The sequence below is a fragment of the Pelagibacterium xiamenense genome (assembly GCF_021166475.1).
Lineage (GTDB): Bacteria > Pseudomonadota > Alphaproteobacteria > Rhizobiales > Devosiaceae > Pelagibacterium > Pelagibacterium xiamenense.
The window spans coordinates 620,383-851,068 of sequence record NZ_JAJOYS010000002.1; the positions used below are offsets into that span (position 1 = coordinate 620,383).

The 230,686-nt window shown below is 62.8% G+C and carries 210 protein-coding genes, 2 tRNA genes, 1 other RNA gene, 1 pseudogene and 1 riboswitch (2 of these 215 running past the window's edge); of the genes and pseudogenes, 91 read left to right on the forward strand and 123 right to left on the reverse strand.

From position 1 onward, the window contains the following. The 4 genes from fliI to LSG43_RS10965 all read left to right on the forward strand — a co-directional run. On the forward strand, positions 1-115 hold the final stretch of the coding sequence (gene fliI / locus LSG43_RS10950) for a flagellar protein export ATPase FliI (RefSeq protein ID WP_231804012.1). 1,223 nt of this gene lie to the left of the window's left edge; the window shows 115 of its 1,338 coding nt (coding positions 1,224-1,338); the start codon falls outside the window, past its left edge; its stop codon occupies positions 113-115. A gap of 19 nt (positions 116-134) precedes the next feature. After that, positions 135-545 (forward strand): flagellar export protein FliJ, encoded by a 411-nt coding sequence (fliJ, locus tag LSG43_RS10955; RefSeq protein WP_231804014.1) that lies wholly within the window; start codon positions 135-137, stop codon positions 543-545. A gap of 12 nt (positions 546-557) precedes the next feature. After that, positions 558-899, forward strand: coding sequence for an MmcQ/YjbR family DNA-binding protein (locus tag LSG43_RS10960; RefSeq protein ID WP_231804016.1), 342 nt, complete (start codon positions 558-560; stop codon positions 897-899). Between the two features lie 97 nt (positions 900-996). Further along, positions 997-2,379: an L-serine ammonia-lyase gene (locus tag LSG43_RS10965; protein ID WP_231804018.1), complete on the forward strand. Its 1,383-nt coding sequence runs from the start codon at positions 997-999 to the stop codon at positions 2,377-2,379. Between the two features lies 1 nt (position 2,380). On the opposite strand, the gene LSG43_RS10970 is transcribed toward LSG43_RS10965, so the two are convergent. Then, on the reverse strand, positions 2,381-2,731 hold the full coding sequence (locus tag LSG43_RS10970; RefSeq protein WP_231804020.1) for a DUF6476 family protein: 351 nt from the start codon (positions 2,729-2,731) through the stop codon (positions 2,381-2,383). Here LSG43_RS10970 and LSG43_RS10975 point away from each other — a divergent pair. From LSG43_RS10975 to LSG43_RS10985, 3 genes are all read left to right on the forward strand, one after another. Continuing rightward, positions 2,730-3,737 (forward strand): RluA family pseudouridine synthase, encoded by a 1,008-nt coding sequence (locus LSG43_RS10975; protein WP_231804022.1) that lies wholly within the window; start codon positions 2,730-2,732, stop codon positions 3,735-3,737. The two genes, LSG43_RS10970 and LSG43_RS10975, sit on opposite strands and share 2 nt — an antisense overlap. A 180-nt stretch (positions 3,738-3,917) precedes the next feature. Continuing rightward, complete coding sequence (gene rpoH / locus LSG43_RS10980) at positions 3,918-4,793, forward strand: RNA polymerase sigma factor RpoH (RefSeq protein WP_231804024.1); 876 nt, start codon at positions 3,918-3,920, stop codon at positions 4,791-4,793. A 55-nt stretch (positions 4,794-4,848) separates the two neighbouring features. Continuing rightward, positions 4,849-6,126: a hemolysin family protein gene (locus tag LSG43_RS10985; protein ID WP_231804026.1), complete on the forward strand. Its 1,278-nt coding sequence runs from the start codon at positions 4,849-4,851 to the stop codon at positions 6,124-6,126. 11 nt (positions 6,127-6,137) lie between these two features. On the opposite strand, the gene LSG43_RS10990 is transcribed toward LSG43_RS10985, so the two are convergent. Next, a complete protein-coding gene (locus tag LSG43_RS10990; RefSeq protein WP_231804028.1) occupies positions 6,138-6,788 on the reverse strand; it encodes a thiamine diphosphokinase in 651 nt (216 codons plus the stop codon). A gap of 53 nt (positions 6,789-6,841) precedes the next feature. Beyond that, positions 6,842-6,941: riboswitch (TPP riboswitch) on the forward strand. 108 nt (positions 6,942-7,049) lie between these two features. On the opposite strand from LSG43_RS10990, the gene thiB reads away from it, so the two are divergent. The 3 genes from thiB to LSG43_RS11005 are packed head-to-tail and all read left to right on the forward strand — an operon-like array spanning position 7,050 to position 10,303. Then, the gene (gene thiB, locus LSG43_RS10995) at positions 7,050-8,057 is read left to right on the forward strand and encodes a thiamine ABC transporter substrate binding subunit (protein WP_231804030.1); all 1,008 of its coding nucleotides are present in this window, start codon (positions 7,050-7,052) and stop codon (positions 8,055-8,057) included. 58 nt (positions 8,058-8,115) lie between these two features. After that, positions 8,116-9,684: an ABC transporter permease family protein gene (locus LSG43_RS11000; protein ID WP_231804032.1), complete on the forward strand. Its 1,569-nt coding sequence runs from the start codon at positions 8,116-8,118 to the stop codon at positions 9,682-9,684. Beyond that, on the forward strand, positions 9,671-10,303 hold the full coding sequence (locus LSG43_RS11005) for an ATP-binding cassette domain-containing protein (RefSeq protein WP_231804034.1): 633 nt from the start codon (positions 9,671-9,673) through the stop codon (positions 10,301-10,303). The genes LSG43_RS11000 and LSG43_RS11005 overlap by 14 nt, the downstream gene beginning before the upstream one ends. Positions 10,304-10,306: 3 nt before the next feature. Here LSG43_RS11005 and LSG43_RS11010 read toward each other — a convergent pair whose 3' ends face one another. Both LSG43_RS11010 and LSG43_RS11015 read right to left on the reverse strand, forming a co-directional pair. Next, positions 10,307-12,661 carry a hypothetical protein gene (locus tag LSG43_RS11010; protein ID WP_231804036.1) on the reverse strand — a complete coding sequence of 785 codons (2,355 nt, stop codon included), beginning with the start codon at positions 12,659-12,661 and terminating at the stop codon, positions 10,307-10,309. Between the two features lie 47 nt (positions 12,662-12,708). After that, complete coding sequence (locus LSG43_RS11015) at positions 12,709-13,998, reverse strand: adenylosuccinate synthase (RefSeq protein ID WP_231804038.1); 1,290 nt, start codon at positions 13,996-13,998, stop codon at positions 12,709-12,711. Between the two features lie 201 nt (positions 13,999-14,199). Here LSG43_RS11015 and LSG43_RS11020 point away from each other — a divergent pair, with 201 nt between their 5' ends. Further along, complete coding sequence (locus LSG43_RS11020) at positions 14,200-15,177, forward strand: DMT family transporter (RefSeq protein ID WP_231804040.1); 978 nt, start codon at positions 14,200-14,202, stop codon at positions 15,175-15,177. Positions 15,178-15,231: 54 nt separating this feature from the next. Here the strand turns inward: LSG43_RS11020 and serA are convergent, their stop codons facing one another. The 4 genes from serA to LSG43_RS11040 all read right to left on the reverse strand — a co-directional run bounded on the left by serA (position 15,232) and on the right by LSG43_RS11040 (position 20,494). Further along, entirely contained in the window at positions 15,232-16,821 is a 1,590-nt protein-coding gene (gene serA / locus LSG43_RS11025; protein ID WP_231804042.1) for a phosphoglycerate dehydrogenase, read from the reverse strand. Positions 16,822-16,904: 83 nt separating this feature from the next. Then, the gene (locus LSG43_RS11030; RefSeq protein ID WP_231804044.1) at positions 16,905-18,092 is read right to left on the reverse strand and encodes a phosphoserine transaminase; all 1,188 of its coding nucleotides are present in this window, start codon (positions 18,090-18,092) and stop codon (positions 16,905-16,907) included. 139 nt (positions 18,093-18,231) lie between these two features. Continuing rightward, the gene (locus LSG43_RS11035; protein ID WP_231804046.1) at positions 18,232-18,909 is read right to left on the reverse strand and encodes an SDR family oxidoreductase; all 678 of its coding nucleotides are present in this window, start codon (positions 18,907-18,909) and stop codon (positions 18,232-18,234) included. A 145-nt stretch (positions 18,910-19,054) separates the two neighbouring features. After that, the gene (locus tag LSG43_RS11040; protein WP_231804048.1) at positions 19,055-20,494 is read right to left on the reverse strand and encodes a TrkH family potassium uptake protein; all 1,440 of its coding nucleotides are present in this window, start codon (positions 20,492-20,494) and stop codon (positions 19,055-19,057) included. 212 nt (positions 20,495-20,706) lie between these two features. On the opposite strand from LSG43_RS11040, the gene LSG43_RS11045 reads away from it, so the two are divergent. Next, positions 20,707-22,266, forward strand: coding sequence for a cation:proton antiporter domain-containing protein (locus tag LSG43_RS11045; RefSeq protein WP_231804050.1), 1,560 nt, complete (start codon positions 20,707-20,709; stop codon positions 22,264-22,266). Here LSG43_RS11045 and LSG43_RS11050 read toward each other — a convergent pair. From LSG43_RS11050 to LSG43_RS11060, 3 genes are all read right to left on the reverse strand, one after another. Then, positions 22,263-25,721: an AAA family ATPase gene (locus tag LSG43_RS11050; RefSeq protein WP_231804052.1), complete on the reverse strand. Its 3,459-nt coding sequence runs from the start codon at positions 25,719-25,721 to the stop codon at positions 22,263-22,265. The two genes, LSG43_RS11045 and LSG43_RS11050, sit on opposite strands and share 4 nt — an antisense overlap. A 27-nt stretch (positions 25,722-25,748) precedes the next feature. Next, on the reverse strand, positions 25,749-26,468 hold the full coding sequence (locus tag LSG43_RS11055; protein ID WP_231804054.1) for a DsbA family protein: 720 nt from the start codon (positions 26,466-26,468) through the stop codon (positions 25,749-25,751). Positions 26,469-26,575: 107 nt separating this feature from the next. Then, the gene (locus LSG43_RS11060) at positions 26,576-27,082 is read right to left on the reverse strand and encodes a DUF721 domain-containing protein (RefSeq protein WP_231804056.1); all 507 of its coding nucleotides are present in this window, start codon (positions 27,080-27,082) and stop codon (positions 26,576-26,578) included. 41 nt (positions 27,083-27,123) lie between these two features. Between LSG43_RS11060 and LSG43_RS11065 the strand changes: the two genes are divergently transcribed. Next, the gene (locus LSG43_RS11065) at positions 27,124-28,197 is read left to right on the forward strand and encodes an A/G-specific adenine glycosylase (RefSeq protein WP_231804058.1); all 1,074 of its coding nucleotides are present in this window, start codon (positions 27,124-27,126) and stop codon (positions 28,195-28,197) included. A 15-nt stretch (positions 28,198-28,212) separates the two neighbouring features. Beyond that, complete coding sequence (locus tag LSG43_RS11070; RefSeq protein WP_231804060.1) at positions 28,213-29,406, forward strand: benzoate/H(+) symporter BenE family transporter; 1,194 nt, start codon at positions 28,213-28,215, stop codon at positions 29,404-29,406. 49 nt (positions 29,407-29,455) lie between these two features. Here LSG43_RS11070 and LSG43_RS11075 read toward each other — a convergent pair whose 3' ends face one another. From LSG43_RS11075 to ruvC, 19 genes are all read right to left on the reverse strand, one after another. Then, a complete protein-coding gene (locus LSG43_RS11075; RefSeq protein WP_231804062.1) occupies positions 29,456-30,214 on the reverse strand; it encodes an outer membrane protein in 759 nt (252 codons plus the stop codon). 183 nt (positions 30,215-30,397) lie between these two features. Next, positions 30,398-31,741 (reverse strand): phosphoglucosamine mutase, encoded by a 1,344-nt coding sequence (glmM, locus tag LSG43_RS11080; protein ID WP_231804064.1) that lies wholly within the window; start codon positions 31,739-31,741, stop codon positions 30,398-30,400. A 108-nt stretch (positions 31,742-31,849) separates the two neighbouring features. Beyond that, positions 31,850-32,710: an SAM-dependent methyltransferase gene (locus LSG43_RS11085; protein WP_231804066.1), complete on the reverse strand. Its 861-nt coding sequence runs from the start codon at positions 32,708-32,710 to the stop codon at positions 31,850-31,852. A 584-nt stretch (positions 32,711-33,294) separates the two neighbouring features. Further along, the gene (gene ftsH, locus LSG43_RS11090) at positions 33,295-35,226 is read right to left on the reverse strand and encodes an ATP-dependent zinc metalloprotease FtsH (RefSeq protein ID WP_231804068.1); all 1,932 of its coding nucleotides are present in this window, start codon (positions 35,224-35,226) and stop codon (positions 33,295-33,297) included. 129 nt (positions 35,227-35,355) lie between these two features. Beyond that, on the reverse strand, positions 35,356-36,618 hold the full coding sequence (gene tilS / locus LSG43_RS11095; protein WP_231804070.1) for a tRNA lysidine(34) synthetase TilS: 1,263 nt from the start codon (positions 36,616-36,618) through the stop codon (positions 35,356-35,358). Continuing rightward, positions 36,612-37,586, reverse strand: a complete 975-nt coding sequence (gene ybgF / locus LSG43_RS11100; protein ID WP_231804072.1) for a tol-pal system protein YbgF — start codon at positions 37,584-37,586, stop codon at positions 36,612-36,614. Before ybgF ends, tilS begins: the two co-directional genes overlap by 7 nt. A gap of 157 nt (positions 37,587-37,743) precedes the next feature. Then, on the reverse strand, positions 37,744-38,238 hold the full coding sequence (gene pal, locus LSG43_RS11105) for a peptidoglycan-associated lipoprotein Pal (protein WP_231804074.1): 495 nt from the start codon (positions 38,236-38,238) through the stop codon (positions 37,744-37,746). Between the two features lie 185 nt (positions 38,239-38,423). Further along, positions 38,424-39,581 (reverse strand): winged helix-turn-helix domain-containing protein, encoded by a 1,158-nt coding sequence (locus LSG43_RS11110; RefSeq protein ID WP_231804076.1) that lies wholly within the window; start codon positions 39,579-39,581, stop codon positions 38,424-38,426. A 116-nt stretch (positions 39,582-39,697) separates the two neighbouring features. After that, complete coding sequence (tolB, locus tag LSG43_RS11115) at positions 39,698-41,014, reverse strand: Tol-Pal system beta propeller repeat protein TolB (RefSeq protein WP_231804079.1); 1,317 nt, start codon at positions 41,012-41,014, stop codon at positions 39,698-39,700. 167 nt (positions 41,015-41,181) lie between these two features. After that, positions 41,182-42,237 (reverse strand): cell envelope integrity protein TolA, encoded by a 1,056-nt coding sequence (tolA, locus tag LSG43_RS11120; RefSeq protein ID WP_231804081.1) that lies wholly within the window; start codon positions 42,235-42,237, stop codon positions 41,182-41,184. A 5-nt stretch (positions 42,238-42,242) separates the two neighbouring features. Then, entirely contained in the window at positions 42,243-42,701 is a 459-nt protein-coding gene (gene tolR, locus LSG43_RS11125; RefSeq protein ID WP_231804083.1) for a protein TolR, read from the reverse strand. Next, entirely contained in the window at positions 42,701-43,402 is a 702-nt protein-coding gene (gene tolQ, locus LSG43_RS11130; protein WP_231804675.1) for a protein TolQ, read from the reverse strand. Before tolQ ends, tolR begins: the two co-directional genes overlap by 1 nt. 194 nt (positions 43,403-43,596) lie before the next feature. Then, positions 43,597-44,022: a YbgC/FadM family acyl-CoA thioesterase gene (locus tag LSG43_RS11135; protein ID WP_231804085.1), complete on the reverse strand. Its 426-nt coding sequence runs from the start codon at positions 44,020-44,022 to the stop codon at positions 43,597-43,599. Then, complete coding sequence (locus LSG43_RS11140; protein ID WP_231804087.1) at positions 44,019-44,522, reverse strand: NUDIX hydrolase; 504 nt, start codon at positions 44,520-44,522, stop codon at positions 44,019-44,021. Before LSG43_RS11140 ends, LSG43_RS11135 begins: the two co-directional genes overlap by 4 nt. After that, complete coding sequence (ruvB, locus tag LSG43_RS11145; RefSeq protein ID WP_231804089.1) at positions 44,519-45,559, reverse strand: Holliday junction branch migration DNA helicase RuvB; 1,041 nt, start codon at positions 45,557-45,559, stop codon at positions 44,519-44,521. The genes LSG43_RS11140 and ruvB overlap by 4 nt, the downstream gene beginning before the upstream one ends. Beyond that, positions 45,556-45,954, reverse strand: a complete 399-nt coding sequence (locus LSG43_RS11150) for a type II toxin-antitoxin system VapC family toxin (RefSeq protein WP_231804091.1) — start codon at positions 45,952-45,954, stop codon at positions 45,556-45,558. The genes ruvB and LSG43_RS11150 overlap by 4 nt, the downstream gene beginning before the upstream one ends. After that, entirely contained in the window at positions 45,951-46,211 is a 261-nt protein-coding gene (locus tag LSG43_RS11155) for an AbrB/MazE/SpoVT family DNA-binding domain-containing protein (protein WP_231804093.1), read from the reverse strand. The genes LSG43_RS11150 and LSG43_RS11155 overlap by 4 nt, the downstream gene beginning before the upstream one ends. Before the next feature lie 65 nt (positions 46,212-46,276). Next, positions 46,277-46,894, reverse strand: coding sequence for a Holliday junction branch migration protein RuvA (ruvA, locus tag LSG43_RS11160; protein ID WP_231804095.1), 618 nt, complete (start codon positions 46,892-46,894; stop codon positions 46,277-46,279). After that, entirely contained in the window at positions 46,891-47,394 is a 504-nt protein-coding gene (ruvC, locus tag LSG43_RS11165) for a crossover junction endodeoxyribonuclease RuvC (protein ID WP_231804097.1), read from the reverse strand. The genes ruvA and ruvC overlap by 4 nt, the downstream gene beginning before the upstream one ends. A 253-nt stretch (positions 47,395-47,647) precedes the next feature. On the opposite strand from ruvC, the gene LSG43_RS11170 reads away from it, so the two are divergent. After that, on the forward strand, positions 47,648-48,388 hold the full coding sequence (locus LSG43_RS11170) for a GGDEF domain-containing protein (RefSeq protein WP_231804099.1): 741 nt from the start codon (positions 47,648-47,650) through the stop codon (positions 48,386-48,388). Positions 48,389-48,443: 55 nt separating this feature from the next. Here LSG43_RS11170 and LSG43_RS11175 read toward each other — a convergent pair whose 3' ends face one another. From LSG43_RS11175 to ssrS, 4 genes are all read right to left on the reverse strand, one after another. Then, complete coding sequence (locus LSG43_RS11175) at positions 48,444-49,190, reverse strand: YebC/PmpR family DNA-binding transcriptional regulator (protein ID WP_231804101.1); 747 nt, start codon at positions 49,188-49,190, stop codon at positions 48,444-48,446. A gap of 87 nt (positions 49,191-49,277) precedes the next feature. Continuing rightward, complete coding sequence (locus LSG43_RS11180) at positions 49,278-50,102, reverse strand: TIGR00282 family metallophosphoesterase (protein ID WP_231804103.1); 825 nt, start codon at positions 50,100-50,102, stop codon at positions 49,278-49,280. After that, complete coding sequence (locus LSG43_RS11185) at positions 50,099-50,677, reverse strand: 5-formyltetrahydrofolate cyclo-ligase (RefSeq protein ID WP_231804105.1); 579 nt, start codon at positions 50,675-50,677, stop codon at positions 50,099-50,101. The genes LSG43_RS11180 and LSG43_RS11185 overlap by 4 nt, the downstream gene beginning before the upstream one ends. Before the next feature lie 42 nt (positions 50,678-50,719). Beyond that, positions 50,720-50,878: non-coding RNA, 6S RNA (gene ssrS / locus LSG43_RS11190), on the reverse strand. Between the two features lie 103 nt (positions 50,879-50,981). On the opposite strand from ssrS, the gene LSG43_RS11195 reads away from it, so the two are divergent. Beyond that, on the forward strand, positions 50,982-51,587 hold the full coding sequence (locus LSG43_RS11195; RefSeq protein WP_231804107.1) for a nucleotidyltransferase family protein: 606 nt from the start codon (positions 50,982-50,984) through the stop codon (positions 51,585-51,587). Positions 51,588-51,599: 12 nt separating this feature from the next. Here the strand turns inward: LSG43_RS11195 and LSG43_RS11200 are convergent, their stop codons facing one another. Further along, positions 51,600-52,367 (reverse strand): DUF8692 domain-containing protein, encoded by a 768-nt coding sequence (locus LSG43_RS11200; RefSeq protein WP_500797059.1) that lies wholly within the window; start codon positions 52,365-52,367, stop codon positions 51,600-51,602. 133 nt (positions 52,368-52,500) lie between these two features. Here LSG43_RS11200 and LSG43_RS11205 point away from each other — a divergent pair, with 133 nt between their 5' ends. The 3 genes from LSG43_RS11205 to LSG43_RS11215 all read left to right on the forward strand — a co-directional run bounded on the left by LSG43_RS11205 (position 52,501) and on the right by LSG43_RS11215 (position 54,313). Continuing rightward, complete coding sequence (locus tag LSG43_RS11205) at positions 52,501-53,169, forward strand: GntR family transcriptional regulator (RefSeq protein ID WP_231804111.1); 669 nt, start codon at positions 52,501-52,503, stop codon at positions 53,167-53,169. 146 nt (positions 53,170-53,315) lie between these two features. Further along, positions 53,316-53,900: a biotin transporter BioY gene (locus tag LSG43_RS11210; protein WP_231804113.1), complete on the forward strand. Its 585-nt coding sequence runs from the start codon at positions 53,316-53,318 to the stop codon at positions 53,898-53,900. Then, positions 53,897-54,313: a DUF1284 domain-containing protein gene (locus LSG43_RS11215; protein ID WP_231804115.1), complete on the forward strand. Its 417-nt coding sequence runs from the start codon at positions 53,897-53,899 to the stop codon at positions 54,311-54,313. Before LSG43_RS11210 ends, LSG43_RS11215 begins: the two co-directional genes overlap by 4 nt. On the opposite strand, the gene LSG43_RS11220 is transcribed toward LSG43_RS11215, so the two are convergent. The 4 genes from LSG43_RS11220 to LSG43_RS11235 all read right to left on the reverse strand — a co-directional run bounded on the left by LSG43_RS11220 (position 54,310) and on the right by LSG43_RS11235 (position 56,547). After that, positions 54,310-55,239: a leucyl/phenylalanyl-tRNA--protein transferase gene (locus LSG43_RS11220; protein WP_231804117.1), complete on the reverse strand. Its 930-nt coding sequence runs from the start codon at positions 55,237-55,239 to the stop codon at positions 54,310-54,312. The two genes, LSG43_RS11215 and LSG43_RS11220, sit on opposite strands and share 4 nt — an antisense overlap. A gap of 81 nt (positions 55,240-55,320) precedes the next feature. Further along, the gene (locus LSG43_RS11225; protein ID WP_231804119.1) at positions 55,321-55,860 is read right to left on the reverse strand and encodes an MOSC domain-containing protein; all 540 of its coding nucleotides are present in this window, start codon (positions 55,858-55,860) and stop codon (positions 55,321-55,323) included. Continuing rightward, positions 55,857-56,237 (reverse strand): cell division protein ZapA, encoded by a 381-nt coding sequence (locus LSG43_RS11230; RefSeq protein WP_231804121.1) that lies wholly within the window; start codon positions 56,235-56,237, stop codon positions 55,857-55,859. Before LSG43_RS11230 ends, LSG43_RS11225 begins: the two co-directional genes overlap by 4 nt. A 28-nt stretch (positions 56,238-56,265) precedes the next feature. Next, positions 56,266-56,547, reverse strand: coding sequence for a DUF4164 family protein (locus tag LSG43_RS11235; RefSeq protein ID WP_231804123.1), 282 nt, complete (start codon positions 56,545-56,547; stop codon positions 56,266-56,268). A 207-nt stretch (positions 56,548-56,754) separates the two neighbouring features. On the opposite strand from LSG43_RS11235, the gene tkt reads away from it, so the two are divergent. From tkt to LSG43_RS11285, 10 genes are all read left to right on the forward strand, one after another. After that, the gene (gene tkt, locus LSG43_RS11240) at positions 56,755-58,734 is read left to right on the forward strand and encodes a transketolase (RefSeq protein ID WP_231804125.1); all 1,980 of its coding nucleotides are present in this window, start codon (positions 56,755-56,757) and stop codon (positions 58,732-58,734) included. Positions 58,735-58,789: 55 nt separating this feature from the next. Then, on the forward strand, positions 58,790-59,797 hold the full coding sequence (gene gap, locus LSG43_RS11245) for a type I glyceraldehyde-3-phosphate dehydrogenase (protein WP_231804127.1): 1,008 nt from the start codon (positions 58,790-58,792) through the stop codon (positions 59,795-59,797). 154 nt (positions 59,798-59,951) lie between these two features. Beyond that, the gene (locus tag LSG43_RS11250; protein WP_231804129.1) at positions 59,952-61,154 is read left to right on the forward strand and encodes a phosphoglycerate kinase; all 1,203 of its coding nucleotides are present in this window, start codon (positions 59,952-59,954) and stop codon (positions 61,152-61,154) included. 172 nt (positions 61,155-61,326) lie between these two features. Then, entirely contained in the window at positions 61,327-62,349 is a 1,023-nt protein-coding gene (locus LSG43_RS11255; RefSeq protein ID WP_231804131.1) for a class I fructose-bisphosphate aldolase, read from the forward strand. A gap of 107 nt (positions 62,350-62,456) precedes the next feature. Continuing rightward, positions 62,457-63,032 carry a thiamine phosphate synthase gene (locus tag LSG43_RS11260; RefSeq protein ID WP_231804133.1) on the forward strand — a complete coding sequence of 192 codons (576 nt, stop codon included), beginning with the start codon at positions 62,457-62,459 and terminating at the stop codon, positions 63,030-63,032. Continuing rightward, positions 63,029-64,063 (forward strand): tetratricopeptide repeat protein, encoded by a 1,035-nt coding sequence (locus LSG43_RS11265; RefSeq protein WP_231804135.1) that lies wholly within the window; start codon positions 63,029-63,031, stop codon positions 64,061-64,063. Before LSG43_RS11260 ends, LSG43_RS11265 begins: the two co-directional genes overlap by 4 nt. Before the next feature lie 115 nt (positions 64,064-64,178). Next, positions 64,179-64,742 (forward strand): elongation factor P, encoded by a 564-nt coding sequence (gene efp, locus LSG43_RS11270; RefSeq protein ID WP_231804137.1) that lies wholly within the window; start codon positions 64,179-64,181, stop codon positions 64,740-64,742. Positions 64,743-64,780: 38 nt separating this feature from the next. Continuing rightward, positions 64,781-65,572, forward strand: coding sequence for an inositol monophosphatase family protein (locus tag LSG43_RS11275; RefSeq protein ID WP_231804139.1), 792 nt, complete (start codon positions 64,781-64,783; stop codon positions 65,570-65,572). A gap of 122 nt (positions 65,573-65,694) precedes the next feature. Continuing rightward, the gene (locus LSG43_RS11280) at positions 65,695-66,696 is read left to right on the forward strand and encodes a flagellar motor protein MotA (protein WP_231804141.1); all 1,002 of its coding nucleotides are present in this window, start codon (positions 65,695-65,697) and stop codon (positions 66,694-66,696) included. A gap of 12 nt (positions 66,697-66,708) precedes the next feature. Then, entirely contained in the window at positions 66,709-67,734 is a 1,026-nt protein-coding gene (locus tag LSG43_RS11285; RefSeq protein WP_231804143.1) for a peptidoglycan -binding protein, read from the forward strand. An 18-nt stretch (positions 67,735-67,752) separates the two neighbouring features. Here LSG43_RS11285 and LSG43_RS11290 read toward each other — a convergent pair whose 3' ends face one another. Continuing rightward, a complete protein-coding gene (locus LSG43_RS11290; protein WP_231804145.1) occupies positions 67,753-69,594 on the reverse strand; it encodes an ABC transporter transmembrane domain-containing protein in 1,842 nt (613 codons plus the stop codon). Positions 69,595-69,790: 196 nt separating this feature from the next. Here LSG43_RS11290 and rpmE point away from each other — a divergent pair, with 196 nt between their 5' ends. After that, the gene (rpmE, locus tag LSG43_RS11295; RefSeq protein WP_231804147.1) at positions 69,791-70,015 is read left to right on the forward strand and encodes a 50S ribosomal protein L31; all 225 of its coding nucleotides are present in this window, start codon (positions 69,791-69,793) and stop codon (positions 70,013-70,015) included. 81 nt (positions 70,016-70,096) lie between these two features. Here the strand turns inward: rpmE and rcdA are convergent, their stop codons facing one another. Both rcdA and LSG43_RS11305 read right to left on the reverse strand, forming a co-directional pair. Then, the gene (gene rcdA / locus LSG43_RS11300) at positions 70,097-70,567 is read right to left on the reverse strand and encodes a protease adaptor protein RcdA (protein WP_255714227.1); all 471 of its coding nucleotides are present in this window, start codon (positions 70,565-70,567) and stop codon (positions 70,097-70,099) included. A gap of 415 nt (positions 70,568-70,982) precedes the next feature. Further along, positions 70,983-71,165, reverse strand: coding sequence for a DUF1192 domain-containing protein (locus LSG43_RS11305; RefSeq protein WP_231804151.1), 183 nt, complete (start codon positions 71,163-71,165; stop codon positions 70,983-70,985). Between the two features lie 66 nt (positions 71,166-71,231). Here LSG43_RS11305 and LSG43_RS11310 point away from each other — a divergent pair, with 66 nt between their 5' ends. The 3 genes from LSG43_RS11310 (at position 71,232) to LSG43_RS11320 (ending at position 74,003) form a co-directional block, all read left to right on the forward strand. Further along, complete coding sequence (locus tag LSG43_RS11310) at positions 71,232-72,245, forward strand: NAD(P)H-quinone oxidoreductase (protein WP_231804153.1); 1,014 nt, start codon at positions 71,232-71,234, stop codon at positions 72,243-72,245. A 118-nt stretch (positions 72,246-72,363) separates the two neighbouring features. Further along, the gene (locus tag LSG43_RS11315; RefSeq protein WP_231804155.1) at positions 72,364-73,104 is read left to right on the forward strand and encodes a DUF1013 domain-containing protein; all 741 of its coding nucleotides are present in this window, start codon (positions 72,364-72,366) and stop codon (positions 73,102-73,104) included. 140 nt (positions 73,105-73,244) lie between these two features. After that, positions 73,245-74,003, forward strand: a complete 759-nt coding sequence (locus LSG43_RS11320; protein ID WP_231804157.1) for a sulfite exporter TauE/SafE family protein — start codon at positions 73,245-73,247, stop codon at positions 74,001-74,003. Between the two features lie 77 nt (positions 74,004-74,080). Here LSG43_RS11320 and LSG43_RS11325 read toward each other — a convergent pair whose 3' ends face one another. Continuing rightward, on the reverse strand, positions 74,081-74,260 hold the full coding sequence (locus tag LSG43_RS11325; protein WP_231804159.1) for a YdcH family protein: 180 nt from the start codon (positions 74,258-74,260) through the stop codon (positions 74,081-74,083). Between the two features lie 146 nt (positions 74,261-74,406). Here LSG43_RS11325 and LSG43_RS11330 point away from each other — a divergent pair, with 146 nt between their 5' ends. Continuing rightward, the gene (locus LSG43_RS11330) at positions 74,407-74,622 is read left to right on the forward strand and encodes a YdcH family protein (RefSeq protein ID WP_231804161.1); all 216 of its coding nucleotides are present in this window, start codon (positions 74,407-74,409) and stop codon (positions 74,620-74,622) included. A 73-nt stretch (positions 74,623-74,695) separates the two neighbouring features. Next, on the forward strand, positions 74,696-75,508 hold the full coding sequence (locus LSG43_RS11335; RefSeq protein ID WP_231804163.1) for a siderophore-interacting protein: 813 nt from the start codon (positions 74,696-74,698) through the stop codon (positions 75,506-75,508). Between the two features lie 4 nt (positions 75,509-75,512). Here LSG43_RS11335 and LSG43_RS11340 read toward each other — a convergent pair whose 3' ends face one another. Beyond that, positions 75,513-77,774 carry an AI-2E family transporter gene (locus tag LSG43_RS11340; RefSeq protein ID WP_231804165.1) on the reverse strand — a complete coding sequence of 754 codons (2,262 nt, stop codon included), beginning with the start codon at positions 77,772-77,774 and terminating at the stop codon, positions 75,513-75,515. A 208-nt stretch (positions 77,775-77,982) separates the two neighbouring features. Here LSG43_RS11340 and purE point away from each other — a divergent pair, with 208 nt between their 5' ends. The 3 genes from purE to rpsU all read left to right on the forward strand — a co-directional run bounded on the left by purE (position 77,983) and on the right by rpsU (position 79,912). After that, complete coding sequence (purE, locus tag LSG43_RS11345) at positions 77,983-78,447, forward strand: 5-(carboxyamino)imidazole ribonucleotide mutase (RefSeq protein ID WP_231804677.1); 465 nt, start codon at positions 77,983-77,985, stop codon at positions 78,445-78,447. Continuing rightward, positions 78,440-79,528, forward strand: coding sequence for a 5-(carboxyamino)imidazole ribonucleotide synthase (locus tag LSG43_RS11350; RefSeq protein ID WP_231804167.1), 1,089 nt, complete (start codon positions 78,440-78,442; stop codon positions 79,526-79,528). The genes purE and LSG43_RS11350 overlap by 8 nt, the downstream gene beginning before the upstream one ends. Before the next feature lie 153 nt (positions 79,529-79,681). Then, a complete protein-coding gene (gene rpsU / locus LSG43_RS11355) occupies positions 79,682-79,912 on the forward strand; it encodes a 30S ribosomal protein S21 (protein ID WP_231804169.1) in 231 nt (76 codons plus the stop codon). Positions 79,913-79,995: 83 nt separating this feature from the next. On the opposite strand, the gene LSG43_RS11360 is transcribed toward rpsU, so the two are convergent. From LSG43_RS11360 to LSG43_RS11400, 9 genes are all read right to left on the reverse strand, one after another. Next, a complete protein-coding gene (locus LSG43_RS11360; RefSeq protein ID WP_231804171.1) occupies positions 79,996-80,343 on the reverse strand; it encodes a YciI family protein in 348 nt (115 codons plus the stop codon). Positions 80,344-80,627: 284 nt separating this feature from the next. Continuing rightward, positions 80,628-81,425 carry an alpha/beta hydrolase gene (locus tag LSG43_RS11365; RefSeq protein WP_231804173.1) on the reverse strand — a complete coding sequence of 266 codons (798 nt, stop codon included), beginning with the start codon at positions 81,423-81,425 and terminating at the stop codon, positions 80,628-80,630. Between the two features lie 59 nt (positions 81,426-81,484). After that, on the reverse strand, positions 81,485-81,967 hold the full coding sequence (locus tag LSG43_RS11370) for a phosphatase domain-containing protein (protein WP_231804175.1): 483 nt from the start codon (positions 81,965-81,967) through the stop codon (positions 81,485-81,487). Continuing rightward, on the reverse strand, positions 81,964-82,614 hold the full coding sequence (locus LSG43_RS11375) for a DsbA family oxidoreductase (RefSeq protein WP_231804177.1): 651 nt from the start codon (positions 82,612-82,614) through the stop codon (positions 81,964-81,966). Before LSG43_RS11375 ends, LSG43_RS11370 begins: the two co-directional genes overlap by 4 nt. 128 nt (positions 82,615-82,742) lie before the next feature. Further along, positions 82,743-84,146, reverse strand: coding sequence for an NAD(P)(+) transhydrogenase (Re/Si-specific) subunit beta (locus tag LSG43_RS11380; protein ID WP_231804679.1), 1,404 nt, complete (start codon positions 84,144-84,146; stop codon positions 82,743-82,745). A 9-nt stretch (positions 84,147-84,155) separates the two neighbouring features. Then, positions 84,156-84,458: a proton-translocating transhydrogenase family protein gene (locus LSG43_RS11385; protein WP_231804681.1), complete on the reverse strand. Its 303-nt coding sequence runs from the start codon at positions 84,456-84,458 to the stop codon at positions 84,156-84,158. Then, positions 84,458-85,894: a Re/Si-specific NAD(P)(+) transhydrogenase subunit alpha gene (locus LSG43_RS11390; protein ID WP_231804179.1), complete on the reverse strand. Its 1,437-nt coding sequence runs from the start codon at positions 85,892-85,894 to the stop codon at positions 84,458-84,460. The genes LSG43_RS11385 and LSG43_RS11390 overlap by 1 nt, the downstream gene beginning before the upstream one ends. Before the next feature lie 124 nt (positions 85,895-86,018). Further along, positions 86,019-86,192 carry an aa3-type cytochrome c oxidase subunit IV gene (locus tag LSG43_RS11395; protein WP_231804181.1) on the reverse strand — a complete coding sequence of 58 codons (174 nt, stop codon included), beginning with the start codon at positions 86,190-86,192 and terminating at the stop codon, positions 86,019-86,021. 19 nt (positions 86,193-86,211) lie between these two features. Continuing rightward, positions 86,212-88,026, reverse strand: a complete 1,815-nt coding sequence (locus LSG43_RS11400) for a M3 family oligoendopeptidase (RefSeq protein WP_231804183.1) — start codon at positions 88,024-88,026, stop codon at positions 86,212-86,214. Between the two features lie 207 nt (positions 88,027-88,233). Between LSG43_RS11400 and LSG43_RS11405 the strand changes: the two genes are divergently transcribed. The 5 genes from LSG43_RS11405 (at position 88,234) to LSG43_RS11425 (ending at position 96,502) form a co-directional block, all read left to right on the forward strand. Then, positions 88,234-89,721, forward strand: a complete 1,488-nt coding sequence (locus tag LSG43_RS11405; protein ID WP_231804185.1) for a sigma-54-dependent transcriptional regulator — start codon at positions 88,234-88,236, stop codon at positions 89,719-89,721. Between the two features lie 181 nt (positions 89,722-89,902). Then, positions 89,903-91,555, forward strand: coding sequence for a L,D-transpeptidase family protein (locus tag LSG43_RS11410; protein WP_231804187.1), 1,653 nt, complete (start codon positions 89,903-89,905; stop codon positions 91,553-91,555). A 189-nt stretch (positions 91,556-91,744) separates the two neighbouring features. Next, entirely contained in the window at positions 91,745-93,469 is a 1,725-nt protein-coding gene (gene mepK, locus LSG43_RS11415) for a peptidoglycan L,D-endopeptidase MepK (protein ID WP_231804189.1), read from the forward strand. A 120-nt stretch (positions 93,470-93,589) separates the two neighbouring features. After that, positions 93,590-95,530, forward strand: coding sequence for a 1-deoxy-D-xylulose-5-phosphate synthase (gene dxs / locus LSG43_RS11420; RefSeq protein WP_231804191.1), 1,941 nt, complete (start codon positions 93,590-93,592; stop codon positions 95,528-95,530). Between the two features lie 87 nt (positions 95,531-95,617). After that, entirely contained in the window at positions 95,618-96,502 is an 885-nt protein-coding gene (locus LSG43_RS11425; protein ID WP_231804193.1) for an alpha/beta hydrolase family protein, read from the forward strand. A 28-nt stretch (positions 96,503-96,530) separates the two neighbouring features. On the opposite strand, the gene LSG43_RS11430 is transcribed toward LSG43_RS11425, so the two are convergent. Beyond that, on the reverse strand, positions 96,531-96,815 hold the full coding sequence (locus LSG43_RS11430; RefSeq protein ID WP_231804195.1) for a DUF2312 domain-containing protein: 285 nt from the start codon (positions 96,813-96,815) through the stop codon (positions 96,531-96,533). A 221-nt stretch (positions 96,816-97,036) separates the two neighbouring features. On the opposite strand from LSG43_RS11430, the gene LSG43_RS11435 reads away from it, so the two are divergent. Together LSG43_RS11435 and pyk are read left to right on the forward strand one after the other, a co-directional pair. Beyond that, positions 97,037-97,495 (forward strand): DUF1036 domain-containing protein, encoded by a 459-nt coding sequence (locus LSG43_RS11435; RefSeq protein ID WP_231804197.1) that lies wholly within the window; start codon positions 97,037-97,039, stop codon positions 97,493-97,495. Next, positions 97,492-98,928 carry a pyruvate kinase gene (gene pyk / locus LSG43_RS11440; RefSeq protein WP_231804199.1) on the forward strand — a complete coding sequence of 479 codons (1,437 nt, stop codon included), beginning with the start codon at positions 97,492-97,494 and terminating at the stop codon, positions 98,926-98,928. The genes LSG43_RS11435 and pyk overlap by 4 nt, the downstream gene beginning before the upstream one ends. A gap of 133 nt (positions 98,929-99,061) precedes the next feature. Here the strand turns inward: pyk and ykgO are convergent, their stop codons facing one another. The 9 genes from ykgO to LSG43_RS11485 form a co-directional block, all read right to left on the reverse strand. Beyond that, entirely contained in the window at positions 99,062-99,187 is a 126-nt protein-coding gene (gene ykgO, locus LSG43_RS11445; protein WP_231804201.1) for a type B 50S ribosomal protein L36, read from the reverse strand. A 136-nt stretch (positions 99,188-99,323) separates the two neighbouring features. Continuing rightward, positions 99,324-100,313: an ABC transporter ATP-binding protein gene (locus LSG43_RS11450; RefSeq protein ID WP_231804203.1), complete on the reverse strand. Its 990-nt coding sequence runs from the start codon at positions 100,311-100,313 to the stop codon at positions 99,324-99,326. Continuing rightward, positions 100,313-101,302 carry an ABC transporter ATP-binding protein gene (locus LSG43_RS11455; protein WP_231804205.1) on the reverse strand — a complete coding sequence of 330 codons (990 nt, stop codon included), beginning with the start codon at positions 101,300-101,302 and terminating at the stop codon, positions 100,313-100,315. The genes LSG43_RS11450 and LSG43_RS11455 overlap by 1 nt, the downstream gene beginning before the upstream one ends. A gap of 2 nt (positions 101,303-101,304) precedes the next feature. Then, positions 101,305-102,225, reverse strand: coding sequence for an ABC transporter permease (locus LSG43_RS11460; protein WP_231804207.1), 921 nt, complete (start codon positions 102,223-102,225; stop codon positions 101,305-101,307). After that, positions 102,225-103,148, reverse strand: coding sequence for an ABC transporter permease subunit (locus LSG43_RS11465; RefSeq protein WP_231804209.1), 924 nt, complete (start codon positions 103,146-103,148; stop codon positions 102,225-102,227). Before LSG43_RS11465 ends, LSG43_RS11460 begins: the two co-directional genes overlap by 1 nt. Before the next feature lie 108 nt (positions 103,149-103,256). After that, positions 103,257-104,849, reverse strand: coding sequence for a peptide ABC transporter substrate-binding protein (locus LSG43_RS11470; protein ID WP_439652028.1), 1,593 nt, complete (start codon positions 104,847-104,849; stop codon positions 103,257-103,259). A 169-nt stretch (positions 104,850-105,018) separates the two neighbouring features. Then, on the reverse strand, positions 105,019-106,299 hold the full coding sequence (locus tag LSG43_RS11475; RefSeq protein ID WP_231804211.1) for an acetyl-CoA C-acetyltransferase: 1,281 nt from the start codon (positions 106,297-106,299) through the stop codon (positions 105,019-105,021). Positions 106,300-106,304: 5 nt separating this feature from the next. Beyond that, entirely contained in the window at positions 106,305-108,296 is a 1,992-nt protein-coding gene (locus LSG43_RS11480; protein ID WP_231804213.1) for a 3-hydroxyacyl-CoA dehydrogenase NAD-binding domain-containing protein, read from the reverse strand. A 45-nt stretch (positions 108,297-108,341) separates the two neighbouring features. Continuing rightward, positions 108,342-110,825: an acyl-CoA dehydrogenase gene (locus LSG43_RS11485; protein WP_231804215.1), complete on the reverse strand. Its 2,484-nt coding sequence runs from the start codon at positions 110,823-110,825 to the stop codon at positions 108,342-108,344. Positions 110,826-111,142: 317 nt separating this feature from the next. Here LSG43_RS11485 and LSG43_RS11490 point away from each other — a divergent pair, with 317 nt between their 5' ends. Beyond that, on the forward strand, positions 111,143-112,852 hold the full coding sequence (locus tag LSG43_RS11490) for a long-chain-fatty-acid--CoA ligase (protein ID WP_231804217.1): 1,710 nt from the start codon (positions 111,143-111,145) through the stop codon (positions 112,850-112,852). 13 nt (positions 112,853-112,865) lie between these two features. Next, positions 112,866-113,264, forward strand: coding sequence for a MerR family transcriptional regulator (locus LSG43_RS11495; protein ID WP_231804219.1), 399 nt, complete (start codon positions 112,866-112,868; stop codon positions 113,262-113,264). A 12-nt stretch (positions 113,265-113,276) separates the two neighbouring features. On the opposite strand, the gene LSG43_RS11500 is transcribed toward LSG43_RS11495, so the two are convergent. Both LSG43_RS11500 and amaB read right to left on the reverse strand, forming a co-directional pair. Beyond that, entirely contained in the window at positions 113,277-115,487 is a 2,211-nt protein-coding gene (locus tag LSG43_RS11500; RefSeq protein ID WP_231804221.1) for an EAL domain-containing protein, read from the reverse strand. Positions 115,488-115,639: 152 nt separating this feature from the next. Next, complete coding sequence (gene amaB, locus LSG43_RS11505; protein WP_231804223.1) at positions 115,640-117,136, reverse strand: L-piperidine-6-carboxylate dehydrogenase; 1,497 nt, start codon at positions 117,134-117,136, stop codon at positions 115,640-115,642. A 303-nt stretch (positions 117,137-117,439) separates the two neighbouring features. Between amaB and LSG43_RS11510 the strand changes: the two genes are divergently transcribed. Then, positions 117,440-120,292 carry an autotransporter family protein gene (locus LSG43_RS11510; RefSeq protein WP_231804225.1) on the forward strand — a complete coding sequence of 951 codons (2,853 nt, stop codon included), beginning with the start codon at positions 117,440-117,442 and terminating at the stop codon, positions 120,290-120,292. Positions 120,293-120,453: 161 nt separating this feature from the next. Here LSG43_RS11510 and LSG43_RS11515 read toward each other — a convergent pair. The 3 genes from LSG43_RS11515 to cpdR form a co-directional block, all read right to left on the reverse strand. Then, a tRNA-Val gene (locus LSG43_RS11515) sits at positions 120,454-120,528 on the reverse strand. 55 nt (positions 120,529-120,583) lie between these two features. Further along, a tRNA-Val gene (locus LSG43_RS11520) sits at positions 120,584-120,658 on the reverse strand. Positions 120,659-120,774: 116 nt separating this feature from the next. Then, positions 120,775-121,134, reverse strand: coding sequence for a cell cycle two-component system response regulator CpdR (cpdR, locus tag LSG43_RS11525; protein ID WP_304622653.1), 360 nt, complete (start codon positions 121,132-121,134; stop codon positions 120,775-120,777). Positions 121,135-121,352: 218 nt separating this feature from the next. Here cpdR and LSG43_RS11530 point away from each other — a divergent pair, with 218 nt between their 5' ends. Continuing rightward, positions 121,353-122,234 (forward strand): N-formylglutamate amidohydrolase, encoded by an 882-nt coding sequence (locus LSG43_RS11530; RefSeq protein ID WP_231804229.1) that lies wholly within the window; start codon positions 121,353-121,355, stop codon positions 122,232-122,234. 295 nt (positions 122,235-122,529) lie between these two features. After that, a complete protein-coding gene (hisN, locus tag LSG43_RS11535; RefSeq protein ID WP_255714154.1) occupies positions 122,530-123,345 on the forward strand; it encodes a histidinol-phosphatase in 816 nt (271 codons plus the stop codon). A 26-nt stretch (positions 123,346-123,371) separates the two neighbouring features. Here the strand turns inward: hisN and LSG43_RS11540 are convergent, their stop codons facing one another. After that, positions 123,372-124,346 (reverse strand): alpha/beta fold hydrolase, encoded by a 975-nt coding sequence (locus LSG43_RS11540; RefSeq protein WP_231804231.1) that lies wholly within the window; start codon positions 124,344-124,346, stop codon positions 123,372-123,374. A 406-nt stretch (positions 124,347-124,752) separates the two neighbouring features. On the opposite strand from LSG43_RS11540, the gene LSG43_RS11545 reads away from it, so the two are divergent. The 3 genes from LSG43_RS11545 (at position 124,753) to LSG43_RS11555 (ending at position 131,954) form a co-directional block, all read left to right on the forward strand. Continuing rightward, complete coding sequence (locus tag LSG43_RS11545; RefSeq protein WP_231804233.1) at positions 124,753-125,211, forward strand: Hsp20 family protein; 459 nt, start codon at positions 124,753-124,755, stop codon at positions 125,209-125,211. A gap of 612 nt (positions 125,212-125,823) precedes the next feature. Then, positions 125,824-130,512, forward strand: a complete 4,689-nt coding sequence (gltB, locus tag LSG43_RS11550; RefSeq protein ID WP_231804687.1) for a glutamate synthase large subunit — start codon at positions 125,824-125,826, stop codon at positions 130,510-130,512. An 11-nt stretch (positions 130,513-130,523) separates the two neighbouring features. Next, positions 130,524-131,954, forward strand: coding sequence for a glutamate synthase subunit beta (locus LSG43_RS11555; protein WP_231804235.1), 1,431 nt, complete (start codon positions 130,524-130,526; stop codon positions 131,952-131,954). A 65-nt stretch (positions 131,955-132,019) separates the two neighbouring features. Here the strand turns inward: LSG43_RS11555 and LSG43_RS11560 are convergent, their stop codons facing one another. From LSG43_RS11560 to galE, 3 genes are read right to left on the reverse strand one after another with little or no spacing between them, the layout of a single operon-like run. Next, on the reverse strand, positions 132,020-133,159 hold the full coding sequence (locus tag LSG43_RS11560) for an SGNH/GDSL hydrolase family protein (RefSeq protein ID WP_231804237.1): 1,140 nt from the start codon (positions 133,157-133,159) through the stop codon (positions 132,020-132,022). A 31-nt stretch (positions 133,160-133,190) separates the two neighbouring features. Then, complete coding sequence (locus tag LSG43_RS11565) at positions 133,191-134,435, reverse strand: lytic murein transglycosylase (RefSeq protein WP_231804239.1); 1,245 nt, start codon at positions 134,433-134,435, stop codon at positions 133,191-133,193. Beyond that, positions 134,387-135,385, reverse strand: a complete 999-nt coding sequence (galE, locus tag LSG43_RS11570; RefSeq protein WP_231804241.1) for a UDP-glucose 4-epimerase GalE — start codon at positions 135,383-135,385, stop codon at positions 134,387-134,389. The genes LSG43_RS11565 and galE overlap by 49 nt, the downstream gene beginning before the upstream one ends. 127 nt (positions 135,386-135,512) lie before the next feature. Between galE and galU the strand changes: the two genes are divergently transcribed. Continuing rightward, positions 135,513-136,409 (forward strand): UTP--glucose-1-phosphate uridylyltransferase GalU, encoded by an 897-nt coding sequence (gene galU / locus LSG43_RS11575; RefSeq protein WP_231804243.1) that lies wholly within the window; start codon positions 135,513-135,515, stop codon positions 136,407-136,409. Here the strand turns inward: galU and LSG43_RS11580 are convergent. After that, entirely contained in the window at positions 136,393-137,802 is a 1,410-nt protein-coding gene (locus LSG43_RS11580; RefSeq protein ID WP_231804245.1) for an outer membrane beta-barrel protein, read from the reverse strand. The genes galU and LSG43_RS11580 overlap by 17 nt on opposite strands. Positions 137,803-138,010: 208 nt before the next feature. On the opposite strand from LSG43_RS11580, the gene LSG43_RS11585 reads away from it, so the two are divergent. The 3 genes from LSG43_RS11585 to LSG43_RS11595 all read left to right on the forward strand — a co-directional run bounded on the left by LSG43_RS11585 (position 138,011) and on the right by LSG43_RS11595 (position 140,004). Beyond that, a complete protein-coding gene (locus tag LSG43_RS11585; RefSeq protein WP_231804247.1) occupies positions 138,011-138,784 on the forward strand; it encodes a motility protein A in 774 nt (257 codons plus the stop codon). After that, positions 138,784-139,650: an OmpA/MotB family protein gene (locus LSG43_RS11590; protein WP_231804249.1), complete on the forward strand. Its 867-nt coding sequence runs from the start codon at positions 138,784-138,786 to the stop codon at positions 139,648-139,650. Before LSG43_RS11585 ends, LSG43_RS11590 begins: the two co-directional genes overlap by 1 nt. Before the next feature lie 75 nt (positions 139,651-139,725). Beyond that, positions 139,726-140,004 carry an acylphosphatase gene (locus LSG43_RS11595; RefSeq protein WP_231804251.1) on the forward strand — a complete coding sequence of 93 codons (279 nt, stop codon included), beginning with the start codon at positions 139,726-139,728 and terminating at the stop codon, positions 140,002-140,004. Positions 140,005-140,117: 113 nt separating this feature from the next. Here LSG43_RS11595 and LSG43_RS11600 read toward each other — a convergent pair whose 3' ends face one another. The 5 genes from LSG43_RS11600 to LSG43_RS11620 all read right to left on the reverse strand — a co-directional run bounded on the left by LSG43_RS11600 (position 140,118) and on the right by LSG43_RS11620 (position 147,026). Beyond that, on the reverse strand, positions 140,118-142,001 hold the full coding sequence (locus LSG43_RS11600; protein ID WP_231804253.1) for a glucose/sorbosone family PQQ-dependent dehydrogenase: 1,884 nt from the start codon (positions 141,999-142,001) through the stop codon (positions 140,118-140,120). A gap of 522 nt (positions 142,002-142,523) precedes the next feature. After that, on the reverse strand, positions 142,524-143,549 hold the full coding sequence (hemH, locus tag LSG43_RS11605; protein ID WP_231804255.1) for a ferrochelatase: 1,026 nt from the start codon (positions 143,547-143,549) through the stop codon (positions 142,524-142,526). A 169-nt stretch (positions 143,550-143,718) separates the two neighbouring features. Then, positions 143,719-145,323 (reverse strand): HoxN/HupN/NixA family nickel/cobalt transporter, encoded by a 1,605-nt coding sequence (locus LSG43_RS11610; RefSeq protein WP_231804257.1) that lies wholly within the window; start codon positions 145,321-145,323, stop codon positions 143,719-143,721. Positions 145,324-145,334: 11 nt separating this feature from the next. Further along, positions 145,335-146,231, reverse strand: a complete 897-nt coding sequence (locus tag LSG43_RS11615; protein ID WP_231804259.1) for a LysR family transcriptional regulator — start codon at positions 146,229-146,231, stop codon at positions 145,335-145,337. 9 nt (positions 146,232-146,240) lie between these two features. After that, positions 146,241-147,026 (reverse strand): creatininase family protein, encoded by a 786-nt coding sequence (locus LSG43_RS11620; RefSeq protein ID WP_231804261.1) that lies wholly within the window; start codon positions 147,024-147,026, stop codon positions 146,241-146,243. A gap of 137 nt (positions 147,027-147,163) precedes the next feature. Here LSG43_RS11620 and LSG43_RS11625 point away from each other — a divergent pair, with 137 nt between their 5' ends. Together LSG43_RS11625 and LSG43_RS11630 are read left to right on the forward strand one after the other, a co-directional pair. After that, entirely contained in the window at positions 147,164-147,589 is a 426-nt protein-coding gene (locus LSG43_RS11625; protein ID WP_231804263.1) for a winged helix DNA-binding protein, read from the forward strand. 76 nt (positions 147,590-147,665) lie between these two features. Then, on the forward strand, positions 147,666-149,006 hold the full coding sequence (locus LSG43_RS11630; RefSeq protein WP_231804265.1) for an MFS transporter: 1,341 nt from the start codon (positions 147,666-147,668) through the stop codon (positions 149,004-149,006). 1 nt (position 149,007) lies between these two features. On the opposite strand, the gene modB is transcribed toward LSG43_RS11630, so the two are convergent. The 4 genes from modB to eda all read right to left on the reverse strand — a co-directional run bounded on the left by modB (position 149,008) and on the right by eda (position 151,494). Next, a complete protein-coding gene (modB, locus tag LSG43_RS11635; RefSeq protein ID WP_231804267.1) occupies positions 149,008-149,691 on the reverse strand; it encodes a molybdate ABC transporter permease subunit in 684 nt (227 codons plus the stop codon). Next, complete coding sequence (gene modA / locus LSG43_RS11640; RefSeq protein ID WP_231804269.1) at positions 149,688-150,419, reverse strand: molybdate ABC transporter substrate-binding protein; 732 nt, start codon at positions 150,417-150,419, stop codon at positions 149,688-149,690. Before modA ends, modB begins: the two co-directional genes overlap by 4 nt. 61 nt (positions 150,420-150,480) lie before the next feature. Beyond that, complete coding sequence (locus tag LSG43_RS11645) at positions 150,481-150,855, reverse strand: winged helix-turn-helix domain-containing protein (RefSeq protein WP_231804271.1); 375 nt, start codon at positions 150,853-150,855, stop codon at positions 150,481-150,483. A gap of 3 nt (positions 150,856-150,858) precedes the next feature. Continuing rightward, positions 150,859-151,494 (reverse strand): bifunctional 4-hydroxy-2-oxoglutarate aldolase/2-dehydro-3-deoxy-phosphogluconate aldolase, encoded by a 636-nt coding sequence (gene eda / locus LSG43_RS11650; protein ID WP_231804273.1) that lies wholly within the window; start codon positions 151,492-151,494, stop codon positions 150,859-150,861. Between the two features lie 128 nt (positions 151,495-151,622). Here eda and nadA point away from each other — a divergent pair, with 128 nt between their 5' ends. Together nadA and LSG43_RS11660 are read left to right on the forward strand one after the other, a co-directional pair. Beyond that, entirely contained in the window at positions 151,623-152,693 is a 1,071-nt protein-coding gene (gene nadA, locus LSG43_RS11655) for a quinolinate synthase NadA (RefSeq protein WP_231804275.1), read from the forward strand. A gap of 197 nt (positions 152,694-152,890) precedes the next feature. Continuing rightward, complete coding sequence (locus LSG43_RS11660; RefSeq protein ID WP_231804277.1) at positions 152,891-154,480, forward strand: L-aspartate oxidase; 1,590 nt, start codon at positions 152,891-152,893, stop codon at positions 154,478-154,480. Here the strand turns inward: LSG43_RS11660 and LSG43_RS11665 are convergent. The 3 genes from LSG43_RS11665 to LSG43_RS11675 all read right to left on the reverse strand — a co-directional run bounded on the left by LSG43_RS11665 (position 154,477) and on the right by LSG43_RS11675 (position 156,670). Further along, positions 154,477-154,878, reverse strand: coding sequence for a thioredoxin family protein (locus tag LSG43_RS11665; protein WP_231804279.1), 402 nt, complete (start codon positions 154,876-154,878; stop codon positions 154,477-154,479). The genes LSG43_RS11660 and LSG43_RS11665 overlap by 4 nt on opposite strands. Positions 154,879-154,889: 11 nt before the next feature. Beyond that, positions 154,890-155,618, reverse strand: coding sequence for a cytochrome c biogenesis CcdA family protein (locus LSG43_RS11670; protein WP_231804281.1), 729 nt, complete (start codon positions 155,616-155,618; stop codon positions 154,890-154,892). 92 nt (positions 155,619-155,710) lie between these two features. Further along, a complete protein-coding gene (locus LSG43_RS11675; RefSeq protein WP_231804283.1) occupies positions 155,711-156,670 on the reverse strand; it encodes a carbohydrate kinase family protein in 960 nt (319 codons plus the stop codon). A 115-nt stretch (positions 156,671-156,785) separates the two neighbouring features. Between LSG43_RS11675 and LSG43_RS11680 the strand changes: the two genes are divergently transcribed. Continuing rightward, positions 156,786-157,001: a SlyX family protein gene (locus LSG43_RS11680; protein WP_231804285.1), complete on the forward strand. Its 216-nt coding sequence runs from the start codon at positions 156,786-156,788 to the stop codon at positions 156,999-157,001. Here the strand turns inward: LSG43_RS11680 and LSG43_RS11685 are convergent. Both LSG43_RS11685 and LSG43_RS11690 read right to left on the reverse strand, forming a co-directional pair. Beyond that, positions 156,998-157,534, reverse strand: coding sequence for a thermonuclease family protein (locus LSG43_RS11685; RefSeq protein WP_231804287.1), 537 nt, complete (start codon positions 157,532-157,534; stop codon positions 156,998-157,000). The genes LSG43_RS11680 and LSG43_RS11685 overlap by 4 nt on opposite strands. A gap of 90 nt (positions 157,535-157,624) precedes the next feature. Continuing rightward, positions 157,625-159,100, reverse strand: coding sequence for an NAD-dependent succinate-semialdehyde dehydrogenase (locus LSG43_RS11690; RefSeq protein ID WP_231804289.1), 1,476 nt, complete (start codon positions 159,098-159,100; stop codon positions 157,625-157,627). A 157-nt stretch (positions 159,101-159,257) separates the two neighbouring features. Between LSG43_RS11690 and LSG43_RS11695 the strand changes: the two genes are divergently transcribed. Both LSG43_RS11695 and LSG43_RS11700 read left to right on the forward strand, forming a co-directional pair. After that, positions 159,258-159,983 (forward strand): GntR family transcriptional regulator, encoded by a 726-nt coding sequence (locus tag LSG43_RS11695; protein WP_231804291.1) that lies wholly within the window; start codon positions 159,258-159,260, stop codon positions 159,981-159,983. A 124-nt stretch (positions 159,984-160,107) separates the two neighbouring features. Beyond that, entirely contained in the window at positions 160,108-161,019 is a 912-nt protein-coding gene (locus LSG43_RS11700) for a VOC family protein (RefSeq protein ID WP_231804293.1), read from the forward strand. A 39-nt stretch (positions 161,020-161,058) separates the two neighbouring features. Here LSG43_RS11700 and LSG43_RS11705 read toward each other — a convergent pair whose 3' ends face one another. After that, on the reverse strand, positions 161,059-161,436 hold the full coding sequence (locus LSG43_RS11705) for a RidA family protein (protein WP_231804689.1): 378 nt from the start codon (positions 161,434-161,436) through the stop codon (positions 161,059-161,061). Positions 161,437-161,598: 162 nt separating this feature from the next. Between LSG43_RS11705 and LSG43_RS11710 the strand changes: the two genes are divergently transcribed. Then, positions 161,599-161,895, forward strand: coding sequence for a GNAT family N-acetyltransferase (locus LSG43_RS11710; RefSeq protein WP_231804295.1), 297 nt, complete (start codon positions 161,599-161,601; stop codon positions 161,893-161,895). Positions 161,896-161,901: 6 nt separating this feature from the next. On the opposite strand, the gene LSG43_RS11715 is transcribed toward LSG43_RS11710, so the two are convergent. The 4 genes from LSG43_RS11715 to LSG43_RS11730 all read right to left on the reverse strand — a co-directional run bounded on the left by LSG43_RS11715 (position 161,902) and on the right by LSG43_RS11730 (position 166,092). Further along, positions 161,902-163,653, reverse strand: coding sequence for a GGDEF domain-containing protein (locus tag LSG43_RS11715; protein WP_231804297.1), 1,752 nt, complete (start codon positions 163,651-163,653; stop codon positions 161,902-161,904). Positions 163,654-163,773: 120 nt separating this feature from the next. Then, positions 163,774-164,373, reverse strand: coding sequence for an alpha/beta hydrolase (locus LSG43_RS11720; protein WP_231804299.1), 600 nt, complete (start codon positions 164,371-164,373; stop codon positions 163,774-163,776). Then, positions 164,366-165,310, reverse strand: coding sequence for a VOC family protein (locus LSG43_RS11725; RefSeq protein ID WP_231804301.1), 945 nt, complete (start codon positions 165,308-165,310; stop codon positions 164,366-164,368). Before LSG43_RS11725 ends, LSG43_RS11720 begins: the two co-directional genes overlap by 8 nt. Positions 165,311-165,426: 116 nt before the next feature. Then, a complete protein-coding gene (locus tag LSG43_RS11730) occupies positions 165,427-166,092 on the reverse strand; it encodes a helix-turn-helix transcriptional regulator (protein WP_231804303.1) in 666 nt (221 codons plus the stop codon). 96 nt (positions 166,093-166,188) lie between these two features. Between LSG43_RS11730 and LSG43_RS11735 the strand changes: the two genes are divergently transcribed. Beyond that, the gene (locus LSG43_RS11735) at positions 166,189-166,722 is read left to right on the forward strand and encodes a flavin reductase family protein (RefSeq protein ID WP_231804305.1); all 534 of its coding nucleotides are present in this window, start codon (positions 166,189-166,191) and stop codon (positions 166,720-166,722) included. On the opposite strand, the gene LSG43_RS11740 is transcribed toward LSG43_RS11735, so the two are convergent. The 7 genes from LSG43_RS11740 to cyoA all read right to left on the reverse strand — a co-directional run bounded on the left by LSG43_RS11740 (position 166,719) and on the right by cyoA (position 174,614). Beyond that, a complete protein-coding gene (locus LSG43_RS11740) occupies positions 166,719-168,632 on the reverse strand; it encodes a potassium/proton antiporter (protein WP_231804307.1) in 1,914 nt (637 codons plus the stop codon). The genes LSG43_RS11735 and LSG43_RS11740 overlap by 4 nt on opposite strands. 145 nt (positions 168,633-168,777) lie before the next feature. Continuing rightward, positions 168,778-169,128: a divalent-cation tolerance protein CutA gene (gene cutA / locus LSG43_RS11745; RefSeq protein ID WP_231804309.1), complete on the reverse strand. Its 351-nt coding sequence runs from the start codon at positions 169,126-169,128 to the stop codon at positions 168,778-168,780. 793 nt (positions 169,129-169,921) lie between these two features. Beyond that, entirely contained in the window at positions 169,922-170,719 is a 798-nt protein-coding gene (locus LSG43_RS11750) for a DUF72 domain-containing protein (protein ID WP_231804311.1), read from the reverse strand. An 86-nt stretch (positions 170,720-170,805) separates the two neighbouring features. After that, a complete protein-coding gene (cyoD, locus tag LSG43_RS11755; protein WP_231804313.1) occupies positions 170,806-171,117 on the reverse strand; it encodes a cytochrome o ubiquinol oxidase subunit IV in 312 nt (103 codons plus the stop codon). 1 nt (position 171,118) lies between these two features. Continuing rightward, positions 171,119-171,694, reverse strand: a complete 576-nt coding sequence (gene cyoC / locus LSG43_RS11760) for a cytochrome o ubiquinol oxidase subunit III (protein WP_369412480.1) — start codon at positions 171,692-171,694, stop codon at positions 171,119-171,121. After that, complete coding sequence (cyoB, locus tag LSG43_RS11765) at positions 171,691-173,682, reverse strand: cytochrome o ubiquinol oxidase subunit I (protein WP_231804315.1); 1,992 nt, start codon at positions 173,680-173,682, stop codon at positions 171,691-171,693. The genes cyoC and cyoB overlap by 4 nt, the downstream gene beginning before the upstream one ends. Continuing rightward, positions 173,682-174,614 (reverse strand): ubiquinol oxidase subunit II, encoded by a 933-nt coding sequence (gene cyoA, locus LSG43_RS11770; RefSeq protein WP_231804317.1) that lies wholly within the window; start codon positions 174,612-174,614, stop codon positions 173,682-173,684. The genes cyoB and cyoA overlap by 1 nt, the downstream gene beginning before the upstream one ends. Positions 174,615-175,121: 507 nt before the next feature. On the opposite strand from cyoA, the gene LSG43_RS11775 reads away from it, so the two are divergent. Genes LSG43_RS11775 through LSG43_RS11785 form a run of 3 tightly spaced genes read left to right on the forward strand, consistent with a single transcriptional unit; the run spans position 175,122 to position 178,089 of the window. Continuing rightward, complete coding sequence (locus tag LSG43_RS11775; protein ID WP_231804319.1) at positions 175,122-175,484, forward strand: hypothetical protein; 363 nt, start codon at positions 175,122-175,124, stop codon at positions 175,482-175,484. Positions 175,485-175,509: 25 nt separating this feature from the next. Next, the gene (locus LSG43_RS11780) at positions 175,510-177,411 is read left to right on the forward strand and encodes a pyrroloquinoline quinone-dependent dehydrogenase (RefSeq protein WP_231804321.1); all 1,902 of its coding nucleotides are present in this window, start codon (positions 175,510-175,512) and stop codon (positions 177,409-177,411) included. A gap of 36 nt (positions 177,412-177,447) precedes the next feature. After that, the gene (locus LSG43_RS11785; protein ID WP_231804323.1) at positions 177,448-178,089 is read left to right on the forward strand and encodes a Pr6Pr family membrane protein; all 642 of its coding nucleotides are present in this window, start codon (positions 177,448-177,450) and stop codon (positions 178,087-178,089) included. A gap of 17 nt (positions 178,090-178,106) precedes the next feature. Here LSG43_RS11785 and LSG43_RS11790 read toward each other — a convergent pair whose 3' ends face one another. The 8 genes and pseudogenes from LSG43_RS11790 to LSG43_RS11820 all read right to left on the reverse strand — a co-directional run bounded on the left by LSG43_RS11790 (position 178,107) and on the right by LSG43_RS11820 (position 186,110). Beyond that, positions 178,107-178,910, reverse strand: a complete 804-nt coding sequence (locus LSG43_RS11790; protein ID WP_231804325.1) for an inositol monophosphatase family protein — start codon at positions 178,908-178,910, stop codon at positions 178,107-178,109. Between the two features lie 12 nt (positions 178,911-178,922). Then, positions 178,923-179,993, reverse strand: coding sequence for a LacI family DNA-binding transcriptional regulator (locus LSG43_RS11795; RefSeq protein ID WP_231804327.1), 1,071 nt, complete (start codon positions 179,991-179,993; stop codon positions 178,923-178,925). Next, complete coding sequence (locus LSG43_RS16685; protein ID WP_255714238.1) at positions 179,990-180,688, reverse strand: glycerophosphodiester phosphodiesterase family protein; 699 nt, start codon at positions 180,686-180,688, stop codon at positions 179,990-179,992. Before LSG43_RS16685 ends, LSG43_RS11795 begins: the two co-directional genes overlap by 4 nt. 36 nt (positions 180,689-180,724) lie before the next feature. Next, positions 180,725-181,444: pseudogene (locus tag LSG43_RS16690) on the reverse strand (glycerophosphodiester phosphodiesterase); the annotation flags it as partial. Next, positions 181,441-182,499 (reverse strand): ABC transporter ATP-binding protein, encoded by a 1,059-nt coding sequence (locus LSG43_RS11805; protein ID WP_231804331.1) that lies wholly within the window; start codon positions 182,497-182,499, stop codon positions 181,441-181,443. The pseudogene LSG43_RS16690 and the gene LSG43_RS11805, both read right to left, overlap by 4 nt. Continuing rightward, a complete protein-coding gene (locus tag LSG43_RS11810; protein ID WP_231804333.1) occupies positions 182,499-183,326 on the reverse strand; it encodes a carbohydrate ABC transporter permease in 828 nt (275 codons plus the stop codon). Before LSG43_RS11810 ends, LSG43_RS11805 begins: the two co-directional genes overlap by 1 nt. A 9-nt stretch (positions 183,327-183,335) precedes the next feature. Then, positions 183,336-184,742: a carbohydrate ABC transporter permease gene (locus tag LSG43_RS11815; RefSeq protein ID WP_231804335.1), complete on the reverse strand. Its 1,407-nt coding sequence runs from the start codon at positions 184,740-184,742 to the stop codon at positions 183,336-183,338. 12 nt (positions 184,743-184,754) lie between these two features. Next, on the reverse strand, positions 184,755-186,110 hold the full coding sequence (locus LSG43_RS11820; RefSeq protein WP_231804337.1) for an ABC transporter substrate-binding protein: 1,356 nt from the start codon (positions 186,108-186,110) through the stop codon (positions 184,755-184,757). A gap of 433 nt (positions 186,111-186,543) precedes the next feature. Between LSG43_RS11820 and LSG43_RS11825 the strand changes: the two genes are divergently transcribed. From LSG43_RS11825 to LSG43_RS11850, 6 genes are read left to right on the forward strand one after another with little or no spacing between them, the layout of a single operon-like run. After that, on the forward strand, positions 186,544-187,791 hold the full coding sequence (locus LSG43_RS11825; protein WP_231804339.1) for an ABC transporter substrate-binding protein: 1,248 nt from the start codon (positions 186,544-186,546) through the stop codon (positions 187,789-187,791). 54 nt (positions 187,792-187,845) lie between these two features. Then, positions 187,846-188,721 carry a carbohydrate ABC transporter permease gene (locus LSG43_RS11830; RefSeq protein WP_231804341.1) on the forward strand — a complete coding sequence of 292 codons (876 nt, stop codon included), beginning with the start codon at positions 187,846-187,848 and terminating at the stop codon, positions 188,719-188,721. Beyond that, a complete protein-coding gene (locus LSG43_RS11835; protein ID WP_231804343.1) occupies positions 188,718-189,614 on the forward strand; it encodes a carbohydrate ABC transporter permease in 897 nt (298 codons plus the stop codon). Before LSG43_RS11830 ends, LSG43_RS11835 begins: the two co-directional genes overlap by 4 nt. A 16-nt stretch (positions 189,615-189,630) precedes the next feature. Continuing rightward, the gene (locus LSG43_RS11840) at positions 189,631-190,719 is read left to right on the forward strand and encodes a LacI family DNA-binding transcriptional regulator (protein ID WP_231804345.1); all 1,089 of its coding nucleotides are present in this window, start codon (positions 189,631-189,633) and stop codon (positions 190,717-190,719) included. Continuing rightward, entirely contained in the window at positions 190,720-192,624 is a 1,905-nt protein-coding gene (locus LSG43_RS11845) for a glycoside hydrolase family 127 protein (RefSeq protein WP_231804347.1), read from the forward strand. A 29-nt stretch (positions 192,625-192,653) separates the two neighbouring features. Further along, a complete protein-coding gene (locus tag LSG43_RS11850) occupies positions 192,654-193,742 on the forward strand; it encodes an ABC transporter ATP-binding protein (protein ID WP_231804349.1) in 1,089 nt (362 codons plus the stop codon). On the opposite strand, the gene pglB is transcribed toward LSG43_RS11850, so the two are convergent. Further along, positions 193,743-195,071 carry a polygalacturonase PglB gene (gene pglB / locus LSG43_RS11855; RefSeq protein ID WP_231804351.1) on the reverse strand — a complete coding sequence of 443 codons (1,329 nt, stop codon included), beginning with the start codon at positions 195,069-195,071 and terminating at the stop codon, positions 193,743-193,745. Positions 195,072-195,408: 337 nt separating this feature from the next. Here pglB and LSG43_RS11860 point away from each other — a divergent pair, with 337 nt between their 5' ends. From LSG43_RS11860 to kduD, 11 genes are all read left to right on the forward strand, one after another. Next, entirely contained in the window at positions 195,409-198,435 is a 3,027-nt protein-coding gene (locus LSG43_RS11860) for an alpha-mannosidase (protein WP_231804691.1), read from the forward strand. Positions 198,436-198,517: 82 nt separating this feature from the next. Continuing rightward, on the forward strand, positions 198,518-199,567 hold the full coding sequence (locus LSG43_RS11865) for a LacI family DNA-binding transcriptional regulator (RefSeq protein ID WP_231804353.1): 1,050 nt from the start codon (positions 198,518-198,520) through the stop codon (positions 199,565-199,567). A 299-nt stretch (positions 199,568-199,866) separates the two neighbouring features. Beyond that, on the forward strand, positions 199,867-201,774 hold the full coding sequence (locus LSG43_RS11870; RefSeq protein ID WP_231804355.1) for an ABC transporter substrate-binding protein: 1,908 nt from the start codon (positions 199,867-199,869) through the stop codon (positions 201,772-201,774). 88 nt (positions 201,775-201,862) lie between these two features. Further along, entirely contained in the window at positions 201,863-202,849 is a 987-nt protein-coding gene (locus tag LSG43_RS11875) for an ABC transporter permease (protein WP_231804357.1), read from the forward strand. A gap of 13 nt (positions 202,850-202,862) precedes the next feature. Then, a complete protein-coding gene (locus tag LSG43_RS11880) occupies positions 202,863-203,996 on the forward strand; it encodes an ABC transporter permease (RefSeq protein WP_231804359.1) in 1,134 nt (377 codons plus the stop codon). 10 nt (positions 203,997-204,006) lie between these two features. Beyond that, complete coding sequence (locus LSG43_RS11885; protein WP_231804361.1) at positions 204,007-205,044, forward strand: ABC transporter ATP-binding protein; 1,038 nt, start codon at positions 204,007-204,009, stop codon at positions 205,042-205,044. After that, positions 205,037-206,095, forward strand: coding sequence for an ABC transporter ATP-binding protein (locus tag LSG43_RS11890; protein ID WP_231804363.1), 1,059 nt, complete (start codon positions 205,037-205,039; stop codon positions 206,093-206,095). Before LSG43_RS11885 ends, LSG43_RS11890 begins: the two co-directional genes overlap by 8 nt. Further along, on the forward strand, positions 206,092-208,602 hold the full coding sequence (locus tag LSG43_RS11895) for a PA14 domain-containing protein (RefSeq protein ID WP_231804365.1): 2,511 nt from the start codon (positions 206,092-206,094) through the stop codon (positions 208,600-208,602). Before LSG43_RS11890 ends, LSG43_RS11895 begins: the two co-directional genes overlap by 4 nt. Before the next feature lie 37 nt (positions 208,603-208,639). Beyond that, positions 208,640-209,746 carry a beta-galactosidase BglB gene (bglB, locus tag LSG43_RS11900; RefSeq protein ID WP_231804367.1) on the forward strand — a complete coding sequence of 369 codons (1,107 nt, stop codon included), beginning with the start codon at positions 208,640-208,642 and terminating at the stop codon, positions 209,744-209,746. A gap of 24 nt (positions 209,747-209,770) precedes the next feature. Further along, on the forward strand, positions 209,771-210,595 hold the full coding sequence (gene kduI, locus LSG43_RS11905) for a 5-dehydro-4-deoxy-D-glucuronate isomerase (protein ID WP_231804369.1): 825 nt from the start codon (positions 209,771-209,773) through the stop codon (positions 210,593-210,595). Next, positions 210,595-211,350: a 2-dehydro-3-deoxy-D-gluconate 5-dehydrogenase KduD gene (kduD, locus tag LSG43_RS11910; RefSeq protein WP_439652030.1), complete on the forward strand. Its 756-nt coding sequence runs from the start codon at positions 210,595-210,597 to the stop codon at positions 211,348-211,350. Before kduI ends, kduD begins: the two co-directional genes overlap by 1 nt. 29 nt (positions 211,351-211,379) lie before the next feature. On the opposite strand, the gene yddG is transcribed toward kduD, so the two are convergent. From yddG to LSG43_RS11955, 9 genes are all read right to left on the reverse strand, one after another. Continuing rightward, on the reverse strand, positions 211,380-212,282 hold the full coding sequence (yddG, locus tag LSG43_RS11915) for an aromatic amino acid exporter YddG (protein ID WP_231804371.1): 903 nt from the start codon (positions 212,280-212,282) through the stop codon (positions 211,380-211,382). A gap of 39 nt (positions 212,283-212,321) precedes the next feature. Continuing rightward, the gene (locus LSG43_RS11920) at positions 212,322-213,350 is read right to left on the reverse strand and encodes a trans-3-hydroxy-L-proline dehydratase (RefSeq protein WP_231804373.1); all 1,029 of its coding nucleotides are present in this window, start codon (positions 213,348-213,350) and stop codon (positions 212,322-212,324) included. Between the two features lie 59 nt (positions 213,351-213,409). Next, positions 213,410-214,135 carry an ABC transporter ATP-binding protein gene (locus LSG43_RS11925; protein WP_231804375.1) on the reverse strand — a complete coding sequence of 242 codons (726 nt, stop codon included), beginning with the start codon at positions 214,133-214,135 and terminating at the stop codon, positions 213,410-213,412. Continuing rightward, a complete protein-coding gene (locus LSG43_RS11930) occupies positions 214,132-214,920 on the reverse strand; it encodes an ABC transporter ATP-binding protein (RefSeq protein WP_231804377.1) in 789 nt (262 codons plus the stop codon). Before LSG43_RS11930 ends, LSG43_RS11925 begins: the two co-directional genes overlap by 4 nt. Before the next feature lie 2 nt (positions 214,921-214,922). Next, the gene (locus LSG43_RS11935) at positions 214,923-215,894 is read right to left on the reverse strand and encodes a branched-chain amino acid ABC transporter permease (protein WP_231804379.1); all 972 of its coding nucleotides are present in this window, start codon (positions 215,892-215,894) and stop codon (positions 214,923-214,925) included. Then, positions 215,894-216,808 (reverse strand): branched-chain amino acid ABC transporter permease, encoded by a 915-nt coding sequence (locus LSG43_RS11940; RefSeq protein WP_231804381.1) that lies wholly within the window; start codon positions 216,806-216,808, stop codon positions 215,894-215,896. Before LSG43_RS11940 ends, LSG43_RS11935 begins: the two co-directional genes overlap by 1 nt. 88 nt (positions 216,809-216,896) lie before the next feature. Then, the gene (locus LSG43_RS11945; protein WP_231804383.1) at positions 216,897-218,012 is read right to left on the reverse strand and encodes a branched-chain amino acid ABC transporter substrate-binding protein; all 1,116 of its coding nucleotides are present in this window, start codon (positions 218,010-218,012) and stop codon (positions 216,897-216,899) included. Between the two features lie 204 nt (positions 218,013-218,216). After that, a complete protein-coding gene (gene lhpI, locus LSG43_RS11950) occupies positions 218,217-219,158 on the reverse strand; it encodes a bifunctional Delta(1)-pyrroline-2-carboxylate/Delta(1)-piperideine-2-carboxylate reductase (RefSeq protein WP_231804385.1) in 942 nt (313 codons plus the stop codon). A 647-nt stretch (positions 219,159-219,805) separates the two neighbouring features. Beyond that, positions 219,806-220,690, reverse strand: coding sequence for a helix-turn-helix domain-containing protein (locus LSG43_RS11955; RefSeq protein WP_231804386.1), 885 nt, complete (start codon positions 220,688-220,690; stop codon positions 219,806-219,808). 156 nt (positions 220,691-220,846) lie between these two features. On the opposite strand from LSG43_RS11955, the gene LSG43_RS11960 reads away from it, so the two are divergent. From LSG43_RS11960 to LSG43_RS11980, 5 genes are read left to right on the forward strand one after another with little or no spacing between them, the layout of a single operon-like run. Beyond that, positions 220,847-222,298 carry an arabinose isomerase gene (locus LSG43_RS11960; protein WP_231804388.1) on the forward strand — a complete coding sequence of 484 codons (1,452 nt, stop codon included), beginning with the start codon at positions 220,847-220,849 and terminating at the stop codon, positions 222,296-222,298. A gap of 33 nt (positions 222,299-222,331) precedes the next feature. Beyond that, on the forward strand, positions 222,332-223,375 hold the full coding sequence (locus LSG43_RS11965) for a sugar ABC transporter substrate-binding protein (protein WP_231804390.1): 1,044 nt from the start codon (positions 222,332-222,334) through the stop codon (positions 223,373-223,375). Further along, positions 223,366-224,877, forward strand: coding sequence for a sugar ABC transporter ATP-binding protein (locus LSG43_RS11970; RefSeq protein ID WP_231804392.1), 1,512 nt, complete (start codon positions 223,366-223,368; stop codon positions 224,875-224,877). Before LSG43_RS11965 ends, LSG43_RS11970 begins: the two co-directional genes overlap by 10 nt. After that, positions 224,870-225,847 (forward strand): ABC transporter permease, encoded by a 978-nt coding sequence (locus LSG43_RS11975; protein WP_231804394.1) that lies wholly within the window; start codon positions 224,870-224,872, stop codon positions 225,845-225,847. Before LSG43_RS11970 ends, LSG43_RS11975 begins: the two co-directional genes overlap by 8 nt. A gap of 10 nt (positions 225,848-225,857) precedes the next feature. Further along, positions 225,858-227,567 (forward strand): CocE/NonD family hydrolase, encoded by a 1,710-nt coding sequence (locus LSG43_RS11980; RefSeq protein WP_231804396.1) that lies wholly within the window; start codon positions 225,858-225,860, stop codon positions 227,565-227,567. A 121-nt stretch (positions 227,568-227,688) separates the two neighbouring features. Here LSG43_RS11980 and LSG43_RS11985 read toward each other — a convergent pair whose 3' ends face one another. From LSG43_RS11985 to LSG43_RS12010, 6 genes are all read right to left on the reverse strand, one after another. Further along, the gene (locus LSG43_RS11985) at positions 227,689-228,381 is read right to left on the reverse strand and encodes a class I SAM-dependent methyltransferase (protein ID WP_231804398.1); all 693 of its coding nucleotides are present in this window, start codon (positions 228,379-228,381) and stop codon (positions 227,689-227,691) included. An 8-nt stretch (positions 228,382-228,389) separates the two neighbouring features. After that, the gene (locus LSG43_RS11990; RefSeq protein WP_231804400.1) at positions 228,390-228,803 is read right to left on the reverse strand and encodes a GFA family protein; all 414 of its coding nucleotides are present in this window, start codon (positions 228,801-228,803) and stop codon (positions 228,390-228,392) included. Between the two features lie 32 nt (positions 228,804-228,835). Continuing rightward, complete coding sequence (locus tag LSG43_RS11995; RefSeq protein ID WP_231804402.1) at positions 228,836-229,303, reverse strand: SRPBCC family protein; 468 nt, start codon at positions 229,301-229,303, stop codon at positions 228,836-228,838. Continuing rightward, positions 229,300-229,620 carry an ArsR/SmtB family transcription factor gene (locus tag LSG43_RS12000; RefSeq protein ID WP_231804404.1) on the reverse strand — a complete coding sequence of 107 codons (321 nt, stop codon included), beginning with the start codon at positions 229,618-229,620 and terminating at the stop codon, positions 229,300-229,302. The genes LSG43_RS11995 and LSG43_RS12000 overlap by 4 nt, the downstream gene beginning before the upstream one ends. Position 229,621: 1 nt before the next feature. Beyond that, positions 229,622-230,257, reverse strand: a complete 636-nt coding sequence (locus tag LSG43_RS12005) for a dihydrofolate reductase family protein (protein WP_231804406.1) — start codon at positions 230,255-230,257, stop codon at positions 229,622-229,624. Positions 230,258-230,680: 423 nt separating this feature from the next. Continuing rightward, positions 230,681-230,686 carry the 3' end of a putative bifunctional diguanylate cyclase/phosphodiesterase gene (locus tag LSG43_RS12010; RefSeq protein WP_231804408.1) on the reverse strand. The gene runs 2,322 nt beyond the window's last position, so the window shows 6 of its 2,328 coding nt (coding positions 2,323-2,328); its start codon lies beyond the right edge, outside the window; the stop codon is at positions 230,681-230,683.

Here is a 230,686-nt window from a genome sequence, read left to right on the forward strand (position 1 = left end):
CGCTCTGGAGGCGTTTTTGAGCCAGAGGGGGGACGAACGCACCTCGATTGCCGACGGGTACAATTTGCTCGCGGCGATCCTGGAAACCGGTGGCGGGGGCGATCAGGCGGCTTGATGTGTAAGGAGTACAAGTCATGAAGTCGAAGAGCGCGAGCTTGATCCGGCTCAAGAAGTTCCAGGTCGACGAGAAGCGACGCCAGGTCCTTCAGATCGAGACGATGATCGGCGATTTCGAGCGCATGGCCGCCGAACTCGACCAGCAGATCGAAATCGAACAGCAGAAGACCGGCATCACCGACACCGCGCACTTCGCTTATTCGACGTTCGCCAAGGCCGCGATGACCCGCCGCGACAACCTCCTGGTTTCGGCCAACGACATGCGCGAAAAGCTCGAGGCCGCCCAGGACGAACTCGCTGAAGCGATCGAAGACCTCAAGAAGGTCGAGCTGCTCGACCAGCGCGAGCATGCGCGCGAAAACGCCGAAGCGCTCAAGAAAGAACAGGCCGAATACGACGAAATCGGCCGCATCCGCCACCGGCGGTAACCGGGGAAGCGGATGGACTTTAACGACATCCGCGCCGTTGCCCTCGAATATCCCGGCGTCGCCGACGCCGTGACCCATGGCACCGCATCGCTCAAGGTTGGCAGGCATTTCCTGCTGCGCGAGCGCGAGCCCGGCATCATCGCCATGCAGTGCGTTTCCATGGACGACCGCGATTTCATTCTCGAAACCGGCGGCGATACTTTCTTCATCACCGATCACTACAAGGACTATCCCTACGTCCTTGCCCGCCTGAAAACGCTCGATCCCGCGCGCTTTGCGCATCTCTTCGAAGCCATATGGCGAGCGAAAGCGCTGAAAAAGCATTTGAAAGCGTATGACGCCGCCGCACGGTAGCCCGCCCCCGAACATCTGTTGACTGACGCAAAATTGTTCTATTCTCTCCACCCATGAAGGCGTATCGCGCGCCTTTCTCGCGGAGGAGAAGAAAATCATGTTCGTCTCGGTTTTCGATGTCTTCAAGGTGAGCGTCGGCCCGTCCTCCTCGCACACGATGGGCCCGATGCTGGCCGCAGGCCGCTTTCTCGAGGCCGTGAAGCCCCTCGGCCCCAAGGCGGACGGCGCAACGCTGACCTGCACCCTTTATGGCTCGCTCGCCTTTACCGGCGCCGGCCACGGCACCATCGACGCCGTGCTTGCGGGATGCCTGGGGCTGGTGCCGGAAACCTACGACAAGGCCGAGGCGGAGGCAGCCATCGCGCGCCTGCACGCGCGCAAGTGCGTCGCCCTCGAAACGGGCGCGACAGTCGAACTGGACCCCGAAACCGGCATCATTCTCGACAAAAAGACCCGCCTCGACGCCCACCCCAACGGCATGCGCTTCGCCCTGACCGGCGATTCGGGAACGACCTTGCTCGAAGAAACCTATTTTTCCATCGGCGGCGGCTTCATCAAGACCGCTGCCGAGATCGCCGAGGACGGAACCCACGTCGCACCGGTCGAAGACGTCCCCTACCCCTTCTCAAGCGCCGCCGAAATGCTCGAAATGGGCGCGGCCTCGGGCCTCACCATCGCGCAGATGAAGCGCGAAAACGAGTGCGCGCGCCTCGACGGGACGGCCTTCGAGGCCCGGCTCCTGACCATCTGGGAGGTCATGAACCGCTGTATCGACCGGGGGCTTGCAGCAACCGGAGAACTCCCCGGCGGCCTGCATGTCAAACGGCGGGCCAAAGCCATCTTCGAGAACATGACCGGCAGTGCGGGACGCAATGAAGCGCCGCTGCATTCTGCCATCGACTGGCTCGCCGCCTACGCCATGGCGGTCAACGAGGAAAACGCCGCCGGCGGCCAGGTCGTCACCGCGCCCACCAATGGCGCTGCGGGCGTCTTCCCCGCCGTCATGCGGTACTATCTCGACCACGTTCCCGGCGCCGACAGCGCCAGGATCCCCGACATGCTGCTCGTGGGCGCGGCGATCGGCGGGCTTATCAAATACAACGCCTCGATCTCGGGCGCCGAAGTCGGATGTCAGGGTGAAGTCGGCTCGGCGTCGGCGATGGCTGCGGCCGCGCTTTGCGCGGCGCTGGGGGGCACGGACGCGCAGATCGAAAACGCCGCCGAAATCGCGCTCGAACACCATCTGGGAATGACTTGCGATCCGGTGAGGGGCCTCGTCCAGGTGCCCTGCATCGAGCGCAACGGACTGGGCGCCGTCAAGGCCGTCGCCGCGGCCTCGCTCGCCATGCAGGGCGACGGCAGCCACATCGTGCCGCTCGACGCCTGCATCGAAACCATGCGCCAGACCGGCAAGGACATGGACGAACGCTACAAGGAAACCTCACTCGGCGGCCTGAGCGTTTCGGTGCCCGATTGCTGAGCTATTCGTGCTCCACGGCGATCTCGCGGACAATGTCGCCGGTTTCCCCGTCAAAGAGCCGGATCGTCGTCGTCCCGTCGAGCACATAGGTGACTGTCACGAGCCCATCCTGCACCGCGCTCGAAACCACCTCGGCGCCCGCAGGCACGCTCACGGTCTCAAGCGCGAATTCAGCCGCCGGATCGACGTTCAGGGTCGCCAGCCGATAGACAACCACCCCCGCAATCGCCATAAAGCCGATCAGCATGATGAGCATGGAGATGGCCGCCCGGCGGCGCGCCTTGGCCATGATCGCCTCGCCTTCGGGGCTTAGGGGCTTGTCATCTTCGTCTTCGACGTCAGGGTTACGCATGAACGATCCGCAAATTGAGGGGCACGGCGCAACCGTTGCCGAGGAAGACACAGGCACACGGCTCGACGCATTTCTCGCCGCCCGCTTTCCGGCCTTTTCGCGCAACCGGATCAAGGATTTGATCCTTTCCGGCGCTGTGACGGTCGACGGAGCGGCGAACGCAACGCCCAAATATCGTGTGAAGGCCGGAGAGTCCATAACGCTTGCCGCCCCCGAGCCCGTGGAGGCCGAACCCGAACCCCAGCAGATCGCCCTCGACATCCTTTATGAGGACGACGACCTCATCGTCATCAACAAGCCTGCCGGCATGGTCGTCCACCCCGCCCCCGGCAACGAGAACGGCACGCTGGTCAACGCCCTCATCCACCACTGCGGCGAAAGCCTGCGCGGCATCGGCGGGGTCAAGCGCCCCGGCATCGTGCATCGGCTCGACAAGGACACCTCCGGCGTCATGGTCGCTGCCAAAACAGACGCCGCGCATAACGGCCTCGCCGCGCAGTTCGCCGATCACGGACGCTCCGGCCCTCTCGAGCGGGCCTATACCGCCTTCGTCTGGGGCGTTCCCAATCCATTGAAGAGCACTATCGAAACCCGGATCGGCCGCGACCCGCATAACCGGCTCAAGCAGTCGGTCAATCCCCGCGACGGCCGCGAGGCGATCACCCACTACGCCACCGCACAGCGCTTCGGCGAGGACAACTGGTCGGTAGGGCAGGTCACCTGCGAACTCGAAACCGGCCGCACGCATCAAATCCGCGTGCACATGGCCCATATCGGACATCCGCTTTTGGGCGACACGCTCTATGGCGCCGGTTTTGCCACCAAAATCAACAAACTGCCGCCCGAGCCCGCCACCGCACTCAGGGCGCTCGGACGTCAGGCGCTTCACGCCGCCGTGCTCGGATTTGCCCACCCCGTGAGCGGAAAGACCTTGCGCTTTTCCACCGATCTGCCGCAAGATATGCACGAGCTTGCAACCATGCTGTCGCCTTACGCGTTGCAATAGACGCGGCAAGACATGCGCCCGGCGAAAGTCCGATTTTCGCGGGCCGAGGGATGTATTCGCCAAAATCCGACCTATATTGAGCGCGAATGTGCCTTGACGCGCGCCGTCAACAACGTGGGCGCGGACGAGGCGTAGCCTGCCGGGAGGCTCCGGGGGCTAGTCTTTTAAGGGGGTGCTGATATGGCCCAATCCAATTTGCCGGTCCTGTCTTCAGAAGACGGGCTCAATCGCTATCTGCAGGAAATCCGCCGGTTCCCGATGCTGGATGCCGACGAGGAATTCATGCTGGCCAAGCGGTACAAAAAGCATGGCGATCCTGAAGCCGCCCAGAAACTCATTACGTCCCACCTGCGGCTCGTGGCCAAGATCGCCATGGGCTATCGCGGCTATGGCCTGCCCATTTCCGAGGTGATCTCGGAGGGTAATGTCGGCCTGATGCAGGCGGTGAAGCGCTTCGAGCCCGACAAGGGCTTCCGTCTCGCCACCTATGCCATGTGGTGGATCCGTGCCTCGATCCAGGAATACGTCCTGCGATCGTGGTCGCTGGTCAAGATCGGCACGACGGCGGCGCAGAAGCGATTGTTCTTCAATCTCCGCCGCATCAAGGGCCAGATCGCCGCGCTCGAGGATGGAAACCTCCATCCCGACCAGATCAAGCAGATCGCGACGACCTTGAACGTCTCGGAAGACGATGTCGTCTCGATGAACCAGCGCCTGTCCGGCGACGCCTCCCTCAATGCGCCCATGCGCGCGGACGAAGGCACCAGCCAGTGGCAGGATTGGCTCATCGACGAAGCGCCCGACCAGGAAGAAATCCTCGGCGACAGCCAGGAGTTCGACGAGCGCATGGGGCTTCTCAATGGCGCCATGGAAGTGCTCAACGACCGCGAGCGCGCCATCTTCCGCGCCCGGCGCCTGCAGGAAAATCCCGCCACGCTCGAAGAGCTGGCGCAGGAATACGACGTCAGCCGCGAGCGTATCCGCCAGATCGAGGTTCGCGCCTTCGAAAAGGTTCAGGACGCGGTGAAAGAAGCCGCACGGGCCCAGGCGAGCTGATCGCAAGAAACGGGAGCCGGCCCAGCATCAAACGCAGCCGGATATAGGACTGTTAATGCTTGAGCCGGTCATCCTGGCCGCCCTGATCCTTTTGAACGGCGTTTTCGCGCTTTCCGAGCTCGCGGTCGTTTCGGCGCGCAAGTCGCGCCTCAAGACCCTGGCGGCCGAGGGCCGACGCGGCGCGAAAACCGCGTTGGCGCTCGCCGAGAACCCGGGGCGTTTTCTCTCAACCGTCCAGATCGGCATAACCCTTATCGGTATCGTAGCAGGCGCCTTTTCCAGCGCCACGCTGGGCGGCCGCATAGCCGGAGCACTCGCCGGGCTCGGCGTTCCCGGTAACATGGCCGCGCCATTGGGCTATGGCGGCATCGTCGTGATCGTCACCTACCTCTCGGTCGTCATCGGCGAGTTGGTGCCCAAGCAGATCGCGCTGCGCCACGCGGAAACCGTCGCCTGCGCCGTAGCTCCATTGATGCGTTGGATATCCGTGATCGCGGCGCCCGCCGTCTGGCTCCTCGATGCCTCGACGCAGGCGGTATTCCGCCTCACCGGCCAATCCGACGTGGCGGCGAACATGGTGACGGAGGAGGAAATCAAGACGCTCGTCTCCGAAGCCGCCGAGCATGGCGTCATCGAGACCGACGAGAAACGCATGATCGCAGGCGTTCTTCGCCTCTCGGACAAAACCACCCGCGCCGTCATGACACCGCGCGTCGACGTCGAAACGATCAGGCTCGATGCCAGCGCCAGCGACATGCGCCGGATATTGACAACGACCCGCCATTCCCGCCTGCCCGTCACCGACAAGAGCGGCGATGATGTCATTGGCGTCATCCACGTTCGCGACGCGCTGGTCGGGGGCCTGCCGCAGACCCGCGACGACCTTAAGGCCCTGGTCCGCGAAATCCAGATCGTCCCCGACACCCTCGGCGCGCTCGACGTGCTCGACCGCCTGCGCGAGGCCGATCAGCCCATGGCGCTGGTATTCGACGAATACGGGCATTTTGAAGGTATTGTCACCTCGGCCAATTTGCTTGAGGCAATCGCCGGTGTATTTCGCTCCGACCTCGATGTGGCCGAGGATGAGGAAATCGTGCGCCGCGCCGACGGTACCTGGCTCATTTCAGGTGCGCTTTCGGCCGACAAGATGGCGGAAACGCTGGACATCAAGCTACCTACCCGCCCCGACTACCAGACGGTCGCCGGCTTCTTCATCGAGCAAATCGAATACCTGCCCCGCACCGGGGAGACGATCGAAGTGCAGGGGTGGCGTTTCGAAATCGTCGATATGGACGGCAACCGGGTCGACAAGGTTTTGGCGCAGCGTCCCTAACCCGAACTGGCCTAGCGGACCGCGTCCAGCATGTCCCGGTCGAGGATCAGAAGCCACGGACTCTGGGGTCCTTCCGCAACCGTGATCGAAACGACGTCCGCCGTCGCCGCGTTTGAGGTCCCGATGCGCCCGCCCGGCTCCATCACGAGCCCGTCGAGCGGGAAGAGCAGCCCTTGCGACCCCGCAAACGCGGTCCGCCCCAGCGGATAGATCGAAACGCGCGCGCCCTCGCCGACACGAACGCTGATCGACCCGGAAACCCCGAGCGCCAGATCGTGCTCATCGATGAGGATGATCTTGCGCTCATGGGCAACCCTGGCCACCGCGTTGAGCGCGGCAAGCGTGTGATCGAACCGCCCGCCGGTCATCCCCAGCCCCAGCGTGAGCGGCGCGCGCGTCGAATAAAGACACTTGCCGAAATCGGTGCTGTCCTGCTCGGCGATCCTGATGACCTGGGTGGCCGCGGGGAACCCCGAGAGATCTCCAATCGAATCCATATCCCCGATCACCGCGTCGGGCACGAGTCCGGCCGCCAAGATCGTATCCCCGCCACTATCGGCCCCGACGAGCCCGGCGGCGTCTTTTGTAAGCGCGCGCAACAGCGCCGGCGCCACCGTACCTCCACCCACGACGACGAGCGTGCCGTCGAAAACAAGCGGCAACTCGCCAGAAAAATCATGCTCTTGCGCTGGGAAAGGCCCGGTTATAGTGTCGCCTCGTCTCGCTGGGGTGCTTCCGGATTTCGGAAGCTGAGAAAGACCCATTGAACCTGAACCAGGTCATGCTGGCGGAGGAAGTTCGAGATGGCAAGGCTTATAGCCACCGATGCCATTTGTCACGACTCTTCACCCTTTCATGACCGCACCACCGGCCTGGCAACGCACACGCGATGCATTGCGTTGCCCAAGCGAAAGGAAAAGACAATGTCCCGCTTGATCTCCAAGAGCCTGTGCGCGGTTGCCTTCGGATGCCTCGCATCCGCCGCCAACGCGCAGGAAACGCCCACGCTCACGATTTACACCTACGACGCCTTCGCCGCCGATTGGGGGCCCGCCCCCGCGCTCGAGGAAGGCTTCGAGGCCCAATGCAACTGCGATGTCGCGTTCGTCGCCACCGATTCCTCGATCGGCGCGCTTCGCCGCGCTCAACTCGAAGGCGCCGAAACCGACGCCGACATCATTCTCGGCCTCGACACCGCCACCATCGGCGAAGGCAAGGCCACCGGCCTGTTCACCGAACACGGGGTCGACCTGCCCGATCTCGATATCCCGCTCGACTGGTCCGACGAGGTCTTCGTACCCTTCGACTACGGCTATTTCGCCTTCGTCTACGACAGCGAGACCGTCGAGAACCCGCCTGCGAGCTTCGAAGAGCTTGCCGGAATGCCCGAGGATTTCAAGATCGTCATCCAGGACCCGCGCGCCTCGACGCCCGGCCTCGGCCTCGTCCTGTGGATCAAGGCCGCCTATGGCGACGACGCCAACGAAGCCTGGGCGGAGCTCGCGCCGCACGTCCTGACAGTCACTAACTCCTGGTCGGAATCCTACGATCTCTTCCTTGCGGGTGAAGCGGACATGGTGCTCTCCTACACCACCTCACCGGCCTATCACCTCATCGCCGAGGACGAGGACCGCTACGCCGCCGCCAAGTTCGAGGAAGGCCACTACACCCAGATCGAGGTCGCCGGCATCCTCGAAACGAGCCCCAACAAGGACCTCGCCCGCGATTTCCTTGCTTACCTCGTTTCCCCCGAGGCGCAGGCGGTGATCCCCACGACCAACTGGATGTACCCCGTAACCGAGCCCGAAGGCGGCCTCGAACCCGGCTTCGAGCAGATGATCGCGCCCGATCCGGCTCTGCTTCTCGACAGCGAGACCGTCACCGAAAACACGCGAGCCTGGATTGAAGAAGCCTTCGCCGCGCTCCAGTAAGGTGCCATACATAGGCCCTCCCCTCTCCGGGGCGGGCTTTCCTGGCGGCTGGCGCCCCGTGCGCGCGCTTACCGGCGCCGCGATCGCCATAGCCATCGCCGTGCTTATCGCGGCGCTGCTCCTTGCGCTCTTTATTGCCGGACGGACGATCCCCACCACCGGCTCGACCGTCACCGGCGTCGCCCGGCTCGTGGGCATGTCCGCGATCCAGGCCGCCCTCTCGACGCTCCTCTCGCTGGCAGCCGGCATCGCCCTTGCCTGGTCGCTCGACCGCCTGCGCTTTTTCGGGCGGGGCTTTATCGTCGGACTGCTCTCGACGGCGCTGGTCCTGCCTGCGCTCGTCATCGTCTCCGGCCTTGTCGCCGTCTGGGGCCGCAATGGCTGGGTCAACGCACTCATAGAACCGCTCGGCCTCAACGCCCCCTCGATCTTCGGCCTTGGGGGTATCCTCGCCGCGCACACGCTTCTAAACGGCGCCTTTTCGGGCCGCATCTTCCTCGACAGGCTCGAAGCCATTCCCCCCGACAAACTCAAGCTGGGCCGAAGCCTGGGGCTTTCCGCATGGCGCCGCTTCACGGTCATCGACATTCCCGCCATCGCCGGGTCGATCCCGGGCGCCGGCGCGACCATCTTCCTCTTGTGCTTTACGAGCTTCCCAATCGTCCTGGTCCTCGGCGGCGGCCCCGCCAACCAGACCCTGGAAGTCGCGATCTACCAGGCCGTGCGGCTCGATTTCGACCTCGGCGCCGCCGTCCGCCTCGCCATCGTGCAGCTTGTCGTCTGCGCAGCGATCATCATCCCCGCCTCCAGCCTCTCGCCTGCTGCGGCGTTTTTCGGCCGCCGCTCGCGCTACCGCTGGCCCGATAGCCGGGCCGTAACCGCGACCCAGACAGGTATTCTCTCGATCCTGCTGCTGGGCTTTCTCACCCCGCTCATTGCCGTTCTCGCCCGCGGCATGGGCCCCGCACTCGCCGCTGTCCTCGCCCAGCCCAATTTCTGGCGCGCGCTCTGGACCAGCCTCACGATCGGAACGCTGTCCGCGCTCCTGACGCTCATGCTCGCCCTGGGGCTGGGCATGGCTCGTGCGCTCGAACCGCGGCAAAGCCTTCTGCGCACCGCGCTCGGCGTGCCAGTCTTCACCTATCTCGCCGTGCCTGCCGTCGTCCTCTCACTGGGCTTCTTCCTCCTCGCACGGTTCATCGGCGTGCCCACGAGCGCCGCAGCGCCGGTCGTCCTCGTCATCGCCAACGCACTCCTCGCCTTGCCCTTCGCCTTCGCCACGCTCAACCCGCCGCTCGAAGCCATCGCCCGGCGCAACAAAAAGCTCATCCGCGCGCTGGGCCTGTCCAGCACCGCCCAATGGCGCCGCATCGAATGGCCGCTCCTGGGACGCCCGATCGGCTATGCGCTCGCCGTTGCCTTCGTCTTTTCGCTGGGCGATCTGGGCGTTATCTCGCTCTTCGGTACGTCCGAATTTTCCACCCTGCCCTGGCTGATGTACCGTGCGCTGGGCGCCTACCGCAGCGCTGACGCCGAGGCCATCGGGGCCATCCTGCTCGTTCTGAGCCTTTCGGCCTTCATCGCCATCCCCAAGCTTTTCGAGGTCCTGACCCATGCTCGCGATTGAGGCCGTTTCCTTCCGCCACACGCCCGACGGCCCGCTCTACCGCTTCGACATCGACGTCGCCCCCGGCGAGATCGTGGGGCTCACCGGCGCCTCGGGCTCCGGAAAGTCCACCCTTCTCGATCTCATTGCCGGGTTCCTCACGCCGCTCTCGGGCGATATCGCGCTCGGAGGCGCCTCGCTCCTCGGCAGGCCGCCGGAGACGCGCCCCGTCTCGATCCTCTTTCAGACCGACAACGTCTTCGAACATCTCTCCGCCAGCGCCAACGTTGCCCTTGGGCTATCGAACAACGCCCGGGCGGACGACCCTGCTGTGCGCAAGGCGCTCGCGCAGATGGGGCTGGAAACGTTTAGCCCGCGCCGCGCTGCCGACCTTTCGGGAGGGCAGAAACAGCGCGTCGCGCTTGCGCGCACGCTCTTGCGCAACAAGCCGGTTCTGCTGCTCGATGAGCCCTTCACCGGGCTGGACGAGGAAACGGCGGCGCCCATTCGCAAGGCCATCGCCGACCTCGTGACCGCGAACAACTGGCACGCCATCCTGGTATCGCACCAAAAGGAGGACGTCGCCGCTCTCGCTTCGCGCCGCTATGAAATCCGGGACGGGCGGACCCATCCCGTCTGAACATTATTGCGCCGAGGCCTCGGCACCGTCACTGCCCGCATTTTCCTCAGCGGCCCAGGCGTCCATCACCTCTTCGAAGATCGCGTCGCCCTCCTCGCCCTTCTCCATCGTCAGGATCGCCCGGCGGCCGGTGCCATAGACCATTGCAAGGTCGAGCCAGGCACGGTCGCGCAGCAACTGGACGTTATTGGCGACATCCTGGTCGCTCGCGCTCGAGAGCGCAAAGAGGAAGGAATTGCCCACGATCCGCGCCGAAGCTCCCGTAAGCGGCTGGCCCTGAACGAGTTCTTCGTCCTTGAGCAGCACGCCCGGCAGATTGGCGATCGATCCACCGATAAACGTCTCGGCGACATCGAAATTGACTTCCATCAGATGGCTCGCCGGCAGCGTATCGTCGGCATTGCGGCGCAACAGCACCTCGACGTCGAGGTTGCGCGCGGGAATGCTCGCGGTCGCCACGATTGTCGGCTGGCCGAGTTCATCGGTGCCCCGGCTCCAGACGACGCTGCCCGAATACGGCACGGCGCCCGTATTGCCGTTCGCCTGCTCCTCGAGCAGCAGCGACTGCGGCCCGTCCACCGCCGCGACAGCCGGCTCTTCGCCGGGCGCGACCGTCGGCGTGTCGAGTGCGGGCACTTCGGCCTCCGCGGGCAGCCGGTCTTCGAACGCGAGCTCGGGACCGCTATCGCCATTGGCCGGCGTTTCGGTTTCAGCAAAGGCCGGCTCCGAGGCCTCGGCTTCCGCGGGATCGGCCGCCGGCTGCTCGGGCGTATCCGTGGTGTTGACCGGTCCATCCGGCGCCGCGCTTTCGGCATCGGGCTCGGCGGGCGCTTCCGGTTCAGCCTCCGCATCCGGCTCGGCCACTGGCTCGAGCGTATCTTCAAGCTGCGCGACTTCCGACGGCCCCGCGGCTTCGCCGCCAGACTGGGCGAAAATCGAATCGAGATCGATATAGCCTTCGCGCCAGGCCCAGTACCCGCCTGCGCCGCCGCCGGCCAAAAGCACGATGGCGATAACGAGAAACACGGTCAGCGCGCCGAACCCGCCGGATTTCTGTCCGTCCTCGGTTGCGGACGTCGTCTCGTCAACCTGCGTCTCGAAGCTGACCGCGCGTTCGGTTGCGCCCGTCCCGGCGACAGTGTCCTCACCGTCGGGTTCGACTTCCCCGCGCGCTTCGCGGTCGAGAGCCGCAATCGCCCTGTCGATTGCGCTTTGCGGATCCACGCTTTCGGGCGCATTGGCCTCGATCTCGACCTCGCGCACGCTCGACATCGCCTCGCCGATCCCCACCGCCGAAAGCGGTGCGGCGGACGCGCTCCGGCCGATCGGGACGCCGTGAACATCGACAAGTCCGGCGCGGGACGTGTCCGGGCCCTCATGGGGGCTGGCAATGAAATGCTTTTCTGCCTGCGGCGCATCGTCGTGCAGCGCGACGGCGTCCGGCGCCTCGCCAGAGAGGCTGTCCCCCGTCCCCGTCTCATCGTCCGCCGCGCGCCGCGACGCCGCTTCGCTCTCCGCGCTCGCTTGCGCGATAATATCCTCAATGGACGCCGCGCGCCGCTCGTCCGGCGCTTGCCCGATCGGCACAACGTTGTCGAGCTGCGGCTCCGGCGCTGCGCTGGCGGCAATCGGTTCGCTGGGCGCAAGCGGTTCTTCGGGTACGAAGGGCTCTGTCTTGACGTCGGCGGTGTCGGGACCCGGCTTCGCTTCGGGTTCCGCGGCAGGCTCGGGCTCCTCGGTAACGGCTTCCGCGTCCGTTACGGCCTCGTCCTCCGCGGCCGGCGCAGCTACGTCTTCGGCGACCGCCGCAACCTCTTCCTCCGTCTCGACCGGCTCGGACTCTGGCTCTGGTTCCGGCTCAAGTTCGGCCTCAGGTTCGGGTTCGGGTTCGGGTTCGGACGGCTCATCCACCAAAACAGGTGGCTCGTCCATTTCGTCCTTTTCTTCAGGCTCGGCCGCTTCCCCGGTGGCAGAAGCTTCCGCCCCGGAGTATGCCTCCACTTCGAGTGCGGGTTCTACCGGTTCGACCGGCGCCTCGGGCGCGGCTTGCCGCTGAACATCCTCCTCCAGTGCAATCGGAGCCCCGGCATCCTGCTGCGGCGCCTCGACCTGAGGCTCCTCCTCCTCCCGGTATCGGCCCAAAAGCTTGTCTGTCGCTTCCTGCTCCACCTCGCGGATGCAATCCTCAAGGCTAAGCCGGTGCTGGGTGATTTCACGCGCCGGCAAAGGCGGCTCGATGGCCCTGAGCTGCGCCACCAGCGCACTCCGCGCTTTCTCATAAACCGCGCGGCGGTTGGCACCGGTATTTTCCGGCAGGGCGTCGATCGCCCTGCGCAGCAGTTCACGGTAATCGGCCATTATCTACTCAACATTCACTTTCTGCCGACGTTTTCTAGCAAAAATTCTCAATCTTGGAACGGGTCCTGCACCAAAATCGTGTCTTCCCGCTCAGGGCTGGTGGACAACAACGCAACCGGCGCGCCGATCAGTTCTTCTATATGACGCACATACTTGACGGCCTGCGCGGGCAGATCGGCCCAACTGCGCGCGCCAGCCGTCGTGTCTTTCCAGCCTTCGAGCGATTCATAGATCGGCTTGACTCGACTTTGTGCCCCCATTGAGGCGGGCAGATAATCGATCCGGGCACCGTCCAGTTCGTAGCCGACGCAAACCTTGATCTCGTCGAGCCCGTCGAGAACATCGAGCTTGGTGAGCGCAATACCGTGGATACCCGACGTCCGCACGGTCTGCCGCACGATCACCGCATCGAACCACCCGCAGCGCCGCTTGCGCCCGGTGACGACGCCGAACTCCTTGCCGCGTTCGCCCAGGAACTGACCGACTTCATTGTCCTGCTCGGTCGGGAACGGCCCTTCGCCGACGCGCGTCGTATAGGCCTTGGTGATCCCGAGGACATAATCGACCGCCGTCGGCCCCAGCCCCGAACCCGGTGCCGCCTGTCCAGCCACCGTGTTCGACGAGGTGACGAACGGATAGGTTCCGTGATCGTTATCGAGCAAAGCCCCCTGCGCGCCCTCAAAGAGAATGCGCTCGCCCTTCTTGCGCCGCTCGTCGAGCACGTCCCAGACCCGGTCGATGAACGGCAGCATCTTGTCCGCAACCGCCAACAACTCCTCGTAGATCGCCTGGGCATCGACTTCCGCCGCCCCCATGCCGCGCCGCAGCGGATTGTGGTGCGAGAGCAGCCGTTCGATTTTGGCCAGGAGCGTATCGGGCTCGGCGAGGTCGCACACCCGGATCGCCCGGCGTCCGACCTTGTCCTCATAGGCAGGGCCGATGCCGCGGCGTGTCGTGCCGATCTTGAGCCCGGAGTTGGAGTCCTCGCGCAGCGCGTCGAGCTCGCGGTGCAGCGACAGGATGAGCGGCGCGTTTTCGGCCACGCGCAGCACGTCGGGCGTGATGGAAATGCCCTGGCTGCCGAGCTTCTCGATCTCGGCGACGAAATGGTGCGGATCGACGACGACGCCGTTCCCGATGACGGAGAACTTGCCGCGCACGAGCCCCGAGGGCAGCAGCGAGAGCTTGTAGCTCACCCCGCCGATGACGAGCGTATGGCCGGCATTGTGACCGCCCTGGTAGCGGACGACAACGTCCGCGCGCTCGGAAAGCCAGTCGACAATCTTGCCCTTGCCTTCGTCGCCCCACTGGGAGCCGACCACCACTACATTCGCCATTTGCTCTCCGCGTGTCCTTTTGCGTTTTGCTTTGCCGCGCACGAAAATCCGGTGCGCCGAATTTGGCCGCCCCGCCGCACGCATACCCTGATCACGTTGCGTATCCCTAACATTTTTGCCTACACAAGGGACGCGCCGTGGTCTAGTGCAGGAGGCTAACCCCGCGCCAGACCGTGGGTTCTATAAAGCACAAGGTTGATGATGACAAAGCACAACGCGCCTGAAAGAGGCACAATCAACCTGTTTGATGCGATATGGAGCCAGGCCTATCTGCTGTTGTTCCTCGCGCCGCTCTCCTGGGCCGGTAATATCGTGGCGAGCAAGCTCGCCGTCGGCCAGGTCGACCCCCTGGTCCTCTCCGCCCTGCGCTGGCTCTTGGCGCTGGCGATCCTGGCGTGGTTCGCGCTTCCCCATGTCCGCCGCGACTGGGCCGAGATCGTGCGCAAATGGTACTGGTTCGCGCTCTACGGCGCGCTGGGCTTCGCCTCGTTCAATACGCTCATGTACGGCGCTGCGCTCTTTACCACCGCCGTCAACATCTCGATGGAGCAGGCCGCAATCCCCGTCCTCGTGATGATCGGGAATTTCCTCGTCTTCAAGGTTCGCGCCACCTTGATGCACATCGCCGGCGTCGCGCTCACAATCTATGGCGTTCTCCACGTCGCCACCCACGGCGACCCCACCCGCATTCTGTTTCTCGACGTCAACATCGGCGACGGCATGGTGATCGGTGCATGCCTTTGCTACACGGTCTATTCGCTGGCGCTGAAATTCCGCCCCGCCGTCCACTGGCTGAGCTTCCTCTTCGCCTCCGCCGCCTTCGCCGCACTCACCGCGATGATCTACATCACCCTATTTGGCGCCGGCGTCCCGGCGATCGCGCGCGCTTTCGTCTCGACCCCGCCCAGCGGCTGGCTTATCGTCCTCTACGTCGCGATCTTCCCCACCATCGTCGCCCAGCTCTGCTACGCCCGCGGCGTCGAACTGATCGGCCCCAACCGCGCCTCGATCTTCATCAACCTCCTGCCGGTCCTGGGCGCCATCCTCTCAGTGCTCCTCGTAGGCGAAGGCCTCTCGCTCTATCACTTCGTCGCCGCGATCTTCATCATCGGCGGCATCGTACTATCCGAATATGCCGCCCGCGCCCGCCAGAATCGCAGCCTCAAACCGCCGGTCTGAACGCAAAAAGGCCGGCGCAAACGCACCGGCCTTCGTGATGGCATTGATAGAACGCTACACGTTGAACTTGAGCGCCTTGGCCTGCACCACGCCCTCGAGCCGGGCGATCTGCTCGAGCTGAGCATCGTCCAGCATCTGATCGATAGCCAACAGCGCGATCGCGTCCTTGCCCTGCTCGACACGGCCGAGGTTGAAGTTCGCGATATTGATGTCGAGCTGCCCCAGAAGCGTGCCCAGCCGACCGATGAAGCCCGGCTTGTCCTCGTTGGTGATGTAGAGCATGTTCGGCGTGGCCTCGGCCTCGAGCGTGATGCCCTTGATCCCGACGATGCGCGGGCTGCCACCGCCGAACACCGTCCCCGCGACGCTCCGCTCCTGCCTTTCGGTGAGGACCGTAAAGCGAATGAGATTATCGTAGATCGACTGCTCTTCCCGGCTCACGGTCTCGACCGCAATACCGCGATCCTTCGCGAGCACCGGCGCGGACACCATGTTGACGTCGCCCAGAAGCGGTTTCAGGACGCCGTTGAGCGCGGCGGCCACCATCGGCTTGGTATTAAGCCCGGCGACTTCGCCCTCGAACTCGATCCGCACGCCCTTGATCGCGGTTTCCGTCAGCTGCCCGGCAAACGAGCCCAGAAGCTCGGCCAGCTTGACGAACGGCGTGAGCCTGGGCGCTTCTTCAGCCGATATCGACGGGAAGTTGAGCGCGTTGATCACTTCGCCGGTGTTGAGATAGGCCGAAATCTGCTCGGCGACCTGCAACGCCACGTTCTCCTGCGCTTCCGTCGTCGAGGCCCCCAGATGCGGCGTGCAGATGACGTTGGGCAGATCAAACAGCGGATTGCCCTTGGCCGGTTCTTCGAGGAACACGTCAAGCGCCGCGCCGGCTACCTTGCCGTTCGCCAGCCCTTCCTTGAGCGCGACCTCGTCGATGAGCCCGCCGCGCGCGCAGTTGATGATGCGCACGCCGTCCTTCATCTTCGAGATCGCCGCGCCATCGATGATGTTCCGCGTCGCGTCGATCAGCGGCGTGTGGAGCGTGATGAAGTCCGCCCGCGCAAGCAGGTCGTCGAGTTCCACCTTCTCGACCCCCAGATCGATCGCGCGCTCCGGTGTGAGGAACGGGTCATACGCGACGACCTTCATCTTGAGCCCCTGCGCCCGGTCCGCGACGATGGACCCGATATTGCCCGCACCGATCAAGCCCAGCGTCTTGTTGGTCACCTCGACGCCCATGAAGCGGTTCTTTTCCCACTTCGAGGCGCGCGTCGAGGCATCGGCCTCCGGGATCTGCCGTGCCAGCGCCAGCATCATCGAGATCGCGTGCTCGGCAGTCGTGATCGAATTGCCGAACGGGGTATTCATCACGATGATCCCCTTGGCCGTCGCCGCGGGAATATCGACATTGTCGACCCCGATCCCGGCGCGCCCGATCACCTTGAGTTTCGTCGCCGCCGCGATGACCTTCTCGGTCACCTTGGTCGCCGAACGGATCGCCAGCCCGTCATACTCCCCGATGATCTCGAGAAGCTTTTCCTTGTCCTTGCCGACATCCGGAAGGTAGTCGACCTCGACGCCATTGTCTTTGAAGATCTGAACCGCGGTCGGGCTCAATTTGTCCGATACGAGAACCTTGGGCATTGGTGCCCTCCATCAAAATGTAAATCCGGGGAAAGAAGTCCGGCGGCGCGCGTCATCCGCGACCGGCCGCCGGCTCGAAAACCTTAGGCGCCGAGCGCCTTCTTCTCGGTGGCGAACGCCCAGTCGAGCCAGGGCGTCAGCTTTTCGAGATCGGCGGTTTCGACCGTCGAGCCGCACCAGATACGGAAGCCCGTAGGCGCATCGCGATAGGCCCCGATGTCATAGGCGACGCCGGCCTTGTCGAGCCGCGTGACGACCGCCTTGGCGAGTTTGGCCTGGTCCTCTTCGGAGAGCCTGGCCACGGCCGGATCGACGATCTTCAAACACACCGACGTGTTCGACCGCGTCTTGGGATCGACAGCGAGAAAATCGACCCAATCGGTTTTTGCGACCCAATCGGCAATCGCCTTGGCGTTGGAGTCGGCGCGAGCCTGCAGGCCCTTGAGCCCGCCAACCGAAAGCCCCCATTCCATCGCATCGACCGCGTCTTCGATGCACAGCATCGAAACGGTATTGATGGTCGCGCCCTCAAAGACGTCCACCATCAGCTTGCCGCCCTTGGTGAGCCGGAAGATCTTGGGCAGCGGACGGTTTTTCGGTGTAAAGGTCTCCAGCCGCTCGACCGCGCGCGGGGACAGAATGAGAATGCCGTGCGCGGCCTCCCCGCCCAGCGCCTTCTGCCAGGAGAAGGTTACGACGTCGAGCTTGGAAAAATCGAGGTTCTGCGCAAACGCCGCCGACGTGGCGTCGCAGATCGTCAGCCCCTTGCGGTCCGCCGGGATCCAGTCGCCATCCGCGACCCGCACACCCGAGGTCGTACCGTTCCAGGTGAAAACCACATCGTTGTCGAAATCGACCTTGGAGAGATCTGGCAACTTGCCATATTCGGCCTTGAGAACCCGGACGTCCTCGAGCTTCAACTGCTTCTGCACGTCGGTCACCCAACCGGCGCCGAAGCTTTCCCACGCGAGCATATCGACGCCCCGCGCGCCGAGCATGCCCCAAAGCGCCATCTCCACCGCGCCAGTGTCGGACGCGGGCACGATGCCGATGAGGTAGTCGGCGGGCACTTCGAGAAGTTCGCGCGTCAGATCGATCGCGCGCTTGATCCGCGCCTTGGCCGGCTTGGCGCGATGCGAACGGCCCGTAAGGGCATTCTTGAGCACATCAACCGTCCAACCGGGACGCTTGGCGCAGGGACCTGAGGAAAAATTGGGATTGGCCGGACGCACGTCCGGCTGGGCGGCAGTAGCCGCTGAGGTATCTGTCATGTCGCTCCATCCTTCCAGATGGGTCGTCCCTCGTTGGGGAGGGATGGCCCACAGCCCCTATAGGGGAAGGATGGGGGTGTTGGCAAGGGGCATGAGCGCCGTGTGCCGTCTGTCTCGCCCGTCAACCGCGCCAGGCGTCTCACTCGGCGTAGATCATCTTCCGCGTCATCCCGCCGTCCACGGTCAGAACCTCTCCGGTCACGAACCCCGCATCGGCCAGATACATGACCGCCTGCGCGATATCCTCGGGCTTTCCCACGCGCCCTGCCGGATGCTGGGCGTGATCGATTTCGCGCAGATCGTCGTCTTTCGATATCCATCCCGGCGCGATGGCGTTCACGCGGATATCGGGGCCAAGGCTCATCGCCAGCGCATGGGTGAAGGCGACCATTCCACCTTTGGCCGCGGCATACGCTTCGGTGTGCGGTTCGGACATGAATGCCCGCGTCGAGGCCATGTTGACGATGGAAGCGCCCTTCTCCATCCGGGGTACAGCCTCCCGCGTCATCAAAAAGGCGCCGGTCAGGTGACTGTCGATCACGCGCCGCCAGTCGCTGGGTGCAAGCGCGGTGATGGCGGCGTTTTCCGGCGCCGCAATCCCGGCATTGTTGACCAGGAGATCCACCCGGTCCCATTCGAGCATCGCGAATGCCGCCGTAACGGAAACCTCGTCAGTAATATCGCAGTGGATATGCCGCCCTCCCTTGGGACTCGTGACGAGATCGAACGACGCCACCGCCCAGCCGTCTTCTGCAAGCGCACTGCATATCCCTCGCCCGATTAGTCCCGCCCCGCCGGTAACGATGGCTCGTTTCACCGCCAGTCTCCCTCTCGCAACAGTTCGCCCCATTCGAGTCCAGGAGGTTATATCGCCCGCATCGTCCCCAAATACAACGTATGCGAAGGCCACGGCGTGTGCACCCGTTCGACCTCGAGCACCTTGGCCGCGGTCAAATCGCCCGTTACGTCCGCCAGAACGCGGGCGTGAACAGGACCATCACGGTGAGGATTTCGAGGCGCCCGAGCAGCATGGCCGCCGAGAGGATCCACTTGGCCGGATCGCTGAGGGAGGAAAAATTGCCCGCCGGACCGATGAGCTCGCCCAGACCCGGTCCGACATTGGTCAGTGCCGTCAGCGCGCCGGTAAATGCGGTCACAAGATCGAGCCCGGTCGCCGCCAGACCCAATGTGCCCGCAAGCAGGATAAGAACGAAGGCGGCCATGAAAAGCCCCACCGAGCGGGCCGCGTGCCCGGGCACATCGGTCCGGCCGTAGCGCATGATGAAGACGCCATTGGGATAGATGAGCTCTTTGAGCCCAACCCTGAGGCTTTGATAGAGAATGATGAGCCGGTAGGTCTTGAACCCACCCGAGGTCGACCCCGCAGCCCCGCCCAGAAAGGTCCCCACGAGAAAGAGCGCGATGACGAAAGGCCCCCAGAGCGTGTAATCGGTCGAGGCAAAGCCGGTCGTCGTCACCACCGAGGTGATGTTGAACGCCGCGTGGATGAGGATATCGTAGCTCTCCCGGTCGGTCTCGAACAATCCTGCCAGCGTGATCACCAGTGTAAATATCCCGAGGATCGACAGGAGAACCGGGATCTGGATTTCCCACGCGTCGCGCAGCTTGCCGGTCACCAATGCCCGCAGAATGGCGACGAACGGCAGCGCGCCGGCGATCATGAACACGATCCCCACCGCCAGCGTTGCGGGTCCGAAATGCCCCATGGAGGCATCGTGGGTCGAATACCCGCCGGTCGAGATCGTCGACATGGCGTGGTTGATGGCATCGAACACGCTCATTCCGGTCGCCCAGTAGGCAACGGCGCAGCAAACCGAAAGCACGAGATAGAGCCACAAAAGCGCGGCGGAGAACTGTGTGAAGCGCGAATAGGGACTATCGGACTGGATCGAGGATTCCATCTTGTAAACCTGCATGCCTCCGACCCGCAGGAACGGCAGCAGCAAGAGCCCCATGGCGATGATTCCCAGCCCGCCCAGCCATTGGGTCAGCGAACGCCAGAGGAGTATCCCCGGCGGCAGGCTGTCGAGCCCGGAGAGCACAGTCGATCCCGTCGTCGTGATCCCCGAGGTCGCTTCGAACACCGCATCGGCGAACGATAGCCCCTGCCCGCTCAGCACGAACGGTACCGCGGCCACGATCGATGTGGAAAACCAGACTGCGTTGACCAGCAGAAAGCCGAACCGCAGCGAGAAAGGCGGCATGGTCCGCCGCGTGCTGATCACCAGGAGCAACGAGGGCAGCCCCACGATCAGCGCACTGCCGAGAAAGGATTGCCAGTCCAGGTTCTCTGCGAAAAGATCGGCGACCATCGGAATGAGCATTGCCGCGGCGAGGATGAGGTTGAAAAGCCCGCAGATATAGGCGGTCGCCAGAATCATGGAGTGGACGCTCCGGGATTGAACAGCAGCGCACGGCAAAAGATTCGCGCACGGCGAGCGCTTTTACGCCCAATTTCGGGCAAGGTCCAATAGATCGGCGCCTCACCACCTGCGTGTGTCGAATGCGCTGGGCGCGACGATCCGGTTGACAGATGCACCAACCGCCCGGAACCATAGAAATATTCAGGATTCGCGTTTGGGGGTGTGGGCAATTGTTTGAAGTCATCTGCATCACCTTCGCCTTTTTCTTCGGCCTCATCGTCCGCCAGGTCGGCCTCCCGCCCCTCGTTGGTTTCCTCGCCGCGGGCTTCGCCATCAACGCTTTCCGCACCCCCCTGGGCTTGCCGACCGAGACCGGCGCCATCCTCGACCACATCGCCCATCTCGGCGTCCTGCTGCTGCTCTTCGCGGTGGGTCTCAAGCTCAAGCTCAACCAACTCGTTCAACCGCACGTCGTTGGAACGACGTTGCTGCATTTCGCTATCTCAACGGCGGTTTTGACGCCCGGGCTTGCGGTCTTCATCGGCCTTGACTGGACCACGGCGCTCCTTCTCGCCATGGCGCTGGGCTTCTCCTCGACGGTCCTTTCGGCAAAGCTCCTCGAAACCAAGCGCGAACTGGCCGCCTTCCACGGCCGCGTGGCCATCGGCATCCTGATTATCCAGGATCTCGTCGCGCTCGTTGTCCTAAGCATCTGGGGTGGAGAAGCCCCCTCGCTCTGGGCTCTCGGCGTACTTGCACTGCCCTTCCTGCGTCCACTCGCCTATTGGCTGCTCGATTTCACCGGCCACGATGAATTGCTGATCCTGATGGGCATGTTGCTCGCCCTTGTCGTCGGCGGCATGGGGTTCGAAACCGTGGGGCTGAGCTCCGAACTCGGCGCACTCTTGATGGGCGTCCTGCTGTCGGGCCACAAGCGCGCGCAGGAGCTGTCAGACTCCCTGTGGGGTCTCAAGGAAATATTCCTCGTCGGCTTCTTCCTCGAAATCGGCATGTCCGGCCTGCCCGACATGAATGCGATCCTCTTTGCGCTCGGTATGGTCCTGCTCCTGCCGCTCAAGGGGGCCCTGTTCTTTCTCCTCCTCGTCGCCTTCCGCCTGCGCGCCCGCAACGCCTTCCTCGCGGGGTTGAGCCTTACGGCATATTCGGAGTTCGGCCTGATCGTCGCCGCCGGCGTGCTGCCAGATTGGCTCGTGCCGCTCGCCATCGCGGTCGCGCTCTCCTTTGTCGTCGCTGCGCCCTTCAACCGCATCGCTCACCCGATCTTCGAACGGCTGGAAGGCGTCCTCACGCGCTTCGAATTCAAGCGCCGCCATCCCGACGAAATTCCCGTCGCTCTGGGCGATGCGAAGGTGATGATATTCGGCATGGGCCGCACAGGGCTTGCCGCCTACGACACGCTGAAGGAACATACCGACAGGCTCATCGGCCTCGACGCGGACACCTACCGTGTCCAGGCGCTCAAGGCGGCCGGGCGCAACGTTGCCCTCACAGACGCCGAGGACGCCAATTTCTGGCGCGGCGTCGACATAAGCCGCATCGAAGCGGTTGTCCTCGCCATGGACGATATCGAAGCCAAGCTGAACGCCGCGCGCCAGCTCCGCGCGCTTGGATTTAACGGGCCGATCATCGCGCACGCGCTTTTTGAGGATCACATCGAGCGGATCATGGCCGCGGGCGCTGACCACACCTATCTCACCATGCAGGAAGCCGGCATGAGCCTCGGTCAGCGCGCCTGGACCGAGCTTGAGGAGCGGGAGAAAAAAGCCTAGCTCGCCTCGAGGAACGTTTCAGCCGTCCGTAGATCGACCGAAACGAGCTGCGACACCCCGCGTTCGGGCATGGTGACGCCGAAAAGCCGGTCCATCCGCGCCATCGTGATGGGGTTGTGCGTCACCACGACGAACCGTGTCTCCGTGCGCTCTCGCATGGAATCGAGCAGGTTGCAGAACCGCTCGACATTCGCATCGTCGAGCGGTGCATCGACCTCGTCGAGCACGCAGATGGGCGCGGGGTTGGTCAAAAAGACCGCGAAGATCAGGCTCATCGCCGTCAGCGCCTGCTCGCCGCCCGAAAGCAGCGTCATCGTCTGCGGCTTCTTACCCGGTGGCTTGGCGATGATCTCAAGCCCGGCTTCGAGCGGATCGTCGCTCTCGACGAACGTCAGTTCGGCCGTGCCGCCGCCAAAAAGCGTCGTGAAAAGATCGCGGAAATGCGCGTTGACCTTGTCGAACGCCTCGTTGAGCCGCGCCCGGCCCTCCCGGTTGAGATTGGAAATCCCGGTCCGAAGCTTGGCGATCGCAGCAATGAGGTCCTCCCGGTCGGCGACCATCTGGTCGAGCTTTTCCTGAACCTCGGCGGCCTCCTCTTCAGCCATGAGGTTGACACCGCCCAGCCGCTCCCGCTCCGCCTTGAGCCGGTCCACTCGGGCCTCGGTCTGCTTTTCGTCCGGCAACGCCTGCTCGGGCTTGATCCCTGCGGCCTCCGCGGTCTTGTCGGCGGGAATATTGAGCGTCTCGGCAATCTGGCGCTCGACCTGCTGACGCTGGACGATGTTGCCCTTGAGCCGCTCCTCCACCCGCGCCATCTCGGCCCGTGTATTGGCAAGCGCCTCGGCAGCCAGCCGCGCCGCCCGGTCGGCCTCGCGAAAGCCCGTCTGGGCCTCGGCGAGCCGGTCGGCGGTCTTCTTGCGTTCGGCTTCGGCATCCTCGATCTGGTCGTCGAGGGCCGCGCGGCGCTGGTTGAACGCGTCCGGCGTCGCATTGAGCTCATCGAGTTGCGCTTCGATCTCGGCACGGCGCGTGGAGAGGGTATCGACCTGGGATTGCGCGCTGGCGCGTCGCCGCTCCCAGCTTTCGAGTTCCTGCGCGATTCTGCTCAATCGGCTTTGACGCATCTGCGCCGCGCTGTCGAACCCGGCAAGCCTGACGCGCGCCTGCTCGGCGGCTTCGCGCAAACCCGAAAGCGCGCGCTGACGGCCCTCGGCCTCGGCAATCGCGCCGCCCTCATCCCCCGCCTCCTCCAGCGCCTGGGCGGCAGCCTCGAAATGCGCTTCGGCGTCCGCAAGATTTTCTTCGAGCCGGGCCTGTGTCTCCTGCAGCGCCGTTTGCCGTGCGGTCAGCTCCGAGAGATTCTTCTGCGCGGCATCGAGCCCCGCCTGCGCCGCGGAAATCCCACGCTGCGCCTCGCGCCATGCATTGCGGGTCTCGACTTCGGCCTGTCGCGCCTGATCGAGCCGCAGCTTGAGCTCCTCTAGCGCCTGCCGCGCGCGGTTCCGCTCGGCGCGTGTCCGCGCGATTTCCTCGTCGAGCTCGCGCAGCCGATTGCGCTGCGCCAGCCGCTGCGCCGCAGCGGTCGGTGCATCGGCAGCCGCGACAAGCCCGTCCCAACGCCAAAGCGCGCCGTCGGCGGTGACCAGCCGCTGACCGGGCTGCAACTGAGCCATCAGGCGCGGGCCATCCTCGGCTGAAACGACACCGATCTGCGCCAACCGGCGCTCGAGAAGCGGCGTACCTGAAACATAGCGTGACAGCGGCTCCACGCCCTCAGGCAGGGTCGCGTCACCTTCCCCGGTTCCAGCGTTCTGCCAATGGATCGGTGCCGCGCTGTCGTCGGAAGCCTCGAGATCGTCGCCAAGCGCCGCGCCCAGAGCCGTTTCGAACCCACTCTCCACATGCAACGCATCGACCACTGCCGGCCAAAGCGTCCCGCCATCGACATTGAGCACGCGCGAAAGCGTATCGGCCTCCGACTCCAGCCGGTTCAGCCTGCCTTCGATCTCCGTGAGCGACGGTTGCGCCTCCTCGAAGGCAACCCGCGCATCCCCCGCCGCGCTTTCGGCCATTTCGGCCTGCTCCTCGGCGACGGCAACCGCCTCCTGCGCCGCCTCCAGAGCCGCGCGGCGCTCGGCAACCGTGTGGTCGGCATCGAGACTCGTCTGAACGGCCTCGGCGTCGCGGGCAACATCGGCGATCTGGGTCTTGAGCCGCTCGACGCGCCGCGCCGCGTCCTCGGCATTGCGTTTGGCTTGCGCCCGCTGTGCGCGGATCTGTGCCACCGCGTCCGCTGCCTGCCGCGCCAGCGTTTCGGCCTCATCGAGCGCCATCCGGGCCTCTTCGGCTTGCGCCCGCGCCATTTCGCTTTCCTCGCGCTCCGCCTCGGCGGCCTCGGCGAGTTCTTCCTGCTCGCCCCTGAGCCCTTCGATGAGCCCCTGGCTTTCCTCGATAAGAGATGCCTCCCGAGCCTTGTCCGTCTCGATCTGCTTAAGCCGGTCTTCCAGCTCCGACTGGCGCTGATTGGCCCGCCGCAACTCCTCATCGAGCTGTCCGCGCAATATCGTGAGCCTCTGCAGCGCGGCATTGGCCGCAGCATCTGCATCGCGCAGAGGCTGGATGGCCTCGTCCGCTGCCTCATAAGCCTTGCGCGCCTCGTGATCGATGTGCGTGGCTTCGGCGAGCTGAGAGATCAGCCGGCCCTGTTCGGCCTCGGTTTCCTTCTCGGCGTATCGCGCCTTGGCCCATCGGATATGGTAGAGCGTCGCCTCCGCCCGGCGGATATCGCCCGATATCGCGCGATATCGCGTGGCCTGCCGTGCCTGACGCTTGAGGGTGTCGAGTTGCACCTCGACCTGGGCAATGATGTCGTCGACGCGCTCGAGGTTCTGTTCGGCGGCGCGCAACCGCAGCTCCGCTTCGTGACGGCGCGAGTGAAGCCCGGAAATCCCCGCCGCCTCTTCAAGCAGCGCCCGGCGCTGCGTCGGCTTGGCCGCAATCAGTTCCCCGATCTGGCCCTGTCGAACGAGCGCCGGCGAATGCGCTCCGGTCGAGGCGTCGGCAAACAGCAGTTGCACGTCGCGCGCGCGGACATCGCGCCCGTTGATGCGATAGACCGAACCCTGCTCGCGTTCGATGCGGCGGGAAATTTCGAGAGTATCGGCGGAATTGAACTGCTGCGGCGCCGTCTTGTCGGAATTGTCCAGAACGACGGTGACTTCGGCCGAATTTCGGGCCGGACGATTGCCCGAACCCGAAAAGATAACGTCATCCATACCCGAGGCGCGCATGGCCTTGTATGAGCTTTCGCCCATAACCCACCGCAACGCCTCGACGAGGTTGGATTTTCCGCATCCGTTGGGGCCCACGACGCCGGTCAGCCCCGGCTCCATGACCAGTTCGACCGGATCGGTAAAGGATTTGAAGCCGACGAGCTTGAGGCGCGAAAACTTCATTCCGCGCCCCCAGGGACGACAAAGCGGCTATGCCCGTTCCTCGATCGCCGCAGACAGCCCCTCAAAATCGTACGTGCCTTCGTATTTATCACCGTTGATGTAGAAGGTCGGCGTGCCGGTAAGCCCGAATTCGTTCAACGCCTGTTCCCGCGTGGCTTCCAATCCATCGAACAATTCCTGATCGGTCAAGATTTCCTCGAACCTTTCCTGTGTAAAGCCGAACTGCTGGGCAACAGCGAAGATCGCTTCACGCGGGTTCTCAGCGCTCATCCATTCATTCTGGGACGCCATGTATGCAGCAAGGATGTCGTAGTAGGCATTCCCTCCGGCTGCTGCCACCATGAACACTGCAAGGTCGAGGACGTTGCGGCGGAACGGGCGGGCGATGAACCGGATGGCGCCGGTGTCTATATAGGCTTCCTTGATCTGCGGGTACGCACTCGCGTGGAAGGCAGCGCAATGCGGGCAGGTCGGCGAGACGTATTCGATAACCGTCACGTCTGCGTCGACGCCGCCAAGGGCCCTGTCGACCCAGCCATCCGGATTGTTGATCGGCTGATCGTTGACCGGCTCGATTTCCGAGCCGTCATAGAGCGCCACGCTCCCCGTTTCCGAAGACGGATCGGTGCTGACATCGGCCTGCCCGACCGTTTCGGTATCGGCCTCTTCCGAACCCGAGCTGCAGCCATAAAGCAGCACACTTGCGCTAGCGGCGGTTCCGGCAATGAGCAGGTTTCTACGGTTCAACAGCAAAGCAACGTCTCCTGGACTATGGCGATAACAAGTGCGGCGACACTACACGGACCGAAATGGGCGACAAGGGGGCATTCCGTTCAACTCGCGGTGAACCCGGCTTATTTTCCCTTCCGCCCGAGAATGCCCCGCCCCAGCCGCTCGAGCGCTGACCTGAGGTTCTCGTCTTCGACCGGTGCGACGGTAGCGTCCAATTGCGCCCGCTTTTCGGCGGGGAGAGGCCGCTCGCGCGACTCTTTTTTTCCTTCTTCCGGCGCAAATGGCGTTGCGGAAAGGCGCACGGAAGCGACAACGAGATAGCCGAAATACCGGTTCACCGCCGCGGCAATGGCCGGCCCCTCGTGCGCGATCGCCAGACCGTGCCCTTCAACGCAGCGCAGATAGAGCACCGCACCTTCAGGGTCCGGCTTGTCCCGCCGCGGCCACGCGAGCCTGTCGGGGATGGCAATCCTGTCATAGGGCACCGGCGCAATGGCGGGCCAATTGGCGATCAGGTCGCGGCTGGCGAAGCCGCGCCGCTTGAGCGCGGGATCGAGCGCATTGCCGATCATCTCGCCCAGGGGAACGGCGCGGTTCTTGCGTTTTGGCGGTGAAGAGTCCTTCGCCATGCTTGCCTCACGGCTCCCGATGCGGTTTCTATCGATCCATAATGGCTCACCCGGCACCCGCGCAACATCCCCAATCGATCCTTGATGCCGAAGCGGTCCTCCACTGGTACGACCGCCACGCGAGAGACTTGCCCTGGCGCGTTGGGCCAAGGGAAAGGGCACGCGGCGTACGGCCGGATCCCTACTATGTCTGGCTGAGTGAAATCATGCTCCAGCAGACGACAATCGCAGCTGTCCGGGATTATTTCGAAAAGTTCACGCGCCTGTGGCCAACCGTGCACGAGCTTGCCGCCGCACCGCTCGATGACGTCCTCGCCCGATGGGCGGGTCTGGGCTACTACGCCCGCGCCCGCAATCTCCATGCCTGTGCGCAGGCAGTCGTGAGCCGCCACGATGGGGTATTTCCGTCCACCGCCGCGGACCTGCGCGAGCTTCCCGGTATCGGCGATTATACGAGCGCCGCAATAGCCGCGATCTGCCATGACGAGCCCGTTGCAGTCGTTGATGGCAATGTCGATCGCGTCATGGCCCGCTTTCTTGCGCTCGAGAACCCCGTACGGGACGAAAAGCCCCTCGTTCGCAGCCGGGTGCAGGAGGCCGTACCGCGCCGCGCCGGCGATTTCGCACAAGCGATGATGGATCTCGGCGCGACGATCTGCGCGCCCCGCCGCGCCAATTGTCTCGTTTGCCCGCTTGAGCCTCAGTGCCTCGGCACGCGTACGGGCAACCCCCTTGCCTATCCCGTGCCGCCCGCAAAGAAGGCCAAGCCCGAGCGCTTCGGCCATGCCTACGTCATCGTCCACCCGGACGGATCGATTTTCGTCCGCCAGCGCGGACCCAAGGGGCTGCTTGCAAAAATGACCGAGGTTCCGGGCTCGGACTGGACCGCGAACGGGCAGCCCCCCGCGTTTCCGCTTTCCGCCCGATGGACCGAGGCAGGCACCGTTGTTCATACGTTCACCCACTTCCGGCTGACGCTCACGGTTTGGACGGCGAGCGCTTCGACCCCCCTCGACGAGGGGTGGTGGAGCGCACCCGACAGCTTGACTTCGGAGGCATTCCCCAGTCTCTTCCGCAAGGTCCTCGCAACTGCCGGCGCCCTGCCCATCCCCTGATCCGAGCCCAAAACCATGACAACCGCTGCAACCGAAGAGCGCGCGACGCTCGTTCAGCCCATTTTCGCAGGCATCCTCGCGGCACTTGTGGGGTTTGCCAGTTCCTTTGCCATCATACTGCAGGGCCTGATCTCGGTAGGCGCCACACACGAGCAGGCGGCATCGGGCCTTTTCGCACTCTGCGCCGGGATTGCCGTTGTTGGAATAACGCTGAGCCTTCTTACCCGCATGCCGGTCGCGATTGCCTGGTCGACCCCCGGTGCCGCGCTGCTGATCGCGACCGGTGCGATTGAAGGTGGCTTCGAAGCCGCCGTCGGAGCGTTTCTAATAACGGCGGCCCTGATCGTTGTTGCCGGCTTATGGCGGCCGTTCGGCAAGGCAGTGGCAGGAATTCCCATGCCTCTGGCGAGTGCGATGCTCGCCGGTATTCTTTTCAATCTCTGCCTCGCGCCGGTGAGAGCCATGGCCGAGATGCCCGCACTCGCGCTGCCCATCGTCCTCGCATGGGCGATCACCCTGCGCATTGCGCGGCTTTGGGCCGTGCCTGTTGCCGTGGTCGTCACCGGCGCTATCATCGCCTTTGCGACACCCTTGCCCGATGGAGCCCTTGCCGAAATCTGGCCCAGTCCCGTCTTCGTCGTGCCAGCGTTCACGTTCGATGCGCTCGTCGGCATTGCCCTGCCACTTTTCATCGTCACGATGGCGTCCCAGAACATTCCCGGCCTTACCGTGTTGCGCTCGAACGGCTATACGCCCGCGGTCAGGCCGATTTTCGTGTCGACCGGTGTAGCGAGCGGCTTTACGGCATTTTTCGGCGGCCATACCGTCAACCTCGCCGCCATCACTGCCGCGCTCTGCGCCGGACCGGAGGCCCACCCCGACACAACCAAGCGCTATATCGCCGCGCTGACGACGGGCATCGCCTACATCTTCATTGCGACCGGCGCCGGCTTCGCCGCAGCGTTCGTTGCCGCGGCCCCGCCGGTCCTCATCGAGGCCGTTGCCGGGCTGGCGCTTCTGAGTTCGCTCGCAGGTGCTCTTGTTGCAGCTATGTCCGATGAGAAGACCCGCCTGCCTGCCATCGTCACCTTCGTCACCGCGGCGTCGGGTTTGTCGGTTGCAGGAATCGGGGCAGCCTTCTGGGGGCTCGTAGCCGGGGGAGCGCTGATGGCGCTCGATCGTTTCGGAAAACCACTGGCCAAAGAATAAGGGCGCCCGGTCTCCCGGACGCCCTCAATTCTTGTACCGATGCCAGCGCCTAGTTGAAGCGGTAGCGCAGCGAAGCGCGGATTTCGTGGATCAACGTGTGATCGATCGAATAGGGGTTGGGTGCATCGGCGTTCGCGATCTCGTTGATGTAGAGCGCACGGTATCCGAGGTCCGCAACCGCGTCTCCGAAATCGTAGCCGACACCCGCCATACCGGCGGCGGCGAAGCTCGTATTGCTGCCCCAGAACTGGTAGCCGTCGCTCCCCGGCTCGTCCGTCGCCATGCGGTTGAACGCCACACCGACGCCTGCGCCGACATAACCGAATGCGCCGCCGGCGGCCGAGAGGCCCATGTCGCCGAAGCCGAAATCGTAATAGGCGTTCGCAAGCGCGATGGTGGAGCGCAGCCCGAGCGAGTAAGACCCTTCGGCTGCACCGGAGCCATCGGGAATGTCGATCGCCATGCCGTCGCTCTGGAGATAATCGACAGTGACGTCAAAGCGCATGCCGTCGCCGGTTTCGTAGCCGGCGCCGATACCGGCGCTGTAGCCCCAGCCCACTTGCTGAACGTCGTATGTGGAAGGATCAAGGCTCGGGTGATTGACCCGATAGGCCCACGCCATATTACCGCCGACACTTCCGCGCAAGTAGAAAGAGCCCTTGAGCCCATCGTCTACTTCAGGAACATATGGCGGGACGTAGTCTTTATAGACCGGTTCATCGTATACGATTGGATCTGCAGCAATTGCAGGTACGGCAACAAGTGCTGCACCGCCCAGCATGACTATAGCGACCAAATTGCGCTTCATTAGATATCCCCTACGCAGCACGTATCCGAAAGATGTTGTGTGCAAATTAGAGGAACTTCCTTAAAGGGCGCTTAACCGTACACTTTAACCTCAGATCGGCCATCCAGCCGGCCAACATACGCCAAGGCCGACGCGCGGAATGTTCGCGCGCCGGGGCTCAATTATTACGGACCGGATAAGGCGTTATGCGACCTGGCCGATCGCCGTCGCGATCTCGTTGACGACCTGGTTGACCAGCAACTCGTCGTCACCCTCGCCCATCACGCGGATGACCGGCTCGGTCCCGGACTCGCGGATAATGAGCCGCGCGCCGTCCCCCAGCCGCGCCTCCGAATCAGCAATGAGCTTCTTGATGGATTTGTCTTCGAGGGGTTTGCCGCGCTGGAAGCGTACGTTCTGGAGAATCTGCGGCACGCGTTCGAACCGGTGGCAGACCTCCGAAACCGGCCGGCCCTCTTCGCGGACGACGGAAAGCAGCTGCAATGCCGCAACGAGCCCGTCTCCGGTCGTCGTGAAGTCCGAAAGGATGATGTGGCCCGATTGCTCGCCGCCAACGTTGAAGCCCTTGCCGCGCATGGCTTCGAGCACATACCGGTCGCCCACCTGTGTGCGCTCGAGCGTCAGCCCCATATTGGCCAGATAGCGTTGGAGCCCGAGATTGGACATGATCGTCGCAACGAGCCCGCCGCCCTGCAACTGGCCGCGATTGTGCCAGGACGACGCGATCACGGCCATGAGTTGGTCGCCATCGACGATCTCGCCCATCTCGTCGACGATGAGTACGCGATCCGCATCGCCATCGAGGGCGATACCGATGTCGGCGCGCAATTCCCTGACCTTGTCGATCAGCGCCTTGGGCTCGGTCGAGCCGCAACCGTCATTGATGTTATATCCGTCCGGCGAAACGCCGATGGCGATCACCTCGGCGCCCAGCTCCCAGAGCACTTCGGGGGCCGTCTTGTAGGCAGCGCCATTGGCGCAATCGACGACGATACGCAGGCCGTTGAAATCGATGTCGCGCGGCAGCGTGCGCTTGGCGTATTCGACATAGCGCGTGCGCGCCTCGTCGATGCGTCGCGCCTTGCCGATATTGCGCCCCTGCGCCAGGCGCGGACCCAGATCGGCGTCGATCAGCTTTTCGATTTCCAGCTCGAAGCTGTCGGAGAGCTTGTACCCGTCCGGGCGGAAAAGCTTGATGCCGTTGTCGTCGAAGGGGTTGTGCGAGGCCGAAATCATCACCCCGATATCCGCACGCAGCGACCGCGTCAGCATCGCGACCGCGGGCGTCGGCATCGGTCCGAGCAGCAGGACGTCCATGCCGACCGCCGTGAACCCGGCCGTCAGTGCGTTCTCGATCATATAGCCCGAGCGCCGCGTATCCTTGCCGATCACCACCCGGTGTGTGTAATCGCCGCGCTTGAACGCCAGGCCCGTCGCCATACCCACCCTCAGGGCAAGCTCGGGAGTCAGCTTGGATCCATTGGCAAGACCGCGAATGCCGTCAGTACCGAAATATTTTCGCGCCATGTCGTTCTTCCTACCCGGCTACCGCCCCAGCACGGCAATATAGCCGCAGCTCGAAAGCATACATAGTTTGACCTTATGGAGCGGTAAATGCCCTCTAGATGCGAGTTGTCACGCCTGATTATGGCGTTTGAGGGACAGAAACCGGTATGTATTGACCGCCGCGAATGCCTCGGGCGAACGATAGTCGGCCTTTAGCCTCATGACGATGTTTTCGCGCTCTTTTTTGGGCACGAAGACTTTGTAAGCCTGGCGGGCGAACCAATAAAGGATCGGCTTTTTGGTCTCCATCAGCCCGCGCATCTGCTCGATCGCAGGAGCAGCGAAGCCGCGATAGAAATTCTGGTCGATCGCCATGGACTGCGCCGCGGCTTCGGTGACGTCGAAGTCCTCGACGATCTCGAACCCTGCGGCGGCGATCTTGTCTTCAAACACCGAGAACCGATGCCCCCCGCCGGGCTGGCGGTCGCCCTTGTAGTTGGGGCCACGGAAGCAGTCGGCGATGACGACGCGTCCGTCCGGTGCGAGGATCTTGTCGAGCAGCGGCAGGCTCCGCTCGAGATTGACGTATTGGAAGCTCTCCGAGAACAGGCACACGTCATAAGGGCCGTCGCCTTCAAAATCCTCGAATTTGGATTCGAAAACATGCGCGTTCGGTCCCAGCTTCTCGCGCGCGATCTCGGCCTGAACGCTGCTGGGCGTGAGCATGTCGACGACATACCCCTTGTCGATAAGGACCTTGGCCATCTCGCCGGTCCCGCCGCCGATATCGAACACTTTCCGTGGCGCCGGCGGGATAAGCGAGAGCAGTTTTTCGACATAACGCTCCTGCGCCTCGCGCAGTTTGGGCACGGTCGGCCGTTCGCCCGGCTCCCAAAGCCCGTAATGCAGCCAGGGGCTGTCTGCAAAGGTCTTGGCGACATAAACGTAAACGTCGAGACCTTCGGTCTTGGTGTCGATTTTCTTGGCCAAGCGGTTTGCCTCCCGGTTGTGTCTTCTTCTCGGTACCCAAGCCGGGCAAAAGTGGCAAGGGCCGGGCGGACGCCGCCGTGCCGGCACGCACGACTATTCGTCCGGCGGCCTTGAAGCCCCGGTCATTGAGCGTGGACGGAATGCGGCGAGACGCGCCTCATACTGAAATATATAAATGCGAGGCGCGCCTCGCCGCATACGCCCGGGATTTTCGGCTTATGGCGGCGTCTCGGGCTGGGGTTTGTTGGTCTTTAGTGGGTCGGTTGGACGAACCGAAAAAGTGGAAGCCACTTTTTCTGCCAACCTCCCAAGCCCCCAAATAACCGGTGCCCCTCCGGGTTTCCCCGGTGCGACGGGGATATCAGTCCCCGTCCGGCCTCTGTCCGCTTTGGGCCTTCCCCGCAGCGACCCGCGAGGAACCCGGACCGGTCCCGTCCAAACGTTCGTTGCGCTCGCGCCCATCAAGCGGGTCCGTAACGCGCATCATAGGCGAGGTTTGAGGAGCGGGGATAAGTTCGGCGCCCGCAGCAACGAAAAAGGCCGCCCCGACGGAGCGGCCTTTTCTCAATACGATACCGAACCGGTCAACTCGGCTGCGGTTCCATGCCGCCGCCGTCGGGTTCACCGGATTCGCCCTTCTTCTTGAGGTTCTTGCCGGCCTTGGGCACGCTGGTGCCCTTGGGCGTGTTGTCGTTGTCGATGTCGCGCACCGGCTGCTTGCCGTCCATCAGGCCACGCAACTCGTCGCCCGTAAGCGTTTCGAATTCGAGCAGCGCCTGGGCGATGGCCTCGAACTTGTCGAGGTTTTCGCGGATCATCGTGCGGGCCGCGGTTTCCGCGTCCTCGATGAGCTTGCGCACCTCGTCGTCGATGAGCTTGGCGGTCTCGTCCGACATGTGCTGGGACTGGGTGACCGAATGGCCCAGGAACACCTCCTGGTCGTTCGACTTGTAACGTACGCGGCCCAACTTTTCGCTCATGCCCCATTCCATCACCATCGACCGCGCAAGATCCGTCGCCATCTGGATATCGCCCGAGGCTCCCGAAGTGACCTTTTCCGCACCGAACTTGTAGATTTCGGCCTCGCGCCCGCCAAAGAGCATCGCCAATCGCGCCACCGCTTTTTCGCGGGAGAACGAATAGGTGTCCTTTTCGGGCAGCGTCATCACCATACCGAGCGCGCGCCCGCGCGGGATGATCGTTGCCTTGTGGATAGGATCGAGCCCGTGGCTCAAAAGCGCGATCAGCGCATGGCCGGCCTCATGATAGGCGGTGAGCTTCTTCTCGTCGTCGGTCATCGCCATGGTGCGCCGCTCGGCACCCATAAGGATCTTGTCCTTGGCGTCCTCGAATTCGGCATGCGTGACGAACCGCTTGTTCCGTCGCGCCGCAAGAAGCGCCGCTTCGTTTACAAGGTTCATGAGGTCCGCACCCGAAAAGCCCGGCGTACCGCGTGCCAGCACGCGCAGGTCGACATCCGGCGCCAGCGGCACCTTGCGCACGTGAACCTTGAGGATACGCTCGCGACCGGCAACGTCCGGATTGGGCACGACGACCTGGCGGTCGAAACGGCCCGGACGCAGGAGCGCGGGGTCGAGAACGTCCGGACGGTTGGTCGCGGCAATCAGGATGATGCCCTCATTGGCCTCGAAGCCGTCCATCTCGACGAGCAACTGATTGAGCGTCTGTTCGCGCTCGTCATTGCCGCCACCAAGACCGGCGCCGCGCTGACGGCCGACCGCGTCGATTTCGTCGATGAAGATGATGCACGGGGCATTCTTCTTGGCCTGCTCGAACATGTCACGGACGCGGCTCGCGCCGACACCGACGAACATTTCAACGAAGTCGGAACCCGAAATCGTGAAGAACGGCACATTGGCTTCGCCCGCCACCGAGCGCGCCAGGAGCGTTTTACCCGTACCCGGAGGGCCCACCAGCAGAACGCCGCGCGGAATGCGCCCGCCCAGCCGCTGGAATTTGCCGGGGTCCTTGAGGAACTCGACGATTTCCTCGAGATCCTGCTTGGCTTCCTCGACGCCGGCCACGTCCTCGAACGTCACCTTGCCTGACGCTTCGGTGAGCATCTTGGCGCGCGATTTGCCGAAGCCCATCGCGCCGCCGCGCCCGCCGCCCTGCATCTGGCGGATGAAGAAGAACCACACCGCGATGATAACGATGAACGGCAGCCAGCTCGACAGCAGGATCGACCAGAAGGGGCTCGATTCCGGCTCGCGCGCGGTGATCTCGACGCCCTGGCTTTCCATGCGGTCGACGATATCGGCGCCCTGGGGGATGGTGGTTTCGAACCGGGTGCCGTCGCTGAGACGGCCGGTGACCGTGTTATCGACAATGGTCACCTCTGCAACACGGCCCTGATCCACGTCTTCAACGAACTGGCTGTAGGTGCGCTCGGCGGTCGCCACCGATCGCGTCGAAGACTGAAAGACCTGGAAAAGGCCCATCAGCATAAAGAGGATCACGAGCCATATGGCGAAGTTGCGAAAGTTTTGGTTCATCAATCCTGTGTCCTGGGGGGCGCGGGAATACATTTTTCCCCGCAAGTCTTGGCTTCGAATGTAAGGCCACCAACCGGCCGATACAAGGGCACCGCGGGGGTCGAAACGCCGCGCCCCAAGGCTTTTTGCCTATCCGGTTAATGCAACGTGCGTAATTTCGATCCCCGGCGCGCGGCGGCGTGCTCCGAGCGCGACGACCGTTCCATCCATGGCCTCGACGACGGGCGCCGCCCGCAGCGCCGCGACCGGAACCGTCGGATAGTCTCCAAATAAGGCACGATAATGTGCCCGCGTCATCGATAGTGCCGGAGCCACCCGGAACCCCGGTTGTGCCGCGGCAATCGAGAATCGGCCGTCCCATCCGAGCGGCGCATCGACCGGCACCGGCGCCGGGGCGGCGGCGATCCGGCCCGCCTGCCGATAGATCACTATTGCGTGCGCACCCGCTTCGACGACAGCACCCGCCACGGTACGGCTGAATACGCCAGCCACGCCCGCCATACCGGCAACGGCCTCGACCGGGGCGAGCGGAGCGTCGTCAAGTCCCCCCGCAATCGCGACAGCACGCCGCATGGCCCGCACGCGGATTTCTTCGGGGGCCTCGGCAAACGCTTGCCTGTCGACATGCACGACGCCGAAATCGTCGATCCGGCAGTGCGCGCTCATGAATGCGGCGCACATGGTTTCGCCCAGCGCGTCGATCCGGCCCAGCCGTTTCGCCAGCGCCGCCAGCCGCGGGGCGGTCAACCCCAGATCCTCGAGCATCGGCATCGCCCTGCGCCAGCGCACGCGCTCATAGTGCGGGTCGTCGTTGTTGGGATCCAACGCGGGCTCGATCGCGGCGGCCGCGACCCCTTGCGCGAGGGTCGCGCGCGGCACGTCGAGCAAAGGACGGAACACGCGCACGCCTTCAACGGTTGCGAACGGTTCCATGGCTTTGAGCCCGGAGACGCCGCTGCCATGGGCCAGCCGCATCAGAACGGTCTCGGCCTGATCGTCCTGGTGATGTGCCGTGAGAAGAACCGACGCGCCATCGGCGGCCATCGCATCGCCAAGCAGGCGATAGCGCGCCGTGCGCGCGGCAGCCTGCATTCCCGTTTCGGGCTTGGGCCCGTCCCAGCGCAAGATACGGCAGGCCAACCCGAGTTGACCGGCGATTCTCCCGACCATCTCAGTCTCGGCGGCCGCTTCGGGGCGCAGGCCGTGGTCGAGCGTGTAGACAATTGTCTCCGGCCGGCCCGGGGTGCTTGCCCAGTCCGCCGCCAGCAGCATCAGCGCCAGAGAATCGGCCCCGCCCGAGACGGCGAGGCCAATGGTCTTTTCCGTCTGGACAGGCGCAAAGAGCGCCTCGGGCGCAAGGCCGGGAAACCGCGCCGGCTTCCCGCTCAGCACCCTGCCCGGGCCTGCTCGGAAACCACACGCTCCTTGAACGCGTCGGTCGCCTCGGGATAGCGCCGCAGTACCTCCGAATAGGTCCGGCACGCGGTATCGAACTCGCCCGCGCCGTGCAGCGCGACGCCGAGATCGAGCAGCAGATCCGGCGCGCGCGACGAGGTCGGATAAGCCTCGAACCCGGTGATGAGCACATTGGCCGCTTCGTGATAGGCCCCGCGCTGGATGAGTGTCTGCCCCAGCCAATAGGTCGCGTCGGGGGCCTGCGGATTGTCGGGGAACAGTTCGAGGAACTGCCGGAACTGTTCCTCGGCAAACGCCGTCTCACCGCGGACGATGGCGTCGTAGCCCGCCTGGAACTGGGCGTTGGCGTCCCCGTCATTGACCTCGATATCGGTCTGGTTGGCATCAAAGCTCAGATCGAGCGGCGCCGAGGGCGGCGTTTGCCCCAGCGGCGCTTCGGGTGGACCGGTGACGACTCCTTCCTCGCCTTCGAAGACGTCGCTCGCGTAGAGCCGGTCCTCGTCGCCGAAATTGGGGTCAAGTTCCCCAAGGTCCTCGTCGCCCACGAGCGCGCCCTCGGTAGCGGGGGCTTCGGGCAGGGTCTCGGTGCTGGAAGAGGGCGGTAACGCTTCGGACGGCGTCGCGCCGCCGGGGGTGGTTACCGCCTCAGATTCCCCCGAGCCACCGCCTTCCAGCTGCTGGAAGCGGAACTCGTTGTCTTCCTGCATGCGCTCGATGAGCGTCTGCAATTGGGTGAGCTGGAACTGCAGACCCTCGATCTGCCCCGAATAGGTGCGGACCTGTTCCTCGAGCTGCGAAATCCGCACCTGAAGCGCGGCGATATCCTGGCTCTGGGCCAGGACCGGCGCAGCGGAGCCAAAACTCAAAACCCCGGCAAGCCCAAGACCGGCGGCAAGGCGCCGCCAGCTTCTGGCTGAACCGGAAACGAAACCAAAGACTGTCATGACACTCCCCAAAAGGCGGCAAGTCGAAAATTGCGCGCGCAAGATCACCTTGGAACGACCGCGAGGTAAAGGAGCATTTTGGCAAAAAAGAAGCGCCGGGACCAAAATACTCAAGGTCCCGGCGCTATGCCTCCAGCACGGAATGCTCTGTGCAGCGCTAGTTTGTCAGGACTGTGACCGCGCGTCGGTTTTGCGACCAGCACGAGATGTCGTTGCAAACCGCGACCGGCCGCTCCTTGCCATAGGAAACCGAGGAAATCCGGCCCGCCGGAATACCCTTGGAAACCAGGTAGTTGACGACAGCCGTCGCGCGTCTGGCACCCAGTGCGATGTTGTATTCGCGCGTGCCGCGCTCGTCAGCGTGACCCTCGATGACGATGCGGTACTGGGGATATCGCGCCAGCCATTGCGCCTGTTTGTCGAGCGTCGCCTGGGCGTCGGCGGTGAGCACGGACGAATCGGTTTCGAAGAACACGCGGTCGCCGACCGAAACGAGGAATTCCTGCTGGCTGCCGGGCGCGCCGCCCCCCTGGCCGGGTCCGAGATTGCCAACGCCGGTATCCGGGGTGCGCGCACAGGCGGCGACTACCGCCAGCAGCGCCACCATAAGAAAGCCTTTGCCAAGGCGAAGAAGGGGCAACGTCGAACCCATAGCGAATTCTGCTCCGAACAGGGAAAAATTGTAGTGAACGGTTTTACACCGCGTTACCTTAACCGCAGGTGTCTTCGTAGGGTTAATCCGCGCTTAATCGGGCACAAATTGGGCACGATCGCGCGCGTTTGCCGCGTCCCGCATCGGGACGCCACGACTGTTGCCCAAGTGCATCTTGGATCAGCCTAAAAGCCCCGGACGGAATCGACGTCGAGTTCCATGCAGCCATTGAATTCGGCAAAGCGCTGCAATTCGGCCAAAAAGGCGGGCAGAAAGCGGTCCATGTCGAGCGCGGGGTCCTCGATGTGCAGGCTCAGGACCTCGAACCGCCCTTCGGCACGATGAGCCTTGCAGTCGATCCGGCCGACGAATTTCTGGCCGAAAAGAACCGGCAGGCAAAAATAGCCAAAGATGCGCTTGGGCGCGGGCACATAGCATTCGAGACGATAGTCGAAGCCGAACAGCGCGCTCAGTCGGTCGCGGTGGATGAGGGCGTTGTCGAACGGCGATACGATCTGTACGCGCCGGCGCACACGCGACAGGGCCTCCAGCGCCTCGACATCGACAAAGGCTGGTGATCCGCCCACCGCGTCGATCCGCTTGACCACTCCTGCCGCGATGCGATCCTCGACGACGGCGCGCATGGCCTCGCGGATAGGTTTGCCGCGTCTGAGGTGCAGGACCTGCGCGAGCGTGAATACGCCATGCGCCCGGCGCGTGGTATCAAAGAGATAGGCGGCGTATTCCTCCTGCGAGGGCATGCTCAGGTCGATGCCTTCGGGCAAGCAGCGCTCGGCAAGGTCGTATACCTTCTCCATGCCGTTGCGCTCGCGCACCATAAGATCGCCCTGCATGAACAATTTATCGAGAGCGCGTCGTCCCGGCCCCCAGTTCCACCAGCTGCCGTTCGCGCTCTTTGTGCCCGAATCGATGTCGCGTATCCGCAACGCCCCTTCCGAGCGCACGCGCGCCATTATTTCATTCATCAGCCGCGGATCGACATCGGTCAGATAGCGCGCTTCGCCGCTCCGGATCGACGCCATGCGGGGTAACGCAAAGCGGTAATCGCGCATCGGCAGATAGGCCGCGGCGTGAAACCAGTATTCGAAAATGTGCTTTTTCGCGGTCAGCCGGTTGAGATGCGCGGGATCGTATCCGGGCACCCGATTCCAGAGGACGTGGTGATGTGCGCGCTCGACCACCGCAAGCGTGTCGATCTGCACATAGCCCAGATGCTCGATTGCCCGTCGCGTTCCGGGCAGCCCCGCCCCGAAACTCCGCTGTGACGCCAACCCCTGCCGGGACAATGCCAAACGCCGCAGGTGAGAGAGTGTGGTGTTCATCGGATCCGAATCGGCAGTCTGCGTCTCAGGACCGTCGTTCTACTTATGTTCCTATAAATAATCAAGACGAGGCAGCCCATGCGGCCGCCTCATCCTGAACGGTGTGACGGATCTTGCTAAGCCAGAAGCGGCGACCAGGCCGGGTCCGAGGCGAACCCTTCGGTCGGGACCCGTTGTTCGGCGCGGCCCCAGACGTCGATGGAATAAAGCCGCGGGCCGTCATTGCCGCCCGGATCGCGGAAGAACATCAGGACGCGGCCATTGGGGGCCCAGGTCGGACCCTCGGCGTGGAAGCTGGTGGCGAGGATACGCTCACCCGAGCCGTCGGGGTTCATGGTACCGATAGAGAACTGCCCGCCCGACTGGCGCGTGAAGGCAATGAGATCGCCCTTGGGCGACCAGACCGGCGTGGAATACGCGCCATCGCCATAGGAGATGCGCTCCGCACCGCCGCCAGCCGCGCTCATCACGTAAATCTGCGGACGCCCGCCACGGTCGGATTCAAAGACGATCCGTTGGCCGTCCGGCGAGAACGAGGGCGAGGTGTCGATGGCCGAGCCGCTTGTCAGCGCGGTCGGCTGCCCGCCCGCCAGCGGCAACGCATAAAGGTTGGTGGCCGCACCCTGCGTTACCGAGAAGACGAGCCGCTGACCGTCGGGCGAAAACCGCGGCGCGAAGCTCATCTGGCCGTACTGCCCGATGGACTGGGTCTGGCCGGTCGCAAGATTGAGGATGAAAATGCCTGACGCGTTGGGTCCGTCGAACGTCATATACGCAACGCGCGTACCGTCGGGAGATATGCGGGGCGTAATCGTCGCAAGCCGGCCATCGGTCAGGATACGGTTGTTGGCGCCGTCCTGGTCCATGATCGCCAGCCGCTTGACGCGGTTTGCCTTGGGGCCGCTTTCGGCGACATAGACGACGCGGGTGTCGAAGTAGCCCGTCTCGCCCGTAAGCCCTGAATAGATCGCGTCCGAGGCGATATGCGCGATGCGCCGCCAGCTATCGGCGGGCGCGCCATAGGCCTTGCCGGTGACCTGCTGGGCCGCCGTCGTATCCCAGAGCCGCAGGCTCGACTGGATCTGCCCGCCGGCGTTATTGGCATCCGCCATGACCACCGCATCGGCGCCCGTCGCGCGCCAGGCGTTGAAATCGGGGGGCGCATTGGGATCGCCCACCTGGCTGGGATAGCCCGCCGGATCGACGAGGCGGAAGAGCCCCGAGCCGACAAGGTTGTTGCGCACGATCTGCGCGACCTCGGCACCGAAGCTCGGATCGGCCGAGGCGAAATTGGGGATGGCGATCGGGAGCGGCGTGAAATTGCCGCCCGAAACGGTGATCTGCACGAGCGCGTTCGCCGGCCTGGCCATCGCCATCATGGCGGCGCCGGAAAGACCGAGCGTGAGCGCGGACCTGCGGGTCATAAGGGTCATAGTCGCGTCGTCTCCATAACAAATCCGCCCTTTCGGGCCCGGCCGAACGCGGGGGCAATGCCGCTTCGGCCCGTTTTGTTGCCTTCATTACGCACCAATCGTGTCGGAAAATCGATTGGGCGCATTCTCGTTCTCGTCCGTTGCGCCGGCGCCACACTGGCAGGGCCTTACAGATCCCTCGGATCGAACGTCACGTCCACCTGCCGCCAGGTCTCGTATTTCTCCGCTGGAAGCATCGTATAGGGCCCGCATTGCTGCACCGCGCGCTGCGCGGCCAGAGCCGTTGTCCGCACCAGATCGCTCGTGAACGGCGTGCGGATTTCCGGCGTGCCGGAGACCGAACCGTCCGGATTGAGCGATACCAGCAACCGTACAGTGAGCCCCGTCTCGGTCATTGCGGCGATCGGCGGGCTCCAGCATCGGCGCATGGCGGACGCGAGCGCATCCTGCTCGGATTGCGTCAAGAGAGCCGCCTGCCCGGTGGGGCGCCCCAGCGCTTCGTCGCCGCCTGCCCCGGTGATGCCGCCGCGGGATTCTTCCTGGTTGATGATGTCCTCAATCCGGTCGGCGACATCGGCCAGTTCCTGTTCGGCCTGCTGTTCTTGACGCTCGGCTTCCGCCTGCGCTTCGGCTTCGGCCTGGGCCTGGCGCTGCGCCTCCTGCTGGCGCGCGAAGTCCTCGCGCAGTTGGGCGACATTGGTGGCGCTCGGCGGCACGGGCGCGACCGGCTCGGGTTCGGGATCGGGCTCTGTGGCCAATTCAGGTTCGGGTGCGGGCGTCGGTTCGGGTTCGGGCTCGGGCGTTGGTTCCGGTTCGGGCGCCGGTATGGGCTCGGGCTCGGGACGCGGCGCGGGCGGCTCGATGGGTTCGGGCTCCGGTTCCGGTGCGGGACGCGGCTGGGGTTCCGGCGCTGTCTGAACCGTCGGCGCTGGCGACGGGTCTGGCGTCGCCTCCGGGATTGGCTGGTTTTCCTCGGTGTTGCCGGTGCGCTGCGCGAGTTCCGCTTCCTGATCGCTCTCGACCGCCGAGGGCGTTTCGGTCTCGACGACCTGGCTGTCCTCGACCCCGACACGCAGATTGGAGACGTTCTCGATCGGCACGATATCGACGGAAATCGACTCCACCATATTTGTGTTCAGCGGCTCGACGAAACTCAGATTGATCAGCCCGAGGGCGATCAACAGAGCATGAACGCTGACCGATATGGTGGTGCCAAGACGCATGCCGTTTACTGGCCCGCCCCGCTCGCGCCGGCCTGCTCGGTGATAAGTCCGATACGCGAATATCCCGCGCCCGAAAGCATGCCCATCACTTCCATGACGGTACCGTAATTGACGCTCGCGTCGCCACGCACATAGAGCCGCGCCTCGGTATCCTCGGAAACCGAGCGCACCGCTTCGACAAGTCCGTCAAGCGCGACCGGGTCCTCGCCAACGAAGACCTGACCTTCCGGCGTCACTGAAACCGTGACCGGATCGCGCTCGGATTCCATCTCGCTCGCCTGGGTTTCGGGCAGGTCGATCGGCACCCCGACCGCCATCATCGGCGCGGCGACCATGAAGATGATCAACAAGACGAGCATCACGTCGACAAACGGCGTGACGTTGATCTCGCTCATAAGGCTGGCGCGCGACCCGCGGCGGCGCCTACCGCCCCCGCGCCCGCCGCCATTGACGGCCATACCCATTAGCGGCGGCTCCTTGCCTCGAGCTGGCGGCCCAGAATGGCCGCGAATTCATCGGCGAACCCTTCGAGCCGGCCGATCAGCTTGCCCGCATCGCCCGAGAGCTTGTTGAACGCGATAACCGCCGGAATGGCCGCGACAAGGCCGATAGCGGTTGCGAACAGCGCTTCGGCGATGGGGCCTGCGACGACCCCGAGGCTCGCGCTCTGGGAGGCGGCAATCGAGGAGAACGCATTCATGATGCCCCACACCGTGCCAAAGAGGCCAATGAATGGCGCCGCGCTTCCGACAGTCGCGAGAAACGGCAGGCGCTTTTCAAGCTCCTCGCTCTCGCGCGCAATCGCGACATCGAGCACCTTGTCGAGCCGCGCCTGAACCCCGACATAGCTCGACGCGTTCTGCTCGTGGGAGCGCTTCCACTCCTTCATGGCGGCAACGAACACCGAAGAGAGCCCCGAGGTCGGACGCTGGGAAAGCGTCTGATAAAGCTCTTCAAGCGACTGGCCGGACCAGAAGGTCTTCTCGAACCGGTTCATCTCGCGCCGCACGCGGGTGAACATCATCGACTTGTCGATGATGATGGCCCAGCACCAGATCGATGCGGCGAGAAGCCCGAGCATGACGAGTTTGACGACGATATCGGCGGCCATGAACAGGCCGATCGGCGAAAAGTCATGGGCGGCGACCGTGCCCACTGCTTCCATAGCTTCCATTAGCGCGTGTACCTTTACGTCGAGGAGCGCGTCGCAACCCGCGACAACCAGAGTGTTGCGATCCGATGAGTGCCAATTTTGTCAAAATTAGAGCTTTGCCGCGCCGTTCCGGGCGGCAGGCGCTTCAATAGGACGTCATCGGACCGGCTGGCCCCATTTATGGTCAAGAAATGGTTAATAACCGTTCAATGCGCGGAAAATCGGGCCCTGAGCGCGGCGGGCAGCCGCACGGGGCGGCCGGCGGCATTGAGCAGGACCGCCGTGACCTTCGCCGAGGCGACGACTTCGCCATCCCGCCGCAGGATCTGTTCAAGCACGAACCGGGCGCCCGACATTTCCAACTGTCGGGTTTCCACCTCGAGCAGATCGTCGATATGCGCCGCGCGATCATAGGATATTTCCAGATGCCGCACAGCGAACGCGAGCCCCTCCGCCGCCAGTTCCGCGTGATGGATACCGTGAGCGCGCAGGAACTCGGTCCGGGCGCGCTCGAAAAATTTCAGATACGCCGCGTGGTAGACATTGGTCGAGAAATCCGTGTCCTCGAAATAGACGCGTACCGGAAAAAGGTGCGAACCGTCCGGCTGGAGGCTGCCGCCGAAGGCGATCATGGCGCGTCCTCATGACGGACGATGTGGACGGGCGCTTCAGAAACGTCGAGCAGTCGCGCCCGGAGCACGGCCGGCTGGAAAGCGCATTCGGTCAAACCGGCCTCATGGGCGGGGACCCATTTGAATTCGAGCTGGAAGGCCCCGTCCTGACAACGATGGCAGACCTCTCCATCCGCGCGGAACGCGAACCGGTCGGGCAGCGACAGGTCGAAATAAAAGCCCAGCTCGTGAAATAGCGTCCGCTCGTGTGTGAAGAAGTTTTCGATGACGAACCGCAACGCTCCGACTTCGCCGGTTACGCCGAGTTCTTCGAAAACTTCGCGCCGCAACGCGACCTCTGCCTGTTCGCCCACCTCGACGCGCCCGCCCGGCAGCGACCAGTACATGCCGCCAAGCGCGCGATGAACAAGAACGAACCCTTCACGCATCGCAATGCCGACAGTCCGAAAATTGAACCGGCCCGCAGGTGCATCGAAACTCACCATTGCGCGATGGTTCATTCGCTTTCGCCATCCTCGAACAGGCTCGCCTGATTGCCCACGAACCCTTGCGGCACGGCGTAGCCCATATGTTGAAAAGAGAGCGCCGTCATCATGCGTCCGCGCGGTGTCCGCTGGATGAACCCTTGCTGGATGAGGTAGGGTTCGACGATCTCCTCGATCGCATCGCGGGGCTCGGAAAGTGCCGCAGCGATGGTTTCGATCCCCACCGGACCGCCGCCATAGAATTCTGCAATGGTCTTGAGATACCGCCGGTCGAGCGTATCGAGCCCGCGCGCGTCGACGTCGAGACGCAAGAGCGCCCGGTCCGCGACCTCCCGGTTCACCTTTTCGGCGCCTTCAACGAGCGCGAAATCGGTCACGCGCCTGAGCAACCGCCCCGCGATACGCGGCGTGCCGCGCGAGCGCCGCGCAACTTCGAGCGCGCCGTCGGGGGTCATTTCCATGCCCATCATGCGCGAGCCCCGCTCGACAATTTTGACCAGTTCTTCCGGGGTGTAGAAATTAAGCCGGACGGGGATGCCGAACCGGTCGCGCAACGGCGTGGTGAGGAGCCCCGCGCGCGTCGTTGCGCCCACGAGCGTGAACTTGGCCAGATCGATCCGCACCGAGCGCGCCGCGGGCCCTTCCCCGATGATGAGATCGAGCTGGAAATCCTCCATCGCCGGATAAAGGATTTCCTCGACTGCCGGGTTGAGCCGGTGGATCTCGTCGATGAAAAGCACGTCACGCTCTTCGAGATTGGTCAAAAGCGCCGCTAGGTCGCCCGCCTTGGCGATCACCGGCCCGGACGTCGCCCGGAACCCCACGCCCAGTTCGCGCGATAGGATTTGCGCCAGGGTGGTCTTGCCCAGCCCCGGCGGACCGACGAACAACACATGATCGAGCGCCGCCTGCCGCTGCTTGGCCGCCTCGATGAACACCTGCAGATTGGCCCGCGCGTCCTCCTGCCCGATGAATTCATTGAACCCCATGGGGCGCAGGGCGACATCAAGGCCACCATCGCGTTCGGCTGTTGCGTTGGTGAGGTCGGTCACGTCAAAAGATCCATACCGTTGACCAGCTTGGAAGCGGGTTTGTCGAATGTAACGAGGGATGTGCAGCCAGCCATTCGGCTCGTTTCGGCGATCAGGATGTCAGCAAGGTCCACGCTCGTATCTGCATGCTGCTCTACAATCACACGAACCGCACCCTCATGCTCGAGTACGACGTTCGCGCTTTCCAGAAAGGCTTGCAGTACCGTCAATTGCCCATCTCTTTTGTAACCGTACCCGCGTTTGAGAACCCACATGAGTTCAATCAGCGTGACGACCGAAACATATGCCGGATCCTCGACCGTCCGCCGAGAGAGAAAAGCCCTGGCCTTGGCCGCCTGATTTTTGTCGTCGGCCACAAAGAGCCGAACGAGTATGTTGGTGTCGACGCCAATCAAGAAGACGAACGCCTGTACTCTTCGACCACCGCCTCGGCGATGGCATCGTCCATATCCTTGACCGAAAGCCGCCTGCCATTGGGTGGCTCGCCCAATACTCCGGCAAAGTCCGCTATGTTGCGGGTTCTCGCCCGCAACTCGTAATGGCCGTGAACTTTAACGAACTCGATCTTGTCTCCAGGTTTGAGATTCAGATCATCCCTAACCTCTTTGGGCAAAGTCATCTGCCCCTTCGACGTAAGCGTGGCGGTCGACATTACCAAACTCCAAATTCCTTACGGAGATAAAATAGTAAGGAATCTTACCCGAACCAAGGCGACACTCACGAACTCAATTCCTTGAGCCCCAGACGGATGAGCTTCTCGGTCGGTGTATCCTCGCCCTCTTTGGCGATGATCCGCGCCACCGCCCCGGAGGCCTGCGCCTGCGCATAGCCGAGATTGACGAGGGCAGAAACCGCATCGGACACGGCCCCCGGCGCGACGCCCTCCCCGAGCGCATTCTGCAACCCTGCAACGCCTGGATCGATGGTCCCGAGCGCCGGAACCTTGCCCTTGAGTTCGGAAACGATCCGCTGGGCGAGTTTCGGGCCAACACCCGGCGCACGGCCGACCATGGCTTTATCCTGCAGCGCGATGGCCGAAGAAAGGTCGGATGGCGAGAGCGTAGAGAGGATCCCCAGCGCGACGCGCGAGCCCACGCCCTGCACGCTGAGCAGGAGCTTGAACCAGTTCTTCTCCGCTTCGGTGGCAAAGCCGTAAAGCCGGATGAGGTCCTCGCGCACGATCATCTCGATGAACAGTACCGTCGCCTCGCCCACGCGCGGCAACGCCTGCAGCGTCCGGCCCGAACAGTGCGCCTCGTAACATACGCCGTTGACATCAATCAGCGCGACATCCTCGCCGATGGTCTCCACCAGCCCCTTCAATTTGCCGATCATGCGGAAACCGCCAGCTTGCGGTGTTGCCGGTGATGCGCGTGGCAGATTGCAATGGCGAGGGCGTCGGCGGCATCGGCGGACTTGAACTTGGCGGCGGGCAACAGGGTTCTGACCATCAGTTCGATCTGCTTTTTTTCCGCGTGGCCGGTCCCGACCACGGACTTCTTGACGAGGTTGGCCGAATATTCCCCCACCGGCAGCCCCATCGAGGCCGGCGTCATCACAGCGATACCGCGCGCCTGCCCCAAAAGCAGCGTCGAGCGCGCGCCGGCATTGACGAAGGTTTCCTCGACCGCCGCCTCGTGCGGATGATGTTCGGCGATCAGCCGCATCAGCCCCTCATGCAGGTGCACGAGCCGCAAGGCGAGCTCCTGATTCACCTCCGGGGTCAGGACGCCGCAGGCGACGAAGCGCAACCGCGTACCCTCCGCTTCGATAATGCCCCAACCCGTACGCCGCAGCCCCGGATCGATGCCCATGATTCGCACCAAGCTCTCCATTCCGACAGTTTATGTCAGTGTCCGGACCCTACCAAGCGCAAAGTGAACAAATCAGAAACAAACTGGATTTGTTCACAACCGCTGTGATGGGTGGCATTTTCGATATCTACGCAAGGACTCGTTTAAGGAATTACCCCTACGTTCCGCCACGACGCACACGACGGGGACGCACCGACCGATGCCGCGAGTCAATCGCCTGCCCAGACATGACTGGGTTCCAGTTCTATTACGCACATTGCGCAATTTAACATGGGTGGTCCTCGCATCCGTCGCGATCAGTTACGGTATTCTCGAAATCTTTTCCCAAGGGCTCGGAAGCACCGGCCTGGTCGCAGCGATCGTCGCACCGATCGCCCTGGCCGGGCCGACGATGCTCTTCATGGCGCTCCGTCACCGGCAGCTCGAAATCGCATATGAGCGCCTCGAAGCTGCCGCCGCCCGCGACAGCCTCACCCAGTGCCTCAACCATGGCGCCTTCGTGGACGAGGTGACGGCACTGCTCGAAGACCCCGCAACCAGGGGCGGTGGCCTCCTGGTCATCGACGCGGACCATTTCAAGTCGATCAACGACCGCTTCGGCCATGCGTGTGGCGACGCTGCGCTCAAAATGATCGCAGCGACAATACGCTCCGTCATCCGCGAGACCGACATCGTTGGCCGCCTGGGCGGCGAGGAATTCGGCATTTTCCTGCCCGGCGCCGGGGAGGCCGCGACGCGGATCGTGGCCCAGGATCTCCGCCTGCGCATACGCAACGTCACCTTCGATACCGGCGGGGAACCCTGCAGGCTTTCCATCAGCGTCGGCGGCGCCGTTTGCACTCAGGCGACCCCGTTCGGGTCTCTGTTCAGGCATGCGGACGCACAGCTTTACGCGGTCAAGAATGCCGGGCGCGACAATGTGGCGGTCAGCACGTTTGCATCCGAGGGCGCGGAACAGGTTTCGTCCGCCGTTCCCGTGCTGGTCTATAGCGAACGGAAAGCCGTGAACTCCTGAAACGCAAAAGGCGCCCCGTACGGAGCGCCTTCTTGAGCAGCATCAAGAAAAAAGATCAGGCCGAGAGCTTGGCCATGTCCTCGTCGCTCATCTCAAAATTGGCGTAGACGTTCTGGACGTCGTCATCGTCTTCGAGGTTGTTGATGAGCCGCATCAGGCTCTCGCCCTTTTCCGCGTCGATTGGCGTCAGCGTCTGGGGCTTGAACACCGGCTTGACGCTTTCGGCCTCCCCGAGCGCGGCTTCGAGCGCGGTGCTCACATCGCCGATGTCCTCGAACGCGCAGTAGATCGTGTGCCCGTCCTCATCGCTCTGGACGTCGTCGGCGCCCGCTTCGATCGCCGCTTCCATCACCTTTTCGGCGTCGCCGGCCGCAATCGGATAGTAGATTTCGCCAACCCGGTCGAACATGAAAGCGACCGAACCGGTTTCACCGAGCGCGCCGCCGGCTTTCGAAAAGGTCGAACGCACCGTGGAGGCAGTGCGGTTACGGTTGTCGGTCAGCGCCTCTACGATAACGGCGATACCGCCCGGACCATAGCCCTCGTAGCGCACTTCCTCATAGTTCTCGCTGTCACCACCAGAGGCCTTTTTGATCGCCCGCTCGATATTATCCTTGGGCATGGACTGCGCCTTGGCGTTGTTGACGGCAAGGCGCAGGCGCGGGTTCATCGCCGGGTCGGGCATGCCCGACTTGGCGGCAACGGTGATTTCGCGCGCCAGCTTGGAAAAGATCTTGGACCGCACCGCGTCCTGACGACCCTTGCGGTGCATGATGTTCTTGAACTGTGAATGGCCGGCCATAAGCGGTCAGTTCCCCGTCTTAATTCGATGTGGCTGATTGGTGCGGGTTTATAGTCCCGGCAAAACCAGAAATAAAGAGGGCGCACCCTACCCCGGCGCGAACTCGGGATAGGCCTGCGACAGACTGCCACCGATGCGCACCGGCAGGACCTGTGTGCAGAGGCCGGTCCTGGGGTCGGTCTCGATCGCGACACCGCTTAGCGTCGCCTCGCCCTCGGCGGGCGTGAACCGTGCCCTCTGGAGCCCGGTCAGGAACCGGCTGAGCGGCTCGTCGGGCTCCATGCCGATGACGCTGTCATAGTCCCCGCACATGCCAGCGTCGCTCATCAGCGCCGTGCCCCCTTTCAGGATGCGATGGTCGGACGTCGGAATATGCGTATGCGTGCCCACGACGAGCGAAACGCGACCGTCGAGATAATGCCCCATGGCCTGCATTTCCGACGTCGCCTCGGCGTGCAGGTCGACAACGATGGCATCCGCCTGTTCGCCTAGCGGACAGGCGGCTATGGCGGCGTCGACAGCACGGAAGGGATCGTCCATCGGCGGCATGAACACGCGCCCGAGAACATTGACGACGAGCACCTGATGCCCCTTGCGCCCGGTGACGAACGCCGCCCCGCGTCCCGGCGCACCGGGTGGGAAGTTGACCGGTCGGACCAGCGTCGAATGCCGTTCGATGGCGGTCATGATATCGCGTTGATCGAAGGCGTGGTCACCCAGCGTCACCACGTCGGCGCCGGCATCGCGCAGCATCTCGTAATGCGCTTCGGTGAGCCCGCGCCCGTGACTTGCGTTCTCACCATTGACGATGACGAAATCAAATCCGTAGGTCTCGATCAGCCCCGGCAGCCGCTCGGCAACCACGTTGCGGCCTGCCTTGCCCATGACATCTCCAAGAAACAGAAGCCTCATACGGCCTCGAACCTCTGAACGCCCGTCTCGGTGACGAGAATGTCGAGCGGCATGTCATGGGGTTCACGCGGAATGTATTCGAGTTCCTGCGCCGCGAAGGCGATCCCGACGATCAGCGGCTTGGCGTCCATCACTTCGAGCGTGCGGTCATAATAGCCCTTGCCGTACCCCAGTCGCGTTCCAAGGCGATCGAACGCCAGAAGCGGTATGATAACGACGTCGGGAACGGCACGCGGCGCGGTTTCAGACGGCGCGAGCGTACCGAACCCGGATGGATAAAGCGGCTGGCCCGGCTGCCATAGCCGCAATTCGAGCGGTGCCCCGTCTCCGGTCACCACCGGCAGGCAGACCTGCTGCCCCGAATCCATCAGCCGCGTGAGGATTGGCTTGCAGTCGATCTCGTCACGGATCGGCCAATAGGCGGCGACCACCTGCCCGGGCTCGAGCGGCACGCCGTCGAAAAACAGCGTCGCCACGATGTTGGCGGCGTCCGCGCGATCGGCGGCGGGGATTTTCGCGCGCCTGGCGAATGCCTCTTCACGCAGCGCGGCCTTCTGCTCTTCGAATGGGCTCAAGCTTTGGGTCAAAACGCGCGCGTGTCCTCGCCCTCAAGAAATTCGGTGCCGCCCTGGCCGTGGGATGTTTTCGATCCCGGGAACCTACATAAGTAGGTGGGCGCCGTGTATCCGAGCCCACGGGCCCGGTCAGGGACAGCTCCCTTTAGGATCGATAAGGCCCCGGGGATGCAAATGTCCACACGCACCGGGCAGCATCCGATCATATAGGCCTTCTTGCGCTGCGGGCAAAGGGGGCAAAAGCGAAGTTCGAGACCATTTCGTCTCTCGGTGCACACCCCGGAATCACGCTAAACTTTTACCCATGGACGCGCATCTCAAATGGGCAGGCCGGCCCGATGACGAGCAGCGCGCCGCGCTCGAAGCGATCGTGCGCGGACATGCCGTGCTCATGGAGGTCCTCGAAGGCCTGCGTGCCATGGAATTACCGGACCATCTGGTCGGGTCCGGCGCAATCTACAACGCCGTATGGAGCCACCTGACCGGCAAACCGCTGCTCACTGGCACCAAGGATATCGACGTCATCTATTTCGATGACTCCGATCTGTCCTATGAAGCCGAAGACGCCGTGATCCGCTCGGTCGTAAGCCGCTTCGCCCATCTTCCGGTGCCCGTCGAGGTCCGCAATCAGGCCCGTGTCCACCTGTGGTTCCCGGAGCGCTTCGGTTTCGCGGTGCCGCCGCTCGAGCGGACGAAGGACGCTTTGTTGCGCTACGCGTCCAAAACCCACGCCGTGGCCATCCGGCTCGAGGCCGACGGCGCCCTCACCATCGAAGCCCCGTTCGGCCTGGATGACATGTTCGCCTTCCGCATCACGCCCAACCGGTCTCTCGACAACAAGTACACGCACCACGAAAAGGGCGCCCGCGCCAAGGCGATCTGGCCTGAGATTGAGGTCGTGCCGTGGTGAGGCGACAGGGCGTTACGCAGCGTCCGCTGTTCGCCCGGTGCCCGCGCGCGCTCCCCAGGGCGCTTCCGCCAGAACCGTGACATCGAGCGCACGCCATTGCGTGCCGATATGCGTGCAAAGCGCCATCACGAACACGGACAGCCCGGCAATTTCCAAGCTTTCCTCAAGGACGGAAACGAAAATATAAGGCAGGCTGGCCGTGCCCCAGGCTTCGTCGAACGCGCCGCCGAATAACTCCAAACCCAGTGCCCCACCGACGTAGAGCATGCCCGCCAACACGATCCATGCTGCCGTACTGCGCGGCAAGCGCAACACGAAGGGCAGGAAATAAAGCCCGAGCACGAGAACACCGATCGCCCCCGGCACAACCCAGGTATAATAGAAAATCCCGGTTGCATCGAATGCGCTTCGCATGGGCCGCATCAGCACCTCGTGGAAGCTCGCGGCCTCATCGAGCGACATGAGCAGGAAGATCACAGAAAGCATCATCCAGCGGCCCCAGTCCCGTCCACCATCTGCGCGAGTGGCGCGGGCAATGAGATACAACAGCGCTGCACAGACAAGCAGAAGGGTCGTGGAATACCAGGATGGCAATGCCAGCTCGGTATCGAGCGCAAAGTGGCGCAAATCCATCAATGGCGTGTCGAGCCCGATCTGCCAGATCACGAGCTCCCGGAAAATTCCGAGTATGATAACGGCGATACTTGCGAAAATAACAATAGTGACAAGTCTTGAAAAATCGAGCCGGATCCCCCGATCGGCTCCGTGGGCGTTTGCCATAAATCCCTCGCATTTATTACCGTGCCTTGATTTATGACATTTAGATGACAAACCCCTCAAACCTTATGTTCCCGTTAGGTAAACGGGTCGCGCCGTTCTGGACAGCCCCGCTTTGTCAAATTATCTATAGTTCATGACTCAAGCCAAATCAGAAACCATTGCCGTCCGTATCAGCCGTGTTCTTGCCGACAGGATCATTGCCGGAGAAATCGAGCCCGGCGCTCGGCTGCGGCAGGATCACATTGCCGATGAATTCGGCACCAGCCACGTTCCTGTGCGGGAAGCCTTCCGCCGGCTCGAGGCGCAAGGGCTGGCGAAAAGCGAGCCGCGCCGCGGCGTGCGGGTGGCCGCGTTCGATTTGTCCGAGGTCCGCGAAGTCGCCGAAATGCGGGCGGCGCTGGAGGTGCTCGCGCTGCGCCACGCGGCACCGCATCTTACGCCCGCCATTCTCGACGCCGCCGAGGAGGCAACCAAGGCGGGCGACGTGTCACGCGACGTGAGGTCTTGGGAAGACGCCAACCGGCGCTTTCACCAGCTGATTCTCGCGCCATGCGGCATGCCCCGCCTTATCGCGGCCATCGACGATCTGCATTCGACAAGCGCCCGGTTTCTCTTTGCAGCATGGCGGTCGGATTGGGAGACCCGCACCGACCATGACCACCGCGCCATCCTCGCCGCGCTGCGCAAAGGTGACATCGACGCCGCTGCCGCGATCCTCGCGAAACACGTCCGCTGGATCGGCCAAAAGCCCGTCAAAACCGCTTCAGGCAAGACCCGCGACGCCTTCGCCATCGTGGGTTAACCAGATAGGCCTTGCCTTCTCCGCGCAATTATGGACTCAATAATAGATCATCAGCATAAATTATCTATAATTTTGACTGATGCGCCAACGAAAGGGCCCACCCCTTTCTCCCGGTCCAGACATGCCAATGAGGAGAATCGCAAGACATGTCCGAAACCACCGCCAAGACTGTCACCTACAGCCCGCTGGCGCTCGAAAGCCGCCCGCTCGTCTGGCAGATCGCCGCTGTTATCGCCGGCACGCTGGTGCTGACGCTGTCATCCTATATCTCGGTCCCCATGTATCCGGTCCCGGTGACGATGCAGACGTATGCCATCTTGATGGTCGCCGCGCTTTATGGCTGGCGGCTGGGCGCGCTCACCGTCCTTGCCTGGCTCGGCCAGGCCGCGCTCGGCATGCCCGTTCTCGCCGGAGGCTCCGGCGGCCTGCCCGCATTCGCCGGTCCAACGGCGGGGTATATCTTCTCCTGGCCGCTGATCACCGCCTTTGTCGGCTGGCTGGCTGAACGCGGCTGGAACGGACGCCGCCCCGTACTCGCTTTCGCCGCAATGGTCGCCGCGGGCACCTTCTGCCTCGCCATGGGCACCGCCTGGCTCGCGGGCTTTATTGGCGTAGACAAAGCCATTGAGGTCGGTTTCCTGCCCTTCATTCCTGGCGACGTTCTCAAAGCCGCCCTCGGCGCGGCGACGCTGATGCTGCTCTCGCGCAAAGCAAAGGGCGGCAACGCTTGACCATTCGTCTTCGCCCCCACCACCTGCTCTGCATCCTGACCTACGTCGGCAAGGGCTATAGCCCCGCCTTCACGGCCAATTACGACAGGATCGCCGAACGGATCGGCGGGGGCGAAGACATCGAAATCGTCACCGGCCCGGACGACATCTGCACGCCACTGATGGACGAACCCGAACCCCACTGCCTGCGCGAAAGCGTCGTTGAGCGCGATGCCAATGCTGCCAGGGAAATAGGTACGCTATTGGGTACGAGGATCACCGAAGGCACGACGCTCATCTTGTCCCCCCAAACGCTCCGAAATCTGCGCCGGGCCTTCGCAGAGGGCCAAACCCGCGCTGCCTGTACAGGATGCAATTGGGCCGACCTTTGCGACGGGATTGCTGGAAACGGTTTTCGCGGGGCACGGCTTTAGTTGGCCACCGCAACCTGCCGGTCCTTGTCGCCCAAGTCTTCCAGCCAGGCACGTTGCTCTGCCGGAACGCCGGCTTCCCAATCCTCTGAAGCGTCGAGCGTTTCGTCGACCTCCCACCGATCCACCGGCGCGGTCGGGGCCCGAGCGTTGAGCGCAGCAACATAGTCGGCGTGAGGGATCAGCCGGAACCCCACCGACTTGAGATAAGGCGTAAACGCCTTGCCATCGGCCAGCAGGAAACCCCAGGCGCTCAGGTGCCGCATCAAGGTCACCATCGCCACCTTGGATGCGTTGCGCTTTGCCGTGAACTGCGATTCGATGACAAAAACAGGGCCTGAAGCGATCCCGAAACCGCCACCAGCGAGTGTGCCGTCGTCCGCCCAGGCCTCGAACGAATGCGCATGCCCCGCCCGATGCAGCTCGGTATAGGCGGCAATGATATCCTCAGTGATCCAGGTCAGCGGCGTCTTGCCATCGCGCGGCGCCGCGCAGGCGCGCATAACGTCTTCAAAACACGTATCGAAGGTCACTTTAAAGCGCTTGTTGCGCACCATGCGCTTGGCATCCTTGTCGCGGACGATCGCATGTGGCGCGATGGCCATGCGTTCGGGATTCATCCACCATTTCTTGCGCCCGACATGACTAAAGGGATAGAGCCCCTTGGCGAACCCACGCATCAGGACGTCGGGCGTCATATCCCCGCAAATGCCCGCAAATCCAAGGGGGTGCCGTGGCACCGGCGCGCCGGTCTTAAGGCAGGCATCGTATCGCTCGAGGCCGAGTTTGGTCATGAGCCAGCCCGACAGCACCGCTGGGAGAACGGCAACACGTTTGGGCCGCAGGGCATAGGCCGTACCCAGGACCACCCTGCGCGCATCGGCCCGCAAACCGGCAAACGTTCGAGGGGGATATTTCAACGAAAACATATAGACGCATCCTTTGCGCGCGTCGGAGGAACACTTCGGAAGACCGCCCGAGCACCCTACCTGCAAACCTTAAAGCCTTGCCTAAACGCGCTCCAATTGAACGAGAGGAGGCCCCGGCAAGGTCACGGCAATCGCATCGTTCGCCCGCACGATCCCGCCCTTGAGGACGACACCCATGATCCCCGTCCGCAGCAGCGGCTTGCCATCCGCGCGCTTGCCGATCATGTGCTTCAAGAGCCCCGGACGATAGGTTTCGATCTGGCTGCATGGATTACGCAGCCCCGTAATCTCAACCACTGCGTCCCCGATTGTGAACCGTGTCCCACGCGGCAAGGAAATCAGGTCGAGGCCTTGCGTCGTAATATTCTCCCCGAGCGCGCCCAGGCCGACATCGAACCCGAGAGCATTGACCTCTTCGAGCAGTTCAGACGCAATAAAATGGATTTGGCGCAGATTGGGCTGCGAAGGGTCTGCGGCGACCCGGCTGCGGTGCTTGACGGTTTCCCCCGCATGCGCGTCGCCTTCCACACCCAGCCCTTCGATCAGCGTGATCGCGTCGCGCATCTCTTTGGAAAACCGGTGCGAAGGGCTGGCATGAACGGCGAGAACCTCGCCCTTCATTGTGTCTGCGTATCCTGTCCCGCCGCGTCGATCGCCGTGGCGATGGATTCGATCCGCCGCGCGACGTCGCCGAGCTTGGCGGCAAATTTGGCCTCCATGCCCTCGGCCTCCGCGGCCACGTCGTTGCCGGCCTTGGTGACCGCATCGAGCTCCGCCTTGAGCGCGGCGAGCTTCTTTTCCGCTTCGTTGAGTTCGTCGACGACCGCGATGCCTGCCATCACCGTAAGGCGCGTATCGCCGATCTCACCGAACGCCCCTTTATACTCGTCGATATAGCCGTTGAACCGCGCCGCGAGGCCGGAAAGGTGGGTTTCCTGCCCGTCCTCGCAGGCCATGCGGAACTTGCGGCCATTGATTTCGACACTGACTTCGGCCAAACGCGCCTCCGTTCAAAAGAGGTGGGAATTACTGTTCGAGCACGGACCGGACGTTTTCCATCGCATCGACGAGCCGCTTTGAGACTTCGCCCGCCACCTCGTCGAGCCGCTCGGCCCTGGCACTGGCCCGGTCGAGTTCGCCCGCAATCCGCGCCCGGTCGGCGGAAAGCCGCTGAACATCGTCTTCGGCACGGCTCAAGGCGCGCATGCGTTCGGCAAGAGTTCTCACGCTGGCATCAAGCGCATCGAGTGCGCGATCAAGGTCGCCTGCCGCTTCCTCAAAGCTCTTTCCTGCCTCTGTACCCGCCAAGCGAAACCGCCCTTCGAATCCGTATTTCGATCCGGTCACAATAACCTGAAAAATGGCGGAATTGGCAAGGCCGCGCGATTTGGGGCACGATCCCCACGACATTGACTCGTCAAGACGGTCTGCTATGTGTCTCGCCAGCGCAAAAAGGCCGAGGCAGGCGGCTTGCGCGTGGACGTTCTCTTCTAGGTCAAATTCCGGGAATCCCTAATGACAGACAGAGCCAAACACGACGCAATGGCCAACGCCATTCGCGCCCTCTCGATGGACGCGGTGCAGGCTGCCAATTCGGGCCATCCGGGCCTGCCCATGGGCGGCGCCGACATCGCCACCGTGCTCTTCACCAAGTTCTTGAAATTCGACCCCAAGGCGCCGCATTGGCCAGACCGGGACCGCTTCGTGCTGTCGGCCGGACACGGCTCGATGCTGCTCTATTCGCTGCTCTATCTTCTCGGCTATGAGGATATGAGCCTCGACGACATCAAGAACTTCCGCCAGCTCGGATACAAGACCGCAGGCCACCCCGAATACGGCCACGCCGGAGGCATCGAAACGACCACCGGCCCGCTGGGCCAGGGGCTGGGCAACTCGGTCGGCATGGCGATCGCCGAGGCCAAGCTGCGCGCCGAGTTCGGCGCCGACCTCGTCAATCACTACACCTATGTTTACGCCGGCGACGGGTGCCTGATGGAAGGCATTTCCCAGGAAGCGATTGCGCTTGCGGGGCACCTGAAGCTCAAGAAGCTTATTGTCATCTGGGACAATAACGACATCACCATTGACGGGAAGGTCGGCCTCGCGGACTCGACAGACCAGCGCAAGCGGTTCGAAGCGTCAGGCTGGCATACGATCGCAATCGACGGCCACAATCCCGACGAAATCGAAAAGGCGCTCACCGAGGCGCAGAAGTCCGACAAGCCCACGCTGATCGACGCAAAGACGACCATCGGCTTCGGTTCGCCCAACAAGGCTGGCACCAATAAGGTGCATGGCTCGGCACTCGGCGACGAGGAACTCGCGCTGGCCAAGGCGCAACTTGGGTGGGAGTACGGTCCCTTCGAAATCCCCGAAGACATTATGGATGCCTGGCGCCTCGCGGGCAATCGCGGCACCAAGGAGCGCTCGGCCTGGACCGACAGGCTCAACGCCGCCGACAGCGAGATCAAATCCGAGTTCGAACGCCGCCAGCGCGGCGCGCTGCCTGCCGAATTCAAGCCTGCGCTCGAAAAGTACAAAAAACAGCTCGCCGAGGAAAAGCCCAAGCTGGCGACCCGCGCGTCTTCGCAGAATGCGCTCGAGGTGATCAACGGCGTCGTACCGGAAACCCTCGGCGGCTCGGCGGACCTGACCGGCTCGAACAACACCAAGACCAGCCAGACCGAGGCGTTCACGACCGAGGATCGCACCGGGCGGTATATCCACTACGGCATCCGCGAGCACGGCATGGTCGCTGCCATGAACGGCATCGCGCTCCATGGCGGGTTCTACCCCTACGGCGGCACGTTCATGTGCTTCACCGACTATTGCCGCCCCTCGATCCGACTCGCGGCCCTGATGGGCGTCCGCATCGGCCTCGTGATGACCCACGATTCGATCGGCCTTGGCGAAGACGGTCCCACCCACCAGCCGGTCGAACACCTCGCCGCACTACGGGCCATCCCCAATCTTCGTGTCTTCCGCCCCGCTGACGCGATGGAAGCCGCCGAATGCTGGGAACTCGCCATCGAGCATCAGACCGGCCCGTCGCTCCTGGCACTTTCGCGCCAGGGCCTGCCGGCGCTGCGCACAGAATATTCGAGCGAAAATCTCAGCGCCCGCGGCGCTTATACCCTCTGGGGCGACAAGGACGCGCAGGCCGTCATCTTCGGCACGGGTTCGGAAACCCAGTTCGCGCTCGATGCGGCCAAGCAACTGACCAATGAGGGCATTTCGGCCCGTGCGGTCTCGGTGCCCAGCTTCGAGCTGTTCGCCGAGCAGCCCGACGACTACAAGCGCTCCATTTTCGGCAATGCCAAGGCGCGCGTAGCAATCGAGGCCGGCGTCGAACAGGGCTGGGACAAATTTCTCGGCCCCACCGGCCGGTTCGTCGGCATGAGCGGCTTCGGCGCATCGGGCAAGATCGAAGACCTCTACCCCCACTTCGGTATTACGACACAAGCCGTTGTTGAAGCGGCGAAGGCACAATTGTAATAAGGCGCGTTCTCGCGCCTTCCCTTCTTTTGAATACAGCTTCAAGGAGCGTCTCATGGCAGTTCGCGTCGCCATCAACGGATTTGGCCGCATTGGCCGCAACATTCTGCGCGCCATCGTCGAATCGGGCCGGACCGATATCGAAGTGGTGGCCATCAACGACCTCGGCCCGGTCGAAACCAATGCGCACCTCATCCGCTTCGACAGCGTGCACGGCAGGTTCCCCGGCACCGTCACGGTCGAGGGCGACACGATCGACGTGGGCACGGGCCCCATCAAGGTGACCGCCGTCCGCAATCCCGAAGAGCTGCCGCACGGCGAGATGGGCGTCGACATTGTGCTCGAATGCACCGGCATCTTCACCTCGAAGGAAAAGGCCTCGGCTCACATCAAGGCCGGCGCCAAGAAGGTGATCATCTCGGCTCCGGGCGACGGCGCCGACCTTACCGTGGTCTACGGCATCAACCACGACCAGCTCACCAAGGACCACGTGGTGATCTCCAACGCCTCGTGCACGACGAACTGCCTCGCGCCGCTCGCCTATGTGTTCAACGAGGAATTCGGCATCGAGCGCGGGATGATGACCACCATCCACTCCTATACCGGCGACCAGCCGACGCTCGACACGATGCACAAGGATCTCTACCGCGCCCGCGCGGCGGCGATGAGCCAGATCCCGACCTCGACCGGCGCGGCGCGCGCCATCGGTCTGGTGCTGCCTGAATTGAAAGGCAAGCTCGACGGCATCTCCATCCGCGTGCCGACCCCCAACGTCTCGCTCGTCGATTTCAAGTTCATCGCCAAGCGCGACACCACGGCCCAGGAGATCAACGAGATCGTCAAGACCTATGCCGAGGGCAAGCTCAAGGGCGTGCTTAACTACACCCTGCACCCCAACGTTTCGATCGATTTGAACCACGACCCGCATTCCTCGACGGTCGCCTTCGACCAGACCAAGGTGATGGACGGCACCTTCGTCTCGGTCCTCTCCTGGTACGATAACGAGTGGGGCTTCTCCAACCGCATGGCCGACACCGCCGTGGCGCTGGGCAAGACGCTCTAAGCGCGCTTTTAAAGCCGGACATCTGGGAAAGGCCGCCTCAGCGAGGCGGCCTTTTTCGTTGCCGCAATGCGCGATGCTCTTTTCCTTCCCGCTGCCTTCTGCTACCCGAAAAAGCCAATTCGGTTCGGCCGGCAAACAGGAATGAGAGCGAGCGATGACCAAGAGCTTCAAGACCCTCGACGATTTCGACCTTTCCGGCAAACGGGTGCTCCTGCGCGTCGATCTCAACGTGCCCGTCGCCGACGGCAAGGTCACCGACACCACCCGCATTGAGCGCGTTGCCCGCACTATCCGCGAAATCGCCGACAAGGGCGGCATGCCCGTCCTGCTCGCGCATTTCGGCCGCCCCAAGGGCAAGGTCAATCCCGAGATGAGCCTCAAGATCGTCGTACCGGCGCTCGAAAAGGTCCTGGGCAAGCCCGTCCATTTCGCCGAAACCGACTGGACGGACGTTTCCGCCGCCGCCGCGGTGATCGAAAAGGCCGAGCCCGGCTCGATCGTCCTTGTCGAAAACACCCGCTTCCACGCCGGTGAGGAGGGCAACGATCCCGACCTCATCGACCGCATGGCTTCGCTCGGCGACGTCTATGTGAACGACGCTTTCTCCGCCGCCCACCGCGCGCACGCCTCGACCAGCGGCATCGCCCACAAGCTTCCCGCCGCCGCTGGCCGAGCAATGCAGGCCGAACTCGACGCACTCGAAGCGGGGCTGGGCAATCCGCAAAAGCCGGTCATCGCGATTGTCGGCGGCGCCAAGGTCTCGACCAAAATCGACCTTTTGGAAAACCTCGTCGAAAAGGTCGAAGCGCTGGTGATCGGCGGCGGCATGGCCAACACCTTCATCTACGCGCTTGGCTACGATGTCGGCAAATCGCTGTGCGAACGCGATCTCAAGGACACGGCGCTACGCATCATGGATAAGGCCGAAGACAGCCATTGCGCCATCATCCTGCCCATCGACGGCGTCGTCGGGTGGCACTTTGAGGCCAATACCCCCTCGCGCACCTACGGGCTGGACTCCATCGACAAGGACGGCATGGTGCTCGACGCCGGCCCGCAGTCGGTCGAAAAGATCAAGACCGCACTCAACGAAGCCAAGACCATCGTCTGGAACGGCCCTCTCGGCGCCTTTGAAATCCCCCCCTTCGACAAGGCCACGGTTGAAATCGCCCAATACGCCGCCGAACGCACCCGCAAGGGCCAACTGGTGTCGATCGCCGGTGGCGGCGACACGGTCGCGGCACTCGCCCATGCCGGTGTGAAAGAGAAATTCACCTACGTTTCGACCGCCGGCGGCGCGTTCCTCGAATGGATGGAAGGCAAGCCCCTGCCGGGTGTCGATGCGCTGATGAAATAGGCTTGCAACAACAAGCCATGCACAATGGAGAGGTCGAGGGACGGCCTGGCGCATAACACCCCCGTTTCGTTCCTCCGCCATTCGTTCAATAACCGAACGTCTAATCGATTTTTGTCGCGCTTTTTGGTTCTCTTGCCGCATTCCATTCCAGGCAACGGGGAAGCATCCGGACATGTCTCGCCTCAGCGACGTAGCACGCCAACTTGTAGCCCCGGGCAAGGGCATTCTCGCCGCCGACGAATCCACCGGCACCATCAAGAAGCGCTTCAATACGATCGGTCTCGAATCGACCGAGACGACGCGGCGCGACTACCGCGAAATGCTGTTCGGCGCCACCGAGGCCATGAGCCAGTATATCTCCGGCGTCATCCTCTTTGACGAAACGCTTCGTCAGTCCGCCGCTGACGGTACGCCGTTTGTCGATATGCTCAAGGCTGCAAATTGCCTTCCCGGCATCAAGGTCGACATGGGCGCCAAGCCGCTCGCCGGGTTCGAGGGCGAGACCGTGACCGAGGGTCTGGACGGCCTGCGCGAACGCCTCGCCGAATACGCGCAGATCGGCGCCGCCTTCGCAAAATGGCGCGGTGTCATCGCAATTGGCGAAAACAAGCCCAGCCGCGCGTCCATCGTCGCGAACGCCCATGCGCTCGCGCGCTACGCGGCGCTCTGTCAGGAAGCGGGCATCGTGCCCATCGTCGAGCCCGAAGTCCTCGCAGACGGAGCCCCGGGCAATCACACCATCGACACCTGCGAGAAGGTCACCACCGAGACCCTTGCGGAAGTCTTTGAACAGCTCCGCACCGCCGGCGTCGCGCTCGACGGCATGATATTGAAGCCCAACATGGTCATCCCCGGCATCAATGGCGAAAAGGTCAGTGTCGCCGAAGTGGCCGAACGGACCGTGCGGACCCTCAAGGCGACCGTACCCGCGATTGTCCCGGGCATCGCCTTTCTCTCGGGCGGCCAGACATGCGAACAGGCGAGCGCCAACCTTTCCGCAATGCACAATCTGGGCGACCTGCCCTGGGGCCTGACCTTCTCCTATGGCCGCGCGCTACAGGCCGAAGCCCTGTCGGCCTGGGGCGGCAAGCACGAGAACGTCGAAGCCGCACGCAAGGCTTTCATCCACCGCGCCAAAATGAACGCCCTCGCCTCGCTCGGCCAGTGGGCGGCTGATCTCGATCACGCCGCGTAAAAAGCCGGCCCCACACTTCCCATGCATTAAGGGGCGCTGTATCGAAACAGCGTCCCTTTTTTGTCACCTTTGGCAGGCAAGGGACGCTCGTTTATATTCGGGGCGCCATGACACACGAAATCTTTCTTATCGCAGCCGCGGACAAGGACGCCGCGACCCTGAGCGCGCAGTTTGGAAACCTGCTTGAAACGGTGACCCCTGCCGTGCTGTTGATCCCCGCCGGCGCGCGCGATGCGGAAGCTTATGCCGGGCATGTCCGGGACATCCTGCCACGCGTACAACAGACCGGCTGCGCGGTCCTGCTCGACAACCGCCCCGAACTCGTCCGCGCGCTCGGTGCCGATGGCGTCCATATGACAGGTGGCATCAAGGCGCTCGCCGAGGCGATCGGCGATCTCAAGCCCGATTTTATCGTCGGCACCGGCGATATCGGCTCACGCCACGAGGCCATGACGCGCGGGGAGATGGATATCGACTACCTGATGTTCGGCGACAGGAACGATACCGACGGCGTTGAGATGGCAAACTGGTGGGCCGAAACGTTCGAAATCCCCAGCGTCTACCGCGCTCGCGCGCACGACGATCCCGCACTCGCCACCATCGGCTCCGAATTCGTCGCCCTTGCGGATCCGGACTGGGACGATCCGATAAAGCTCAAATCGATCAAGGGATTGGCCGCATGAAGAAGCGAACGGCACTGGCGTTTGTTGCGGCACTCGCGCTGCCCGCCACCCCTGCGCTCGCCCAACAACCAACGCAAATGGATGAAGCCCTGGAAATCTCGCGCATGCTGCTCGCGGCGCCCGAGGGCGTCGATGCGGCCTATGGCGCCTATCAGCGTGGCTACTATCTCACAGCGCTCCAGCTCGCCACGCCCCGGGCCGAGGAAGGCGATGCCGCCGCCCAGACGCTGATCGCCGAGATTTATGCAAACGGGCTCGGTGTTGCCCGCGACATGGAGGAAGCTGTCGAGTGGTACACCAGAGCCCACGAGAATGGCGACATCCAGGCCAGCTTTCAACTTGCGATCATCTACCAGGTCGGTGACGGGATTGCGCGCGACCGCGCCAGGGCCGCCGAGCTTTTCGAAGCCGCGGCCGAGGGCGGCCACGTCGCCGCCAAGTACAATCTCGGCCTGCTCTATGTCGAGGGCGAGTATGTCGAGCCCAGCCTGACCCGCGCCGCCGAGCTGATCGGCGAGGCCGCCGAGGCAGGCTACCCCGACGCGCAGTACGATTTCGCCGTGATGCTGCTCGAGGGCGCCGGAGTGGCTCCCGACACGGCCCGCGCCATGGATCTGCTCATCGAGGCCGCCGAAGCCGGTCTCATCGCCGCTCAGATTGAGCTCGCAACGCTGTATTATACCGGCGCCAGTGGTGAGCGCGATCCGGAGGCCGCCGCCGGCTGGTACCGCACAGCGGCCGAACTGGGCAATCCGGTTGCCCAGGCACGCTATGCGATCATGCTGCTCGCCGGCGAAGGCCTGCCCCAGGCCAATCCCGAGGAGGCCGCCATGTGGCGCGCGCTCGCGCGCACCCAGGGGCACACCCTACCCCAGCTCGAACAGATGATCGCCGGGATCAGCCCCGATGTCATCGCCGCCGGCGAGGAACGCGCCCGCTTCTGGCCCGGCCGTCCGCCGGCAAGTTCCGCGGTAACCGCCCCGCCAAGCTTCGATGGACCGGCCTCAAGTCCGGGCGCTGCCGAAAGCTGACGCCGAGCGCACTTGAACATCCCCGCAATCTGGGGCAAAAGCCAGCGCACAGGACATCACTCATCTCCGCCGTGGACAGTCTCCCCGCCGGACCAGCAAAAGTCGCAAGCGAAATATGAAGATCAACGGCAACGAAATCCGTCCGGGCAATGTGATCATGCACCAGGACAAGCTCTGGGTGGCGGTCAAGGTCGACCACGTCAAACCCGGCAAGGGCGGCGCCTACGCCCAGGTGGAACTCAAGGCCATCGTCGAAGGCACCAAGCTCAACGAACGCTTCCGCTCGGCCGAAACCGTCGAGCGCGTCACGCTCGAACAGAGGGACTTCCAGTACCTTTATCAGCAGGGCGACGCTCTGGTGTTCATGAACACCGACACCTACGACCAGATCGAACTCGACGTTGACTTCGTCGGCGACCGCGCCGCCTTCCTTCAGGACGGCATGATGGTGACGGTGGAAATGTACGAGGAAAAGCCCCTCGGTATCCAGCTCCCCGCCCAGGTGACGCTTGAAGTCACCGAGACCGAGCCGGTCGTAAAGGGTCAGACGGCGGCCAACTCGTTCAAGCCCGCGATCCTCGAAAACGGCGTCAAGACCATGGTCCCGCCCTTCGTTTCGACCGGCCAGAAGATCGTCGTCGACACCAGCGAAGTGACCTATATCCGCCGCGCGGATTAAGCACCCCGCCAACACGAAATCCAGTAGGAACCCCGTCCATGGCCCGCTCGGCGCTCTTGAACATCATGGTCAATGCCGCCCTCAAGGCCGGCAAAGGCCTCATCCGCGATTTCGGCGAGGTGGAGAACCTGCAGGTTTCCCGCAAGGGGCCCGCGGACTTCGTCTCGGTTGCCGACAAGCGCGCTGAAAAGGTGATCATGGGCGAGTTGATGAAAGCGCGCCCCACCTATTCGCTCCTCATGGAGGAAGGCGGCGAGGTCAAGGGCACGGACGGGATGCACCGCTGGATCATCGATCCGCTCGACGGCACCACGAACTTCCTGCACGCCATCCCGCTTTTTTGCACGGCCATCGCGCTCGAGCGGAATGGCGAGATCGTCGCTTCGGTGATCTACAACCCGGTGATGGACGAACTCTACACCGCCGAGAAAGGCAACGGCGCCTGGCACAACAACCGCCGCCTGCGCGTCGCCTCGCGCAAGCACCTCGCCGAAGCGGTCGTCTCGACCGGCATCAAGCTGACCGGCAAGCCCACAGACGCCATCGCGCTGCGGCAGGTCGCGTCGGTCACTCCCGCGGTCGCCGGGATTCGCCGCTCGGGCTCGATCTCGGTCGACCTCGCCTGGCTTGCCGCGGGGCGCTTCGACGCGCTTTGGGAAGACCGTCTCGCCCCCTGGGACGTTGCTCCCGGGCTCCTGATGGTCAAGGAAGCCGGCGGCTTTGCCTCGGACTTCTCGGGCGGAGCGCATATGGTCGACAAGGGCGAGATTGTCGCCGGCAACGAGGCGCTCCAGGCGGCACTTTTGAAGACGATTCAATCGGTTCGCTGAGCCTCCGGCGCAAGAAAACCATTCACCAAGTCATTGTCAGGTCACCGTGGTCTGACTAAGCTGGCGCGAAAATACGCGTCGGCCGGACTGGCGCGTGCCCACTGCAATGCAGGCCAGGTGCAATGAGCCAGAATTACGACCCCTACCACCTCGCCAATCCGGCGGTCTATCTGATCAAGATGACCATCTTCCTCGTGCTGGTTGCGATGGTGGCGGTGATCCTCTTGCCGCAGCTGCTCGATGCGTTCTGGGCCAACCCCTTCATTAACGGCATGATTTTGTTCGTTCTTGCTGTGGGTATCGTGCTGTCGTTCCGGCAAGTGATCCGGCTCTTCCCGGAGGTCAACTGGGTCAATTCGCTCCAGGACGGCCAGGACCCTGCACGCCGCAATCCGGTGCTGCTCGCCCCGGTTGCCGGCATCATGCGCGACCGGCTGGGCGAAACCGTCATCACCCCGGCCTCGATGCGCTCGATCCTCGATTCGGTCGGTATCCGCCTCGACGAGGCCAAGGACACCTCGCGCTACCTGACCGGCCTTCTGGTGTTCCTCGGCCTTTTGGGAACGTTTTACGGCCTGCTGCAGACCGTGGGCGCGGTTTCGGGCGTCATCCAGGGACTCGACGTCACGTCCGGCGATACCGCCAATATTTTCGGGAATTTGAAGGAAGGCCTCGAAGCGCCGCTAGGGGGCATGTCGATCGCCTTCGCCTCTTCGCTGTTCGGTCTCTCCGGCTCGCTGATCCTGGGCTTTCTCGATCTCCAGGCGAGCCAGGCGCAGAATGCGTTCTACACCGATCTCGAGGACTGGATGAGCTCGATGACCGAGCTCGACCATCCCATGACCACAATGCAGGCCAATAACTTCGGTGTCTCGGGTAACGAGATGCAGCAGATGTTCGAACGCCTCGGCGCCTCCATGCAATCTCAGAACTCGTCCCAGAACGCCATCCGCGCCATGGCCGAACTCGCAAAAGGGATCGACGGACTGGTCAAACACATCCGTGCCGAACAGGAAGACCTGCGCACCCACATTTCAGAGCAGACCGAAGTCAACAAACGCCTCTCGCAGCTCATCGACACGCTTTTGCAGGACACCGACCGCTCAGGCGGCGGACATCACTAGGGAAACCCGCCAATGGCACTCGCCCGCAGCCGCGCAGCCGAACGCCCCAGCTTCTGGCCGGGCTATGTCGACGCGCTCTCGAGCCTGCTGCTGGTCATTATCTTTCTTCTCTCGATCTTCATGATCACCCAGTTTTTCCTCAACCAGGAAATCCTGGGGCAAGACACGGCAATGCAGCGGCTCAACGCGCAGATCGCCGAACTGACCGAACTGCTCCAGCTCGAGCGCGCAAATGCCGACGACCTCGAGCTCACGATCGCGTCGCTTTCGGCAACGCTGCAAAACACCCGCGAAGAACGCGACAGCCTCGAACAGCAGCTTTCCGGTATTGGCGCGGGCTTCGGCGACGCCCAGGACCGCATCGCCGGCCTGGAATCCGAGCTTGCCGCCGAGGAAGAACTGACCCGCGAGGCCGAAGCCCAGGTTGCGCTCCTCAACCAGCAACTCGCCGCGCTGCGCCAACAGATCGGCGCACTCGAAGCGGCGCTCGACGCCGCCGAGCAGCGCGACGTGGAAAGCCGAACCCAGATTGCCGATCTTGGCCGCCGCCTCAACATCGCCCTCGCCCAGCGCGTGCAGGACCTTTCCCGTTACCGTTCGGATTTTTTCGGGCGCATGCGCGAAGCGCTCGAGGGCCGCTCCGACGTCGAAATCGTCGGCGACCGTTTCGTCTTCCAGTCCGAAGTGTTGTTCGACGCCGGCCAGGCCCAGATCTCCGAGGAGGGGAGTGAGCAGATCTCCGCCCTCGCCGACGCCATCCTCGAGCTTGAAGACCAGATCCCGCCGGACATTCCCTGGGTGTTGCGCATCGACGGCCATACCGACCGGCGCCCCATCTCGACCCCGCAATTCCCCTCCAACTGGGAGCTCTCTGCAGCCCGAGCCATTTCCGTGGCCAAGCAGCTCGTCGAGGAAGGCGTTTCACCCAACCGTCTGGTCGCGGCAGGCTTCGGCGAATTCGCCCCGCTCGACCCCGCCGATACAGACGAGGCTTACCGGCGCAACCGGCGTATCGAGTTCAAGCTCACTGAGGGATAGGGCCCCAGGCGCGCGAGCCTATCCCACCGCCGCCGTCGCTTCCCCCTCCGCCAGCCGGAACTGCAGCTTGGCCAATTCCGCATACCGCCCGCCCTTGGCGACGAGCTCGTCATGCGTGCCTTCGTCGATGAGTTCGCCCTTTTCCAGCACGAGTATGCGGTCGGCGTTGCGGATCGTTGCCAGGCGGTGTGCAATGACCAGGGTCGTGCGCCCCTCCATCAGCCGTTCGAGCGCTTTTTGCACCAGATGCTCGCTCTGCGCGTCGAGCGCACTGGTAGCCTCGTCGAGGAGCAGAATGGGGGCGTCCTTCAAAAGCGCGCGCGCAATCGCGATGCGCTGCTTTTGTCCGCCCGACAGCATCACTCCGCGCTCGCCGACGATCGTGTCGTAGCCCGCGTCGAGCTCGGAAACGAATTCATGCACGAGCGCCGCCTTCGCCGCCGCCTCAATTTCCGCGTCGGTCGCATCCGGCTTGCCCAGCCGGATATTCTCCGCAACGGTGCCGGCAAAAATAACAGGCTCCTGATCGACAGAAGCAAGCCGCGTGCGCAGCGCGCCCGGCTCGGCATCGCGCACATCGACACCGTCGATGGTGACCTTGCCCGCGCGCACGTCATAAAACCGCTGCAGCAGGGCAAAGACCGTGCTTTTGCCTGCGCCCGATGCACCAACCAGCGCGACGGTCTGACCCGGTGTCACGGTGAAGCTGAGATTGCGCAGGATCGGCGCATCGTCGCGCGTCACATAGGTGAAATCCACATTCTCGAACCCCACCGTCCCCACAGGCGGTTCGGGCATCGCCACCGGATCGGGCCGGACGGGGAGACCCGGCTCGGTATCCAGCAGCTCGAACAGCCGCTCCGTTGCCCCCGCCACCTGTTGGAGCGTGCCGAAAAGATCACTCATATTGGTGAGCGATCCGGTCGCGACGACGGCATAAATGCCGAACTGGGCAAGCTCGCCCGTCGTCACCGCGCCCGAGAACACTGCCTGGCTCCCCAACCAGACGAGCGCCACCATAGCGGTCGTGCCGACGAACATCACGGCGCCAATGAGGAACGAGCGCGTCAAAAGCCGCGCCATCTCGGCGCGGAAGCTGGCCTCGGAATAGGTCCCGAACAGGCGGCGTTGCTCGCCCTCCTGCACGAACGACTTGATGGTTTTGACCGAGGAGAGCGTCTCTGTCGCCATGGCCGAGATATCGGCCAGCGTCGATTGCGTGCGGCGGGACGCCTTGCGCATCCGGCGGCCGAAATATACGAGCGGCAGAACGATGATGGGAATGACGACGATCACCCCCAGCGCGAGCTGGAAATTGGTGAGAAACATCATTCCCACCGCGCCGACCATCAGGATGGCCGAGCGCAGGAACAGCGACGCGGACGAGCCGATCGCGTTGCGAATGACCGCGACGTCCGCGTTGAGCCGCGAGGTCAACTCGCCTACCCGGTTGACGTCGAAGAACGTCGCATCGAGCGTCAGAAGGTGCTCGAAGACCGCCTTGCGCAAATCGGTGATGACCCGCTCACCGATGACGGAGATGAAGTAGTACCGTGCGCCCGCCGAGACCGCCATGACCGCGGCGATAATGACGATCACCCACGCATAGCCCGAAACCACCTCGATATTGCGGGTGATAAAGCCCTCGTCGATGAAGTCTCCCGCCAGCGCGGGGATCGAGAGCGATGCAACTGCCGCGACGAGCAGAAACACCAGCGTCCAGAACACCCGCACCGGATAGCGCAGAATGAACGGCACCAGCCGGCCCAGCGCCGCAAAGGAGGTGGCCTTGGCACCGGCCTTGAGGCGAGGAGGTTCCTTGGCGGTTGGGCTGTCCGCCTCTTTGGTCGTATCCGACATGGGCCTTGGGTCGCTTTGTCGTTGATGCCGGGCTTAGATAGGGCGTCACGACCGCGCGAGCAACCAAAGAGAACCGAATGGGCGCAAATGCCGCCCTTGCGCTTTATGCGATCTTTCTGTAAAAGCCCGCCAACAGTTTTGAGACACACTATGTCCGGGCGCCGCGCGCGCCCGTTTGATTTAGGGCCGAACGACCATGAAGAAAGATCTGCATCCCGACTATCACTTCATCACCGTCGTGATGACCGATGGCACCGAATACAAGACCCGCTCCACCTATGGCAGCGAGGGCGACACCCTTCGGCTCGACATCGACCCCAAGACGCACCCGGCCTGGACTGGCGGCTCGGGCCGCCTTGTGGACCGCGGCGGCCGCGTCTCGCGCTTCAAGGAAAAGTTCAAGGGCATCCTGGGCTCGTAAGCCCTGTAGAACCCGCAAACGCAAGAAAGCCCGGTCATCGCGCCGGGCTTTTTTTCTTGCCGGGAATGCAGATAACGCCGCCTATGAGGGCCCGAACGCCTGCTTGAGCCTGTCGATCTGTGCGGAAACCCCGTTCTGCGGATTGGCGGCAGGCAACTCCTCCTCGCCGCGTTCGATCTTGTCGAACTTGACGACGCGGGCGAACAGCCGGTCGCCCTTCTGGATGTAGCCGCGCATCCGCTCGGGCAAATCGTCCCAACCCGGCCCGCCGCGCTCGGACGGCAGAGCGGAGAATTTCACCTTCGCCTTTTCCTCGAGCGCCTGCTCGGCACTGATTTCGCCCTCGTTGACCGCGCGATGCAGCAATAGCCACGAGGCCAGCTGCATCAGCCGGGTCGTCAGCCGCATGCTTTCGGTCGCATAAACAAATGAGGCTTCCCGGTCGAGCGCCGCGGATTCGGCGCGTCCGTCGCCATCGAGATAGGCCGCAACCTCTTCGATCAGACTCATGCCCTCGCGATAGAGCAGGTCGAACCCGCCCGAACTCATCATTCGCGAGGCGAGCGATACCGCCTCAGGCTTGGGAGCGCTTTTCTCGTCCACGCCGTCCGGGTCCTTTGTTCTACGCAATACACTTAAAACTGGCCGCTATCTTAGGCACAAATGGGGAAAGAGGTCATTAACGCGCGCAAACCGGTCTTCGGTTACGCTTAATATCCCCAGAACACCCCCCAAAAAGAAAAAAGAGCCGTCAAACGAACGGCTCTCGAAAGTTAACAGGGAGGCGTCAAACAGAGGGAAGGAACCGCTCTGAAGGACCCAGTTCGAAAACTGGATAAGCAAACCCTAAACCGGTCCGGTTAATTTTAGCTTAATGCGATGAAAAATTTTAACCCTGACGGATTATGAACAAACGGGCCGCCATTGATTTCGTTCCGAAAGTGCGACGAGCCTGAGGCTCGGTGGTTTAGAACTTGAACACCGAATCGGCTTCCGACCGGCTCTGCGTCTTGTTTTCAATCGCCTTTTCCAACCGCTCAATCTCGGCCTTGAGGATCGCGACGCGCTCGTGCAATTCGTCGACCGAAAGCGAATCGAGCACCATCCCCACCTCGTGCGCCTGCGGCTTCGGCCTGTCTTCATCATCCATGGCGACTCTCCGCATCAGATATCTTTCCCACTTGCAATATTGTGCCGCTCAACTTTTGCTGGGTCCATGACAAATCACATCGCAATGCGCGCAATCGCGATTCACGAGCCCGGCGGACCGGACGTGCTGAGGCCGGTCGAGGTCGCAAGACCGGTCCCGGCAGCCGGCGAGGTCCTGATCAGAATTGCGGCCGCCGGGGTGAACGGCCCCGACATCTCCCAGCGCGAAGGCCGCTATGCCCCGCCGCCCGACGCCTCGCCCCTCCCCGGCCTTGAAGTTTCAGGTGTCATCGAGGCCGCGGGTAACGATGTTACCGCATTCGCGCCAGGCGACGCCGTCGTCGCGCTGACCAATGGCGGCGCCTATGCCGAATACGTCACGGTCCCGGCCGGCCAGGTCCTGCCCAAGCCCGAAAACTGGAGCTGGATCGAAGCCGCCGCCATCCCCGAAACTTTCTTCACCATCCAGCAAACCCTGGTCGAACGCGCGGGCCTTGCCGAGGGCAAGACGGTGCTCGTCCACGGTGGCGCAGGCGGCATCGGCGCAACGGCGATCCAGATGACCCGGCTCTTCGGCGGCACGGCCATCGCTACGGTTTCAACAGCCGCCAAAGCCGACTACGCACGAAGGATGGGCGCCGGTGCGACGATCAACTACCGCGACGAGGACTTCGTCGAACGCACCCGGGAACTCACCGGCGGTAGGGGCGCGGACATCGTCATCGATATCGTCGGAGGCAGCTACACCAACCGCAACCTCAAGGCCGCCGCCCGAGAGGGCCATATTCTTCAACTGGCCATCCGCGAGGGTGCGACATCCGAGGTCAATATGGGCCTCATCCTCATGAAAGCCCTGACCGTCTCCGGATCGACACTCCGCCCGAAGTCTTCAGCGGACAAAGCCCGCTACGCGGCCGCACTCGAGAAAACGGTCTGGCCCGCCATAGCCGACGGGCGCATCTATCCCCCGCGTACACGCTCCTTCCCGCTCGAGAGCGCGGCCGACGCCCACCGCGCGATGGAAGCGCCGGACCACTACGGCAAGATCGTCCTCGTGACGGAATTCGGCGCCGCATTATGATTAACATTGCATCAGCCCCCCGCCCCGACTATAAGGACCCTGAAATTCCCCGCATTCCCCGATTTGGACGAAGCGGGCGGCCCTGAAAGACCGGGCCGCGGCTCAGGAGAAATTTATCATGGCCCCTCAATTGCTGATGCCCAAGGCGACCGCCGTCTGGCTCGTCGAGAACACCGCGCTGACTTTCAAGCAGATCGCCGATTTCTGCACCCTGCACCCGCTCGAGGTTCAGGGCATCGCCGATGGCGACGTCGCGGCTGGCATCAAGGGCGTGAGCCCTATTCAGAACGGGCAGCTCACCCGCGAGGAAATCGTCAAGGGCGAGGCTGACGAGAATTACAAGCTCAGGATTTCCGAGCCCAAGGTGAAGGTTGCCGCCCCCAAACGCCGGGGCCCGCGCTATACCCCGACCTCGCGACGGCACGAGCGCCCCAACGCCATCAAGTGGCTGGTCCGCAACCATCCCGAGCTCAAGGACGCCCAGATCATGCGGCTCGTGGGCACCACCAAGTCGACCATCGAGGCCGTGCGCGAGGGCACGCACTGGAACTCGGCCAACCTTACGGCGATGGACCCCGTCACGCTCGGGCTGTGCAGCCAGGTCGAACTCGACATGGAAGTCCGCAAGGCTGCCCGCAGCGCGGGCATCGCCGAAGTGGAACCCGAAGGCACCCGGCTTCTGACAGCCGAAGAGGCGCTCTCGCGGGCTCAGGCCGAAGGCTATGAGGATGACGAATCCGCGGCCCAGGAAGGCCTCGCAATGAGCACCGAGGACGATACCGAATACGAGGCGGAGTCGGTCTTTGCCAAACTGAAATCCTTGAAGGGCGAAGATACCGACAAAGACGACCAGGACTGATCGTCCGCCCGTATGGCGACGTCGAAAGCCCGGCCGCGCTGAGCACCGGGCTTTTTTTTCTTGCTTACGGGGCATTGACTTTGCCCCGTCAAAATTGCGCTATGGCGCCACCCGCCCAAACATTTTAGTTCCCGAGCCCGATGTTCGATCCCGTTTTCCTCAGCGTCGCCGTGCTGGCCGTCTTCCTTGTCGGCCTTGCCAAATCCGGCCTCTTGGCGAGCATCGGCGTCGTCGGCGTTCCGCTGCTCACGCTTGTCATGCCCGCCCGCGACGCCGCCGGCATGATGCTGCCGCTCCTGCTGATCATGGACGCCATCGCCGTCTATGTGTACCGCCGCGACGTCGACTGGAAAATCTTCTGGATCCTGCTCCCTGGCGCCCTCGTCGGCACAGCCATCGCCTGGGCGCTGTCCGCCGTCGTCACGGAAGCCGCCGTCCGGCTGGTGATCGGTGTCATTGCGCTGATGTTTGTGATCGACGCATGGCTGCCGCTGCGAAAGAAGCTCGAGGGCCTGCCGCCATCGCGTGGCTGGGGCACCTTCTGGGGCGCAGTCGCGGGCTTCACGAGCTTTGTGAGCCACACCGGCGGCCCGCCGGTGCAGATCTACATGCTGCCCCTCCGCCTGCCGCCCGCGATTTTTGCCGGCACCAATGCGGTCTTCTTCGCCGTCGTCAACGCGCTCAAGCTGATCCCTTACTTCACTCTGGGACAACTCTCGGTGAGCAACATGCAGGCCTCTGCCGTGCTCGTGCCCGTCGCCATCGGGGGCATGCTGGTCGGCGTCTTTCTCGTCCGTCGTATCGACACGACTCTCTTTTACCGGATTGCCTATATCCTGATTTTCCTGCTCTCCCTAAAGCTCATCTATGACGGGATCGCGGGCAGCTTTTTCGCCTAGGCACGAGCGCGCATTAAAAAAGGCCGCAGCTCGCGCCGTGGCCTCACAGATACTTGTTTAAAAACGCAAAAACCGGATCAGTGGGTGGTTACCCCTTGCTGCGCGCGGGCCATCTGATCCTTGAGTTCAAGCTTCTTGCGCTTGAGTGCGGCAATCAGCAGCGCATCGCGCGCCGGGTGGCGCATTTCCTGCTCGATCTTGCGTTCCAAATCCTGATGCCGCCGCTCGAGAGAACTGATGTAAGTCTGTGAGGTCATAGTCACTCCTTTCATCATTGGACGACAATATCGTCACAAACTTTCGCGCCTTTGTCCAATGGCAAATCTGTGGCAAGAAGGGCTGTGGATTAAACCGGACCGGATTGGTTAATCCATTACTAAAACTGGAGGCTTGCCGGGAAACGATGCTCCCGATCGACAAGGAACAACAGGCGCGTCTGGGTCTGGAGCTTGCCACCAAGCGCCAGGAACATGCCGACCTCGACGCGGCCATCCACACCCTTCAGGCTTCCGGCATCGCCGACGTCACGCTTATTCAGCGGCTCAAAAAGCGCAAGCTTTCATTAAAGGACCGCATCACCCAGCTCGAGCGTATCCTGCTGCCCGACATCATTGCGTGACCCCACGTTAAGTTGACAACACAAGTCATCATTATTACGTCATCACAATGTGATGCCAAAAGGATGACCCGCGATGAACGCCCCCACCCGATTTGTCGAACGCGTACGCCACGAGTTGAAATTCCGCGTCGCCACCGTAACCAAGACCGAACGCATCACGCCGAAAATGGTCCGCATCACGCTCGCCTGTGACGACTTCGCCACGTTCACCTCGCTCGCCTATGACGATCACTGCAAGGTGTTCTTCCCCAAGCCCGGACAAACCGAACTGCCGATCCCCGAACGCGGCGAAAACGGCCTCAAATTCCCTGTCGGCATGCGCCCCGAGGCGCGCGACTACACCCCGCGCTTTTTTGACAACGAGGCCAAAACGCTGACGCTCGACTTCGTATTGCATGGCGAATGCCCCGCCGCGAGTTGGGCGGAGCGCGCCCGACCCGGCGACACAATCGGCGTGGGCGGCCCGCGTGGCTCCTTCGTCGTTCGCGGCGTCTTTGACTGGTACCTGCTCGTAGGCGACGAAACCGCATTGCCTGCCATCGCCCGCCGTATCGAGGAATTGCCCCGAGACACCACCGTGCTCGCGGTGATCGAGGTCGCCGACAACGCCGAAATCCAGACCCTCAGCGCACCGGAGAATGCCCAGATCCACTGGCTCAGCCGCGAGGGCGCCGAACCGGGCGATGCGAACCGTCTTCTCTCCACGGTCAAGACGCTGACACTACCCTCGGGCGCAGGGTACGCGTTCATTGCCGGGGAATCGCAGATGAGCAAAGCCGTTCGCGCCTATCTTGTCGACAATCTCGGCCATAACCCCGATTGGGTCAAAGCCGCCGGCTACTGGCAGGCAGGTACGGAAGACTTCGACGACGGCCACGCGCATTGACCGCTCAACCGGCGGTCGCCTGCTTGGCCGCGGTATCGTCGCGCGCAACGATGTCGGTAAGGATTGGAACGAGGCGCTTGGCGTAGGCCCAGAGCGCCCTGAGCTCATCCTCGGTGAACGTCCTCGGGTTCTGGTCGAAAACGGCGAGAACCGCGCGCAGCCGCGTCTGGGGCATTTCGATCGGCACGCCGCCATAGGCGCGGACGCCACTTTCGACGACGCTGCGCAAGTGCCCGAATTCCGAATGTTGCAGGTCCGTGATGAGCAGTGCACCGGGCCGGCGGATTGCGTGCATCGCCAGATGCTCGGCATGGCTGACCGCCGTATCCTCGATCCCCCCCGGGGGCAGGAACGTGACGAGTCCTAGCGTTACCGATAGCTCCGAGGTGAGTTCGCGCAGCAGCGTGTTGACCTCCGCCACCGTTCCCAATCGGGACGTCAGCGCCTTGGCAGACACCGCCAGTTCCTCCACAGCTGCGTGCGCTGCCGCTTCGCGCTTGCCAACACCCAGAAGCCGGCCGATTTCGGCCTGCGCCGAGCTCACATCATGGACCACCGCATCGAGTTCGCCCATCTCGGATCGTGCGACCTCGTCCTGCTGGTCCTCATGAAAGAACCCGCCCACTACCTTGAGGTCGGGCTTCTGCCGCCGCAAACGCCGTGCGGCATACCGCGCATATACGCCGGGTCGGGCTCCGAGATAGCACAGGCACACAAGCTCGGTTCCCTCCAGATCGATTTGCGCCACGCCTTCGCGCCGCAGCGCAACCGGTGGCATCACCTTGGCAAGCACGCCATGCGCTTCGAGGCGGTCAGCGACAAGAAGCGCGATAGCCTGATCGAGCTCGGTCTTGCCGCCGAAAACGAGGACCGGCGTCCGCGTTTGAGGCTCGGGCAAATCCGCATCCGCCGAGAGGTCGTCCACGACGTCTCCGAGCGTTTCGATGACCCTGTGGCGAAAACTTGCATTGGCCAGATCGGCGGCAATATCGGCCTGCGCCAGCCTGAGTGCCGGCAGCGCGACTTCGTCGTAGAACGCGGCAATGTCGGTGCCGGCGCTCGCCCGCTCGGCAACCTCGACGGCCTCGTCGCTGTTGCCGGAAATCAACCGTTGGTAGAACCGCTCCTGCGGCAGCAGCACGGGCGCGCTGCCCAGCAGGGTTTCGATGAACCCCAGATGGGGAACATAACGCGCCATCACCAGTATGCACACGGTCAGCGGCATGGCGACGATAAGCCCGATAGGTCCCCAGATCGTGGCCCAGAACATCGCCGCGAGCAGGACCGCAAGCGGTGTCAGCCCGGTGCTGTTGCCGTAAAGGTGCGGCTCGATCGCATTGTTGGAGATGACCTCCAGCAGCAGGTAAATTCCCACCACCCCGATCAGCATGGACCATCCCGGATCCACGGCCATCGAAAGCAGCGCTGGCAGGGTCGCGACGATGAGGGTTCCGACGAAGGGAATGTAGCGGAAGATCATCGCCAGCAGTCCCCAGAGGACCGCGTTGGGAACGCCAATTAAAAACAGTCCCAGCCCGAATGCCGCGCCATAGCCGACATTGACGCCGAACTGCGCCAGGAGAAATCTTCCCACGCGCTCGCTCGCCTCGTTCATCGCCTCGGTGCTCGAGCGCAGATCGCCACGGCTGACGATCTTCAGGAACCGGTCGCGCAGTTCCTCGCGTTCGAGCAGCAGGAATATGAGGAAGATCGTAACGATAAGCACCGAGGTGAGCGGTCCGATTATCGAGAGGACGACCGATTGCGCCATCTCGAGAGGACTCGCCCCATCTCCGGAGATGACCACCGGTATTGGCTGCCCTTCCTCGGTCGTGAGCGGCTGCGACTCCTCGCGCACCTGCGCGCCAACCTGCTCGATCGTCGAAATGAGGCGATCCAGAACCCGACCACCGCCGAGGGTCTCCTGGGCCATGCGCAGCTTTTCGCCGATCGTGGCCTGGTATCGGGGCAGTTCGGCGGCGAGGCTGAGGAACTGCGCGGAGGCCATATAAGCGATGCCCGAGATGATGAGAATCGCGAACGCGACCGCCGTGAGCACCGCAGGGACATGGGGGAGGCGCATATACCGCAGTGCGTTGACGACCGGGCCCAGGGCAAAGGCCAGGAGCACAGCGAACACCAGCGGAACGAGAATGCCGCGCCCCAGATAGAGCACGGCAACGATCGATATGAACGTCAGTATGGCGATCAGTGTGCGACCGCTCGGCGGCATCGCATGCGGCGCTGCCGGCTTGCTTGTGTCCATTGACTAATCCTCGGCAAGCCCCCCGGCCTGCCTTATCCAAACGCCGCAGATCGGACTTTCGTTCCTGTAGCCGACTTGGGCTATGCTGTTCGCCTGCCCGCCACGCGGGTGAGCCGCGCTTGATGCTCCGCCTCTTATCGGCTACAGCCACGCTTTAGGCTCAAAAGGGGAAGAGGCCGTGCCGTTATCGCCGCCGATCGCCATCGTTATGGGCAGCCAGTCCGACTGGCCCACAATGCGCTTTGCCGCCGAGATGCTCGATGCGCTCAAGATCGACTATGAGGCGCGGATTGTCTCGGCACACAGAACGCCACTACGTATGGTCGACTTTGCAACCACCGCGCGCGAAGAGGGCTTCAAGGTGATCATCGCCGGCGCCGGCGGCGCCGCGCACCTTCCCGGTATGATCGCCGCGATGACGACGCTGCCGGTCTTCGGCGTCCCGGTCGAAAGCAAGGCGCTCCGCGGCGAGGACAGCCTGCTCTCCATCGTTCAGATGCCCGGAGGAGTGCCCGTCGGTACATTGGCCATCGGCAAACCCGGCGCCATCAACGCCGCGCTGCTGGCCGCCTCGGTCCTCTCTCTTTCGGACGAAGACCTTGCCGACCGCCTCGCCGACTGGCGCCAATCGCAGTCCGACGCCGTTCCGGAGTTTCCCAAGGACGATGACTGACCTTTCCCCGCTTCCTCCCGGCACCCGCATCGGCATCCTGGGCGGCGGGCAGCTCGGCCGCATGCTCTCGCTCGCCGCGAGCCAGCTGGGCATGCGCACGCACATTTTCTGCCCCGACACCGAAAGCCCCGCCTTCGAGGTGACCCCGCACAAGACGGTGGCATCCTATGACGACGAGGCCGCGCTCGAAGCCTTCGCGCGCGAGGTCGACGTCGTGACCTACGAATTCGAAAACGTCCCGCTCGGAACGGCCGCGGCGCTCGAAAAGCATGTTCCGGTCTTCCCCGGCCCCAAAGCCCTCGCAGTCTCCCAGGACCGGCTCGCCGAAAAGGCCTTCCTGACCGGAGCGGGCGTCCCCGTCGCGCCCCACAAAGCGGTTACCACCCGCGAAAGCCTGGACGCGGCGATCGCCGAAGTCGGCCTTCCGGCGGTATTGAAGACCACACGCCTGGGATATGATGGCAAGGGCCAGCGCATCCTCCGCACGCCCGCAGACGCGGACCCGGCTTTTGCAGAAATCGGCGGCGTCGACCTCGTTCTCGAGGCGTTCATTCCGTTCGAGCGCGAGGTCTCCGTCATCGTTGCGCGCGGCAAAGACGGATCATGCGTCACTTATGACGTCGCCGAAAACGTGCACAAAAACCACATCCTGAAAACCAGCACCCTGCCGGCCGCGCTCGACGCCGCCACCGCACGGGCCGCCGCCGATGCAGCGAAGACCATCGCAGCGGCCCTCGGTTATGTCGGCGTCATGGGCGTCGAGTTTTTCGTTGTCGAAAACGGTGGCCGGTCCACGCTTCTTGTCAACGAAATCGCCCCGCGCGTGCACAATTCCGGGCACTGGACCCAGGCCGTCTGCGTCACAGACCAGTTCGAAAACCACATCCGCGCAATTTGCGGCTGGCCCCTGGGCGATACGACGCGTTTCGCCGATGTCGTGATGGAAAATCTTATCGGCGATGAAATCCACGCCGTCGCCGAAACGCTCGCCCCAGCCGCGCAACCGCATGTCTATGGCAAAACCGAGGCCCGCCCTGGGCGCAAGATGGGGCATGTCAACCGCGTGACGCCGAAAAAATGACGCCGGAACAGGCCTATTGCGGCAAACAGGTGGACAATACCCGACTCATCTGTTAGATACCGCCCCCAACGGTGACTGGCATGTGCCGGTCGGCGCCGAGATCGTTTGGTCCCGACGTTTCCCATTTAACCTTGTAGATTATTTGAAAGGGCGGTGTTCCGCGTGCAAGTAGTCGTTCGCGATAACAATGTCGATCAGGCGCTCCGGGCGCTCAAGAAGAAGTTGCAGCGCGAAGGCGTCTTCCGCGAGATGAAGCTGCGCAACTATTACGAAAAGCCTTCCGAAAAGAAGGCTCGCCAGAAGGCCGAGGCGATCCGCCGGGCCCGCAAGCTGGCTCGTAAGCGCGCGCAGCGCGAAGCTGGTCTCACGGCCGGCCGTCGCTAATCCCGCGAAGCCACTTCTTTCTCGACAGAAAAAGAACGCTTTTGCTTGAAACGCCGTCCCGTCGGGGCGGCGTTTTGCTGTGCTTACATCTCCGGCATATCGAAAATTTCGACCACCTCGACGCTGTCGCCGGGGAAGATCGTGAAATGCGGATGATCCTCGAAGATCTTCGCCGCCGCATCGAGACTGTCCGCCTCGACGATCACGTAGCCGGTCAGCATGTTCTTGAACGGCGCGATCCCTGCGCTCGAAACCTTCCGGGTTTTCCCCATGGGCCCGCCGGCATCGACAATGACGCTCTTATAGCGTTCGCCCCATTCGCCCCAGGCGGCCATACCCCTGGCCATCATCTCCCTGCCTTCGTCCGAGCGTGCGCCTTCGGCAGGCTTTTCGGGCACTGTGCCCATATATAGTCCCATATATTTCGCCATATCGTCCCTCCCATGATCCGCCTCTCGGAGATCGCCGCCAGTTCGCGATATCCTCGCGGAACGACACATTATCGCATCCAGGGCCCGTTTACATGTCTGCCACGTTAAACGCCGGCTTCGACATCCCCAGCGCACCGGGCTTCACCAAGGCTGTGCTGAACCGCGACGGCAACTGGGCGTTCACTCGCAAGGACGGACGGCCCTACTAGAGTGTTCCTGGAACACGTGGGTCCCACTTGTTCGAGGACCTGGCGGTTCTGGTCTGATCCATCAATACAGACCCCCTAGGAACCGCCGTTGAAAAACACCTGCGCCCTGTCCCAGATGCCCCGTCGCCACAAATCCGAGTGCCCCGCGCCGTCTTCGATCCAAAGATCGGCCGGGTTGGGTATCTCGGCATAAAGCCGTTCGGCATTCGAGACCGAAATGGTGGCATCCGCGGTCCCGTGCGCCACAAAAACCGGCTCCTCGACATCCCCGATCCATTCGTTCGACGGGAACTGGTCGAACATCAAAAGCCCCACCGGCACATAGGGGTAGCGCTCGGATGCGACATTGACCGCCGAATAGAACGGCGTTTCCAAAAGCACCGCCTCCGCGTCCCGCTGGCTCGCGACCCAAACGGCGGGCGATGCGCCCAGCGACCGGCCCCAGATCAGGATGTCGTCCGTGCGTTCGTCCAGCCAGTCAAAGGCAGCGAGAGCGTCGGCAAGCATATTGTCCTGCGTAATCTCCCCGGGGGACGTCGGAAACCCGCGATAGTCGAACGCAAGAACACCGTAGCCCGCCCCGGAAAACGCCGCGTATCGCTCGTGCTCGGAGGTAAAGCTGCCTGAATTTCCCTTGTAATAGAGGATCGTCGGCATGCCGTCTTCCCCGGGGGAATACCAGCCTGTGAGGCTTTGCCCGTTCTCGGTCGGGATGCTCACAACCTCTCCGGAAAACGCGGTGTCGGCTATCTCGATGACATCGCCAGCAGGGGAAAAGAAAAACGCGCGTTGATTGAGATAGAGATACCCCAGCGCGACGCCATAGACGATGGCGATAACGACCACCAGAACGATGACGATCTTCTTGAGCATGAGCGGCGAACCCCGGTGTTCTTGATTGGGTCGTTTCTACCGCACGGCGCGGTACATCGCTACAGCTCCGTCGCCCACCGCATCTGCTCACGGCTCTCGACTGCTCCGGGGACCCCCTCGCGCAGCGCAGCAAGCGCCTGATCGGGCGCCCAGCCCATTTCAACGAGCAGCCGCAAGGCAAGCATACCGGACCGGCCCTGACCACCCCGGCAATGGACGAGCACAGCCTTGCCGTCCCCAAGTTGTCCGATCAGGCGTTCGCGTATCGCCGGCCACCGGTTCGCGCCCTCGCCCGCCGGTTCGCCATAGTCGACAATCGGCCAATGGATCCACTCGATGCCACCGGCAATCAGCCGTGCACCGAGCGCGCCAGCCCCGGCGGCGGCCATCTCGTCTTCGCCAGTGAGGGACACCACGACATCGGGTCGCCAGTCGAAGATCACGTCGAGATCGGCATTCAACGTGCCAGTCGCCCCAGGCAGACGGCACATACCGACGCACCCGCCATTGGACAGATCGACCTGCCAGATCGAAAAACTCATTGCTGCGGCAACGCCTCCTCGCCCGTTGCGATCCGGAACGCCCGCGTAAACACCTCTGCCGGCTGTGCTCCCGAAAGCGCGAATTTGTTGTTGAAGATGAAAAACGGCACGCCGTTGATGCCCTGCTGGCTGGCCGAAAGCGCCATGGCCTGTGTGGTCCGGGCCTCGCTCTCGTCGGCGAGCAGCGCCAGCGCGGCCTCGCGGGTAAATCCGTGTTCCACGGCGATGCCAGCAAGCAGTTCCCTGTCGGTGATATTCTTGCCCTCGAGGAAGTACGCCGCCGCGAACGCCTTGGCGAGCGGGTATTGATGCTCGGGCGACGCCGCTCGGATGAGCGTGTGGCAGGCAATTGTGGGGTAGCTCATCGGCTGCAGCGAAATATCGAGCGGCACGCCTGCTTCGCGCGCCATCGCCTCAACCCGCGCCTGCATCGGCTCGGGATCGCTCCCGTACTTGGCCCGCAGCCGATCCTTTGTGTTCTCCCCTTCCTCGGGAATATTGGGATCGAGCAGGAAGGGATGATGCGTCACTTCGACCGTAACGCCGTTACCCAGCGCGGCAATCGCCTCGTCGAGCCGCGCCGTACCCACAAGGCACCAGGGGCAAATGACGTCGGTGAAAAGGTCGATGCGAATGGTGTCGGTCATGAAAAGTCCTTTCGTTCGCGCTCAATATCGCGACCGAACGGATGCGGAACAAGTACGAACACTCGTGTAACCGGAACAAAAAAGGGCCCGCTAACTGCGGGCCCTCATTTCGATTTAAATGACCGCGATCAGTGTTCGAGCGTCTTGACGATCGACTCGGTCATCTTCTTGGCGTCGCCGAAGAGCATCATGGTGTTGTCGCGGAAGAACAATTCGTTCTGTACCCCCGCATAGCCCGCGCTCATGCCGCGCTTCAGGAACAGCACAGTACCCGCGTTCTCCACGTCGAGCACCGGCATGCCGTAGATCGGCGAGGTCTTGTCGGTCTTGGCCGCCGGGTTGGTAACATCGTTCGCCCCGATGACGAAGGCAACGTCAGCCTCCCGGAATTCGGAATTGATGTCCTCGAGTTCGAACACCTCGTCATACGGCACATTGGCTTCCGCCAAGAGCACGTTCATATGCCCCGGCATACGGCCCGCCACCGGATGGATGGCGTACTTGACCTCGACACCGGCTGCCTTGAGCGCGTCGGCCATTTCGCGGAGCGAATGCTGCGCCTGCGCCACCGCCATGCCGTAACCCGGCACGATGATGACCTTGGACGCGTTCTGCATGAGGAAAGCCGCGTCTTCCGCCGAACCCTGCTTGACCGGCCGGTCTTCCTCCTCCCCGGCTGCCGCCGCGGCATCGTCGCCGCCGAAACCACCGAGGATCACCGAGATGAAGCTCCGGTTCATCGCCCGGCACATGATATACGAAAGGATCGCACCCGAAGAGCCGACCAGCGCGCCCGTGATGATGAGCGCGGTATTGCCCAGCGTGAACCCGATGCCTGCGGCCGCCCAGCCCGAATAGGAGTTGAGCATGGAGACCACCACGGGCATGTCCGCGCCCCCGATGGGGATGATCATCAGGCCGCCAAGAACCAGCGCCAGGATGGCCACCAGCCAGAAGAGCCACGGATTGGCCGTGATCGCAAAGGCGATCACCAGGACGATCAGCGCCGCGCCTATGGCGAGGTGGATCATGTGGCGGTTCGGCAGAAGGATCGGCTTGCCCGACATACGGCCGTCGAGCTTGGCGAAGGCGATCACCGAGCCGGTGAAGGTGAAGGCGCCGATTGCGGTACCGATGCTCATTTCAATGAGCGCCTGCGCATGGATATGCCCCGGCTCACCGATGCCGAACGCCACCGGAGCGTAAAGCGCCGCCGCCGCAACGAAGACCGCGGCAAGCCCGACCAACGAGTGGAACGCCGCAACAAGCTGGGGCATTGCCGTCATGGGCACACCGCGCGCGATATAGGCGCCGATGCCGCCGCCGATGGCGAGGCCGAGCACGATCAATACCCAGGCGAACGGATCGGTCGGCGCGGCAATGGCCAGCGTCGTGAGGATGGCGATCGCCATACCGATCATGCCGAACATGTTGCCCTGACGGGCAAGCGTCGGCGAGGAAAGCCCGCGAAGGGCCAGAATGAACAGGATCCCTGCAACAAGATAGAGCAGGGCCGCGATATTTGCTGAAATCATCTCTGCTTAGCCCTTCTTCTTGTACATCGCCAGCATGCGCTGGGTGACGAGGAACCCGCCGAAGATATTCACGCTCGCCATGATGAGGGCGAGAAAGCCGAACCAGCGCGCCGGCCCGCCATTGTCGACGAGGTTGACACCCACGGCGAGCAGCGCGCCCACCACGATCACCGAGGAAATCGCGTTGGTCACCGCCATCAGCGGGGTGTGAAGGGCCGGCGTAACACTCCAGACGACGTAATAGCCGACGAAGATCGCCAGAACGAAAATCGAGAGGAAAAAGAAGAAAGGATCGACAACACCGCCCATCATGCGTCTCCGTCTTTTTTCGCCGCCGGCTTGCGCGCGGTGGTCTTGCGTGTCGTGGTGGATTTGCTGGCCGCAGGCTTGGCTGCGGATTTAGCCGCCGTGGACTTGGCAGCCGTCGATGCGCCTGCAGCCCCCGACTTCGCAGCGGGCGCCTTCCTGGCCGCGGGCTTTGCGGCAGGCTTGTCCGCTGCCGCAGGCTTGGAAGTGCTGGCCGCCTTAGCCGTGCTCGCCTTCGCGCCCGCGCTTTTGGCGGTGCTTGCCTTCGACGTTGTCGACCTGGCTGGCGCCTTCTTCGCGGCGGGCTTGGCCGGAACATCCGCGAAGTTCGGATGCACTACCGCGCCGCCACGCGTCAGAAGCGTCGCCTTTACCAGTTCGTCGTCCCAATTGACATTGAGCGCCTTGGCCTCCTTGTCGACCATGGTCTCGAGGAAGGCCAGAAGGTTCTTGGCGTAAAGCTGCGATGCCGTCGCAGGAATGCTGCCCTGCAGATTGGTCAACCCGATGATCGTCACGTCCTTGTGGACGATTGTCTCACCCGGCTTGGTCAATTCGACGTTCCCGCCGCGTTCGGCGGCCAGATCGACGATCACCGAGCCCGGCGCCATCGATTCCACCATCGCCTTGGTGACGAGTTTCGGCGCCGGACGGCCTGGAATCAGCGCCGTGGTGATGACGATATCCTGCTTGGCAATGTGCGCCGCGACGAGTTCCGCCTGCGCGGCCTGCTCTTCCTTCGTCAATTCGCGGGCATACCCGCCCTCGCCCGAAGCGTCCTTGAGGGCATCGGTCATGATGAACTTCGCGCCCAGCGATTCCACCTGCTCACCGGCGGCCGCACGCACGTCGGTCGCCGAGACCGCGCCGCCCAGCCGCTTGGCCGTGGCGATCGCCTGCAGCCCGGCAACGCCTGCGCCCATGACGAAGACCTTCGCCGCGCGCACCGTACCCGCCGCCGTCATCATCATCGGCAGCGCGCGGCCATAAGCGTGCGATGCTTCGATCACCGCCTGATAGCCTGCGAGGTTCGCCTGGCTCGAAAGCACGTCCATCACCTGCGCACGGGTGATGCGCGGCATGAATTCCATCGTAAACGCCGAGAACCCGGCCTTGGCGAGTGCGGCAATGTCGTCCTCGTGCCCGTAAGGGTCGAGCGCGCCGATCACCAGTGCATCCTTTTTCGCGCCCTTGAGCGCGCTCGCTTGCGGCCGCCGCACCGTCAGAACGATATCGGCGTCCTTGAGCGCCGCCGCTGCGGTCGCTTCAACCTTTGCCCCGGCATCGGTATAATGACTGTCAAGGATGCGCGAGGCTTCGCCCGCCCCCTTTTCGACGCTGACGCTCGCGCCCAGCCCGATGAATTTCGCGATCGTCTCGGGCGTCGCGGCGACACGGGTCTCCCCGCCGGCGCGCTCCCGCAATATAGCTATTTTCATGAAGTGTCCCTTCCGGCACGGCCTGCCGCCTGCGGCAGGTGCCCCTGTTCCATCGCTTCCCGGCCCATGGCCGAAATCCGCTGGCCTGCTTTCCCCCTGGCTTGGAATGATCCGGGGTACGGCCTTAGTAGACGAGTGTGAGATAGAGAATGGCGAGCAGCGCCACCACGGCAATGACACCCCATTTGGTCAGCCGCATGAACGCGCCGTATGTGCGCTCGTGCTCGGCGAAGTCGACTTCTTTTTGTTTGGCGCTGACCGGCTTGTTCGAGAAGGTTGCGCTCTGCTGTTCTGCCATAGTCTTTCCCCTAGTATATTCAGCCTTTTTCGGACTGGACGGCTTCGAGTTCGTCGATGAGCCGTTCGATCATAGAAAGGCCCAGCGACCAGAAATCCGGGTCGCGGGCATCAAGACCGAACGGCGCCAGAAGTTCGGAATGGTGTTTCGATCCCCCGGCCTTGAGCAAGTCGAAATACCGCTCGGCAAAGCCCTCGGATGCCTTCTCATACTGCGCGTAAAGCGAGTTCACAAGGCAATCGCCAAACGCGTAGGCGTAGACGTAGAAGGGCACGTGTATGAAATGTCCTATATACGACCATAGGACTTTATATCCATCGTTGAGGCGAATTCCGGGACCTAGACTTTCGGATGATACGTCCATCCAGAAGGCCTCGATCTCCTCGGTCCGCAATTCCCCCTGCCGGCGTGCCGTATGCACTTTGCGCTCGAACGAGTAGAACGAGATCTGCCGCACGACCGTGTTGAGCATGTCCTCGATCTTGGAGGCCAGCAACGCGCTGCGCTGCCTGGGATCGGTGGTTTTTTCGAGGATCGCGCGGAAGGTCAGCATCTCCCCGAAAACGCTCGCGGTCTCCGCCAGAGTAAGGGGTGTGGACGCCATCAACTCGCCTTGCCCGGCCGCCAGCCGCTGGTGCACACCGTGCCCCAGTTCATGCGCGAGAGTCATGATGTCACGCGTTTTGCCCATATAGTTGAGCATGAGATACGGGTGCACCTTGGTGACCGTCGGGTGCGCGAATGCACCGCTCGCCTTGCCCTCGCGCACCGGCGCGTCGATCCACCCGTTGGAAAAGAACGGCTCGGCGATCTCGACGAGTTTTGGCGAGAACCGTCCGTACGCGTCGAGCACCGTCGTCTTCGCCGTCTCCCAGTCGAACACCCTGTCGTCGCTGTCGGGCAGCGGTGCGTTGCGGTCCCAGGCGTCAAGCTTGTCCTTGCCGAACCACTTTGCCTTCATCTGGTAGTAGCGGTGCGAAAGCCGCGGATAGGCCTCGATCACCGCCTTTTCGAGCGCATCGACGACCTCGCGCTCGACCGAATTGGCAAGGTGCTGGCTATCGGCGATGTCTTCATACCCGCGCCACCGGTCTGCGATTTCCTTGTCCTTGGCGAGCACATTGGTGATGTGGGTGAAAAGCCGGATATTTTCCGAAAGCGTCTTGGTCAGCGCTCCGAACGCGGATTTGCGCTTTTCCTCCTTGGGATCGGACATCAGGCTTAGCGTCTGCTCGATCCCCAGCGTTTCCCCGTCGACATCGAACTTCAGCGCCGCGACCGTCTCGTCATAAAGCCGGTTCCACGCCGCGTGCCCGGTGACGTATTTGTCGTGGAAGAGCTCTTCCACGCGATCCTCGAGCTGGTAGGGGCGCGCCTTGCGCAATTCGGTGAACCACGGCCTGTAATAGGCAAGTGCCGTGTCGCGATCGAATGCCGCATCGAGCGTCGTATCGGGGATGCGGTTGATTTCCAGGGTGAAGAAGATCAGTCGCGTCGACAGGCTCGTAATCTTTTCCTGCATGTCGCCCAGGAATTTCACCCGGTCCGGATCGCCCGTATTTTGCGCGTAGTTGAGATAGGCAAACGAGCCGATCCGCCCGATCACGCCTTCAAGCGCCTCGTAGCGCTGGACCGCTTCGGCGAGCCGGTCTTCCCCCGCGAGCGCCTCGAGCTTGCCCTTGTAATCGGCCTCGAATGCCCTGGTTTCGGTGTCGAGATGCGCGAGATCGTCCGCAAGTGCGCTCGACTCCACCCCGGGATAAAGATCCGAGAGATCCCATTCGGGCAACTCCCCGAACGCGTTTTGGCTTGCTTGCGGCTGGGCTGCGGTCATCTGTGAACTCCGAGCGGATCGAGGCAGGCAAAAATCGGGAGATTTCCCGGCGCGCACCTTATCCAGCGCCATTGCGGGTGCCAAGGCCCGTTCGGCGGTCATGCGTGCTTAAAACCCTGTTAAGCGATCGGACATAGCCTGCCCCATATCGGCACACCTGCGATTCGCACGGGGCCGGCTGAAATGCGTATCCAGTCGCGGGTAAGTATGCACAAAGTCCTGATCGTCGATGACGACCCCATCCAATGCCGTCTGACCAGTGAGACCGTCTCCAAGGCGGGCTTTGATCCTATCGCTGTGGAGTCCGGCCACGAGGCGATGACCGTCTTGCGCAGGACCGCAGGCATCGGCGCGATGATCCTCGATCTCGTCATGCCGGACATGGACGGCATGGCCGTCCTTGAGGCGATGAAGCGCGAAGGGATCGTCATCCCGGTCATCGTCCAGACCGCGCAATCCTCGCTCGACACCGTGGTCTCCGCCATGCGCCTCGGTGCCAGCGACTTCTTCGTCAAGCCCGTCGCCCCCGAGCGCATCACCATCTCGCTGCGCAACGCCATGAAGATGGGCACGCTCGAAACCACCCTGCGCGCCGAACGCGACAAGCGTGCCGGCACGTTCGGTTTCACGCATATCATCGGCACGAGCGCCGCCGTCGGCCGCGCCATTGCGCTGGGCAAGAAGGCCGCCACGAGCACGATCCCGGTCCTGATCGAGGGCGAATCCGGCACCGGCAAGGAAGTCCTCGCCCGCGCCATTCAGGGTTCGGGCGACCGCGCCGGCAAGCCCTTTATCACCGTCAATTGCGGCGCGATCCCCCCAAACCTCGTTGAATCGATCCTTTTCGGTCACGTCAAAGGCGCCTTCACCGGCGCGGTCGCGAACGCCCCGGGCAAATTCCGCGAAGCCCACAACGGCACGTTGTTTCTCGACGAAGTCGGCGAACTCCCACCCGAAACCCAGGTGAAGCTCCTCCGCGCGCTGCAGGAAGGCGAGATCGAACCCGTCGGCGCATCCAAACCCGTCAAGGTCAACGTCCGCGTCATCTCGGCGACCAACAGGCGGCTCCTGAACCTCGCCAAAGAGGGCCATTTCCGCGAGGACCTTTACTACCGCCTCAACGTCTTCCCCATCTACATGCCGCCTTTGCGCGACCGGCGCGAAGACATTCCGGCGCTCGTCGAGCATTTCATCGCCCGCTTCGCCGCCGAAGAAGGCCGGCGCGTCAGCGCCATCGACGCCGGCGCGCTCGAGATGCTCACGAGCCACGACTGGCCGGGCAACATCCGCCAGCTCGAAAACGCCATCTTCCGCGCTGTCGTCCTGGCGGAAACCACGACGCTCCGGCCTGCCGACTTTCCCCAGATCCTCGCTGCCGTGCGCGGTCCCGAGACCGCCCGGAGCGAAGCGGCCCAAACCGCAGCGCCCGCCGCTCCGATCCATATCGACAACGCCCCGCCGCTCCCGCGGCTGGCTGATATCAACCCCGCATCGATCCCCGACCGCTTCCTCGACAAGGACGGCAACCTCCTGCCCCTCGCCGAGATCGAAAAAGACCTCATCGCCTTCGCCATCGACTTCAACGCCGGTCGCATGGCCCAGGTCGCCCGGCAACTGGGGATCGGGCGCTCGACCCTCTACCGCAAGCTCAAGGAGTACGGCCTCGATGGTTCCGAGGGCTCCAATGTTGCGTGAAAACCGCAGATGGCAGTCAAACGCTGTTCACAAACCCGCCACCGTGTTGGCGCCGCCGCTGCGTCTGGTTAGATTTGAGCATCAACAAGGTTCGCCGCAAGCAATGGCGAATCCACTGCGCAGACGGGGCTGAATGCGCAATTTGGGCTATGGGCAAAAACCGTTTGAAACCGGGCTATTGATGAAGAAAATCATCCTTGGGGCGCTGGCCGGCCTATCCGCGCTGGCATTGTCTTCCACCGCTTTTGCACTCGAATCGGTCGTGGTCGGCGGCGTCGAGGCGACCCGCATCGTCATTGCGCCGCCGCAAAATCCGCTGGCGACCACCATCCGGCAAGGCCTGCGCGAGGCTGTCGATGCGGCACCCAACGGCAGCCGCTCGCAGACCGACGCCCGCCAGCTCTACTATTTCTATGGCGCGCGCCATTTCGAGCCGCTCTGGCTCACCGAGGACCAGGACGGTACCATCGCCTTCTCCGCCAAGGCGCAGGACGTGATCGAGCTGTTCGAGGACGCCCACCTCCAGGGTCTCGATCCCGACGACTATCTGACCGCCGAGCTCGACGTCCAGGCCGCCGCGGGGGATCCGCAGGCACTCGCCGCGCTCGAAGGCGCGTTCTCTGCCGCGATGCTGCGCTACGCTCAGGATGCCCATTCGGGCCGCCTCGACCCGCGCACGGTTTCGGGCTACATCGACACCGCTCCCAAGCGCATCGACGAAAGCGCCCTTTTCGATGCGCTCGCAGCGGCCGACGATCCGGCCGACGTGCTGATGAGCTACCACCCGACCCATCGCGAATTCGTCGCCCTGCGGGATCTTCTGGCCCGGCACTACGCGGGCGAGATCGAAGCGCCAATCGTCATCGGCGAAGGCAAGCTCCTGCGTCCCGGCATGACCGATCTGCGCGTTCCCGCCCTGCGCGAGCGCCTCGGCGTCTCCGCGCCCGAGGACGAGACGCTGGCCCCCGACCTTTACGACGAGACCCTTGTCGCCGCGGTCGAAGCCTTTCAGGGCGAGCTGGGTCTGAACGTCGACGGCGTCGTCGGCCCGGCCACGGTCGCCGCATTGAACGGTGCCAATGGCGCGACCATTCCCGACATCGTCGCCAATATGGAACGCTGGCGCTGGATGCCGGAGGACCTGGGCGACTTCGCGGTCCTCGTCAACGTCCCCGAATTCCGCCTCGACGTTATGCGTGACGGCCATTCGGCCTGGAACACCCGGGTCATTGTCGGCACCGTCAAGAACCAGACGCCACTCTTTTCGGATCTGATCCGGCACGTCGTCACCAATCCTTATTGGAACGTGCCGTCCTCGATCCTGCGCAACGAGGTTATGCCGCGCGTTCTTTCGAACCCCGGCTATATCGCCAGCCAGAACATGGAACTGCTCTCTGGCGGCCGCGCCGTCGACCCCTGGAGCGTCGACTGGACCCAGGCGAACCCCAACCAGTTCCGCGTCCGCCAGCGGCCGGGCACCTCGAACGCGTTGGGGCAGGTCAAATTCCTCTTTCCCAATTCCCACGACGTCTACCTGCACGACACCAACGCCCGGGGCCTTTTTGCCCGTTCGATGCGCGCCTTGAGCCACGGTTGCATCCGTGTGCAGGACCCCTTCGCCTTTGCCGAAGCGCTGCTCGAATACGAGCCCGGCATCACCGTCGCCGCGCTCCAGAGCACGCTGGGCGGCGGCGAGCGCTGGTTCAACATGGAGCGTGAAGTCCCGGTTCACATCGCCTATTTCACCCTGCGTGTCGGTGAAGACGGCAAGGTTCGGTCCTATGGCGACATCTACGGCCACAATGCCCGCGTCATAGAAATGCTCGGTATGTAGCGCTGATTCGCTGCGATAAAGCGTTAAGCATGCAGTAACATTTCCGCCGCACTCGCGCCGCGATTTGCCCATATAAGCGGCACCGGACGGGAGAGGGTGGAATTGCATCCCCGTTAGCGTTAACAGTCTCTAGATGGAGTTTGTGTTAGCGTTTCCGTCGCATTTGACACAAATACGGGCGATCCGGGCGTGACGTTTAGGGGTACTGAGTTTTACGAACGCGTGATGCGCATGGTGTTGGCGTGCCTTCTCGCGCTCACCGCCATTGTGCCGGCTGCGACCGTGCCGGCGAGCGCGGCCAGCGAGCGGACGCTCTATCTCTATTATACCCATACCAAGGAAACTGCGCGCATCACCTTCAAGCGCAACGGCCGCTACGTGCAGTCCGGCCTTGACGAGCTCAACTGGTTCCTGCGTGACTGGCGCCGTAACGAAGCCACCGACATGGACCCGGCGCTGTTCGACATCCTTTGGGAAGTCTATCAAGCCTCCGGCGCCAGCCAGCCGATCCACATCGTTTCCGCCTATCGCGCGCCCGAAACCAACGCCATGCTCGCTTCGCGTTCATCGGGCGTCGCTGACAATTCCCAGCATATGCGCGGCAAGGCGATGGATTTTTACATCCCGGGGGTACCGGTTTCGAAGATCCGCGAACTCGGCTTCCGCATTCAGGGCGGCGGCGTCGGATATTATCCGAGCTCGAATAGCCCCTTTGTCCACCTCGATACCGGCTCGGTGCGCGCATGGCCGCGCATGACGACTGCGCAGCTGCGCCAGATCTTCCCTGACGGACGCACCTTGCACATCCCCTCGAACGGCAACGTTCTGAGCCAGGAAGGCCGGGCCTGGGCCCAGGCGCAGTACAGCCAGTGCCATCGCGTGCCTTGTAACGCCGGCTCGAGCCTGACCGGCGGCAGCGGGTCGGAGACACAAGTCGCCAGCAACCGGCCCACCCGCACGCTGATGGATATCTTCACCGGTGGCGGCAATTCGAACAACGACCAGCCAGCGCCCCAGCCGACCCAGGTCGCGAGCGCACCGACCCAGCGCAGCGTCACCTCCGTCCCCGTAACGGCCCCCGCACCTGCCGAACCGGTCGCGCTCGAGGACCTGCCCCCTCAGCGTCCGGACGCGCTCGGCGCGGCGACCGCGGTTGCCGAAGCCGCCCCCCAGAATATCCCCTTCGAAGTCCGCGAAGGCGCGGCCGCCGGCGCCACGCAGGTCGCCGCGCTCATAACCGATGCGCAAGCGCCCGTGCCCCCCTCGCTTTCGCGCGATCTCGCGGAGTTGCGGACCACGACTCCGTCGGCCTTCGCGGGCGGCAATGAAGGCACGCTCGCCATCGCCGCGCTCGAAGCGAACGCGCCCGAACCCCAGCCGCGCCCGGATTTCGCACCCGCCGTGGTCGCCTCCGCCTATGCCGCAGCCCCAGGCGCCACAGCCAGCCTCGTCAACGAGGATCCCGCCGTCCGTCAGGCACCTGCGCCCGTCATGCGCCCGGCCCTCTCCGACACACCGGTCCCCACCGATATCCTCGACCCCGACCGCATCGAAACCGCAGGCATAAACCCGCAAATGGGGCTTGAAAGCTTCGCCGACCTCTTCGAAGGCCCGATCCTTCCCGTCGACGGCAGGCCCGACGAAGCCACCGCCAACGCGCTCGCGAGCCTCAAGAGCCGCCCGGGCGAACTTTACGCCCCCGATATCGGCCACGTCACCGAGACGCTGTTATCCCCGGTTTCCGTCGCCAGCGCGCATTACGGCTTCATGACCGAGCCCGACAACGCCGATTTCGACCCAGCGACCCATCCGGGCAACACCACGCTCGACGCCGGTTTCAGCCGCACGGCGGCCCTGGGCGTAGGCATGTCGAGTTTCGGCACGATGCCCTCGATCCTCGTGACGCTGCCGTAGGGACGCTCTAGGACCAAACGCCCCAGTTTCACCCACTTTGGTTGCCAAAAGGCGCTGATCTGACTACATCTTGGGGCAAATCCGGCGGATACCGCCGGCCTCACAATCAAGGTCATCTCAGTGCCCGAAAAGCCATCCACCCCGCTGCTCGACACAATTGCGTCTCCGGCCGATCTCAAGAAGCTCAAGCACGAAGAGCTCCGCCAGCTTGCAGACGAACTGCGTAGTGAGGTGATCGACACGGTTTCGGTGACCGGCGGCCATCTGGGCGCGGGTCTGGGCGTCGTCGAGTTGACCGTCGCGCTGCACCATATCTTCGAGACCCCCGACGATCGCATCATTTGGGACGTCGGCCACCAGGCCTACCCGCACAAGGTCCTCACCGGCCGCCGCGACCGCATCCGCACCCTGCGTCAGAAGGACGGGCTCTCGGGCTTCACCAAACGCAAGGAAAGCGAATACGACCCTTTCGGCGCCGGGCATTCCTCGACGTCGATTTCCGCAGGCCTCGGCATGGCAGTGGGCTCGGGACTGAAAGGCGAAAAGCGCAACGTCGTCGCGGTGATCGGCGATGGTGCCATATCTGCGGGTATGGCCTACGAAGCCATGAACAACGCCGGCGCCATGGATGCGCGGCTGATCGTCATTCTCAACGACAACGACATGTCGATCGCGCCCCCAACCGGTGCGATGAGCGCCTATCTCGCCCGCCTCGTCTCCGGCCCCACCTATCGCGGCCTCCGCGACGCCGCCAAGCACGTGAGCCAGATCCTGCCGCCCTTTTTCAAGGACAAGGCCAAAAAGACCGAGGAATACGCCCGCGGCTTCTGGACCGGCGGCACGCTCTTTGAAGAGCTGGGCTTTTATTACGTCGGCCCCATCGACGGGCACAACCTCGACCACCTCCTGCCGGTCCTTAAAAACGTGCGCGACGCCGAGAACGGCCCTGTACTGATCCACGTCGTCACCCAGAAGGGCAAGGGCTACGCCCCTGCAGAGGAAGCCGCCGACAAATATCACGGCGTTTCGAAATTCAACGTTATCACCGGCGCCCAGTCCAAGACCCCGTCCAACGCCCCGTCCTATACCTCGGTCTTCGCTGAAAGCCTGAGCGCCGAGGCCGAGCGCGACGAAGCGATCGTCGCGATCACCGCTGCCATGCCCGGCGGCACGGGGCTGGATAAATTCGCCAAGGCCTTCCCCTCGCGCACTTTCGACGTCGGCATCGCCGAACAGCACGCGGTCACCTTCGCCGCCGGCCTTGCCACCGAGGGCCTCAAGCCCTTCTGCACGATCTATTCGACCTTCCTCCAGCGCGCCTACGACCAGGTCGTCCACGACGTGGCCATCCAGCAGCTGCCGGTGAAGTTTCCGATCGACCGCGCCGGCTTCGTGGGCGCCGACGGCCCGACGCATGCCGGATCGTTCGACATCGCCTATCTGGCCACCTTGCCGGGCTTCGTGGTCATGGCCGCCGGCGACGAGGCCGAGCTGCGCCACATGGTCACGACCGCCGCGGCGTATGATGAGGGCCCCATCGCCTTCCGCTATCCGCGCGGCGAAGGCGTGGGCGTCGAGATGCCCGAGCGCGGAGAAATCCTCGAGATCGGTAGGGGCCGCATCCTCGCCGAGGGCACCAAGGTCGCACTTCTCTCATTCGGCACCCGTCTCGCCGAATGCCGCGCCGCCGCGGAGACCCTCAACGCCTATGGTTTCCCGACAACCGTCGCGGACGCCCGCTTCGCCAAGCCACTCGATGAAAGGCTTCTCGCCGATCTCGCCCGCAACCACACGGTGCTGCTGACAATCGAAGAAGGCGCCATCGGCGGGTTCGGATCCCACGTCGCCACCCGTCTCGCCCAGTTGGGACTTTTGGACGGCGGCCTAAAATTCCGCCCCCTGATGATGCCCGACCGCTATATCGATCAGGCCAGCCAGACGGACATGTATGCCCAGGCGGGCCTCGACCGCGCGGCCATCGTCGAAACCGCCCTCAGGGCTTTCGGCGACGAGGCCGAAGCCCTCAAGGCTCTCCGCGCCGTAGGGCACGAGCGAGCCTAAGCCCCCGACAGGGCAGGGTTTTTCTCGACGTCAGGGTTTTCTTTCCTTCCGCTCTTGCTAAGACTTTACCGGCAAGAGGAGGACAAGATGACGATACCCCGCGCGCGATTCGCCCAAATTCTCGGTTTCGAAGAGCCCCCGGTAACCCTGCTCTCGAAAAATGCGGAGCAGCGCGACGGCTACACGCTCGAAACGCTCCGCCTGACGATTGGCGACACGCCGGTCCGCGGCATCCTCGCCCGCCCAACGCACATGGAAACCCCGCGCCCTGCCATCCTCTACGCCCACTCCCACGGCGGTGGCTACGCCATCGGCGCCCGCGAAATGCTCGATGGCCGCGAATACCTTCAGGAGCCTCTCGGCCCCGTTCTCGCCCGCCTCGGCTACATCGCCCTGGCGATCGACATGCCGCTTTTCGGCGAGCGCAACACCGTCAGCGAGTCCGCCGCCGCCAAAGCGCTCCTCTGGCACGGCAAATGTCTCATGGGTCAGATGCTCTCCGAACAGGCCGCCGCCCTCACATACCTCGCTGCCCGCGACGACGTCGACGCAACCCGCATCGGCGCCTACGGCATGTCCATGGGCTCGACGCTGAGCTATTGGCTTGCCGCCCTGGACGACCGGCTCAAGGCCGTCGCGCACCTCAACTGCTTCGCCGACCAGCGCACCATGATCGATATGGGCGCCCATGACGGGCACGGCATCTACATGACCGTCCCCGGCCTTCTTGCCGAAACCGACGCGGGCGGTATCGCCGCCGGCATCGCACCGCGCCCGCAGCTCGTCTGCCTGGGCGGCTCGGATGCCCTGACGCCCATGCCCGCAATCGAACGCGCCTGGGCCGACCTCGAACCGGCCTATGCCAATGATCCAGAAAAGCTCGAACGTGTCCTGGACCCGGCGGCGGGACATGAGGAAACGCCCGCCATGCGGCGGGCGGTGCTCGATTTTTTCGCCAAATTTCTGGGTTGAAACGCGCCCTCGTTAGCGCGGACGCGGACTACTCAGCCGCGTCGGCTTCCGCATATCCCTCCGGCGCGTCGAAAACCATGCCCAGCGCGTGCATGTAAAGGTCGAGGATCGCTTCCTGCTCGGCCCGCTCGTTGCGGTCCTGCTTGCGGATCCTGACGATCTGCCGCATCACCTTGGTATCGAACCCGTTGCCCTTGGCCTCGGCATAGACTTCCTTGATATCGTCCTGGATCGCCTTTTTCTCCTCCTCCAGGCGCTCGATGCGCTCGATGAAGGCGCGGAGCTGATCGCGTGCAATTCCGTGGTCGGCCATCATGGGACTCCTTTCGTTTGGACCTTTATCAATCCCAACCGGGCATTGTGTGCAAGTGCCCGCTCCACTTACTCACAACCCAGTCCCCCTCACCTTTACGCGACTTGCCCATATTCTAGGCAGTAACGTAATTCGGCCAAGACATGGCCTTAGCAATTGACAGACGTACCCCTCTTTGCTCAAACCGTCAGGCGTTCGAACCAGCCATGCGAACTGTCACCTTGCCGTCATTGCTCCGCAATAGCTTGCCCGCCATCATCCTCATGCTTGTCTCCGTTCTCGGGGGCATGACGCTCTTTCCCAATTCCGCCCGTGCCGATTTGCGCGTATGCAACCAGACCCAGAACATCATCTCGATCGCGCTCGGCTACCGCGCCGACGCGGGTTGGCAGTCCGAAGGCTGGTGGGTGGCAAACCCCGAGGCCTGCGCGATCGTCTATCAGGGCCCGTTGAACGCACGGTATTATTACCTTTACGCCGTCGACGACATCGGCGGCGGCGCCTGGGATGGCTCGGTTTTCATGTGCACCCAGGATTCCAGCTTCACCATATTCGGGGTCGAGGATTGTCTGGCGCGCGGTTATGAGCGCACCGGCTTTTTCGAACTCGATACAGAAGACAAAACCGATTGGACGCTGCAATTGACAGAGGCCAACGCAATAACCCAGGAACCCCAATGAGAAGATCCCGCAGCGTCAAGATCCTCGCGACCCTCGGTCCGGCCTCCAACGATCAGAAGATCATCGAAGAACTCGTCCGCGCCGGTGCCGACGTGTTCCGGATCAACATGAGCCACGCCAGCCACGACGTGCTGCGGGAAACGGTCGAAAAGATCAGGGCCGTCGAAAAGTCCATCCGCTACCCCATCGGCATTCTCGTCGATCTGCAGGGCCCCAAGCTGCGGGTCGGCAAATTCGCGGACGGCTCGGTGATGCTCACCCCGGGGGAAACCTTTACCCTCGACACCTCCGAAACCCCCGGCGACAAGACCCGCGTGCACCTGCCGCATCCGGAGATCTTCTCCTCGGTCAAGGTCGGCGACCGCCTGCTGCTTGATGACGGCAAGCTTGAACTCAAGGTCGCTGCCAAGTCCGCCGAAGCGATCAACTGTTCGATCGTCTATGGCGGCAAGCTTTCCGACCGCAAGGGCGTCTCGCTTCCCGATACGCTCCTTGGCATGGGCGCGCTCACCGAAAAGGACCGCGCCGACCTGCAGGCCGGGCTCGAAGTCGAGGCCGACTGGATCGCGCTCTCCTTCGTCCAGCGCCCCGAGGACATCATCGACGTGCGCAAGATCGTCCAGGGCCGCGCCGGCGTATTGGCCAAGATCGAAAAGCCCCAGGCCATCGACCAGCTCGAAGAAATCATCAAGCTTTCGGACGCCATCATGATCGCCCGTGGCGACCTCGGCGTTGAAATGCCGCTCGAGGCGGTGCCGGGCCTGCAAAAGCGCATGATCCGCATGTGCCGCCGCATGGGCAAGCCGGTGGTCGTTGCCACCCAGATGCTCGAATCGATGATAACGGCACCGGTCCCGACCCGCGCGGAGGTTTCCGACGTCTCCATCGCGGTCTTCGAGGGCGCCGATGCCATTATGCTTTCGGCCGAAAGCGCCTCGGGCTCCTACCCCGTCCAGGCGGTCGCGACCATGAACAAGATCGCCGTCGCCGTCGAACAGGACGGCAATTTCCAGACCATCATCCGTGCCCAGGCCACCCAGCCCGAGGCCACCGCCGCCGACGCGATCTCCGCTGCCACAAGGCAGGTCGCCGAAACGCTCGACCTTGCGGCGATCGTGACCTACACCTCTTCGGGCTCCACCGGTATCCGCGCCAGCCGCGAGCGCCCGGCCAAGCCGATCATCGCACTCTCGCCCAAGATCACCACCGTCCGGCGCCTCTCGCTCGTGTGGGGTCTGCACTGCGTCCAGACCGAGGATGCGATCTCGCTCGACGACATGGTCGACCGCGCCTGCGCCATCGCCTACCTCGAGGGCATCGCCCGCCCGGGCGACCGCGTGGCCATCACCGCCGGCGTCCCGCTCGGCACGCCCGGCGCCACCAATATGCTTCGCATCGCCTTTGTGGGACAGGACGGCGCCGGCGGCTCGTAAAAGCGCCAAAGCCCGACACCCTCGTCCGCGGGTTTGGCCCGCGAACGAGGTGGGGCGCTTCCCGAATGCAAACATAAAAAAAGCCCGCCTCTCTCGAAGCGGGCTTTTTCAATTTCAATGCCTCAAGCAGCAATCAGCCCTGGCGGACCTTCATGCGCTTGTTGACCTTGTTGATGATGTAGACGCGGCCACGACGGCGGACGAGCTTGTTGTCCCGATGCCGGGTCATCAGCGCCTTGAGCGAATTACGGACTTTCATTTCTACTGCCTCAGACAATAAGGGAATGGCGCGGGCTCAAGGCACCGCGGGAAAAGTTGGGCGGAACATAGGGGCAAAGCCGGTGTCTGTCAACGCGGCTTGACGCCGTGTTCGGCCGGCATTTCGCCCCCCGGCGCTAAATCTCCTGCCAGCGGATGCAGGAGACGTACCGCCCGCCCTCAATGTGTTCGAGCGGCGGCGTTACCTGCGCGCAGCGCTCCTGCGCATGCGGGCAGCGCGTACGGAAATAGCACCCCGACGGCGGATTGATCGGCGAGGGAATTTCGCCCTTGAGCCCTTCGATCGTCCGCTCGCGCGCGAGCTTCGGATCGGCGATCGGCACGGCGGTCAGGAGCGCACGCGTATAGGGATGCCTGGGATCGGTATAAAGCTCCTCGCTCGTCGCAAGCTCGGCGATCCGGCCCAGGTAAAGCACCATGATCCGGTCCGAAACGTGCCGCACCACCGACAGGTCGTGACTGATGAACACAAGCGTCAGCCCGAACTGCTCCTTCAAATCCGCGAGCAGGTTGAGGATCTGCGCCTGGATCGAGACGTCGAGCGCCGAAACCGGCTCGTCGCAGACGATGAGCTTGGGCTCGGTGACGAGCGCCCGGGCGATCCCGATGCGCTGCGCCTGGCCACCGGAAAATTCGTGCGGATAGCGGTTGATCATCTCGGGCAGGAGCCCGACCGCCTCCATCATCTCCATCACCCGCGCCATGCGCTGCTTGGCCTTCATCTCCGGCCGCAGCGTCTTGAGCGGGTCGGCAATGATCTCGCCCACGGTCATGCGCGGATTGAGCGAAGCGAGCGGGTCCTGGAAAATGATCTGCAGATCCTGCCGCGTCCGGCGCATTTCATCCTTGGAAAGCGCGGTCAGATCCTTGCCCAGCCACACGACCTTGCCGTCATCGGGTTCGATAAGCTGCAGAATGCAGCGGCCCAGCGTGGACTTGCCGCAACCGGACTCGCCAACAATGCCGAGTGTCTCGCCACGCCCCACCGTAAAGCTCACATTGTCGACAGCCGTCAGCGTCAACGGCTGGCGCATGAAACCGGCGTGGATCTCAAAGGTCTTGGTGAGGTTTTCAACGTTCAAAAGCACGCCTGGATCTTGCTGCATCAGGCCACCTTCTCTTTTTCTTTCACGGCGTCGTCATGGAAGCAGGCCGTCACGCGGCCATCGGTGCGCGGAATGAGTGCCGGCCGTTCCTTGACGCATTGATCGGTCTTGAAAGCGCAGCGGGGATTGAACGCACAACCCGGAGGCAAATGCGTGAGATTGGGGGGCAACCCCGCCACCGGGTCGAGCCGCCCGCGCTTGTTCTCCACACGCGGCGTCGAATGGAGAAGGCCGAGCGTATAGGGATGACGGGGGCTGTAGAACAGTTCGTCGACATTGCCCTTTTCGACTGCCCGGCCCGCATACATCACCATCATCTGGTCGGCGAGGCCGGCCACCACGCCCAAGTCGTGCGTAATCATCACGAGCGCCGTGTCGAACGTATCGGTCAGTTCCTCGAAGAGCTTGAGCATCTGGGCCTGCACGGTCACATCCAGAGCGGTCGTCGGCTCGTCCGCAATGAGCACCTTGGGCTCGCACAAAAGCGCCATGGCGATCATCACGCGCTGCCGCTGACCGCCCGAAAGCTCATGCGGATACGCACGGATCACACGCTTGGCGTCCGGGAGGCGCACCGTCTCGAGCATTGTTCTCGCACGCTCGAGTGCCTCGGCGGGCTTCATCCGCTTGTGGCGCTCGAGCACTTCCACCATCTGCTCGGAAATCCGCATATAGGGATTTAGCGAGGTCATGGGATCCTGGAAGATCATCGCGATGTCTCTGCCGCGGATCTCATCCAGATCACGCGGATTCATTCCAACCAGCTCGGTACCGGCCAGCTTGGCGCTGCCCGTCGCGCGTCCGTTGCGTGCAAGAAGACCCATGATCGAAAGAAAGGCCTGGCTCTTGCCCGAACCCGATTCCCCGACCACTGCCAGTGTTTCGCCCGCCTTGAGCGAGAAGTTCATGTCCGTGACCGCACGCACTTCACGGTCGTGCAGCTCGAACGTGACCGAAAGGCCTTTAACGTCCAATACCGTATCTGACATGGTTACCGGTCCTTTGGATCGAGGGCGTCGCGCAAGCCGTCACCGATATAGGTGAGGCACAAGAGCATGGTGACCAACACGATGGCGGGGAAGATCAGCAGCCAGGGCATGACTTCCGCCACAGGCCCGCCATTGGATATCAGCGTGCCGAGCGAAGTAAGCGGCTCTTGTACCCCAAGCCCGATATACGAGAGGAAGCTCTCGGTCAGAATGATCTCGGGAATGGTGAGCGTCGCATAGATCACCACCGGTCCCGTGAGATTGGGCACGATGTGACGCATGATAATGGTGAAGGGTTTGGCCCCGCCGGCACGCGCCGCCTCGATGAACTCCCGTTCCTTGAGCGACAGCGTCTGTCCGCGCACGATCCGCGCCATGGTTAGCCATTCAAGCGCACCGATACCGATAAACAGCAGGATCGGCGACCGCCCGAAAATGACAACGAGGATGATGACGAACAGGATATAGGGCAGTGCGTACATGATATCGACGAAGCGCATCATGACCGCGTCCACCCGGCCACCGAAATAGCCTGCCACCGCGCCATAGACGACGCCGATGAACACCGAAACGATGGTCGCCACCGCTGCAACGGTGAGGCTCATCTGCGTTCCCTGCAGAAGCCGCGCGAGCAGGTCGCGCCCGTTCTGGTCGGTCCCGAGGAAGTGCCCTTTTTCGAAATCGGGCGGCTTGCGGATCGACGTCCAGTCGACCTCGCCTACCCCCCAGGGGACGAAATAGGGTCCAACGAACGCAATCAGAATAATGGCGGCCAGAACGAAGATCGAAACCATCGCCGCCTTGTTCTTGGATAGCCGGCGCAGCGCATCCTGCGTAAGCGAGCGCCCCTTGGGCGCATCGAGCTGCTCGAGCTTGTCCGCATATGCGGACAGCGTGGCGTCTTTACCAGTCAGTCCGGGCATCAGCGGTACCTCACTTTGGGATCGATCCACGCATAGACGATGTCGACCAGGAGATTGAGAATGAGGATGAGGATCACGTAGAAAATTGTCGTGCCGAGCACGAGCCCGTAGTCACGGTTGAGCGCGGCATTGATGAAGTACCGCCCGATCCCCGGCAGCCCGAAGACCTGTTCGACCACCAGCGACCCGGTGAGCAGATAGCTCAGCCCCGGCCCGAGATAGGAAACGACGGGAATGAGCGCAGGCTTGACCGCGTGCCGCGCGAGAATGAGCCTCTCGCCGATGCCTTTGGATTTCGCCGTACGAATATAGTTCGTGCCCAGAACCTCGATCATCGAGCCGCGCATCAGCCGCGAAATACGCGCTGCATGCGGCCATGAGAGAACGAGCACGGGCATGATCAGGTGCGGGATCGAAAAGCCCGGCCACCCGCCGGCCGGCAACCACCCCAGATGCACCCCGATGCCGAGCTGCAGGAGCGCGGCCATCAGGAAGTTGGGAATGATCACGCCGATCATGACGGCGAAAACGAGAATATAGTCCGGCCATTGGTTCTGTTTCACTGCGGCAATGATGCCCGCGATTATCCCGACCGCCGTCGCGAGAACGAACGCAATCATGCCAAGCATGAGCGTGAACGGCAGACCGATGGCGAGGAGTTGGCTGACCGAGAAGTCGTAAGACGTCATCGACGGCCCGAAATCGCCCTGCAGCACGCCGGAGACGTAGATCCAATACTGTTCCCAGAGCGGCTTATCGAGATTGTAGTGCGCCAGGACGTTCTGCATCACGGCAGGCGGCAACGGCCGTTCCCGGTCGAACGGTCCGCCCGGGGCGGCGCGCATGACGATAAAGCAAAGCGTGATCGCGATAAACGCGATGGGGAGCGCCGCAAGTATCCGGCGCAGCACATAGTTGATCATGGTGAGGTACCGATCTTCCCACGGGGACGGTACGCGGAACGCAGCCGCTGTCCGTCACAAGGCGCGAGGGCCGCGGAACGTATCCGCGGCCCTCGGCCGGATTTGCCCTTAGTCTTCCGACATGGACAGCCAGCGCGTGCGGTGGATGTCCTTGGCGTTGTCTTCGAACCCTTCGATGTCGGGCGAGACGACGTTCTTGGAGACATAGTAGTAGATCGGGAAGGCGGCGGTTTCGCCCATCGCGATCTCTTCGGCTTCACGCAGCACTTCGGCGCGTTCCTCCATATCGAGGATGGTCGCACTCGAACGCAGCAGCTCGTCGAACTCGGCGTTGTTGTAACGGCCGTAGTTGTAGATGATGTCCGACCGCAGCAGTTCGAGCATGTTGATGGGATCGTTGTAATCCATCAGCCAGCCCGCGCGGCCCACACCGTCGAAGTCGTTGTTCTGAAGCGCGTCGTAGTGGACGGCGACTTCGGAATTGAACAGTTCGACGTTGATGTGCAGCGGCTCCCACATCGCCGCGATCGCCACAGCAATGCGCTGGTGGTTCTCGTTGGTGTTGTACTTGAGCTGCAGGTTGAGCGGATTGTCGGCCGAATAGCCGGCCTCTTCCATCATCTGGATGGCCTGCGCGACGCGCTCGCCATATTCCATCGAGACCCATTCGGGCTGGTATTCCTCGAAGTCGTAGTTCGCGGTTCCCGGCGGCACCCAGCCATAGGCCGGCAGTTCGCCGGTGCCCAGGATATCCGGACCGATCACCTCGCGGTTGATCGCCATGGACATGGCTTCACGCACAGTCGGATCGGCGAGCTCTTCCTTGTTGTGATTGATCACGTAGTAGTAGAGCCCGAGGAACGGAGCCACGTGGGCTTCGCCCGGATACTGATCCTGCAGAAGCTGGTACTGGTCGGTCGGGAAGTCCGTGAGGATGTCGAATTCCCCCGCACGGTAACGCTGCAGCGCGGCCGAAATGTCGTCCATCGAATAGTACATGACTTCTTCGATATCGACGTTTTCCGCGTCGTGGAACGTCTCGCTCTTGACCGACTTGATGTGGCTGTTGGGCACCCACTCGGTGATGGTGTAGGCACCGTTGCCGACGATGTTCTCGGGCTGGATCCAGTCTTCGCCGAACTCTTCGACGACGTGCATCGGCACCGGGTAGGCCGTGTAGTGGGTCAGCGCATCGAGGAAGAACGGCGTCGGCGCTTCGAGCGTGAAGGCGATCGTCTTGTCGTCGATCACTTCAATACCCAGTTCGTCGACGTCCATCTCGCCGGCGTTGATCGCTTCAGCGTTCTTGATGGGATACTGCAGATACGCGTAGTCGGCGGCCATTTCAGGCGAAAGCAGGCGCTTGAAGGCGTATTCGAAGTCCTGCGCCGTCACCGGCTCGCCATCGCTCCAGACCGCGTCTTCGCGAATGGTGAACGTGTAGGTCAGGCCGTCTTCGGAGACTTCGTATGACTCGGCCTGGCCCAGAATCGGCTCGGCTCCGCTGTCCTCGGTCATCAGACCTTCGAGATAGTCGCCCACGATCCGGTTTTCCCAGTCGCCGGAAACCCGGTGCGGATCGAGCGAAGCAGGCTCGCCGCCGTTGAACATGTGCAGGGTTTCCGCCGAAGCGGTACCGGTCATGGCAACGGCCATAAGCCCGGCGAGGACGCCCCCTTTAAGGACGTTCTTGAGATACATGATGGTCATCTCCTTACTTTGGACGAGTAATGTTTCCAGCCCTGGCCGCTCTCGTTTTTCGATGAAATGGAGCAGCTCAAAAGTGCAGGAAGGGAGAATATCATTCCCCCATTCCCTAGGATCGGGAGCCTATCCTTGCTCAAATGGCTTTGACAAGCACTGTTTGACGTTATCGTTCAACGAGTGCCGTCACACCCATGCCGCCTGCCGTGCAAACCGAGATCAGCGCTCGGCTTTTCTCTTTTGTGTTGAGAAGCTTAGCGGTCATCCCGAGAATGCGTGCACCGGTTGCCGCAAAGGGGTGTCCATAGGCCAGCGAGGACCCGTTCACGTTGATTTTGTCCACAGGAATGTGGCCCAGAGGCTCCTCGCGCCCCAACACGTCCCGGTTGTATTCCGGATCCTCCCACGCCCTGAGCGAGCACAACACCTGCGCGGCGAACGCTTCATGGAGTTCGAACAGGTCGATGTCGGAAAACCCGATCCCAGCCCGGCGCAGAAGGTCCGACACAGCGATCGTCGGCGCCATCAAAAGCCCGTCACCATGCGCGAAATCGTTGGCCGAGACCGCACCCATTGTGAGATAGGCAAGGATCGGCAACCCGCGCTCTTTCGCCCACTCTTCACTCGCCAGCAGCACCGATGCGGCGCCATCGGTCAAGGGCGTCGAATTGGCTGCCGTCAATGTGCCCTTGCCCGACCGCTTGTCGAACGCCGGCTTCATCGTCGCCATCTTCTCAAGACTGGTATCGGGGCGTACGTTGTTGTCCTTGACGATCCCCGCGCAAGGGACGAGCAAATCGTCGTGGAAGCCCTCCTCATAGGCGCGCGCCGCATTATGATGGCTTCTGAGCGCCACCTCGTCCTGCTCCTCGCGGGTCAACCCCCATTCCTTGGCCATGAGCTCGCAGTGCTCGCCCATCGAGAGCCCGGTCCGCGGCTCCTGGGTCGAGGGCGCAATGGGGGTGATTTCACCGAAATTGAAGCCCTTGAACGCCGCGAGTTTTTCGCCGGCCGTCCTGGCTCGCGAGAGCGCAATCATGCGCTTCTGCATCTTGGGCCCAAGCACGACCGGGCTGTCCGAAACCGTATCCGACCCCGCTGCGATCCCGCTGTCGATTTCCCCGGTCGCGATCTTGGCCCCAAGCGTCAGCGCCGCCTGCAGCGAAGTCCCGCACGCGATCTGCATCGTCGTCCCCGGCGTAAAGGGCGAAAGCCCCGCATCGAGCAACGCCTCGCGCGCGAGGTTGAAATCCTTCGAGTGCGAGATGACCGCTCCGGCCATCACCTCGCCCACACGCTCGCCCTTGAGCCCGTACTTTTCTGCCAGACCGCCGATTGCGGTCGAAAGCATCGAGAGGTTGGTCTCGTTCTCATAGCCCGTATAGGCGCGGCAGAACGGGATGCGTGCACTGCCGACAATGGCGACTTTGCGCAATTCCTGTACCATGAAACCTAAGCCTTTCCGTCCTGGCGTGCCTTGAGCGGACCTCCGAGGAACGGAGCGAAGCCCGTTCCGAAGATCATGCCGATATCCGCGTGATCGGCATCGGCCACCACGCCCTCGGAGACGATAATTTCAGTTGTGTCGACAAGCGGCTGGACGAGGTCTCGCCCCAGCCCGGGCAGATTGGCGTGCGGCGGGGCCTTCGCCTTCTGCGCCTTGCCGTTCTCCCAGCGATAGAACCCCTGCCCTGTCTTGCGCCCGAGCTTGCCATCGGCGACGAGCTTGGCGAACCGGCTGCCTTCGGGCACCTCGCGCCCAAGCTCGCGCGCCACAGAAGCGCCGACATCGAGTCCGACCGTATCCATCAGTTCGATCGGTCCCATCGGCATCCCGAACGCTACCGCCGCGGCGTCGAGCTGTTCGGGGCTTTCCCCGTTCTCCACGCGCTCGACCGCGGCGAGCATATAGGGCATCAGCGCCCGGTTGACGAGGAAGCCAGGGGCGGATTTGACCACCACCGGGCTTTTGCCGATCGCGAGCACGAACGAGCAGCCGACCCGGATCGACGCCTCATCATTGAGCTTGGACTGGATGACCTCGACCAGCGGCAGCTGCGCCACCGGGTTGAAAAAATGCAGTCCGATGAGCCGCGCGGGATTCTCCAACCCTTCTGCAATCCGCTCGAGCTCGATCGAGGACGTATTCGTCGCCATGATCGCGCCGGGCTTCAGCCGCTTCTCGGCCGCCTCGAAAATCTCGCGCTTCACGTCGAGCTTTTCGACGACAGCCTCGATCAGCACATCGCAACGCGGGATGCCCTTGCCCTCGACATCCGCCTCGAGCCGGCTCATCGCCGCATCGACCGCCTGCCGGGTCTTCAAGCGCTTCTTGAAAAGCCCCTTAGCCCGGTCGAGCGCGGGCTTGATCCGGTCCATATCCATGTCCTGCAGCGTCACCGCCAAACCCCGCAGCGCGCACCAGGCGGCGATATCTCCGCCCATCACGCCCGCGCCCACCACATGGACGCGCGAAAACTGCGGCTTGGGTTTCGCCCCCTGCTTCTTGAAGGCTTCGGAAAGGAAGAAGACCCGCCGCAGGTTCTGCGCCGTGTCCGACCCCATCAACGGCACGAAAGCGTCGATCTCCGCCTCGCTCATCGCCTTGGGATTGTCGCCGTGCTTTTCGAAAAGATCGATCAGCGCGAAGGGCGCGGGATAGTGCGCCTTATTGACCTTCTTGGCCGTCTCGTCGCGCATCCTGTCGGCGACACGGCCTTTCAACGGCCCCATCGCCATTGCCCGCTTGGAGAACGGCGCCGGAGACGCCTTGCGCTTGGAAAGAATCGCCTTGCGTGCTTCCCAGCGCAGAGTGTCGGGATGCCGCACGAGCTTGTCGACGAGGTTCAACCTCTTGGCCTGGCTCGCCCGCAGGTTCCGGCCAGTCAGCATCAGTTGCATCGCATCGATCGGCCCGGCCTGCCGGATCGACCGGCCGGTTCCGCCGAACCCGGGGAAAATCCCCAGCTTGACCTCGGGAAACCCGATCTTGGTCGCCTCGGAATTGACCGCGATCCGGTAGTGGCACGCCAGCGCCAGCTCCAGCCCGCCACCGACACAGAACCCGTTGATCCCGGTTACGAACGGCACCTTGAGATCTTCGATCCGCTGAAACACCGCATGCGTACGTTTGAGCGCTTCGGGCAGAATCGCCGGATCGCTCATCTGGTCGAACTCGGAGATGTCAGCGCCCGCGACGTAGCCGCCGGGCTTGCCCGAAAGCAGCACCACCCCGGCGATGTCTCCGGCTTTGGCAAGCCCTTCGATATGGGTCACGACCTCCTCGAGTTCCGCGATCACCTCGCGGCTGAGCACATTGACCGAGCTACCCTCGACATCGAGCGTCAGCCACCCGATCCCCTCGACATCGGTTTCGAAGTGCCAATGCTTGGTCGTAGGCGGCGATTTGGAGTTGTCCGATTGCACCAAGGCACGATCCTCCATCAATTGTCCCTGTGTGGCTCGCCCGTAAGGCTGAGAAACGGCTGCCTATTGGGCAGCCGTCGTGATTTCAGTTTGATGACCGCTCTGCGGCCGCGCCAGCGCGTCGGCGTCGAAATCGTCGACGCGGATCACCCTGTCCGTAGCCTCGTCGGCGATCCGCATGATCTCGGCTTCCTCCGCGGTCAGAACGCCCTTCTCCACCGCATCGGCAATCGCGTCGCGGTCAAGCCGCCGGTCGATTTCGCCTTTCTTGAGCGCGCGGAAGAACTTCTTTTCGATCTCTGCCGCCGCCTCGACCTTGACGAGCGCGTCCTCGAGAAGCCCCGTGCGGTCGTTCGGATCGAACGAGACATAGACCCCGCGGGTCAGACGGTCCCGCAGCGCCGATTGCCCCAGCACCGACCGCGCCAGCCGGAAGTTCTCCCGGTCGCGCGAAGGCCGGGCACGCCGCCCGAACGGGAAGATCAGCACCGAAAGCGCGAACTGGAACAGCGGACTGGGGAAATTGTCGATCACCCCGCCCAGCGCCTCTTCGATCCCGGCAATCCTGTCGCGCGCAATCGCGTCGACAATCGCCACGTCCTCGGGCATGCGCCCGTCGTCCTCGAAACGCTTGAGCGCAGTAGAAAGCAGGTACAATTCGGAGAACGCATCCGCCATCCGGCCCGAGAGCATCTGCTTGCGCTTGAGGTCGCCGCCCAGGAAAATGACTGTCCAGTCCGCGGCCAAGGCAAAGCTCTGCGCATACCTGTGCAACTGCCGGTACCAGCGCTTCATTTCATGCCGCACCGGCGCGGATGCGAACCGCCCGCCCGTGACGTTGTGAAAGAAGGTCGCCGTCTTGTTGCGCAGCATGAACCCCACATGCCCGGCAAACGCCTTGTCGAACGCCTTGAGCCCGCGCCGCCGGTCGCTGTCCTGCGCCGCGCGCACCTCGGCCAGAAGATAGGGATGCGCCCGCAGCGCCCCCTGGGCGAAGGTGATGAGCGTCCGGGTGAGGATATTCGCGCCCTCCACGGTGATCGCCACCGGGATCGTCTGGTAACCGGAAAAGAGATAGTTCGACGGCCCGTCCTGCACCGCGCGCCCGCCGTGGATATCCATCGCGTCGTCCACCCGGTGCCGCATTTCGTCGGTCGTGCGGTATTTGAGCGCCGCCGAAATCACCGCCGGTTTCTGCCCGTCGTCGACCATCGCCGCGGTCATCGCCCGGCTCGCCTCGAACTGATAGGCCGACTTGACCAGCCGTGCCATCCCTTCGCCAACGCCTTCCATCATCCCGATGGAAATGCCGAACTGACGCCGGATGCGGGCATAGGCCGATGTGGTCCTGAGCGCGCCCTTGATCGAAACGGTCCCGATCGCCGGCAGCGAAATCGCGCGGCCCGTCGAAAGACATTCCATCAGCATCCGCCAGCCCTGCCCGGCATAGTCCGGTCCGCCGATGAGGAACTCCATCGGGACGAACACGTCCTTGCCCGAAGTCGGCCCGTTCATGAAGGCTGCCCGCGCCGGCAGGTGCCGCCGCCCGATCTCGACCCCCGGATAGTCCGCGGGCACGAGCGCGAGTGTGATCCCCACATCCTCGCCCTTGCCGAGGTGATTGTCCGGGTCGTGCAGGTTGAACGCCAGCCCCAGAAGCGTCGCCACCGGGGCAAGCGTGATATACCGCTTGTCCCACGAGAGCCGCACGCCGAGCACTTCCTTGCCCTCATAGGTGCCGTAGCAGACCACCCCGACATCCCGCATTCCCGCGGCATCGGAACCCGCATGCGGGCCGGTCAGCGCAAAGCAGGGAAGTTCTTCCCCGCGCGCCAGCCGCCCGAGATACTTCTCCTGCTGCGCCGGCGTGCCGTATTTCTCCAGAAGCTCGCCCGGCCCCAGCGAGTTGGGCACCATGACGGTGATGCCCGCCGCAATCGAGCGCGAGGCGATCTTGGAAACAATCTGGCTCTGCGCCTGCGCGGAGAACCCGAGCCCGCCATGCTCCTTGCCGATGAGCATGCCGAGGAACCCCTTTTCCTTGAGGAACTGCCAGACCTCGGGCGGCATATCCATACGATAGTGGCGCGTGTCCCAGTCGTCGATCATCGCGCAGACCTCTTCGCACGGCCCGTCGATAAAGGCCTGCTCCTCTTCGGTCAAAACCGGCTTGCGGATTTCGAGAAGCTTGTCCCAGTTCGGACGGCCCGAGAAAATCTCCGCGTCCCAACCGATGGTCCCCGCGTCGAGCGCTTCCTGCTCGGTGCGCGAAATGCGCGGCAGGATCTTCTTCACCATGCCATATGCCGGTCCGGTCAGAACCAACTGCCGTACGGGCGGCACCGCCAGAAGTGCGAGGACGGCCGCCGGCAGGAGCGCAAACACCCAGCCCACCACATTGGTCGAAAGCGCCAGCCCCGCTTCGGGGCGCAGCATCGCCAGAACGCCGATCGCCAGCGCGGCGCCAGCCCACTGCCAGAGCGCAGCCTGCCGGATCGCAAGGATGAAGAACAGGGCAATGCCCAGCACGACAAGAACCCAAGCCATGGGCCGTCCTCCTCGAAATTGTGAACCGGCGCGCTCCGTCCCGCGCCGGATCTTCGATCCTAGAATATACACATGGACGTTAACGTCAACCTATTACCCTTTACGATATCCAAGGCTAAAGGCGCATGGGGTGAACTCTCCGCCGACAAACGCGTTGGCAACCCGAAGTGTTGCACGTTGCCGCGTCCACACAAACACGGCCCCGAAACGACCCAGGGGACATCTTCTCCCGAAACGGTCAATAAATTGACGCTAACGTCACACTATGCCAAAATCGCCGGAAATCGAGGCGGCCAATGCGCCCGGAGGAGGAAGACATGAACGAAGCAGCGATCCGTAGTCGCGCCCGACCCTGGGAGAAATCCTATCCCGAGGACATCGAATGGGATGTGGAGATCGCAACCAGGCCCGTCCACGAGCAATTGCGGGCTTCCTGCGCCAGGATGGGCGATGCGACCGCGCTGGATTTCATGGGGGCAACGACAAGCTTTTCCTCGCTCTGGCGGCAAATCGAGGCGTTTGCCGGCGCGCTGCAGAGCGAACTCGGCATCAAAAAGGGCGATCGCGTTGCGCTCCTGATGCCCAACTGCCCCAACTACGTCATTTCCTATTACGCTGTGCTTTTGGTGGGCGGGACCGTCGTCAATTGCAACCCGCTTTACTCCTCCGCCGAGATCGGCCACATCGTTGCCAACGCCGGCGCCGAGATCATGATCACGCTCGATCTCGAACTCACGTTCTCCAGCGCAAAGAAGATGGTCGAGGCGGGCCACGTGAAAAAGCTCGTCGTCGCCCACTTCCCCGATGCACTGCCCGGGCTCAAGCGAATTCTGTTCTCGCTGTTCAAGCGCGGCGATCTCGCTGCACCCGGAAAATCCGCGATCGCCGACAGCGTTATCGGCTTCGCGGACCTTATCGCGCTCGGCCGTAAGCCCGACCCCGCCACCATCGACCCCCACAAGGATGTCGCGGTGCAGCAATATACCGGCGGTACGACGGGCATCCCCAAGGGCGCCATGCTCAGCCACGCCAATGTCGCGGCCAATATGGACCAGATCGACAAATGGGGCTGCGGGCTTTTCTACGCGCCCACGAAGGTGGTCGCCATCCTGCCGTTCTTCCACATCTTCGCAATGACCGTGTGCATGAACGTTCCGCTCTGCTCGGGCGCCCAGGTCGTGATGCTCCCGCGTTTCGACCTCAAGAACTTCATCGCGCTCATGAAACGCACGCAGCCCAATGTCCTCCCCGCCGTGCCGACGCTTCTGCACGCCCTCGCGGTCAAGCCGCAGGCGACCAGACAGATCCTCGCCCCGCTCGAGGTGGCGATTTCCGGCGGCGCCGCGCTCGACAGCGCAACCCGCGACGCCTTTGCCGAAAAGTCTGACGCCATCCTCGCGGAAGGCTACGGCCTGACCGAAGCCTCTCCCGTGGTCTCGTGCGCCGCCCTGCGCGTCCCCTCCAAGCGCGGTTCGATTGGCTTGCCCCTGCCCGCGACCGACCTGCAGTTCCGCGACCTCGACGACCCCGAAAAGGTCCTCCCCTATGGCGAGCGCGGCGAACTCTGCGTCAAGGGTCCCCAGGTGATGCTGGGTTACTACGGCGACGAGGACGCCACCCGCGCCGTCATGACCTCCGACGGCTTCCTGCGCACCGCCGACGTCGGTTACCTCGACGAGGACGGCTACATCTTCCTCGTCGACCGCATCAAGGACCTGATCCTGTGTTCGGGCTTCAACGTCTATCCGCGCGCCATCGAGGACGCCATCTACACCCACGAAGCCGTCGACGAGACCTCGGTGATCGGGGTGAAGGACGACTACCGCGGCGAGGCGCCGGTCGCCTACGTCAAACTCAAGGAGGGCGCCACGCTGGACGAACAAACCCTGATGACGTACCTGAAGGACCGTTTGTCGAAGATCGAGATGCCGCGCGAGATCATCTTCCGGGACGAACTCCCCAAGACGATGATCGGCAAGCTCTCGAAGAACGACCTGCGTGCCGACTATGACAAGCACGGACAGTAAGGGGACCGAAACGATGACACGCGTGGACGCTGAAAAGCGGGATCTGTTCGCTATTGCCGATCTCGCCAAGGAATTCTCGATTTCCACGCGCACGATCCGGTTCTACGAATCCAAGGGCCTGCTGCGGCCCGAACGCGTCGGCGGAACGCGCGTTTTCCGCCGCCGCGACCGCGCGCGCCTGATTCTCATCCTGCGCGGCAAGCGCCTGGGCTTTTCCCTGCGCGACATCTCGGAATATCTGAGCCTTTACGACGTCGACGAAACGCGTACCGCCCAGGTCCAGCTGCTCGTTGAAAAAGTCGACGAGCGTCTCGCATCGCTCCATCAGCAGCGCACCGACCTCGATACGACCATCGCCGAGCTCACCGAAATCCGCCAGCTCGCCGATGAACGACTCAAGGCAAAGGAATAGGGCGGAAAGGGGTTAGGCTCGCTTGCGCGGCTGCCAGTCGGGCCGCGTGGTCAGCCACTCGGAAAACGCCGTGTCGGTCATCGGCCGCGCATAAAAATAGCCCTGATGCACGGTACATCCCGCCGCTTCGAGGAACATCCGCTGCGCGTCGGTTTCCACGCCCTCGGCCACGACCGACATCCCCAGGCTCTGCCCGATCCGGACCACGGCCGTCACCACCGCCTGCGCGTTGGCGTCATTGTCCAGCCGGTCCATGAAGCCCCTGTCGATCTTGAGCTCGTCGACCGGCAGCCGGGCCAGAAGCGAGAGACTCGAATACCCGGTGCCGAAATCGTCCATCGCGAGATGGACGCCCATGTTCGTCAGGCGTTCGGTGTTCGTCACCACCCTCGGGGTTCGGTCGAGCATCAGTCCCTCGGTGATTTCGAGCGTCAAATCCGCCGGCGCGAGCCCGAATTCGGCGAGACACGCCTCAACCTGACAACAGAATTCGGGATTGCGGAACTGCAGCGGCGAGATGTTGACCGAAACCATGGGGATATCGAAACCGTCAGCGCGCCAGCGCGCCAATTGCCCACACGCCGTTCTCAGCGCCCACTGTCCCAGGGAATCGATCACGCCGATCTCTTCGGCGATCGAGACGAACCGGTCGGGCGGGACATCGCCGTGCACCCGGTCGCGCCAGCGCGCCAGCGCTTCGACGCCGTAAAGCCGCGTTCCCGATGCGTCGAACTGCGGCTGGTAGGCCATGTGCAACCGGTCGTCGGCCAGGGCGGCCCGCAACGCATTGCCCAGCACAAGCCTGTCCTGCGTCATCGCGTTCATCGCGGGGGAAAAGAACTGATAGGTCGCCCGCCCGGCCGCCTTGGCCTCGCGCATCGCGGTGTCCCAGCTCTTTTGCAGCGTATCCACGTCCGCCCCATCGTCGGGATAGAAGGCGATCCCGACGCTCGACGACAGCGCGATGGCCTGCCCGGCGATCGAAACCGGCTTCAACAGGCTGTCGATGATGTCCCGCGCGGCCCGGGCGGCGCTGTCGGCATTGGCGTTGTTGAGCGCGAGAACGAAGGTGTCGCCATCGAGCCGGCACACCATATCCGCATTGCCGGCAAGCGCCAGCAGCCGTTCGCCGACTTCCGAAAGCACGGTATCGCCGGCCTCGTGCCCGAAATTGTCGTTGATATCCTTGAACCGGTCGATATCGACGCAAAGGAAAGCGAACCTGTGCTGGCCCAGCGGATCCGCCGCGATCGACCGGGCGATCCGCTCGCGCATCAATTGCCGGTTCGGCAACCCCGTCAGCGCGTCGTAATAGGAGAGCCGGTTGATCCGTGCCCGCGCCTCATGCCGCTCGATCGCCATGCTGCACAGGTGCACGCAGGTGTCGACGATCTCCCTATGCCATTCCGATGGCGCCTGCTTCTCGGCGAAATAGAAGGCGAACGTACCCGCTACCCGGCCGTCGCGCAAAACCATGGGCGACGACCAGCACGCCTTGTACCCCAGGGGCAGGAATGCGGCCTTGTAATCGGCCCAGAGCGGATCGGTTTCGATGTCGGTGGTTGTGACCGGTTCGCCACGCCACGCCGCCGTGCCACACGCGCCCACGCGCGGACCGATCGGAACGCCGTTGATGATCTCGCCCATATGTGCCGGCATGCTTGGCGCCGCAAGCAGCCGCAGCCGCTCCTGGTCGACCGCGAGCACGGAGCACGTGACATCCGGCGCAATCGCCTCGACCCTGGAGCACAGCAGCGTCATCAGCGCATCGAGCGGCATATCCCGCGCCATGGCCTCCAGCACCGATCGCTGCAGGTGCTGCAGCCGCGTGCTCCCGGTCGTGTCCGTGAGCATCGCCATGAGATACCGGAACGTGCCGTCCTCATCGTAAATTGCGTCGATTTTGGCCGACACCCAAACCGTCGCACCCGATTTGGTGTGCAGCAGAAAATCGTCCGAAAAAGAAGACGTGCCGCGCCCGGCGCGCTCGTGCAGCCGCGCATCGGTCTTGGGGCCTGCCAGAAGCACCCAGGGATTGGTATTTTTCACATCGTCGATGGAATAGCCGAACAGTCGCGTGAAGGCCGGGTTCACAAAACGCGCGCGCCGCCGCACGTCCGAAACCAGGATGGCGCGATCGGTACGCAGCATCGCGATTTCGAGAAACTCCGCCACCTCGGCCCGGCTCTTGCCGCCGAAATCCCGTGCTGGGGTTTTGCGCATTCGTCCGGTTCCCGGTCGTTCCACTCGCAAGTCGGCATGACGGACTTGCCTCCATGCCAGTCTTGCAAGGCGACACTTAAGGGAGTCCTGACGCTGACGCGCCGGAACGGAAAAGACTGTTCTTGCGGTTAACGCGGGCTTGCCCACATCGCCTATATTTCGAACTTAATCCCTTGGGCCAAAGGCAGTTCGGAGGAGTAATTCACGGTATTGGTCTGACGCCGCATATACGCCTTCCACGCGTCCGACCCGCTCTCGCGCCCGCCGCCGGTCTCCTTTTCCCCGCCGAACGCGCCGCCGATCTCGGCCCCCGAGGGGCCGATATTGACGTTGGCGATCCCGCAATCGGACCCGACCGCTGACAGGAACGTCTCGGTCTCCCGGACGTCCGTGGAAAAGATGCAACTCGAAAGCCCCTGCGGTACGCCGTTCTGCAGCGCAATCGCCTCCTCGAGCGTCTTGTATCGCATCACATAAAGAATCGGAGCGAACGTCTCGGTTTTGACGATCTCGGTCTGCCCCGGCATCTCGACGATCGCCGGATGCACATAGACCCCACCGGAAACCCTCTCGGCCCGATCTCCGCCGGTCACAGTCCCGCCCTGCGCCCTGGCCTCGGCGAGCGCCTTTTCCATAGTCTCGAACGAGCGCGCGTCGATCAGCGGCCCGACGAGCACTCCATCTTCGAGCGGATCGCCGATCGGCAGCCCTTCATAAACCGCCTTGAGACGCGCAACGAGCGCATCGGCCACATCCTCATGCACGATCAGCCGCCGCAGGCTCGTACAGCGTTGCCCGCATGTGCCGACCGCCGAAAAGACGATGGCCCGCGCGGCGTTTTCGAGATCCGCCGACGGGGCAACGATCATGGCGTTGTTGCCGCCCAGTTCGAGGATCGCCTTGCCGAACCGCTCGGCGACCTTGGGACCGACCGCCCGCCCCATCCGCGTCGACCCTGTCGCCGAGATCAGCGGCACGTCCCTGGAGCCCGTCAGCGCTTCCCCGACTTCCGCGCCTCCGATCGCGACCTGCAACAGCCCCTCGGGCGCATCGCTCCCGAACCGCTTGAGCGCCTTTTTGAAAATCTTTTCGACCGCCAGGGCCGTCAACGGCGTTTTTTCCGATGGCTTCCAGATCGTGGTATTGCCGCAAACAGTGGCCAGCGCGAAATTCCAGGCAAACACGGCCACAGGGAAATTGAACGCCGAAATCACCCCGGTGACCCCGAGCGGATGCCAGCTCTCGCGCATGGCATGCCCGGGCCGCTCGGACGCGATCGTCAGTCCGTAAAGCTGCCGCGACTGCCCGACGGCAAGATCGCAGATATCGATCATCTCCTGAACTTCCCCGAGCCCCTCCTGCAGGATTTTCCCGCATTCGAGCGTCACCAGCGCCCCGAGCGCATCCTTGGCCGCCCGCAATTCCTCCCCGAAAAGCCGGACCAGTTCCCCACGCCGCGGCCCCGGCACCCGCCGCCAATCCTCGAACGCCGTCTTGGCCCTTTGGATCATTGCCTCGACATCGGCGCCCGAATGCACCCTCACGTCACCGAGATGCCCCCCGTCGATCGGCGAGACGACCTCCAGCGCTCCGCCTTTCAGTTCGGCGTCTCCGAGACCGTTCGCTTTGAGAATATCCGCATGCGCCATGATGATGTTTCCTCGCATTGATCATCCCACCGCTTCATCGCGGCGTGTTGTCTCCCGAGACTATGCGAGCGCAGACGTATGGCCAAACGGTGGTTTCGCGTTGGGAGTTTGCAGGGGTACGGCAGAAAAACCCGCCGCCGCGGCCCCCCCAACGCGACGCGCAGGAGCAGGTTTCAGATGACCGCCCGGCAACCCGTCAACAACGCCTTACCGGATTACGCAATAAATTCATAAAGTTGCGGTTGACGTCGGCGCCCCTCCAACTAACATGTCACTCATTGATATAAAAATTTGAGTAATGACATGGTGACGTATCCCTTTTCGATGAAGACACGGCGGCTTCGCTCGATTTTTCCGGTTGCCGCGAGCCTTACAGTGCTCACGATGCTGATGGCGCCGGCGCAGGGGGCGACCTTCAACGTCTCGAATCAGGCGGAACTGTTCGATGCCATCGAACTGGCGCAAGCGAGTGGTGATCCAAGCTCGACGATCAACCTGACCAGCAGTTTCACCGTCACCGGCACGGTGCCGGACGTTGCCGGAAAAGACATTGCCGTCGTTACAGGCGGCAATACGCTTACGCTCACCACACCCGCGTTCAACGTCGATGGCGGTGCATCCCTGACGCTGAGCGGCAACGTTGTGGCAGACGGCTCAGCCGTAAGCAAAGCCGGCGCCGGGCAATTGCTGCTCAATGGCTCGAGGCTGCACCTGGGTGAAGGGACCACACAGATCACGGGTGGCGATGTCGAATTCGGTACGTCGGTTGGCGGCACCGTCTTCCAAATGGCTATCGCAGACGGCGACAACACGACAGCCAGCCTTGTCGTGTCGGGCACGGATACGCGATTGGCCGCGACAGGGTCCGATGGACTCAAACTGGGCGGCGGCCAGAATTCTGTAGCAACATTGACGGTGGGTGACGGCGCGCGGTTTGAAAGCGATCAAGGCTTTACCGTCTCCGGCTATTCAACCACCACGGTCAACTTGAACGTTTCGGGTAGCGGCTCGGCCATTGACGGCTCCGGTCTTCTTGCGAGAGCGGGAACAGTGAACGTTGCGATCGAGGATGGCGCGCAGTGGCTTGCCGGCGCCAGCAATTTGTACCTGGGCGGCATACCGTTCGGATCGGTCGGCAGGGGACTGGATGGGGCACAGGTCTTCGCCACCGTGTCGGGCACAGACACCGAATGGCGGACCACCGGTAGATTGTTCATGATGAACGGGTCGCTGGACATTCTGGACGGCGCATCCGTTTCCGCCGGGGACGTTCAGATTGCGAGCGGTCGCGGAACGCTCAATGCGGACGTCACCGTCTCGGGTTCGGGCTCGACATTCTCGGGCACGACAATGGATATCGGCGCCGGTAGCGCCACCGGCGCGGGCAGCCTGACGATTGCCGACGGTGGCGAGGTTTCGGTTGGCGGCGGCGCCGCCGCACTGGACATTGGCAGCCGCGGCACACTCAATTTCGGCGGCGCGGACATCGCGGCGGGGGCCGGCACCCTGGACGCCTCAGGCATCACGCTCGATGCCGACGGCGTTGTCAATTTCAACCACACCGATACCGACTACGCGTTTGACGTCGGCGTCACCGGCGACGGGACGCTCAATCACCTCGCCGGTCATACCATCATGACCGACGACCAGACTGGCTTCACGGGCACGGCCAACGTCTCGGGGGGCACGCTTTCCGTCAATGGAACGCTCGGCGGCGTCCTCAACGTCCTCACCGAAGGGCGCCTGCAAGGCTCCGGCGTCGTGGGCGTTACCGAAAACGCCGGCATCATCGCGCCGGGCAATTCCATCGGCACGTTGACCGTTGCCGGCGACTATACGGGCAGTGGTGGCCTGCTCGAGATCGAATCGGTGCTCGGCGACGACAGCTCAGCCACCGACCTGCTCCACGTCACCGGAAACACCTCGGGGTCCACGAACGTCGAGGTCATCAATCTGGGCGGGTCCGGTGCGCTGACAAACGAAGGCATCCGGATCGTGCAGGTAGACGGCACGTCCGACGGTGCGTTCGGCCTGCTCGGCGACTATGAATTCGAGGGCGACCAGGCTGTGGTCGGCGGCGCTTATGCCTATCGGCTCTATCAGGGCAGCATCAGCGACCCGGCGGACGGGGACTGGTATCTGCGCTCGGCGCTGCTTCCCCCCGATCCCGCCGACCCCGAGCCGTCCGAACCCCTCTACCAGCCCGGCGTCCCCGTTTATCAGGCTTATGCGGGCGCGTTAGGCGCGTTCACGGAACTCGACACGCTCCAGCAGCGCAAAGGCAATCGCCACTGGTCCGAAGCCGATCCCCAGGAGGACACTGGCCTCTGGGTACAGATGCAAGCCGGCAGGCACAGTCTCTCCCCCGAGACCACTGCGGTTGATGTAGCATACGACGCCAGCGTGTGGGGCCTGCGCGCGGGCCTCGACGCACCGGTGGGCAGTTTCGACGACGGCGAGTTGATCGTTGAAGCCAGCCTTGAATATGGACGGCTTGTGAGCGCCGTGACATCGCGTTTCGGTGACGGCACCATCAGCAGCGGCGGCCTTTCCCTGGGCGGCGCGCTGACCTGGTACGGCGACAACGGGTTCTACCTCGACGGACAGGGACAGGTCACCTGGTCGAGCAGCGACCTCACCTCGACGACTGCCGCACGCGAACTCGTTGGCAGCAACAACGGGTTCGGCTATGCGGTCGGGCTCGAGTTGGGCCACCGCATCGACCTTGACGAGGAATGGTCAATCACGCCTCAGGCGCAACTGACCTACACGTCGGTTTCCTTCGACGAATTCACCGACACCTTCGGCGCACCTGTCTCGCTCGAAAATAGCCATGATCTTGTCGGCCGCGTCGGCCTGTCCGTCGATCACCAGCGTGAATGGGAGAATGAAGAGGGAACCACCGACCGCTCGCACGTTTACGGTATTGCCAACCTCTACGTGCCGATCCGCTCGAATGCCACTGTCGATGTCGCCGGCGTCGACTTCGGGGCATCAGAGAGCGACGCGTGGGGCGGCATCGGCTTGGGCGGAACGCTCAATTTCGACGACGACAGAACCGCCCTCCACGGGGAAATCACCGCGCGGACCAATCTTGAACAATTCGGCACGGATTACGCTCTCACCGGTTCGGTCGGGCTCCGCGTCAAATTCTAAAAGAACATAGTCCAGGGCGCACCCCGCGGCCGCGCCTGGGCAACACCATTGCGCCCCCGTTTCGATTCGGTCGAAGCGGGGGCCGACGTTTTCGGTACGTGCAAACAGCCGTCCGACGACTGCGGCGCACCGCGCCAAGCCCTGTCGATTTATGGAATGGATGGTGGGTGTGACTGGGATTGAACCAGTGACCCCTGCCGTGTGAAGGCAGTGCTCTCCCGCTGAGCTACACACCCGCCTGCCGCACCCGATACGGGGAATATGAAGGTGCGGTGGTGGTTGGAAAAGGAATGGTGGGCGTGACTGGGATTGAACCAGTGACCCCTACGATGTCAACGTAGTGCTCTCCCGCTGAGCTACACGCCCGTTCCTTTGAACGCTGGCCCCTTGGGCCCGCGCGGTGATGCGGGATAGACCACAAAACGCGCGTCCCGGTCAAGCCTCAAAAAGCGAAAATGACCCTTCGGTAACAGCGTCCCCGGCTAAGCCGCGAGCAGCCGCTCGACTTCCCCCACGAGGTCGCGCAGATGGAAGGGTTTCGAGAGCACCGACGCCCCCTTGGGCGCCTCGCTGTCGGGGTTGAGCGCGACCGCCGCAAACCCCGTGATGAACATCACCTTGAGGTCCGGATCGAGCTCCGTCGCGCGCCGGGCCAGTTCGATCCCGTCCATTTCCGGCATCACGATGTCCGACAGCAACAAAGTGAACGGCTCCTCGCGCAACCGCTCATAGGCCGATTTCCCGTTGTCGAAGGCGACCACATCATAGCCCGCATTTTTAAGCGCGCGGGTGAGAAACCGCCGCATGTCGGAGTCGTCTTCGGCCAAGAGGATCCGGTGCATCGTCATCGCGTGAGCTTCCTTCGGGGACGTTCGCCCTGCTGATTCGCATGTTGGCCGGAACCTATAGCCAAGACAATATCGGGCGCATAGGGATTCACTGTTCGCTTGGTTACCCCGTGTGGTTACCGCCCCCGCGTAGCGGTGGACAATTCCCCGGCCAACGGGCAAACTTGCCGGCGAGGGGCCAGGCACGGATTCGAGAAAGAAAAGGGGTAGGCGTGCGCAGCGATTATCACGATAGGCCGGCTTTCGAAACCATCCGGCCCCGCCGCCAGATCGCGCCGCTCGTTCTCAACTCCTCCCATTCGGGCCGCGATTATCCGGATCGTTTCCTCGCGCTCTCAAAGCTCGACGAAACCACCATCCGCCAGTCCGAAGACGCCTATGTCGACGAGCTCTTTTCCCGCGCGCCGCATATGGGCATCCCCATGCTTAGGGCGCATTTCCCCCGCGCCTATCTCGACATCAACCGCGAGCCCTACGAGCTCGACCCGCGCATGTTCCGCGACAAGCTGCCCGAGCATTTCAACACAACCTCCCCGCGCATCGCCGCCGGGCTGGGCACCATCGCCCGCATCGTCTCGGAAAACCGCCCCATCTACCGCGAACTTCTGACCCTCGAAGACGCCGCCATGCGCATCGAGGGCATCTATCGACCCTACCACAAGACCCTCCAGGCGCTCCTGACCGAAACCGTCAACCGCTTCGGCATCGCGGTCCTGATCGACTGCCACTCCATGCCGCGCCTGCACCGTGGCAACGATCGCACCGCCCCCGACATCGTTCTGGGCGACCGCTACGGCACGACCTGCGCGCCCGCCATCATGGATCTCGTGGAAACCGTCTTTTCGAGTGCCGGGCTCAAGGTGGCCCGCAACCGCCCCTATGCCGGCGGCCACACCACCCGCACCTATGGCCGTCCGCAATACGGCATGCATTGCCTGCAGATCGAGATCAGCCGCCATCTCTACATGCACGAATTGACCCTCGTGCGCCATTCGGGCTTCTCGCCCATGCAGAAGCTCGCCACCAGCCTCGTATCGGCGCTGGCCGGCTTCGACTACATGTCCATCGCCCGCACGCAGGCCGCGGCGGAATAAGCATCGAATTCTGGGGAAGAGAAAAGAGTGGGCCGCTCGGAGCGGCCCCAGTCAAGGGAGGAAACGTTGGCAATTCCCACCTTCAGGAGAAGACTCAATGAATTGCCAAACCATCATGCAATATCGTGCTTGAACCTTTTTGAGCCAAAGCGCAAGCCGCTAAGCACGAATGTGTATGCAATCCACGACTCGTGTTGCAAAAAGGAATCACTTTTGTGAACCTTTTGTTTACCTCTGTGGCGAGCGCCCTGCATTCGGCCGGTTCAGGCCCGTATTTCCAACTGTCTGGGACTTCATGATAAATTCACAAAACGCCGTGCCCGCTCCCGATTCGATCCTGGCCACGATGACGGAAGCCGCCGCCGCCGCACGCGCCCTCACCCTCTCCCACTTCCGCACGCAATTGTCTGTGGACAATAAACTGACCACCGGCTTCGATCCCGTGACCGAGGCCGACCGGGCCGCGGAAACCGCAATCCGTGATGTGATTCACCGTCATTTCCCCGACCACGCCATCATCGGCGAGGAGTGGGAGGCCAAGACCACCGGCAGCGCCTTCACCTGGATTATCGACCCGATCGACGGCACCCGCGCCTTCATCTCCGGCGTCCCCGTCTGGGGCACACTGATCGGGCTCACCCACAACGGCCGCGCCATCGCCGGCCTTATGGAACAGCCCTTCACCGGCGAGACCTGGACCGGCATTTCCGGCACATCGGCATATCGCCGCGGCGGCGCCGAAGCAGCGCTGAAAACCAGTTCTGTGCAGCGCCTTTCCGCCGTGCGCGCCACCACAACCTCTCCCGAACTCTTTACCGGTCCTTACGCCGCGGGCTGGCACGCCATCCGTGACCGCGTCCTCCAGACCCGCTATGGGCTCGATTGCTATGGCTACGCTCTTTTGGCCTCCGGCCACATCGACCTCGTCATCGAGGCGGGCTTGAAGGACGTCGACATCGCCCCCCTCGTGCCCATCATCGAAGGCGCCGGTGGCGTCGTCACCACCTGGGACGGCGGACGCGCCGAAAAGGGCGGCACCTGCATCGCCGCCGCGACACCTCAATTGCACGAAGAGGCCATGGAAACGCTGCGCGAGGCCATGCTGGCGTAACTTGGGAGGCTGTGCGCCGCAGCACGCTACTCACTCTGCTCGGTCACAAACGCATCGAACGCCGCAAAAAGCTGCGCCCGGATCGCATCGGTTTCCATGAACATCTCGTGCCGCGCACCGGGGATCACGACGTGATGGCCCGTCCGCATCCTGAGCCCCAGCATTTCGGTCGCCGCCGTCGAAACCACCCGGTCGCAGGCGGCTGCAGCGATGAAGACGGGGATCTTGAGGCTGGCGGGAAAATCGAACGCGTTGGCCTCTTCCATGGCCGCCATGGCCGCGGCGATCCAGGATATCGTAGGCGCGCCCACGACGAGCTCGGGATGGGCGGCAAGCGTATCGGCACCGCGCATATACCGCGCCCGATCTCCGGTGAGCGGGTTTCCTTCGAAGGTTTCCGCACTCATCGCCCGGTCTTCCCTGCGTCCGAACGGCATCCGTCCGAACCCCAGGAACCGCGCGGCGTCGAGCACGCGCCGCGCCCATTTCATCCGTATGGGCAGCCCGTCGAGCCCGATCATGGGTGAACATAAGAATGCGCGATCGAACATGATCCGGTCCCGCGCCGCCGCCAGAAGCGCCACCAGCCCGCCGGTCGAATGCCCGACGAGGAAATATGGCGGCGGACAATCGGGCAGAAGGATCTGGCCGTGAAAGCTCCTCAGATCCGTCCAGTAGTCCTCGAAATCCTCGACATGCCCCGCCGAGCGGTTACGCGCCAGCCGTTCGGACCCGCCCTGCCCGCGCAGATCGAAGGTGGCGACGGCAAAGCCGCGCTTTTGAAAATCGGTGATGGTCTCGAAGTACTTCTCGATGAATTCCGCCCGCCCCTGCACGAGACAGATGGTGCCCTTATGGACATCCCCCACGCGCGGAAAGAGCCCATAGCGCAGCTTGACCCCGTCCGCGGCCGTAAAGATCCCCGCGCGGCCGCCCTTAGGCACCGGGTTGGCCTCGATGGTATGGAAACGGGCTGACGGAAGTTGGGCGTGGATATTCACGGGTCGCGGCGCTCTGGCGTTTTCCGCAAGACTACGGACTAGCGCGGGCGCTGACAAACGAAAAGGGAGCACCTGCCCGCGCTGGCGGACGGGTGCTCCCGGAACGGCAGGCCCCATTGCGGGGGGCGGTGAATGGCGCCTGCGTTCTGTTGCGAACGCCTTTCGGTCGTTCACATGATGGTGTTCTAACCGGCAGCGCCTGAACGGGGTCCGAGTGCCCCATTCATTTTCCGTTCATATGCTCGAAATGCCCCGCCCACGGGGGACTTGAACCGCCAAATTGCCGTACCTACTTGATGTGTGTCCGCCGGATATACCGGGGACGGCAGTCCGGAGTTGGCCTCGCCAATAAGGGAGTTTTGCTCCGGCACGGTGACGTGATTCTTGCTTTGAAAGGAGAACACAAATGCAACGTCTCGATTTCACCCCCTTCTACCGCTCCACGGTCGGTTTCGACCGTCTTTTCTCGCGTCTCGACAACCTCGTGAGCGAGGAAGCCAAGAGCTACCCGCCCTACAACATCGAACGCACCGGCGAAGACGCCTATCGCGTGTCGGTTGCGGTGGCCGGGTTCGCTCCGGGCGATATCGCCGTGGAAACAAAGGAGAACAGCCTCCTGGTCAAGGGCGCCCGACCCGAAGGCGCCTCTTCGGGAAACCGTGAATTCCTCCATCGCGGCATTGCCGAACGCGCGTTCGAATTGCGCTTCCAGCTTGCCGAACATGTCGAGGTTTCCGGCGCCTCCCTCGAAAACGGCCTGCTCCACATCGAATTGAAGCGCGAGTTGCCCGAATCCAAGCGCCCGCGCCAGATCGACATCAAGTCCTCGAACGGCAAGACGATCGAGGACCAGACCGTCAACTAAGCGGGGATACCCCGCACACGAAACGGCGCGGTCCGCCGCGCCGTCCACAATAAAGGCAACGTCAAAAAGAACACGTTGCTCATTGCTCTTCTAAAGCGCTTCTCGCGGGCGCCGGCACACACCGTGCTGGCGCCCGGATGCGTTTGCGCCGCCCATTTCCACACCCCACTTGCCGGAACGCGAAAAATCTGCCAAATTCGCGCGCCAATTAGGACAGCACTGTTGTCCAATATTGGGGGACTTTCCGGGCCCCCGGCGGTTGCCGGGTCCGGCAAGGATACATAAATTCAAGTGAACCTCGCGCATTTCTATGCAAGAAGGAGCGCTTGAAATACCGCGCTGCCCATCCGTCTCCCGGAGGCTTCGCGCGGCGTTCGGGGTCACTGCGCCGGCTTTGCGGCACGCTTCTGACCAAAGAACGGGGCCGGTTCGGCCCGAAACAGGGGGTGGCCATTTGGATGCAGTGCTGCCCATAACGTAAAATTAGGCCGCTCCCGCCGAGCCGTACTGCGTACGACCCGAGGGAGTGACCTGCCCCCGGACGGGAGAGAGCGTTTCGGGGACTTTGGCGAGGACCTTGATATGGGCGAATTTGACAAGCGTTTGATCGACATGAGTGTTTCTGCGGCACCCGTGCGTGCGACCAAACCGGTCAACGCCGCCCAGGGGCTTTATGACCCGCGCAACGAGCACGATGCCTGTGGCATCGGCATGATTGCCAACATCAAGAACAAGAAGTCCCACGAAGTCGTGCAGAAGGGCCTCGAAATCCTCGAGAACCTCGAGCACCGCGGTGCCGTGGGCGCCGACCCCCTGATGGGCGACGGCGCGGGCATTCTCGTACAGATCCCGCACGACTTTTTCGCAAAGAGCGTCGATTTCACGCTGCCCGAAGCCGGCGCCTATGCGCCGATCATGATTTTCTATCCCAACGACACCGCGCTGCGCGACCGTTGCGCCGCGCTCGTGCGCAAGTGCCTCGAATCCGAAGGCCTCTCGGTTCTCGGCGAACGCGTCGTTCCCTTCGACAATTCGGCGCTTTCCGAGGGCGTCATCGCGACCCAGCCGATCATCGAACAGATGTTCGTTTCGCGCCCCGAAGGGCTGAGCCTGGACGAGTATGAGCGCCGGTTGCTGATCGCACGCAAGGTCATCTCCAACCGCATCTATAAGGAAATCCCCGAATCCGAGGGGGACAACGGCTTCTACATCGTCTCGATGTCGGCCCGCACCATCGTCTACAAGGGCATGTTCCTCGCCGACCAGCTCGGCAAGTTCTATCTCGACCTCCACGACGAGGCCTTCGAGAGCGCTATCGCACTCGTTCACCAGCGCTTTTCGACAAACACCTTCCCGTCCTGGAAGCTCGCGCATCCTTATCGGATGACGATCCACAACGGCGAGATCAACACCATCCGCGGCAACGTCAACTGGATGGCCGCCCGCCAGGCCTCGGTCGCCTCAAAGCATTTCGGGGACGAGATCTCCAAGATCTGGCCGATCTCCTATGAAGGTCAGTCGGACACCGCGTGCTTCGACAACGCGCTCGAATTCCTCGTGCGCGGCGGCTATTCGCTGCCCCACGCGGCGATGATGATGATCCCCGAAGCCTGGGCCGACAACGTCCTGATGGATGACGAACGCAAGGCGTTCTACGAGTATCACGCTTCGCTCATGGAGCCGTGGGACGGCCCGGCCGCCATGTGCCTTTCGGACGGCCGCTATATCGCCGCGACGCTCGACCGCAACGGCCTCCGCCCCGCGCGCTACCTCATCACCCGCGAGGGCCACGTCGTGCTGGCTTCGGAATCGGGCGTGCTCGACATTCCCGACGAGGACGTCGTCGAGCGCTGGCGCCTCCAGCCGGGCCGTATGCTCCTGATCGACCTCGAAGAGGGCCGCATCGTCTCCGACGAGGAGATGAAGAAGTCCCTGACCGGCAAGCACCCCTACGCCCAGTGGCTGGCGCGCACCCAGATCGTGCTCGAGGATCTGCCCGAAACCGAGCCCAAGGCCCCGCAGACGACCGAGAGCCTTCTCGACCGCATGCAGGCCTTCGGCTACACCACCGAGGACGTCAAGCACCTGATGACGCCCATGGCGACGACGGGCCAGGAAGCCGTCGGCTCGATGGGCACCGATACGCCGATCTCGGCGCTTTCGGACAAGCCGAAGCTCCTCTACACCTATTTCAAGCAGAACTTCGCGCAGGTCACCAACCCGCCGATCGACCCGATCCGCGAGGAATCCGTGATGAGCCTCGTCTCGTTCATCGGCCCGCGCCCCAATCTCTTCGACCTTGAAGGCCTCTCGACCGTCAAGCGCCTCGAGGTACGCCAGCCGATCCTCACCAACGAGGACCTCGAAAAGATCCGAGCCATCGGCGATATGGCCGACAACCAGTTCCAGACCGTCACGCTCGACATCACCTACAACGCCGAAAAGGGCGCCGAGGGGATGGCGGACGCGCTCGAACGGCTCTGCCAGCGCGCCGAAAAGGCCGTCCTTGGCGGCCACAACATCATTGTTCTCTCCGACCGGCTCGTTTCGGCCAAGCGCATCGCGATCCCCGCGCTGCTCGCCACCGCCGCCGTGCACCACCACCTCATCCGCAAGGGCCTGCGGACCTCGTCCGGGCTCGTGGTCGAAACCGGCGAAGCGCGCGAAGTGCATCACTTCGCCGTCCTTGCCGGCTATGGCGCCGAAGCGATCAACCCCTACCTCGCCTTCGAAACCCTCGCGGCCATGCACGCCGAGGGCGAGTTCCCGCCCGAGGTCGACGCCAACGAGGTCATCCATCGCTACATCAAGTCGGTGGGCAAGGGGCTTTTGAAGATCATGTCCAAGATGGGTATCTCGACCTATCAGTCCTATTGCGGCGCCCAGATCTTCGACGCCGTCGGCCTCTCGACGAGCCTCGTCGACAAGTTCTTCACCGGCACCGCCACCACCATCGAAGGCGTCGATCTCGCCGCTGTCGCGGAGGAAACCCTGCGCCGCCACGTCCTCGCTTTCGGCGATGACTATATCTTGCGCAAGGCGCTCGACGTGGGCGGCGAATACGCCTACCGCATCCGCGGCGAAGCCCACGCCTGGGACCCGAACATCGTCGCAAGCCTGCAGCACGCGGTCCGCACCAAGGAAATCAACGCCGAATCCGCCCAGGAGCGCTATGACGCCTTCGCCAGGGCCGTCAACGGCGAGAACGAGCGCTTCCTCACCATCCGCTCCATGTTCGGCGTCAAGCCCATCGGCGCGCCCGTCGATATCTCGGAAGTCGAATCCGCCGAGTCCATCGTCCGCCGGTTCTCCACCGGCGCGATGAGCTTCGGCTCGATCTCGCGCGAGGCCCACACCTCGCTCGCCATCGCGATGAACAGGATCGGCGGCAAGTCCAACACCGGCGAAGGCGGCGAGGAGCCTGACCGCTTCAACCCGCTTCCGGACGGATCGATGAACCCGCAACGCTCGGCCATCAAGCAGATCGCCTCGGGCCGCTTCGGTGTCACCACCGAATATCTCGTCAACGCCGACATGCTCCAGATCAAGGTTGCCCAGGGCGCCAAGCCCGGCGAGGGCGGCCAGCTCCCCGGCCACAAGGTCGACTGGGTGATCGCCAAGACGCGCCATTCGACCCCGGGCGTCGGGCTCATTTCGCCCCCGCCGCACCACGATATCTATTCGATCGAGGATCTGGCGCAGCTCATCTACGATTTGAAGAACGTCAACCCCAAGGCTGACGTTTCGGTCAAGCTCGTCTCCGAAGTCGGCGTCGGCACCGTCGCCGCCGGCGTCGCCAAGGCGCGCGCGGATCACATCACCATTTCCGGCTATGATGGCGGCACGGGCGCTTCGCCCCTGACCAGCCTCAAGCACGCCGGCGGTCCGTGGGAGATCGGCCTCGCCGAGACCCACCAAACCCTGGTCCTCAACCGCCTGCGCTCGCGCGTCAAGCTCCAGGTCGACGGTGGCTTGAAGACAGGCCGCGACGTCCTCATCGGCGCGCTTCTGGGCGCCGATGAGTTCGGCTTCTCGACCGCCCCGCTCATCGCTGCGGGCTGCATCATGATGCGCAAGTGCCATCTGAACACCTGCCCGGTCGGCATCGCCACCCAGGACCCGGTTCTGCGCAAGCGTTTCAAGGGCACGCCCGAGCACGTCATCAACTACTTCTTCTACGTCGCAGAAGAACTCCGCGGCCTCATGGCCCAGCTCGGCGCCAAGTCGCTCAACGACCTCGTCGGGCGTTCGGACCTTCTGGATCAGACCCAGCTCGTCAACCACTGGAAGGCCAAGGGCCTGGATTTCTCCAAGCTCTTCTATAAGCCCGAACCCCTTGGCGGCGACACGATCTACCATTCGGAGGCCCAGAACCATCACCTCGAGGCCGTCCTCGACCGCGAATTGATCAAGAAGGCTATGCCGGCGCTCGAAAACCGCGAGCCGGTGCAGTTCGAAATGCCGATCCGGTCGCTTAATCGCACCGCCGGCGCGATGCTCTCGGGCGAACTGGCCACCCGCTACGGCCTCAAGGGCCTGCCGGACGACACGATCTCCGTGACCTTCCGCGGCACCGCCGGGCAAAGCTTCGGCGCGTTCCTCGCCAAGGGCATCAGCTTCGATCTGATTGGCGACGCCAACGACTATGTCGGCAAGGGCCTCTCGGGCGGGCGCCTCGTCATCCGCCCCTCGGACCAGGCGAAGATCGTCCCCGAGGAATCGATGATCGTCGGCAACACCGTGCTTTACGGCGCCATCTCGGGCGAATGCTACTTCCGTGGCGTCGCCGGCGAACGCTTCGCCGTCCGCAACTCCGGCGCCATCGCGGTCGTCGAGGGTACGGGCGACCACGGCTGCGAATATATGACCGGCGGCCTCGTCGTCGTCATCGGCAAGACCGGCCGCAACTTCGCTGCAGGCATGTCGGGCGGCGTTGCCTACGTGCTTGACGAAGAGGGCGATTTCGCCCGCCGCTGCAACCTCGCAATGGTCGATCTCGAGCCCGTCACCGAGGAGGAGGAGCTCATGCAGAAGCTCCACCACCACGGCGGCGACCTCGAATGGCACGGCCGTGTCGACGTCTCGGCCGACATGACCAGGCACGACGACGAGCGGCTCTACCAGCTCATCTCGAACCACCTGCACTACACCGGCTCGGACCGTGCAAAGACCATCCTCGACAATTGGGAGCACTACCGCCCCAAATTCGTGAAGGTCATGCCCGTCGAATACCGCCGCGCGATGCGGGAAATGGAACAGAAGCGCATGGGCGGCTCCAAGCAGCGCCCGGCCGCGGAATAAAGGAGGAAAGCATGGGCAAGGTTACCGGCTTTCTCGAAATCGACCGTCAGGAACAGCGTTACGAGCCCGCCTCGGACCGCGTCCGCCATTTCGGCGAGTTCACCATTCCGCTCACGGAAAACGAGGTCAAGAACCAGGCCGCGCGCTGCATGGACTGCGGCATTCCCTATTGCCACAACGAGACGACGGGTTGCCCGGTCAATAACCAGATCCCTGACTGGAACGATCTCGTCTGGCAGGACGACTGGGAAGAGGCCGCGCGCAACCTGCATTCGACCAACAACTTCCCCGAGTTCACCGGCCGCATATGCCCCGCCCCGTGCGAGGAGGGCTGCACGCTGAACCTCGAGGACACCCCGGTCGCCATCAAGACCGTCGAGCAGTCGATCGCCGACCGCGCGATCCGCGGCGGCTGGGTGAAACCGCAGGTGCCCGAAACCCGCACGGGCAAGAAAGTCGCCATCATTGGCGCCGGCCCGGCCGGGCTCGCCGCCGCCCAGCAATTGGCCCGCGTCGGTCACGAGGTTCACGTCTACGAGCGCGAGCCCAAGCCAGGCGGTCTGTTGCGCTATGGCATTCCCGACTTCAAGATGGAAAAGCACCATATCGATTTCCGTCAGCGTCAGATGGAAACCGAAGGCGTCATCTTCCACTTCGGCGAAAATATCGGCGTCTCGCGCCCGCTTTCCGAGCTTCAGGACAGCCACGACGCGGTGCTTCTGTGCATCGGCTCGGAACATCCGCGTCACCCGGGCTGCGAAGGCACCGAGTTCGAGGGCGTGCATTATGCGATGCCCTTCCTCGTCCAGCAGAACCGCCGCAACGGCGGCGAAGATGTCTCGGGCGAAGAGCAGATTCTGGCCTCGGGCAAGCACGTCGTCGTCATCGGCGGCGGCGACACGGCGTCCGACTGCATCGGCACTTCGTTCCGCCAGGGCGCGGTATCGGTCACCCAGCTCGACATCCGCCCCCAGCCCCCGGTCAAGGAAGACAAGCTCACCAGTTGGCCCAACTGGGCGGTCAAGATGCGCACCTCGTCCTCTCAGGCTGAAGGCGCCATCCGCGAATTTTCCGCTGGAACGCTGGAGATCATCGGCGATGAGCGCGGCCACGTCACTGGCGTCAAGTGCGCCCGCGTGAGCCAGTCGCGCAAGCCCATCGAGGGCACGGACTTCATCCTCAAGGCCGACCTCGTCCTCATGGCCATCGGGTTCTCCCACCCGGTCTACGAAGGTCTCGTCGAGCAGTCCGGCACGAAACTCGACAAGCGCGGCAACGTTTTCGCCGACACCTTCTCCTACAAGACCTCGGTCGAAGGCCTCTACGCCGCCGGCGACGCTCGCCGTGGCCAGTCCCTCGTCGTCTGGGCCATTCGCGAAGGCCGTCAGGCCGCCCGCGCGATCGATTTGGACCTGATGGGCCAGACCGCCCTTCCCCGGTAACGCTTTTACGCAAAGGGCGGCGCCCGCGCGCCGCCCTTTAGGTCCGCCAAAACTGCAATGACCTGCTAGCGCCCCCCGGGGATATCCTCGGCCGCGACGCCGAGCCCGAACGCATCCACACGCCCCGCCGGCGCCTCGAGAAGCGCTTCGAGATCGAATTCCCCCTTTGGCTCCGACCCGGCCACCAGCAGGTCCTCCGCCCGCCGCACCGCCCCGCCGATCTGCTGGACGACGCCTGCGATCTCGACAAGTTGCGCCTGGTCGAGCCCCTGGAACGGCGGGCGCTGCATCCCCGCGGCATCCGTGCCCGCGAGCGGATCCGCAACCTCGGTGGTGATCCCCCCGCCGGAGTGATATTCCCCGATCGCCCTGTCGATATAAAACGCCAGCTTGTCAGCGCCCGCGCTCGAAAAATGGATGCCGTCGGATTTCCGCATCGAAACGATCTGCCCCGAAAGATCGGGCCCCATCTCCGAATACCCGCCGGCCTCCCCGGTGAAGCGCTCGAACGTTTCGACCCACTCTCCGCCGCTCGCCTGCACGGCCTGCCGGTGCAGCGAGGAAATCTGAACCATGTCGGACGAATAGGTCGGCTGCGCCATCGGCGGCAGTTCCACCCAGACCACAGGCTTTCCCGCCGCACGCAAATCGCCAAGGAAGGCTTCGATACGCGCCGAATACGCCGCCTTCCAGGCCTCGGTCAAAGGCCCCGCGCCCCCGAGCGCCTGCCTGTCATTGATCCCGACCATCACCACGGCGATATCAAAGCTGTCCTCGGCGATCTCTTCGTCGAGCGCCGCGTTCCAGTCGAAAAAGTCGTCGCGCACGAACCCCGAGGACCCCACGCCCTGGCCTAGGATGACCGTTTCAGGGTCCTCCGCATAGAACCGTTCCAACGCCCGCGCCAGATCGACTGCCAGCGAGTCGCCGAAAACGGCAATCCGCGTCGCATTTTCCGATTTCTCGATATCCGTCGGCTGGGGCTGGCTTTGCGGCTGACTCACGACGGGCCGCGACGGCTGTGTTCGGCTCGGCTGGGGTTGCACGGTAACCGGCTCCTGTGCCGGTGGTTGGTCGTCGTTGCCGAAAAGCACTTCGAACAGGCTCCGGCGTGGCCTTTCGTTCTGTCCAAGCGCTTCGGGCGCCGCCAGGGGCAGCGCCAGCATCAGAACCGACAGGAAGATAACGAAGCGTCTGAAAACCATGGCCGATTTTACCGCATCGCTCCGCCCCCGGCTAGCGCGCGGCCTGCGCCAGAAGCCCGTGGCTCCGCGCGGTGATGAACCCGTCCGCCACAAGCCCCCGGTCCGCCTGGAACCGCGCGTATGCGGCCTGCGTGATCGGCCCGATCCGCCCGTCGATCGCCCCGTCGTAATACCCCAGTGCCGCGAGCCACCTCTGGATATCGATCCTTTCCTGCAAACCCGGAAATGCCGTGCCCCGCGGCCACGACGCAACGAACGGCCCGGCCCCTTTGAGCCGGTCGGTCAAATGCGCCACCGAAAGCGCGTAGGAATCGGAAAAATTGTACCCCTTGAGGACAAGATAATTCCGCGTCATCAGAAACTTCGGCCCCGACGTCCCGGCGGGGACATAGAGAAACACCTCCGTGCCCAAATCCCCAAATTCCCGCCCCGCGACGCGCGTTACGCCCCGCTCGGCAAAGAACCGGATCGGCCGGAAATTCTCGCGATCAGCGAGTAGATAGTCGAACCCCTCGGGCACAGCCACCTCAAAGCCCCAGTCGAGCCCCGGCCGATACCCCAACCCCCGCAGATACGTCGCGGAACTCGCCAGCGCATCCGCCAGCGAGCGGTGCACGTCCACCCGCCCGTCGCCGTCGCCATCCTGTCCGTACTGCAGGTTTGCCGTCGGAATGAGCTGCAGATGCCCGATCGCACCGGCCCAGGACCCAACGAGGCTGTCCGGCGCAATCCTCTGGCTCTGGACGATCCGCAAGGCCGCGATCAGTTCCGCCTCGTCCTCAGCGACGCGCCCCCGCCGCTGATGTGCGAGATTGGCGAGCGAGGGAATAACGGGCTTGATGAGCCCGGTATTGCCCAAAATGGCGCCATAATCGCTCTCCATCCCCCAGATCGCTCCGAGAATATAGGGATCGACCCCATAGGCAGTGCCGACAGCCTCAAACAGTGCCGCATTGGCCGCCATCGCCTGGCGCCCGCGGGCGATCCGGCCAGCGCTCACCCTCTGGTCGATATACTCCCAGATCGGCGTCACGAATTCCGGCTGCCCGCCGATATACCGCGCGATTGCGGGATCCTCGCTCACCGGCCCCATCACCGACCGGTAAAGCGCCCGGTCGATCCCGGCCGCGACCGCGACCGCCTCGAACCGCTCCTTGAACGCCGCGAAGCTTTCGACCGGCTGCGCCAGGCCCGGCGCGATCGAGACAAGAAAGGCAAGAAACCCGGTTAGAACACCGAGGGTCTGTCGTTGCGCGTTCCGAGATGCTTTTCCCATGTGTATGCCATCTCCACGATACGCTCGAGGTCGTCATATTCGGGCTGCCAGCCCATCGCCCGGATCCGGTCCGCCCCCGCAACGATCGAAGCGGGGTCGCCCGCGCGCCGGGGGCCATGCTCGACCGCAAAGTCGACCCCCGTCACCTCCTTGACGGTCTTGACCACGGCGTCCACCGAGAACCCGCGTCCATACCCGCAATTCATCGTGACGCTCTCGCCGCCCTTGCGCAAATGGTCAAGCACCAACGCATGTGCGGCAACGAGATCGGTTACGTGAATGTAGTCTCGCACGCACGTCCCGTCCGGCGTCGGGTAATCGTCTCCGAAAACGCTCATCGCGTCGCGCAGCCCCAGCGCCGTCTGCACCGCGACCTTGATGAGGTGCGTCGCCCCGGCGGTCGACTGCCCGGACCGCATCTGCGGATCGGCCCCAGCGACGTTGAAATAGCGCAGCACCCCATAGGTCATCGGATGCGCAGCCGCGACATCCGCAAGCATCCATTCGCTCATCAGCTTGGATTTCCCGTAAGGCGAAACCGGGTTGAGCACGTTGTCCTCGGAGACAGGCTCGAGCCCCACCATGCCGTAAACCGCCGCCGTCGAGGAAAAGATGAAATGGCTGACCCCGCCCCTGACGCAGGTTTCGATCAGCGTCCGCGTCGCGGCTGTGTTGTTGGCGTAATATTTGAGTGGATTGACCACCGACTCGGGCACCACCACCGATCCGGCGAAATGGATCACTGCCTCGATGTCATATTCCGCAATCAGATGTGCAACAAGATCGGTGTCTGCGACATTCCCCTTCACAAACCTCACCCGGTGGTCGACAAGCCAGTCGAAGCCGGTCACGAGGTTGTCCAGAACGACGACGGATTCCCCTGCGTCGGCAAGGTTGAGAACCATATGCGATCCGATATAGCCGGCCCCGCCGGTCACCAGAATGCTCATTTACGCCCTTTCCGCATCGACTTACCCGTCATGATGCGCTTGAATGCTAATCTGTTTTTGTCACACATTTGGCACTAAGGCATTGAAATAGTCTTAGGACGATCACCACCGAAAGAAGGAGCCCTCAGTGGTCCGAAGAGTTCGAACAGCCGTATTTCCCGTCGCCGGTCTTGGTACACGGTTTTTGCCCGCGACCAAGGCCATGCCCAAGGAAATGCTCACCGTGGTCGACCGTCCGGTAATCCAGTACGCGGTCGATGAGGCTCGCGAGGCCGGCATCGAGCACTTCGTCTTCGTCACCGGCCGCAACAAGGGCGTCATCGAGGACCATTTCGACCGCCAGTTCGAACTCGAATCCACCCTTGAGGCCCGGGGCAAGACAAAGGCGCTCGAAGAACTGCGCCGCGACCTTCCCCGCGCCGGACAGACCAGCTTTACCCGCCAGCAGGAGCCGTTGGGGCTCGGCCACGCGGTCTGGTGTGCCCGCGACCTCGTGGGCCGCGAACCCTTCGCGCTGCTGCTCCCCGACATGATCTTCCAGGCCAAAACCGGTGTCCTCAAGCAGATGATGGACGCCTATGAGGAAACCGGCGGCAACATCATCGCGGTCGAGGAAGTCGATCCGCAGGCGGTCTCCTCCTACGGCATCGTCGCGCGCGGCGAAGGCCCCGACCATGGATTTTCCATCACCGGCATGGTGGAAAAACCAAAGCCCGAGGACGCGCCCTCGAACCTCATCATCTCCGGACGCTACATCCTGCAGCCGGAGATCTTCATGCTCCTGTCCGAGCAGACAGTGGGCGCGGGCGGCGAGATCCAGATCACCGACGCCATGCGGCACCTGATGGACCTCCAGCACTTCACCGGCGTCAAATACAGCGGACGCTCCTTCGACTGCGGCTCGAAAATCGGCTTTCTGACGGCCAACGTCGCGTTCGCCCTCGACCGCCCCGACATCTCCGAGGACTTCATGGCCGAACTCAGGACCATGACCGAGGAACTGCCGATCAGTATCGAAGCGTAACCCCGGCGCTCACCCGGTGCACATGGCTGGTCTGCGGGTCGGCCGCACTGTCCTCCTGCAGACCGTAGTCATAATCGAGCACAAGCGCCGTATGCGCCCCCAGCGCAATATCGGCACCCACGCCCGCGCCATAGGTGCGCACGACGCCGTCGCTGTCGGCATTCTCCTGCCAGAGCGCGCTGGCGCTCCCGCGCAGGCCCAGCCAGGAATTGACCCGGTAATCCGCTTCGAGCGCCAGCGTATAATCCACCGTCGCCGCAACGCTCCCGGTCCCCGGCGCGATGCCAGTATCGAAGCTCAGCCGCAATTGCGTCGTCGGATCGGGGTTGAACCCCACCGCCGCCCCATAGAGCACCCGCTCGACCGCCGCCAGCGCGGCATCGTCGAATGTCCGCCGCCCGACGCCCACCGAGGCTTCCGCCGTCACGACGTCCGACCAGTTCCCCGTGAGCCCGCCCCGCAGCGCATAAGCCCATCCGTTCCGCGATGCCCCCAAATCGTCCGATACGGCATCGAAATCCTCGCGCCGCCCATCCGCCGCCGCGAACACCCCCACGATCGGCGTCAGCGCATACCCAAGCCGTACCCCGCCCGAAACCGCCGTCATGTTCTCCGCATCGTTGTAGACGATCGTGCCGTCCGCAAGCGTCGTCGGGCTCACCGTCTCGCGCAGCACCCCCGCCGAGACCGCCAGATTGGCGCGCGCGAAATCCTGCGAGAACGTCGCATCGGCGCTGCCCGACACCCGCAAAGCCTCGGTCTCGATCGCCGAATCCGCGCTGTCGAACCCTGTCGGATCGTCCTGCCCCACCGCCAGAGCACCCCGCAGCGCGAGCTGCCGCGTCGGTCCGAAATCCCGTGTCACGTTCAGTTCGGCAAGCCCGTCCCCGATCTCCACCGTATCGCCCTCGACATAGACGAGCCCCGCGCTCACCGCGAGTTCGGCCGCAAGATCGTCCCGCGCATAGCTGAAATTGGCCGCCGGGGTCACCGAGGCCTCATAGGAGCCTTCCCCCTCGTCGACCACATAGCTCCCCCGAAGCGTCACGCTCAATTCGGTGTCGAAAAGCGGCACCGGATCGGAAATCCGTGGCGCCGGATCGTAAACCGCCGGCTGCGGCACCGGTGGAGCCACCGGTGTTTGCTGAATTGGCGCGGTCTGCGGCACAGGCGCCGCTGCCTGCTCGGGCACCGGCACCGGCGCGGCGCTGGGTCCCGTCTGCGCCGTGTGGCACAACATCGCCGGCTCGCAGAAATCGCTGCCATAGCCCGACCGCAGCAGATCGAGATTGTCAGTCCCCGATCCATCCCCTTGCGCAAGCGCGCCCGGCACGGCGAACCCCGCCGCACCGATGATCAGCAGCGCTCTATAAACCATGGATGAGACCGACACCGGAACGACTCCCGAGCGCCCCCGCCTCGCGCGAGGGCCGACCCTGAAGCTTTCAACTTATGGTTAACAAAGGTTTACCGGTATGCCCGATTGCGGAAAATTGGGTGGATTCGGCGGCCGTCGGGTTAAGTCCTGATTAGCCTATGCCCCTCTATAGTGCGCAAGATTGAGTATTCGCGTACGTGCCAGAAGGCACGAGGAGTAAGGCATGGATCTCGCCACAATCATCGGCATCATCGTCGGTGCCGCTGTTATCGCCTTTGCGATTTTCATGGGCGGCTCGTTTGGCGCATTTGTCGATGCCCCCTCTATCCTGATCGTCATCGGCGGCGGTTTCGCCGCGACCCTGATCCGCTTTCCCCTTGCCGGCGTCCTCAACGCGCTGATCACCGGCGGCCGCGTGGCCTTCACCCACAAGAAGGTCGAGCCGCGCGAACTGATCGACAAGATCGCCAGGATGGGCGACATCGTCCGCCGCCAGGGCCCGCTTGGACTCGAAGGCCTCGATCTCGACGAACCCAATCTGCGCAAGGGCGCCCAGTACATCGCCGACGGCTATGACGGCGCGTTCATCCGCGAATCCATGGAGCTCGAGCGCGACCAGTACCTCGCGCGCCTCTCCGAAGGCCAGCGCGTCTTCAAGTCCCTGGGCGACGCCGCCCCCGCTTTCGGCATGATCGGCACCATCGTCGGCCTCGTCCAGATGCTGGGCAACATGGACGACCCCTCCGCCATCGGCCCCGCAATGGCCGTGGCGCTCCTCACGACGCTTTACGGCGCGGTCATCGCCAACCTCGTCTGTCTGCCCATTTCCGACAAACTCAACGCCAAGCTTGACGTCGAGGAAGTCAACCAGACCCTCATCATCGACGGCATCATGTCGATCCGCGACGGCAAGAGCCCCAACCTCATCCGCGAAATGCTCGTCGCATACCTGCCCGAGCACCAGCGCGAGGCCGACACCGAGCTCAAGGCAGCCTGATGGCGAAGGCGGCTGCACGCAAAAAGAATGGCGGCGGCGGCAGTGTCCCCGATTGGCTGGTCACGTTCGCGGACCTGATGTCGATCCTCGTGTGCTTTTTCGTCCTGATCATTTCCTTTTCGATCCAGGACGAACAAAAGCTCCAGGTCGTCGCCGGCTCCATGCGCGACGCCTTCGGCATCGTCCAGACCTTCTCGCGCACCGCGGTGATCGAGCGCGACGGCAACCCCGAACGCGAATTTCTCAAATCCGTGACCTACGATCCCCAGGAGCTCGAAACCCAGTTCTCCGAGATCGAACACGACCGCTTCTCCCAGCAGGGTCCCGAGGTCAACACCTACCAGAACGAGCGCGCCGAGGTGGAATCCCGCCAGCGGTTCGCCCTCGCCGCCGCCTCGATCCAGCAGGCCTGGCGCGAAAACCCCCAGATCACGACGGTGAGCGACAACCTCATCCTCGAAGAGACCGAAGAGGGGCTCAACATCCTGATCGCCGATCAGGAAGGCCGCCCCATGTTCCCCGAGGGCTCGAAATACCCCTACGAGGCCACCCGCCAGGCCATCGCCGCCATGGCTCCCATCCTCCAGCGCCTGCCCAATCCCATCCGCATCTCCGGGCACACCGCCGCGGGCGTGCAGTACGCCAACCCCAATTACGGCTCCTGGGAACTTTCCTTCGACCGCGCCAACATAACCCGCCAGGTTCTCCAGGAATTCGGCCTGTCCTCAAACCGCATCGAAGCCGTCATCGGCCGCGCCGAAACCGAGCCCTACTTCGCCAACGACCCTTATCTCGCCGCCAACCAGCGCGTGAAGATCACCATCCTCAACGAAGACCCGCCGGTACCCGCCGAACTGACCCCCTGACGCAGACGGCACCTCCCCTGCACAAGCGGCCCCCGCCGTGCTATATTGCCGGGCGGATCGGGAGGATTTTCCGCCATGACCACAATCGCCGTCCGCGCACGCATTACCGGTCACGTCCAGGGCGTGGCCTTCCGCGCCTGGACCCGGGTCGAAGCCGAACGCCATGGCCTTTCCGGATGGGTCCGCAACCAGACCGACGGGTCTGTGGAAGCATTGGTCATCGGCCCGTCTGCAGAGGTCGCTGCAATGGTACGCGCCCTGCACAAAGGCCCGCCCGCAGCCCGGATTTCAACGGTCGACACTGAAAAGATCGAACCCGACACCGAAGTCCGGGACTTTCGCATCCTTGGCTAGAATGGCTCCCCGAGCCTGGAGCGCGCGGCGCCCCTTGGAGCGAGCTACCGAAGGCTGAAACGAAAAAAGGCGGGAGACAACTCCCGCCTTCCTTTTTGGTGAGCCGGTTGCGCCTACCGCTCGGCCGCAACCTGATCGGGCGTCACGATACCGAAATCATTGCCCCAGGTATTGCGGATGAACGTCGCGATATGCGCGATATCGTCATCGCTGAGCTGGCTGCCGAATGCCGGCATGTAGCCGAAACCGTTGACGATGGCGTTGGCCACGTGCTCGGCGTCGGCGAGGTTGTCATTGCCTGCCAGCGCCGGCCCGGCACCGCCGCCGCCCGCCTGCCCATGGCAGCTCGCGCAATTGACGCTGAATTTGGGCAGCCCCGCGCTCGCAAACGCTTCGACGCTTTCTTCGACCGCCGCGGCGTCGGCGGTTTCATCCGAACCGCCGGTCGCGGGATCTTCCCACTCTTCGCCCGCATTGCCGCCGGCGGCGGCATCCTGCGCTCCGGCAGCGTCGTCGCCTTCACCCATGCTCAGCGTACTGCCTTCTTCGCCATAGGTGAACTTGAGGATAGCACCGGGATTGTGCAGCACGCTCGTGCGGAGTTCATCGCCATAGAGCTGCGCGGCCGAGCCGAACGCATCGGTCGCGATGAACACGTCGCGGCCACTGGGTCCAACCAGCACGTCGCGATACCGGTTCTGGGTATTGAACCACGCCTCGGGCAGACCGTCGGCAGACTGGCCGTCTTCCGAGAGTTTCTGCACATAAAGCACGCCATGCTTGAGTGTCGGGATCAAAACCGAGTTGTCCCACTCCTGGATGCCGTTCTCGCCGGCCTCGTAGTACAGCACCGAGGAAGGCGCGATTGTCGGGTTGCAGATATACCCGCACTGCTCGCCGAACGGGAAATCGTCCTCGACCGTGAAATAGGTTGCCAATGGCGCGACCATCTCCGGCTCGAACTCGCTTTCGGGAAACTGCGGAACCGAATCGGGGATCGGATCGGCATTGGTATCGACGTCTTCGGGCGCCTCGCTCCAATTGGCGTAAAGATAGGCGGAATCGTCGATATAGCCCGCGACGTTTGGCCAGCCGTAATTGCCACCCGGCGTGATGATATTGAGTTCATCGTCGCTGGAGGGACCGTGTTCGGTTTCGTAAAGCGTGCCGTCAGGACCGAAGGCGATCCCCTGGGGGTTCCGGTGGCCATAGCTGTAGATATGGCTGCGCACACCATCGATCTCGGGATTATCCTCGGGAATGGAGCCATCCAGATTGAGCCGCAGGATTTTGCCCGAATAGGTCCGCCAGTTCTCGCTGTCGACCTCTTCCTGCGTCGGCAGGGCCTGGGCGAGATTGGGACGGCGGATATTGCGGCCGAAATTGGCGCCTTGTTCGCCGATCGAATAATAAAGATGCATGTCCGGCCCGATGACCACGCGGCCGGCATTGTGATCGTTCCAGGCCGGAAGGCCGGTAATCACCTCGGTCGGCTCGATCATCTGCTGAAGCGAGCTGTCCCAGCTGTAGCGCACGATCTGTGCGGCAGGATCGGGGTCTTCGGCGGTGCCGTTGTTGATAGTGTAGGCGATGTAGACATAATCATTGCCCGTGCCCTGCATGAATTCCGGGTGCAGCGCCAGTCCGAGCAGGCCTTCATGCTGGGGACCGGTATAGACGTCCTCGAGCGTAAGCGCCAATTGCTGGTTGCCGGTTGCGGGATCGACACGGGTTACCTCCCCGCTCGTGCGCTCGGTTACCCAGATCATTTCATCCGGACCCCAGACCATCGCCCAGGGATTGGAGAGCCCGGTCGTAAGAACGCGGGAGGAAAACAGCTCGTTCTGGCCGGTCTCGATGTCGACCGGCGTTTCCTGCGCCAGCACAGGACCAGCGCCGATCGCCAGCGCCAGGGCAGCCGTGCTACCGGCCAGAAGGCGCATGACTGAGCCGCCACGCGAGGAGTCAGTATGCCCGGATTTGCTCGGTGACCTCATAGAAAATGCTCCATCTTTATGTGAGGGGGATGAAATTGGGGTGGATTGAAACGGCGAATGGAACGCCATGTTAGGTAACATGCTAGTTGCGGGCAAGACCCTCACCGACACGTTAGCGTGCTTGTGCTGATGGCAGGGCATACGCCTTCGGCGGGTCCAGAACCATGGTCTGACGGTAAGCACGAGCCCTCCTTTGGCGCGATCCGAACAGGGCGGAGCAACGTCGAACGTCGCCCTGGGCGCACGGTAGTCAGGCCATGTGACGTTCTCATAATCGCCGCTGTGCCGTCTCCTCCGGCACAGCCCACGAGCGCCTGTGGGACCGCCGGCGCGCAACTGCCCGATGAACGGTAACCCGCCAAATGGACAGGGGTTCCCCACGCGGCTCAATTGGTTATCGCATGATGCCCGAAAGGGCCGCACCCGCCCGGCCCCGGCCGCAATCAGACGCCGGGTCGGTGGGCCGGTATCATCGGTGCGGGCAAAGCGCCAATAGGCGTCCGCTAGGGCGTGGCGTGATCCTCACAGCCACCCCGAAAGCTCCCGCCGCACCACCGTCTCGATCATGTTCATCCCGGCCGGGGTGTCATTGAGGCACGGGATATACGCATAGCGCTCGCCCCCTGCGCCCATGAACTCCTCCTCCCCGGTGATCGCGATCTCTTCGAGCGTCTCGATGCAGTCGGCCGAAAACGCCGGCGCGAGAATGGCGATCTTCTTGACCCCCTTGCCCGGCAGCGCCTTGAGCGTCTCGTCGGTATAGGGCTGCAGCCATTCCTCCCGGCCGAACCGGCTCTGGAACGTGACCATGATCTTGTCTTCGGACCACCCCAGATGCTCGCGCACCAGTCGCGTCGTCTTCACGCACTGGCAGTGATAGGGATCGCCCCTCATGAGGTAGGATTTCGGCATCCCGTGATAGGAGGTGATGACCAGATCGGGGGTAAAATCGAGCTTTGCGATCCCCTCGGTGATCGACTGCGCCAGGACGGCAACATAGTTCGGGTCGTCGAAATAGGCCGGCACGGTGCGTACCGCCGGTTGCCAGCGCAGCGTCCTGAGCGCGTCGAAGGCCTTGTCGTTCGCCGTCGCTGTCGTCGTTGCGGAATATTGCGGATAGAGCGGGAACAGCAATATCCGGTCGCACCCGGCTTCCTTCAACCTCTCGACCCCGCTTCTGGTCGAGGGGTTCCCGTACCGCATGGCATAGTCGACCACGACGTTCTCGTCGGTCGAAAATGCAGCCTGCAGCTTTTGCGCCTGTGAGCGGGTTATGACCCGCAGCGGGCTTTCATCGTGCTCCTTGTCCCAGATACGCGCGTAGTTTGCACCGGCCTTTTGCGGGCGGAACGAGAGGATGACGCCATTGAGAATCGGCCACCACAACCACCGCGGCGTCTCGATCACGCGCGGATCGGAAAGAAATTCCTTCAAGTACCGGCGCACGCTCCAATAGTCGGTCGCGTCCGGCGTCCCCAGGTTCAAGAGCAGCACCCCGATCTTGCGCGGCGTGATCGGCGGATGGCCGGCGGGCAAAAAATCATTCATGTCGCGTCTCGTTATGCAAGGCGTGAGGCTTGGCGGGGCTATACGCACCCGGCGCGCGGAAAGTTTCGCGCACAATAGCCGCTATGCCGCCCCCGGCAACAGCCGCGGCTTCAAATGCGGCAACTTGCCCGCGCTTATGGAGTTATCCCCGCACGGTCGGCGGGGACTACTATGGCGTCGCGAAAAACAAAAGGAGCCCGAACCCCATAACCGCGAGCGCACCGGCCAATTCGACCCACCAGAGCACCACCCCGGCCACCGCGCCGCCGCCGCCATAGCGCATCATGAGCCCCTTGGCCCCCAGCGCCAGGGTCGCGAGCACCCCCACCGTGATCGCCGTTCCCAGGGCCATCAGGAACGTTGCCGCGATCCCCGCTGCAAGCACGCCCTGGGTCAGCGCAAAGACGAGGACCACAAGCGCCCCCGAGCACGGTCTTATCCCCACCGAGAAGACGACGCCTGCCATCGAACGCCAGTTGCCGCCCGTTTGTTGAGGTAAAACAACGTGATGGGCGTGCTCATCATGCCCATCGTGGCGGTCATCGTGTCCATCGTGGCCGTGACGATGGTCAGCGTGGGCATGACGATGCTCAGCGTGATGATGGTGATGCCCGAACCCCAGAATATGGCGCGCCGCCAGCCATGCTCCGAGCACCGCCACGAGCACATACGACCCCCGCGTCATCACCCCCGCCGCGTCGCTCATCGCCACCGACGTCGCCCGGAGCAGCCCCACGGCAACCAGGACGAACGCCACCGCAACCACCGCCTGCATCATCGCCGACAGGAAGCTCAAGACGATCCCGCGCCGCAATTGCCGTTCATTCGCAACGACATAGGATGAGATCACCACCTTGCCATGCCCTGGCCCGGCTGCGTGCAGGATGCCGTAGAGAAAGCTTAATCCCCCCAATATCCAGAACGCGTTATTGTCCTCGCGAAGCGCCGAAAGCGCATCGGTCAGCGCCCGGTAGAACGTTCGCTGTTGATCGGCCACCCAGCCCATGAACCCGCCCTGCCCGGGCGCCATGGCAGGCTCGGAGGGCGGCGCGGCAAACGGCCGGGGCGCGGGCGCCGAAATCGCTTGCGCGATCGCATCGCTCGCCGTCGCGGCGGCGCGCTGGGGGCAGGTGATGGTGATCCGGTTCGCCAGATCCCGCGCCGCCTGTTTGAGTTCGGGCGGCAGCTCGAGCACGTCGGGGCCGAGCAGATAAAGCTGCTCCTCGAGAGCCGGATCGATCATCTGCGGCGGATGCGCCTGCGCCGAACACCCCGCGGGAGCGCCCTCGACCGTGACCGCGCTGTCATTGGGAAACGTGATCTCCGAATAATATTCGGGATCGCCCACGATGATATCGAATTCCCCTGAGATTTCACGGGGTTGCTCGAGCCAGACGGTATAGCTCAGCGTCGTCTGCTCGTTCTCGTACCGCATCGAAGGATCGTGCGGCCCCTGAAGCCCCAGCGCCTCCTCGTCGGCTCCGGCATAGGTATAAAACTCGTAATATGCGAGCCCCACCATGTTCTCTTCGGCGAGTTCCTGCATCTCCGCGGGTGCCAGAACCCCGTCGCCATCGGTATCGAGCCCCTGGATTGCCCACGCCGAAAAATACGGATCGAACGTCCATTCATGCCGGATTCCCGCCAGCGCGCCGTCCTCGAAAAGGACCGTCGATCGCGCATCGACCCAGACGTGGGGATGCGCCTGTGCCGCGCCCGCACAACAAAGGGCCAGCCCCAGAACCGCCAGCCCGCGCCGCATCATTAGAGTCATATAAGGTCCTGTTATAAAGGGTTCTTTTCGAACCACGCGACAAGAAAATCGATCAGCGCCCGCACCTTTCCCGACAGATGCCGGCGATGCGGATAAACCGCCTGCAGGAACGCCCGATACGGCAGATAATCCTGCAGCACCGGCACCAGCGTCCCCTCGGCGATGGCCGAATCGGCCAGAAAGCTGGGTAGTAGGGCGAAACCTAGGCCCTTTTGTGCCGCGATCAGCACAGCGACCGGCGAATTGACCTTCACCTGCCCATCCACATGAATCGAAACGGTCCGCCCGTCCTCGATGAACCGCCAGTTCGCCTGGCCGGTCATGTTGGTATCGACGATGCACGGCAGCCCGCGCAACGCCTCGGGCGATTTGGGCACGCCGAACGCCTTGATCACCGACGGCGCGGCGCAGATTCTCACCGAGGTTTCCGCAATCTTGCGGGCGATAAGCGAGCTGTCGGCCATTGCCGAGATCCGCAGCGCGAGGTCGATTCCCTCGTCGACGAGGTCCACCATACGGTCCTCGAGCCGCAGATCCAGCGTCACATCCGGATGCTGCGCGACGAACGCGAAGAGCGGATCGACGAGCATCTGCTCCCCGAAATTTCGCGGCGCGGACACCCGCAGGACCCCGCGCGGCGCCGCCGTCTGGTCCGATATCGTCGCATCGAGATCGTCGAGCTGGGAAAGGATCTGGTTCACCTCGCGGTAATACGCCTCCCCTGCCTCGGTCAGGCTCAGCTTCCGCGTCGTCCGGTTCATCAGCCGCACCCCGAGATATTCCTCGAGATCGGTCACATACTTCGACAGGAGCGCCTTGGACCGCCCGTGTATCCGCGCCGCTGCCGAAAATCCGCCCGCGTCGTAAACCTGCACGAAGGCCCGGATTCGCGCCAGATCCTGTGTCATTCCACCCCCTTACTGCAACCGCCGCAGATCGAACGCCGCTACGTCCTCGAGCAGCTCGGCAAACCCCTTGAGGATATGGTCGGCCAGCGCCGCGCCCTTGTCTGCCGTTGCCGCCGCCGCGTTCCCGACAACCCCGTGATCGTTGAAATCCGAACTCAGCCAGCCGAACCGATGCTTGCCATAACCGGAGAGATGCGTCATCCCCGCTTCCCAATCCGTCAGCCGCGAAACGAAGGTTTCCGCATGCCGCATGTCCACCTGCCCGGGCGTATAGTGCAGCATCAGCGACGTTTCGATATCCCCCCCGTGAATGCCGTACCGGCGCTCGGTTTCGTCAAACAGCCCATCGGGATACCCGAACCGCATCCACGCTGTCGCCACCGCCAGCAAGCCCAGTTCCGCCCGCGCCCTGAGTGTAACGATATCGACCGCCGCACTGTTGCCCCCATGCGAGGACACGATGACAAGCCGCCTGATCCCGGCTTCCCGCACCGCAGACGCGATGGCAAACCATGCCTGCACCAGATCCGCCGCGTCCCGGCTTTCCGTCGCGGCGAACCGGGTGTGCTCGAGAGAGGCCCCTATGCGCTCAACGGGCAGCACCACTGCGTCGATATTCGTGGCAAGATAGCCCGGCAGTGCCCTAAGATGCCCCTCGGCGATATCGCAGTCGGTGGTCGCCGGCAGGTGCGGACCATGCGCTTCGGTCGCCGCCACCGGCAGGATCGCGATCGTACTGTCGGAAACGGCGTGCCCTGAAAGCGCGTCTAAAGAGGCAAGCTGGACGAGCGGCACGCGAGGTGCTCCGTTTGGCACAAAGGGACGCATAGGATTAGCCCGTGAGCACGCCCGGAACAACACTGCGCGGCCTGATTAACTTTCCTTTAAACGCCGAATCGACGGCTTCCCCCGGTTCCGATAATGATCTTGCCATGACCAAGCCGCCAACCGCCTCGACCCTCTACCGCCTGATCGAAGCCGGCCACCTCGCCCGCCAGGCCCTGCTGGCGCCGCTCGCCGCGCGCGGGCTCGAGGCCGGCGACGACGCCGTGCTCCTGGGCCTTGCCGACCCCGCAGGCGTCCCCGTTACAACGCTTGAAGCATTCACCGGCGTGCCCAGCGATCACCTCGACCCCATCCTGCGCCGGCTCGAGGACAAGGGCCTGCTCCTGCGCCTCGCCGTCGGCCCCGAAATGGTCCCCGGCGCCCGGCTCTCCCAGCAGGGTCAGACCACCCGCACGGCTATCGAGGACCACTGGCGCCAGCTCGAAGATACGATTGCCGAGGATCTGGGCAAAAAGACCCGCAAAAGCCTGCGCCAGGGCCTCAAGCGCATCATCACGCTTCTGGATTTCTAGCATCCGCAATTTGGCGTTTGCGCACTTCTCCCGGCGGGCGTAGGGTATCGGCCCGAGCGTGTTCCGGGTCGCAGCCATGAGCCCCTTTCACCACATTCTGGGCAACAACCTCGTTGCCAACATCACCAATTTCACCGTGTGGTTCGCCATTACCTTCTGGGTCTTCATCGAAACCCAGTCGGTCTTCGCGACGGGCATGATCGCCGGCATCTTCCTGGTCTTCACAGCGGCCTTCGGCTTCTGGTTCGGCTCGATCGTCGACCACAATGGCAAAAAGCTCTCGATGCTTGCCTCGAGCGCCGTCTCGCTCGGATTTTATACCATCTCGATAGCGATGGTCTTCCTCGAGCCCGAAGGCGCTTTCAACAATCCCTACGGCGCGTATCTGTGGGTCTTCATCCTCCTCGTCATGCTTGGCGTCATCGCCGGCAACATCCGCTCCATCGCCCTGCCCACGCTCGTCACCATCCTCATTCCCGTAGGTGAGCGCGACAAGGCCAACGGGCTCGTAGGCATGGTCACAGGTATCGGCTTTCTCACCACATCGGTGATCTCCGGCTTCCTCGTCGCATGGGGCGGCATGCGCCTGACGCTGACGCTCGCCATCGTCGCGACGGTGCTGGTTCTTGCGCATCTCGCAGCGGTAAAGATCGATGAAAAGCGCGCCCCGCCCTCGCCCGACACGCCACCCGAACCCAAACGCGTCGACATCGCCGGCACCATCCGCATCGTCGCAGCAGTGCCGGGTCTCTTCGCACTCATCTTCTTCGCCACCTTCAACAATTTCCTCGGTGGCATCTTCATGGCGCTGCTCGACGCCTACGGCCTGTCGCTGGTCTCTGTCGAAGTGTGGGGCCTGCTCTTTGGCGTCCTCTCCACCGCCTTTATCATCAGCGGCATCATCATTTCTCGGACCGGGCTGGGCAAAAACCCCTTGCGCACCCTGCTGCTGGTCAACCTCGTCACCTGGATGGTCTGCTGCGTGTTCACCATACAGTCCTCGATCTGGCTCCTGACCGCCGGCTGTTTCATCTGGATGTTCTTTGCCCCCTACGCCGAGGCCGCCGAACATACGACGCTGCAAAAGGTCGTACCGCTCGAGCGCCAGGGCCGCGTCTTCGGCTTTGCCCAATCGCTCGAACAGGCCGCCTCGCCCCTCACCGCGTTCCTCATCGGCCCGCTCACCCAGTTCATTGTCATCCCGTTCATGACCGACGGTGCCGGTGCCCGCGCCATCGGGAGCTGGTTCGGCACCGGCCCGGACCGCGGCATCGCGCTGGTCTTTACGCTCGCGGGAATGGTCGGCGTAATCGTCACGATCCTCGCGCTCAATTCGCGCCCCTACCGGCGCCTGTCCGCGTTCTATCTCGGAACCCCGGACGCCACCGCGGTGGCGGAAGGGCCCAGGCCCGCCTAGCTTATGGCTGGACCTTCGATATCCGCCGGTCGATCCCCATCGTGACCGCCAGCGTCACAAACGCGAAGACCAGCATTCCGAACGCAATCGCGTGCGCCTCGCCCCAGCGCAATTGCTCGACGGAGTCGAAGATCGCGATCGAGAGCACCTTGGTTTCCCCTGGGATATTCCCTCCGATCATCATAACGACGCCGAACTCCCCCACCGTATGCGCGAACCCGAGCACCGCCGCGGTCAGATACCCCGGCCGCGCGAGCGGCAGAATGACGAGGAAAAACGCCCGCCTGAAATCGAACCCGAGCGAATACGCAGCTTCGAGCGGCCCCTTACCCACGGCGATAAACGCGTTCCGCAACGGCTGCACGACGAACGGCAGAGAGTAGAACACCGACCCGATCACCAGCCCGGTAAATGTAAACGCCAGCGTCCGCGCGCCCCAGAGCGAAGCGATCCACCCTCCCGGCCCGTTCGCGCCCAGAATGATCAGGAGATAGAACCCCAGAACCGTCGGCGGCAGTACCAGGGGCAGCGCTACGAGCGCGTTGACCACGATCGTCCATTTCGACCGCGACCGAGCCAGCCACCACGCAATCGGTGTCCCGAGCACCAGAAGGATCGCGGTCGATACCGCCGCGAGCGACAGCGTCAGCTCGATTGCGGGCCATATTTCCCAGAAGAGCGTCATGGCCGTACGCCATACCCGTGCGCTTCGATAATCTCCCGTGCCCGCGCCGAGGCAAGGAAACCCAGGAACGCCGATGCAGCCTCATTGCGCGCGTCGAGCAACACGGCGTCCTGCGCGATAGGCGCGTGCATCTCCTCGGGCACCACCCAATGCGACCCGCCTTCACCCGCCGCGATTTGCGAAAGCGCCACGAACCCGAGTTCGGCATTGCTTGTCGCAACGAACTGATAGGCCTGTGCGATATTCTGTCCGATCACCAGCCTGTCCGCGAGCGCGTCGGTCAACCCCAGCGCAGCGATGACCTCGACCGCCGCAGCGCCATAAGGCGCCGCCCCGGGCTCGGCAATCGCAAGCCTCTCGAAATCCCCCTCAAGACTCTCGGGTCCTGCGGCCAACGCCGGATCGGCGCTAAAGAGCGCCAGGCGCCCCACCGCATAGGTGAACCGGCTCGCGCCAACCGCGAGCCCCGCCTCCACCAGCAGCCCCGGCCGCTCAGTGTCGGCAGCCAGAAACGCATCGAACGGCGCCCCTTGCGTGATCTGTGCGTAAAGCTGCCCCGTTGCTCCGAAGCTCAGCCCGATCTCGAGACCGGTTTCCACCGCGAAGGCCTCGGCCAGGTCCTCCGCCGCCGCGGTGAAATTGGCCGCCACCGCAACCTGTGCGTTCTGCGCCGGGGCCGGACTTATCCCCGTCCCCAGGACAAGTGTTATGATCGCAATCAGTCGCATTGGAACCGCGATATGTTTCGAAGAACATATCGGTAGGAGAACGAAGGGATAGACGCAACGATTATTTCCGCTCGGCGATATCGGACTTGAGCGCCCGCAACGCTTCGACATCCCCAGCAATCGCAGTTTCGGTCTTGGCTTCCATCGCGCGATAGTGATTGAGAACGGCGAGACCGAGGTCGGTAAGCCGCGCCCCGCCCTGCCTGGTGCCGCCGCGCACCGTCTCGACAAGCGGCGCTCCGAAGCCTTCGTTGAGTGCCTGCACCAACCCCCAGGCGCGCTTGTAGCTCATCCCCATGGATTTCCCCGCCGCCGAGATCGATCCCATGCCGGCGATACGCTCGAGCAAGTCCGCCCGCCCCGGACCGACATAGACGTCCTGGTCGATAACGACCCGCAGGTGCCCAAGGCCCGATATGGGGACCGGGCGTTTCATCTCTTATCCCGCCAGCGCCGCTGCTTCGGCGGCCAGCGCCCGAATGCCGTCGAAATCCCCCGCCGCGACCTTGTCGCCCGGCACGACCCATGAGCCGCCGACGCACACGACGTTGGGCAAAGAAAGATAGGTTTTGGCGTTCGAAAGGCTGATCCCGCCGGTCGGGCAGAACTTCAGGTCCGCCAGCGGCGAGGCAAAGGCCTTGAGGACCGGCGTCCCGCCCATCGCCTCTGCCGGGAAGAATTTGAGGTAGGAATACCCAAGAAGTGACGCCGCCATCGCCTCGGTCGGCGACGCGATCCCCGGCAGCAGCGGAATATCGACCTTCTCGGCATCCTCGAGCAATTTCACCGGCGCACCCGGCGACACCATGAAGCGGCACCCCGCATCAACGGACCCCTTCATCGTGTCGAGGTCGCGCACCGTGCCCGATCCCACCACCGCGCCGTCAACCTTGGCCATCTCCGCGATCACCTTGAGCGCGTTGGGGGTACGAAGCGTAATCTCGAGATTCGGCAACCCTCCGGCCACAAGGGCCTCCGCCAGCGCCCGGGCGCTGGACACGTCGTCATGAATGATGACCGGCACGACCGGAGCCGCGGAAAGGATGGAAGTAAGCGTGGCCGCGTCTTGCGCCATAAATCTGCCTCCGGGGACCGTTGGATCGACGGGTTTCTGCTTCCACTAGCACGGGCTTTATTGAAATGGGAACCAAAACTCCTTAAGTCAAAGCCCGGCCAATGGAGGAAGCTGCGGCGGGACCCGATATGATCCAGCAGATCAACGCCATCACACCGCTTGAGGAAGCGCGCGCGGCACTCGCCGATGCGTTCGAGCTCAAGTTCACCAAGGCCGTCGAAAAGGCGACTCAACCGGTTTTCGACAAGGTCAAGGATCGGATTCCCGAGATCGAATGGCCCTTCTATGCGCCGCTGATTTTCGAGATCAACCGGCTCAAGAAAAAGAAAAACGCGGCCATCCTCGCGCACAATTACCAGACACCGCAGATCTACTACGGCGTCGCCGACATCGTGGGCGACAGCCTGCAGCTCGCGATCGAGGCCACCAGGGTCGAGGCCGACACCATCGTCCAGTGCGGCGTGCATTTCATGGCCGAGACCTCCAAAATGCTCAATCCCGAAAAGACCGTGCTGATCCCCGACAGCCGCGCCGGCTGCTCGCTCGCCTCCTCGATCACCGCCGAGGACGTCCTGGCGATGCGCGCGCAATACCCCGGCGTCCCGGTCGTCACCTATGTGAACTCGTCCGCCGCGGTCAAAGCGGTGACCGACGTGTGCTGCACCTCCTCGAACGCGCTCGAAATCGTCGAGGCGGTCGAGGGCGATACCGTCCTGATGATCCCCGACCAATACCTCGCCCAGAACACGGCGAAAAAGACGAAAAAGAAGATCATCACCTGGGCCGGCGCCTGCGAGGTGCACGAGACCTTCACCGCCGATGACATCGCCGAACTGCGCGCCGCCTACCCCGGCGCCAAGATCATCGCCCACCCTGAATGCCCGCCCGAAGTGATCGACAACGTCGATTTCGCCGGCTCGACCTCGGGGATGATCGACTGGATCAAGACGCAAAAGCCGCCCAAGGTGGTGATGGTCACCGAATGCTCGATGTCCGACAACGTCGCGGCCGAGACCGAGGGCGTTTCTTTCCTCCGCGGCTGCAACATCTGCCCGCACATGAAGCGCATCAACCTCGAAAACGTCCTCTGGAGCCTCCATACCGGCACTGAGGAAGTCACCATCCCCGAGGAACTGATCGAGCCCGCCCGCGCCTCCGTCGAGCGAATGATCGAGATCTCGACGCGCAAGAAGCATTGAGCAGGTGGCCCGGCTACACTGCATACGCCCACCCCTAACCCCTCCCCACAATGGGGAGGGGGATGTGGCGGTGCCCGTTGCAAGGCAGTGCCCAACCGCAAGCACAACACAGTCTCCCTCCCCTTGATGGGGAGGAATTAAGGGTGGGGTGGAGCCAAAACACGCCATTCTCGCCGTAGAGGGGCACAGCATTCACGATGCAAATCTTCGACAACACCCTGAACGCCGAAGGCGTCGTCATCGTCGGCGCCGGGCTCGCCGGTCTCTTCTGCGCGCTCAAACTCGCCCCGCGACCCGTCACCGTCCTCTCGCCCACACCGCTCGGCTTCGGCGCCTCCTCCGCCTGGGCGCAGGGTGGGGTGGCGGCTGCCGTCGGCAAGGGCGATAGCCCCGCCGCACACGCGCTCGATACCCAAATGGCCGGCGCGGGCATCGTTGATCACGGCATCTCCCAGTCCGTCACAGAGGAAGCCGCCGCCCGCATCGCCGATCTCGCAGCGCTCGGCACCCCCTTCGACCGCGACGATTTCGGCAATTACGTCCTCTCGAAAGAAGCCGCACACTCGATGAACCGCGTCGTGCGCGTCTCGGGCGATCGCGCTGGATATGCCATCATGCAGGCGATCATCGCCAAGGTGCGCCAGACGCCCTCTATCCGCGTTGTCGAAGGCATCACCGCGGTCGATCTCGCCCGCGCCGACGGCCGCGTCGTCGGCGTTTTCTGCCGCAAGCTCGGCGACCGCTATGTCGAGCCCGTCTTCATCCGCGCCCGCGCCACCGTCCTCGCCGCCGGCGGCCTCGGCGGCCTTTACGCAGTCACCACCAACCCGCCCTCGGTCCGAGGGCACGCCATGGGCATGGCGGCCCGGGCAGGCGCGATCATAGCCGACCCCGAATTCGTGCAGTTCCACCCCACCGCCATCGCCACCGGCAAGGACCCCGCCCCCCTCGCCACCGAAGCCCTGCGCGGCGAAGGCGCCATTCTCGTCAACGATCTGGGCGAGCGCTTCATGCTCGACGTCCACGAAGACGCCGAACTCGCCCCGCGCGACATTGTGGCGCGCGCCAATTTTCGCGAGATCAGGCTCGGCAGAAAAGTCTTCCTCGATACGAGGCAAGCCCTTGGCGCGCGCATTCTCGAGGCTTACCCCACCGTCGCCCAATACTGCGCAGAAGCCGGCATCGACCCGGTCAGCGAACCCATCCCCGTCACCCCCGCTGCGCACTATCACATGGGCGGCGTCAAGGTGGACGCGGACGGGCGCGCCTCGCTCCCAGGCCTGTGGGTCTGTGGCGAAGCCTCGTGCACGGGCCTTCACGGCGCCAACCGGCTCGCCTCAAACTCGCTCCTCGAAGCCGTCGTCTACGGCGCGCGCATCGCCGACGACATCGGCGGCCTCGAGCCGGCGACGGGCCATCTGCCGCCCTTCGAGGGCATCGGATGGGATCCGCAAAAAGGCGCCGAGGCCGAGGCGATCCTGCGCAATCTCGATGCGGTCAGACGTCTGCGTGCCGTGATGAGCGACCATGTCGGCGTCGAGCGCGATGCAGCGGGGCTCAAGCACGCGCTGCGCGAACTCGCAACCCTCGAGGCCACCGCGCTCGGGGTCACCCGCGCCTATCTCAACATGATCACCTCGGCCACCCTCGTCGCCGCAGCCGCACTACGGCGCACGGAAAGCCGCGGCGGCCACTTCCGCACCGACTTCCCTCAAACCGACGATACCTGGGGGCGTCATACAGAAATGACGCTGGGCGAAGCGCTGAAGATCAGGGCCGAAGCCTAGTTCGCCGCCGCGAACAGCCCCTCGATCGCGTCCCGCCGCGTGTCGGCCACCAGCCGCATGATCTCCTCGCCCCCCCGCATAAGGACGAGCGTCGACCGCCGGGGAATGCCAAGCTCCGCCACCAGCGGTCCCTCCCTGTGCGTATCCCAGTCGACCTGCACGACGGTCACCTCGCGATACGCCTCATTTTCCGCCTGCAACGCGCCGATCACCCGCTGCTGGGCCGCACAGGTCACGCACCAGGACGCATAAAAGTCGAGAATATAAGGCTGCCCGGACGCATCGAGCTCCTCAACGAGCGCTTCACTATAGACCTCGTGCACAACCTCCTGCGCCATCGCCGGCAGGCTCACAAGCATCAGCAAGAGCCCCATAACCGTTCGCCGCAATACCGTCATCACCATCTCTCCTAAACACTGACCGAAAGATCGAGAAGGCCTGCAGGCAGCGCCTGCAGCGCCCAGAATTCGAGCATCTTGTCGATCCCGAACCAAATCCCCAGCCCCACCGCGATGAGCGCCACGCCCATGACCGGTTTGGCGTACCGCGCCACGGCCATCAGCCGCTCCCGCCGCCGCGCAATCAACTCCCGGCTTCCATAGGCGAGGGCCAGAACGATGGTCCCCGCGCCAAGCGAAAAGACCGCCATGATCGCGAACGCATAGAAAAGGTTCTCACCCGCACTCGCCAGCGCAATCGCGCCCCCGAGCGTCGGGCCAATGCAGGGCGACCACACGACGCCCAGAAGCGCTCCCGAAATCCCCTGCCGCCAGAGCCCGCCGGACCCAGGCGTCCCCTCAAACACCGAGAGCGCACGGTTGCCGCCCGAAGCGACGCCGCCAGCAAGCCGCGCGAACCCGGCGCTCGCCTGCGGCACCAGCAGCACGGCGCCGAACGCGATCATCAACACCGCGCCGATCCGCGCGATATCCTCGGGAAACAGCCCCAGCGCCTGCGCGAACGCATAGCCGAAAAACCCCGCCAGCGTGAAACTCACCGCCAGCCCGCCCGCCAAAGCGACCGGTCCCAACCGGTGCTGCCCGACCGATCCGGCCAGCACAATGGGCAGGAGCGGCAAAACGCACGGATTGAGTAGCGTCAGAAGACCGGCGGCATAGGCAAATATCAAGTCGATCAAAACGAACCCTGACCAAGCAACACAAAGATCCTGCCCGGTTCTACGCCCGGCAGGCCCTTTGCGTTACAACACGCCTGATCACGACCGGGTGATCACGCGCTCGCAAGCACCGCATCGACTTCGGCCCGCGTCGGTGGCACACAGCCAATATGCGCACAGTTGAGCCCGGCAACGGTCGCCCCGAACCGCAGCACCTCGGTGAGCGCCAGCCCGTCGAGGTCCCCGATCCGCCCGACCGCCAGATGGCCCTTATCCGCAATCGCCGTCAAAATCCCCGCCATGAGGCTATCGCCCGCCCCCACGGTATCGCCCATTACCGCGGGCCGGTAGATCGGCACGCTCGCCTGCGCCTTGGTCGTGAACGCCCGCGAGCCCGCTTCCCCGAGCGTCACCACGACAAGCTCGCAATTGGGCCGCGCCAGAAGGGCCGACGCATGATCCTCGATGGACTTCTGAGGATCGAGCGTCGAAAGATCCTCGTCGGACACCTTGATCACATGCGCAAAATCAAGAAACCCGTCGAGCCGCGCCTTGTAACCCTCGAAATCCGAAATCAGGCTCGGCCGCACATTGGGGTCAATGGAAATCACCGAGCCGCGCGCCGCGACCTGCCCGACCACGTCCATCCAGACGTCCGCATCCTCGGGCTCGATGGGCAAAAATCCGCCGATCTGGAAAAGATCGACCTCCTCCGGCAGTGCGCCATTGAGCTTGTCGCGGCTGATATCGCGCTCCGCCGTCCCCTGGCGATAGAACGCATAGCTCGGCAGCCCCTTGGCGTTCCGCGTCACCACCGCCAGCGTCGTATTGCAATCGCTGCGCTCGCCAACGAGCTGGATCACGCCCGCCGCGTTGAGCGGCCCTAAAAGCAGATCGCCGAACGTATCCTTGGAGATCGGGCACAAATACCCGGTATCATTGCCGAGCTTCGCCAGCGCAATCGCACAATTGTAGGGTGACCCACCCGCGTGTGCACTCATCCCCAGAGCCTCATCGCCCCCCTGCGGCTTGGCGACAAGGTCGATAAGGCTTTCCCCGGAAACGACGAACATCAGGCTGATCCTCCAAAGCGCGGCAATTGATTGTCCGCGCTTCTATCGCAACGTTGCGGTCCCGCCAAGCCGCGACGCGATTGCCGTCTAATGCGGTTTCGCGTAGGAAATGCCCATGAACGACAACGATCTCAAAGACCGCATCGAAGCGCTCGAAATCCGGCAGGCTCATGCCGATCGCACGATCGATGAGCTCAACGCGTTGGTCACCGAGCAATTCCAGACGATCGAACGCCTCAAGCGCCGGATCGCAATGCTCGACGATCAGCTCTCAGCGGTCGAAACCCTCGCCCGGACCCAGGCCAAAGAACCCCCGCCGCCGCATTACTAACCGCACCAGCTCCGCCGCGCGCCGCCCCACGGCCGCGCCAGCCCCTCTGCGACCAGGATCATCCCCAGCGACTGCCCGTCCCGCGTCAGCACCCGCAGCTTGCGCCCGTAGACGTCTTCATCGCGATGATCCCACATTGTCATCTCGAACCCGCCGGCATTGACCAGTTCCAGCATCCGCCGCGTTGCCCGCTGCCCCAATGCCAGCTCCTCGGCGCACTGATAGGAAAACACTTCCGGCGTGTCGATATCGGCGATCCGGATCCGCACGCCGTTGATCTTGATCGTATCGCCGTCGGTCACACAGGTTGCCGCACCGCTCGAACAGAGCGAAAACCGCTGCGCAACAATGGTATCGGCAGGGATCTGAACCACCGGCACCGAGAGCGACGGGACCTCGACATAGCCGCGCTCGATTGCGAAATAGCCCAGCGCTGCAACCGCGGCAAACGCAAGCAGCATCTCGAACAACGGCAGCTGCGCTCTGCGCTGGCGCCGGACGCCAGCGCGCCCGAACGGCACAATTTTGCCCATCGCGAAGACCTCCCTACGATTCGACCGAACCGTAAGACCCTCCGTCCTAACGATGGGTAAGGATCAATTCCGCAAAGCTACTGACCGCGCTTACACCGACAGGCAGAGATACTTGATATCGAGGTAGTCCTCGATCCCGTATTTCGAGCCCTCCCGCCCGAAGCCGGACTGCTTCACGCCGCCGAACGGCGCCACTTCCGTCGATATGATCCCCGTATTGATCCCGATGATCCCATATTCGAGTGCCTCGGCCACCTTGTAGACCTTTGAGATGTCCCGCGCATAGAAATAGGCCGCCAGACCGAATTCCGTCGCGTTCGCCAATGCGATCACTTCCTCGGTCGTCTCGAACCGGAACAGGGGCGCAACGGGCCCGAAAATCTCCTCGCGGGCAATCCGCATGTCTCCGGTCGCGCCGGTCACCAGCGTCGTCGGATAAAAAAGCGCCCCCTCCGGCCGGTCGCCGATGGCTGAAATCCGCGCGCCGTGCTCGGACGCATCCGCCAGCAGCGCCTCCACCTTCTCAATGGCCTTTTCATTGATCAGCGGCCCGGTGGTGACATCCTTCTCCAACCCGTTCCCCAGCCGCAATTTTTCCATCTTCGCGGCGAGCTTTTCGGCAAAAGCGTCGTAGAGATCGGCATGAACGTAGATGCGGTTGGCGCACACGCAGGTCTGTCCCGCATTGCGGAATTTCGAGACCATCGCGCCTTCGACCGCCGCGTCGAGATCGGCGTCTTCGAAAACGATGAACGGGGCGTTCCCGCCCAGCTCCATGCTCATGCGCTTCACCCCGTCAGCGCACTGCCGCATCAGGATCTTGCCGACATTGGTCGACCCGGTGAAGCTGATCTTGGCAACCTTGGGGTTGGCGCACAATTCCTGCCCGATCGCCGCCGCGTCGGTCCCTGGCACCACGTTGAACACCCCCGGCGGAAACCCCGCCCACTCCATCAGCCGTGCGATCGCCAGCGCCGAGAGCGGCGTCTCCGCCGCCGGTTTGGCAACGACAGTACACCCCACCGCGAGCGCCGGCGCCAGCTTGCGTGCCAGCATGGCGTTGGGGAAATTCCACGGCGTGATCAGCCCAACGACCCCTACCGGCTGCTTGATCACCATGATCCGCTTGTCGGCCTGGTGGCCGGGAATCGTATCTCCGTAAACCCGCCGCGCCTCCTCGGCGAACCATTCGATGTAAGCCGCGCCATAGAGGATTTCCCCTTTGGCCTCGGCAAAAGGCTTGCCCTGCTCGAGCGTCAGCAGGCGGGCCAGATCGTTGGCGTTTTCCACCATAAGCCGATGGAGCGCCTTGAGCTTGTCGGCACGCGCCTTGGCCGAAAGCGCTGCCCAGCCCGGCTGCGCGGCATGCGCGGCATCGATCGCCTCCCGGGTCGCATGCGTAGAGAGATCCGAAATTTGCGCCAGCACCTCGCCTGTCGCGGGATTGGCCACACGGAACACCTTGCCGCGCGAGGAAACCGTGTTCCATTTCCCGCCTATGAACCCTCCCGCGACCACGATCCGCTTTTCGCTGAGCTTGTCTGTGAGCGCTGATGTGAGGGTCATCGCGACCTCCTTGTGATTTTGTGGTTTACCGATTGAACGCTGAATCGTGAGAAGGTTCAATCCGCTCGAAGCGTTCCAAGCTGGCCACTGCCAACTGGCATGTTATAATGCCCAATGGCACCCCGAGCGCCGCACAGCGCCTAACCGACGAGACCGAATGACAAAAAAGGCCACCGCCTACGCCTTTCTCGAACGCCCCGAACATATGCCCCGGGGTTCGCTTTCAAGCCACGTGACGTCTCAACTGCGCGAAGCGATTGTGTCGCTGCGCCTGAAGCCGGGCACCATGCTCGACAAGTCCGAGATCTGCGAACGTCTCGGCGTGTCGCGATCGCCGGTCGCCGACGCGCTGGCGCGGCTGCAGTCCGAAGGGCTGATCGACATCTTGCCCCAGCGCGGCTCGGTCGTGTCGCTGGTCTCGCTGGCAGCGGTCAAGGAATACATCTTCATCCGCACCGCGCTTGAATGCGAAACCGTCCGTAAACTCGCCGTCGAGCGGCCCGGTGGACTGGTCGAAGCACTCGAAGCGAACATCGCGCGTCAAAGAGACCTTGCGACTGAAGACGATAAGCAGGGCTTCCACAATGTGGACCTCCAGTTCCATGAAATCCTGCTCAATGCCGCCGGCTACCGGCGCATGAAGGCAATGGTGGATACGGCGCGGAACAATCTCGACCGTGCCCGGCATCTCTCGAACCGCATTCGCGAAACGGCGCTGGCGCTCGAGGAACATAGCGCCATCGTGGATGCCATCGTAAAGGGTGATCCCGAGGAAGCCTCCGATGCCATGCGGCGTCACCTCGACTCCATGGTGGAATCGGTCTTCGAAGTCGCCCGGCAAAGCCCGACGCTGTTTTCCGACGGCGAGCTCGCACAGGCCTGACTGTCGTTCGCTTCTGGCGCACGGACCGTCCCGATTGGTCGTCTTAATCGCAACGGCAAAGACGCCTAGATTGAAGGTCACACGTTTAAAGCGCCGTCCGCGGCAAAATCCAGGGTGACCGGAAATGTCCACAACGTCCCAGAACAGCGTCGCAACCCAGGCGCTCGTCCCCACCTCGACCCGCCTCGGCGAGGTCCATATCGCCGTGACCGGCAAGGACGATGCGCTCGCCGTCTGGCGTGACGTCGTCGGGCTGGCGCTTCTTGAAGAAACGCCCGAGCGTCTCGTTCTCGGCGCAGGCGGTACGCCGCTGATCGTTTTGCACCTCGACGCGGCCGCGCCCGTGGCGCCGCACACGACCGGGCTCTACCATGTCGCCATTCACGTCCCCACGCGCCGCGACTTCGCCCGCGCCCTGAACCGCGCCATCGTTCATAAAGAGCGCGTTTCGCCCACCGACCATCTGGTATCCGAAGCGCTCTATCTTTGGGACCGCGACGGCAACGGCATCGAAATCACTTTCGAAACCCCATGGCGCGGCAGCTTCGTCCAGGACGAAGAACTCCGGGCAATTACCCCCGACGGCAAGCCGCACTCCGGCCGCGAACCCATTGACGTACCGGGCCTTCTCGCCGAGCTCGAAGGCGACCCCACGCCGCTCGCGCCGATGCCCGAAGGCACGCGCATCGGCCATGTCCACGTGCATGTGGGCGATCTCGACGCGGCGATGGTTTTCTACCGCGACCGGCTCGGTTTTGCCGGTCAGCTCCTGAGCCGCCGCTACGGCATGGGCGACGTCACCCTCGACTACGCGCCGCACATCCTCGCATTCAATATCTGGGCCGGCCGAAACGCCCCACCCCCGCCGCAGGACGCCGCCGGCCTGCGCTGGTTCGAAATCGTCGTACCCGATGAAGAGACCCTTGAGGGTATGCGCACACGCCTCGCCGATGCAGGCTCGCCCGTCACGCAAATCGAGCGCGGGATCGAGACGCGCGACCCTTGGGAAAACCGGATCAAGATATTGCGCGCATAGGCCCGGCCCCGGACACGCCGCTCCTCGTGCCGCGGAGCGTCACCCCGGACGCCGCGCGATCATGTCGATCTCCACCAGCGCCCCCACCGCGAGCCCGGTAACCCCGATCGTCGTGCGCGCCGGCAGCTTGCCCTGCTCGAAATACCGCATATAGGTCGCGTTCATGGCCGCGTAGTCCCGCTCGAATTCCCGCAGGTAAATCCGCACCATCGTGACGTTCTCGAGCCCCAAGCCGATGCCCTCGAGAACGATCTGCAGATTGTCCATCACCCGCCGTGTCTGCGCTTCGATGCCCTCGGACAGAGGCGCGTCCGGCGCATCGGGGTCCGTGGGCATTTGGCCGGTCAAAAACACCCAGCCTTCGGCTTCGACAGCATGGGAAAACGGTGCGACCGGACGCGGCCCGCGCTCGATCATGTGGTGGACAGGCAGGCTCATATCGGAACTCCGTTCGGCAATTCGGGTTGCGATAGAAAGTGAGCCCGCGCGTCACCGACGTCAATCGCATCGGCCCTTGTACTTGCGTTGCACCGGCCTAAATGAAAACAGTCAGAATTGTTCAGCCCGAAAGGTCAGCTCATGAGCGAAGCTCTCACAATTCAACATGAAAGCAACGGATCGGGAGGGCGCTATTTCGCCGGCCTCGGGGACGGATTTGAGGCTGAAATGACCTATCGCATTCGCGCCGACGGCGCCCGCGTCATCGACCACACCGGCGTTCCCAGGCCGTTCGAGGGCAAGGGATATGCGCTGCAGTTGGTCAAGCGCGCCATCGCGGACGCACGCCGGGACGACTTCAAGATCGTGCCCCTGTGCCCCTATGTCGAAGCCCAGTTCCGGCGCCATTCCGAATGGGAAGACCTGCGCGCTCGGTAACTCCGGTCAGCCCGCGCTTGCCAGGTTGGCGTCATATGCAATCACGCAGTCGCGGCCTTCCGCCTTTGCGCGATAGAGTGCTGCGTCGGCCATCGCGGTGGCCGTTTCGATCGTATCCCCTGACTGGATGATGGCGGTACCGATGCTCATGGTCACCGCGAGTTCGCGGTCGTCGTCGAGTGTGATCGGCACGCTGCGCATCATCTCGACCAGGCCCGCCGCGATCCTGGCGAGCCGCGCCGCCTCGCAATTGCGGATAAGGATAAGAAACTCGTCCCCGCCCCATCGCGCGCAGACGTCGGATTTCCGAACCGCGGTGGACAGCCGCCGCGCCACCTCCACGATCACCTGGTCGCCCACCGGATGGCCTTGGCTGTCGTTGATCCGCTTGAAATGATCGATATCAACCAAAAGCAGGCCGTACGCCCAGCTGTCTCCATAGGCCTGCTCCCGCATGGTTTCGAACGCGTAGGCAAAACCGCGCCGGTTGAAGACGCCCGTCAACGCATCGCGGTTGACCAGCGCTTCCAGCTGCTCGGTCCGCTCCCGGATCTGGCGCTCGAGGCCAAGCTCGGAATCGGTGACAGCGTTGCTCATCTCGGCGAGCGCGCGCGAAAGCCGCCCGATCTCGTCATTGCGCGGATCGGGCGAAAACTGCACCCGCTTGCCGTCGCGCACCGACGAGAGCCCGCCCTCGACCTTTTCGAGCCGGTCGAGCACCATCGCTTTGAAGACATACACCATGACCAGGACCGCGACACCCATCAAGGCGGCAAACAGCAGCCCGATCGGAAGGAACAGACCCTTGTCGACGATGGTATCGATGTCCATCACCGTCACGTTGTACCAGCCGATCTCGTCGAGATATCCGACCCCGACCAGCATCGGCTTGCCATCGACGGAAAGATAGGCGGCCTGGACCGTCTGCCCGCTGTCCGGATTGGCGGTCGTCGCCATCATCGCGCGCAGCGCAGCCATGTCCGACGGCGTATCGAACAAGGAAAAGACGACGTTCTTTTGCGCGATATCCTTGGTCAGCGAATGGAAATCCACCATCGACGCGTCCCGGTGCGCCTGCACCGCACCACTCTCGTCGACAAACATCGATTCTATCCCGGGCTGCGGCACATCGACCACGTCGCGGATGAATGCCGAAAGATCGAGCCCCGTGCCCGCAATTCCCAGCACCTGCCCGTCTTGATTGATGATGCAGTTGATCCAGACCTTGGTGACGCCAAGGAAATCGTCATGGTCGACGTTGAGATAGCACCCTTCGCGCCGCGAGCGTGTAGTGAAATACCAGCCGTCGCGCGGATTGTCCGAACGCACGGTGTACTGGAACGGGTCGCCGGCGTAACTGTCCTGGCTGTCGTTGAAGTAGTAATTCCTCGACCCGTCGATCACCAGAAACACGCTTTCGTCCTCGAAGGCACGCCGGTAGTGCTCGAGCTCGGCGATACCGCGTTCGCGGATCTCGGCGTCGTATTCGTTCTGCGCCCAGGCGATGATATTGGGCGCGCGTACCATGGCTTCCGCAAGCGCGACCTCCCGGCGCAGCGTTTCGAGGCCGCGGTAACGGTCGTACTGCACCTGCCGCTCGGCCACGAGCGCCCCCACCCGCAACGCGGTCTGGTCCACGATGTAGTTGAAGGCGAACCATCCGGCCACGGCAAGAAGCGCCATAAACCCCGCAAGGACCAGAAGGACGCGTGTGCGCAACGTCGATGGAGCCGCCGCCCGTGCTGCCTTCTCCCCCATGGCGCTTCTGCTCCTTGTCCGCATACCGGACGCGCAAAGCCCGGATTCTGCAGAAAATCTTATCCACAGATCCCTTTAGTGATTGCTAATGGGGACGTCGGGGGGTAATGCCCCCCCGGTTTACAGCCCGGCCACGAACCGCTGAACGGCGGCCAGTTCGGTCTGCGCCACCTCATGCCCGCCCTCGTGCCAGGCAACCTCGGTCGCCACCCCCTGGCGGGTAAGGTAGTCCGCCAGCGCCTGCGTATTTTCCGGCGGGCACATACCATCGCGCCGCCCCGCCGTGATCAGCACCTTGCGCCCCGCAAGCCCCGGCACGTCGCCCGGCGTCCACGGGATAAGCGGATGCATCAGCACCGCCGCATCGACGATCTCGGGAGCGCTCAGCATCACCGAGGCAAGGATATTGGCGCCGTTGGAATACCCCAGCCCGTAGACGGGCCCTTCGCCCGCCTGCGCCTTTATGAACGCCGCCATGCGCGCGGTCCTTTCCGCCAGGTCGTCCATATCGTAGACGCCCTCGCCGGTACGCCGGAAATACCGCAGCGCCCCCATCTCCGACACATCGCCCCGCGGCGCGACGATCCGCGCCTCGGGAGCCAGTTGCCGGGCGAGGTCGAACAGCTGGTTCTCGTCACCGCCGGTGCCGTGAAAGACGAACAGCGTCGGCGCACCTTCCGCTCCGGCGTGTTCGCGAAAGACATATCCAGTGTCAGTCATGGCTCACATCCTCGATTTCAGGCAGGTGGGTCTCGAGCCACGCACGCAAATGCTCGTGCTGGCTGGGCAGCTTCAGGGCCTCGCCCAGATGGGCCGTATCCTCATCGCGGTCGAACCCCGGCTCGTTGGTCGCGATCTCGAACAAGACCCCGCCGGGCGTCCGGAAATAGATCGCATAGAAATAATCGCGGTCGATCACCGGCGTCACATTGTACCCCGTATCCACCAGTGCCGCGCGCACCGCAAGCTGCGCTGCCCGGTCCGGCACCGCAAACGCGATATGGTGCACCGAGCCGGCGCCGAGTTCCCCGCGCGGCATGTTAGGCAGCGTCTGCACGTCGATAACGTCGGCGCCATTGCCGCCAGCCATTACGAACCGCTTGATCCCGCGGCACGTCTCGGCGTCCTCATACCCCATGAACTTCAGCAGTTCCTCGGTCGCCCCGCCATCGCGGACCCGCAGCGCCGCCGAATGGAACCCCCGGATCGCGACGTCGCCGGACACCCCGCCGCCCGTCCATGCCGCGCGCGGATCCTCCGGCACTTCGACAAGCGCCAGCCCGTCGCCATCCGGCCCGGCAAAGCGCAACCGCTTCTGCCCGAAGCTCTCATCGGCGATGACATTGCCCGCCCCTTTGGCTGCCAGCCGTTCCTTCCAGAACCCGATGCTGTCTTCGGGCACCGAAAACACCGTCTCCCCCACCTCCCCGGTGCCGGGACGCCCCCGGATGATGTTGGGAAACGGAAAGTAGGTCATCACCGAGCCCGGCGTACCGGCCTCATCGCCGTAATAAAGGTGGTAGACCGACGGCTCATCGAAATTGACCGTCTTTTTCACCCGCCGCAGCCCAAGCGTGTCTGTATAAAACCGGTTGTTCGCATCCGCATCGCGCGACATCGCCGTAACGTGATGCAGACCCTTGATCTGATCGAGCATGGGATCACTCCTTGATTGCCCCGTCGGGGACCGTTGAGGAGCAATATAGAGCAAAGCGCCGTCCCGATAATCGGGCCGACGCTTCATTCATTATTCGATATTCAAGAACAATCGCCCTATCCCGCGGGCGTGATCCGATAGGCGCACCGCCGCGCGCCCGCAACGATATGCTCGACCCGCTCCACATGCGCATCCGGTCCCAGCGCATCGCGGAATACGGCAAGCTCCGCCCGGCAGAAATTCTGGCATGCCGCCGCCGCCGCACAGATCGGGCAGTGGTTCTCGTAGAGCATATATCCCCCGGCCCCGTCCTCGGCCCAGTCCGCCATATAGCCTTCCCCGCTGCGGATTTCGGCCAGCCGCGCAACGCGCTCGCCAAGCGTCTGCCCGTCAGCGAGCCGCTCTTTGTATTCCGCCCGTGTTTTGGCTTCGCGCGCATCGATGAGCTTGGAAAGCATATCGGCGCCCAATTCGGAGCGGATCGTCGCCAGAAGGTCCACCGTCAGCGCCGCGTGCGTATCGGGAAACCGGTCCTGCCCCGCCTGCGTCAACCGCCAAAACTGGGAGGGCCGCCCGACACCCTTGGGCTGGGCCCAGCTCTCGACGATCCCCTCCTCGGACAGCCGAACCAATTGCTGGCGCACAGCCTCTCCCGACGTCCCCAGCGCCTGCCCGAGACTTGCCGATGTCTGGTCGCCGTGCATCTTGAGATGGAACAGGATACGCTCGGCCGCACTGCGGGGCGTCCACCCCGGATAAGAGGAAGGTTCGGTGCTTGACATGGCTCCAATCAGGCTTTTAGAAAGCTCTAACTTGGAAAATACAGGTTCAGGCTGGCAAGATCAAGCCTGACCGGACTGCATCCAGAAATGGACTTGATGACCGACACCCGCTTCCCCAGCGCGAAGCTGACCCTTGCCGATCCGGCCAAGGACAGCGACGCGCTCGACTTCGCCCATTTCGCCAACACCATGGCGACGCTCGCCGGCACGGTATGCGTGGTGACCGCGGGACGCGGACCCAACCGCGTCGGGCGGACGATCACCTCGCTCATTTCCCTGAGCGCCACCCCTCCTTCGCTCATGGTGTCGATTACCAAGAACAGCGACCTCGACCACACCATGCGCGCCGAAGGCGGCTTTTCCGTCGCCATGCTGGCAACGGACCAGTTCGGCATTTCCGACGCCTTTGCCGGCCAGCGCGCGCCCGAACAGCGCTTCGAGATCGGCACCTGGGAAACCTGGCCCTCCGGCCGCCCGAAACTGATCGGGGCCGCAACATCCATCGACTGCCGGATCGCCGGCATGATCGAACTCGACACCCATCGCCTGTTCGCCGGCGTCCTGATCAATGCCGAAACGGCTCACACCCCGCCGCTCATCTGGCGCGAACGGGGCTATCGCCACCTTTAGCCGGTCTTGGTCTCGGAATTGTTTCCGGTCTCGGCGGCCGGTTGATCGCCCGCGGCGGCGCCGTCGTCGGACCCCGTCGGCATCTGAGCATTCTTTTTCCGCGCGCGACGCTGCCGCAATGCGGCGAGCCTTTCACGCAGTGTCGCTGTAAGCTCGCGCCCGGTCACGAAAACCGGCACCCGCGCCCGCGCCACCTCCTGATCTATCGACAGCCCGATATCAGAAATTTCGCCCTCGATATCCACGTCACGCACGATCAATTCGACCGCCCCGACAGCGACCCGGTCGCCGACCTCCGCAGTCCCACCCAACCGCTCGCGCATGAATTCCGCAATCGAGCGCTCAGGGGCCACATTGGGTGCGATATCCATGCCATAGGCTTCCCGCAAGGCTTCGAGGGGCCGGTCGGGAAGGATCCGGAACTCGCCGAAGAAATCCTTGTCGTCGGCCTCCACCTTGGCCGGGCTGGCAAACAACCGGTCGAGAAGCCGCGTATAGCGCGGAGCGATGAACATGTAGATGTAGTCGCCCGCCTTGATCCGGCCGGCATACTGGTACCGCATCGATTGGCCGTCGCGCACGATGAGCGAGGGCCGCGCCCAGCGCGGCAGCCTTTCGCCCTCGGCGACCGGGCTGCCGGGCACGACGTGATATACGATCAGCTCGTGATGCGCATTGCCCGGCAATTCCAGCCCGACGCGCTGCACCGGCCCGATCCGCTTGGGCACGATCAGATCGAGCCACTGCGCCATCGGCCGGATCGTCCAGCCCTGGATGAGAAGCGACGTCAGCACGATCACGAAAGCGGTGTTGAACAGGAGCCCGCCGGTCGGCAGCCCCGCCATGAGCGGCAGGATGGCGAGAAGGATCGACACTGCTCCGCGCAGCCCCACCCAGGAAACGAAGGCGATCTCGTCACGCTGATACCGGAACGGCAAAAGGCACAGCCACACCGCCAAGGGCCGCGCGACAAAGATCAGCACGAAAGCCAGAGCAATGGCTGGAACCGCGACAAGCGGAAAGTCTGATGGGTTCGCCAGAAGACCAAGGATCAGGAACATGACGATCTGCGCCAGCCACGTCATCCCATCCTGGAACCGCGTCAGCGTCGAGCGCGCCCGCACACGCGTATTGCCTGCCAGAAGCCCCGCCACATACGCCGCCAGCGCCCCGGACCCGCCAAGCGCCCCGGTCAAAGCGAAAAGACAGACCGCCATCCCCAGTACGATGATGGGATAGAGCGCGCCTTCAAGTTCGACCCGATTGATGACCTGAACGATCGCCCATCCGCCGACAAGTCCAAGAACGATACCGAGGCCCATCTGGGTCCCGAAACCGACGACGAATTCGCCGGTCATGCCCGCGACGCCGACACCCTTGACGATCAGTTCCACGAAAATGATGGTGAGAAAGATGGCCATCGGGTCGTTCGACCCGGATTCGACTTCCAGCGTCGAACGCACTTTATCCCGGATGGTGATCCCACCCACGCGCAGGAGGAAGAACACCGCAGCCGCGTCGGTTGAGGAGACGATGGCGCCCATAAGCAGAGCTTCCGCCCACGAAACACCGAGGACAAGCCGTGCCGCGGCCGCGAGAATCAGCGTCGTCATCACCACCCCGACTGTGGCGAGCACGATCGCCGGAGCAGCCGCCTGCCGGAACGACTTGAGCGAAGTCCCGAATCCCGAATCGAAAAGTATGACCGCCAGCGCCAGCGACCCGACAAGATAGGCCGAATGGAAGTCCGAATACTGGATCCCCAACCCGTCGCTGCCGCTCAATAGCCCGATGGCGAGAAATACCAGCAGCAAGGGCGCGCCGAACCGGAACGCGACTAGGCTCGTGAATACCGAAATAACGATGAGCCCCGCCCCCACCAGCATCAGGGGGTAAATCCAGTCGATCATACCTCTCGCCTTTGAGCCGCATAGCGTTTGTGTTCCGGCTTGAGCCGGCAATCACAAGCACTATGGCACGATAACCGCGAGAAGTAAGGCAAGAGCGAGACGTTTCGCCCCGTATTGGTAAAGAAATCGCGGAGATACCAGTACCTTACGACTCCCGCACAGCCGTTTCGCTCATCATCCAGTCAAGATATGGCTTGTGCCCGGCGCGAACGGGCAGGCACACGATTTCCGGCACCTCGTAGGAATGCAGCGCACGCACGGCCTCTTCGAGCGCCGCGAACCGCGAAGCCATGGTCTTGACCAGAAGCAATACCTCGCCCCCCTCCACCACCTCGCCTTCCCAGCGATAGGTGCTGGTTATCGGCAGCCGCTGGACACAGGCGGCAAGCCGGAACTCGACCAGATGCCGGGCAAGCCCGTCAGCTTCCATATCGGTTTGCGTGGTGATCAGGACGACCACCGCATGGTCGTCCTCGTTGCCCGCCTGCACGCTCATATCGGCCTCCTGTTGGACAGGGTCAGCCTAGAATGCAGAAGCGGTCTTTATCAATCAAAGGGGAATAGCGTGGGCCGTAACGGCGCCGATAAACAGGATCGAGGCGGCAAAAGCGAGGAGTGCCAGCGGGTATCCAAACCGTGTCATGTTCCCTCCGGGACGATGAGACAGCTTTAAGTCTACTAAACTGATCGACTAAGTCAACGCCACAAATTCGTCACACTCGCTAAAATTTTCCTAATTTGCGGTGCTTTCGCGCAATATCTCGATCGTTCTTGGAGACGACGACCGCATGGGCAGAGAAATTCCACAACAATCCCAGCACCTTGCCGCAAACTTATCCCCGCCCCCAAAACCCCTGCCATACTTCTCCTCACGGCCGCACCAAGGGCGAGGATGCATACGAGCTTCCGGTGAGGGCAGGATTGGAGAGACGGGATGCGTGGGGTTGAGCCGAGACCTCATTAGGTCCCGCGGCGCTCCGGGATTGTCCGCCAGGCCGGTTCGGGTCCGATGGAGGTCGCTCCAGCGGAGGCCCAAAGGGTGCTCACTCGCGCCAAGGCGACACGTCCCCCGATGCGTCGGGCCAGGATCAGCGCGCCATACCCTCGAAAGAGGGAGGGGATCGTCCCCGGCGGGGTATCCATAAGCCGAAAAATCCCGGATGTATGCGGCGAGGCATGCCTCGCACATCTATAACTACCCAGTATGAGGCTACGTCTCGCCGCATACCGCCCTGATCTCATCGAACCTGAAGGCACATTGCCGGAGGGCGCTTCGGCGCGTCCGCCGGTTACCCCAGCCGCTTGATAACCGCCATCGCCGCCGCCGGATTAGCGACCTTGTGTCCGGAAATAAAGAACAGGAAAACGTCCCGAGGCGTTTTCTCGGCCGCATCGCTCGCGACAGGTTCGAAATCTCCGGGCGCCGCGCCATCGGCCCAGACCTTTGCCCGCTCCGCCCACGTATCGAGCGCCGTGTCGGAATATCCCTGGGCCTCACCCTCCTGCGTCCCCATTGCCCGAACGTAAACGAACGGCGCGGTGATATCGGAGATCTGCGGAAACTCGCTATCGGCTGCAATCACCTGGGCAACACCGTATTCGCGCAGCATCGCCACGAATTCGGACGACTTGAAGCTCTCATGCCGCACCTCGACCACATGCCGAAGTTCCCGCCCTGCCACGCTCTTGGGCAAGAGCTTCAGAAACGCCTCGAAATCCTCCGGATCGAACTTCTTGGTCGCCATGAACTGCCAGTTGATCGGCCCCAGCTTGGACTTGAGCTCGGTGATCCCGCTGGTGACGAACCGCTCGATGCTCTCGCCGGCATCCGCCAGTACCCGCCGGTTGGTCGTGAACCGCGGCCCCTTGAGCGAGAAAACGAAATCCGACGGCGTCTCGTCATGCCATTTGGCAAAGCTCTCGGGCTTTTGCGATCCGTAATAGGTCCCGTTGACCTCGATGGCGGTGAGCTGGCGCGACGCATATTCGAGCTCGCGCTTTTGCGGATGCTTTTCGGGATAGAACGTCCCCCGCCACGGCTCGAAGGTCCACCCCCCGACACCAACCCGAATCCTGCCCGTGGCCATTGTGCGCTCTCCCGCCGCTTGTCGTTCCGGGCACCACCATCGCCAAAAGCACCGCGGCGCACAACCCGGTTATCGCGGCAAAAAGGTCAGACCCACATCCGGTAGTGGAGGTTGAACATGATGACGAGACTACCCCCGATCATGATGCAGATCAGCACCGCCGCGAACCCGAGCGCGAGGAGGTTTTCCCTTGGCGTCGTGCGCAGATCGAGATGCAGGAAGAACCGCAAATGCACGAGCACCTGCACCACCGCCGCAACGGCGATCACCACAAGAATCTGCCCGGCCGGCAAGGCCCGCGTTGCCACAAGCCCGAACGGGACCGCCGTCAGAACGAGCGCCAGCGCAAACCCGATAAGATACGTCCGCAGACTGCGGTAAGGTCTTGCCTCGCCCATGCTAGAGACCCCCCGGAAGATAGACGACCGAGAAAATGCCGATCCAGACGATATCGAGGAAGTGCCAGAAGAGCCCCAGCCGGAACAGCCGCGACGTGACCGGCGGCGTCAGCCCCTTAAAGACAATCTGCCCCATCATGACGGCAATGAAGGTCAGCCCCCCGCTCACGTGCAGTCCGTGCGTGCCCACAAGCGTAAAGAACGCCGAAAGGAACCCACTCCGGTCCGGCCCCGCCCCCTCCGCGATCATCCCCGCGAATTCGCGCAGCTCGAGCATGACGAACGCAACTCCGAGCACGAAGGTGACCCCGAGCCACATAAGTACGGCACCTCGTCTGCGCGCGTCCGCCGAAAGCGCCGCGAACCCGAAGGTGAGGCTGCTCACCAAAAGCAGCATCGTCTCGACAAAGGCGTTGGAAAGATCGAACAGCTCTCCCCCGCCCGGCCCGCCGGCGAGATTGTTCCGCATCACCAGATAGGTCGCGAACAATAGCGCGAAGATGATCGCGTCGCTCATCAGGTAAAGCCAGAACCCGAACGCCCGCTCCTCATGAACCCCGGTCATCGTAGCGTTCATGCCGCTACCTCCTCCCGCCGCGACGCCGACAGCGCCGCGAACCGCGCGTCCTCGATCCGCTTGACCTCCGCCGCTGGCATGACCGTTTCGGTTTCCTCCTGCGAAGACCGCACGACAAGCGCGGCAAGGATCACCAGCCCCGCCCCGATCGCGGCCCACCCGATTTGCCAGACCATGGCAAACCCGAAGACCCCGGCAGCAACGCCGATCACCACCCCGATACCGCTGTTTTTCGGCATCTCGATATCCTCGTACCGCTCGGGCCGGCGATACGCCTCGCCCCGCTGCTTCATCTCATGGAAGGCATCGAGGCTGCGCACCTCGGGCACAACGGCGAAATTGTAAGGCGGCGGCGGAGACGCGGCGAGCCATTCGAGTGTCCGTCCGTTCCACGGATCGCCGGTCGTGTCGCGGTTCGCGTCCCGGTCGCGGATCGAAACGTAAAGCTGCATGCCAAGGCAGACGATCCCGATCAGCACCAGCACCGCCCCGACCGCCGCCGTCACGAGGAAGGGCTGCCATTCGGCGATGTTGTAGTGCTCCATCCGCCGCGACATGCCCATGAACCCGAGCGCGTAAAGCGGCATAAAGGCGATATAGAACCCCACAACCCAGAACCAGAACGCCCGCGTCCCCCAGCGCGCATCGAGCGTGAACCCGAAGGCCTTGGGGAACCAGTACATATAGGCGGCGAAATAACCAAAGAGCGCGCCGGGGATCAGCATGTTGTGGAAGTGCGCGACAAGGAATGTGGAGTTGTGCATCAGATAATCGGCAGGCGGCAGCGCCAGCAACACCCCCGTCATCCCGCCGATCACGAAAGTGACCATGAACCCCAGCGTCCATTTCATCGAAGGATGGAACGTGATCCGCCCCCGATACATGGTCATCAGCCAATCGAAGACCTTGACCCCGGTGGGCACGGCGATCACCATCGTTGCAACGCCGAAAAACGCGTTGACGTTGGCGCTCGCGCCCATCGTGAAGAAGTGGTGCAGCCACACCGTGAACGACAAGAGCGCAATCACCGCCGTCGCATAGACCAGAGACGGGTATCCGAACAGCCGCTTGGCCGAGAACGTGGCCACCACCTCGGAGAAAATCCCGAACGCCGGCAGGATGAGAATGTAGACCTCCGGATGCCCCCAGATCCAGATAAGGTTCACATAGTTCATCATGTTGCCGCCGTCGGCATTGGTGAAAAAGTGCATGCCGAAAATGCGGTCGAGCGCCAGCATGGAAACGACGACCGTCAGCGCCGGAAACGCGAAAATCATCAGAACGCTCGAGCACAATACCGTCCAGGTGAACATGGGCATGCGCATGAAGGTCATGCCCGGCGCCCGGCGTTTGAGGATGGTGACGATGAAGTTGATCCCGCTCAGCGTCGTGCCGATGCCGCTCACCTGGATCGACCAGATCCAGTAGTCGACCCCGACGCCGGGGCTGTAGGCCGCCCCCGAATAGGGCGGATAGCCGGTCCACCCGGCGGTCGAGAATTTGCCGATCACCAGCGAGACGAGCATCAGCCCCGCGCCCGCCGCCGTCAGCCACAGGCTTACCGAATTGAGGAACGGAAAGGCCACGTCCCGCGACCCGATCTGCTGGGGCATGATGATGTTGATGAGCCCCGTAAGGAACGGCATTGCCATGAAAAAGATCATGATCGTGCCATGCGAGGAAAAGATCTGGTCGAAATGGTCCGGCGGCAGATAGCCGTCCGAATTGAGCGCCACCGCCTGCTGCGCCCGCATCATCAGCGCGTCGATGAACCCGCGCAAAAGCATCACCAGCGCCAGCATCACATACATGATGCCGATGCGCTTGTGATCGAGGCTCGTCAGCCACTCGCTCCAGATATAACGCCATTTGCCCATCATCGTGATGACAAGGGCAATGGCCAATCCGCCAAGGACTGTGACGAGCGCACCGCCCATGGCAACCCAGCTGTAAAAGGGCAAGGCGTCGAGGGTCAGCCTACCGAGCATCAATCGCCCTCCGAAGCGCTGCGCGCATGGGCCATATGCCCTTCGCCTTGGATGTATTTGGCAATGACGGCATCGAACAGCCCCTCCTCGACGTCCGAATAATAGGTGACAGGATGGGCGATGCTCGGCGTCGCGAGCGCAGCGTAAGCGTCCATATCGAGGCCCTGACCAGCCTGCCCCGCCTCTGCCACCCAGCGCTCGAAATCCGCCTCGCTTACGGCTATGGCGGTGAAATGCTGGTCGGCAAAGCCGTCCCCGCTATATTGCGTGTTCCGGCCCATGAACTGCCCTTGCGCATCGGCCAGAAGATTGAGCCGCGTCTGCATACCGGCCATCGCGAAAATCTGCCCTCCGAGAGCCGGAATGAAGAACGAATTCATCACCGTGTCGGACGTAATACGAAGGCTCAGCGGCTTGCCCGCGGGGAACACGAGCTCATTGACCGACGCTATGTCCTGCTCAGGATAGATAAAGAGCCACTTCCAGTCCTGCGCGATCACTTCGACCTCGAGCGCCTCCCGCGTCGGATCGAGTTGCCTGTAGGGGTCCAGCGCGTGCGTCGCCTGCCAGAGCGCGACCCCGAGCGCGACGACGATAGCGGCCGGAACCAGCCAGATGGCGGCATCGATAAGGCCCGAATATGCCCAGTCCGGCGCATATTTGCCAGGACCGCCCGCACGGTAGCGCCATGCGAAAACACCCGCCATCACGAAAACCGGAATGATGACGATCAACATCAGACCCACGGCCGTGAACAACAGATTGCGCTCGGCGAGTGCCACCGGTCCCTTGGGGTCGAGGATCGGTGCGCTGACAAGGCTGCAGCCCGTCAGAACCACCACGGCCGCAAGAACCGCCGCCGCACCGCCGGCGCGAAGGAAAAAACGTACCGCGCTACCATCCGGCCGCTCAGGCATCGCCCGCCGGTTCACGAATGTCGTTCCTGGAAACGGAAAAGAACGCCGAACAACCTGCCGTCGCAGATCGCGCGGCACCCATGCTCCGCGTCAGCCGATCGATCATACGTGCCCCCAGACCACGAACAGGCTCCCGTAAAGGAAGCGCGCCGGAGCAATATTCCGGCGAATCGCTCTGCATAACGTCTCTGCGGCCGCACGGTACCGCAAGTCATCGGGCAAGGACATCGTTGCCAATTCCTAAACTCACAAAATCGATTTGAAATCGAGCGATTGGCAAAGAATTTTCGATAGGGTTGCTGCGGCGCACGGGCTCGGATTGACTTTCGAGAAACCCCAATACTACCCTCTCGACTGCTGGCGCGAATCCGGGATCGCGGTGATTCTCGCGCTTGTCTTCTGGCGGTCATGGAATCGGCAGATGTTGCGGCAGGGTGGCACTTGCGGCAGGGCTCGGAGCGTTGGACGGCTCCAGGCAATTGAACCTGCCCACCGCCACCTGAGAAGGGGGCCATTGCAGCTATGAACGCTTCGTTCTTTCAACGCTGGAGTCCGTGCGTCGTCGCGCTCGGCGCGGCGGTGGGACTGATTATTTCGATCATCAATTACTTCACGCCGGGCAACGGCATCAGCGGCACGCCAGGCGCGCTCCTGGTGATCGGCTCCACGCTCGCCATCCTGCTCGCGGCCACCGTCATCTGGTTCCTGGCCGGGCGCCTGAGCTGGATCGGAGGCACGCTGTTCGTGCTGATCCTGCTCGGCATTCTTGGCACGGCTTTCGCCGGATATCTGCTCGAGAGCGCCTGGCTGCCCGTCACGATGGCCGTGTGCCTTGCCGGCTGGCTCACCGGATTGGTCCCCGCTTTCTCGAGAGCGACTGCCTAGCGCCCACACGGCAAGGACGAAGTTCATGAAATACCTCTCATTCCTCTCCGGCCTGACGGTTCTTCCGATCGGGCTGGTCATAGCCGCATCCGCCCAGGCGCAGGACCTTTGGCCCACATTCAACGGCAACCTCCAGGCACAGAAATTCTCCCCCGCCGATCAGATCACACCCGAAAACGTGCACGAGCTCGAGGTTGCATGGGAGGTCCATACCGGTGACGTCTCCACCGGCGCGAACGGGCGGCCGGTCTCCGCGTGGTCGGCAACACCGATCTTTGCCAACGACACGGTCTATCTCGGCACGCCCTTCTATCGCATCTTCGCGCTCGCCCCGGATACGGGCGAAGTTAAGTGGGTCTATGACAGCGACGCCCTCCTCGAGGGCCTGACCCAGAACATCCTCAAGAGCCGCGGCGTTGCCTACTGGGAGGCGGAAAACCCGGCTGACGGGCAACCCTGTCAGAAGCGCGTCTATATCGGCACGATGGACGCCAAGCTCCATTCGGTCGACGCCGATACCGGTGAAGCCTGCGCCGAATTCGGCACTGGCGGCATTCTCGACGTCAACACCTGGAACACGACCAACAACAAATGGCCCCTGTCGCTGTTCCAGCCCCCGACCGTGTTCGAGGATACGCTCGTGCTCGGCTGGGCAGGCAAGGATTGGGCCGATACCGTAGCCCCTCCGGGCAATGTCTTCGGTATCGACGCACGGACCGGCGATCTGAAATGGACCTTCAACCCCATCCCGGCGGACATGACCGATTTGACCGGTACCGCCAATGTCTGGGCCTCGATGTCCGTCGACCCCGAGGCCGGGATCGTCTACCTGCCCGTATCATCGCCGAGCCCCAACTTCTATGGTGGAGATCGCCTGCAGCCCATTCCGCTCGCGAGCTCGGTGACCGCACTCCATATCGAAACCGGCGACCTCGTCTGGAGCCGCCAGCTCGTCCATCACGATATATGGGACTACGACACCAACGCCGCGCCAACCCTGATCGACATCGAACAGGACGGCAAAACCATTCCGGCTCTCGTGCAGACGTCCAAGCAGGGCTTCCTTTATGTCCTCAACCGCATGACAGGCGAGCCGATCTTCCCTATCGAGGAACGCCCGGTACCGGCATCGACGGCACAAGGCGAGCAGGCATCGCCAACGCAGCCCTTCGTTTCGGTCCCCGAGCCCGTGACCGATCCCGAATGGCCTGGCGTCTATTGGCTGGCCGACCTTGCCGGCGGTGGCTATTGCAGCCGGACGGCGGAGAACCTCGTCTACGAGGGCCCCTTCACGCCGCCGAGCCTCGAGGGCACAATCGTTTATCCGCCAACGAGCGGCGGCATCGAATGGGGCGGCGGCGCGGTCAATCCCGAAACCGGCACCTATATCGTCAACAGCTCGAACATCGTGCAGATCTACAAGCTCATCCCGCGCGAAGAGTTCGACAAGATCGAAGCAGGCGGAACCGAAGTCGCCGGCTTCTTCCCCATGAGCGGAAGTCCCTATGGCTTCGAGCTGCGGGCCTTCCTCAATCCCATCGGCATGCCGTGCTGGAACCCGCCCTATGGCACCATGTCGGCCTACAACATCAACACCGGCGAACTCCTGTGGCGCAAACCCTTCGGCCAGGTCCAGCAATGGGGCTTCTACATGCCCGCGGACTGGGGTTCCGTCACCTTCGGCGGACCGCTCCTCACCTCAAGCGGCGTTATCTTCATCGGCGCCTCGATGGACCGCCGCGTGCGCGCCGTAAGCGAACAAACCGGTGAGGTGTTGTGGAAGGCCAACGTCGACGCCAACTCCGTCGCCATTCCCGCGACCTATACGTACCAGGGCAAGCAGTACGTCGTCTTCGTCGCTGGCGGCAATTCCTTCGTGGCGCCGGGCGTGAGCGATCAGGTGATCGCGTTTGCGCTTCCGGACTAATCACTCGGCTTCATAGCGATAACAGGAGAATTGGAAATGAGACTGGATCGCATTCTCGCCTGCTTCGGCTTCGTTGTGGGGTGCTTCACGCTCGCATCCCAATTCACCCTCACGGTCTCGGCCTATATGAACGACGGCAAGGGCTGGCCGCTCGGGATCCTGCACTACCTGGGCTTCCTCACCATTCTGAGCAACACGGGGCTTGTGCTGACCTATGCCAGTACGCTTTTCCCGCACAATTGGCTCGAAATATTCCGCCATCCCAAGTCGCGCGGCGCGGTCGCCGCGATCATCACTCTCGTGATGATCTTCTACAATTTCCTCCTCGCGCCGATTAATCCAGCCACTGGCTTCCCGCTGTTCAACGACTACATCTTCCACTACCTGCTGCCGGTCGTTTACCTCGTCTGGTGGTTCATCGGCACGCCGCACGGCACGCTCGAATACAAGGACGTCCCCGTCTTGGTAGCGCCCGGCCTGGTCTACGCCGCTTACGTGCTGGTGCGCGGCCCGATCCTGAACGAATACCCCTATCCGATGATCGACGTGAACGCGCATGGCTATCCGCAGGTCCTGCTATTCATGCTCTATACGGCAATCGGCCTCTGCATTCTGGCCGCGCTCGTCGTTCTGGCCGACAGGTTGCTTGCAGGGCGCAGGCAAGTGGCGGCGAGCTGAGACATCCGCTTTGGCGGTCACCCGAACGCGATATCGCGCAGGATGGCCGCCGCCTGCGGCGCGGCCGCAAAGCAGGGCTTTTGCTCAAGTAGCCCGCCCCCGGCGAGGAAATCGTCAGCCTCCCCGCCGGCCTCGGCCACAAGGAGCAACCCGGCCACGCAATCCCAGGCCCGCAGCTTCGGCTCGTAAAACGCCAGATAATGCCCCGCCGCGACGTGCGCCAGCGTCAGGGCCGCCGATCCGTTGCGCATATAGACGCCGCCGGCCTCGAGCACGCCGGCAATCACCGACCCCACATGCGCCGCCGACGCGTCCTGGCTTGCCCCAATGGCGATCAGCCCGCCTCCGAACGGGGTCATCGCATCCACGAAAATGGACGCATCGTCACGATACGCACCGCGCCCCCTTTCGGCCCAATACAGATACCCCGTGCAGGGTTCATAAACGAGCCCCAAAACCGGCGCGCCATCCTCGAGCACGGCAATCGCCACGCACCAGGAGCGCAACCCGTGCAGAAAACAGCTCGTCCCGTCGATCGGATCGATCAGCCAGCTGAACCGCGAGCTGCCGGCAAGGTGGCCATGCTCTTCGCCGATGAGCCCGTCGTTCGGAAACCGTGCGGCAACGGCCTCGCGCAGCATGCTCTCGACGGCCCGGTCGGCGACGCTGACCACATCCTGCTGCCCCGTCTTCGTCTCGACGGTCAGAGACGTATAGCGCTCGAAATATTCGAGCGCCAAACGGCCGGCCTCGCGAATGATATCTTTTGCGGCTTCACGCCGCACGGCGCATTCCTGCGCACTATCGAGCATCTGTGTCATGAGAAATAGGGCCTAAAGGGAGGAAGGCGCCGCGCGGGTCGAATTGCGTTCGACCAGCGCGACATCGATGAAGATCGGCGGTACCGGCAGGTCGGGATCGTCGATACGATTGATAAGCGCAGTGATCGCGGCACCGGCAATTGCGGAGGGATCCTGGCGCACGGTCGTGAGGTCGTAACTCTGCCACCCTGCCTCGGCGATGTCGTCGCATGCGGCAACCTTGAGATCGCCGGGCACATCCATATGCGCGGTGTAGCGGATATGATCGAGAAAACCGAGCGCTAGATAGTCGTTGACGCAATAGGCGGCGTCTGGCGCAAGCCCGCTCGCGAGAAACGCCTCGGCGGCCTCCACGCCACCCGCATAGTCCTGGATCGCCCCCTGGAAATCGCCGACGATTTCGATACCGAGATCCGCGCAGGCTGCCGTAAATGCTTTCTTGCGCAGCCCGATCGTGTGAGAAGCACGTCGTTGACTGGCAATGGCAACGCTTCGGCATCCGGCGTCGTAGAGCACCTCGGCGCCCATACGTCCGGCCTTTCGCGAATCCATTGAAACGTTGATGACCTTGCCGCCGACCTCCGCCTTATTGACCAGCACCAACGGCACGTCATGGGCGACGCACGCGTCGGCGATCTGCGAGGGCGGCGTGTCCGAAGTGACGATGGCACCCGAGACGTTGTAATGGAGCATCATATCGATGAGATGGCCCACGTCGTCGCCCGGATTTGTCGGCAGGAGGAACGGCCGGTAGTCGAGTGCGACAAGCCCCCGCGCGAGCCGGTCGACAAGGCTGCCGCGGAGCGAGTGATCCATGTCGGATACCACGAGCCCGATGAGCCGCGTGCGCTGCTGCGACAAGCTTCGCGCCAGAAAATTGACCCGATAGCCCAAGACGTCCGCCGCCCGCATGACCTTTTCTCGCGTCTTGGGCGATACGCTCGCGCCATCGGTGAAGGTGCGCGATACCGCCGAACGCGAAACCCCGGCCAGTCGCGCCACGTCTTCCGACGTCGGCGTCCGTCCGGTCTTGACGATTTTCGACATGAACGCTGCACCTCGTGCGCCGGAATCTGGCTTCATGCGCGACGCCTTAAAGCCGCGAGCAGAAGGTCACTGCGGTCAAGATTGAGCATGGGAGGATCAAGGGCAACGATTCGGTCGAAAACGTCCGGATTATCCCCGAAATACTGCATCATGGGCACCGAGCCCGCCAGTTTGCAGTCCTCGGCATAGGTCTCATAGTCATCCACGCCCAGTTCCACGATCTGTGGATCGAGATGATCAAGCATCTCCCTCATGGAGGCGTAGCCACCGAGATTCGACTTGATTCGTGCCCTAGGTGAAGCGAGGCGCATGCCCGCCTGCAACCGCGGGTCACCCGACCAGAAAAAGCAGTGATCGAGAAAGTTCATCTCATTGACCACGGCCAGAACCCTGGCCGGCTCCACCGACTTGTTCTCGATATACAGTTGACGCCCATACGTCTGGCACAGCGCGATCGATTCCCGCAGCGTTGGCACGCGTTCGCCCGCGTGAAACCGCGAGAACCACCCCCCTGCGTCGAGCGCCTTGACCTCGGCAAGCGTCCTGTGCGCCACTGGCCCGGTCCCATCGGTTGTCCGGTCGAGCGTCGGGTCATGCAGGACCACGATCTCTCCGTCCGCGGTTTCGCGCACATCGACCTCGACATAGGCACAGCCCTGATCGTAACTCAGCCGCGCCGATGCAAGCGTGTTCTCGGGCGCAAAGCGGTTCGAGCCGCGATGACAGACCATTTCGATGCCGCTCGCGTGGCGCGGGTCCAACGCGGCGATAAGCTCGGGCTGGTTGGTACAGATCCCAAGAACAGGCAGTTCGACCAGATCCACAAGAACGTCCGGACGCTCCTCGTGCCAGAGCACGATACCGAGCCCTTCGCCTTGGGCCTGCGCCAGAAGGGCCGGCGTCACCAGATCCTGCGGTCGCGCGCCACCACGCTCCCAGCAAAGATGGATAATGTCCGCGCCTGTCTCTTCGGCGCGCTCGAACGGATCTTCGCCCAGCCGCACCAGCACAGCGAGCGGAAAGGGGCACGAGGCGTCAGCAAGGCGACGCACCTCGTCACCATCGAAACTGCCGATGGCCGCGCGCGTGAAACGCGCCCGCTCCATGCGCTCGGCAGCGATGCGCCCTGCCCCCGCCGCCTTGACCTCGACGTAAAGACCCTGCCCGTATGCCTCCGCCAATGCAATGACGGCGTCAAGCTCAGGCAGATCCGGCGCGATCCGCGTGATGTCCAACCACGTCAGTTCCGCAATGATGCCGTCGGTCCCAAAAACACCCAGGTCCGGATCATGCGAGACCACCGGCACCCCATCGGCCGTCAGCCGGACGTCGATCTCCCACATATCGGCGCCCAGCAAGGCCGCGGTCGAGAACGCCTGCAAAGTGTTCTCGGTCGCATGCGCCGAAGCCCCGCGATGCGCGATATTGAGCGGCCGCCCATCCCACTGGGGCGGCCACGGATATACCCGTTCTGAACGCCGCTTCACAGCCGGTTGCCCTCGGAATCGAAAACGAGCGCCTTGTCGACGTCGAGCGGCCACTCAACCTCGCTGCCGAGTGAAATGTCGGTTCGCGCGGCTTGAATAGACCGCAGCACCTCACCCTCGGCGACGGTGAGATCGAAATGTGTCTCGCGTCCTTGCGGCTCGATGAAACTCACCGTACCCCTGACTGTGTGGCGGCCTTTGACGCCGAAATGCTCGGGCCGGACGCCCATGACGATCGGCTGGTCAGCCGCCAGCCCCGTCAACCGCTCGGGCAGCGGCATACGCATGCCGGATGCCGACTCGAACGCGCCGTTCCCGATGGCCTTGCCTTCGAGAAACACGATGGGGGGATTGCCGAGGAACCCCGCAACGAACGTATTTGACGGGCGGTGATACATGTCCTCCGGCGCCGCGATCTGCTGGATCCGTCCATGGTCCATGATCGCGATCCGGTCGGCCATCGACATCGCCTCGACCTGATCGTGGGTAACGAGAATGGCCGTGATGCCCGTCTCGAGCTGAATGCGGCGGATTTCCGACCGCATTTCGAGGCGCAGCTTGGCGTCCAGATTGGCCAGCGGTTCATCGAGCAGCAAGACATCGGGCCTCCGCACCAGCGCCCGCGCCAACGCCACGCGCTGCTGTTGCCCGCCCGAAAGCTGTCCCGGCCGCCGGTCGAGATAGGGTTCGATATGGGTGAGCCGTGCCATTTCCCTGACGCGCTCTTCGATCTCGGCGGCACCAGTCTTGCGCACCTGCAGCGGAAAGGCGATGTTTTCGAACGCCGTCATATGCGGGTAGAGCGCATAATTCTGGAAGACGACGCCGACATTGCGCTTCTGGCTCGGCAGATTGCTGACATCCTTGTCGCCAAACAGGATCTGACCGCCGTTAACGCGCAAGATACCGCTGATTGCAAGCAGCGTTGTCGACTTGCCACATCCCGACGGGCCGAGCAAAGCCAGCATCTCCCCGTCATTGATCGTAAGATTGAGCTTGTCGATGACCGTGAGGCCGTCGAAGCTTTTGGTGAAGTCCTTTAGTACGATCTGCATCAGCCTTTGGTACCTCCGCCGAAAATGTTCATCAGACGGTTCTGGAAGACGATGAACAGGATGAGGATCGGCAGGGTGTAGAATAGCCCGACCGACTTGAAGAGATTGAAATCATAGTCCACCGAATCCGGGACCGAGACATTATTGAGGTAGACCGAAAGCACCTGAAATTCGGTCGTCGGCGCCAGTATCCGCGGTAGTAGGAACTCGCCCCATCCATCGATGAACGCGAAGACCCCCAGCGCGACGAGCCCCGGTTTAACCTGCGGCAGGATCAGCCGGCGCCAGACGGTGAACCGATCCGCGCCATCCTGCAGCCCGGCCATCTCGATTTCCCACGGCACGGCATCATAGAACCCCTTCATGATCCAGACGCCGAATGGCAGGGTCAGCGCCGCTTTGACGAGAATGACCCCGATCAGCGTGTCGTAAAGTCCGGCAAACTGCAAAACGAGAAACACGCCAATAATGAGCGTCACCGATGGAAATGCGTGCATGACGAGAATGCCGGCCAGAAAGAACCGCCGATAAGGCAGGTTGAGCCGCGACATCGCGTACCCCCCGGTCGCGGAGACCGAAAGCACCACCACAACCATCGTGAAGGCGAAGATCAGCGTATTGAAGGTTACCGTCCACACGTTGCCCGTGATGGTAGGATCGACGAGGAACGCCCAATGCTCGAGTGTAAACTCGTTGGGAAGCACCGCTCCGGCGGGCGTATTGGTGAAACTGTCGATGACAAGGGAGGCGTACATGATCGCCAGGGGCAGACTGATCGCCGTGAGGACCAGAACTATGGGCCAGCTTGCAAAATTCTTTGTCTGCATCGCGCCCTCCTAGAACTCGATCTTCGGCTTTTCGACGAGCTCGCCGAACCGGAACATGCGCAGGAAGATGATCGAAAGCACGAGCCCGACGATAACGAGCACCAGCGCCATGGCAGCGCCCTGTCCGTATTGGAGATTGCCCGTATAATTCGAAAGCGCGGTCCTGAAGGATTCGAGCGCCCACACCATGGTCGTATTGCCCGGCCCGCCATTGGTCGTAAGCCATATCTGTTCGTACGACGACAGCAGCGACATCGACTGGTAGCAGGTTACGAAAAGGATCGGCCAGCGCATCTGCGGCAGTATGATGTATCGCACCTGCTGCCAGCGACTGGCGCCATCCACCTCGCTCGCCCAAAGCTGCTGCATCGGAATGGATCTCAGCGCCCCGGAAAAAAGGATCATGCCGAAAGACGCGCCGATACAGCCATTGACCAGAATGACGATTGTCCAGGCCGTCGGCACCGACCCCTTCATATAATTGAAGGACGGCAATCCCACCAAATCGGCGAAACTCGCGACAAACCCGCCATCCCAGGTGAACCACTTCCACATGATCGCATAAAGAACGACCGGAGTGATCCGCGGCAGAAGCCAAAGGACGCTGAAGACCATTCCCGTGCCCTTGGGCAGGTAGAAGACCGTGATGGCAAGGAACAGCCCCACGAGCACATTGAACGCCAGCGTTACCGCGACATAGAAAAACGTATTGAGAACAAGACGCAAGGTTTCGGGTTGAGTGGCAAGCCGCCTGAAATTCTCGGTCGTCCAGACCCAGCCGGTGTAGCTGGCATCCAAAATCCGATCGCGCGTTCCCGGCGCGATATCGGGCGCAAGCGCCGAAATCGCATCGCTCGCTTCGGCCCGCGTCGCAAACCGGGTGTTGAGCGCCGAAACCAGGAAATGATCGGCGGCAAGTTTAAGGTCACGTGTCCGGCGCAGGTGGCTTGGCAAATCCTTGAGAGCGCGTTCAAAATCCTGTTTGCTATCGAAATCCACGCCCAGCAGATCGTCCTCGATTTCCTCGAGAAAATCCTCTTCTACCCCCGCCGCGCGCGCCGCAGCGATACTTTCCTGGTCGACAACAACGCTTTCCGTGCCCAGCGCTGCAAGGGTATCGGAATCGACACCCGACCGTTCGAGTTCGCGCAGCAAGTTTGGAGAGAGAACATAGGCGCCGCCGCTGATCCCGGTAGCACTCGTCATGTTGGTGAACGAGAATATCGTTGTTAGCACCACAGGCGCAAAAAAGAATACAAGCAGCAGCACCGCAGCCGGGCTGAGCATACCCAGACCGAGCAGGCTGACCTTCGGCCGGCCCTTGAGTGCGGCTTTTTCCAGATCCGAGGCCGGGTCGGCCGGACGCACGAGCGCGTCCGGCCTGATGCCTCCTGATGATGAGGCTGTGTCGGTCACTGTGCGTGCCTCTTAGCGAATGATGATGCCGTCGCCGAGATCGGCTTCGACCTGTGCCTGGGCCATGTTCACCGCGTCTTCGACCGACGACGTGCCGGTCCAGGCAGCTTCGAGCCCCTGATACATCGCATCCCAATAAGCGCCGAAATCGGCATTGTTCGGAATGGCGTTGGCGTGCGGCAGAAGGGCCTCTGTCGCTTCGGTGCTCCAGCGGTCGTTGGCATAAAGCGGTACACTGGCCTGGGCCTCGCCGATCGCGAGGTGCCCCGATTCAACCGCGTGCAGCGAGTTGATACGTGGCTCGGACGCAATGGTAATGAGTTCGGCGGCAATCGCCGCCTCGTCGTCCGTGCCCGTCGCCGAGATAAGATAGACGAGCGGGTGCGTGATCGTGTTCGCCCGGCCGTTCTCATTGCCGGCAGGGATGAGGGAGAACGCGATCTTGTCGAAGAAGTCGGTCAACTCGAACTGGTTTTCCCACTGCGACTTGTGCCACGTACCGCCGTGCCACATGCCGTAGCTACCGGCGGCCACGTTGCGGTGCCATTCGTCCCAGTCGCCGCCCAGGTACGTCGCGGGGACAACTCCCATTTCCGCCGCGTCGACGAAGAACTGGTACATATCGGTCAAGGCCTGGCGGTCGAAGATCAACTGGCCGCTCTCCGGATCGACCATCTCGCCGCCGAAGCTCTGGTAGAACTGCCAGTAATCCGGTCCGTTCGAAACACGCGGCGCAAAGGCCATGCCCGCTTCGACGACACCGGCATCCTGCATCGCCTCGGCGTCTTCCAGCATGTCGTAAAGCGTATACTCGCCAGCTTCGATCTGCGAAGGCAGCGCGTCGATCTCGTCTTCCGAATACCCGATCTCCGCGAGGTGTGCGCGAGACATGAAGAAGGGGCGGGATTCGGCGTCCTGCGGAATGCCCCAGATCTGTCCGTCGTAGCTCGAAACCTCGACGAGGTTGTCGTAAAGCTGGTTGAGCGGCCAAACGTCGAAGTCCACATAGTCCTCGACCGGACGCAATATTCCCGCCTGAGCCCACGGACCGATGTCCTCGTGCCCGGTAACGATAATATTCGGCGCCGTGCCCGATTCAGCGGCAAGCGTTACGGCCTGCTTGAAATCGTCCCAGCCGCTCCAGACCTGCTTCTCGACCGTGATGTTCAGCTCTTCGCCACGCACAGCAGCTTCGCGCTCGAGCAGATCCGCCGCCATCTCGATAGCGTCGACGCGGTAGTGAGAGGTATCGCCGGTCCCGCCGGACCAGACGGTGATCGTATAGTCTTCGGCCTGCGCGGCAACCGCGGTAGCCGAGAGGAGGGCGGCGGCCATCGCCACGGTAATTTTTCGCTTCATCGTAGTCATCGATTGTCAGCCCCTGAATGAGAGAAAATCAGCATTTTGCACGCGCGTGCAACGTAGTGTTAGCGGACGTATATGACGCGCATGTAACGGTCGGCGACTTTGACGGCTTTGCAAAGCGTCGCCATCCGCCCGGTCGGGAAACGCACGTAGCCAGTACGGCTAACCCCCTGATTTTACTGATGCGGGACGGATTGAGTGAGAGCGGTGCTGTAAGCGAGCGCTGATGACTTGATTCATGTCCCCCACCCCTTGAATGTCGAACGCACTTGTGTCATCGTTGTAAGGAAAAGCTTTTCCTAACCCGAAAATTCCGACCGGCAAGTGAAGTGAGGAGCGCTGCCACGGATTATCGGTCACAGCGAAGGAAAAGCTTTTCCGAAACAGAATGAGGAGGAGCCGCATCACTTTGGCTTGCGGCAAAGGGAGGACTAAAATGGGTTTGCCCAGACTTTTGAAAGCGCCCCTCGGGGCGGCCTCGGTCGTCGCGCTGATGACCTCAAGCGTATTCGCTCAGGACCTGACGATGTGGGTCCGTGAAAGCGCTGCGGATCCCGGTCAACTCATGGTCGACTTGTGGAACAGTACCCACGACGCCCAGATCGAATTGACCGCGATTCCCGACAACCAATTGGTCACCAAACTCGCGACCAGCGTGCGGGCCGGCGAGGCGCCGGATCTCATTTCGTTCGATCTGATCTACATGCCCGACTTCATGCGCGCGGGGTTTCTGACCGATCTGACCGATCAGCTTCAGAGCGATCCGAACTATGAGACGCATATTCAGGCGTACAAGGATATCGCCACATACGAGGACCGGATCTACGGCGTCGGCTTCACCCCGGACGTGTCGATCCTCGTCTGGAACAAGGAACTGTTCCGCGAAGCCGGGCTCGACCCGGAGGACCCGCCGGAAACCATTTACGAAATCCACGAGATGGCGACCCAAATCGGCGCGCTGGACGACGATACCTACGGGTTTTATTTCGCCGGCTCGTGCCCGGGCTGCAACATCTTTGTCACCTCGCCGATCATGGTCGCCGGCGGCGCGGAAATCCTGCCCCGCAACGGCGAGGATGCCGCACTTGAAGGCGAGGCCATCCATGAGGTGCTCGATCAGTACCGGCAGATGTGGGAAGAAGGCCTCATACCCGAAAGCGCGGAAGTCGACGCTGGCGAAAATTTCGTTTCCGCCTTCACCACCGGCAATATCGGCATCACCGGTTCGGGCGGCTTCCTGCTCTCGCTGATGGAACGCCAGTTCCCCGACTTCGACTATGGCGTGACCCTGCTCCCGGGCCTCGAACCCGGCCAGGTGAGCGGCTTCGTTGGCGGCGACGTCGTTGCAATCCCCGAGGGTTCTCCCAATGAAGAAACAGCCCGCGAATTCGTAAGCTGGGTGTTGAGCGACGAGGCACAACTCGAGGGTCTTGCCAAGAATTCTATCCTGACGACCCGCACAGATCTCGCTGACAACGAGTATTTCCAGGGCAATGAAAAGGTGCAGGCCACAGCGCAGGCACTGGAAGCAGGTTACGTGCCCTGGGTCTTCCACTTCGCAACCATGGTCAATTCCGATTCGAGCCCGTGGATCAACATGATTCAGCGCGCTGTCTTTGATGGCGAAGTCGAGAGCGCCATCGAGGATGCGCGCGCGAGAATGCTCGAAATCGCCAGCCAATAAGGCCTTTGGCGCACCGGCGCTCCCGCCGGTGCGCCTTAATTGGGACAACCAGCCATGCTCGCCACCAACAACAGACTCGTCGGCTTTCTCTATCTGACGCCCGCGCTCTTGTTCGTCGCGGTGTTCGTCTTCTATCCATTGAGCCAGCTCATCTACATCTCGATGACGAGCGAGTCGCTCTTGGGTGGCGGGCAGTTCGTCTGGTTCGACAATTACATCCAGGCCTTCACCGACAGGGATTTCTGGCGCTCGTTCTGGTTCACCGTCCAGTACACGGTAATCATCACGCCGATCCTGATCGGGCTGGGTTTTCTGCTCGCTCTGCTCGTTGCGGAGAACAGGCCGCTGGTGCAATTCACGCGCGGCGTTATCTTTCTGCCGGTCGTGATCGGTCTGGCGAGTTCCAGCCTGCTGTGGGTATGGCTTTTCGACCAACAGGTCGGGCTTTTGAACAAGCTTCTAGTCGATATCGGCGCGCTCGACGCGCCGATGGTCTGGTTCAACCGCGCGCATCTCGGGCTATTCGCGGTGATCGTCTCGGTCGTCTGGAAAATCGTCGGCTTCGGCATGATCATCATGCTCGCCGGCATGCAAACCATCGGCCAGGACATCGTCGAAGCCTCGATGATCGATGGCGCGAGCTACTGGCAGCGGGTGCGCCGCATCATCGTCCCCCTAAGCTCGCGTTCGATCCTTCTGGCCACACTCATTAGCGCCATCGGCTCGATGCTCGCTTTCGATCAGTTCTACCTGATGACCGGCGGCGCACCGCGCGGACAGACCTTCACGTCGGTCTATTGGATTTACCAGAACTCGTTCGTCTACTTCAAACTGGGCTATGGCAGTGCGCTTTCGATCATCCTGATGGTTGTCATCATGTGCGGTGCCGCCCTGCAGATCGCCATTCAACGCCGGGGTGAAGCCCAATGACCGACATCGTTTCCGCACCAGATGTTACCACTGGCGGTATTGTCGAAGCCCGGCAGGTGGGGGAAACGGGAGCCCGACGCTACCTGGTGGGTGCGATCTGTATCTTCATGATAACGATCATGCTCACCCCGCTGGTCCTGTCGTTCCTTGCCTCGGTCAAGACCCCCGAGGCGGCGAGCGCCGTTCCGCCGACCTATTTCCCGAATGCGCTCAGCCTTGAGAACTATCTCACCGTCGCCACCTACCAGGCAGGTCTTTGGACATACGTTTCCAACAGCTTGATCGTCGCCTTCCTGACGATCGCGCTCTGCCTCGGGCTGGCGGTTCCCGCGGGATATGCGCTTGCCCGCTACCGCATACCGTTCAAGGAGCTCTTTTTCCTCCTTTTGCTCGCGAGCATGATGATCCCCTACCAGGCGATGCTCACCCCGCTTTACCTGCTCTTTTCCGAGCTGCGGCTGACCAACAACCACCTCGGTCTCGCGATTATCCACACGATCCTGCAGCTTCCTTTCTCGGTCTACCTGATGCGCAACAGCTTCGAAGGCATTCCCAAGGAACTTGAAGAGGCAGCCGTAATGGACGGGTGCTCATCGCTCCAGATATTGCGTCGTGTGTTCTTGCCGCTGGTCTTGCCCGGCATGGTTACCGTCGCTCTCTTTGCCTTCATCATGAGCTGGAACGAGTTCATCGCTGCTCTCGTCTTCATGAGCCGCGAAACCAGCTTCACGGTTCCCGTCATGCTCACCGGCGTTTCAACCGGCATTTTCGGCGTCGTCGACTGGGGTGCGCTGCAGGCTGGCGTCATCGTTTCGATCATTCCGTGCGTGCTGATCTACATCTTGTTGCAGCGTTACTACGTTTCCGGTCTGCTCTCGGGCGCAGTGAAATAGCGGATCGGAAGCACCCATGAGCAAGACCGAACAAGGCCGACCACCCGGCACAACAACCGAACGGACAGGCCACAAAGCGCCGACGATCCGCGACGTCGCGCGCGAAGCCGGCGTCAGCATCGGCACGGTCTCCAAGGCCCTCAATGGCGCCGGCGCCCTCAAGGCGGAAACCCGCGAGCGCGTCATAGGCATCGCCCGTAAAATGGGGTTCCGGCCCAACGACCTCGCCCAATCGCTGCACCGTGGCCAGAGCTTCACCGTTGGGCTTATCTCCAATGACAGCTTCGGCCGTTTCACTATGCCGATCATGGAAGGGCTCGAACGCGAGCTCGCCGCCGAACGCATCGCGGTCTTCATGTCCAACGCCACCGACGACCCCGAGCGCGAGCGCCAGCACATCGACCAACTGATGGGCAAACGTGTCGACGGCCTGGTCTTCACCGCCCGTCGCGCCGACCGGCGGCCCAGTCTGACCACCAACGTCGGGGACTTACCCCGGCTCTACGTCTTTTCCCAGAGTGACGACCCCGACTCGTTTTGCCTGCTCCCTGACGACGAGGGCGGCGCCCGGCTCGCGACCGAACACCTGATCGGTCTCGGCTGCCGACGCGTCGCCCACGTCACCGGCCCCGAGCACTTCGAGGCCGTCCGGCTGCGCCTAAAAGGCTATCACGACGCACTCGACGCCGCGGGCCTTGATCCCGATCCGTCCCGTATCATCAAGGGTGTCTGGTCCGAACAGTGGGGTCGCGAGGCTATCGGCATACTGTTTGCGGACCCGACGACCGCACCCGACGGCATCGTGTGCGGCAACGACCAGATCGGCCGCGGGGTTCTCGAAGCGCTACGCGACCTCAAGATCCCGGTTCCCGGCAGCGTGCGCGTTGTGGGCTTCGACAACTGGGACGTCATGACCGAAGCGGCCCGCCCTCGGCTCACCAGCATCGACATGAATCTTTACGACCTCGGCCGCGAGGCCGGCCGCAGGATCATCCGCATGATCGGCGGGGAAACCTTTAAGGGCGTGCTGCGGCTCCCGTGCACGCTTGTCGTGCGCGAAAGCTGCGGCGGCACACCGAATGAACACAAAGGGCAGGAGACATAAATGCGCAAATACGCACCGGCGGATTTCACCAAGGTCGATCTTACCGGCAACTTCTGGCGCGAACGGCTGGAAACCGTCCTAACGCGCACTATCCCCAGCCAGTATGAAAAGCTCGGCAGTGAGGGGATTCTCGAATCTCTCGAACTCAAGGACCCGCCGCCGCCCCTACGTATCCCGCGCAATCACATGGGCTTCACCACCCAGTTCTTCTGGGACTCCGACATCGGCAAATGGATCGAAGCGGCAGCCTACGCGCTGTCGCACCGCCGTGACGCCACCATCGAAGCCCAGATCGACGAGATTGTCGACAAGCTCGAAGCCGGCCAATGCGAAGACGGTTATCTCAACTTCTGGTATGTCGGCCACGAATTCGACAAGCGCTGGACCAATCTGCGCGACCGTCACGAGCTCTATAATTGTGGCCACCTGCTCGAAGGCGCCATCGCCTATTTCCAGGCGACCGGACGGCGCAAAATGCTCGATGTGATGGAACGCTATCTCGACCACATCCGCGCAACCTTCGGCACTGAGACAGGCAAAAGACGCGGCTATCCCGGCCACCAGGAAATCGAGATCGCACTGGTCAAGCTCTACCATCTGACAGGCGAGAAAAAGCACCTCGACCTCGCCGCCTACTTCATCGACGAACGCGGCCGGCAACCGCATTATTTCGATATCGAAGCCGTTGAACGCGGCGACGATCCCAACGCCTATGTATTTGGGACGCATGAATACAGCCAGTCGCACCTTCCTGTGCGCGAGCAGACCAAAGTCGTCGGTCACGCCGTTCGCGCGATGTACATGTATGCCGCCATGGCCGATCTCGCCGCCGACCTGGATGATGATCAGCTCAGGAAAGCCTGCGAAACCCTCTGGAAGGACGTTACGACCACCCGAATGTACGTCACCGGCGGCTTCGGCCCGTCTGCCTCCAATGAAGGCTTCACCACCGATTACGACCTGCCCAACGACACCGCCTATGCCGAGACGTGCGCCTCGGTCGCGATGATCTTCTGGGCCCAGCGCATGCTCAATATCGACCTCGACGGCCAGTATGGCGATATGCTCGAACTGGCTCTGTTCAACGGCGCCCTCTCAGGATTGAGCCGAGACGGCGAGCACTATTTCTACGAAAACAAGCTCGAAAGCGACGGTTCGCACCGGCGCTGGGAATGGCACCCCTGCCCGTGCTGCACAATGAACGTCTCGCGCCTCGTTGCCTCGGTCGGTGGCTATTTCTATTCCACGGGACAGGACCTCATCGCAGTCCATCTTTATGGCGGCAATCACGCCGAACTCGACGTAAGCGGCCGCAAGGTCGCACTGACTGAAACGAGCAACTTCCCCTGGTCAGGTAAAATCAACCTCTCCGTCGATCCCGAGACCCCGGGCCGGTTCACGGTCAAACTCAGAATTCCCGAATGGGCAAAGGGTGCAACGGCTTCGATCAACGGTGAGGTGGTCGACATCGCAGCCAATCTCGACAAGGGCTACCTCGCGATCACGCGCGAATGGGCGAAAGGCGACGTCATCACACTCGATCTCCCAATGGCGCCCGAGCGTATCTATGCCAACCCCAAGGTACGCATGGACCTCGACCGCGTCACACTGCGGCGTGGCCCACTCGTCTATTGCCTTGAGCAGGTCGACAATCCCGATACCCCCGTCGCTCAACTCACCTTGCCCCGCAACGCGGCGGTGTCGGTTGAAGATCGTCTCGATCTCTTCGACGGCATCGTGGTGCTCAAGGCGGAAGGTAAAGCCACGAGAACCGAGGACTGGGCGGAAACCCTCTATCGCACTGCACCACCCCAGGAGAGTGCCACGACACTGACGGCCGTCCCCTATTACCTCTGGGCCAACCGTGAGCCTGGCCCCATGACGGTCTGGATCCGCGAACACTAGACCGTACGACAGCTGGAGGAGGCTTTCCCATGCCGCATGTCGAACTCAAATCGCTCAAGAAGAACTTCGGCCTCGTCGAAGTGATCAAGGACCTCAGCCTCGATATCGAGGCGGGAGAATTCTGCGCCCTCCTCGGCCCCTCGGGCTGCGGAAAATCGACGCTCCTGCGCATGATCGCCGGGCTCGAAAGCGTTACGGCGGGAAAGGTTATCATCAACGGCAATGACGTGACCCAAGTCCCGCCGGCCAAGCGACGCATCTCGATGGTGTTCCAGTCCTACGCGCTCTACCCCCACATGAGCGTACGCCAGAACATCGGTTTCAGCCTCGACATCGCGGGCGAGCGTAAAGACGCGATCGCGGAAAAATCGGACAAGGTCGCACGCCTCCTCCAGCTTGAAGACTACATGGACCGAAAGCCCGCCCAGCTTTCAGGCGGCCAGCGACAGCGCGTCGCCATCGGCCGCGCGCTTGTTCGCGACCCGGAAGTCTTTCTCTTCGACGAGCCGCTCTCGAACCTCGATGCCAAACTGCGCGTCCAGATGCGCCTCGAACTCGCCAAACTCCACCAGGAATTGGCGACGACGATGGTCTACGTCACCCATGACCAGATCGAAGCGATGACCTTGGCCGACCGGATCGTAGTGCTCGACCAGGGCCGCATCGCACAGGTCGGCGGCCCGCTCGATCTCTACCATCGCCCGGAAAACAAGTTCGTTGCATCCTTCATCGGCTCGCCTGCGATGAATTTTGCCCCGGTCCGCGCGGATTTCCCATCCGAGCGCCAGGCCATGATCACCTTCACCGGCAGCAACGCGGCAATCGCATTGCAGACCCGCGGCCCTGTACCATCGAGATCCGGTGACGATTTCGAGATCGGCATCCGCCCCGAGCACATTGCCCCGTCCGAGCCGGGCGGTCCGAACGCCCACTTGGGCGGCCGAATCAGCATGCTCGAGCGTCTGGGCAATGCCACGATCCTCTATGTTGATACGGCGGCAGGCGCGATGGTCGTTGAAGACGACAGTGAATCGGCGGCCCGCATCGGTGACAATGTCGGACTGCGCCTCGACACCGCCCGAACGCACCTATTCGACCCCGGGGGGCTGGCGGTTTAACTACTCTCGTACGACGCGTTTCGAATTCCATTGGCGCGGCAGGATGTCGGGGCGTTCGACAACCACGTCCTCTTCCTCCACATCGGCGACGTTCTTGAGAAAAACACCCGGCATGCCGCCTGGATAGGGCACGAGCCCCACCACCCTGCCGCCAGCGTCCTTCACCCAGGCATTGGCGCGCCCCGAACCATCGGGAGGCGGTGCAAGATCCGCCGCTGTCGGTCTGAGATCGTAGCGGAGGGCTGTGCCATACGGACCGGGCCTCTGGGCGAGAAAGATGCGGCGCAATTGCGCACCGCAAATCCGCCCGGGGGCGTGTGCCACAAAATTGATAGCCCCCGCCATACTGCCAGAAATGTCCTCCGCGACGAGTCCACTGACCGAACCCGCTGGCCGGTCCGGCCTCCTGTCGACTACCGTCACCGTCAGGGCCTCACCCGAACCCCAAAAACCGTCCGGCGTTTCCTCGCAATCGAGCACAATGCGCGAGAACCGAACATTGGTGACATCCCCACCATCGCGGGAGAAAACACCCAGGCCGCGGTTCGACGCCACGATCTCGCAATCCTCAAAAACGATGTCCGAAACCGGCGAATGCGTCTCGGTCCCGATCTTGAGCGCGCACGACCGGCTTTCGATCAGGCACTTGACGACGCGCACCCGCCGACACGGCCCGATCGGCACGCCATCGGGCCCGGCCGTTGTCTTGAGCACGATCCCGTCATCCGCCGTGCGGATTTCCATGTGCTCGATGAGTACATCCTCGCACGAATCCACCACAAAACCGTCCGTATTGGGCATGCGCCTATCGTTATCGACCCGCACGCCACGGGCCGTGAGGTTCCGGCAAGCGATGGCATGGATGGTCCACATGGGCGAAGCACGTACGCTGAACCCTTCAAGCCTCACGTCAGTGCACTCATCGAGAACAATGACGCGGGGCCGCAGGCGCGCCGGCGTCCAGGTCCCCATCACCGGATCGTCGCCAGCGATGAACGACGCGCCGCCCGCCTCGATCGTCCCCATCCCGGTAATCGCGATCCCCCGCGCGCCCCGCGCGACGATCATCGCGCGATCGCTGTCTTCGGCGATCACGCGTACGGTCGTTTCAAGATAGGCGTCGTAATCCGGTTCCGGCAGCAACACCGCTCCAAGTGCGAGGTGCAGATCGACATGCGACCGCAGAACAAGCCCACGGCACCGGTGGACCCCGGCCTCCAGTACCACCCTGCCGCCGCCGGCGGCATGCGCCTCATCGATTGCCGCCTGCACCCGCCCGGTCGCGTCCGCGGCATCGGCCACGACGGGAAAATCTGCAATCCTGGTCACACCTTATCTCACGAAATTATTTTCGGAATCGCACGAATAACACCGGAGCCACAAATCATGCGGAGCGGAAACTATCTCTGATTATGCTGAAATTCGGCAGTTGAGAAGACGGATTCTCGATAGTAATGTCGTTGGGGCCAGACGAAAGTAGATGAAAATATTTCAAGGCCAAGGTATGACCGACGGAGGGGGGTACGTTCCCGGCGCACACGTCTCTAACCTCGGCACCCAACCCAGCAATGGACGCCTTATGCACAGACTCGCGAAAATCGACCACCTCCTTGGCACGCTTTCAAGCCGCGTTTTCCGACCGCTGGGTACCGAAGTGCCATTGAGAGTGCGATTCGGTGGACACGAGAGCCGTGCGCAAATCCTCGGCGAGCCGCGCGATACCTGGGATGACGTCGATAGTGATCTCGTTTGGGGCGAACCCGGCAGCTACACGTGGTTCGCAGGTTGTACCGAAATCCCCCGGTCCGCTGTCGGCGAGCGCATCGCCATGCGGGTCGAAGCCCAGTTCGGCTACGTGATGGGTCGGTCCGACCCGCAATGTCTCGTGCGGGTCAACGGACAGATTGCGCAAGGCGTCGACGGCAACCACCGCGAAGTCCTCCTGACCGAACGCGCCGTGGCCGGAGAGCACTTCGATATCCTGATCGAGGCCGGCACCATCGAGGATCGGCGCCAGCTGGGATTTGCCGTCTCACTCCATATCCATGACACGCAAACCGAGAAGGTCTACTACGACCTCCGCGTCCCCGTAGACGTCGCGCGCCTACTGCCCGAAGACGACGCCCGCCGCCACCTGATCCTCACCCATGTAAACGCCGCGCTCGCCGAAATCGACTTCCGCCCCGGTGATCCTGGCCGTTACCGCGCAAGCCTCAATCGTGCCGAGCGCATCGCCGCGCAGATCTATGACGCCGCGGATTTCGAGAAAAAACCCACGATCATCGCCACCGGCCATACCCATATCGACGTCGCGTGGCTCTGGCGGCTGCGCGAGACCCGCCAGAAGATGGCACGCTCGATGGCGACAGCGCTCAAGCTGATGGAGGAGTATCCCGACTACCGCTTCATGTATAATCAGGGCGTACTGCTCGACTGGCTCAACGAGGACTACCCCGAACTCTTCGCCCGCATAAAGGACCGCAAGACCGAGGGCCGTTTCGAGATCGAAGGGGCGCTTTGGCTCGAACCGGATGCCAATATTACAAGTGGCGAATCCTTCGTCCGCCACATCCTTCACGGCGTCCACTACCACGAAGAGACCTTCGGCGTCCGCCCGCGCATCGTCTGGTTACCCGACACCTTCGGTTACACAGCCGCGTTGCCGCAACTGATGGCGCTCGCCGGGCTCGACGTCTTCGTCACCCACAAGCTTTCCTGGAACGACACCAACCGGATGCCCTACGAGACCTTCTTCTGGCAGGGCATCGACGGCACGCGCGTGCCCGCCTACTTCCTCACGACCCAGCCGTACACGTCCACATCCATCGGCACGACCTATAACCCCGATCTGAAACCTACCCACGTCATGGGGACCTGGAAACGCTACGGCCAGCAGGCACTCAACGACGAATTGTTCCTCGTTTATGGCCATGGCGACGGCGGCGGCGGCCCCACGCGCGAAATGCTTGAAAACGTCCGCCGGATGGAACGCGGCATTCCGGGTTGCCCGAAGGTGAAGCACGAACCCATGCGACCGTTCTTCGACCGGCTGCTGAAAAAGATGCATGCCGATCCGGCAAGCTTTCCGACATGGGTCGGCGAACTCTATCTCGAATTCCACCGCGGCACCCTCACGTCAGTCGCCAAAAACAAACGCAACAACCGTCTCGCCGAAAACGCCCTGCGTGAAATTGAGGCCCTTGCGGTACTCGCGATGACAGCCCGCGATCACCCGTACCCGGCCGAGCGCCTGCACAAGCTCTGGCGCATCGCACTCCTCAATCAGTTTCACGACATCCTGCCCGGTTCATCGATCGGCGGCGTCTATGAAGACAGTGACCGCGATTACGCCGCGTTCTTCACCGAGGCCGATACGCTGTTGGCCGAACTGGCCGGCACCCTCGCGCCCGAGGGCGAATACGTGCTCTTCAATGTCCTTCCCCGACGGCGCAACGGACTCGTGACGTTTCCCGGCGCCGATCCCCAGACCATCGTCGACGGCGGCACCTCGATACCGACCCAGACCATCCATCGCCCAGACGGAACGGTTGAGCAGGCAGCGCCGCTTGTCGATGTACCAGCCACAGGCATACGCAACGTCAGCGTTAAGCCCAGCGGACAGAGGGCCACTTCCACCTCAACCGAGTTCTCCATCTCCAAGCGCCACATCGAAAACGCAATTCTTGCCGTAGCGCTCGACGAGGGAGGGCGCATCGCCTCCGTTCACGACAAGCGCAACGGCCGCGATCTGATCCTCCCCGGCCAGCCCGCCAACCGCCTGCAAGCCTTCCGCGACATGCCCGTCGCCTACGACGCCTGGGAGATTGATCCCGATTTCGAAGATCAATCCTGGGAGATCGACGACCTGGCTTCCGCACAAGTCGTCGAAACTGGCCCCCACCGCGCTGCGGTCCGCCTCGAATGGCGCTACGAGCGCTCGCGCATCGTCCAGATCGTCGCCCTCGAGGCCGGTTCTGCGCGGCTTGATTTCGACACATGGATCGACTGGCATGAAGAGCACACGCTCCTCAAGACAGCCTTCCCGCTCAATATCAAGGCCGATAGGGCAACCGCCGAGATCCAGTTCGGCCACGTCGAGCGCCCCACCTACCGCAACACGTCCTGGGACCGCGCACGCTTTGAGTGTGCGATGCACCGCTGGGTAGACCTGTCAGAACCCGATTTCGGCGCCGCGCTTTTGAACGACTGCAAGTATGGCTACGACGCCAGGGACACGACGCTCCGGCTGACGATCCTGCGCGCGCCCACCGACCCGTGGCCCGAGGCGGACCGGGACCAACACCGTTTCCGCTATGGCCTCTTCGTCCATCACGGCACGTTTGCCGCCGAAGGCGTACCGGCCGAAGCCGAAGCCTTCAACCTGCCGCTGCGCCTACTCCCCGGCGCGGTCGGCGGAGCCCGCGCCACCGCAGAACTCCTTTCACTGAGCGGTCACGGAGTTACGGTCGAAAGCATCAAGCGCGCGGAAGATGGCGACGGCATTGTCCTGCGAATCTGGGAAACGCGCGGATACCACACCGAGACAGGGTTCGACCTTCCACCCGAATTCGACACTGCGCAGGAGGTGGACCTTCTCGAACGCGAGCCACGCCCCCTGCCAGTCGCCGGCCAACGCGTGACCTTGGGTCTGGCACCATTCCAGATTCGCACGATCCGATTGGGGAGAAGCTGAAACACCGATGACGCCAACCCGCTTCGCCTATACCGTCGTTGAACGCTCCAGTCGCGCCCCGTCCGCCTGAGGAGCTGGATAGATGCGCATGCCGCCACGCAAGAAGGTAGGAATCAAGGACGTATCGCGCGAGGCGCAGGTCGCGATCTCGACGGTGTCGCACGTTCTTAACGGCACAGCACCGATTTCCGCCGAGGTCCGCACGCGTGTGCTGGATGCCGCCCGCCGGCTTGGCTATCTCGCTGAGCGCCAGACCAAGGCGACGATCACAGCGCTCCACACCGTATTGCTAGCCGTCCCCGACGACGCGCTGCCGGAAAACGAGATCAACCTCTTTTCCTGGACCGTTCTTAACGCCCTCACCCGGGAGTGCGAACGCCGGGGCGTCCGTCTCGTCCCACTGGCGGGCGGCGGACCGCTGACAGCAAAGAGGATCGTCGAAGCCGCAATGGAAGCCTCCGCTGACGGCATCTTACTGATCAACGACGACCGGCGCGAGTTGCTCCACGGCATTTCCAACGCCGGCCTCCTTACGGTTCTGATCAACGGCGAAGACCAGGAAATGAAGGTCGACAGTGTCGCGCCGGGTAATCGTTTCGCCGCTCAGATGGCCACCGACTGGCTGATATCGCGCGGCCACCGCGAAATCCTGCACCTGACCTGGGAGGGCCGCACCACGATCACCCGGCGCCAGGACGGCTTCATCGATGCATTCAGGGCCAACAACATCCCGCGTTCCGGCGCCCACGTCCTTCAGGCGGCCGGATACGAGCCCAAAATGGGCGAAGACGCGATAGCGGCCTGGCTTAAAGACAATGACGGTCCCGGCGACGTCACCGCGATCTTCTGTGCTGCCGATAACCTGGCACTGGGTGCGATGCGGGCCTTGACGGCTGCGGGGCTCGACATCCCCGGAGATATCTCCGTCATGGGTTTTGACGGGGTGGCCTTAGGCGAACTCGTCAGCCCCGCACTGACGACCGTCGATGTACCACTCAACCAGATGGGCCCCGAAGCGCTTCACCTGCTCGAACGGCGTGTACTTGCCAATGACAGCGAACGCGCCGCACAGCGCCTCGAACTCGGCTGCAAGCTCGTCATCCGCCAAAGTGTCGCCGCCCCACGCACATAGCGCGCCAGTGGCATCCCAATGCCCCCATTGTTAACGCACTGAGAATCCTACCGTCTTCGATCCGGAGCGAAGCATGCGCTTGGCCGCATGAACTTATGAAAATATTTTCTTATTGATTCAGACATCGTTTCTAGCAATTGTACCGCGGGAAGCGCGCCTTATGCCCCTAAAATGCTAGAAATGCATTAAAAGGGCAAAGGTACGCAGACCGGAGGAAATAGAAAAGTTTTCATAAATACGGTGTCGAGACGCATCCCGCATGGCACCAGTGTTTTCATAGGGAATAGGGAGGTTAATTCATGAATTCCCTTCGCATACTCGCCGGCATCACGGCGGGACTGGTCGCCTCGACGGCATTCGTTTCGTCAGCACTGGCTTTCCAGGAATCGCCGATACTGACCGAGATGGTCGAGGCCGGCGAACTGCCGCCGGTCGACGAACGTCTGCCAGTCAATCCCACCGTCATCGAGGCGGTCGAAGTGGGTGAATACGGCGGCACGTGGCAGCGTGCCTTTAACGGCCCGGGCGATCGCTGGGGCGCCACCAAGCTGATGGAAGAACGCGTTCTGAAGTGGGCGCCGGACGAAAACGGCACCGCAGAGCTCGTGCCGGGCTACATCGAATCCTATTCAGTCAGTGAAGACGCAAAAGAATACACCTTCACCCTGCTCGAAGGCCTCAAATGGTCGGACGGCCATCCTGTAACCACCGAGGACGTACAGTTTTGGTATGAGGACGTCTTCCTCAACCAGGAGATCCTGCCCTCGATCGACCCGACCTTCGCCCCTGGCGGCGCACCCATGGAGATCGAGATCGTCGACGACCGCACGTTCACGGTAAAATTCGCCGCGCCCTACGTCTATTTTCTTCAAATCCTGGCTAAGGATTCGACCGGCGACCCGAGCCTTGACCGCCCGAGCTTCCTGTTCCCCAAACACTATCTCTCGCAGTTCAACAATCATTACGCGACCGAGGAAGAACTGGCAGCGGCCGCAGAAGAGTTCAACGTCGAAAGCTGGACCGACCTGTGGGGTTCCCGCGGCGCGGCTACGGCCTGGTGGTTCAACCCTGACCTTCCGGTGATCACCGCTTGGAAGATCGAAACGCCCCCTCCCGCTGACGTCGTCACGATGGTGCGCAATCCCTACTATTACGCCGTCGATCAGGAAGGGAACCAGCTTCCTTACATCGACCGCATTGAGCACCGCCTCTTCCAGGATCCCGAAACGCTCAACTTGATGGTGGCGCAGGGCCAGATCGACATGCAGGCGCGCCACATTCAGTCTGCGAATTACACGTTCTTCCGTGAAAATGAAGAGCGCGGCGATTACCATATCGACGCCGGACTTTCGGCGAATGTCTGGTCTCTGGTACCGAACCACAACACCGAAGACGAGGTCCTGGGCGCACTCTTTGCCGATGCGACCTTCCGCGAAGCGCTCAGCATCGCGATCGATCGCGAGTTGGTCAACGAACTGGCGTTCTCCGGTCTGGCCGAACCCCGTTCGGCATCGCCAATTACGGGTTCCCCCTATTTTCGCGAAGAGTACGAACAGCACTGGACCGACTACGATCCTGATCGTGCCAACGAACTGCTCGACAGCATCGGGTTGACCGAACGCGACGGCGCCGGCTTCCGGCTTCGCTCGGACGGACAACGCCTCACTCTCGTTGTCGAAGCCAACGACCCCGTGCATTCAGACTCGCTTGAACTGCTAGCGGACAACCTCTCGGATGTGGGTATCGAACTTCTGCCGCGTATCATCGATCGCACGCAGTGGGATGCCAACCGCGAGAACAACAGCTTCCAGGTTCAGTGGATGCCGTTCGACCGCCTTTCGTACGTGCCGGCCGATCCGCGCCGCATGATGGGCAGCGACAGTTATGCCAACCAGTACTTCCTCTGGTACGAAACCAGCGGACAATCCGGCATCGAGCCCCCAGCCGACCACCCGATCCGCGAAATCTTCGCCGCTTGGGACGAAGCTTCTCAAGCAGGCACGATCGAAGCAGCGGATGCGGCGGTCAATGAGCTGATCGGCGATTTCGTTGAGGCCGGATTTGTCATCGGTGTTGTCGGGGAGGAGCCGGTCATCAACATCGTGGCAAACGACTTCCATAACCACCGCGAAGGCCTGGTCGAAGACGACATCTTCCGCGGCGTGGGCTTCTCGCAGCCCCAGCAGTTCTGGATGGAACAGAACTAAGGTCCAAGCTCAAGCGGCAAGATAAGCCGTTGCACAAGCAAGGATGCGCGCCTCCGGGTGCGCGTCCCTTTCGTCCAGTGGAGGAAAAATGGTCAGTTTTATCGTTCGGCGCATGTTGCTTGCGATACCGACCCTGATCTTTATCTCGTTCATCTCGTTCGTGATCATTCAGTTGCCGCCTGGTGACTATGTGACTGCCTACGCCGCGCAGTTGCGCAACGCCGGTGATTACATCACCAAGGCGCAGGAAGAGATGATGCGCCAACAGCTCGGGCTTAATGATCCGATGCTCGTCCAGTATTGGCGCTGGATCTCCAACATCGTCTTCCGCGGCGATTTCGGCTTCTCTCTCGAATGGAACAAGCCCGTTGGCGAATTGATCTGGAATCGCCTTGGCCTCACGCTCGCGATTTCATCGCTGAGCCTCGTCTTCACCTGGATTATCGCCATTCCCGTCGGTGTCTATTCTGCCACGCGCCAGTATTCGGTTTTCGATTACGTCTTCACAATCTTCGGCTTTCTTGGCAAAGGCATTCCGGACTTCCTTCTCGCGCTCGTCCTGATGTGGATCGGCTTCGCTTATCTCCAAATGGATGTTGGCGGCCTGATCTCACCGCAATACGAGAACGCACCCTGGACCATAGACAAGGTCCTCAATATCCTCTCGCACCTCTGGGTTCCCGTCGTCGTGCTCGCCACCGGCGGCGCCGCAGGGCTGATCCGTGTCATGCGCGCCAACATGCTCGACGAATTGGGCAAGCCCTATGTCGAAACTGCATATGCGCAGGGCCTGTCGGAACGACAAGTCGTCTGGAATTACCCCGTCCGCGTTGCTTTGAATCCGTTCATTTCCACGGTGGGTTGGTCGCTCCCGGCGCTCTTTTCCGGCGACGTCATCACCGCGGTAGTGCTGAACCTGCCCACCACTGGCCCGCTGCTTCTGCAGGCGCTCAAGATGCAGGACATGTATCTTGCCGGTAGCTTCATCCTCATCCTCAGCGTCTTCACCGTCATCGGAACGCTGATATCCGACATCCTGCTCGCGTGGTTCGACCCGCGCATCCGTTTCGCGTGAGAGAGGACAGATCATGACCGATCAGGCCATAGAAACGCCCCAACCCGTCAGCTCATCCGCCAAGGAAGATCTCTATACCGCCAAGCCCTGGACCTTGATCTGGCGCCGCTTCAAAAAGCACGTGCTCGCGGTCATCTCCATGTGGTTCCTGATCCTTCTGGCGCTCACGGGGCTCTTTGCCGACATGGTTGCGCCCTATGGACCCTTCGAGATCGAGCGCCTGCGGACGCTGGCGCCTCCCACGAGCGTGCATCTGTTCCACGAAGGTGAGTTCGTCGGCCCCTTCGTCTATGGTCTCGCTAGAGAGCGCGATCCCGACACCGCGCGTGTCATCTACGAGACCGACAAGGAAACGGTTTTGCCGCTCCAGTTCTTCGTGAGCGGCGACGAATACACCTTCCTCGGCCTCTTCCGCACCGACTTCCACTTGTTCGGTGTCGACGACCGCCGCGAGCAAATCAATCTTCTGGGTACCGACGACCTTGGTCGCGACGTATTCTCCCGCCTCGTCCACGGTGCCCGCGTGACGCTCTCGGCCGGCCTCGTCGGCGTCATCTTCGCCTTCGTGCTCGGCCTCGCGCTCGGTTCGATTTCAGGCTATTTCGGCGGTTGGATCGACAGTTCCATTCAGCGGCTGATGGAATTCATCCGTTCGATCCCGACGATCCCGCTCTGGATGGGTCTCGCTGCGGCGCTCCCCATCGCATGGGACCCTATCCTCGTTTACGTGCTCATCACGATCATCCTTGCGCTGATCGGCTGGACCCATCTTGCCCGCGTCGTGCGCGGCCAGTTTTTTGCCATCCGCCATGAAGACTATGTGATGGCGGGAAAGCTCGCCGGTGCCTCGGAGTTCAGGATCATCACCAAGCATATGCTACCCTCGATGACCTCATATATCATCGCAGCACTCACTCTCGCCGTGCCCGAAATGATCCTCGGCGAAACCGCGCTAAGCTTCCTCGGACTGGGACTGCGCCCGCCCGTCGTGAGCTGGGGTGTGCTCTTGCAAGACGCGCAGAACCTCCGTTCGATCTCGCTCGCACCGTGGCTACTGACCCCAGGCCTCGCTGTGATCATGACCGTGCTCGCGTTCAACTTCCTCGGTGACGGCTTGCGCGACGCCGCCGATCCCTACGGGCAATAGGACAATGCTCATGGCAAACACATCCCTGCTTGAGAACCGGCTGATCGAACTGGACAATGTCCAGGTCCACTTCCCCATGCGCGAAGGCGTGGTCAAGGCCGTCAACGGCGTCTCCTACCACGTCAACCGCGGCGAAGTGCTTGGCGTGGTCGGCGAAAGCGGTTCCGGAAAATCCATCACCGCGCGCTCGATCATGCGGCTCCTGCCACGCAACGCGAGGGAAGCCGGCGGCACGATCCGCTTTTCCCCAAGGCCGGAAGAGCAAATCGAACTCTCGGCGCTCGGCCGCAATTCCCGCGCCATCCGCAAGGTGCGCGGCAACCATATCGGCATGATTTTCCAGGAACCGATGACCGCGCTCTCGCCGGTCCATACCATCGGTACACAGATCACCCGCACGATCCAATTGCACATGCAGATGGATCGTGCCGCCGCCCGCAAGCGCGCCGCCGAGCTCCTGGCCAAGGTCCATATGCCCCGGCCCGAACAGCTCCTCGATGCCTACCCGCACCAGCTGTCGGGCGGCATGCGCCAGCGCGCCATGATCGCACTGGCGATCTCGTGCAACCCAGCGCTGTTGATCGCCGACGAGCCCACGACTGCGCTCGACGTCACCACCGAAGCCCAAATTCTGACGCTGCTGAAAGAGCTGCAGTCAGAACTGGGCATGGCGATCGTTTTCATCACGCACAATTTCGGCGTTGTCGCCGATATCGCGGACCGCGTCTCGGTGATGTATCTGGGCCGCATAGTCGAAACCGCGACGGTCGACGACATCTTCTACGCCCCCAAGCACCCCTATACCCGCGCCCTTCTGCGCTCGATCCCGCGACTCGGCGTCGACCAGGGCCGGCGCCTGCCGACAATCCCCGGCATGGTCCCCGACCCATTCAGCGTACCGCAGGGCTGCCCGTTCAATCCCCGGTGCGAGCACGCACGGCGCGGTCTGTGTGATGTCGATATGCCCGAAGCGCATAGTTTCGCTAACGGCCAGATCTCGCGCTGCCACTTTGCCGAAGATTTCCTCAAGGAGGCCGTCAATGTCTGACGCTCCCGCCCACGGCCCCGCGGCCCCGGCGATGCCGGATGATACCCTCATTTCGGTTCGCGGCCTCAAGAAGTACTTCCCCATCCACGCCGGCTGGAACCGCCGTCATGTCGGCGACGTCAAGGCCATCGACGGGGTAACCCTTGACATCAAGAAAGGCGAAACCTTTGGTCTTGTCGGCGAGAGCGGGTCGGGCAAATCCACCGTAGCCCGCCTGATGCTGCGTGCCTACCCGGTGACGGATGGCCAGATCCTGTTCCGGCGCGCCGACAATTCCATCGTCGACATCTCGCACATGCGCGAGAGCGAGCTGCGCGCGATGCGCCGCGAAATGCAGATGATCTTCCAGGATCCCTATTCCTCGCTCAACCCGCGCATGACGCTGCTCGAATTGATCGGCGAGCCGCTCGTTATTCACGGCGTCGGCACCCAGGCTGAAATCCGTGATCGCGTCGCCGAGCTTCTGAGTGTCGTCGGCCTGCGCCCCGAATACCTGCAGCGCTACCCGCACGCCTTTTCGGGCGGACAACGCCAGCGCATCGGCATCGCCCGCGCGCTCGCCTTGAACCCCAGCTTCATCGCCGCGGACGAAGCAGTCTCTGCGCTCGACGTCTCGGTTGCCGCGCAAAACATCAATCTCCTGCAGGACCTGCAGGAGAAGTTCGGTCTCACCTACCTCTTCATCACCCACGATCTGGGCATGGTGGAGCACATCTCCGACCGCATCGGCGTGATGTACCTCGGCCGCCTGGTCGAGACGGCGCCGACCGACGATATTTTTACAAAGCCGCTCCACCCGTACACCGAAGCCCTCATGGCAGCCGTGCCCCAGCCCGATCCCAAGGGCAACCGGGCCCGTAAGCGCGTTCCACTCAAAGGCGAGATTGCCAACGCGGCAAACCCGCCCTCGGGCTGTACCTTCCATCCGCGCTGCCCCTACGCGGAAGCCAAATGTTCCACAGATGAGCCCGAACTGCGCATGGTTACGCCGAACCGCCAGGTTCGTTGCCACTTTGCTGAAAAGCTCGATCTTATCGGAGTGCGCCAATGAGTGCCCTGTCGGCAGAAGCGGGCGTCGCAACGGCATTCTTCTCGGTCCCGCCGGGTGGGACCGTCGTCGCGTGGGCGCTGTCTCCGATTGAAGCGGTATACTATCCAGGCACCCCAGCGCTTGCCGAGGATCGCGTCAATTACCGCTTCGTCAACGGCTTTGTCGACGTCGGCGATCTGCCTTGCCGAGTGGCGCTTTGGAACGAAATCAAGTCTCGTGACGTCGCCCTCAGGACGGACTGGCCCGTCGAAAGCATCAACCTCCCGGGCTTTAACAGACGGCTGGATTTCTCCAGCTTCTGGCACCGCCCCACGCGGCTCGCGCGCTGGTGCCGCACGACGCTGGTTCCCCCGGCCGATGGAGACTACCCATTTTCCGTCGCGACATGCGGCGGCGTCCACATTTGGGTCGATGGCGTGCTCGCGGCTCGTTTCGAGCCCTTCACGCGTAACGCTGAACACGCGACCACGGTCACCTTGCCACTGAAAGCAGCCGGCAGCGAAGTAGTCATGCTCAGCGAAGACCTCGCCGAACGCGACACCACATGGTACGTCGAGATGACCGCGATGGCCGATGTCGAAATCCGGTCCGGCGTGCCCGGCGGCGCGAGCCCTGCCGATATCGGGACGCTTATGGCGCTTGCCGCCGACGTTCGGCCCGCACACGACTTCGTCAGCACCGGGCCCCTGGTCCTTGTTTTTGATGCGCCGGCCGGTGCTGACGTGACGGTTACCGCCCGCGTCCAGCAAAGCGTCCATATGCGGCACAAGCCGCCGCTCTTTGAAACGCAGGCCGTTCTGCGCGCGGGCACGAACCGCGTTGCCCTCGCCGGCCTTGATACCCTTTCGGACGGCTACCACCCACTCGACCTGACCTTCCAAATCGGCGATGCCCGCGTCGAACGCCATATCGGCTTCGCGCTCCTGCGCGACGAGACACCGCCGCCCCTGCCCGAAGCGCTTGAGGCCCGCAAGCACGCAGCGTTAGCCTTCGCTGCCGAGTTCGGTGAACTGCGCGTCGGGCGCGCCCTCGCCATGCTTTCGATGGGGCGTCGGGCAAACGGCACGCTCGAGGCCATCCTTTCCGACACCCTCGCTGCCATAGAGCAGCGCCGCGACTGCTCGGATTTCGTCATGGTGCCGCTCCTCTGGATCTACGGCGCGTACAAGGACAAGCTGCCCGTCGCGCTCGCGCAGCGGGTTGAAATGGCGATCCTGAATTACCGCTATTGGGTCGATGAGCCAGGCAACGACGTCATGTGGTTCTGGAGCGAGAACCACGTACTTTGCTTCCATGTCTCTCAGTATCTCGCGGGCCGCCTCATGCCCTCCGGGAAATTCACCGCATCACGTCGGAAGGGAGTCGACCAGGCCCGCATTGCCACCGATCGTCTCGGCAAATGGTTCGATTCCGTTGAAGCGCACGGCCTCGCCGAATGGAATTCAGCCGCCTACTATCCCATCGATTTCATTGGCCTTCTCGCGCTCGAGCACTGGGCTGATGGCGATATCAAGGCCCGGGCAAAGCGACTTCTCGACCGACTCTTCACCATGATCGCGCTGCACACGCTCGGCGGCGTTGCCGCCGGCACGCAGGGTCGCGCCTACGACAAGGAACTGCACGCCGGCCCCCTCACCGAACTGTCGCCTTTCGCGGCGGTTGCTTTCGGCGAGGGCTGGCTCAACAACGGCGTCGCTGCACTGCCGATGTTCGCCGCCGGCACCTACGCGCCGCCCGCGAACCTCGATCGCTACGCGTCCCCGCCTCCGGGCACCGCACTCAATGCGCACTACGTCCAAGGCTATCAGAATGCCGGCCGTCTCGCGCTGCACAAACGCGCCTCTGTGCAGCTTTCGGCCTCGGTGGGCGGTGAACCCGGACGGAAGGGGCATCAGCAGCACCTCATCGACATCCGCCTCGCTAGCCATCCTTTCGCCCGCGCGTGGATCAACCACCCTGGCGAAGACGATCCCTGGGGCCACCAACGCCCCTCCTATTGGGCCGGCAATGGGGTCATGCCCCGCATCGCCCAGTACGATGACGCAGCCCTGATGTTGTATGATCTGGGCGACGACCCCCGAGTGGATTTTACCCACGCCTGCGCGCCCGCCAGCGGCTTCGACGAGTACGCCCTCTGGAACAATTGGCTGATCCTTCGCGCCGGACGCGGTTTCGCGGCGCTGACCGCGTCCGCGCCCATCGTCCCGGTCAAAACCGGCCCCGGTGCGGGGCGTGAATACCGTGCAAGGGGCACCCGGACTGCGTGGGCTGTCATCGTCGGCGAACTCGCACAGGGCGCGGACATCGCCATTATCAAGGCGATGCTTGGCGATACGGCGTTCGAACTCGACCCCGTTGCCATGCAGGCCACTCTCTCGCGCCATGGGCGCAGCACCCTTACCCTCGACTATGCCACGGGACTCTCGGTCGATGGAGCGCCATTCACCTTCCCCAATCCCGGACTCGAACCGCTGGTCCGCGCGTCGGCCACCCCCGTCCTGTCCTGATCCATTAACACGAGATCGTCACGAGAAAGTCTAGAGTATGCACCACCAAGAGGATCTTGCCCGGCTGCTGTCCAACGTTGCGCTCGGTCTTGCGCGCCTCAAAGGCATGAACGAGACGGCACCGCTCAAAAGCGATGGATTCACCATCCAGTTCGACGAATGGGATTGGGAAGTCGGCGTCGGTGTTTATGGCCTCCTCCGCCACGCCGAAGCCGCAGGTGACGATCAACTCATCGCCTCCATTGCCGAATGGTATGACTGGCAGATCGGGCGCGGTCTTCCACCCCGTCAGGTCAACTCCAGCTCGCCCATGCTCCCCCTGAGTGTGCTGATCGACCACGTTGATCGCCCCGACTGGGAAGACCTGGTCAAGGATTGGGCCGATTGGCTGATGAAGGGGCTCGCGCGTACCGAGGACGACGGCTTCCAGCACGTGGTCAAGGAGCGCATGAACGATGGCGAGCTTTGGGACGACACGCTCTTCATGACCTGCCTCTTCCTCGCTCGTGCCGGCCAGCGCTTCGGGCGCCGCGACTGGGTCGACGAGGCGCTCTACCAGTTCCTCGTGCACGCCCGATATCTCTCCGACCCGGTTACCGGGCTTTGGTATCACGGCTGGACCTTTAACGGCCGGCACAATTTCGCCAACGCCTTCTGGGCCCGCGGCAATTCCTGGATTACGGTGGCCATTCCCGAGCTTTTTGGATTGATCGAGGACATCCCGCCCTCAACGGCAAAATTTCTTGGCGCCGTCTTGCGCGCGCAGGTCGCAACTCTTCAGACTCTGCAGCACGCGGACGGAATGTTCTCGACACTACTAGACGACAAATCCTCCCCGCTCGAAACCTCGGCAACCGCCGGCATCGCCTATGGTGTCCTGCGCGGTATCGAGCTCGGACTTCTCTCACCCGATTGCCGCGCCATGGCTGAAAAGGCCTTTTCCGCCGTGGTCACACGAATCGGAGACGATGGTATCGTCGCGGAAGTGTCCGACGGGACCCCGATGGGTCACGACCTCGACTTCTACCGCCGCATCCCCAACGCCCCTGCCCCTTACGGTCAGGCCCTGGCTATGCTGCTCCTCGTCGAAATGCTCGCCGAGCGCCGCCCCGTAGCCGCCGAACGCCTCACGAAGGCAAACTAACCTCCAGAATATTAGGAGCTATCCATGAACGTCGAAACGCGCTGGGCCATCGACCCGGAAACCGCGCGCAGCCTCGATACGACCGCCCTGCGGTCCGAATTCCTCATCGAAACCCTGTTTGCCCCCGGCGAGATCAATCTCACCTACAGCCACATGGACCGTATGATCGTAGGCGGCGCCGCGCCAGCCAACGGCGCGCTCAAGCTCGAAGCTTTCAAAACTCTCGGCACGGCCGGCTTCCTCGATCGCCGCGAAGCGGTCGTCGCCAATGTTGGGGAGGAAGGCACGGTAACCGTCGGCGATACCAACTACGCCCTCGGCCACCGCGACATGCTCTATATCGCCATGGACGCCGGAGAGGTCTCGTTCTCCGGCCAGGGTGCGAAGTTTTACATCGTCAGCGCACCCGCCCATCAGGCCCATGATACAAAGCTTATCAAGATCCAAGACGCCAACCGCATCGACCTCGGCGCGCAGGAAACCTCCAACGAGCGCTCGATCTTCCAGTTCGTGCACGCAGAAGGCGTCAAATCCTGCCAGCTCGTCGTCGGCATGACGACCCTCGCGCCCGGTTCCGTCTGGAACACCATGCCCGCTCACCTGCACGACCGGCGCACCGAGGCCTACCTCTATTTCGGGATGCCCGAGACCGCCCGTGTCTTCCACTTCATGGGCGAGCCCGACGAGACCCGCCACATGGTCATCGCCAATGAGCAAGCTCTCCTTTCACCGGGTTGGTCCATCCATTGCGGCGCCGGAACAGCAAACTACACCTTCATCTGGGCCATGGCGGGCGATAACATCGACTACAAGGACGTCGACATGGTCGCGATGGAGGACCTGCGCTGATGGCGGGGTTCGACCTTAGCGGCAAGCGGGCGTTCGTCACCGGCGCGAACACCGGTATCGGTCAGGGCATCGCGATCGCACTGGCCGAAGCCGGCGCCGACATAGTCGCAGTAGGCCGCTCCGCGATGAAGGAAACGTGTGCCCGGGTTGAAAGACTGGGGCGCAACTGCTCCGAAATCATCGTCGACCTCAGCGATATGCGCGCCGCCGTCGCCGCGCTCGAAGACGCATGGAACAGCGGAGGTCCCATCGACATCCTCGTAAACAACGCCGGCATGATCCGCCGCGCCGACGCGATCGACTTCACCGAAGAGGATTGGGACGCGGTCATAGATCTCAACCTCAAGACCGCGTTTTTCCTCTGTCAGGCCTTCGCCCGCAGGGCATTGGCCGCCGAGCGCGAGGGCAGGATCGTCAACATCGCCTCGCTGCTCTCCTTCCAGGGCGGCATCCGCATCCCTTCCTATACGGCGTCCAAAAGCGGGCTCGCAGGCCTCACCCGTCTCCTCGCCTGCGAGTGGGCCGCCAAGAGCATCAACGTCAACGCCATCGCGCCCGGCTATATCGAAACCAACAACACCGAAGCGCTGCGCAACGACGAAAAACGCCGCACCGAAATCCTCGGCCGCATCCCGGCGGGGCGCTGGGGACAACCTGGCGATATCGGCGGTGCAGCCGTCTTCCTCGCGAGCGAGGCGGCCACCTACGTCCATGGCGTGGTGTTGCCCGTCGACGGTGGCTGGCTGGCCCGATAGCGCCCCACGATGGCAATGCCCGGCGCTGCCTAGCCGGCCGAGCTCCGTTTCGCCGCGAGCCGGGTATCCAGCAAACGCATGAACAGCGGCAGCGCCGCAAGGCACGCCCCGGCGGTAATCAGCACCGCCGCGACGACGATTGCCCCGGAGAACGCTGCCTGTCCGCTCGCGATGAGGATCAGGGTGGACAGCAGTGGCGCCGCATAGCTCGCCGCGCCAATGAGCTGGATATCGCCTTTCTTGACGGCATAATCCCAGACATAAAACGCCCCGCCAACCGGCATCAGGCCCAATCCGAGGACCGCGAGCCATTCGACCCAGTCCGCCGGCCAGACCGTCGTCTCGAACAAGACGTGTGCGACGACGGAGAGAGCGGCCGTAGCTAGACAGAACCCGGTTACGATATCCGAAGGCACGTCGGAAAAGCGCCGCGAAAGCAGCGAATAGCTCGACCAGGTCAGCGCGCAAAATCCGGCAAGAACGTAGCCCGGCACATAGGCCGCCGAGACTGCAATGTCGCCGCCTCCGGTAATGATGAGCGCCGCGCCCGAAAGCCCCAAAGCTGCCCCGACACCGTGGAACCAGCGCAACTTCTCGCCCGGCAGCGCAGCCGATCCCAGCACAATAAGCAGCGGCCAGAGATAAGCGATAAGGCTCGCCTGCGCCGGCGGCGCATTGCGTAGCGCTCCGAAATAAAATGCATGGTACCCAAAAAGACCCGCCACACCGAGCAGCCACACGGCCGGTCGCTGGCGAAAAACCAACAAACTCCGCCCACGCGCTCTGAGATAGACGAGCCCGATTACCGTCGCCACGGTAAAGGTCATGGCGTTGAGCTGGAATGGCGGCACGGTGCCGCTTGCCGATGTGAACAGCGCCAGCAGCGCCCACATCAGGATCGCGGAAAACCCCAGGAGAGTTGCCATGGACATCGCCGGTTTCCCTTAACCGAATTGAAAATGTCATGCCCCCTAGAGGCGGGGCCAGGTGTCTGCAAGCCGATAGCCTTCGGGCCAGGGATCGCCGGGATCGAGCATTTCCTGCCGCGTCCCTGTAATCCATGCCCGCCCGGAAATCGTAGGCACGATCGCCGGACGGCCGCCAGCACGCGTCACAGCCTCGATGCAGCAATCGAATCGCGAGTCTATGATCGAGCGTCCGATGAACCTGTCTCCGGTCTTGAGCAGTCCCCGCGCGTGCAGCACGGCCATCCGCGCCGAGCAGCCGGTCCCGGTGGGCGACCGATCAATCTTGCCCGGCTGGATAACAACCGCACTCTTCCCGCTCGACACGCCGTCTTCGGTCCCCAAAGGCGCCGCAATCTGACAGAATGAAATGTGGTCCCAGTCCGGGTTTTCCGGATGGGCGAAACCGATCTGCTCATTGGCCGCACGCGTGATCCTGACGCCAGCCTCGGCAATCTCACGCGCCTCGTCAGGCGTAACGGCAAAACCCAGATCGCGCGCATCGACGATGACGAAACTGTCCCCGCCATAGGCCGTGTCGACATTGAGTGTTCCGAACCCTTCGACCTCCAGCGCGATGTCGAGCCTGTCGGCAAAACTCGGCACGTTGCGCACGGTGATCCGCTCGGCCTTGCCGTTTGCGCACTGCGCTACGACCTCGACGAGACCGCCAGGCGCCTCAAGCACCATGCGGGTTTCGGGTTCGGTGATAGGAATGATCCCGGTATCGAGCAGTACCGTTGAAACGCAGATCGAATTCGACCCGCTCATGGGCGGCGTATCCTCGGGCTCCATGATGATCCAGCCCATCTGCGCCCGCGGATCCTTCGGAGGGACCAGCAGATTGATATGTCGGAACACCCCGCCGCGCGGCTCATTGAGCACGAACCGCCGCAGCGTGTCGTCGCGCGCAATATACCGCGACTGCTCCCAGAGCGTCTCCCCCGGCGGCGGCGCAACCCCACCGACGATCACATCGCCGACCTCGCCCTCGGCATGACAGCCCACGATGTGGATGATCTTGCGCGTGCGCATGGGAAAACTCCAATGGAGAAAGTCCGCCGGCGCCAGGTCACCAGCGCCAGCGGCATTGGTTACTCGCCCAGGTAGGCCTGAACGATGGATTTGTCTGCCTGCAACCGCGCGGCCTCGTCCTTCATGCGGATCGCTCCGCTTTCAAGTACATAGCCGTAGTGGGCAAGCCGCAGGGCCAGCCGCGCGTTCTGTTCGACCAAGAGAATCGTCGTTCCCGCCTCGTTGAGACGCTTGACGATACGCATCGTCTCGAGAACCAGCTTGGGTGCCAGGCCCATCGAAGGTTCATCGAGCAGCAGGAGTTTTGGCCCGTGCATCAGCGCCCGGCCCATTGCTAGCATCTGCTGTTCGCCGCCCGAGAGCAGCGATCCGTCCTGATGCTGCCTCTTGCCCAGGATCGGAAAGAGATCGAACACCTCCTGCATTCGCGTCTGACGCAGCTTCGCGTCCGAAACGGTGAATGCCCCGAGTTCGAGGTTCTCCTTGACGCTCAACCCGCGCAAGATGTGCCGGCCCTCAGGTACGTGCACCAACCCCGACCGCGCGATCTGGTGCGCATTCTTGCCGGTAATATCCTCGCCCATGAACTCGACGCTACCCGCGCGAGCCCGCACCAGCCCCGAAATGGTCTTGAGCGTTGTAGACTTCCCGGCACCATTCGCACCCAGAAGCGTGACGATCTGACCTTCGTGGACCTCGAGATCGATGCCCATAAGCGCCTGAATACGCCCATAACCGGCTTCGATACCCTTGAGCTTGAGAACGGCGTTTCCGGATGTGCTCATGACTGCCCCTCCCCGTCGTCCTGCCCCAGATAAGCCTCGATCACCTTGGGATCGTTCTGGATGTCCTTGGCCGTACCCTCGGCAATCATCTTGCCGTGGTCGAGCACGCTGATGCGTTCGGAGATCTTCATGACGAGCCCCATGTCGTGCTCGATGAGGAGCACCGAAATGCCCAGTTCGTTCCGGATGCGGGCGATCAGTTCGGTCAGGGCGACCTTTTCGCCCGAATTGAGCCCGGCAGCCGGTTCGTCGAGTAGCAGAAGCTTGGGCTTGGTCGCCAACGCCCGGGCGATTTCCACCCGTCGCTGATGCCCGTAGGCCAACGTGGTGGCTTCGCGGTTCGCTTCGTCCGCAATGCCGACGAACGCGAGGCACTCTTCGCTGAACGCACGGATCTCCGCTTCTTCGCGCTGCTGCGAGGGGAGACGGAGGACCGCTGCAAGCGCACCCGACTTGGTACGGCAGTGCATTCCCGACATTACGTTCTCAAGCACCGTCATTTCACGGAACAAGCGCACATTCTGGAATGTACGCGCAATCCCCGACGCGGTGACCTGATGCGGCTTGAGCTTTAATAGTTCCTGCCCGTCGAACCGCACCGACCCGCCCTGCGGCTTGTAAAAGCCTGTGATCGAATTGAAGAGCGACGTCTTGCCCGCACCATTGGGGCCGATGAGGCTCACAATGGCATCGCGCGGAATGGAGAAGTTGACATCGTCGAGCACGGTATTGCCGGCAAACGCAAGCGTAACGCCGCTCAGCGCGAGCAGTTGATTGTCAGCCATGGCTATGCTCCCCTCCTGCCCGGCCAGATACCCGAGGGACGGAACAGCATGATCAAAAGCAGTCCGACCGCGAAGACCAGCAGCCGGAACTCGCCCAGATCGCGAAGCAATTCGGGGCCCAGAATGATGATGAACGCGCCGAGGATGACGCCCGGGATCTTGCCCATGCCGCCTAGAATAACAGCCATCAGCACCAGCACGGACTGTTCGAAAGAGAAGCTCTCGGGCGAAATCGCGCCGAGATTGGCAGCAAAAAACGCCCCGCCGACCGCGCCGAAGATCGCTCCGATCACGTATGCGGCAAGCTTCACCTGCACCCGGTTGATGCCCATGGCCTCGGCCGCGTCTTCGTCGTGACGGACATAAAGCCACGCCCGCCCCAGCCGCGAATTGGCCAGCCGGAACGAGGCGATCACGGCTATGATCGCGAGCACCACGAAGACGTAGTAATAATCGGTCTGCGTCCGGATCTGCCAGCCGAACAGCGAGGGGTCCTGAATCCCTGAAATGCCGCTGGCCCGCCCTGTGATCTCGAGGTTGCGTGCCGAAAACCGTACGATTTCACCGAACCCGAGCGTCACAATGGCCAGATAGTCCGACCGCAGACGCAACGTCGGTCCGCCTATGATCACACCCGCCAGCACGGCCGCGAGAACAGCAAATGGAAACGCCACCCAGAAGTTGAAACCGAACTGGATCGTCAGAACGCCGATCGTATAGGCCCCGACCGCGAAGAACGCCGCATAGCCCAGATCGAGCAGACCCGCATAGCCCACAACGATGTTGAGCCCAAGGCACAAAACGACGTAGAGCAGCGCGTTCGTGAGGATGACGGTTATATAGCTGCCGAAGATCATCGGCGCCACGACGAGGAAAGCCAGGATCGCGATCGCAACGACCCATCGCAGGCGAGCATCCTGAAGGAAGGGGCCCAGCCCGTGTGTCGGTACGGCACCGTTCGAATTGGAGGTCATTACATGCGCTCCTGTTCAGACTTGCCCAGCAAGCCCGTCGGCTTGAACACGAGAACCAGTATGAGAACGGCGAAGGAGAAAACGTCCTTCCACTCGCTTCCAATGCCCGGCAATTGCGTCCCGAAGGCTTCCAGGAACCCGAGGATCAGCCCCCCGAGCATCGCGCCTGGAATGGATCCGATACCCCCGATCACAGCCGCGGTGAACGCCTTGAGGCCGATCAGAAAGCCCATGAAATACCAAACCGATCCGTAGTAGGCGCCCGCCAGCGTGCCCGCCGCGGCCGCAAGCGCCGAGCCGATCAGAAACGTCACCGCGATCACGCCGGAAACGTTGATGCCCATGAGTTGGCACATGTCCTTGTCGATCGCCACCGCCCGCATGGCCCGGCCGTACTGCGTGCGCGAAACGAACACTTCGAGCCCGATCATCAGGAACGCGGCGATCCCAACGAGGATCATCTGGTTGTAGGTGATAAAAACGTTGCCCAGATTGACCCCGCCAAAGCCGAAATCGGCTCCAAAGGCCGTGTACTGGCCATGGGTAATCGAAAGCACCGTGTTCTGGAGTACAAGCGACACCGCAAGCGCGGTGATCAGAATCGAAAGTCGCGGCGCGCGCAGCATCGGATGGTACGCCACCCGTTCGATCACGACGCCAAGGCACCCCACAGCGATCATGGAAAGGAACATGGATATGGCCACGCCGGTCCAGCCGCCGCCCGTTATCCCGGAAATGGCCGATAGAACCAGAAAGCCGACGAAACCGCCGACCATATAGAGGTCGCCATGGGCGAAGTTGAGCAGCTTGATGACCCCGAAGATCATCGTGTAGCCCAGCGCAACCAGAGCGTAGAACGAGCCCAACACCAAGCCGTTCACGATCTGCTGCATCACAACATCAAAGGCTGTCATGTCAGGTCTTCTCGCGTTGACGGCGATGCGCGAAAGGACCCGGCGCCCCAGGGACGCCGGATCGGTGCATCAGCCTTTACCGTAAGGACTACTCGTCGGCCCGGGTCCAGGCCCCGCCTTCGCCCTTGAGCACGATGAAGTTCGAACGTGCCAGCGTGTTCACGTCAGTGAACGAAATCGGCCCGGCGAGCCATTCCTGGCCGTCGGCAGACCGCAGGACCTCGATAATTGCGTCTGCGTCCGTGGACCCGGCTTCCGCGATGGCCCAGCCCAGGAGCTTCATGCCGTCATAGGCAAGCGGCGCATAAGGCCCGGGGGCATTGCCGTAGTCCTCCTGATACGTCTCGGTGAACGAGGCAGCCTGCGGCAGGAAGTCCGCGGTCGGATTGGAGAACGCAAAGACCCCCTCGGCAGCCTGCCCCGCGATATCAAAAAGCTGCGGCGAATTCGATCCGTCGCCGACCGCGATAATGCCCTGATATCCCGACTGGCGCAGCTGGCGGATGAGAAGGCCACCGTCAGCGTAGTAGGCAGTCCAGAAAACAGCGTCGGGATTGGTCGAACGGATCTTGGTGACGATCGCCGAATAATCCTGCTCGCCTTTATTGACAGTCTCGATACTGACGACCTCATTGCCGGCCGCCGTCCAGTCCTCGCTAGCAAGCGTGGCCAGGTCCTGCGAATAGGCGTCGCCCTGATTGACGATCGTCAGCGTCGCCGCACCCTGCGCCGACAGGAACTCGACAGCCTTAGCCGCCTGGTCCGCTCCCGTCGAGTTGATCATGAACGCATTGCCGGGATTTTCCGGAATCAGCTGCGTGGAGTTCGCAGCCGCGATGATGAACGGGATATTGGCATCGCCGTAGATCTGCAACGTGGGGAGCGTGGCACCCGAGCAGTAGCCGCCCACGACGCCGACGACATTGGCCGAGACCAGCCGGCTCGCCGCGTTGACGGACTGCTGGGGATCGCAGGCCGTGTCGCCGGTGACCAGCGAAACCTGCTGGCCGAGCAATCCGCCCTCCGCGTTGATTTCGTCAACTGCGATCTGCACCGCGTTGATCATGTCCTGGCCGTAAGTCGCCTCCGAGCCGGTCGTCGGCACCTGAACGCCGATCTGCATCGTTTCCTGCGCAATTGCGCCGGACCCCATTGCCGCAAGGCCTATAAGGCCAGCGGCTGTGAGCAATTTCAATGTCTGCATGAATAGTCTCCCTTTCCTAGATTCGGGATGCTCCCGAAATTTGGCCGTACCCCACATACGGCGGTTCGCTGTTCATGGCACCGGCTTCCCATACCACAGGTCTGAGCCAGCACCGCCTGAGAACGTGCATTCCGTTATAATGCACGTGTCGATCGATAACTCCGGCAACCGGCCGAACGCTGCCATAGCCTACAACCGGCGAATTCATGCTCGCGCCGCCACCAGTCGCGCCGCGGCGTAGTCTTCAAGTCCTGTCCCGACCGATTTGAAAACCGTCAGATCTTCGGATGGGCCAGCGCGCTCGCCTCGACACAGCGCCGCAAGATCGGCCGCGATGTCCTCGCGTGTGATAGCGTTGGCCGCCATCGCCTGCAGCAGATCGCCCGCTTCATCCATGGCGCCTTCAAAGGTATCGACATAGATCGCACCGCGAGCGCGAACCAACGCGCGGTCGTCGGTTTCGCGCATGTCCGGCCGAAACGCCCCGACAAGATCCAGATGCGCTCCAGGCTTGAGCCAATCGCCTAAAACCAGCGGGCTTGTGGCCATCGTCGCGCAGGAAATTACGTCCGCCCGCCCGCACGCGCCCCGCAAATCCCGAACAACGCTGACGGAGAGACCTTCACTGGCCAACTCCCCGGCAAGCGCTTCGGCCTTGGCTTCATCGCGCGCCCAAAGGGCTACCTCGTCATAGTCCCGCACAACGCAGTGCGCCTGAGCCAGATTGTGGATCAGGCGCCCGGCACCGACCAGCAAAAGCGACCGGACGGACTTGGCGCAAATGAGGTCCGCCGCCAGGGCCGATGCCGCGGCCGTGCGGCGCGCCGTCACCTCGCCGGCATCCATGACACCCTCGACGACGCCCGTTTCCGCATCCAGGAGAAAGATCAGACCCGAGACCGTCGGAATTCCGCGCTGCGCGTTGCCGGGCGCAACCGATGCGACCTTCACAGCAATCTTGTCGCCGACCCGCCACGAGGGCATGAGCAAGAGCGTAAGGTCTGGCGCATTAGGGACCGAAACGGAGTGCGCCGCCCGCGCCGGCGCCTCAACACCTTCGCGGAACGCATGGCGAACGGCGTCGATGAGATCGCGCCAGGGAAGACACGCTCTTACCTTTGCATCGCTCAGGACTTCCATCGACATTCCACCCCCCATAACGCGCTACTGATAATCCGAACGGGAATTGCAGGCACGAGCCGCCTTGGGCCGGTGAAAGAATGATGCCATCGCGCGCTGAATCCTCCCTGGTCCGCGTTACATTGAGCCTAGGGGCTCTTTTTCGCAGTTCCAGCACTATATCGAGGCTAAATTCGTATAAAAAACTTCAGATGCGTATTTCTCTCGTAAATTCTACGAACCCAATATATCTATCCCTACTCGCCAGCGTGTTGGCGGCGACTGCCCCCGCAGTACACGCGTCGTTCCGACAGCGGTCAACCCCACTTCCCGCACCCCGTGCAACCAACTCGCGGCTGGAAAATCAACCAGAAGGCATCGGCAATCAGCCACCACCATCCTCGACGCAAGTGAGCCACAAAGGTCCAACCACCTACGCCTCGCCGTCTTGCTGAGATCGAGGGGGAGAAAAACCGTACCCAGCACAACGCCGACGATGACCATCAAACAGCGTCCGACCGAGCCGAGCTTGGATCCGACATGCTGTTAGCCCCCACACTCCGGCACAGAGTGCTCAGCGCGCGACTGCCAATCGGATAACGGACATGAGCGTATTGTGTTACGGGTCCAGCAACCGACCCGCTGCAGCGGAGGCACCGACCGAGAGATACACGTCATCGTACCGCGAAATGGTTCCGTTGCCGCCAGTGAGAAGGCGCCACGCCTGTTGCCTTCTGAAATTGAGTGGAGAAATGGAACGCGGAGTTGTATCCCAGATGCCCCGCAATCTCCTTGATCGACTTGTCGGAATTCCGCAATAACTCACAGGCACGCCGGATCCGCACTTCAGTCTGATATTGTTTGAGCGATATCCCTGTGTGCTGACGAAAAAGCCGACGCAGCGTCGAATAGCTGATGCCCAGATCGCGGGCCACAGCCGCAAGCGCCGGCGATCTGCCGCTTTGCTCCATGAGGATGCGCCGCGCGCGCTCAACGATGCGGGCCCGTCCCTGCTCGGCGAGATCGCGCGACTGGCAAAGCCGGGCGAGAAGTTGCAGCCCGAGTGTGGAAAGTTCCGGCTGGTGTAGGAGTGCATCCTCCCGCGCGAGCCGATGTACGGTATTGAAGATAGCCTCGCCCGCCTTGCCCGCGTGCCACAATGGCCGCTCTGTGGGCAGCAGCTCCATATCCATCGCCCTGTCAAACGCAAAGCCGCGACACTCGATCCAGTGTTCGACCCAGCCCGTCTCCGGATCCGGGCTGAACCGGTGCCAGACGCCAGGGAAAAGCAAAATCACATCGCCTGCTTCTACCGTGCGAACGACATCGGGCTGCGGCGCCGCCTGGAGTCGCCCCCGTCCCTCGCTGATGAGCGCAAATTGGTAGGCCTGGAGCGTTCGCCCCTTCTCCCAGACGAAGTGGTGATCGTCCGGGTGCCGCACGGGCGGATAGTCTGAACCGGGCGGAATCGCGGTGTACCCGGTGGAAAGCGCGGTGCATCCCCACGCTTCGCAGAGCGTGTTCTCGGGCAGATACGTGAAGTAGTCGGCCCCTTCCATGTGATCACTTTCTATATGCATTAGGTCATTTATCGAAAGGTATACCGCATGCCCGCCGTTCGATCGAGTGCTAGTGTCATGCCCAAGATCAGTTTTTGAATGACAGCGTTGCTGACCGACCGCAGCCGGTCCCACGGCAACCTTGGGAGGACATGTATGGAGTTGGCAGACCGGGGCCGGTCCATGGCGCGACCGCTGAAGGTCGGACTGTTCGGGATTGGACTTGAAGCCTATTGGCCGCAGTTCGAAGGGTTGGAAAACCGGCTCAGGCGCTATGTGGGTACGGTTGAGGCCAAGCTTGCGCGGCCTGGCGTGGAAGTCGTCAATCTCGGCCTCATCGATACACCGGAAAAGGCGGTCGACGCCGGGCACGATTTTCGTGCCGCCGACATCGACCTCATTTTCCTTTACGTCACCACTTATGCCCTTTCGTCTACCGTCCTGCCGGTAGTTCGCCGCGCCGGCGTGCCGGTCGTCATCCTCAACCTGCAGCCCGAACGCGCCATAGACTACGCGGCCTTCAACAGGTTGCCCGACCGCACGCGGATGACAGGCGAGTGGTTGGCCCATTGCGCGGCGTGCCCCGTACCCGAAATCGCTAACGTATTCACAAGGGCGGGCATCCCCACACACCAGATCACAGGCGTCCTAGAGGGCGACGCCCATGTCGACGCACAGATTGAGGACTGGGTCGAAGCGGCGCGGGTTGCTCACGTGATGGCGCACAACCGCCTCGGCGTCATGGGGCACTATTATAATGGCATGCTCGACATCTATTCTGACCTGACGGCCCAATGTGCCGCGTTTGGGACCATCATCGATTTCGTCGAAATGGACGAACTTGCCGAGATCCGAAACAGCCTCGCGGACGCCGAGGTCGACGCGATGCTCGCGCGCATCGAAGCAGAATTCGATATCCAATCCGATTGCGCTCCCGAAGAATTGCACCGCGCCGCCCGCACCGCCGCCGCTTTGGTCAAGCTGGTCGACACGCGCGGTCTTGGATCCATGGCTTATTTTTACGTCTCTGTGCCTGACCACGAACACGAGGATATCATCTCCTCGGTCATCCTCGGCTGCTCCCTGCTCACGGCATCAGGCGTCCCGGTGGCCGGCGAATACGAAATCAAGAATGCCCAGGCGATGAAGATTATGGACGCCTTCGGCGCAGGTGGATCGTTCACCGAATACTACGCCATCGACTATGAGGATGATGTCGTTCTGATGGGCCATGACGGGCCCGGCCATACCAAAATCGCCGAGGGCAAGACCAAGGTACGCCCGCTTGAGGTGTATCACGGCAAGGTCGGCAAGGGTGTCTCGGTCGAAATGTCCGTTCGCCACGGCCCGGTCACCCTGCTCTCGGTCATCGAGCGTGCGGGGAAGGTGGAACTGCTCGTTGCCGAAGGCGAATCGGTGCCTGGTCCCATTCTCGAAATCGGCAACACCAACAGCCGCTACCGCTTCGTGACCGGCGCGCGCGCGTTTTCCGAAGCTTGGAACGCCGCCGGCCCCGCGCATCACTGCGCCGTCGGCGTAGGCCATATCGCCGGACGGATCGAAAAACTCGCGAAACTGCTTGACCTGCAATTTACCCGGGTCTGCTGACCCGCAACCGTTCAACTCAGGAGGAGGAACGAAATGAGTGAACACAAGCCAGGGCGCCCTTTGGCGTTACTGCTCACATTGGCGTCGCTTGCTGCCACGGCGATGCTTCCCGCAGCTCCCGCTGTAGCGCAGGAGGGGATTACCCCCCCGGACGCGGTCGCGGCGTTCCACCCCATCGAACCGGGGATCGGCGAGGGCCTCGTGATCGGGTTCACCCAGCTCGGCCTCGGCGTCCCGTTCACCGAAGCGCTGCAGGCCGGCATGGAGGAAGCTGCCGAAGTCGCCGGATTTGAACTGATGACCTGCGACAGCAAGTTCGACGCCGCCGAAGCACTCAACTGCGCACGCCAGTTCCGGACCCGGGACGTTGATGGGCTCGTCACCTTCCAGGCCGACGCAGCGGCTGCAGCGAACATTTGCGCCGAAGGCCCGCAGGTCCCCGTCATCGCCATCGACATCGAGCAGCAGCCCTGCGAGACGGCCTTTGTGGGCGCGGCGAACGCCTATGCCGGCCAGATCGTCGGTTATGAACTCGGGCGCTATTTCGAGGCGACTTTCGATTGCCAGTTCGATGCCTGGGTGTCCCTTGAGTCTCTTGCGGTCGGCGTTGTCAACGACATGCGTATGGACGGCATCCGCGAAGGCTTTGAGTCGGTCTGCGGACCGGTCGAGAACGAGCGCGTGATCGATACCGGCGCTGGCGGTCAGGCCGATACGGCGCAGCGTCAGGTAACCGATACTCTCACGGCCTTGCCCGGTGCCGAGCGCATCATCACGGTCGGCATTAACGAAGACGTCATCACTGGCGCCCTTGCGGCAGCCCGCAGCCAGGGCCGCACCGACGAACTCTATCTCGGCGTTCAGAACTTCGATCCGGGCAATTGCCAGATCTGGACCGCCCCGCACTTCATCGCCGCGGCGGCCTATTTCCCCGAGCGCTATCCGCTCTTGATCGTGCCGAACCTCATCGCAGCCATCAATGGCGAGGAGATCGCCGACCAGATCCTCGTGCCGCATGTCGCGCTGACACCCGACAATATGGCTGAGTACTACCCGGAGGTGTCCGAGTGCCTCTAGCAACCGAACCCTTCCTGTCGGTTCGTGGCATTCGAAAGGCCTTCGGCCCGGTCAAGGTCCTCCACGGCGTGGACCTTGACCTACCAGCAGGGTCGGTAACGGCCCTGCTGGGGGAAAACGGTGCTGGCAAATCGACCTTCGTGCGCATCCTCGCAGGCGATCACGCGCCCGACGCGGGAGAAATCCGGATCGATGGCGAAAAGTTCCAGTTCCGCTCCGTTGGCAAGGCGCGCGAGGCCGGCATCCGCCTGATAGCCCAGGAGATTGCCGACGCGCCGACACTCAGCGTCGCCGAGAACATCTCCCTGGGAGCGCAACCTGCACGCTGGGGCTTCGTCAACCGCCGCGCCGTCCGTAAGACGGCCCACGAAGCGCTCGACGCCCTCGGCGCCGATATTGCACTGGACGCCAAGGTCGAAACTCTTCGGCTCGGCGAGCGCCAAATCATCGAAATTGCGAGGGCGACGGTCGGCGCGTCCCGGTGCGTCATCTTCGACGAACCCACGGCTGCGTTGTCTGATGCCGAAACACGACGGCTCTTTGCGCTGATTGAAAGGATGCGGAACCAGGGCGTCGCCATCCTCTATATCACCCACCGGCTCGACGAGGTCTTTGAAATCGCCGACCGCGTGTGCGTGCTGCGCGATGGGCGCGTATCGCTCAACACCGAAGTCGATGCAGTCGACCAGAACACCGTCGTAACCGCGATGGTCGGACGGGAACTCGCCGTCGCTGAAGATAGCGCACCTCCCGAGGTTAGGTCGCTGGGCAAGCCGCTTCTCGCGGTCGAGGCGCTGAGCGGCGAGTCCTTCGAGGACGTTTCGCTCTCTGTCGCCCCCGGTGAAATCGTCGGGCTTTACGGCAAGGTCGGATCGGGCGTCCCGGAATTCGCGGCCACGCTGTTTGGCGCCGCCCCCCGGCACCGCGGCGCCGTGCATCTCGACGGCGCGCCGGTTCATTTCAAACACCCCGCCGAGGCCGTCGCCCAGGGTGTCGGCTTTCTGCCCGCCGATCGCGCGAGCGAGGGCTTGCTCCAGATGCGCACCGCCGCCGAAAACCTTTCTGCCCCCAGTTGGGCCCACTTGTCCCGCGCGGGATTCATCGGCCGTCGCCGCGAAGCGGATGCCTTCAGGACCTGGCACCGCACACTGCACATCCGCTCGCGGCCGGATGGGTCCGAAAGGATCACCACACTATCGGGCGGCAACCAGCAAAAGATCCTGCTCGGCCGCTGGCTCGAGAATGGGTCCCGTCTGCTTTTGCTGGTTGAACCGACCCGCGGCGTTGATGTCGGCGCCCGCGAGGAAATCTACCAATTGCTTCGCAACCTGGCCCGCGAGGGTCATGGCATTCTGATCGCCAGTTCCGACTACGAGGACATCACCCACGCAGCGACCCGTAGCCTCGTCATGGTGCGCGGGCGGATAGTCGCAGAGCTCGAACGTGAAGATATTTCAGTGGCCAGCCTCACCCGCGTGGCCGGAGGAGCCGCCCATGTCTGATGAAACCAACGGTGTTGCCATGACCGGCGCAGCCGCATCCAAACGCACGATCTCGGTCCCTGAATGCGCCGCGCTCGTTCTGTTCCTGTTGCTAGAAATCCTGTTCTTCGCGCTCAACTCGCCCTATTTTCTCACGTGGCCGAACTGGGTGAACATCTTCACCGCCATGTCGATCACCGGCATTCTCGCCGCCGGCGGCACCATCCTTTTGATCGGGGGTCAGTTTGACCTTTCGGTCGGCAGCGGCATGGCTTTCGTGGCCCTGGTGTTCGCCCTCGCCGCCCAACAGTTCGGGATCGCTCCTGCGGTCCTGATTGCTCTGGCGACCGGGATCGGGATCGGTGTTCTCAACGGCTTTCTCGTCACCGTGGTCGGCGTCAACGCACTCATCACGACTCTAGGCACGCTCGCAATCTTCCGCGGGCTGACGCTTTCGATCGGCGGTGCGAGTAGCGTGCGCATCAACGGCTTCGACTGGGCGATCCTGCGCCCGCTCTTCGATATTCCCTTATCCGCTGCGCTGTTCGTCGTCGTGGCGATCGTCGTCGGCGTCCTCCTCGCCCGCACGGTCTTCGGGCGCACGATATATGCCATCGGCGCCAATGAGGCCGCTGCCCGCCTTGTCGGTATCCGCACAAAGACAACGCTATTTCTCGCCTTCATCGGATCGGGTTTGTGCATGGCCCTGACCGGCCTTGTCAGCGCCTCGCAGCTCGGTTCGACCTCCGGCACCACTGGCGTCGGCCTCGAACTCGCCGTCGTTACGGCCATCATCCTTGGCGGGACGACACTGAAGGGCGGAACCGGATCGATGTTCGGTACGGTACTGGGCCTGCTCATCGTCGGCGTCCTCAACAATGGCATGACGCTGATGAACATCAACTCCACCTGGCAGCAGGTGGCCGCCGGCACACTCCTGATCCTCGCGGTATCGTTCGACCAGATCCGCCAACGCTTCATCCGGGGCTGACACGTCGAAGATGGCCGGAACCTTCAAAATTCTCGACGCGGTCGCGGTGCCGATGCGCGACGGCACGCTTCTGCCCGCCGACATCTGGCTACCCGACGGGAACGGGCCCTGGCCCGTCCTCCTCCAGCGCACACCCTACCGTCGCGAGGACGTGCACGGGGCGCAATATATCTCCGCTCTCGAATTCCAATCCGCCCTGCGCCGTGGCTTCGCTGTTATGGTGCAAGACACACGGGGGCGCTACGCAGCGGGAGGGACCTTCGACCCTTTCACATGGGAAGAGGAGGACGGGGCCGACACCATTGCTTGGTTGCGGGCGCAATCCTTCTGCGATGGCCAAGTTGCGATGTTCGGCGCGTCCTATGTGGGTGCGACCCAGGTTCTGGCCGCCGCGGCGCACCCCGAAGGCCTTGTCGCGATCTCCCCGCAATTGACGACCGCGCGCCACGGCGAAACCTGGATGTACCGCTCTGGCGCGACCGAACTCGGCTTCCTCCTGCTCTGGATCATCGAAGCCCTCGGTGCACCCGATCTCGAGCGCCGGATCGCCACGATGGACGAGGCGACCGCTAACCGCCTATGCACATACTTCGCCACTTTGATGCGCGATCCGGACGCGGCCTTTGCACACCTCCCGCTGCTCGATGCCGATCTGCTCGGGCTCGCGCCTTACGCCGGGCGGTGGTTCGATGATGAGCGCGCCGCCAGCGCACTTCAGAATCGCGAGCGACTGGACGCCATCGCAGCAAGCGACGCCGCCATGCTGGTGACTGCAGGTTGGAACGACCTCTTCCTCGAAGGATCCCTCGAACTGTTCGAAACCGTCCGCCGGAGGCACTCTAACCCGGAAAACGTTCGAGACAGGCTGATAATCGGCCCCTGGTCACACGGAAACCCGAAAGACTGGCAAGGCGCGTTCTGGCACGGATACGCCGCCTCGACCGCGGGCCTCTCAGATATTCAGATTGACTTCTTCGACGCGGCGCTCAACGGCAGGCCGGCCACCGGCCCAATGGTCCGCTATTTCAGGAGTGGATCGAATACCTGGCACAGTGCACCGGACTGGCCATTGCCCGGTACAGAAATCAAGCCGCTCTATCTTGTTGGTGAACACCTAACTGAAATAGCCACCAATACGGACTGGTCACGCACCTATATGTCCAACCCCGCGTCGCCTGTCCCGACTACCGGCGGCGCAACCTTCCTGCCTGGCTTGCTTTTGGGCCGGAACGCCGGCCCCATGGAGCAGTCGAACATCGAACGCCGCGACGACGTCTTGGTCTTCACTTCTGCCCCCTTGGACGCGGAGGTCGAGGTGACCGGTTTGGTCAAGGCAACGCTTTGGGTTCAATCGAGCGCAGTCAGCTCAGACTGGACGGCCCGACTCTGCGAGGTACACCCGGACGGGCGCAGTTTTGGCCTTGTCGACGGCATCACCCGCTGGAGTAACCCCGGCATCGACACTCCGGTCGAGATCACCGTCCGACTCGGCCATATCGGCCATTTGTTCCGCGCAGGATCGCGTATTCGGCTTCAAGTCGCCTCGTCCAACTTCCCACGCTTCGACCGCAATCCACAGAGCCGGGTGCCAGCGACGCTGGCCACTGAAGCGGACTTTGTGATCGCCCAACAGGCATTGCTCGGTGGTTCCGGACGACAGAGCTATGTCTCGCTACCTGTAGTGCGCACGCAAAACCCGAGCATCGGCGTCCTTGGTTAATGCGCTTCGGCTTGTTGACAAAGCGCCCAAAGAGGTTGCGGCGCTAGCCTGTGTAGATGGCTTTGACCCAAGCGGCGATCGCGCCCTCTGTCTGGCCGGGGCGACCGGCGCACGACAGAGTTCAGGCCGGCGCAAAATGATAGGCAACACAGGGCTGGTCCAATCGTCGCCCGCCTTGGACCGTAACGCCAAGCCGCGTGAACCGCTGTTCCATCTCGGACCGCATTTCAGCCACTCGGTCGCTAGAAGCGGGATTTCCGCGAAGCAGATCGTCTTCAATTGTCTGGAAATCCGCAATGACGCGGCCAAGGACATAGCTCTGCCGTGACAGTAGCCTCCATCCTTTTCCGTCGAGACCGGCGAGGAGTTGATGCGCATGCCGGCGGGTGTTGCGTTCGTCCTCGACAGGAAGCACGACTTCGCTCATCGGCCCATCCGGCAGGGGATCGACAACATGCAGACGTCCATCCGGACGAAGATGCTGTCTCGCCTGTTCGATGGCATCGCCCCGAACCGACTCCGGAACATGATGGAAACTGAACAGATAGAGGACCAGCGCGGCGCCACCCGCACTTGCGGGCAAGGCCTCTCCATATCCAGTGGTGAACGATGCGCCGGCCACCGGCGGTCCGGAACGACGGGCTCGTTCGACAAGAGCCGGACTGGTTTCAAGTCCTAGCGCCCGCCAACCGGCGCTTGCCAAAGCGCGGGTGGCCGAGCCGTCGCCGCACCCCACATCGACCGCCAATGCGCCCGCCCGAACGGGCAGGAGCCTGTTGAGCAAAGCGAGATGCTGCTCAATATCCGATACCATTTTACCGCTTACCCGGGCATTTTCTCAAAGATCTGCAATGACCGGTCGAGCGCGTCCCAGCCATGCCCCCGCATATTGTAGGTGACCGCTTTCGGCTCGAACTGTCCGGGATCATCCAGGCTGGTCGCGTGGATGGCGATCAAGTCCGGCATGGCGTCGAAAGTGAGAAACACCGGCGTTCCACAGGTCGGGCAGAAGGCATGCGCCTTCATGTTGCCGCTGTCGCCGGCGACCTTCCATATCGTCGCCTCGCCGGTGATAGATACTTTCGCGCGAGCAGCAAACGTCAGATAGGACGAATGCCCCGTGCCGCTCCGCTGCTGGCACGCGCGGCACTGGCAGTGGTTTTCAAAGATAGGTTCGCCGCTGGTCTTGTAACGGATGGCGCCGCATGCGCATCCGCCTGTATAGGTGTTGGTCATGATATGTCTCGCTGTCGGGCGCTAAACGAGCGCTACGCCGAGGCCGCCTTGGGCTTGGCAAAAACGTCGAGCCCGCGACCGGTTTCAAGGAAGGATTTGAGGCTCGAGAGCACGACCGGCCAGCCTTTGCTGACGCCGTTGGCCATGCCGCTCCCCGCAATCAGATCGTCGTGGCTGACGGTAAGCTTGACCATCTCGGCGTACTCGTCGAGCGAGAACGTCACGCGGCTGTAGGCTTCAGGGTCATCCACCTGAGACGCGTTTGCCCAGGTAATGACCAGGCGCTCGGGCGGAGTGATTTCGACAACCTCGCCGACAAGTTCCGTCTCACCGGTCTCGTTGCGTACATGTTCCCATCGCGAACCTGCCTTCCAGTTCGAGATATTGGCATGCCCCCAATATTGCCGCGCGAGGTCGGCATTGATCAGTGCGTCGAACACCTTTTCGGGTGTAGAGGCGATAAAGGTCACGTAGACAAAAGATGTCGTTTCCCTGGTCATTTTGCATCCTTCTCCAATTCTTTCTTAAGATCATGCAACAAACTCAACCCGCGGTGTTCGAACTTGCGCACCCAGCGCTCGTACACCTCAAAGAGCGGCACCGGATTGATGAAGTGCAGCTTTTCGCGGCCGCGTTTCACAGTGCTCACCAGATTAGCGTCCTCGAGAATCTCAAGGTGCTGGGTAGCCGATTGCCGAGCCATATCGAGGTTTTCGCAAAGTTGGCCGAGCGTTTGCCCGTTCTTCTCGTACAGCCGGTCGAGCAGCAGTCTGCGCGTCGGATCTGCCAGTGCTTTGAAAACCAAGTCGTCGTTCATCTCATTCCCGCTTCAGGCAATCCCTTGCCTGCCTTTTATCACCCTCCGCGAGGACACGATAGGAAAGCACCGCCCGGCCGAGCGGGTCGGGCTTTGCGTCGATGAGATCGAGATGCACCTTGTTCGAGATGTCGGCGAACAGCCCCGTACCTCTTCCGAGCGCGACTGGGTGCACTATGAGCCGGATTTCGTCCACCAGCCCCGCATCGAGCAGAGCGGCGATCAGGGTCGCGCCTCCGGCGACATAGATATTGCCGCCTTTCCGTGCCTTAATCTCTTGTAATTGGCTGATGTTTGTGATGGTGGCAGTCGGCGGCCACTCAACTGCCTCCAGCGAACGCGACATTACGTAATGCGCAGATCCGAAGGCTTTTCGTGCGTAGTCCACTTCCTGCGGCGTCGGCATCCGTTCCATGAAAGGCGCCGGCGCCTCCGGATCCTCAAAGATACCCTGCCAGTGCAGTCCATAGGCGGGATACATGCGCCCTCCCACGATAAAGGCATCCAGGTCCTCAACCAGACCGGCGGCGTCAGCCCAGGACTCGACCCATTCGTTTTCACCGAAAGGGCCTTCAGTAAACCCGTCCAATGAAACCTGGATGGCGACGACGATCTTGCGCCTGATTTGATGTGACATCTTGTTCTCATAAGTTTGATACGCATCTTATATGCAGGTATTTACCTGCATGTAAAGCCGTTTTTTTGGAAGTCACATTTTGTGGCAACCCTACCAGCGCACCTGGGAAGGCTAGATCATGGATCTCCCAAGGGAATGCGAGGTCAGTCGTCGCCAGTCAGAATACTGCCTGGAATGCGGGCGGCCTGTATCAGGAGCGGTCGACGTGGCCGGCAAGGGGCCCAAACCTGTGGCCCAGCGCTTCGAGGAAACGGTATGCCGGCATCGAGAGTTCTATCCAACGCCTGCCGGGATCTGGCCGGGCCGCAAGTAGAGCCGATCCGCCGAACGTGGATCCGTCCCGGTCGCCGATCTTCGATCAGGGCCCGTGAAAAGCAGCCTAATTGCCCGTCTTTAACTGCGACAGGCTAACGGGTTCCTACGCTACAC

Coding starts and splice junctions, on each gene's coding strand:
- fliJ (WP_231804014.1), top strand. CDS start 135: ATGAAGTCGAAGAGCGCGAGCTTGATCCGGCTCAAGAAGTTCCAGGTC.
- LSG43_RS10960 (WP_231804016.1), top strand. CDS start 558: ATGGACTTTAACGACATCCGCGCCGTTGCCCTCGAATATCCCGGCGTC.
- LSG43_RS10965 (WP_231804018.1), top strand. CDS start 997: ATGTTCGTCTCGGTTTTCGATGTCTTCAAGGTGAGCGTCGGCCCGTCC.
- LSG43_RS10975 (WP_231804022.1), top strand. CDS start 2,730: ATGAACGATCCGCAAATTGAGGGGCACGGCGCAACCGTTGCCGAGGAA.
- LSG43_RS10970 (WP_231804020.1), bottom strand. CDS start 2,731: ATGCGTAACCCTGACGTCGAAGACGAAGATGACAAGCCCCTAAGCCCC.
- rpoH (WP_231804024.1), top strand. CDS start 3,918: ATGGCCCAATCCAATTTGCCGGTCCTGTCTTCAGAAGACGGGCTCAAT.
- LSG43_RS10985 (WP_231804026.1), top strand. CDS start 4,849: ATGCTTGAGCCGGTCATCCTGGCCGCCCTGATCCTTTTGAACGGCGTT.
- thiB (WP_231804030.1), top strand. CDS start 7,050: ATGTCCCGCTTGATCTCCAAGAGCCTGTGCGCGGTTGCCTTCGGATGC.
- LSG43_RS11005 (WP_231804034.1), top strand. CDS start 9,671: ATGCTCGCGATTGAGGCCGTTTCCTTCCGCCACACGCCCGACGGCCCG.
- LSG43_RS11010 (WP_231804036.1), bottom strand. CDS start 12,661: ATGGCCGATTACCGTGAACTGCTGCGCAGGGCGATCGACGCCCTGCCG.
- LSG43_RS11015 (WP_231804038.1), bottom strand. CDS start 13,998: ATGGCGAATGTAGTGGTGGTCGGCTCCCAGTGGGGCGACGAAGGCAAG.
- LSG43_RS11020 (WP_231804040.1), top strand. CDS start 14,200: ATGACAAAGCACAACGCGCCTGAAAGAGGCACAATCAACCTGTTTGAT.
- serA (WP_231804042.1), bottom strand. CDS start 16,821: ATGCCCAAGGTTCTCGTATCGGACAAATTGAGCCCGACCGCGGTTCAG.
- LSG43_RS11030 (WP_231804044.1), bottom strand. CDS start 18,092: ATGACAGATACCTCAGCGGCTACTGCCGCCCAGCCGGACGTGCGTCCG.
- LSG43_RS11040 (WP_231804048.1), bottom strand. CDS start 20,494: ATGATTCTGGCGACCGCCTATATCTGCGGGCTTTTCAACCTCATCCTC.
- LSG43_RS11050 (WP_231804052.1), bottom strand. CDS start 25,721: ATGAAGTTTTCGCGCCTCAAGCTCGTCGGCTTCAAATCCTTTACCGAT.
- LSG43_RS11060 (WP_231804056.1), bottom strand. CDS start 27,082: ATGGCGAAGGACTCTTCACCGCCAAAACGCAAGAACCGCGCCGTTCCC.
- LSG43_RS11065 (WP_231804058.1), top strand. CDS start 27,124: ATGGCTCACCCGGCACCCGCGCAACATCCCCAATCGATCCTTGATGCC.
- LSG43_RS11070 (WP_231804060.1), top strand. CDS start 28,213: ATGACAACCGCTGCAACCGAAGAGCGCGCGACGCTCGTTCAGCCCATT.
- LSG43_RS11075 (WP_231804062.1), bottom strand. CDS start 30,214: ATGAAGCGCAATTTGGTCGCTATAGTCATGCTGGGCGGTGCAGCACTT.
- glmM (WP_231804064.1), bottom strand. CDS start 31,741: ATGGCGCGAAAATATTTCGGTACTGACGGCATTCGCGGTCTTGCCAAT.
- ftsH (WP_231804068.1), bottom strand. CDS start 35,226: ATGAACCAAAACTTTCGCAACTTCGCCATATGGCTCGTGATCCTCTTT.
- ybgF (WP_231804072.1), bottom strand. CDS start 37,586: ATGACAGTCTTTGGTTTCGTTTCCGGTTCAGCCAGAAGCTGGCGGCGC.
- pal (WP_231804074.1), bottom strand. CDS start 38,238: ATGGGTTCGACGTTGCCCCTTCTTCGCCTTGGCAAAGGCTTTCTTATG.
- LSG43_RS11110 (WP_231804076.1), bottom strand. CDS start 39,581: ATGAACACCACACTCTCTCACCTGCGGCGTTTGGCATTGTCCCGGCAG.
- tolB (WP_231804079.1), bottom strand. CDS start 41,014: ATGACCCTTATGACCCGCAGGTCCGCGCTCACGCTCGGTCTTTCCGGC.
- tolA (WP_231804081.1), bottom strand. CDS start 42,237: ATGCGTCTTGGCACCACCATATCGGTCAGCGTTCATGCTCTGTTGATC.
- tolR (WP_231804083.1), bottom strand. CDS start 42,701: ATGGGTATGGCCGTCAATGGCGGCGGGCGCGGGGGCGGTAGGCGCCGC.
- tolQ (WP_231804675.1), bottom strand. CDS start 43,402: ATGGAAGCAGTGGGCACGGTCGCCGCCCATGACTTTTCGCCGATCGGC.
- LSG43_RS11135 (WP_231804085.1), bottom strand. CDS start 44,022: ATGATCGCCTTCGGCGGCAGCCTCCAGCCGGACGGTTCGCACCTTTTT.
- LSG43_RS11140 (WP_231804087.1), bottom strand. CDS start 44,522: ATGAACCATCGCGCAATGGTGAGTTTCGATGCACCTGCGGGCCGGTTC.
- LSG43_RS11155 (WP_231804093.1), bottom strand. CDS start 46,211: ATGTCGACCGCCACGCTTACGTCGAAGGGGCAGATGACTTTGCCCAAA.
- ruvA (WP_231804095.1), bottom strand. CDS start 46,894: ATGATCGGCAAATTGAAGGGGCTGGTGGAGACCATCGGCGAGGATGTC.
- ruvC (WP_231804097.1), bottom strand. CDS start 47,394: ATGGAGAGCTTGGTGCGAATCATGGGCATCGATCCGGGGCTGCGGCGT.
- LSG43_RS11175 (WP_231804101.1), bottom strand. CDS start 49,190: ATGGCCGGCCATTCACAGTTCAAGAACATCATGCACCGCAAGGGTCGT.
- LSG43_RS11180 (WP_231804103.1), bottom strand. CDS start 50,102: ATGAGGCTTCTGTTTCTTGGAGATGTCATGGGCAAGGCAGGCCGCAAC.
- LSG43_RS11195 (WP_231804107.1), top strand. CDS start 50,982: ATGGACGCGCATCTCAAATGGGCAGGCCGGCCCGATGACGAGCAGCGC.
- LSG43_RS11200 (WP_500797059.1), bottom strand. CDS start 52,367: ATGGCAAACGCCCACGGAGCCGATCGGGGGATCCGGCTCGATTTTTCA.
- LSG43_RS11205 (WP_231804111.1), top strand. CDS start 52,501: ATGACTCAAGCCAAATCAGAAACCATTGCCGTCCGTATCAGCCGTGTT.
- LSG43_RS11210 (WP_231804113.1), top strand. CDS start 53,316: ATGTCCGAAACCACCGCCAAGACTGTCACCTACAGCCCGCTGGCGCTC.
- LSG43_RS11220 (WP_231804117.1), bottom strand. CDS start 55,239: ATGTTTTCGTTGAAATATCCCCCTCGAACGTTTGCCGGTTTGCGGGCC.
- LSG43_RS11225 (WP_231804119.1), bottom strand. CDS start 55,860: ATGAAGGGCGAGGTTCTCGCCGTTCATGCCAGCCCTTCGCACCGGTTT.
- tkt (WP_231804125.1), top strand. CDS start 56,755: ATGACAGACAGAGCCAAACACGACGCAATGGCCAACGCCATTCGCGCC.
- gap (WP_231804127.1), top strand. CDS start 58,790: ATGGCAGTTCGCGTCGCCATCAACGGATTTGGCCGCATTGGCCGCAAC.
- LSG43_RS11250 (WP_231804129.1), top strand. CDS start 59,952: ATGACCAAGAGCTTCAAGACCCTCGACGATTTCGACCTTTCCGGCAAA.
- LSG43_RS11255 (WP_231804131.1), top strand. CDS start 61,327: ATGTCTCGCCTCAGCGACGTAGCACGCCAACTTGTAGCCCCGGGCAAG.
- LSG43_RS11260 (WP_231804133.1), top strand. CDS start 62,457: ATGACACACGAAATCTTTCTTATCGCAGCCGCGGACAAGGACGCCGCG.
- LSG43_RS11265 (WP_231804135.1), top strand. CDS start 63,029: ATGAAGAAGCGAACGGCACTGGCGTTTGTTGCGGCACTCGCGCTGCCC.
- efp (WP_231804137.1), top strand. CDS start 64,179: ATGAAGATCAACGGCAACGAAATCCGTCCGGGCAATGTGATCATGCAC.
- LSG43_RS11275 (WP_231804139.1), top strand. CDS start 64,781: ATGGCCCGCTCGGCGCTCTTGAACATCATGGTCAATGCCGCCCTCAAG.
- LSG43_RS11280 (WP_231804141.1), top strand. CDS start 65,695: ATGAGCCAGAATTACGACCCCTACCACCTCGCCAATCCGGCGGTCTAT.
- LSG43_RS11285 (WP_231804143.1), top strand. CDS start 66,709: ATGGCACTCGCCCGCAGCCGCGCAGCCGAACGCCCCAGCTTCTGGCCG.
- LSG43_RS11290 (WP_231804145.1), bottom strand. CDS start 69,594: ATGTCGGATACGACCAAAGAGGCGGACAGCCCAACCGCCAAGGAACCT.
- rpmE (WP_231804147.1), top strand. CDS start 69,791: ATGAAGAAAGATCTGCATCCCGACTATCACTTCATCACCGTCGTGATG.
- rcdA (WP_255714227.1), bottom strand. CDS start 70,567: ATGATGAGTTCGGGCGGGTTCGACCTGCTCTATCGCGAGGGCATGAGT.
- LSG43_RS11305 (WP_231804151.1), bottom strand. CDS start 71,165: ATGGATGATGAAGACAGGCCGAAGCCGCAGGCGCACGAGGTGGGGATG.
- LSG43_RS11310 (WP_231804153.1), top strand. CDS start 71,232: ATGACAAATCACATCGCAATGCGCGCAATCGCGATTCACGAGCCCGGC.
- LSG43_RS11315 (WP_231804155.1), top strand. CDS start 72,364: ATGGCCCCTCAATTGCTGATGCCCAAGGCGACCGCCGTCTGGCTCGTC.
- LSG43_RS11320 (WP_231804157.1), top strand. CDS start 73,245: ATGTTCGATCCCGTTTTCCTCAGCGTCGCCGTGCTGGCCGTCTTCCTT.
- LSG43_RS11325 (WP_231804159.1), bottom strand. CDS start 74,260: ATGACCTCACAGACTTACATCAGTTCTCTCGAGCGGCGGCATCAGGAT.
- LSG43_RS11330 (WP_231804161.1), top strand. CDS start 74,407: ATGCTCCCGATCGACAAGGAACAACAGGCGCGTCTGGGTCTGGAGCTT.
- LSG43_RS11335 (WP_231804163.1), top strand. CDS start 74,696: ATGAACGCCCCCACCCGATTTGTCGAACGCGTACGCCACGAGTTGAAA.
- LSG43_RS11340 (WP_231804165.1), bottom strand. CDS start 77,774: ATGGACACAAGCAAGCCGGCAGCGCCGCATGCGATGCCGCCGAGCGGT.
- purE (WP_231804677.1), top strand. CDS start 77,983: ATGGGCAGCCAGTCCGACTGGCCCACAATGCGCTTTGCCGCCGAGATG.
- LSG43_RS11350 (WP_231804167.1), top strand. CDS start 78,440: ATGACTGACCTTTCCCCGCTTCCTCCCGGCACCCGCATCGGCATCCTG.
- LSG43_RS11360 (WP_231804171.1), bottom strand. CDS start 80,343: ATGGCGAAATATATGGGACTATATATGGGCACAGTGCCCGAAAAGCCT.
- LSG43_RS11365 (WP_231804173.1), bottom strand. CDS start 81,425: ATGCTCAAGAAGATCGTCATCGTTCTGGTGGTCGTTATCGCCATCGTC.
- LSG43_RS11370 (WP_231804175.1), bottom strand. CDS start 81,967: ATGAGTTTTTCGATCTGGCAGGTCGATCTGTCCAATGGCGGGTGCGTC.
- LSG43_RS11375 (WP_231804177.1), bottom strand. CDS start 82,614: ATGACCGACACCATTCGCATCGACCTTTTCACCGACGTCATTTGCCCC.
- LSG43_RS11385 (WP_231804681.1), bottom strand. CDS start 84,458: ATGGGCGGTGTTGTCGATCCTTTCTTCTTTTTCCTCTCGATTTTCGTT.
- LSG43_RS11390 (WP_231804179.1), bottom strand. CDS start 85,894: ATGAAAATAGCTATATTGCGGGAGCGCGCCGGCGGGGAGACCCGTGTC.
- LSG43_RS11395 (WP_231804181.1), bottom strand. CDS start 86,192: ATGGCAGAACAGCAGAGCGCAACCTTCTCGAACAAGCCGGTCAGCGCC.
- LSG43_RS11400 (WP_231804183.1), bottom strand. CDS start 88,026: ATGACCGCAGCCCAGCCGCAAGCAAGCCAAAACGCGTTCGGGGAGTTG.
- LSG43_RS11405 (WP_231804185.1), top strand. CDS start 88,234: ATGCACAAAGTCCTGATCGTCGATGACGACCCCATCCAATGCCGTCTG.
- LSG43_RS11410 (WP_231804187.1), top strand. CDS start 89,903: ATGAAGAAAATCATCCTTGGGGCGCTGGCCGGCCTATCCGCGCTGGCA.
- LSG43_RS11425 (WP_231804193.1), top strand. CDS start 95,618: ATGACGATACCCCGCGCGCGATTCGCCCAAATTCTCGGTTTCGAAGAG.
- LSG43_RS11430 (WP_231804195.1), bottom strand. CDS start 96,815: ATGGCCGACCACGGAATTGCACGCGATCAGCTCCGCGCCTTCATCGAG.
- pyk (WP_231804199.1), top strand. CDS start 97,492: ATGAGAAGATCCCGCAGCGTCAAGATCCTCGCGACCCTCGGTCCGGCC.
- ykgO (WP_231804201.1), bottom strand. CDS start 99,187: ATGAAAGTCCGTAATTCGCTCAAGGCGCTGATGACCCGGCATCGGGAC.
- LSG43_RS11450 (WP_231804203.1), bottom strand. CDS start 100,313: ATGCAGCAAGATCCAGGCGTGCTTTTGAACGTTGAAAACCTCACCAAG.
- LSG43_RS11455 (WP_231804205.1), bottom strand. CDS start 101,302: ATGTCAGATACGGTATTGGACGTTAAAGGCCTTTCGGTCACGTTCGAG.
- LSG43_RS11460 (WP_231804207.1), bottom strand. CDS start 102,225: ATGCCCGGACTGACTGGTAAAGACGCCACGCTGTCCGCATATGCGGAC.
- LSG43_RS11465 (WP_231804209.1), bottom strand. CDS start 103,148: ATGATCAACTATGTGCTGCGCCGGATACTTGCGGCGCTCCCCATCGCG.
- LSG43_RS11470 (WP_439652028.1), bottom strand. CDS start 104,849: ATGTATCTCAAGAACGTCCTTAAAGGGGGCGTCCTCGCCGGGCTTATG.
- LSG43_RS11475 (WP_231804211.1), bottom strand. CDS start 106,299: ATGGTACAGGAATTGCGCAAAGTCGCCATTGTCGGCAGTGCACGCATC.
- LSG43_RS11480 (WP_231804213.1), bottom strand. CDS start 108,296: ATGGAGGATCGTGCCTTGGTGCAATCGGACAACTCCAAATCGCCGCCT.
- LSG43_RS11485 (WP_231804215.1), bottom strand. CDS start 110,825: ATGGCTTGGGTTCTTGTCGTGCTGGGCATTGCCCTGTTCTTCATCCTT.
- LSG43_RS11490 (WP_231804217.1), top strand. CDS start 111,143: ATGAACGAAGCAGCGATCCGTAGTCGCGCCCGACCCTGGGAGAAATCC.
- LSG43_RS11495 (WP_231804219.1), top strand. CDS start 112,866: ATGACACGCGTGGACGCTGAAAAGCGGGATCTGTTCGCTATTGCCGAT.
- LSG43_RS11500 (WP_231804221.1), bottom strand. CDS start 115,487: ATGCGCAAAACCCCAGCACGGGATTTCGGCGGCAAGAGCCGGGCCGAG.
- amaB (WP_231804223.1), bottom strand. CDS start 117,136: ATGGCGCATGCGGATATTCTCAAAGCGAACGGTCTCGGAGACGCCGAA.
- LSG43_RS11510 (WP_231804225.1), top strand. CDS start 117,440: ATGGTGACGTATCCCTTTTCGATGAAGACACGGCGGCTTCGCTCGATT.
- cpdR (WP_304622653.1), bottom strand. CDS start 121,134: ATGCACCGGATCCTCTTGGCCGAAGACGACTCCGACATGCGGCGGTTT.
- hisN (WP_255714154.1), top strand. CDS start 122,530: ATGATAAATTCACAAAACGCCGTGCCCGCTCCCGATTCGATCCTGGCC.
- LSG43_RS11545 (WP_231804233.1), top strand. CDS start 124,753: ATGCAACGTCTCGATTTCACCCCCTTCTACCGCTCCACGGTCGGTTTC.
- gltB (WP_231804687.1), top strand. CDS start 125,824: ATGAGTGTTTCTGCGGCACCCGTGCGTGCGACCAAACCGGTCAACGCC.
- LSG43_RS11555 (WP_231804235.1), top strand. CDS start 130,524: ATGGGCAAGGTTACCGGCTTTCTCGAAATCGACCGTCAGGAACAGCGT.
- LSG43_RS11560 (WP_231804237.1), bottom strand. CDS start 133,159: ATGGTTTTCAGACGCTTCGTTATCTTCCTGTCGGTTCTGATGCTGGCG.
- LSG43_RS11565 (WP_231804239.1), bottom strand. CDS start 134,435: ATGGGAAAAGCATCTCGGAACGCGCAACGACAGACCCTCGGTGTTCTA.
- galE (WP_231804241.1), bottom strand. CDS start 135,385: ATGAGCATTCTGGTGACCGGCGGGGCCGGCTATATCGGATCGCATATG.
- LSG43_RS11585 (WP_231804247.1), top strand. CDS start 138,011: ATGGATCTCGCCACAATCATCGGCATCATCGTCGGTGCCGCTGTTATC.
- LSG43_RS11590 (WP_231804249.1), top strand. CDS start 138,784: ATGGCGAAGGCGGCTGCACGCAAAAAGAATGGCGGCGGCGGCAGTGTC.
- LSG43_RS11595 (WP_231804251.1), top strand. CDS start 139,726: ATGACCACAATCGCCGTCCGCGCACGCATTACCGGTCACGTCCAGGGC.
- LSG43_RS11600 (WP_231804253.1), bottom strand. CDS start 142,001: ATGAGGTCACCGAGCAAATCCGGGCATACTGACTCCTCGCGTGGCGGC.
- hemH (WP_231804255.1), bottom strand. CDS start 143,549: ATGAATGATTTTTTGCCCGCCGGCCATCCGCCGATCACGCCGCGCAAG.
- LSG43_RS11610 (WP_231804257.1), bottom strand. CDS start 145,323: ATGACTCTAATGATGCGGCGCGGGCTGGCGGTTCTGGGGCTGGCCCTT.
- LSG43_RS11615 (WP_231804259.1), bottom strand. CDS start 146,231: ATGACACAGGATCTGGCGCGAATCCGGGCCTTCGTGCAGGTTTACGAC.
- LSG43_RS11625 (WP_231804263.1), top strand. CDS start 147,164: ATGACCAAGCCGCCAACCGCCTCGACCCTCTACCGCCTGATCGAAGCC.
- LSG43_RS11630 (WP_231804265.1), top strand. CDS start 147,666: ATGAGCCCCTTTCACCACATTCTGGGCAACAACCTCGTTGCCAACATC.
- modB (WP_231804267.1), bottom strand. CDS start 149,691: ATGACGCTCTTCTGGGAAATATGGCCCGCAATCGAGCTGACGCTGTCG.
- modA (WP_231804269.1), bottom strand. CDS start 150,419: ATGCGACTGATTGCGATCATAACACTTGTCCTGGGGACGGGGATAAGT.
- LSG43_RS11645 (WP_231804271.1), bottom strand. CDS start 150,855: ATGAAACGCCCGGTCCCCATATCGGGCCTTGGGCACCTGCGGGTCGTT.
- eda (WP_231804273.1), bottom strand. CDS start 151,494: ATGGCGCAAGACGCGGCCACGCTTACTTCCATCCTTTCCGCGGCTCCG.
- nadA (WP_231804275.1), top strand. CDS start 151,623: ATGATCCAGCAGATCAACGCCATCACACCGCTTGAGGAAGCGCGCGCG.
- LSG43_RS11660 (WP_231804277.1), top strand. CDS start 152,891: ATGCAAATCTTCGACAACACCCTGAACGCCGAAGGCGTCGTCATCGTC.
- LSG43_RS11665 (WP_231804279.1), bottom strand. CDS start 154,878: ATGACGGTATTGCGGCGAACGGTTATGGGGCTCTTGCTGATGCTTGTG.
- LSG43_RS11675 (WP_231804283.1), bottom strand. CDS start 156,670: ATGTTCGTCGTTTCCGGGGAAAGCCTTATCGACCTTGTCGCCAAGCCG.
- LSG43_RS11680 (WP_231804285.1), top strand. CDS start 156,786: ATGAACGACAACGATCTCAAAGACCGCATCGAAGCGCTCGAAATCCGG.
- LSG43_RS11685 (WP_231804287.1), bottom strand. CDS start 157,534: ATGGGCAAAATTGTGCCGTTCGGGCGCGCTGGCGTCCGGCGCCAGCGC.
- LSG43_RS11690 (WP_231804289.1), bottom strand. CDS start 159,100: ATGACCCTCACATCAGCGCTCACAGACAAGCTCAGCGAAAAGCGGATC.
- LSG43_RS11695 (WP_231804291.1), top strand. CDS start 159,258: ATGACAAAAAAGGCCACCGCCTACGCCTTTCTCGAACGCCCCGAACAT.
- LSG43_RS11700 (WP_231804293.1), top strand. CDS start 160,108: ATGTCCACAACGTCCCAGAACAGCGTCGCAACCCAGGCGCTCGTCCCC.
- LSG43_RS11705 (WP_231804689.1), bottom strand. CDS start 161,436: ATGATCGAGCGCGGGCCGCGTCCGGTCGCACCGTTTTCCCATGCTGTC.
- LSG43_RS11710 (WP_231804295.1), top strand. CDS start 161,599: ATGAGCGAAGCTCTCACAATTCAACATGAAAGCAACGGATCGGGAGGG.
- LSG43_RS11715 (WP_231804297.1), bottom strand. CDS start 163,653: ATGGGGGAGAAGGCAGCACGGGCGGCGGCTCCATCGACGTTGCGCACA.
- LSG43_RS11720 (WP_231804299.1), bottom strand. CDS start 164,373: ATGACTGACACTGGATATGTCTTTCGCGAACACGCCGGAGCGGAAGGT.
- LSG43_RS11725 (WP_231804301.1), bottom strand. CDS start 165,310: ATGCTCGATCAGATCAAGGGTCTGCATCACGTTACGGCGATGTCGCGC.
- LSG43_RS11730 (WP_231804303.1), bottom strand. CDS start 166,092: ATGTCAAGCACCGAACCTTCCTCTTATCCGGGGTGGACGCCCCGCAGT.
- LSG43_RS11735 (WP_231804305.1), top strand. CDS start 166,189: ATGACCGACACCCGCTTCCCCAGCGCGAAGCTGACCCTTGCCGATCCG.
- LSG43_RS11740 (WP_231804307.1), bottom strand. CDS start 168,632: ATGATCGACTGGATTTACCCCCTGATGCTGGTGGGGGCGGGGCTCATC.
- cutA (WP_231804309.1), bottom strand. CDS start 169,128: ATGAGCGTGCAGGCGGGCAACGAGGACGACCATGCGGTGGTCGTCCTG.
- LSG43_RS11750 (WP_231804311.1), bottom strand. CDS start 170,719: ATGGCCACGGGCAGGATTCGGGTTGGTGTCGGGGGGTGGACCTTCGAG.
- cyoD (WP_231804313.1), bottom strand. CDS start 171,117: ATGGGCGAGGCAAGACCTTACCGCAGTCTGCGGACGTATCTTATCGGG.
- cyoC (WP_369412480.1), bottom strand. CDS start 171,694: ATGAACGCTACGATGACCGGGGTTCATGAGGAGCGGGCGTTCGGGTTC.
- cyoB (WP_231804315.1), bottom strand. CDS start 173,682: ATGCTCGGTAGGCTGACCCTCGACGCCTTGCCCTTTTACAGCTGGGTT.
- LSG43_RS11775 (WP_231804319.1), top strand. CDS start 175,122: ATGAACGCTTCGTTCTTTCAACGCTGGAGTCCGTGCGTCGTCGCGCTC.
- LSG43_RS11780 (WP_231804321.1), top strand. CDS start 175,510: ATGAAATACCTCTCATTCCTCTCCGGCCTGACGGTTCTTCCGATCGGG.
- LSG43_RS11785 (WP_231804323.1), top strand. CDS start 177,448: ATGAGACTGGATCGCATTCTCGCCTGCTTCGGCTTCGTTGTGGGGTGC.
- LSG43_RS11790 (WP_231804325.1), bottom strand. CDS start 178,910: ATGACACAGATGCTCGATAGTGCGCAGGAATGCGCCGTGCGGCGTGAA.
- LSG43_RS11795 (WP_231804327.1), bottom strand. CDS start 179,993: ATGAAGCCAGATTCCGGCGCACGAGGTGCAGCGTTCATGTCGAAAATC.
- LSG43_RS16685 (WP_255714238.1), bottom strand. CDS start 180,688: ATGGTCTGTCATCGCGGCTCGAACCGCTTTGCGCCCGAGAACACGCTT.
- LSG43_RS11805 (WP_231804331.1), bottom strand. CDS start 182,499: ATGCAGATCGTACTAAAGGACTTCACCAAAAGCTTCGACGGCCTCACG.
- LSG43_RS11810 (WP_231804333.1), bottom strand. CDS start 183,326: ATGCAGACAAAGAATTTTGCAAGCTGGCCCATAGTTCTGGTCCTCACG.
- LSG43_RS11820 (WP_231804337.1), bottom strand. CDS start 186,110: ATGACTACGATGAAGCGAAAAATTACCGTGGCGATGGCCGCCGCCCTC.
- LSG43_RS11825 (WP_231804339.1), top strand. CDS start 186,544: ATGGGTTTGCCCAGACTTTTGAAAGCGCCCCTCGGGGCGGCCTCGGTC.
- LSG43_RS11830 (WP_231804341.1), top strand. CDS start 187,846: ATGCTCGCCACCAACAACAGACTCGTCGGCTTTCTCTATCTGACGCCC.
- LSG43_RS11835 (WP_231804343.1), top strand. CDS start 188,718: ATGACCGACATCGTTTCCGCACCAGATGTTACCACTGGCGGTATTGTC.
- LSG43_RS11840 (WP_231804345.1), top strand. CDS start 189,631: ATGAGCAAGACCGAACAAGGCCGACCACCCGGCACAACAACCGAACGG.
- LSG43_RS11845 (WP_231804347.1), top strand. CDS start 190,720: ATGCGCAAATACGCACCGGCGGATTTCACCAAGGTCGATCTTACCGGC.
- LSG43_RS11850 (WP_231804349.1), top strand. CDS start 192,654: ATGCCGCATGTCGAACTCAAATCGCTCAAGAAGAACTTCGGCCTCGTC.
- LSG43_RS11865 (WP_231804353.1), top strand. CDS start 198,518: ATGCGCATGCCGCCACGCAAGAAGGTAGGAATCAAGGACGTATCGCGC.
- LSG43_RS11870 (WP_231804355.1), top strand. CDS start 199,867: ATGAATTCCCTTCGCATACTCGCCGGCATCACGGCGGGACTGGTCGCC.
- LSG43_RS11875 (WP_231804357.1), top strand. CDS start 201,863: ATGGTCAGTTTTATCGTTCGGCGCATGTTGCTTGCGATACCGACCCTG.
- LSG43_RS11880 (WP_231804359.1), top strand. CDS start 202,863: ATGACCGATCAGGCCATAGAAACGCCCCAACCCGTCAGCTCATCCGCC.
- LSG43_RS11885 (WP_231804361.1), top strand. CDS start 204,007: ATGGCAAACACATCCCTGCTTGAGAACCGGCTGATCGAACTGGACAAT.
- LSG43_RS11890 (WP_231804363.1), top strand. CDS start 205,037: ATGTCTGACGCTCCCGCCCACGGCCCCGCGGCCCCGGCGATGCCGGAT.
- LSG43_RS11895 (WP_231804365.1), top strand. CDS start 206,092: ATGAGTGCCCTGTCGGCAGAAGCGGGCGTCGCAACGGCATTCTTCTCG.
- bglB (WP_231804367.1), top strand. CDS start 208,640: ATGCACCACCAAGAGGATCTTGCCCGGCTGCTGTCCAACGTTGCGCTC.
- kduI (WP_231804369.1), top strand. CDS start 209,771: ATGAACGTCGAAACGCGCTGGGCCATCGACCCGGAAACCGCGCGCAGC.
- kduD (WP_439652030.1), top strand. CDS start 210,595: ATGGCGGGGTTCGACCTTAGCGGCAAGCGGGCGTTCGTCACCGGCGCG.
- yddG (WP_231804371.1), bottom strand. CDS start 212,282: ATGTCCATGGCAACTCTCCTGGGGTTTTCCGCGATCCTGATGTGGGCG.
- LSG43_RS11920 (WP_231804373.1), bottom strand. CDS start 213,350: ATGCGCACGCGCAAGATCATCCACATCGTGGGCTGTCATGCCGAGGGC.
- LSG43_RS11925 (WP_231804375.1), bottom strand. CDS start 214,135: ATGAGCACATCCGGAAACGCCGTTCTCAAGCTCAAGGGTATCGAAGCC.
- LSG43_RS11930 (WP_231804377.1), bottom strand. CDS start 214,920: ATGGCTGACAATCAACTGCTCGCGCTGAGCGGCGTTACGCTTGCGTTT.
- LSG43_RS11935 (WP_231804379.1), bottom strand. CDS start 215,894: ATGACCTCCAATTCGAACGGTGCCGTACCGACACACGGGCTGGGCCCC.
- LSG43_RS11940 (WP_231804381.1), bottom strand. CDS start 216,808: ATGACAGCCTTTGATGTTGTGATGCAGCAGATCGTGAACGGCTTGGTG.
- LSG43_RS11945 (WP_231804383.1), bottom strand. CDS start 218,012: ATGCAGACATTGAAATTGCTCACAGCCGCTGGCCTTATAGGCCTTGCG.
- lhpI (WP_231804385.1), bottom strand. CDS start 219,158: ATGTCGATGGAAGTCCTGAGCGATGCAAAGGTAAGAGCGTGTCTTCCC.
- LSG43_RS11955 (WP_231804386.1), bottom strand. CDS start 220,690: ATGGAAGGGGCCGACTACTTCACGTATCTGCCCGAGAACACGCTCTGC.
- LSG43_RS11960 (WP_231804388.1), top strand. CDS start 220,847: ATGGAGTTGGCAGACCGGGGCCGGTCCATGGCGCGACCGCTGAAGGTC.
- LSG43_RS11965 (WP_231804390.1), top strand. CDS start 222,332: ATGAGTGAACACAAGCCAGGGCGCCCTTTGGCGTTACTGCTCACATTG.
- LSG43_RS11975 (WP_231804394.1), top strand. CDS start 224,870: ATGTCTGATGAAACCAACGGTGTTGCCATGACCGGCGCAGCCGCATCC.
- LSG43_RS11980 (WP_231804396.1), top strand. CDS start 225,858: ATGGCCGGAACCTTCAAAATTCTCGACGCGGTCGCGGTGCCGATGCGC.
- LSG43_RS11985 (WP_231804398.1), bottom strand. CDS start 228,381: ATGGTATCGGATATTGAGCAGCATCTCGCTTTGCTCAACAGGCTCCTG.
- LSG43_RS11990 (WP_231804400.1), bottom strand. CDS start 228,803: ATGACCAACACCTATACAGGCGGATGCGCATGCGGCGCCATCCGTTAC.
- LSG43_RS11995 (WP_231804402.1), bottom strand. CDS start 229,303: ATGACCAGGGAAACGACATCTTTTGTCTACGTGACCTTTATCGCCTCT.
- LSG43_RS12000 (WP_231804404.1), bottom strand. CDS start 229,620: ATGAACGACGACTTGGTTTTCAAAGCACTGGCAGATCCGACGCGCAGA.
- LSG43_RS12005 (WP_231804406.1), bottom strand. CDS start 230,257: ATGTCACATCAAATCAGGCGCAAGATCGTCGTCGCCATCCAGGTTTCA.